Consider the following 230686-nt stretch of genomic DNA (forward strand, 5'->3'; position numbering starts at 1 on the left):
GACTTTTATATTATATCCAATTCTCAACATGAAGTCAAGAACTTTTTTAAAGTAGCTTTTTTTGTTTTTGCCACCGCTTTTTGCGGCAACGAATAATAATATACCACCGTATTTATGTTTGTGCAATACTTTTTTGAGAAAAAATAAAATTTGTTTTTAAATAAGGATCAGCCGTTTCATTTCCGGCTGATCCTTGAAGTTTTAACGATGTCTCATTTGCGGGAATAGTAAAACATCCCTGATTGACGGCGAATTCGTCAAAAGCATAATAAGCCGGTCAATACCGATTCCTAAACCGCCGGTAGGAGGCATCCCGTATTCTAATGCTTCAACAAAGTCCTCATCCATCATATGAGCTTCATCATTTCCTTCTTCACGTTCTTTTAATTGCGCCTCAAAGCGTTCTCTCTGATCAATAGGATCATTAAGTTCGGTGAAGGCATTCGCATGCTCTCGACCCACAATAAACAGCTCAAAACGGTCCGTAAAGCGGGGATCCTCAGGATTTTTCTTAGCAAGCGGCGAAATTTCTACCGGATGACCATAGATAAAGGTTGGCTGAATCAGGGTTTCTTCGATTTTTTGTTCGAAGAACTCGTTAATGATGTGCCCCACAGACATATTTTCAGTAATTTCAACACTATGATCTTTAGCAAAAGCTCTGGCCTCTTCCAGTGAGACCTCTTTCCAGAAATCCACTCCGGTCGCTTCTTTAACGGCATCTACCATATGAAGCCTTTTCCACTCAGGTTTGAGATCGACTTGATGATCACCATATTGAACAGTAGTAGTGCCAAGCACTTCTTCAGCGATGTGAGCGATGAGATTTTCCGTTAAGCTCATGATATCTTTGTAATCGGCATAAGCTTCATAAAGCTCGATCATTGTGAATTCGGGGTTGTGGCGGGTGGATACTCCTTCATTCCGGAATACACGTCCGATTTCATAAACTTTTTCAAGTCCGCCGACGATCAGCCTTTTCAAATGAAGTTCAATCGCGATTCTCATATAAAGCGGCATATCGAGCGCATTATGGTGTGTGATAAACGGACGGGCGGATGCACCTCCTGGAATGGCATGCATCGTAGGTGTTTCTACCTCCAGGTATCCGTGGTCATCTAAGTATCTTCTCATTGATTGAATGATCTTACTTCTTGTAATAAACGTATTTTTGCTGTCCGGATTGACAATCAAGTCCAAATAACGCTGGCGGTAGCGCTGTTCAATGTCTTTTAAGCCGTGATATTTATCAGGAAGCGGACGAAGAGCTTTTGTTAAAAGATCAAAAGATGTTGCTTTGACAGACAATTCACCCACATTGGTTTTAAACATAACACCAGTAACACCGATAATATCCCCGAGGTCAGAGCCTTTAAACAGCTCGTATTGTTCTTCTCCGACACTGTCTTTTCTAACGTAAATCTGGATTTGGCCTTTCAAATCCTGAATGTGGGCAAATCCAGCTTTCCCTTTGCCTCGTTTTGTCATCATCCGGCCTGCAATCGTTACTTCGATTGCTTTCTCTTCTAATTCTTCCTTAGAGTACTCATTGTACAAATCAATTAGTTCCGCTGATTGATGAGTGCGTTCAAAACGCTGACCGAAAGGGTCCTTTCCGCTTTCGCGCAATTGACTCATTTTATCGCGTCTGACTTGCAACTGATCGTTTAATTCTTCATGGTTATGCTCTTCATGACTCATCATATATCACTCCGTTATTTTTAGTCTTTCAGGAAAAGCAGAAAAACTGCCAGTTAAAACTGGCAGTGAGCAGAGGTCGGATTTATCCTACTTTAGCATCCTGAAGCTCTTTTGCCTCGGCTTCAATCGTAAACGCATCCAGCAGCTGCACGAGCTCATCTCTCGTTTCGCAATGGTTGATTTCATTCCGGACCTTTGCGTTTCCTCTTATACCTTTTAAATACCAGGCCGCGTGCTTTCTCATTTCACGAACTGCCACATTTTCACCTTTTAGTTTGATTAAACGGTCAAGATGAAGCTTGCAGACGGAAATTTTCTCACGCACTTTCGGCTCATCTTTTAATTCGCCTGTTTCCAGGTATTGAACCGTGCGGTAAATCATCCACGGATTACCCAAAGCAGCACGGCCGATCATGACGCCGTCCACTCCTGTTTCATCAAGCATGCGCTTCGCGTCTTGAGGTGTTTTGACGTCTCCGTTTCCGATAACAGGTATTGATACAGACTGCTTTACTTCTTTGATGATGTCCCAGTTCGCCGTTCCTTCATACATTTGCACGCGGGTCCGCCCGTGAAGAGCCACGGCTTTTCCGCCGGCCCGTTCAACAGCTCTTGCATTCTCAACAGCAAAAATGTGATCATCATCCCAGCCCATTCTCATTTTAACGGTAACCGGTTTATCAACCGCATCCACTACAGCAGAAACCATCTCATAAATTTTATTCGGATCAAGCAGCCATTTGGCCCCCGCATCACATTTTGTAATCTTTGGCACCGGACATCCCATGTTAATGTCAATAATATCAGCTGTTGTGTTTTGATCAACGAATTTCGCCGCTTCGACGAGCGTTTCTTTTTCACCGCCGAAAATTTGCAGGCTGAGCGGTTTTTCCCGTTCATCGATATAAAGCATTCCCATTGTTTTCGCATTGTTATAAAGGATCGCTTTATCGCTGACCATTTCTGCGCACACCAAACCCGCACCGAATTCTTTAACGGTCAGGCGGAAGGCGGAGTTGCATACCCCTGCCATCGGCGCAAGGACAACCCTGTTTTTCAATTCGATATCACCGATCTTAAACATTTTACGTCCTCCTTTCTTATTCTTCTGATGGAGACAATTCCTCCACTGATATATTTAAAGTATTGGCTACATCCCTGAGCATGCTCTCCGACGGCATTCGATTTCCCCGTTCTATTTCACCCAGTACAGAAACGGACATACCCAATGCTTTGGCAAAGCCCTCTTGAGTATAACCTTTCAACTTTCTGTACGCACGAATTCGTCTACCCCAGATTTCTGCTTCCATACCCTTACACCTTCTTGATTTTTCGCATGATTGACAGATTCCTCAAAGTCCGGATAAATCTCCAATAGCGGGACGAGTACAAACAAACGTTCATGCATTCTCGGATGAGGAACAATGAGTTGCTCTGTCTCAATATTTTCACGATTATACAGCAAAATGTCAAGGTCTGCCGTTCTCGGACCCCACCTGATGTCCCGCGTCCGGCCGAGTTCATTTTCAATGCGCTGCGTCAAATCAAGCAGTGCAAAAGGCGAAAGAGATGTTTTGACAGCCGCAACCATATTTAAAAATGGATCCTGATCTGTATATCCGACCGGATCTGTCTCATAAATTGAAGAGATGCTTGTAACCGTGACAGACGGATGCTGATGCAGGAGAGCAACGGCTTTTTTTAAATATTCTTCCCGCCGGCCGATATTCGAGCCCAACGCTATATATGCCGTATGTTTCATTTCCGCTTTCTCGTCATTTCTATGGCTACGGATTTGTAATGTCCGGGTATCGGCGGATCTGGTTTGATCACCTTGACAGTGCATTCCTGAACCGCTTCAAATTGACCGAGGACTTTCTCGGCTATCGTTTCTGCAAGGGTTTCGACAAGGTTGACCGGCTCTCCTTCCACGACCTCTTTACAGAGCTTGTACAGCTCTGCATAGTTAATGGTCGCATCAATATCATCGGTCTTTCCTGCTACGCTCAAGTCTAATCCTGCCGTCAAATCAACGCGGAAACGCTGGCCGAGTTTGTTCTCCTCTTGAAAAACCCCGTGGTATCCGTAAAATTCCATTCCCTCTATATATACTTTATCGATGATAAACGCCTCCCTTATCGATCATCGCATCCATCATTTTCGCCATTCTAGCAATCGGCTTGACGTCATGGACTCTGACAATGTCGCATCCTTTTTGAATGCCGAGGCATACTGTCGCGCCTGTCCCTTCCGCCCGTTCCTCAGGCGGCAAATCCAGGACGCGTCCGATAAACCTTTTGCGCGAGGTGCCCAGTAAAAGCGGGTAGCCCAGACTCTTGAATCTCTCCAGCTCATTCATGACCATAAGATTGTCATGATATGTTTTGGCAAAACCGATACCGGGATCAAGGATGATGTGATGGTCTTGCACTCCGGCGGACTTCGCAATGTCTACACATTCCATCAGATCGGACATCATGTCTGGTATTAAATCTGTATAATTTCGTTCATGTCGATTGTGCATCAAGATAACCGGCACATCATGCCGAGAGGCGACAGCAGCCATTTCGGGATCGGCTTTGGCGCCCCATACATCATTGATAATCGAAGCTCCGGCTTTTAGCGCTTCATCGGCTACCCCAGCCTTATATGTGTCAACCGATATCGGTGCATCGATTTCCTGTACAAGCTTTTCAATTACAGGAATGACTCTTGCAAGCTCCTCATCAAGGGAAACCTTCTCGGCTCCGGGCCTTGTCGATTCTCCCCCGATATCAAGGATATGGGCGCCGTCTTCTATCATCTGTTTCGCATGGACCACTGCGCGGTCTATACTGTTGTATTTCCCTCCGTCGGAAAACGAGTCAGGCGTGACATTTAAAATGCCCATAATTAATGTTTTATCTTCATATGACAACGTGTATTGTTTTGCTTTCAGCCGCTTTGAACGGACTGTTGTTTGCAGCGCCATATCCCTCACCCTTTAGATTCAATTTTCGTCTTTTGCTGTTCTATCGTTAGTGTACACCTTTTGCAGTTTCTTTGTCAGACTTCCATCCTTTCCCGGGAATGCAGTGGCGCCGATTTGGCGGAACGGCACAATCTCCTGAACGGAATTGGTCATCCATGCTTCCTCAGCAGCGAGAAGATGATCCAACGGATATTCCCCCTGTCTGACCTTCATTCCCATACTGTCGAGCCGCTCCAGCACATATCGCCGCGTCACACCGTCTAAAATTCCGGTCTTCAGTGAAGGTGTATACACACATCCGTCTTTTTGCCAAAAAAGGTTGGAAACAATGCCCTCGGCTACATCTCCGCTCGCGGTAAGAAAAATCCCTTCTTTTCCCGGATCACTTCCGAGTTCTCTTTTTCCATACAGGTTGTTTAAAAAGTGGTGGGATTTCAGCCGGAAAGGCCCCTCAGGCGTGTTTCGGCGAACCTGCAAAATGATTCCTTCCTTTTCCTCCGGTACGGATGCCGGATCAAAAGGGTTCATCATCACCATGATGCAGGGATTTTTGTATGAATCGGGAAAAAGCCCTGATCCCCCGGGACCGGCTGATATATTGAGCCTGATCCTCGCATTGCCATTTGGCGGCTGATTCAATTCGAGCAGCTTGTCCAGCACACTGAGGACATCGCTCTCTGTCAGCGCCGTCTCTATTTTCAGTTCATTCAATGCTGTCTGAAGCCTTTCCATGTGCCATTCCAAAAGAAACGGCTTCCCTTTATAGAGGCGAAATGTTTCAAAAACGCCGATTCCATATAAAAAACCATGGTCAAAAGGAGAAAGTCTCGCTTCCTCCTCTTTCACATAATGACCGTTCATGTAAATGATCATGCGTTCACTTTCTTTCGGTAAGTCTCAATAAAATTATTGAGCATCTCTTTTCCGCAGGAGGTCATAATAGACTCCGGATGAAACTGCACACCTTCGATCGGCAGCTCTTTATGCCTGATGGCCATAATCTCTCCTTCATCAGTCCAAGCGGATGTGGTAAAGCAGCTCGGCAAGGTTTCAGGTTTAACGATCAGCGAATGATACCGGGTAGCCGTCAGCGGACTTTCCAAGCCTTTAAAAACGGTTAAACCATCGTGGGAAATCTCTGATGTCTTCCCATGCATCAACCGTTCCGCTCTGACGACATCGCCGCCGAAAACCTGGGCGATGGATTGATGTCCGAGGCAGACTCCGAAAATGGGAATCTTCCCTGCAAAATGACGGATCGCTTCAAGGCTGATTCCGGCCTCATCAGGGCTGCACGGCCCCGGCGAAATCATCAGAAAATCCGGGGACAATTCTTCAATGCCCGCCAGTGTCACTTCATCATTGCGCTTGACGATCAATTCTTCGCCGAGCTCTCCTAAATATTGCACCAAATTGTACGTAAACGAGTCATAATTGTCGATCATCAAAATCATTTTCTCAGCTCTCCTCTGCTCTTTTTTTCTCTTCTTCACTCAACTGCAGCGCCTTTTTCATCGCAATGGCCTTTTTAAATGATTCCTTATATTCATGCTTAGGGTTTGAATCAATGACGATTCCCGCTCCCGACTGCATGAACGCATGGCCTGCTTTGACATAAATCGTTCGGATGACGATATTAAAGTGCATATCTTGATTATATCCGAACCATCCTATAGAACCAGTATAAAGCCCTCGCCTTGTCGGCTCAAGCTCTTCAATGATTTCCATTGTTCTTACCTTCGGAGCCCCTGTAATCGTTCCGCCGGGAAACACCGCGTGGATGACATCAACCGCATCGCATTCTTCTTTGATTTCACCGCACACATTTGAAACAATGTGCATGACATGGGAATATTTTTCAATCACCATGAATTCATCGACGCGAACGGAGCCGTATTTTGACACCCTGCCAAGGTCATTCCGCTCTAAATCCACAAGCATCACGTGCTCGGCCCGCTCTTTTTCATTCATGATCAGTTCATTCGCGAGCGCTTCATCCTCCGCTTCATCCGCCCCGCGGGATCTTGTCCCTGCAATCGGCCTTGTTTCCAGCAGGGTTCCTTTCTTTTTAATCAGCAGTTCAGGCGATCCGCAAATCACCTGGAAATCCGGGGTTTCCAAGTATGCCATGTAAGGAGAGGGATTCACTTTTCTCAGCATTTTATAAACGTCAAACGGCGCCGCCGACAGCCGCTCTGACTGCCGCAGGGAAAGATTCACCTGGAACACGTCACCGCTTGCGATGTATTGCTTTATTTTTTCAACCGCCTGTGAAAAGCCCTCTTCGGTAAATGAAGGTGCAAACGAAGCCCCTTTATTGTCCGCCGGTTCTTCAGCTGCTGCGGGTTCCGCATCGCGTGACATCCACATCTGTTCAAGCTGATTCAGTTGATCTTCCGTAGAGGAAAGCTCTTCTCCGTTTTTGTGCGTGATCAGCCAAAGCTCTTCCTTTGCATGGTCATAGACGGCCAGATCATCAAACACGAGAAAGAATAAGTCAGGCGTTTGCAGATCATCGATAGACAGATGTTTAAATTTTTCAATATAGCGGGCATAGTCATAGCTTAAAAAGCCGACAGCCCCTCCCTGAAAATCAGGAAAATCTGCAACCGTCTCCGTTTTCAATTCCTGAAACCATCGGGTAAACTGTAAAAACGGATCTCCTTCTTTAAATATCGTTTCCCCTTTATATTGAATGGTCGTGATCCCGTCTTTCCCTTTCGCGATGGCGACAGGATCAAGACCGGCTATACTGTAGTCGCCGCCTCTGGCGCTTTCCAGGAGCACATGGTGTTTTTTTCCTTTCGAAAGACATTCATACCTTTTAAAAAAACGTTCCTGGGAATATGGGTATATTCTGGCTACAGGCCTTCGTTGTGTCATCGTATCATTCCTAACCGTTATTCTATTGTCCTTATTGTAATGCAAATCTTTTTTTAAAGAAAAGAGAATTTCATTTCCAATACATAAAAAGCCCTTGAGCATTTTACTCAAGGACACCGACCTCCTTTTATAAAGCAAAAGGCCGCCGACATCGTCGACAGCCCAACACTTTTTTAAACCTATTCAAATTGATAAAGAGGTGTGCTTAAGTATCTCTCACCATTACTTGGGAGTACGGCAAGCACTTTTTTGCCTTTTCCGAGCTTTTTAGCAACTTGAATGGCAGCGAAGATCGCCGCTCCTGAAGAAATTCCGCCCAGGATTCCTTCTTCTCTTGCAGCTTTACGGGCAAATTCAAAGGCTTCTTCATTTTTCACCGTAATAATTTCATCGTAAACATCAGTATTCAAAATTTGAGGTACGAACCCGGCTCCGATTCCTTGAATTTTATGCGGCCCTGGTTTTCCTCCTGAAAGAACCGGAGAATCTGTCGGTTCCACAGCAAAAATTTTGATCGACGGATTTTTTTCTTTCAGAACCTCGCCGGCTCCTGTAATGGTTCCGCCGGTTCCGATACCGGCGACGAACGCATCAAGTCCATCTCCAAATTGTTCAGCGATTTCCTGGCCTGTCGTGCGGCGATGCACTTCCGCATTTGCAGGGTTGTTAAATTGCTGAGGCATAAAATAGCCGTTTTCTTTAGCCAGTTCTTCCGCTTTTTTAATCGCACCTTTCATTCCTTCAGCGCCCGGTGTCAGCACAAGCTCCGCTCCATAAGCGCGAAGAAGGTTGCGGCGCTCGGAACTCATTGTATCAGGCATCACAAGGATGGCTTTGATGCCTTTTGCAGCAGCGACCATGGCAAGGCCGATTCCTGTATTTCCGCTTGTCGGCTCAATCAGTGTATCTCCTTCTTTCAGAAGGCCTTTTTCTTCGGCGTCTTCGATCATCGCAAGCGCAATCCGGTCTTTAACACTGCTGCCGGGATTCATATACTCAAGCTTTACATATACATCAGCACTGTCTTCATCAACAAGACGATTTAATTTAACAACAGGTGTGTTTCCGATTAAGTCATAAACAGAGTTTGCAACGCGAACCATATGAACACCTCAATTTCCGAGTAATTTTATTGGGATTATAACTAATTTATCAATATCAAAAAATTTTGTCAATCTTTATTTTTATCACCATAAAACCACGATACGTTTGCATCTTTCCAGAGGGTTTTAACTGAGGCTTTGTCGCCAATCTGATCCATTGCGATCTGTCTGCGGATTTGATTCTTGACTTCGCTGTAAGTGAAAGACCGGCCGTTCAGCTTTTCTTTCAGCTGAATAACGGAATAGCCCTGGCTCGTTTGAATCGGTTCATCGACCCACTCGTTTTCTTTTAAATGTTTGGCTGCTTGCAAATATTCTGCCGGGATGTTTTCATTCTGCTCATTGACAAAGCCGAGGTCTCCGCCATAAGGCGCCGTATATCGGTCTGTCGAGTGTTCGGCAGCGGCCGCTTCAAAGCTTGATCCGCCCTTCAGTTCCTTTAACACTTGTTCAGCTTCATCTTTATCTTTTACAACGATATGCTTCAAGCGGTAAGAATCATCGAATTTATACAGGTCTTTATTTTTCTGATAGAAAGACTTTAATTCGCTTTCCGGGATCACAATGTCTTTAGTGAGGAGCTCTTCAAGAAGTATATTGTGCTTGATCTGTTCTCTCCACTCTTTTTCCGTCGTATGTTCGTCTTCATAGAAAGAATTATAAACGGCTTTGATCAAAAGAAACTCCCTGTCGATTTCATCATCAGAGATTTTGATGTTATTTTTTTCAGCCAGCTGGTTGACGACACGCTCATTGATCATATCTTCCAAAGTAGCCTTTCCGAAGCGGTCCTCCATCTCACTCAGCCATTCCTCCCGGGTAATGCCGCTCTTTCCAATGTTGGCAATCACCTCCTGGGCTGATGAAGTGGAAGCGGTCTGCGACTTTGTGAGAACATATGCAATCACAATACAGTTGACAAAAATTGCGCCAATGATAATCGGCCACAGCGTTCTTGATTTCAATATCGTTTCTCCCCTTTTCCCATTGTAAAAGACCCGCTACATGAATAGCGGGCATTAAATTTCATCTCGAAGCGCTTCAAGCTCTTCTTTTGTAAACAGATACGTTTCATTGCAAAAATGGCATTGCGCCTCGGCTTTTCCATCTTCATCAATCATGGCTTGAATCTCTTGTTTGCCAAGACCGATAATTCCTCTTGCGAAACGCTCTTTTGAACAATTGCAGGTAAAGCGGACTGGAACGGTTTCCAGCACTTCCGCTTCTTCCCCCAGAACCGTTCTCAATACTTCCTCAGGGGTCAGCCCTTTTTGAATCAGCTTGGAAATCGGTTCCACCTGGGATAAGTTAGTCTCCAGCTTTGTGATGGTTTCATCATCAGTCCCGGGCAGCAGCTGTATGATGAAGCCGCCGGCTGCCAAAATCGTATTGTCCGGATTGACGAGCACACCAACGCCCACCGAGGAAGGGACTTGTTCAGAAGAGACAAGATAATATGTAAAATCATCGCCAATTTCTCCGGAAACGATTTCGACTTGACCGGTAAACAAGTCGCGCAAACCAAGATCCTTTACAACGCTGAGCGTTCCCGACGTTCCCACAGCTCTTCTGACATCAAGCTTTCCATGCTCATTTAAATCAAAATGGACATGAGGGTTGGACACATAGCCCCGAACGTCTCCCTTTGCATTTCCATCGGCGACAATAGCCCCGATCGGTCCGCCGCCTTCAATTTTAACGGTCAGCTTGTCTTCGCCTTTCAGCATAGCGCCCAGCATCACGGCCGCCGTCATCGTTCTTCCTAAAGCGGCGGAAGCGGTCGGCCAGGTATTGTGGCGTCTTTGTGCTTCATGAATCGTTTCTGTCGTTCTTGCTGCATATGCCCTGACTTTGCCGTCATATGCAATCGCTTTTACTAAATAGTCCATCGTCATCCTCCTATACACTTTCAACGCGATTCCGCTCGTATATCAGCTCAAGTCCCTTTAATGTGAGAAACGGATCGACAACATCTATACAATCGGACTCATCCGCAATCAAAGAAGCCAGACCGCCTGTCGCAATGACTTTCGGATTTTGTTTCGACTGCCATTTCATCCGTTTGACAATGCCTTCAACTTGTCCGACATACCCGTAAAGAATGCCGGATTGCATGGCGCTGACCGTGCTTTTACCGACAATGTTGTCCGGCCTTGCGATTTCAATTCTAGGAAGCTTTGCAGCTCTTGAGTAAAGGGCTTCTGTCGAGATCGTGATGCCCGGCGCGATCGCTCCGCCCATGTATTCTTTGCGTTCGTTGATATAACAGTATGTTGTAGCGGTTCCAAAATCAACGACAATCAGCGGACTTCCGTAAAGATGAATCGCCGCCACTGCATTAACGATACGGTCAGCTCCGACTTCTTTCGGATTATCGTATTTAATATTCAATCCTGTCTTCATACCGGGCCCGACGATCTGCGGCTCGATCTGAAAGTATTTTGTACACATTCTTTCAAGGGAAAACATGATCGGCGGTACAACTGATGAAATGATAATTCCTTCGATCTGGTCAAACATCAGTCCAACATAATCAAATAAAGACCTGAGGAGCATGCCGAATTCATCTTCTGTTTTGTGGCGGCTTGTTTCAATCCGCCAGTGATATTCTAACTCCCCGTCGTGATATATGCCTAGAACGGTGTTTGTATTTCCCACATCTATAACGAGTAACATTCTGATCACCACTTTTGACTAGTTTCTCTTACTTGGTCATAAAACATTCTACCATCATACAATACACGATGCCGATTCTTTTTGTAAACGAATCAAACCGGCGGAAAGAGATTTCGCCAAAGCGGCTCTAAAAAGGCAAAAAAATAAGAAAACTGCCGAATAGCATACGCTTGGCAGTTTTCTTAAAACGAAGGGAAAAGGGATGGGAATTACGCTTTGTCATCCTCTTTTCTCTCTTCATCATCTCTTTTGTTGATGTTTACTTTGACATCGTCTTTTTTCTCCTGAACATCATCTGCATAGGTCCGGTCAGGAAGTTTTCCGTGCTCAGTCAAATGCTTGATTTGCTCAGCGTCGAGCGTTTCGACTTCCAGCAATGTCTGAGCGATCAGTTCAAGCTTATCGCGGTTTTCGGTAAGGATCGTTTTCGCACGTTCATAACATTCTTTGATGAAGCGCTGGATTTCCTTATCAATTTCATACGCGATCGCGTCACTGTAGTTTTGATCATTGTTGAAGTCACGACCCAAGAAGACCTGGCCGCCCTGAGACTGTCCGAACTGAAGTGGACCGAGTTTTTCAGACATTCCAAACTCCGTAACCATCCGTCTAGCGATGCCGGTGGCACGCTGGAAGTCATTATGGGCTCCCGTGCTGACTTCGCCGAATATAATCTCCTCGGCTACACGGCCTCCAAGCAGACCGACGATTTTATCGAGAAGTTCCGGTTTTGTTTGGAAATAACGGTCTTCCTTAGGAAGCATAACGGCATATCCGCCGGCTTGGCCGCGGGGTACGATTGTTACTTTGTGCACCATATCCGCTTCGTCCAAAACAAGTCCGATGACGGTGTGCCCCGCTTCATGATAAGCAACGATATTGCGTTCTTTTTTCGAAATCACCCTGCTTTTCTTAGCAGGACCGGCGATGACGCGGTCTGTCGCTTCATCGATGTCGCGCATATCGATTTTCTTTTTATCATGGCGGGCTGCTACGAGAGCCGCTTCATTCAAAAGATTCTCAAGATCCGCACCGGAGAATCCAGGCGTTCTCATCGCGATTGATTTCAAGTTGACAGATTCGTCAAGCGGTTTGTTTCTCGCATGGACGCGAAGCACTTCTTCACGGCCTTTTACATCAGGACGGTCAACTGTAATTTGACGGTCAAAGCGTCCCGGACGAAGCAATGCAGGGTCTAAAATGTCTGCGCGGTTAGTCGCGGCAATAATGATGATCCCTTCATTGGCGCTAAAGCCGTCCATTTCAACAAGAAGCTGGTTCAGCGTCTGCTCCCGTTCGTCATGGCCGCCGCCTAGACCCGCACCACGCTGACGTCCGACTGCATCGATCTCATCGATGAAAATCAGACACGGCGCATTCTTCTTCGCATTTTCAAACAGGTCGCGTACACGTGAAGCACCGACCCCGACGAACATTTCCACGAAGTCTGATCCACTGATGCTGAAGAAAGGCACGCCAGCTTCACCGGCACAAGCTTTCGCAAGCAACGTTTTACCTGTACCCGGAGGTCCGACCAAAAGCACACCTTTCGGAATCCTTGCTCCGAGTTCAGCAAATTTGCGGGGATCCTTCAGAAACTCGACGACTTCGACAAGCTCTTGTTTTTCCTCATCCGCTCCTGCCACATCTTTGAATTTGACGCGTTTCTTTTCTTCTGTATATAGCTTAGCCTTGCTTTTACCGAAGTTCATGACACGGCTTCCGCCGCCTTGAGCCTGATTAAGCAGGAAGAAGAAAAGAATGAAGATAATTACAAAAGGGATGATGGTGGTAAAGAAGGTCATCCATCCGCTTGTTTCCTGTGCAGGTTCAACTTGTATCTTCATCTTTTTGACTTGATCAATAATCTGGTCTGCCCCTTTTCCTTCAGGAACATGGGTCAGGAAATATTGGTCTTTTTCATAATTATTCAGCTGCCCGCGGACTTCGTAAACACCTCTGACAGGCTGGATGGAAACATTCTCAACCTTCCCGTTTTCAAGGTTTGAAACAAAGTCACTGTACGTCATATTTTCTGTTTTCGGATTTGCGGTTTGGAAGTAGCTCACAACTCCGATTACAACTAATAAAATAAGTAAATAAAAAATGGTATTACGGAAGACCCGATTCATTCCTTACCTCCTCCCACAGTAAGCACAACTATGTTCAATAGTATCATAGAAAATCGTTCCAATACAACAGATATCCCTTTCGTAATCAGCTTTCATAAACCGCCGGCTTGAGAACTCCGATGTACGGAAGATTGCGGTAGCGCTCCGCATAATCAAGACCGTATCCCACAACGAATGCGTCCGGCACTTCAAAGCCGACATAGTCCGCTTTGATATCCGCCTTGCGTCCGCTCGGTTTATCAAGAAGGGTTACAATCTTAATCGACTTTGCTTTGCGGTACCGGAAAAGCTCCACAAGATAACTTAAAGTCAGCCCACTGTCGATGATGTCTTCAATAATTAAGATGTCACGGCCCTCGACTGATGTATCCAAATCTTTAATGATTTTGACTTCGCCGGAAGAAACCGTGGAATTGCCATAGCTTGATACATCCATGAAATCCATTTCCAAATATGTATCAATATGCTTTAAAAGATCGGCCATAAACGGCATGGCTCCCTTTAACACGCCGATGGCCAACGGGAACTTGCCGCTGTATTCATCTGTTAATGCGGTGCCGAGCTCCTTGACCTTTTTTTGGATCTCCTCCTCAGAGATCAGGATATTTTCAATATCTTGTTTCATTCTTTGCTAGCCCCCTACACTTTTCATGCTGTCTATATTGTAATACAATGCGATCATTGTTTGTAACATCAAGTTCCTCAAAAATGGTTTTTTTCAGACCGGGTATCCAAACAATCCTTCCGTCCGCGTCTGTCACAATGGGCCAGCTGTCTCTTTTCGCAAGAGGTACTTTTTCATCAATAAATATATCTTTAACCTTTTTTGAGCCGTTCATCCCTTTAAGTTGGATTCTGTCTCCTTTTTGCCTTGTCCGTACATAAAGGGGGAAATGAACATGCTTGGAACTTGCTGCAAAAACATCATTTCCTTTCGGCACGTGGGCTGCACCTTGTCTGCTCACATGAAGGGAATATCCGTTAGGAAGCATCAGGTCTTCGTCTTCCGCACCGCTGATTTCATAGTGATAGGAAATTTTTTCACATTGCAAACGCTGAAATGTAAACAAACATGTATGATAAGATTTAACCACTTTAAGCCCGTTTGGAAAATCAAGAGAACCGGATGGACCCGTTTTTGAAATCCATTCCAGAAACAACTTAATATGATGGGCTGAAAACGCCGATGGAACGTTTTCATAAAGATAGTTTAATATTAGTTGAACTCCCCTTCTTTGTAAAGGCATAGGGAGATCGAGAAGGTGCGGGACGCTGATTTCCGGTTTTTTGGGGGAGTACATCGATGCGATCGCCATCATTGCGATTATCTTTGTAAATGGCATTCTCGGATTTTTTCAGGAGAGGCGGGCGGAACGGTCGCTTGAGGCATTGAAGGAACTGTCGGCTCCCCAGGTGACAGTGCTAAGGGAAGGGAGCTGGATCAAAGTTCCTTCAAAAGAGCTTGTGCCGGGTGATGTGGTGCGCTTTTCAAGCGGCGACAGGATCGGCGCCGATCTTCGAGTCGTCGAGGCAAAGAGCCTGGAAATAGAAGAGTCGGCTCTCACCGGGGAATCGACATCTTCCGACTCTTTCTTTAAGAAAGGGAGAACATAATGCCTGAATCGGTTTCGTGTATAGTCGTCCTCAGCATTGCTCGGATCTGTCCTGAACGGGACACGGTTCACCTTGCAGTAAGCCAGAAGGTCTTCTTTGGCAAGCTCGAGAAACGGCCTGATCAGCCATCCGCTCTCAAAGCGGCGCTTCGGCTGCATACCGGCAAGGCCTAAACCGACCGTGCCCTTCGCCAATTTCATCAGCATCGTCTCCACCTGGTCATCTCCATGATGTGCCAATGCCAAAAATCCCGCCTGATGCTGATTCATTTGCTCCTTAAAGAAGCGGAATCTGCACTCTCTTGCGGCCGCCTGTTTGTTCAGGCTGTTTTCAGAAGCATACTTGCCGACATCGATTTGCCGGGCTTCACAGTATATCCCTTCCGCTCTGCAATATTGCTCAACAAAACGCATGTCTTCCTCAGACTCCCGGCCCCTGAACATATGATCGACATGTACGGCAATAAGTGTCGCCGTTTCGGGAATCGAATGATGCAAGGCGTGAAGCAGGGCCATGGAATCAGGTCCGCCGGAGACGCCAACGATGATCGTTGTTCCATCAAAAGACAGATCGTTTTTTTTCATGAAATCTTCTATCGTTTTCACAATGTCCTCCCACTTAGAGCAGGGTGATTTTCAAAAGATATAAATAATCCTAACACTTTCAATCAGTCCCTGCAAAGAAGAGCTATCGGCCTTGTATGTTCTTCACATAAAGAACAGAACGATATAGGCAAAATAAAGGGCAAGGACACTGACGACGATCAACAGCGTTTCAAAGATACCGCCGGATTTCTGCCGGGCTTTCCTCACCCTGCGGCCGCTTCGCGAACGCTGCTGAGGCGCCGCATGCGCCCGTTGACCCGGGCCTCGCGCTGAGGCCGGCACCTGCGAACGGCGGGCGGTTCTCGGCTGATGCCTGCTGCTTTGTCCCTTAACCGGACGGCTCACCTCGAGCAGGTCGGTCTTCATTTCATCCGCTGTTTTATACTTTCCTTTTAAAGCTGAAACCAAAACCGCTTTATATTTTGATAAAAACGGCTGACTGTCAATGACTGTCAAAAGCTGATCCGTCGGCTTGGCCGACTTCTTGAATTCTTTTTTAGTCACACAGTTCACCATAATCATGGCCACGGAAAACAAATCATATGATGGTTCAGCCTTGCGGGTTCCACATTCCCAATATCCCCTGTCAAAAAACTCCGTGTACTCCTTGATCGCCCGGCCTTCTTTTGTCGTTCCCCCGACATCAATACAGCGAATTCTTGCCGGAGGCCCCGTCACGATCAAATTTTCCGGTTTTAAATCTCCAAAAACCCATCCTTCGCGATGGATGATCGCTAAGCTTGATAGAAGCTGACTGATCAATACCGGAATCCATTCCTCCCCCTTTTCGCTGACATAACGTAAAAGAAGGGGCCCCTCGATATATTCCATGACATAAAATGAGAGTTTTTTGCCGGTATTGGACAACAGCATGTCATCCACATCAAAAAAAGAAGGCCCCATCGCTTTAGCCTGGGCCTTTGAAAAAGATTTCAGAACATTCACTTCCGACGTAATGGACAGACTGTCATCGCTCACTTTAAGCGCCACACGTCCTTTAGTTGAATCAGCTAGGTACACAACGCCATTAGCCCCTTTTCCCAGCTGTCTGATGATCTTATAGGAATGATTGTTCCACTTTCCAACAACCTTTAAACCCGGCTTTAAACTACCCGCTATACTCGTCGAAGCGTCTTTCATCATCTTCTAACATGCCCCTTCTCGAGCTGATTTTATTAAAATGCTGAATCGCCTCTCTGATTGCCGGGCCTGTCGGGGTAATGCCTCCCGCCGCCAGTTTGGAAAATATTGAGGATAGAGATTCAAACTTTGGCGTCCAATCCAGCACAAGCTCAACCTCTTGTTTTTTCCCGGGAAATATAAACATCGCAAATTCGTTGTCACCGATTCTTGAGTTTAGGCTGATCGACAGATCGATCAATGCTTCTTTGACTGTCGGGAGCTTTGGATTCATGCTTGCGCTTGTGTCGACAAGAACCAAAACGTGTAGATGAACGGTTTCCCCGAGCTCATCAACGACTTCCATGACTTCCCCGCGCTTATCAGGGGGCAGTTCATCGATTTCTGTAGACTTTCCGAGAATCTGTTTCAGCTCATTGTTGACCACACCTTGAAGCGTTTGTGTCATTGCTTTTTTCGTCACCATCTGAACCGTTTGCGACAGCTGGGAAGCATAGACCACCTGATGAACACCGCCTCCTGCAAGAGCGATTCCTTCAACTTCATTCATCGCTTCTTGATCCATCGCATTTTCTTCCATAATCCCAATAACATTTACGGTGATCCCCTGCTCTTTTGCAAAGGCCGCCATCGCCTGCGGGTCTTCACCGCGGTTTGAACATCCGTCTGTAATGAGCAGGATTTGATTCAAGTGCCCCTTTTTCATGATTTTTATTCCTCCTGGAGTCTTGATTTAGTTTCATCATCGCCAGAAGAAATTTGATTTATACGAATGCTATGAAATCTCTTGGTTCTTTTGCAAAAAAGCCGGCGCCGGAATGGAAGCCCATTTTGGTGTATTATGGTCGATCTTGATGACAAGCACTGTCATATCATCCTCAATCAGGCCTGATCTTGTCCGAATAACCTCTTCCATGATCAAGTCGGCGATTTCCTGAGGATCCTCTGTTTTCAGTGATTTCAGCTTCCGTTTCATCCAAAGGTCGTAATTTTCCACATGTCTCGGCCCTTCAAAAATTCCGTCGCTCATCATAATCAGGAGATCTCCCGCTTTTAATTGCTCGCTGACAACATCGACGTCAAATTCGGTGATGATGCCGATCGGCAAATTGCTGGCCTGGACTTTGATGATTTGATCTGACCTCTTAATAAAGCTTGGGGTCGAACCGATTTTTAAAAATTTGCAGCTCGCATCCTGTAAATCAATGATGGACAGATCAAGCGTTGAGTAAATCTCATCTGTTGTTCTTAATGAAAGGATGCTGTTGATCGTTTTGATCGCAACCTTTTCATCAATGCCTGACTGGAGAATTTTTTCAAGCAGTTTGATCGTTTCATTGCTTTCAAAATGAGCCCTGGCTCCGTTGCCCATGCCGTCGCTGATGGCGGCGGCGTATTTGCCTGCGCCAAGCTCCATCATATTATAGCTGTCGCCGGAGACGAGGCCGCCGCCTTTGGCTGCATGGGCCGCCCCCGTCGACACACGGTAGGATTTCGCCGATCCGAAAGCGACGTGGCAGTAGCCGTTCGGGTGTCCGGCACATTGCTCAGCCTTAACGATGATCTGCTCCTCCAAAATATCAGACAACATCGGGGCAATGATTTTTTCACACTCCCCATGCCCGTTGCAATATGGGATGCTCATTTCGATATCGATATTTCCTTGATCAAGACTGTAGATTTCAACCTGCTGAATTTCGATGCCGAAATGCTGCAGCGCTTCGCGAATTTGCTCTTCCTGGATAAAGTGCTGCTCCCTCTCCCTTTTTATTTCCCGAGAAAAGTCGGCCATGACCTGGGATACGCCGAGGAGCTGCTCCGCTACGAGACGTCTGCTGTCATGGACCTTTTGCTTTAACGTCTGATCTGCTCTGAAGTGTGTAAGCTCGTCCTCGATCAGCGCTTCAACCTGTTTCGATTTAGAACAGTGCTGATTGAATTCTTTTTTCAGCTTGCGGTTTTGATAGTATTGCTTTTCTTCTGTTTCCTGCATAACCCGCGTCATCAAATCATATGTTTTATCAAAGTTCTGTACCCAGCACTTGTTTTTCTTATAACAAGATTGACAGGAGTGTTCAGTCACCTTGCTTAAAAACAGATCGATTTCTTTTTCCTTCCCTTCTTCGTCAGGAACGGAATGATAAAATGTGGCAAAGCTTTCTGACAAAGCATGAAACACATTTGAAAATTGATCAACTTTTTGGGCGGTGACATCCCGGATTTTTCTTGCATATTGCTGCTGCTCCTGGGCATGTTCGACCGTTCCGGGGATATATTTGGCCACTTTTTTCGTGATGGACTGCGGTGTTAACAGAAACAAACCGATCGCTATTAAGGATTCATACAATGTCGGCACAAGTTCAGCCGAACCTTCTCCATAAAGAGAAATCAGCAATGATCCGATCAGCAGGCCGACCGCGGCGCCTACTTTTTTTCCTTCTTTTAACAGACCGCCGAGAAGGCCTGAAAAAGCCAGCAGGCTCATCTGATATAGATTGCCGATATTGGAGAGGCTGAGAATCAATCCAGTCACAACCCCGACCGTACAGCCGATGCTGGCGCCGCCGATAAACGCGAAGGCCAGCACGACATACCGGGCCAATATCAGTTCAGCCTGCATGCCTTGGAATGAAACACCCGTTAATCCGGTGAGAACGGATGCAATTAATATCATAAAGCAGATGATTTCCTCAATTTTCAAAGATTGTTTGGCCCGCTTTGATGTCACGATCGGCAGGCTTTGCAAAAAAATCAAGGTCAAAATAAAGGACAGCCCTGCTTCGACAAAAGCCATAATGTAGTGATAGTTTGACACCGTTCCGTGCTGAGCATAAACAAACCCGCATCTCGCCAGCGCCATTGCCAAAAAAACGACGACAGGCAGCGTCCTGACCGGATCTTTTATAATAAAAGAAGTCATTTTTGAACATATGGCAAATGTAACGAGTGCGGCAAGGATAAACAGTGCATGCTGCGGTGAAATGCTCAAAGCTCCCGCAAGCAGCGCCAGACAGGCCAAGAAGGCTTTATCTTTTTTAATCAACAGCATCGCTCCGAAAAATGGAAGGGCAAATGGAATCACCTCCGACAAAATGAAGGCTCGTCCCAATAAAAAACCGATGATCATATAAATGAACCCTTTATAGAAAAAGAGCGAATACAAATGCTGCATCATCAGCTTCGCCATGCTGGCATACCATGAATGGATCTTCTGTACAAATGGTCCTGCAATTGGGCTGTTCACTCTTCTTTCCGCTTTTTCCATGATCTCATCCCCCACTGGTTTATTCGTTGCTTGCCATTATAACGAAAGATGAAACAGGATTTTGTCAAAAGAAGGTAACGATTCCAAAGAACTCTTCGACGCTTTTTGTAGAAAGCTTCAATCGCTCATGATAAGTCGAGTCTTTTCTCGCAATTTTGCAGTTTTGGGCAAAACAAAAAACCGGCTTCATAAGAAACCGGTTTTGCGGATGACCCGTACGGGATTCGAACCCGTGTTACCGCCGTGAAAGGGCGGTGTCTTAACCACTTGACCAACGGGCCATATCAAAGTAGCGGCGGAGGGGATCGAACCCCCGACCTCACGGGTATGAACCGTACGCTCTAGCCAGCTGAGCTACACCGCCATGTTTATCATTTCGCGTTCTTTTAACGCACAAGTTCTATAATACAAAGGATTGTTCAGTCCGTCAATAGATTTTTAAATAAAATTTTCGAGAAAATAAAAAGGCATCCGTTGGGATAAGACGAATGCCTTTCGTATATATAGAAAGCAGCAAGTTAACCTCTTCTTGCTCCGCGCCCTCCACGTTTTGATTCCGTGTTGCGTTTAAGAGATGATAAACGGTCTTCACTATCTTTTAAGAACTTAGACATTTTCTGTTCAAACGTTTCTTTAGAGCGGAAATCATTTCTGGGTCTTGATTGAGGACGGTCTACAGCCTTTTTGATGGACAAGCCGATTTTTCCATCTTTTTCAACATTGATGACCTTGACTTGGACTTGATCACCGACTTTCAGATGATCATTAATATCCTTCACATAATTATCGGCTACTTCACTAATATGAACGAGACCTGTTGATCCTCCAGGCAATTCAACAAACGCTCCGAAATTTGTAATACCTGTTACTTTCCCTTGCAACTTGCTGCCAACTTCAATCGACATAAAAAAAGTGCTCCTCCTTAGACTTAAAAAAGATCATTTCTTTAATTATACATAAAGAAAAAAATAAGTGTCAACAAGGCTACTTGCTCTTCTTGTCAAACTTGAAGATGATTTCCCCGTCCTTTGACAAGTAATAATCCTTTCTGGCAAGCTCGGCAACGTAATCCTTGTCCTTCAATTTGACGATCTCATCTTGCAAATCCGATTTTTTTGCTTCCAGCTTATCCAGCTTTTTCAAGAGTTCTTCTTTCTTCTCTTCTTTTGCGCTTATGTCAGAGGATTGCGTCCACATTGAGCTGACCAGCACAATCGCCGTAAGCAGCACGACGGCCCCAAATACCGTCAACCGTCTGTAAAGACCGCGTCTCTTTCTTTTGAGATGCTGCTGTTTCCGTTCCATCTGCTCTTTATATTCATTTTGAATCTGAGAAATATTGCGTTTTCTAGAATCGTTCAATTCCAGACGGCCTCCCTTCACTTTTTCAATAATTTCGTTTTAATTGTTATGAATAGTTTCTTTCCCTTTTTGAAAAATCCTGCTCCGGATTGAAAAAAGCGTTTCAGCAGCCTCTGAATACGGGCGGGTAGCAGCTTGTAGCATTGGTATATTAAGAAGTAAAACGGGTAGCCTGCAAATTTTAAGATCTTATATAAACATAACGCAAAAAATCGAAAAAGAACATAGATATTTTTCAATGTAAACAAAATGATAGCCAAAATGGCCTGAAGTGCCCACACGACAGGGCGGAATATCATCATCCGCATCATTTTTGCCGCGGTTCGGCAAATGAAAACGAAAAAAGAGATCATCCATTCCAGCATTTGATTGTAGATATGTTTAAAAAGGCTTTGGTAAGCGGCAAATCCCAGCAAGACCGCCAAAAAGATATAGATTCTAAACTCTCCTTCATTTACGCTGAGCAAGACGTAGAAAAAAAGGAGACCTTGTACCATCCAAAACAATAGATCATGGATAAATAAAAGCAGTCTGGCGGTTTTTGCGCGAAGCACAAATCGTTTGTAGGTATCAAGGGAAGCACCCAGCCATGCCCCCATTCCGGCCATGGCCAGCATCGTATAAAACTGGGTGGTCAGCGTCATTTAAACAACTTGCTAAAAAAACCTTTAGCTTTCTCCCCCTGCTGCTCATCCAAATAGACGAGATCAAGCACTCTTCCTTTAATGGAGACAACGCCTTTTTCCACATCCAGATTTTTCATCTGCAGATTTTCGCCTCTGACCGCCAGCATACCCATGACGGTTTCCAGCAAAAATTCCTCATTGTCAAAGCTCTCGACTTGTTTGACGCCGGAAATGTCCAACAGCTTGCGGCCCTTCATCATCACATTATGTTCAGGACCAGATGACCCGCCGGAAGGGTTGTGCTGATCATAATATAAGCTCATCTATTCATCCCCCATATCCTCATACTAAGATTCGTTACTGCATTGTATGAGTCGGGAGATTTTTTTAGAACAAGCCTATTCTCCTCCGAGTTTCTCTTCTTTCAGCACGGTGTACATATTGGCCGCCTCTTCTTTTTTTGTCGTGTCCTTCAAATCGTTAACTTTGACCGTGACAAGCTTTTGGCCGAAACGCACTTCAAGCTCGTCTCCCGCTTTGACGACAGAGCTTGCTTTTGCCTGCTGTCCGTTGATCGAGATCCTTCCCTGATCCGCTACCTCCTTGGCCAGTGTTCTTCTTTTAATCAATCTTGATACTTTTAGAAATTTATCAAGTCTCATCGTTCAGTTTCCCCTTTCCAATTCTTTCGCTTCATTCCAAAGTTCATCCATTTCCTCAAGCGTCATGCTTTCAAGGTCTTTCCCGGCGCGCTTCGCTTCTTGTTCAATATACGTGAACCGCCTGTAAAATTTGGCATTCGTCATCGTCAGTGCCTCTTCTGGTTCAATTTTGTAGTAACGGCCGATATTGACAAGAGCAAATAAAAGATCACCGAATTCTTCCTTTATTTTTTTACTGTTCGGTTCAGCTTCGGAGATTTCAAGCGAAAACTCTTTTATTTCTTCTTGAACCTTATCCCACATATCCTCAACGTCTGACCAGTCAAATCCGGTTTTGGCAGCTTTTTTTTGAAGCTTGTTCGCCTTTGCCAGAGCAGGCAGCGGCTTCGGAATGTCATCAAGGAGCGATGTCTCACCGGTCTGTTTTTCCCGCTTCTTGATCTCTTCCCAGTTTGCTATGACGTCCGCCTCATCGCGAACGGCAACGTCTCCAAAGACATGCGGATGCCTTCTGATCATCTTCTCGGTGACTCCGCGTATCACGTCATCAATTGCAAAAAAGCCTTCGTCCTCGCCGATCTGCGCATGCAGAAGGATTTGCAGCAGGACATCGCCAAGCTCTTCAACAAGATGATCCGGATCGTCTTCATCGATGGCTTCCAGCACTTCATAGCACTCTTCTATCAAGTATTTCTTCAGTGATTGATGGGTTTGTTTCTGATCCCAAGGGCAGCCGTTCGGCCCGCGCAGCTCCCTGATAACACGGCGGAACATCGAAAACTCCTGATAAAGTATCGCGTCATCTTTAACAGGCGGGACGTAGACGCTTGTCAAGTTATTGATGCCAAGGCTCCTGTCCAGCTCATAAAGAGGCACTTTCCTGACCTCTTCCATGCTGCTGCCCGCTGCTGTTACGATCACGACCTCATAGTCGTCAGGCAGCTTTTCCATCAATGTCAGCTTCACTTCTGAAGCGGTTATCTGATCATAGACCTGACAAATAATGAGATGATGGCGAAGTTCGACTTCGTCTGCGGAGAACTGGACGGCATCTACAAATTGAAAGCCTTCAATCGGATCGATCTCCAAGGCGTTAAATGTCGCGTCAAGAAAGCTGTGGCCTCCCTCCACCTCTACTTCTGTATGGTGCATATGCTGTCTTTCAAGCAACAGCTGCACCGTTTTTTCCGCTACGAACGGGTGGCCCGGCACGGCGTAAAGCACATCCCGCTCCTCTGCCTCGCGAAAAAGCCTTGCAACGATTTCATCGTAAACCTCATCAAATTGATCATGCTTTTCATAGACCTCATCAAAAAAATGAATGGTCGGAATTTCTTTTCTCAGCTCTTCTATTAATGGATGGTCCTTCGTCCGGACATATAAAACCTCAGCCTGTGTAAGACGCTTGTAGACGCCGAGGGTTAATTGGGTCATATCGCCTGCCCCGAGACCGACAACTGTTATTTTACGAGCCATTCCTGCCGCCCCTTTCTCGTTTGAATGTAAGGAGCTTGCTTCCAAAAGGCACAAGCTCGAGTTCTTTCTCTGAAAACACGCGTAATTTGAATATACAGTATAAATAGACCGCACCGCCGATCAAAACGGCACTGAGGCTTTCGGCAGCCGACAGCCACCTGCTTGACTGGGTGATCACCGCTTCAAACACATAAAGCCAGACCGCTAAGACCGCCGACATGATAAAGGCTGAAAGCAGAATGCCGGTGATTCTGTATTGAGACAGCTTAATCCAGCCCTTTCTTCGCAGCTGGATCAGATTGAGCCCGGCGACAGCCGCAAATGAGACCACCGTGGCCAACGCTGCTCCGGATATACCGAAAGGAGGGATCAGGGCGCAGTTCATAACAGCTTTCAGCAAAAATCCGCTGCAAACGGAGACAGCCGGAAAAAACGTGTCCCCGAGGCCTTGCAAAACAGCGGTCATCGTCATAGCAACCGATGCAAAAAAAATCGAAATACTGAAAATTTGCAGGACAGCCGTCCCTTCACTGTTTTTGAACAGCATGACATTAACCGGCTCCAAAATGCACATGAGGCCTGTCGCCGCACCGGCACCGATCATAAAGCTGATTTTAATTGAAGACTGCACCTTTTCCCGGGCAGCCTCGCTTTCCCGCTGTTTTTTCGCTTTCGTAAGGGACGGGACGAGAGCCGTCGCAATACTGGCAGCAAAGACAGTTCCCAATTGCAGCAGCGGCTGTCCTCTGTCATATACACCTTTTATATGTTTCGCCTGGAGTTCATCCATTCCCTGCCCGGTTAAAAGCGAATATAAATTCAGCGCGTCGACAAGCTGGATCAGAATCAGCATGAGGCTGGCAGCGCAGATCGTTGCCGTGTAAAGACAAAGCTGTTTCACAATGGTTTTCGTCTCAACACCAGCCTTAGCCGTGACAACGACTCCGGTCCTCTCTCTTTTTGTCCAACATATCGCCAGGATCAAAAACGCCGCAAGGCCGCCGATCAATGAGCCAAAAGCCGCTCCTGCGCCGGCTTCATATAGCGAGTGTCCGTTCTTTACCAGCCACCATGTCAGGATAAGGATGGCCGCAACGCGAAGCAGCTGCTCCCCGATTTGCGAAAATGCCGTCGGCAGCATCAGCTCGCTCCCTTGAAAATAGCCTCTGAAAAATGAGACGAAGGGCAGCAGCAAATAAGAAAACGAAACGGCGCGAATAACCGGACCAAGTTCCGCATCCCCCATCAGGCCTGCGATCGACTCCGCTCCGACAAACAGCAGCAGAAAAAAGACAAGGCCGACACCAGACACAAACAGCATGGACACCCGGAGGATTTTCCCGCGGCCTTCCGGTCCATAGTCATTCAAAAGCTTTGAAATGATGACCGGAAAGCCTGATGTCGCTAGCAGTACAGAGATCCCAATCATCGGATACACCTGCTGAAAAATATAAAAACCGACATCTCCCACAATATTTTGAAAAGGCACTCTATATACAGCGCTTAATATTTTTGATAAAATCCCCGCCAATGACAGCACAAAGGCACCTTGCCAAAGCAGCCGTCCTCGGCTGTTGAAAAAGCCCATTTTGCAAGCTCCTTTCAATGCGCTCACCTTATAAAAAAGCGCACGAAACGTGCTTATTATACCATATAGAGAGCCGGTTCCCGCGCTTTAAACTCCTCAACTAAAAAAAGAACAGCCCAAAAAGGGTGCTGTTCCATCATCGCAAGCGGGTTCGACATTCCTGCTTTAGAGGGAGCAGGAATGTCAAAATAAAAGGAATGAGACCTATTGTTCCATTTGACGAGCCAGAAAACCGGCCGCCGTTTCGACTGCTTTATGTTCGACTTCACCAATCGACTGGTCTTTCGAAAAAATTACGACGGCTCCGATCGGATCGCCGTTTGCAACAATCGGTCCAACCGTATAAGAAGCGACTTCTTCGTCAATGCCGTCAATCAGCTGGATGGTCTTCGCATCCCCGTCCAATACAGAGTTGCGCTGATCCATCGCTTTTTCTACCAGATCGCTGATCGATTTATTTAAGTAGTCTTTTTTAGAGCTTCCGGAAACCGCGATATACACATCCCGGTCGCAAATCAGCACGGAATGCCCTAAACTGTCATAAAGCGCGTCCGCATATTCCTTGGCGAAATCACCAAGCTCGCTGATGGGAGAATATTTTTTTAAAATAACCTCCCCGTCCCGATCCACAAATATTTCCAATGGGTCCCCCTCGCGAATGCGCAAGGTTCTTCGGATTTCCTTCGGGATTACGACCCGGCCTAAATCATCAATCCGACGTACGATACCAGTTGCTTTCATCTCTGCTGCCTCTCTTTCATTTGATGATATATCTGGTGGATGTAACAGAGCTGTGTCCTTGAAACACTCTCCACTCTTGATTGATTTTAGTATCCTTCACATCAAATGTAATATACGTGAGAAACAGCAAAATTTTACGATGAAGCGATTGTTTGTTTTTTGACGTCTTGCAAGCCTTTCAAAATCTCAAGAAGCGTCTCCAGCCATTCTTCCGGCTTCCGGTTTTTAATTTGAATCGAGATTTTTAGTTTTTTCCCTTCCATTCCGAGGCCGATCTGTCTGCCATATTTGCTGCCGAGCTCAAACAGCTTTTGTCCATCGATGGCAGAGCTTGCCTGTTCATCAATCGTCAGCATGACGGCGTCCTTATCCTGCTTGATCAGCTCTACTCGCTCTCTGATCGCATATACCTTCATTTCTGCGATGGCAAATAAGTACTCGACTTCTTTCGGGTATTCGCCGAAGCGATCGATCATCTCATCCTGAAGCTCGCTCTTTTCTTCAATTGTCGCGACGGACCTGAACCGTTTATACATATCTATTTTTTGTTTCCCGTCGGTGACATAGGTTTGCGGAATATACGCGTCAATCTCCAAATCGATTTCCGGCTCAAATTTTTCAACCTGCGGCACATCACCCTTGCGCGCTTCAATCGCTTCCTTGAGCATTTGCGAATATAAATCAAAACCGACGGAATCGATAAACCCGTGCTGCTGTGCACCCAGAAGGTTTCCGGCGCCGCGAATCGTCAAGTCGCGCATCGCGATTTTAAACCCTGACCCCAGTTCTGTGAACTCTTTAATAGCCTGAAGCCTTTTTTCCGCCACTTCCGTGAGGACTTTGTCTTTGCGGTACGTAAAATAGGCGTACGCCACCCGATTGGAGCGTCCGACGCGGCCCCTCAGCTGATACAGCTGGGAAAGTCCCATTTTGTCGGCATCAAACACGATCAACGTATTGACGTTTGGAATATCAACGCCCGTCTCAATAATCGTCGTACTGACAAGAACATCCGATTCTCCTTCTAAAAAGTTCAACATGACGGATTCAAGCTCGTTTTCCGTCATTTTCCCATGAGCATACGTCACCTTGGCATCAGGCACAAGCATTGAAATTTCTTCGGCTTTTCTTTCAATGTCCTCTACCCGGTTGTATAGGAAGTACACCTGGCCGCCTCTGGCCAGCTCCCGTTCAATCGCTTCTCTCACCAGTGCTCCATTGTATTCGACAACATACGTCTGCACAGGAAAGCGATTTTCCGGCGGAGTTTCAATGACTGACAAATCCCTGACACCGAGCATGGACATATGAAGGGTTCGCGGTATCGGAGTCGCCGTCAACGTCAAGACGTCGACATTCGCTTTAATGCGTTTAATCTTTTCCTTGTGTGTCACACCGAACCTTTGTTCTTCATCGATAATAAGCAAGCCCAGATCTTTGTATACAACATCCTTTGACAAAAGCCGATGGGTTCCGATGACAATATCAATCGTGCCGTTTTTCAAGCCTTTAATCGTTTCATTCGCTTCCTTTCTCGTGCGGAAGCGGCTGAGCAGACCGATGTTAATCGGGTAGTCCTGGAAGCGCTCCTGTATCGTCTCATAATGCTGCTGAGCCAAAATCGTCGTCGGAACAAGGAGCGCGACCTGTTTTCCGTCAGCAATCGCTTTAAATGCAGCTCGTATCGCCACCTCTGTCTTGCCGTATCCGACATCGCCGCAAAGCAGACGATCCATTGGACGCGGTTTCTCCATATCTTTTTTAATTTCATGAATCGATCTCAGCTGATCCTCTGTTTCCTGGTATGGAAAAGCAGCTTCAAATTCGCGCTGCATTTCATGATCGGGAGAAAATGCATACCCTTTGCTTGCTTCCCTTTCGGCATAGAGCTTAATCAAGTCATCGGCGATATCCTGAACAGAGGTTTCAACCTTTTTCTTGACCCGCTTCCATTCGCTTCCTCCCAGTTTATACAGCTTCGGTTCTTTTCCTTCTGAACCGACATATTTTTGGACCTGGTCAATCTGGTCAACGGGCACGTACAGCTTATCGCTTCCCTGGTAATGAATATTGAGGTAATCCTTGTGGATGCCGTTGATTTCCAGTGTTTCGATGCCTAAGTATTTTCCGATTCCATGATTGACGTGGACGACATAATCACCGACCTGCAATTCTGAGTAGCTTTTGATTCTTTCTGCATTGGTCAGTTTTTGCTTGCGCGCCTGCTTTTTTACGCGCTTTTTAAACAGCTCTTCTTCGGTGATGACGGCCAGCTTCATCAGCGGGAGCTCGAAGCCCGATTGAAGGCTGCCCTCCATAACGTAAATTTGGCCTTGGGCAAGGCCTGTATTACGGTCGGCTTGGGCAGCTTCTATTTCATAATCCGATAGAACAGAAGCAAGCTTGTCAACGCGTTCCTGGCTGTCCCCGAGAAAAACCGTCGTATACTTGGATTTCCTGAACCGTTCAATTTCATTTTTGAGCACATTCATCTGTCCGTGAAAGTTCTGCATTTGTTTGCTTGATACATTCACGATGTTTTGCGGACTTGTATGCTGAACATGCCTTAAAAACAGCGAATAGTATAAAATCGGGCGAGACTGTTTCGAAATGAATTGATGAAAAGGGAATGACATCGATATATCATGAAGAATATTGCCCTCTTCGAGAAGACTCGTCATCCATTCAGCTTCTTCTTTTTGCAGCTGATCTTCCATTTCATGAATACGGCTGATTTCATCCAATATCAGCAAAGTATGGTTTGGAAAATAATCTAGCAAACTAGCAGGCTTCTCATAGAAATAAGAAAGGTATTTGACCATTTCCTGGCCAATGTTTCCTTCCGCCAGCCTCTCTTTATCCTCTTCTATATTTTGATGGAGGATTTCTTTCTGTTTATCAAGCTTCAGTTTCTTGAGGCTGTCGGCAAGACCTTTTTCTATTTGTTCAAGCGCTCTTTTCCGGTCTTCATCCCGGACGATCAGCTCCTTGGCCGGACCGATCTTCACTTGCTCGCGCGTCTCAAGAGACCGTTGATCATCCGTATTAAAAATGCGAATCGAATCGATCTCGGTGTCAAACAGTTCAATGCGGATCGGGTTTTCCTCAGTCAATGAGTAGACATCGATAATGCCCCCGCGAATACTGAACTCGCCTGGAGCCGCGACCATATCCGTACGCTCATATCCGATTTGAACCAGCGTCTGAATCAGCTTTTCCGGGTCGATTTCCCTTCCGGTTTCAAGGTGAACCTGACTATTTCTCCATACTTCCACAGGGGGCAGCATTCTTCTCACGGCTGCAGCGGGAGCAACTATGATCGGAGATTCTCCGCTTGCCAGCCTATTTAAAACATCGAGCCTTTGCGAGCGCAGCTCAGGGCTTGCAACCGCTATCTCGGACGAAATCAACTCATTTACAGGATACAAAAGGACAGGCTGATCTTTTATCAGCCCTGTTAAATCATCTGTAATTTTTTGAGCCTGATAAAGGTTATGTGTAATTAAAAACAACGGCCGTCCAGATTCTTTTGAAAGAGCGGCTGTAAACAGCGCCCGGGCTGATCCGGAGAGCCCCGCAAGCAGCTGCTCCTTCAGCCCTTCGTTTAAACCGTTGACGATGGATTTAAAATCATCGCTTTCTGTAATGTATGATTGAATATTGTTCAAATGAGCCCCTCCTCTCTTCCTCAAATAGAAAAATGCTTTGGTCTAGTCTCTACACCAAAGCTTTTTTATTGAATAAATGACTGATATTGATGATAATCCGGATTTCGTTCCAGCGCTTCCTGGCAATCTTCACATATCGTCCTGATGTGTAAATCCCCATTATCCTTATAAGAAATCATATCGTTTCTTTCCTCATTTGTTAAGTGGTCAAAGCCCAATTGCGCGCTATTGACATAAGAATGATCAAGACTTCCTACTTTTACGCCGCAATGGCGGCAGTAATAATGCAAAGCCATAAAGGAACCTCCCATAGCCAGTCTTTTTACGACTAGTATGTTCTGATCCCGTGCCGCTTATACCTTTGCATTAAATTCATTCATGACTTCTAAAAAAGGTTTTTCCAAAGAAGCTTCACAGGCCTTGGCCGATTGTTTGACGGCCTCTTGTATCGCCGGCTCTTCTTCATCTGTAAAAGCGCCAAGCACATAGTCGACGATTTTCATGCCGTTGACCGGACGGCCGATTCCGATTCTGATCCGGTTAAACTCCGCTGTTCCCAGATGCTGAATCATCGATTTGATGCCGTTATGGCCTCCTGCGCTTCCTTTTGTCCTCAGACGGATTTTTCCGGTCGGAAGATCCAAATCATCATAGATCACCTTCATGTTCTCAACAGGGATTTCGTAATAATCCAGAAGCGGCCTCAAGCATTCTCCCGATAAGTTCATATATGTAAGCGGCTTAACAAGTAGAACCTTTTTGCCGGAAACAAATCCAATTCCGTATTGACCGTTGAACTTTGTTTTATCAAGCGGAATGCTCCACTCTTTTGAGAGCTCGTCGATCGTCATAAAACCTACATTGTGTCTCGTATTTTCATATGTTTTACCCGGATTGCCCAATCCTGCAAACACAAGCATTATTCTATATCCTCCCTTAAGCAAAACCCTGCCTCAGCATACCGAGGGGGAGCATCCTAATTTCCCCTCATTCTAGCACAAAAGACGTAACCGCGGGAGGATTACGTCTTACGTATTTATTCTTCTTTTTCCTCTTCAGTGCCTTTTTCTGGTTCCTCAACGTCTTGTGCGGCTGATTCGGCTTCCGTTTCTTCCTGCTTTTGAGGAGGAAGAATGGATGCAACAACTTCATCAGGCTCATGGTTGTATGAATAATCACCTTTGGACGGAATATCGCCGACGGTTAGAACATCGTTGACTTCGAGACTGGAAATATCGACGTCGATCGTTTGCGGAATGTTCTTCGGCTTTGCTGTGACAGACAGCTCGTAAAGCGGCTGCTGAAGAACACCGCCCTGTTTGATGCCCTCTGCTTCACCCGTAAGGTTTACAGGGACCGTCGCCTCCATTTCCGCTTCCATATCAACCACTTTAAAATCGGCATGGACGATTGAATCTTTTAACGGATCCGTCTGCAGCTCAGTCACCATAACAGAGTGCTGATCACCGTTTATATCCAAGTTGATAATCGTATTTTTGCCCTCAGCGCGCAAGATTTTTAAAAGCTCGATACTGTCTAACGCTACGGATTTGTTCTCCAGATTTCTTCCGTAAATGACACCCGGCACATACCCGGATTGCCGAATTCTTCTTAAAGAAGACCGTCTGGAATCCGTTCTTTCTTCCGCTTTTAAAATTGCCATATTCAGCACCATCCTATCGTTAGATTGGTCTTTCTAAAACCATACCCATAACGACAAAACTTTAAACCAGAATGAGCAAATTAATCGAACAGGAAGCTGACAGATTGTTTTTCATGCACACGAATAATCGCTTCCGCCAACAGCGGCGCGACAGAAAGCTGTTTAAACTTCGCAATTTTCTTTTCTTCAGGAAGCTCAATGCTGTTGGTCACAACGAGCTCTTTAATTTTGGAATTGTCGATTCTTTCGATCGCCGGACCGGAAAGAACCGGATGTGTACAGCATGCATACACTTCCTCTGCGCCGCTTTCGACGAGCGCATTGGCCGCAAGCGTAATCGTTCCTGCAGTATCGATAATATCATCGATTAAAATGGCTGTTTTTCCTTCAATATGTCCGATGATATTCATAACCTCGGCTACATTCGGCTTAGGTCGGCGTTTGTCGATAATCGCAATCGGCGCTTTCAAGCGGTCCGCCAATTTGCGGGCACGTGTCACACCGCCGTGGTCAGGAGACACGATCACGACATCCTTGAAATTTTTCTCTTCAAAATAATTTCCTAAAATCGGAACACCCATTAAATGGTCGATCGGGATATCGAAGAAACCTTGAATTTGCGGAGCGTGCAGGTCAAGAGCGATCACCCGGGTAGCGCCGGCTGTTTCAAGCAGGTTGGCCACGAGTTTTGCGGTAATCGGCTCGCGGGAACGGGCTTTACGGTCCTGACGGGCATAGCCGTAATAAGGCATCACGATATTAATCGTTTTCGCCGAAGCGCGTTTCAGCGCATCCACCATGATCAAAAGCTCCATGATGTGCTCGTTCACCGGCGCGCTTGTCGATTGGATGACATAGCAGTCGCAGCCGCGGATGCTTTCTTCGATATTGATTTGAACCTCACCGTCGCTAAAGCGTTTAACAGAACTCTTTCCAAGCTCAACTCCGACGCTATCCGCGATTTCCTTCGCAAGACCCGGATTTGAGTTTAAAGAAAAAATCTTCAAATTGTCGTCTTCATATTTAGACATGGTAAACCTCCGATTTAGGATTATTTTTTGTGTATGTTCTCAACGTAGTCTTCTTTGTTGACTTGTCTTGCCCTTGCAATAGACAAAGCCCGGCCGGGTACATCATCGGTAATTGTTGAACCCGCCGCTACGTAAGCGCCCTCGCCGATTGTTACAGGAGCAACCAAGTTGGAGTTGCAGCCAACAAAAGCTCCGTCCTCAATTTTCGTTTTAAACTTATTTTCCCCGTCATAATTAACGGTAATCGAACCGCAGCCGAGATTGACATCCGATCCAATTTCCGCGTCCCCTATGTAACTTAAATGAGATGCTTTGCTGCGATCTCCGAATTGCGACTTTTTCACTTCTACGAAATTGCCGATTCTTACTTCATTGCCGATTTTAGAGTCAGGTCTGATATGAGCAAACGGCCCGATCGTCACATCGTCGCCGACTTCGCTGTCCACGACAACGGACTGTTTAATAACGGTCCGGCTCCCGATCGTACAGTTTTCCAGCTCGCTGTTTTGTCCGATCATCGTGTCTTCACCGATGACAACTCTGCCCTTGATCACCGTTCCAGGATAAATCACGGTATCCCGGCCGATGACGGCTTCCGGTGAAATGTATGTGTTGGCTGGATCGATTAAGCTGACGCCATTTTGCATATGGCGTTTGTTGATGCGCTGCTTCATATAAGCTTCAGCTTGAGACAGAGCTACCCTGTCATTGACTCCGAGCGTTTCTTGGAAGTTATCAGTCTGATAAGCGGCAACAGTCTCCCCTTGATTTTTCAAGATTTCAATCACATCAGGAAGATAATATTCCCCTTGGACATTATCATTGGACACCTGCTCGATCGTCTGGAAAAGAGCTTCATTATCAAAGCAGTAGGTTCCTGTGTTGATTTCTTTGACAAGGCGTTCCTCAGCTGTTGCGTCTTTATGTTCGACAATTTTTGCAACATCGCCGCTTTCGTTGCGTATGATGCGTCCATAGCCTGTCGGATCTTCCGCAAGTGCTGTTAAAATCGTAACCTTGGCTGCTTTCTCCTGATGCTCACGGAGCATGGCTTCCATTGTTTCCGCTGTTAAAAGCGGAGTATCTCCGCAAATGACGATCGTCGTTCCTTTTTCGCCTGCAAGAATCGATTTAGCTTGCTTGACAGCATGTGCCGTACCGAGCTGTTCAGCTTGAAGAGCATATTCACTCTTTTCCCCGAGCTGTTTTTTGACATCTTCTGCACCATGTCCGACAATTGTAACCAACTTTTCCAATGACAGCTTGCGGGCTTCATCGACAACATGTTCGACCATCGGCTTTCCGCAAACAGGATGAAGCACTTTATATAACTTTGATTTCATTCTCGTTCCTTGACCAGCTGCTAATACAACTGCAAACCGCTTATCCATGTATTGGCCTCCATTATCCCTATTATCCATAGAAAAATATATCCTAAATATGAGCTGATTTCAAGCAAGCCAAAAAAGGAAATCAGCAAATCAAGACGACAAATTTTAGACTTTCTGGGATATTTATGGGATCATATCTTTCGGCTAAGTCTCTGTTCTTTTAGTGAACTAAGCTGCCCGGGCTTCATTTTCACCCATTTACTGATATATGCACGGATAAACCATATATTGTCATTTTATTATCATATCATCATTTTTTGCAAAACAAAAAGGGCTTTCTATAAGCCCTTCTTTTTTAAGAAGCTCCCGCTTCTTCATATTCTATTTCCTCAACGTCACCCAAACGATGATATTCATTTAACACCGCGTCCTGAATTTTTCCGCGGGTGCTTGAGTTGATTGGATGAGCGATATCACGAAACTCTCCATCAGGTGTACGCTTACTTGGCATCGCAACGAAAAGACCATTGTTTCCATCAATTACACGAATGTCATGCACTACAAATTCGTGATCCAGCGTGATGGATGCAATCGCTCTCATGCGACCATCGGTATTCACGCGGCGTAATCTTACGTCGGTAACTTCCACAGTAGTTCACCACCTTTTCCCAATATAAAAACATTAGTGTAATTATTCAACGGTTTTTTTTGTTTTCCTGCATAACCCTAAAATATTTTTGTAATATTGGGATAAAAACACACTGAATTGTCAAAAATTCCAACAAAAAAAGATGGTTTTGTCAGCCAAAACCACCTTTTAACGATTCATCTATTTCACGAGTGCGATGACTTCAATTTCAACCAATGCATCTTTCGGGAGACGCGCAACCTCCACACATGATCTCGCCGGTTTATGTTCAGCGAAATACTGGCCGTAGACCTCATTAACCTCGGCAAATTGATTCATGTCAGCCAAAAACACGGTCGCTTTCACGACGGTTTCAAGCGAAGCGCCCGCTTCTTTCAGAACGGCTTTTAAATTGCGGAACACCTGATGCGTCTGTTCCGTGATGTCTCCATCGACCATTTCACCCGCCGGGGTCAGAGGAATTTGCCCTGAACTGTAAAACATATTATTGACGATAATCCCCTGTGAATATGGTCCGATTGCTTCCGGAGCTTCCTTTGTCTGAACAACCTTTGCCATTCTCAATCTCCCCATTCTTTATTGATTTTCTTCAAAAAATCGCGGAAAATTTCCGTTTTGTATTTCTACGTTTTTTTCCTTTATATCGATTTCTGAAAGGGTAAGAAGCGACATATACTCATCAACAAGCCGCTCCTGCACCCCTTGGGCTTCAACAAGAACGCCGATGCCAGCAACATGAGCGTTGAATTCATCCAGCAGATTGATCATGCCATTGATCGTACCGCCCGCTTTCATAAAATCATCGATGATCAACACGTGCGAACCCGTTTTTAAGCTGCGTTTTGCAAGCGACATCGTCTGAATGCGGTTGGATGAACCTGAAACATAATTGATGCTGACCGTTGACCCTTCCGTAACCTTGTTGTCCTTCCTGACGATGACCGTCGGCACATCCAAATAACTCGCTACGGCATATGCCAGCGGAATGCCTTTCGTGGCGACCGTCATCACGACATCGATTTCCCTGTCCGAAAAAGCTGAAGCAAAAATCTTCCCGGCCTTTGTTAACACTGATGGCTTTCCGAGGACGTCCGTCATATATAGATAACCGCCGGGCAAAATCCGTTCTGAATCGACCAACGACTCCCCGAGTGTTTTGACAAAGTCTGCTGCCTCATCAAGCTTAACCTTTGGAATGTATTTAACACCGCCCGCTGCTCCCGGCACTGTCTGAAGCGTTCCGATTCCCTGCTGCTCGAAGGTCTGCTTAATGATGGTTAAATCTTCACTAATTGATGATTTAGCAGATTGATACCGTTCTGAAAAGAAGGTTAATGGCACTAAGACATGCGGATGGGTCAACAAATAATTTGTCAGATCCACCAATCTGCCGCTTCGACGAAACTTCATGCACTTACCTCCAAAATCCGAATATTTTTAAAAATAATATAACTTAACATACGGATTTAATCAAGGTCATTTTGTTCTCCGATCATTCGGACAGCATATACCTGATCGCAAAACCCTCTTAACCCGTTGTAAATTCTCTGTACTTTTGATTCATACTGCACCAGTCCGAACACCGTCGGTCCGCTTCCGCTCATCAGTACCGCATCTGCGCCAAATCGTTTCATTTGATTTTTTATCATCGCCACTTCAGGGTGCATGTTCAATGTGACTGTTTCGAGAACATTCCCAAGTTTTTCACACATTTTATGAAAATTTTTCTCTTCAATCGCAGAAATCATACCTTGAACATCCGGATGTTCGATTTTGTCGAGCTTCAGCTGCTTGTACACTTCCGCGGTTGATACGCCGATCGTCGGCTTCGCCAATACAACCCAGCAGTGCGGCGGCGTCCCGATGTGGCGGATTTTTTCCCCCCGCCCTGTTGCCAGAGCCGTTCCCCCGTGAACGCAAAATGAGACATCCGATCCGATTTCCGCACCGAGCTCGGCCAGTTCATTCACAGAAAGCTTCAAATCCCACAGGCGGTTCAAACCTCTGAGGACAGCGGCTGCATCGCTGCTCCCTCCGGCGAGCCCTGCCGCCACAGGAATGACCTTTGTGATGAAAATGGAAACACCTTTTGTAATGGCGTAACGCTTTTTTATGAGCATCGCAGCCTGATAAGCAAGGTTTCGCTGATCGTCCGGTACAAAACGGTTATGTGAAGATACTGTCACTTTATCTTCTGCCAGCTCTGTTAATTCAATTCGATCCGCCAAATCGATCGTTGTCATCACCATTTCAACTTCGTGATACCCGTCAGAACGTTTACGGCGAACGTCGAGCGACAAATTAATTTTAGCCGGCGCCTTCTCTAAAATACGCAATCCAGTCACCTACTTCTCCATCTAAACATAAGTATCCACATTGTAACATATTTTGAAGTACAGGCGTACAAATGCATGCACAGCAGCAGGGCGCCGCTTTTTTAGCTCTGCTGGCAGAGGCATGGCCGCCTCGTAAAAGGCCCTGATAAAAAACGGAGGACAAATTGTCCTCCGGTTGTCACTGTTTTATTGATTTTGTCTGTTTTGAGCCATTTGCTGTTCGGCTAATTCGATGGCCCTCTTCACCATGTTTCCGGCGTCTCTGGCCCGAATTCCGCCCCAGCCCTCAGTTTTTACCGTATCGTAAAATCCAAGATCTTTAGCCAATTCATTTTTGAATTCCTCTGACATGATGCTTCGACGTCTGCCCATGCGAAACAGCCCCTTTCAAGTATCATACCATTCGTCTGACTCATCATAAAACGAGTGACATTCATTAGCTTTGCTTGATCTTTAGCAGAACTTGCCCGAAAAATATTGGATAAAACAAAAAAGCAGTAAACATGACGTTTACTGCTTTTTAAAGGGCTACTGAGCTCGTTTTATCGTCAGAAAATCTTAACTCAACCGTCTCAGTAAGAATATCGGCATAACTGTATGAAACTCTTTCAAACGAGTTCTCGTCTTGATCTAGTTGTATCACAAAAACAGAAGGGTACGTCTCAGCTAAAATGCCCGAACGCTCAATCGTTTTTCGGCGGCCTCCGTTTGCTTTTAACGTCAGCCTTTTTCCCAAATGTCCATCAAGCGATCTTTTAATATCGGACAACGTTTTCGCCATTGCATCCACCTCACTATATTCAGTATACACCAGAAGCCCATTTTTGTCAAATAAAATTTAAATTATATCAACGTTCATAAGCCTCTGTCAATAAAATATTTGTGACAAATTCTACATCAACTTTCCCTTATTTTCCTCATTTTTCGCTTATTTATGTATGCTTTTTAAAAAAAGGGAAAATTTATTCAAAAGCGAAGCAAAAAACCCGCACTTGCGGCGGGTTTTTATCTTATTGAGAAACGCTTATTTCTCCGCTGTTCACAGGCCGCTTGAGGGACCCGCATGTCCTCCCGGGCCAAGGTGGATGATCATCCTGACAACCCTTTAATCGTTTGCTTTATATGGCATCCCGATTCTTAAAACACCGCGTGTTTCAATGCCGCCGAGCCCTTTCTCCCGCGTCAGGGTATTCCTGAGCACCTCCCAGACGTTGATGCGGTCCATAAACGGAGTGAAGCTGATTTTTGCCACAATATAAACCGGATCAAGCGCATGGATGTTGACTCTTGAGGGTGAGCTTGCAAAATTAGCCCCGGCTCTGATCAATGATTCAAAATGGGACTGGCACGCCCCGGCAAAAATGACAAGCTGATCGAGATGGGGGATTTTTTTCCTCGCTTTTTGCACAGTTTCGATGAAATCTTTGGTGTGCCTGTAAGCGTCCAAATTGTCGATATCGCCCTTTTGCTTTGAATAGGCATCATGTCCGGTGATGACAAGGAGATCCGGACGGTATTCATCGATCAGCTCCTCAATAACGGAAGACATTTTCTTTTCATGACAATGAATCCCGTACACTGGAACGCCGATCTTTTCATACAATGTCAGGCACTTTTTTAAATAAGCTGAATCGCCATCTAAATGCAAAACCCTTCCAGGCAGATGGAAATATTGCTGTTGGGTGCTGTATTGATTTGTGGCGCGGTATTCGTGTTTGTCGCGAAGAAGCTTATAATCCTGGCGAAGCAGATCGAGGGATTCCTTCATTTTTGATTCTTCCTCCCTCTTTCTCATCTGCCGCTCAGCCTCGCGCACAATCTCCAGGTCAGACAAATTCGCATCAGCGATCAATCTGACTTCATCTCCGTGCAATACGGCGACAGGATCACCGTTTGCCGATTGATCAATTCGTATAATTCGAAATAATATATCCCTTCGATAGGATTTTCTGACAACCATATCGCCTATTTTAAATTGCATGCTTTTCACTCCACACATAGACTAAGCCCCATCATGATGAACGAAAAAACAATAATAAAGGTGCTTCTTTAGCCTATGTACCTGCCGTTCAAGTGGTGAACAGCTGGCAAGCCTCATCAGTGCGCCGCGCTTCATAAAAAAAGCCCTCCATCAAAGAAGGGCTTTCGATAAATGCTCGCTCAGAACGGCGAACTCTTCAATGCTGAGCGATTCTCCGCGCCTTTTGCCGTCAATCTGCGAGTCTTGGAGCGCTTTTTCAATATCCGCTTTATGCTCTTTGCCATTCGCCAAATTATTGACGAGATTGTTTAAAAGCGTTTTGCGGCGCTGAGCAAAACTTGCCTTCACGACCTGAAAGAAAAACGCTTCATTCTGAACTTGAACGGCAGGTTCTTTCCTCAACGTCAGCCTGATGACGGCAGAATCAACATTTGGCTGAGGTACGAAAACGGTTTTCGGAACGTTCATGACCGTTTTTGCTTCAGTGTAAAACTGAACGGCGATGGAGAGGGATCCGTATTCCTTTGAAGAAGGCTTAGCTGCCATCCGGTCTGCGACCTCTTTTTGCAGCATGACGACAATGCCTTTCAAAGGCAGATTCTCCTCTAAAAGCTTCATAATAATAGGTGTGGTCACATAATACGGCAGATTGGCGACGACCATGACCTCTTCACAGTCTTGAAACTGTTCATCCATCACCGCCTTGATGTCCGCTTTCAGAACATCCTGATGGATGACCGTTACATTGTCGTACGGAGAAAGGGTGTCCTTTAAAATCGGCAATAGCCTTTGGTCGATTTCAAACGCCGCCACTTTCTTCGCGCGTTTTGCCAGCTGTTCGGTCAATGCCCCGATCCCCGGGCCGATTTCAATCACGCCCGTTGTCCCGGTCACTTCGGCGTGGTCAACGATTCTGTCCAATATATTCGTGTCGATCAGGAAGTTCTGTCCCAAGCTTTTTTTAAATGAAAAACCGTACCGCTTGAGAATTTCCTTTGTTCTTATTGGGGTGGCGATGTCCTTATTCATTCTCTTCCTCCCGCAGCACTGCATCCAGCGCGCTTAAATAGTCACTCTTTTTAATTTGAAACATCTGCAGCCGTTTTTGAAGCTGCTTTCCGTTTGTGTATCCGATATTCAATATGTCGCCGAGCCGCTCGCGTCTTTGTTTCGCAAGCGGGCCTCCAATCAGGCCGGCTTCGATTAAATCCTCGGTCTTGATTTCCGGTTCCACCGCATCCATTTCTTCTTGAACGGTTCTCAAACAGTCGCGGATGCTTTCAAGCGAGGCATGCTCAACACCAATTCCCCGGTTGTTTTTAGGCTTTGCCAAATGCTTTGGCAAAAATGCATGCTTACAGCCCGGTACTTTTTCGGCAATCGTTTTTCTGATTTTCTCCCCCGGGAAATCGGGGTCAGTAAATATAATGACGCCGCGCGTTTTCTGAGCGAGCTGAATCCGCCTGATGACATCCTCTCCTATAGCAGATCCGTTTGTTTCTATTGTATCTGCATCAACAGCCGATTTGATTTTGGCTGTGTCATCACGTCCTTCAACCACAATAATTTCTTTAATTTTCATTTTTTCCTCCGAATGTCGAAAAAACTTATATTACATTTTTAAAAAAAACTGAAACCTTTTTGTAACAAAACCGTCTAATTAGATGAGAAACAAGATGGATCTATTATAACCAAAAAAACAGAGGGCGCAAAATCCCTCTGCTTGCTAAAAATAATATAAGTATATTTAGTTCAAAACCTTGATTTTAACTCGTTTGTTCCCCCACCGGTAAGCGGCGGACTTGTTCGGAAAGAATACATCAATTTTGCGGCCTTTAATGGCTGAGCCCGTATCGGCTGCGATCGCATAACCGTAGCCTTCTACATGCACTTTGGAGCCCAATGGAATGACGCTTGGATCTACAGCAATCACCTTGGAGCCCGGATTGCTTTTCAAATTCACGCCGGTCGCAGTATGGCCTGAGCATCCGTTACAGCTTGCAGTATACGCTGTGGATGATACATAAAATTCTTTTCCTGAGGATTGATTGCCGCGCGATACATTCGCGCTGACTTGCGCCACTGCTTTTCGTTTTGTTCCGACGGCGATCACTTTGGCTTTGCTTTCTGCTGTCGTTTCCTCTTTAATCAATTCCCTGGAAACTTCTTTGCCGTTTTTCATCACGACGGCATAATGCTTTTTAAGCTTGCCTTCTTTGCCGTGCTGAACGACCTTCTGTTCGCCCTTCTCCAGAGATGAATCTTCTTTCTTCTGGACGTCAAAAGGGATCTTTTCTTCCACTACATCGGTGACTTTTTTGATACGGGTGATGTAAACGTCAGCCTGATCTTTTGTCAGCTTCTTGTCTAGTGCAGGCTTGACTTCATCCTTATCGCTTATGCTGATCTTATGTTGTTTTAAAAAGTCAGCGACCGTAGTCGAAGTTGTCCATATATCTTTATGTTTACCGGCATCCTTTACGGTTACTTTAAAAGCCCTTTGCAAAGTCAGCTTCATATCTTTTTTTATTTCTTTATCAACTGAGGGGTTAATTTGATCGTGTTCCGCCAACTCAAGATTTAAATCTTTCAGAAGCTTGCCGACTGTGCCCGCTGTTGTCCATATTTTCTTTTCCTTCCCGTTTATCGTCAACTGAACGGGCTTGGCAGCAACATACTCAATGTTCATGTTGCCCGTGATTTTTGTATTTTCAGCGGGAGAAATAAGATCTTCTTTCCTCGTTTCAATATCCAAACTTTTCAGCAGCTCGCCTACGGTTTTAGCATGCGTGCGAACATCCTGCTTTTTCCCGTTAATAGATATTGAGACTTGCTGTTTAGCGAGCTCATGTACTCCGTAAGCAGTTCCGCTTCCTGCCACTAGCAGTCCAGCAGCAACCAGTATCCATCTGCTTTTGCTAAGCTTTACGGAAAACAGCTTTTTCATTTTTTGTATGATGAAAAACGCCTCCTTCTCCTCGGGGAGATTATATAGAGTATCTACAAGCCTGTCAACCCTCCTCTCTATTTTCTCCGCAAGCCCGCCATCTCTTTTATTATGGGAAAACACCCTCATAAAAGAAAGAAAGACTTGTCGACACAGATATCCTATGAGTGTAAACAGACATGTAGAACTTTTGAGAACCTTCTCCCGAAAAGACAAGCTTGCCCACAGGTCGATATCAAATGCTGTCAGTTAATGCCGAAAAGTTTTTTTGCATTCTCTGTAGTAAAAGCTGCCACTTCCTCATAAGTCAGCCCTTTCAGTTCAGCAATCTGCTCAGCGACAAGCTTGACATAGCTCGGTTCATTACGCTTTCCTCTAAAAGGATGAGGCGCCAAAAACGGGCAATCCGTCTCGATCAAAATTCGATCGTTCGGCACTTGTTTGACAACTTCTTTCGGTTTTTTGGCATTTTTAAATGTGACCGGCCCGCCAAAAGATAGGTAAAAATTCATATCGATGCATTCTTTGGCGATTTCGGCACTCCCGGTGAAGCAATGCATAATGCCGCCGACTTTTTCCGCCCCTTCTTCGCGCAATATGGATACAACGTCTTCAGTTGCCTCGCGGTTATGGATGACGATCGGCAGGTTGACCTCTTTTGCCAATGCGATTTGTTTTCTGAACACTTCTTTTTGAACGTCCTTCGGCGATTTATCCCAATGATAGTCCAGTCCCATTTCTCCAATCGCCACAACCTTTTCATGGGCCGAGAGCTTCTTGATCCATGCTAAGTCCTCATCCGTCATATCAATCGCATCAACAGGGTGCCAGCCGATTGCCGCATAAATGAAATCATAAGCATCAATCAATTCCATTGCGCGCGTAATCGTCGGCCGGTCAAAACCGACCACTACGATGTGTTCCACTTCTTCTTTCTTTGCCCGGGCAATCACGTCTTCCAAATCGTCGTTGAACTGCTCGGCATTTAAATGTGCATGTGTGTCAAATAACATGTAAACGCCACCTTTTTCATAAATGTTGTCGATAAAAACAAAAGGTGTTCGACGAAATGTTACACGTGAAACACCTTTTGCTATTGGTCTGATTTATTTAATACGTGTCCCGTTCGCCAGTGAACTGTCTACGGATGCCAGTGAAAGAAGACCTTGATCCTCTCCGGCTAAAATCATGCCTTGAGACAACTCGCCTCTTAGCTTGACCGGTTTTAAATTGGTTACGCAAATCACTTTTCGGCCGATGAGCTCCTCAGGTTTGTAGTGTTTCGCAATTCCCGAAACGACCTGGCGCTTTTCAAAGCCTAAATCGAGCTGAAGCTTCAACAGCCGGTCAGCTTTTTTGACAGGTTCCGCACGAATGACTTCAGCAACCCGCAGCTCCGTGCTCATAAAATCATCAATTGTAATCTCCGGGAGCCGTTCAGGCGCTTTCGCTTCTTTTTTCGCTTCTTCTTTTGGAGCCGCTCCCTGCATTTTTGCTTTAATATATGCGACTTCTTCCTCAGCATCGAGCCGCGGAAACAACGGTTCTCCTTTTTGAACCTGCACCGACTTTAATTGTCCGAAGCTGTCAATGCTATCCCATCCTTTTAATGAAGGATCGGAAATGCCCAGCTGTGAAAAAATCTTTTCAGGCGTCTGCGTTAAAAACGGCTGAAGCAGCACAGCGGTGATTCTCAGCGATTCAGCTAAATGGTACATCACAGATTGAAGCTCTTTTTCTTTTTCTTTATCTTTCGCAAGAATCCATGGTGCTGTTTCATCAATATATTTATTGGTTCTGCTGACAAACTGCCAGAGGGACGAAAGTGCAACAGAAAACTCCATGTTTTCGATCGCCCGCTCATACGCTTGAATCGTCTCTTTTGCAAATGAAGACAGCGATTCATCGTAAGCCGTTACAGGGCCTTCATAAGCTTGGATCTGTCCGTCGAAATATTTGTTGATCATGGCGACCGTTCTGTTTAAAAGGTTGCCCAAGTCATTCGCCAAGTCATAATTTATCCGCTCAACAAATCCTTCCGGTGTGAATACACCATCAGATCCAAACGGAACTTCGCGAAGCAGATAGTAGCGAAGTGCATCAAGGCCATATTTGTCGATCAGTGTCACAGGATCGACTACATTCCCTTTTGATTTAGACATCTTTCCATCTTTCATTAACAGCCAGCCGTGGGCAAAAACCTTTTTAGGCAATGGAAGGTCTAATGCCATCAGCATGATCGGCCAATAGATGGTATGGAAGCGGACGATTTCCTTGCCGACCAGGTGAACATCAGCCGGCCAATACTTCTGATAATTTTCATCATTTGCTGTATTAAAGCCCAGAGCCGTGATGTAGTTAAACAGCGCATCGATCCATACATAGATGACATGCTTTGGATTTCCCGGCACTTTGATGCCCCAGTCAAATGTCGTTCTGGAGACAGCTAAATCTTCAAGACCCGGTTTAATAAAATTGTTGATCATTTCGTTTTTGCGGGATTCAGGCTGAATGAATTCAGGATTCTCTTCATAGAAAGCGAGAAGGCGGTCAGCGTATTTCCCCATACGGAAGAAATAGGATTCTTCCTTGATCAGTTCAACGGGGTGCCCGCTGTCAGGACTTTTTCCGCCGATCACCTCGCCTTTTTCATTGCGTTCAACATCGACAAGCTGTGTTTCGGTGTAGAATGTTTCATCAGGGATGCTGTACCAGCCCTCATATTGATCAAGATAAATATCGCCGTTGTCGAGCAGCTTTTGAAAAACCTTTTCGATCACACTTTTATGCCGTTCTTGTGTGGTTCGAATGAAATCATCGTTGGATATATCTAGCTTTTTCCAGAGCTCTTGAATGTCTTCTGCCGCACGATCGACCAATTCCTGCGGAGTGATATTCTCCTTCTCCGCTGTTTGTTGGATTTTCTGTCCGTGCTCATCTGTTCCTGTTAAGTATCTTACATCAAAGCCCCGCAGTCTTTTGTACCGGGCCATCGCATCACCGGCAACGGTTGTGTAGGCGTGACCAATATGTAGCTTTCCACTTGGATAGTAGATCGGTGTTGTAATGTAAAACGTATTCTTTTCTTGCGGCATCATGGAACCTCCCAATTAAAATGTCAAAAAACTCCCGCCCAAAGGACGAGAGCGGCATGTGCATTCATTCACTATATACTCAATATATAATCCCTCTATATATGATACCATCTTAGCCTTTAAGTTCAAGAAAATATACATTGTCGACAAACAATGAATGCAGTCGATTACAATTTTTGATTTGAAAAGAAAAATTATACTTCGACAAAAAAATGCTTTCATTGTCGAATAATGTCGTATATAATCGATATGAAGAAAAACCTTAGTTCGAAAGTCTTGATTTAAGGGCATTTTTCAAGACTATAACTTGGTTTTATCATCTTCAAATCCCTTGTTTAATCAGTTCTCACAAGGTCTTTTGACTATATGATGTAATTTTTACAATCAATAGAAAAGAAAATGATTGACGTTTATTGGAAACCTTGTTATGCTAGGACTGTAAGGATTTTGTCGAATAATGACGAAGATAATAACACCTATTAAAATAAGAATCTTTCGGGAGGAGAATGAATATGAAATCTACAGGTATCGTACGTAAAGTTGATGAGCTAGGACGCGTGGTGATTCCGATTGAACTTCGCCGTACACTTGGAATCGCAGAAAAAGACGCTCTTGAAATCTATGTTGACGACGAAAAAATCATCTTGAAAAAATATAAACCAAACATGACTTGCCAAGTAACAGGTGAAGTTTCTGATGACAACCTTAAACTTGCCGGCGGTAAATTGGTTCTTAGCCCAGAAGGCGCTGAGCAAATCATCAACGAGATTCAAGCACAACTTCAATCTCAAAAATAATTATTTTGATTATACAAAAACCGTTCTTGCGGAAGCAAGAGCGGTTTTTTTAGTTTTGTATATGGTAGGCTTCATAAATTTTTCGTTTGGGAACGCTTCGGTCGGCAGCGGTTTTTTTGATCGCTTCTTTCGAATGGAGTCCTTTGCCGATATAATATTCAACATGTTCTTTTTCTGATAGATTCTCCCACCAAAGCGCTTCTTCGACAACCTCTTCGCCGGCCCCTTCAATCACAAGGCAAAATTCTCCGCGCACTTGCTCCTGCTCGGTCCATGCCAGCACTTCTTCGATCGTCCCTCTTATAAATTCTTCAAATTTCTTTGTCAGCTCTCTTGTCACGGCAATGTTGCGGTTGCCAAACACATCGTAAATCGCCGTCAGCGTTTCCTTGAGCCGATGGGGAGATTCGTAAAAAATCATCGTTTCCCGCCTGTTTTTCAACGCCTCAAGCTGCTTTTTTCTTTCGCGTTTATTCCGGTCCAAAAAGCCGAAAAAGAAGAATGGCTGGGGAGCGATGCCCGAAGCGATCAGCGCGGTCATAGCCGCATTCGCCCCCGGCAGAGGCACAACGTACCCGCCGATCGCGATAAAATCGCGGACGATTTCGGCGCCTGGATCAGAGATTGTCGGCATGCCCGCATCGCTGACCAAAGCGACATTTTTCCCATCCTTCAGCCATTCCAAAATTTTATGTCCGCTGCTTTCTTTGTTATGTTCATGATAGCTGACCAGCTGTGTTTCAATTTGATAGACATGGCACAGTTTCTTTGTCTGCCGTGTGTCCTCCGCGGCGATGACGTCAGCCTCTTTCAATGTATCAATGGCCCGAAATGTCATATCCTCCAAATTACCGATTGGCGTCGGCACGAGGTATAGAATGCCCATCTCTGATTGTTGAGCAAAGCTCTTTTGTCGATTGATGATCAACAGCCTCCCTTCGTTTTTGCTTTTCTTCTATATAATGTTCTTTGTTTTTTCTCGATAATTTTTTGAAATAATACTCAGCTTGCATCGCCTCCCGTTTTGTTGGAAAGCGCTCCGCATAATGGAGCGTGACCGGCAGCCTCGCTCTTGTATATTTGGCGCCCTTTCCGTCATTGTGGGTTTTCAGTCGTTTTTCGAGATTGTTCGTATAGCCCGCATATAAGCTGCCGTCGGCACATGACAGCACATAAAAGTAATGATCATTTGTCTCCATATAAAATCTTCCTTATCTCGTTTGTATATTGGTCATTCTCGTCATATACAAACAGAGGAGACAAAATTTTAAGGTCGGGCCTGCCGTCTTTAATGCCTTCCACCAGAATGGTATTAGCTTCTTTGCTCTGTTTCGGATAAACGAATTGCACACGTTTCGGTTCAATCTGATATGCCTTCATTAATTCAAAGATTTCGAGCAATCTGCCCGGCCTGTGAACGAGAGCCAGCTTTCCGCCTTGTTTTAAAAGCTTGCTGCTGACTCGAATCACATCTTCCAGCGTGCAGTAAATTTCATGTCTGGCTATAGCCAGGTGTTCATTCAGGTTTTGCTCCGTTTTTTGCGGAGTTTTAAAATAAGGGGGATTGCAAGTGACAACATCAGCTTTGTTATAGCCAAGCACCTGCGGCATATTGTTCAAATCATCCCTGATGAGATCAATCTGCTGTTCCAGATTGTTGTAGGCCACACTGCGAAGCGCCATATCATAAAGCCTTTCCTGGATTTCAACCCCGGTGATGTCCGCTTTTGAACGGGTGCTGAGAAGCAGGGGAACAATCCCGTTGCCTGTGCATAAATCAATGATTTTCCCTTTTTGGATGGGAACATAGGCGAACTTTGACAGCAGCACCGCATCTAAAGAAAACGCAAAAACCGTCGGACTTTGCACGATTTTCATATCTTCTGCCAGCAAATAATCGAGTCGTTCATCATCTTTTAATTGAATCATGTTTTTTCCCTTTCTGTCCTGTGAAAAGGGCTTCCGTCTGCCGGAAGCCCTTGCTTTTATTTTTTATTTAAAAACGACAGGCAGAACAGACAGTCTCCTTCTTTGCGGACGCTTCCGTAGTGGATATTGCAGATGTGGAAGCCCTCCTGATACAGGCGCGCCAAATTATCGTGGCCCTCTCCAATATCAGCATGCCCTGTCTTTTCCGCTTTTATCTCTTTCTCATCCGCTTTTGCCGCATTCAGCCTTTGATCTGTCTCTTCCAACCGCTTTCGCAGATGTTCGTTTTCCAGCTGCAAATGATTATTTTCTTCGATCATTTCCCCGATGTGCTGCTTAAGGTCTCCAAGCTGCCGGTACAGGGATCCGATTTGTTCTTCTAAACTTATGACTGTATCAAACAATTCTTTTTTATCCAAGGTTTCACACCTCGTCAATCTGTGGTTTGTGCAGATACGACACCTTCTTGCAACAGCTCATCCCACGTGTATTCAACGACTTTTTCACAATCTGTCAATTCGACTTGCAGGATGCGTTCGAGAATATTCAGTCCGACGACCTTTGCCGGTCCGTTGGACGTGGCGATCACTTCTCCGATATCCGGAAGCTGTTCTTTGGCTGTTTCGTATTCATCGTTTTCGTATTTCAGACAGCACATCAGCCGTCCGCATAGACCGGAAATCTTCGTTGGATTAAGGGACAGATTTTGGTCTTTTGCCATTTTGATAGAAACCGGTTCAAAATCGCCAAGAAACGTCGAACAGCACAGCATTCTTCCGCAAGGCCCGATGCCGCCCAGCATCTTGGCTTCATCTCTTACACCGATCTGTCTCAGTTCGATTCTCGTTTTAAAGATGGATGCCAAATCCTTAACAAGCTCTCTGAAGTCCACTCTTCCGTCGGCCGTAAAATAAAAAATAACCTTGTTTCGGTCAAAGGTAAACTCGACATCGACCAATTTCATTTCCAAGCCGTGTTCATTGACCTTTTTCTGGCATACGTCAAAGGCGGAAAGTGCAGCTTCCTGATTTTCTTCCACAATCAGCCGGTCGCGTTCATCCGCCACCCTGATCACTTTTTTCAACGGCAGCACAACGTCGTTTTCGTCCACCTTCTTATTCGCGATGACAACCTGCCCGTATTCAACGCCGCGAACCGTTTCAACGATGACGCAGCTGTCTTTATCTATCTGAAATCCGTTTGGATCAAAATAATAAATTTTGCCCGCTTTTTTAAAGCGAACACCTATGACGTTATACAAGCTTATCCCTCCTGCAGCATTAAAACCAAGTGCTCCATTAAACCTTGGGCATTCACATTGGAATAAAGCCGTTTTTTTGCTTCTAAAACAGCAAGAATCTGGTTTGTCACTCTTTGTTGTGTTGATTGCAGCGCGTGCTGTTTTAATGATTGGAATAAGTCCTGAAATAATATTTTATCTTCATGTCCGATCTGAATAGACAACACATCACGATATATAAATAAAAGCATATCAAGACCCATTTCTTGATGGTCTTTCTCCTTAAAAAAGGGCATCCACTGATCTTGAATATAGAAAAAAGCATGTCCTTTTCGCTGGTGTAAGACTTCATACAATTTTATCACTTTCGCTCTCGTCTCTGCAAACTGATCATTTCGACTTAATTCGAGCGCTTCCGATAAATTGTTGGTCATATTCGACAAAATCGCAGCAAGTTGCTGTGTGACGCCTTGCTTGATCAGCTCCTTTTCAATCGATTCGGGCAAAAGCGATTGAAAAGACAGAACCTGACACCGCGATATAATCGTATCAAGCAGCTTGTGCTGCTGTTCCGTTAAAAGAATGGCTATCGTATCGCTGTTCGGCTCTTCCAAAAATTTCAGCAGACTGTTGGCCGCATTTGCCGTCATCTGGTCTGCATGGGAGATAATGTACAGCTTTTTATGCGATTCCAAGCCCGTTTTTGAAAATTCCTCTTGAAGAGCCTGAATCTGTCCTTTTTTGATGGATAAGCCATCAGGATGAACGACGTGTACGTCAGGATGGTTGCCGGAAGAAATCCGCTGACAGTTTCGGCAGGATTCACAAGGTTCCGCACCGTTTTTCAGACAAAAAAAACTTTTCGCCAGCAATATGGCCGCATCCAGCTTGCCTGTTCCTTTACGGCCTTCAAACAAATAAGCGTGTGCAAGACGATTTCTTTCTATACTGTTTTGCAAAAGCTTCATGACACGCGGCTGAAGCTTTTGCATGTCTGTCCAGGTTGTAGCCATACCATCACTCTCTATGTGTAAAGGTTTATCAATAAACCCTTTATTTCCCCAATTCGTTCCAACAATTCGATAGAGGGCTTTTCTTGATCCATTAATTCCTCTGTCAACTGTACAAGCTTTTCGTCAAGCTCCTTGACGATGCTTAGCGTTCTGCTGTTTCCGTATAAATCGAAACTCCTTGAATTCTCAAGCGTTAAACCGTTTTCCACGGCTTCTTTCACAAAACGTTTGATCAAGCCTTTAAATCTTGCCAAGTCCTTGAAGTTTCTTGATTTCTTCAGTCTTTTGCCAAACGTTTCGATATCGGTCAAAAGCATCGTCAGCTGTTCAAACCTGAGCTTACCGCTTTGTATATTCATCTTTTCCTTAAAAGAAGCAGCAGCATTTTCTCCTCTGATTGCAGGAGCCTGCTGTTTTTCTATCATCGTCCGCAGTTCTTGACTTATTTTCATATCCTCAACCCTTAAAATTGATGGAATTGCTCAATTGGCAGTACAAAAACGGTTGCTCCGCCTACTTCAACTTCAACCGGATAAGGAACATAAGAATCCGCATTTCCTCCCATCGGAGAGACAGGCGCAATCAGCTGATCCCGTTTGCTTCCGTTTTCTTTTATCAGACTTAACGCTTTATCCACTCGAATATCATCAACGCCCATCATGAAGGTGGTGTTTCCCGATTTCAGAAAACCGCCGGTTGACGCCAGCTTGGTCACGCGGAAATTATGATCGGTCAAAGCCTTTAAAAGCCGATTGCTGTCTTGATCCTGAACAACAGCTATAATTAACTTCATATGAAAAGCCTCCTTTTGATTGGAAACGCCTAAGGATATTCTTGTTTCCATTATAACAACGATTGGTAATCAGGTCACAGTCGATTTTTTAACGCTTCATTAATAATTTGATTTACCCTTTTTAATACATCTTCAAATGTCTGGCTGGCGTCAACCGTTTGAAAACGGTCGGGAAACCGTTTGATCGCCTCTTGGTAGCCTTCCTGAACCCGCTTGTGAAAGTGAATTTGTTCAAGATCGAGACGGTTCTTTTCCCGGTCTTCATTTGCATTGATCCGTTTGAGGCCTTCCTCGGGTTCAATCGCAAAGAAAATGGTCACATCCGGCATCATACCGCCGATCGCAAACTGGTTGATAGAAAGAACTTCGTCCATTCCAAGTCCCCTTGCATATCCTTGATAAGCCAAGGAGCTGTCGATGAACCGGTCGCACAAGACGATTTGCCCCTTATCAAGGGCGGGTTTGACTTTTTCAACAAGGTGCTGCCTCCTTGCCGCTGCATATAAAAGCGCCTCTGTTTTAGGGTCCATATCCGTATTTTTCGGATTAAGAATGACTTCGCGAATCTGTTCGGATATGTCAATGCCTCCCGGTTCTCTTGTTGCAAGAACGGAATGGCCGTTTTTCATCAATATTTGGGCTGCGGCCTCAAGGACGGTTGTTTTTCCTGCACCTTCAGGACCTTCAAAAGTAATAAATAAACCGCTCATGATTACTCCTCTTCTATATAGACAGTTATTTGTTTATCCTCCAAGTGAACGCCTCCCTGAATGTGAACATTCAGGTCGATAAGCCGTGACAACTGGCTGATGCTCTCTTCGGTTATTCTTTCCCCCGCCATGATCAAAGGAATGCCGGGCGGATATGGAATCACCTGCTCGGCGCTGATTCTGCCGGCAGCCCTGCTCAATGGCACCGCCTCTTTTTTCAAAGAGGAAAGGACGCTTTTTTCAAAAGGCAAGGTGGTGATTTTTTCTATAGGCAGCTCGATCCGGGATCGGCTTTGCTTGGCGGCCGGCCAGTGATCGATTCCCTTTTCAATCTTCCTGATGAGCTCCGGTGTGAGTCTGCTTTTCCCCTCCAGTGGAAGGATGAACAGCACCTGCTTTTCATCTGCTAACTCGGGATGGACCCCGTTCGCCTCAAAGATGCTTTTCAATTCATAGCCGGAGTGGCCATGAAGCGACCTGACACAAAGCTTCAAAGGGTCCTGCCGAACGCCGGGATCAGCCGGTTCTACGATTTCCAGTCCTTTGATTTTGAAGAAATGCTCTTTTATTTCATTGATCCCTTTTTCAATCTTTGTTATTCTATGCGATTTTATGATCTCCTCGGCATAGGCCCTGGCTAAATCCAAAGAAGCCATAATCGGATAGGAAGGGCTGCTGCTTTGAAGTACGGTCACATAATGCTTCAGCCTGTCCCTGTTGATTCTCCCGCTGTTGAGGTGAAGGTAGGAGCCCATTGTCATCGCCGGCAGCGTTTTATGTGCTGACTGTACGACGGCATCCGCACCGGCTTCTAATGCCGGCTGGGGAAATGGACGGCCCAATATAAAATGGGCGCCATGGGCTTCATCGACTAAGACAGGTATGTCATGCTTATGGGCTTCAGCGATAACGGGTTGAAGGTTGACGGCATGTCCGTAGTAATTAGGATATGTCAGCATCAGCCCTTTTGCCGACGGATGCTTTAAAATCGCATCTTGGACGGTCTTTTGCAGAACATGGGTTGGAACATCAAGCGCATCATCCACTTCAGGCGTCAAAAACACCGGCTGGGCGCCCGACAGTTCAACCGCATGAAATACCGACTTGTGGCAATTTCGCTGAACGAGCAGGACATCACCCGGTCCGCAGACTGAAAGAATCATGGCCAGATTGCCGACCGTTGATCCGTTAACGAGAAAAAAACTTTCTTTTGTACCATAAAGCTCTGAGGTTAAATCCTGTGCTTCCTTTATAACACCTGACGGCTCATGTAAATCATCAAGACCCGTCAATTCGGTGACATCGATTTTCAGGATGGATTCAAACAGGGTTCTCGCTTCATCAAAAAAGACATCTCCATTGTGATGTCCCGGAACGTGAAAAGATTGATGATTTCCTTCTGCATGGTGAACCAATGCTGTATATAAAGGTGTTTTCATGTATACCGATCCTTTTATGTAAGCCCGGAAATCCTTCCCGGCATCTCTCTTTATTCAAACATCTCTCATCAAGTGGATGCTGACCTTATTATACCTTTGAAAATGCCTGACTTAAAGGAAGACCTTTTGGAAATTTACCGATCGTCTTTCATATTCATAAGCTTCATTTTAAAATCTCCCTCAAGCTGCCTTATTTTTTCTTCAGCCTTCAGCCGTTTTGCCTGTCCCTCTTCTTGAATGTTGAGGGTCTCTTCAATTATGCCGATTAAGTTGTCCTGCACTTTTTTCAAGGTTTCAATGTCGACGAAGCCGCGTTCTTTCTCTTTGGCGATTTCAACTGAATTGGCTTTCAGCATCTCTGCATTTTTGATGAGAAGCTCATTTGTCGTGTCGGAGACTTGCTTTTGCGTTTCTGCAGCGCGGTGCTGCCTCAGCAGGGCAAGCGCAATAGCCACCTGGTTTTTCCACAGAGGAATGGCTGTTATAATTGAAGACTGGATCTTTTCGGCCAATACTTGGTTTGTATGCTGAATGAGCCGGATTTGCGCCGCGCTTTGCAGCGTAATCTGCCTGCTCACTGTTAAATCGTAGAGACGTTTTTCCAGCCGGTCGGCAAACTGAATCATATCGTTTATGTCGTGGGCGGCCATATGATGCCGCTCCGTTTTTAGTTCTTCCTTCAGCTTGGGAATAATTTTTGTGTGCAATTCCTCCAGTTTCAGCCTTCCGGCGGCAATATAAATATTCAACGCCTCGTAATATTCCCGATTCTTTTCATAAAGCTGATCAAGCATTTTGTGATCACCGATCAATGCTGTTCTGGAATATTCAAGCCTTACACTGATTCTGTCAATTTGGACGGCAGTTTTTTGGTACCGTGATAAAACCTCTTGGACGGAATGGGAACCCCCTCCGAAAAAGCGGGAAAAGAAGCTCCGTTTTTTCGGCTGCAACTCATCAGGGCTGACCTGCTTAAGCTTTTTCACCAGCTCTCCTAAAACGTTTCCGGTCTCGCCTGCATCGTTCTTTTGAACATGCTCCAAAAAGGCATGAGAAAAATCAGCCAGTTTTAATTGAGTTTGAGCTCCAAATTGTGTGATGCTCTGGTGATTTTTCGGATCAATCTGTTCAGCCAGCTGTAATGCCCGCCTCCGGTTTTTTTCAGACAATACATCTGCTCCTTGTCCATAAGGATCGACAAGAAGATCACGTCCTGCTACGACCTTTCGCTGTGAAGGATTGGATTCAGTCATTCATCTCTCCTCCTTCAGCTTTTCTTCAACGAATTTTTGGCGACATCCAGCTCAAATTCCAGGTGTTCGATATCCGATTTCAGCAGGCAGTAAAGGTCTTCTTCCAATTGTTTTGCAAGCTTGTCAATTGTCATTCGCGTTTCGCTCAACGACACTTCCAGCTTCGCATTCCGCTTTGGCTGTGAGGCTAACAAAGCATATTTTTCTGTCAATTCAACAATTGAATCAAGGTGTTGATAATAAAAGCGTTCCACTTGATAAAAACGCTTCGGCTCTTTCTTTGTGATCGTGTAAATTCTTCTGACGATGCGCAAAATTTCAAAATTCTGTTTTATCGTTTGGATATGTCTCACTGCAAACAGCGCTGTTCTTAAACGGGCTATTTTCTCTTTTGCTTCCCGCAAATTTTGTTTAATATAGGCATATTCGCGTCTTGTAAGCTGATTGTCTCTTAAAAATAAATAGGTTCCATACCACTTTCCCCCGGCATAAATGACAGTCCAAGCTCCTGCCGCATAAAGAGAGGACAGGAGAAATGTCTGGTCAAAGGCAAAGAAACTGGTAAACCAAAGGAATACGGACATTGTACTTGCGGTTACAGTACGAAGTAAAAAGCGACAAATCGGTTTCATCACATCATCTCCTCCTCATCCATTCTTTCATAAGCTAAAAAGCCGCTGTCATATATCAAAAAAGACATCTCAATCCGATGTCCCGAAACAATCCGCATGTTTCCCATCTTTATTATACCGTGCTCTGATAGGATCTGAAAGACTCCCGATCGATAGGCAAAAAAAAAGACCTTGAAACGGTCTAAGAATACAATGGCGGTGTGCGGAGACTTTTTAATTTTTTTACATAATCAGAGTATTGAGGGTCAGACGTTGATGTCGATATAATCTTTTTTTCGCAATCTTCACATAAAAATTTAGTATAAAGGTGAATTCCTTCGCTTTTTATTTGTTCACAAATGATACACGTTTCCCCATGATCAGACTTACTCATCCATTCCACCTCCATGGTATAAGTATTTCCAACCTTTAATATTTGTATACAAAATTAAGAAAGTTTTTGAAGGTTAGATCAGTATATGTAGGCGCTGGGCATTAGGTGTCTGTATCAACGTCATCTATGTGCGGATTTTCCGGCAAATGAGCTTGACCTGCTCATGATAGAATTCGGGAAAATGGAAATAATACCTTTATCGATTTTAAAAGGACTGAGTCTGATGAAAGATCCTCATCTCATCAAGCAAACCGTAAAACATCAGCAGGCAAAACAAGCAGCGCAGGGAAAGGGGCCAGAACTGAAATGGTGGCAGCTCTCTCTGATTGGCATCGGCTCCATTATTGGCGCAGGCTTTTTTTTAGGGACGGGACTATCGATAAAAACCGCTGGTCCTTCTGTTTTACTTGGCTATATGATAGCCGGTCTGACAACTTTTTTTGTATTCAGCGCACTCGCGGAAATGACCGTCAATGATCCCCAGGCGGGCTCATTTCGAACCTACGCCAGAAAAGCATACGGTCACCCGATAAGCTTTATGTCTGGCTGGATGTATTGGCTGGCGGGCATCTTTATCATGTCCAGCGAAGTCGTTGCACTTGCCACATTCACACAATTTTGGTTTCCCTATATTCCATTATGGGTTTTTTCAATCATGTATTCCGGGTTGGGAATTGGCATCAATCTTTTGGGAGTCAAAAACTTTGGAAAAATCGAATCTATATTTGCTATCATCAAACTTTCAACTTTAATTGCGTTTGTATGTTTTGGCCTTTTGTTTGTTTTTGGTGTGGTCAACCCGAAGGATGCTGCAGGGACTGCATCGGTGGCTTTCGGAGCGCTGTTTCCAAATGGCGTTATCGGTTTATGGTCAGCGCTTATTTTTGTCTTTTTTTCTTTTGGCGGTATTGCTGTTATCGGTGTCGTATCATCAGAGCTTGAAAATAAAAATGAAATTCCCAAGGCGGGGTTTGGATTGACGATTCCGCTCGTCTCCATCTACTTGGCAGCCTTGCTGCTGATATTTCTTATGGTGGACTGGACAACCGTTAACGAGTCGGAAAGTCCATTTGTAACCGCACTGGCAGCTTTTCAAATCCCTTATATCGATTCAATATTTAACGCCATCATCATTAGTGCAGCATTTTCAACAATGGTCGGTGCATTGTTTTCAGTAAGCCATGTCATGATTTCTTTAGCTCAAGATGGCGATGCTCCTAAAGGCTTACAAGAAAAAAACAGCCGCGGCATTGCTTTTAAATCACTCTCGCTTACGGCTTTAGGATTATGTATTTCGATTTTTTTCTCGTATCTGTTACCAAGCAATATGTATGAGTATATCACCACTTCCGCCGGAGTTATGCTGATTTTAAATTGGATCATTATCCTGGCTTCTCATATTAAACTCCATCCAACATATCAAAATAAAACATCATTTAAAGCATTCGGATATCCTTTCACTTCATACTTAGGCATCGGTTTTATTTTGCTGGCACTCTCCGGCGCTATGATTCATACGAGCGAACGAATCGGCTTATTCATAAGCGTTGGCCTGTTATTCGTCATTTTTCTTTGCTATAAAATCATTTTCCAGGTGAGAAAACAATAAAAAAGACCAGCTTATTTAAAGCTGGTCTTTTACATTGCTTGGCGGCGTCCTACTCTCACAGGGGGAAGCCCCCAACTACCATCGGCGCTGAAAAAATTTAAACAACGCTGCCATTCGAGTACACTCCCACCAGTACTTTAGTCCTTAACTTTTTTAGCATATTCAAAGTTTCATAATTACAATTAGAGTATCATTTGAAATTATATAACAAAACAACGCGGAAATCTCTTTTCCGGATCAATAATTTATCATACCTTAATTTCGCTTTCTCTGCCTTTTTTTCCGATTTTGAATGAGTGGTGAATGTGCTGAATGTCAATCATTTTCCCTCTCCTTTATAACAATTTTGTCTTTTTATAAATGGCAAAATAGCTGATTAAAAAGCCGATGACAGCGCCCAGGATCCTCCCAACAGACTTCCGATAATAATAGCGCTACCCATATACAAAACGAGCTGATAATGGATCAGCTTGTCTTTTCGTAAAGACCAGAGAGCTGAAAGGGTGGCAGAAAAAGTTTGGATGACAATGATTCCGGATACTTCGTGGGATGTGTAGGCCGCAAATCCGAGCGCTGGAGGAATGTACAGAAGCATACGGATACAGATTCGATTTCAAAAAAGCCCCTTCTCTCATTCATTTTTCTTAAGCATATCTGAATATGATATAAAAATCGAGCGCTTATTTATTTTACCAGCGTTCATTATGGTAAAGTTAACACAGGGGGGATTCACGATGAGCATTTTTAATGAAGCGAGAAAAGAACTTTGGAGCGAACTTCAAGGCCTGTCAGATGAGGATTTGAATAAAAGGCCGGCAGAGGAAGAATGGAGCGTTCAAGAAGTGCTGGATCATTTGAAAAAGATCGATTTGATGGCCGCTCATTTGTTCAAAGAAAAAATTCAGCATGCACCGATCAAAACAATAGAAGAAAAGCCCGTCAAGATCGCGGAGGAGCGAAGCCCTAAACGAAAAGCGCCTCAACATGTCGAGCCTGAAAGAAAAAACACAGATTTGTTAACGATCAAGGCTGAGCTGGACAATGTCAGAACACAGCTGACCTCCGTCATCGCCGCCTTTCAGGAAGAAGATTTTCAGCGGGTATTGCCTCATCCGGTCTTTAAAGAACTGACGGTCAGGCAATGGATCGATTTTATCGGTCATCATGAAAAACGGCATATTCAGCAAATCCAGGAAATCAAACAGAAATTGGGGCGTGATTGAAACCTCTCCGCTGTCTAAAGAGGCCTTGGCATCGGAACGATTTTCACAGCTGCTGACAAGGGAATCGCCGAAATGCTCCAGGAGACCCTTTTTCAAGGGTCTCCTGCTTCGGCTATGCAAATGACCTGGCGTCACCCTTTACCGCATTAGGCGAATAGGACCATACTTCCGCATGATCACCTTGAAAAATAAGGCCCGGGCGTTCGACAACGCAGACGATTCCTCTTCTGCCCATCGCATGACGCACAAATCGGGAAGCAAGCTCCGGCTTGTCCGGAAACTGTTGCTGAATGACTTCCCCGGGCTGAATGCACGGTTCGTTTTCACCTTCGCATAAAAGTGCGGCCCCGCTCGGAAAGATCAATCGGCTTCCCTCTCTCAAGGATGTCAAATGAGGCAGGCCGCTCAAGGCGATATTGGCTCCGAGCCATTCGGGCAAAACGGCGGGAACGCCGAGCTTTTCAGCCATCACCAGACATTCCTCGACTGAGACGATCGAAATCTGCCTTCTGTTAAAAATCTCCGTCCCCTTTTGATACATCGGCGGTGTATTCGTCATTGAAACCCTTTCTGTCATTCTGCACAAAATCAATGGACAAAGCGGTTCCATTGAAAAAGTGGATGAAAGCGCCCGCCTGCTCGGAGAAATGGTCGAACGGATGAACGGGATGATCAAGCGGTTTAAACTGTGATGTTTCAATGAAATGGGAGGTTTTCATGTTGACAGCAAATTTGAAAAGAGGACTGTTTGCGCTCGTCTTGTTCGGCCTGCTGTTCGCCGCAGCGGGGTGCTCGTTCAATACTGTGCAAAAGAGTGCTGAAAAAGAGGAAAAAGTAAAGCTGACTGCCGATTCTGACAAATTATATGTCGGCTTTGCGATCGACACGCTGAAAGAAGAGCGCTGGTACAAAGACAAAGCGGCATTTGAAAAAGAGGTGGAAACCCTCGGCGGAGAAGTCAAAACGCTCGCGGCAAACGGGAATCAAGATGACGAAAAAATCGATTCAGACGCTGTCCAAGGATAAAGACGGTTTCTTCTTATTCGTTGAAGGCAGCAAGCCGGACTGGGCGGCGCATCAAAATGATCCGATCGGCATCATCAGCGATGTCCTGGCATTTGATGACGCGGTCAAAGAAGCTTAGAAAAGAATTTGATAACAAGCTGGTTGAACAGCTGATGCAGCAAAAAGAGGAATGGAACAGGCAACAGCGGCTGATTGAAAACAGCCTTGAGCCTTCCGCTGAAGTCCTCTACGAGTTGAAAGTAGCTGAAGCAAAGTACTTTTTTTATTTGCGGGAAGCCAAAAAAAGAAACTTAAGAATCGGCGGATGGAAGTAGCAGGTCTATTTACGTGAATCTCTTCATATGCTTGTACTAGAAAAGGTGAGGAGTGAGAGAGTTCGTGGGATCTGTTATCATTATCGGGGCAATTGCGGCTTTGGTTGCCCTGCTGTTTTTTTCAAAGACCGCCTTTAAACCTTTAAAATGGATCGGGACGATTGCCGTTCGATTGATCATCGGCGCCCTGTTGTTGTTTTGTGTAAATCTGTTTGGAGAAAGCATTGGCATTCATGTGCCGATTAATATTGTGACAACGGGGGTCAGCGGATTATTAGGTGTACCGGGGGTAGCGGCTCTCATCGTAATTAAACAATTTATCGCTGTTTAAATTATTGTTGACATCTGTTCTTAAAGGTGTTAAATTTATATTCGTCGCTAATGACGAATTATTTTTTTTTTTGAAAAAAGTTATTGACGACACATCAGATTGATGTTAATATATTATAGTCGCTTCGAGAGAGGCAACGAAGTTCTTTGAAAACTAAACAAGACAAAACGTACCTGTTCATTCATTTTTATAAATCGCACATGCGAGTGTGCGTAGTCATTATCAAACAGGCCTGCACGATGCAGGTCACACAGACTCATCTGTGTTCCATTTATGGAGAGTTTGATCCTGGCTCAGGACGAACGCTGGCGGCGTGCCTAATACATGCAAGTCGAGCGGACCGATGGGAGCTTGCTCCCTGAGGTTAGCGGCGGACGGGTGAGTAACACGTGGGTAACCTGCCTGTAAGACTGGGATAACTCCGGGAAACCGGGGCTAATACCGGATGCTTGATTGAACCGCATGGTTCAATCATAAAAGATGGCTTCGGCTATCACTTACAGATGGACCCGCGGCGCATTAGCTAGTTGGTGAGGTAATGGCTCACCAAGGCGACGATGCGTAGCCGAAGCCATCTTTTATGATTGAACCATGCGGTTCAATCAAGCATCCGGTATTAGCCCCGGTTTCCCGGAGTTATCCCAGTCTTACAGGCAGGTTACCCACGTGTTACTCACCCGTCCGCCGCTAACCTCAGGGAGCAAGCTCCCGTCGGTCCGCTCGACTTGCATGTATTAGGCACGCCGCCAGCGTTCGTCCTGAGCCAGGATCAAACTCTCCATGAAAAGTTTGATAATGACTACGCACATTCGCATGTGCGATTTATAAAAATGAATTAACAGGTACGTTTTGTCTTGTTTAGTTTTCAAAGAACTTCGTTGCCTCTCTCGAAGCGACTATAATATATTAACATCAATCTGATGTGTCGTCAATAACTTTTTTCAAAAAAAAAAATAATTCGTCATTAGCGACGAATATAAATTTAACACCTTTAAGAACAGATGTCAACAATAATTTAAACAGCGATAAATTGTTTAATTACGATGAGAGCCGCTACCCCCGGTACACCTAATAATCCGCTGACCCCCGTTGTCACAATATTAATCGGCACATGAATGCCAATGCTTTCTCCAAACAGATTTACACAAAACAACAACAGGGCGCCGATGATCAATCGAACGGCAATCGTCCCGATCCATTTTAAAGGTTTAAAGGCGGTCTTTGAAAAAAACAGCAGGGCAACCAAAGCCGCAATTGCCCCGATAATGATAACAGATCCCATGAACTCTCTCACTCCTCACCTTTTCTAGTACAAGCATATGAAGAGATTCACGTAAATAGACCTGCTACTTCCATCCGCCGATTCTTAAGTTTCTTTTTTTGGCTTCCCGCAAATAAAAAAAGTACTTTGCTTCAGCTACTTTCAACTCGTAGAGGACTTCAGCGGAAGGCTCAAGGCTGTTTTCAATCAGCCGCTGTTGCCTGTTCCATTCTTCTTTTTGCTGCATCAGCTGTTCAACCAGCTTGTTATCAAATTCTTTTCTAAGCTTCTTTTTCCGAAGAAAACCCATGGTCTTGCAATCCTCCCTCTACATTTCACGTCTGCCTTCTAGCGCTTTAGAAAGAGTGACTTCATCTGCATATTCCAAATCGCCGCCGACCGGAAGTCCATGGGCAATGCGGGACAGCTTGATGCCAGATGGCTTTAAAAGCCTCGAAATGTACATGGCAGTTGCTTCTCCTTCTATATTTGGGTTTGTGGCGAGAATCACTTCAGTTACTTGATCATCCTGCAATCGCTTCAGCAATTCGGGAATTTTAATATCTTCCGGTCCAATGCCATCCATCGGAGAAATTGCACCATGCAGCACATGGTACAAGCCTTCGTATTCCTTCATTTTTTCCATGGCAATGACATCTTTTGGATCCTGAACAACACATATGACCGATTTGTCTCTTCTCGTATCTTCGCAAATATAGCAGGGATCTTGATCCGTTATGTGGCCGCATATCGAACAATATGTCAAATTGCGCTTTGCGTTTACCAATGCCTTTGCAAAATCTAACACAACATCTTCTTTCATACTGAGAACAAAAAAAGCCAGACGGACCGCCGTTTTGGGTCCGATTCCTGGCAATTTCATAAAGCTGTCAATCAGCTTTGATATTGGTTCAGGATACTGCATTCTTATTTTCCTCCTAGAATAAACCCGGCATGTTCATCCCTTTTGTAAACTTACCCATTGTTTCATTTGTCACTTCGTCAACTTTTTTCAAAGCGTCGTTTGTCGCTGCAAGGACGAGATCTTGAAGCATTTCTACATCGTCAGGGTCGACGGCTTCTTCGTTAATGATTACATCGATGACTTCTTTTTGACCGTTCACTTTAACGGTGACCATTCCTCCGCCTGCTGTGCCTTCAAGCACCTTTTCAGCCAGTTCTTCCTGTGCCTTTTGCATATCCTTTTGCATTTTTTGCATTTGCTTCATCATTTTTTGCATATTTCCCATTCCACCGCGCATACTGATCATCCACTCTCTTTCATGTTTTATTCTTTAATTTCAATCAATTCCGCCCCAACGAGCTTTTTCGCTTCTGCTATGAGCGGATCTTCTTCTTTTGATTCATTCGCTTCTGTGTCTTCCTGCTGATGATCTTGCAAAAATTCTTTTCTTATTTTACCCCATTGGGCTTCAGGAACGCCAACTATATCTATTCTGTGGCCGAGCATTCCCTCCAATATGTGCTCGAGGTTTGTTCGGACTCCATTATTATCCTCGGCAACCATTTTGCAATGGATTTCATATTTAAACGAAAGAACAAATGCCTTGGAAGACGACGCCACCGGCTCGCTGTCATTTAAAAGAGCGGCGTGCGACACCTTATTTTGCTGTTTGAGCTGAGCAAGCAGCTCTCCCCAGAAGCCCTTTAATTTTTCGAGGTCCGCCCTTGTGGCGTCTTTTAAAATTTCATGGATGCGACCGACAGGCGCCTTATATCCGTTTTTCGCGCTTTTGTGAGGACGGGGCGCTTCCTTCGGCTGACTTGGAGCCGCGGAAACCTGTATCCCCGATGTTTTGAGCCTTTCAATTTCCTGTTCAAGAAGGCGGACCTTGTTGACGAGGTTTTCCACCTCCGGCTGCCCCGCTGAAGGCGCCTCCGCTTTTGCCGCTCCTTGGCAGAGCTTCACAACCGCAACCTCAAAAAAGATGCGCGGATGATTCGTCCATTTCATTTCCTGGTGACTTTTATTTAAAATATCAATCATTTCATAAAGAGCAGGCGCCGGAATTTGACGGGAGAGGCTTCGGAACTCTTCGTCAACTTTCACCTTTTCAAGCACGCCTTCTAAGTCGGGCGCGGTTTGATAGAGAAGCATATCCCGGAAATAGAAGATCATATCCTCGATCAGCTTTGCCGGGTCTTTCCCCTGTTGCAGCAGTTCGTTCAGTGTCTCTAACGCGCCGGAAACATTTTTTTCATAAAGCGAATTCGCCAGTTTTCCTATATAATGCTGAGACACGGCTCCCGTGATCAGCAAGGCATCATCGATCGTAAGCTCCTCGCCGCTGAAGGATATCGCTTGATCCAGAAGGCTTAAAGCATCCCTCATTCCTCCGTCTGCTGCTCCGGCAATGATTTCCAAGGCGCCTTCCTCCACCTTGAACTGCTCCGTTTCAACGATTTTGTTCATTCGTCCGACAATCGCCTGGGACGTGATTCTTTTAAAGTCAAAACGCTGACATCGAGAAATAATGGTTAAAGGGATTTTATGAGGCTCTGTCGTTGCGAGAATAAAAATACAATGCTCAGGCGGTTCTTCAAGTGTTTTAAGAAGTGCGTTAAATGCGCCAATAGAAAGCATATGTACTTCATCTATGATATATACTTTATACGTCACAGCGGACGGGGCAAATTTGACTTTATCGCGAATGTCGCGTATTTCATCCACACCGTTGTTGGATGCGGCATCGATTTCGATTACGTCTGAAATCGCACCGTTTGTAATGCCTTTGCACGCGGAACATTCGTTACACGGTTCACTGACTGGAGCATGCTCGCAGTTGACCGCTTTGGCAAACAGTTTTGCAGCGCTTGTCTTTCCCGTTCCCCTCGGTCCGGAAAACAAGTAAGCGTGCGAAAATTTCTTTTGTAAAAGGGCATTTTGCAACGTTTTCGTGATGTGCTCCTGACCGACTACATCTTCAAATAACTGCGGCCTGAACACTCTGTATAAAGCCTGGTAACTCACAAATACGCCCTCCTCTTGATATCTTCAACTTTATTATACATGAAGCGGCTTTCAATTCCAAAAGCTCTTCTTAAGAAAAAAACTCATCTATCTTTAAATAGATGAGTCTTTAATTTGATGATTGATTTACCGTGCACCTTCTGTCGATTCGCTACCCTAAGCGTTACTTAAGCAGTTAGCTCAGCCCAGGCAACCCTGCGGCACATGGAAGGTTCCACTTAATGCTGCTTCCTTCCGGACCTGACATGGTTCATGGATTCCCATTGCGCAGGACCCAAGCGTCAACACCACTTGCTTAAGGCAGACCTTAAAGTAAACGAACCTCGAGAAAGGAGTTCGGCCTCGCTCGAGCGGATTGCGAGTACAGGGCACCGCTACCTCCCCGCTTAGCACGGCAAAATAAATATCAAATTATCATGCGTCTGCTTGTGACGCACTCATTAGTATAACTTGTTTCATCCTAAATTGCAAATATCCGTCATTGCGGTTTGTTTTGCTTTTCCGCTTTCTTTTTTGCGCGAAGACGCTGGAAAAAATCGCTGAGCAGCCGGCCGCATTCCTCTTCCATTACACCGCTGACCACTTCTGCCTGATGATTAAACCGCTCCTCCTCAAGAAGGTTCATTAAAGTACCTGCACAGCCGCCTTTTGGGTCGAATGCGCCGAATACTACTTTATCGATCCGGGAAAGCACAGCCGCTCCGGCACACATCGGACAGGGCTCAAGCGTCACGTAAAGCACCGCTCTTTCAAGCCGCCAGGTTCCCAGCTTCCTGCACGCTTCGTCAATGACAAGCATCTCCGCGTGTGCAAGCGACCTTTGTTCCGTCTCCCTTAAGTTATGGGCACGGGCAATGATTTCGCCATCCAGAACCAGCACGGCGCCGATCGGCACCTCTCCTTTTTCTTCAGCTTTTTTCGCTTCGCGGATCGCTTCCTTCATATAAAGCTCGTCTTGTGTCATCTGCATGCACTCTTTCAATGTTTTTTCCCCATCAAGAAAGGCTAACATATAGAAATGAAATATGAACCTGAAAGGAGACAAAGCGGCCTTGTCCACTTCAGATACCGCACTCATTATTGTAGACATCATCAATGATTTTCATTTCGATATGGGTCACACACTTTCCAAAAAAACGGAGGAGATAGCCGACAATATTCTGGCTCTAAAAAAACATGCCGAACATATCAATTGGCCTATCATCTACATTAATGACCATTTCGGAATTTGGCAAGCGGATATTGCTGCCATTATAAAGAAATGCAAGAATGGCAAAAGTGAAAACATCATTAAACAGCTCGCGCCCACAGAAAGCGACTATTTTTTAATCAAGCCGAAACACTCGGCCTTTTACGGAACCGCTCTTGAAACATTATTAAATGAACTTCATATCAATCATTTAATCATTACGGGAATCGCCGGCAATATTTGCGTACTTTTCACAGCAAATGACGCCTATATGCGTGAATATAAAATCACGATCCCTCGCGATTGCATTGCTTCAAATCATGAAAAAGATAACCGATATGCAGTGACGATGATGGAGAATGTCCTGTTTGCCAATATCACCACCGCCCAAAATCTCATGAGGAAAACTTAGAGCATGAAACACTTCCTTTCCTCATATATTGGTAGCAATGAGAAAGGAGGCGTTTTCCATTCAGATTTATGTCGTGCAAAGAGGCGATACCCTATATAGAATTGCGAACCGGTACAGGACGACGGTCAATGAAATTGTCGAAACAAATGAAATTCCCAATCCAAATCGGCTTGTGGTCGGACAAACCATCGTCATCCCGATTGCCGGCCAATTTTATGAAGTCAGACAAGGAGATACACTGGCATCGATTGCGGCGCGCTTTAATATCCCCCCTGCTGAACTGGCCAGAATCAACCGCATTCTGATCACCGCCGTTTTGCCTGTCGGAATACTGCTGTACATCCCTCCGCGGCCAAAGCGGAACATCGAATCAAACGCTTATATAGAACCCCGCGGAGAAACGGTCAGCCCCGCTCTTCAGCAGGCGGCAAGAGAGGCGGTGCCATACCTGACATATCTCGGCGCTTTCAGCTTTCAGGCAAAACGGGACGGCACACTTGAAGAACCGCCGCTCAACGGTTTAAAAGAAATTGCCGACAGACAGCGGACGACCATGATGATGATTGTGACCAATCTTGAAAATGAAGCATTCAGCGCTGAGCTCGGCAGGATCATCTTGAGGGACGAGAATGTCAAAAACAGATTGCTGAATAACATTGTGGCCGCCGCCAGGAGATACGGTTTCAAAGACATTCATTTTGACTTTGAATACTTAAGGCCGGAGGATAGAGAAGCATATAATCAATTTCTTCGGGAAGCCCGGGATCGTTTCAGACGGGAAGGTTGGTTGATCTCAACCGCCCTCGCGCCGAAAACAAGAGCCGATCAGCCGGGACAATGGTATGAAGCCCACGACTACCGGGCGCACGGTCAAATTGTCGATTTTGTCGTGCTGATGACATATGAATGGGGGTACAGCGGAGGTCCGCCAATGGCGGTGTCGCCGATCGGGCCTGTACGGGATGTTATCGAGTACGCGCTCACAGAAATGCCCGCCAATAAAATTGTCATGGGACAAAACCTGTACGGCTATGATTGGACTCTTCCGTATACTCCCGGAGGGGAATTGGCCAGAGCCATCAGTCCGCAGCAGGCGATACAAATCGCAAGCGAAAATAATGCGGCCATATCGTTTGACGAAACAGCCCAGGCACCCTTTTTCCGCTATACAGACAAAGCGGGCAAGCGGCATGAAGTCTGGTTTGAAGATGCGAGATCCATCCAGGCGAAATTCGATTTGATCAAAGAATTAAACTTAAGAGGAATCAGCTATTGGAAGCTCGGCCTGTCATTCCCGCAGAACTGGCTTTTGCTTGGTGATCAATTTAACATTGTGAAAAGGACGTTCCCAAGTTAACGGAACGTTTTTTTCATGTCGAAAGAGGATGATGTGATACAATATGAATGGTTAAAATCAAAAGCAAACGACTTTTCTAAAAGTAGGAGGACATCTATGAATACAGCCCCTTTCATCGCTGTCGAAGGTCCCATCGGGGCGGGAAAAACAACATTGGCCTGCATGCTTTCAGAAACACTCTCATTGTCACTAGTCAAAGAAATTGTCGAAGAGAACCCTTTTCTAGACAAATTTTACGAGGATAAAGATGAGTGGAGCTTTCAGCTGGAAATGTTTTTCCTCTGCAATCGCTATAAGCAGCTTGAAGATACCGAGAAAAAGTATTTACATAACAACAAGCCCGTCATCTCGGATTACCATATTTATAAAAACCTGATTTTTGCGGAGCGGACACTGGACGGCCAAAAGCTGGAGAAATACAGAAAAATTTACGGGCTCTTGACAGAGGATTTGCCGAAACCGAACATGATCATCTATATCCGGGCAAGCCTTCCGACATTGTTAAAGCGGATCAAAAAGCGCGGACGGCCGTTTGAACAGCAAATGGACAAGCATTATTTGGAGCAGCTGATCAAGGATTATGACGCTGCGATCAGACACATCAAAGAAGCCGATCCATCGCTGCCCATTATCGAAATCAATGGAGATCAAGAAGATTTTGTTTTATCGGAAGCCGTTTTTAAGCGGATTGCCGATCAAGTAAAGGAGTATATTCGATGAGTGTACATCATATTCCAAGTGACGCCATTATTACTGTTGCAGGAACGGTAGGAGTCGGGAAATCGACTTTAACAAAAGAGCTGGCAAAAAGACTCGGATTTAAAACATCTCTTGAAGAAGTGGTAAACAACCCTTATTTGGAAGCTTTTTATCATGACTTTGAACGCTGGAGCTTTCATTTACAGATTTTCTTTTTGGCGGAACGCTTTAAAGAACAGAAATATATTTTTGAATCAGGCGGCGGCTTTGTCCAAGACCGTTCGATTTATGAAGACACAGGGATTTTCGCCAAGATGCACGCCGATAAAGGAACAATGTCAAAAGTCGACTATAAGACCTATACAAGCCTGTTCGAAGCGATGGTCATGACACCGTACTTCCCCCGCCCTGACGTCTTAGTATATTTGGAGGGCGATTTGGAATCAATTCTCGACCGCATCCAAAAACGCGGAAGGGAGATGGAACTGCAGACTGACCGATCTTACTGGAAGGAAATGTACACAAGGTACGAAAACTGGATCAGCGGCTTTAATGCCTGCCCTGTCGTAAGGGTCAATATCGACGACTACGATCTGTTCAACAATTCCGCCTCACTAGACCCGATCATTGAAAAAATAAGCGAAGCCATTCAAAGATAGACATCAAAAAAAGAGCGGTTTTTTTCCGCTCTTTTCCTGAAAAATATACAAAAAAACCGCCGCCCTATCCAGGCAGCGGCAACACAATCTCCAATTTATGCTTAGTCAATCACTAAAATGCAAATCAATAATGGCGGAGGAAGAGGGATTCGAACCCCCGCGGGCTTTGACACCCCTGTCGGTTTTCAAGACCGATCCCTTCAGCCAGACTTGGGTATTCCTCCGTATCGACAAGAATTAATATAACATGTCCTATCTTTTTAAGTCAAGGGATTTTTTAATAAAAAATTTATTTTATTGTTCACCCTTCTCATTATATGCAAAAATGATGATAAACGCAAAGGGCGATGGCATTGTGGAAACATTTTATAAGTCGTTTGCCTCAAGCTTACACGCTGAACAGACCTATTGAAACAGAAAACAGAAGAACTCCTCGGCGTCTCTTTCCCTGATGAACTGGTCAGCCTCTTAAAAATGACAGATGGGATCAATGATACATTCGGGGATCATCTCATTTGGCCTGCAGACAGAATAATAGAAGAGAATCGAGACCTGAGAGGTACCGACTGTTTTAAGCCGTTTGATTATCTGTTATTTATAGCAGATGCGGGCAATGGCGATTTATTTGCTTATTCTATTTTAAACGGCTCCATATCATATAGACGACAGACGAAATATCGGTCTTAAAGCCATTCATAAAAGGCCGGATCGGCGGAACAATCACCATTTAAAAAACGATCTTAGGCGGGAGCATGATGAAATGAATTACCTATCAAAAGAATTGGCGGCGGAAATTGTCGACAGAACCATGTCGATTATTCGGCACAACATTAATATGATGGATGAAAACGGGGTTATCATCGCTTCAGGAGACCGCTCGAGAATCGGTGATGAACACGCTGGAGCGAAGGATGCACTTGCAGCTGAAAAGGTTATCAGCATTACGCCTGAAGAATGCTCGGCTTTAACGGGCACAAAACCCGGCGTTAACCTTCCCATCGTATTTCATGATGAAATAATCGGCGTTATTGGAATCACGGGGCCGCCTGCTGAAGTCAGCCGTTATGGGGAACTTGTTAAAATGGCGGCGGAGCTTACTGTCGAACAGGCATTTTTAACAAAACAGCTGACATGGGATCAAAGGCTTCGCGAAGAAACGGTCATCCAAATGATTCAGGGGGCTGATCTAGCATCCCTTGACTTCCTTGAACGAGCGGAGCGATTGAACATACCGCTAGACGGCCAGCGTACTTGTCTTGTGTTTGAACTGCCATCAGCTGATATGAAACCGGCATTTATTAAAAAACTTGAAAAGCATTTAACCGCGAAAGATTTGTACGCCAATATTTCTTTAAAAGAGATCGCAGTTATTCTGGCAAGCGTCCCCACTAAAAGCAGGTCAGAGCTCTTTTCATCTTGGAACAGCTGGCTCAGCCAATGGAAAACGATCAGAGGCGCGCTTGGCGAGCAGGCGGATCAGCTTCAGCAGCTGCCATTTTCCTATCAAAGTGCAAAACAAACGCTCAAGATTGCTAAAAACAGTTGTCGTTTATTCGATTATCGAGAGTTTGCGATTCCTGTTTTATTATCAAAGATAGAGCATCCTGATCAGGAGATTCATTTTCGAAACATCTGGGATCACCTTTCCCAAGCAGATCAAAAAGGCGAATTAATCCATACCCTCCTCTGCTACATAGAAGAAAACGGCGAAATTGGGGAAACTTCATCAAGACTCTTTATTCACCGCAACACATTAAACTACCGGTTGAGAAAGGTTGAAATAGCGACAGGGTGCAATCCAAAACGGTTTGACGACCTATTCAAACTGTATACAGCCATTACGCTTTTTTCACCCTTTTGTGCAAATGAACAATTTTAATATAGGATAAAAGAACGAAATCCGTATACCTGACCAATTCTCCCCTACCCAGAAAGCGTTTACAATTGGACGTAAGGGAGGGTATGCACATGGATATTCAAATCAATGCAATAGGCGCCTTATGCGCATTAGCCATATCAATCTTTCTCATTCTGAAAAAAGTCCCACCGGCTTACGGCATGATGATCGGCGCATTGACCGGAGGCTTAATCGGCGGCGCAGATTTAATAGAGACGACGGATTTGATGATAGCAGGTGCTAAAAACATGATTCCTGCGGTGCTCCGCATCTTGGCGGCAGGCGTGCTCGCCGGCGTTCTGATTCAATCCGGCTCCGCAGCAGTGATTGCGGAAACCATTGTCAATAAGATCGGAGAAAAAAGGGCGCTGCTTGCCTTAACATTGGCAACGGCCATCTTAACAACGGTCGGCGTATTTGTTGATGTCGCTGTCATCACAGTCGCTCCGATTGCCCTGGCGATCGCGAGACGGACCTTTATTAGCAAAGCGGCCATTCTGTTGGCAATGATCGGCGGGGGGAAAGCGGGCAATATCATGTCGCCAAACCCTAATGCCATTGCCGCTTCAGATGCCTTTCACGTCCCTTTGACATCCGTGATGGCCGCCGGGATCATTCCCGCTGTTTTCGGATTGTGCGCCACTTACTTGCTGGCAAAACGCCTTTCAAATAAAGGAACAAAAGTGGCTGCAAATGAGATTGAAACCCAAACGGCTCAACACCTGCCGGCATTTTGGGCGGCGCTCAGCGGTCCGGTGGTGTCCATCCTGTTGCTCGCCTTAAGGCCTGCAGCAGGAATTACGATTGATCCGATTATCGCTCTGCCGGCGGGAGGCCTCGTCACTGCGATCGCATCGGGACAAGCGGGCAAACTGAAGGATTTTGCCGCTTCAGGACTGTCGAAAATGTCAGGCGTTGCCGTGATGCTGATCGGGACTGGAACCCTTGCAGGAATCATTGCCAACTCCAAACTCAATTCTTTCATTACCGACACCCTTGTCGGCTTGGGTCTGCCGTCGTTTCTCTTAGCTCCGATTTCAGGCATGCTGATGTCCATGGCGACAGCTTCCACAACAGCAGGTACCGCAGTTGCCAGCAGTGTATTCGGTCCGACTCTGCTTGACCTTGGCGTCGCCGGCCTCGCAGGGGCGGCGATGATACACGCCGGAGCTACCGTACTTGATCACATGCCCCACGGAAGTTTCTTTCATGCGACAGGCGGCAGTGTATTCATGGCGATGAAAGAACGGCTCAAACTGATTCCGTACGAATCCCTCATCGGCTTGATTTTAACGATCATCTCAACCTTGATTTTTGGCATTTTTCAATTCTTTATTTAAAAAGGAGCAGAAGCTATGAAAATCGTGATTGCACCTGATTCATTCAAGGAAAGCATGACATCGCCGGAAGCGGCCGCCAGCATTGAAAAAGGCTTTAAAGCTGTGCTCCCAGATGCCGAATATATTAAAATTCCGGTTGCCGACGGCGGAGAAGGGACCGTTCAGGCTCTGGTTGACGCAACGGGCGGGGAATTGATGTACAAACAGGTGACAGGACCTCTCGGGACACCGGTGAAAGCGGCATACGGGCTTCTCGGAGACGGAAAAACGGCCGTCATTGAAATGGCGGAAGCATCTGGCCTTCACCTCATTCCCCCAGCACAGCGCAACCCGCTCCAGACGACAACAAGAGGAACCGGAGAATTAATCATCGATGCCGTGGAAAAAGGGGCGGCCAAAATCATCATCGGTTTAGGCGGAAGCGCCACAAACGACGGCGGAGCCGGGATGGCCAGCGCACTCGGCGTCAAATTTCTGGACTCGAATGGAAAGGAAATCCGAGATGGAGGCGGAGCGCTTTCTGACATTGCCCGCATTGATGTGAGCGGTCTTGATCCGAAATTAAAACAAATCAAATTTGAAGCGGCTTGTGATGTCGATAATCCGCTGACAGGGCCGCGCGGGGCATCCGCCGTCTTCGGTCCGCAAAAGGGAGCGACTGGTGAAATGGTTGCTCTTTTGGACCAGCATTTGAAACACTATGATGCAATGATCCGAGACGAATTACATCTCGAAGCTGATACACTCCCTGGCGCCGGCGCGGCAGGCGGTCTCGGGGCAGGCTTGTACGCCTTTTTACAAGCTGAATTAAAAAGCGGTGTTGACATTGTCTTGGACACCTTATCTTTTTCAGAACGGATCAAAGGAGCAGACCTTATCATTACAGGCGAAGGAAAAATAGACGGTCAAACCATCTATGGGAAAACACCCGCAGGAATCGCAAAAAGGGCTGTCGCCGCAGGCATCCCCGTCATCGCTTTCGCCGGTTCGCTGGGCGACGGCTGTGAACTCGTTTATGAAAAAGGAATATCAGCTCTTTTCTCGATTGTGCCGGGGATCCAATCCCTTGAGGACTCCCTGGCCAACGGAAGCCTATATTTGGAGCGCTGCGCGCGGAATATCGCTGCGGTATGGTCGCTTAAATAAAAAAGGTGCGTACTTGACGCACCTTTTTCCTATGCTTTAATCACTTCTCTGTTTCCCATATATGGACGCAGCACTTTAGGAATGACGACACTTCCGTCTTCCTGCTGATAATTCTCCAATAATGCGGCGACCGTTCTGCCGACCGCCAGGCCTGAGCCGTTCAGTGTATGGACATGCTCCGGCTTGCCTTTTGCTTCCCTTCTGAATCTGATATTCGCCCGTCTGGCCTGGAAAGCTTCAAAGTTACTGCAAGATGAAATTTCACGATAAGTGTTTTGGCTTGGAATCCATACTTCGATATCGTATTTTTTCGCAGCGGTAAACCCTAGATCGCCCGTACACATGCTCATCACACGATAAGGAAGCTCAAGCAGCTGAAGAACTTTCTCCGCTTGATTTGTCAGTTTTTCAAGCTCTTCATATGAATCCTCAGGCTTCACAAATTTCACCAGTTCAACCTTGTTAAATTGGTGCTGGCGAATCAAACCGCGCGTATCACGGCCGGCTGAGCCTGCTTCTGAACGGAAGCACGCACTGAACGCCGCATAATTGACCGGCAGCTCGTCAGCTGACAAAATTTCATCGCGATGCAGGTTCGTAATCGGCACTTCCGCCGTCGGAATTAAGAAATAATCTTCTTCTCTGATTTTAAAGGCATCTTCCTCAAATTTCGGCAGCTGTCCGGTGCCTGTCATGCTTGCACGGTTCACCATGTACGGCGGGATGACTTCCGTATAGCCGTACTCGTCTACGTGGAGATCAAGCATAAAGTTATACAATGCACGTTCAAGTCTGGCGCCGAGCCCTTTATAGAAAACGAAACGGCTTCCCGTTACCTTGCCGGCCCGCTCAAAATCGAGAATATCCAATTGATCGGCAATATCCCAATGAGGCTTCGCTTCAAACGAAAATTCGGGAAGTTCGCCCCATTTGCGAACTTCCACGTTGTCGTCTTCAGTCTCACCGACCGGAACAGACTCGTGAGGGATGTTCGGAATAGACAGCATGATCTTATCAAGGGAAGACTCGACCGTTCTCAGCTCTTCATCAAGTTTTTTAATGTCTTCACCGACTTCGCGCATTTCTTTAATGAGGTGGTCAGCATCTTTTTTCTCACGCTTTAATGCGGCAACCTGCTGAGATACCTCATTACGCTTTCCTTTCAGCTCTTCCACTTTGACGATCAATTCTCTTCTCTTTGCATCCAATTCCTCAAATTGATCAAAATCTGATAAATCTTCTCCCCTGTGGGCAAGCTTTTGTTTGATTTCCTCAAGATTTGCCCGCAGCAGTTTCACATCAAGCATCTGCCTCGCTCCTTTTTACTGATTTGACCGAAAAAAAGAGCCCTTGTCCCCTAAATATAAGGGACGAGAGCTCTCGCGTTGCCACCCTGATTGAAAACAGGACAGTGCCGTTCCTGTTTTCCGCTTCCTTTTGATAACGGTCTCCCGTAAATGCCTACTTTTAAGTTTGTTCAGCATTTCGCTCAAGGATGGATTCGGACAGCATCTTTCACCGATTCGCACCAACCATCGGCTCTCTTGGAAAGAGCGGCTTCCTACTGCTTCCTGTCAACGCTTTTCGATCTATTTTGTCTTATAAATGTACTACAAGTTTTCACAGCTTTCAACCGTTTTATACGACGGCTTCCTGTCTGTGTTTTTCCGCCATCTCAATGAACAGCTTTGTCATTCTGTGGTCATCCGTCAGCTCCGGATGGAACGAACAGCCGAGGAGATGTCCCTGTTTGGCTGCGACAATTCTTCCGTCATGCTCTGAAAGCACTTCGACATCAGCGCCGGCTTCCAAAATGTGCGGGGCGCGGATAAATACGCCTGTGAACGGTTCTTCCAGTCCTTTAACGGTTAAATCTGCCTCAAAGCTGTCGACTTGCCTTCCAAAGGAATTCCGCTCTACCGTTACATCCAGAATCCCGAGGTGAGCATCATCAGACCCGGCGATTTTTTTTGCAAGGATAATCAGGCCCGCACAAGTTCCAAACATCGGCTTTCCGGATGCGGCGAACTCCTGAAGAGGCTGCATGAACTGATACGTATCGATGAGGCGCCTCATCGTCGTGCTTTCGCCGCCAGGCAAAATCAAACCGTCGATTTCCTTTAGTTCTTCCGGCCATTTAATGACTTTTCCGGCCGCTCCGCATGCTTCAATTGAGCGAATATGTTCCCTTACTGCTCCCTGAAGTCCAAGTACACCAATTGTCAGCATGTCAATCCGTCTCCTTCATACTTACCAGCCGCGCTCTTGCATACGCTGTTCTGGCAGCAGATTTGAGATTTCGATACCTTTCATAGCCGTTCCAAGCTCTTTTGAAAGCTCGGCAATCAGCTTGTAATCTGTATAATGCGTCGTCGCTTCAACGATCGCTTTCGCAAATTTAGCAGGATTGTCAGATTTGAAAATACCTGATCCTACGAATACGCCATCTGCGCCGAGTTCCATCATTAACGCGGCATCAGCCGGTGTTGCCACACCGCCGGCAGCGAAGTTGACAACCGGAAGACGTCCTTCCGCTTTAATTTGCTTCAACAGCTCATAAGGAGCGCCGAGATTTTTCGCTTCTGTCATCAGCTCATCATCACTCATGCCAACGACTTTGCGCACTTGCGCGTTCACTTTTCTCATATGGCGGACGGCTTCAACGATGTTGCCTGTTCCAGGCTCACCTTTTGTCCGCAGCATGGAAGCTCCTTCTGCGATCCGGCGCGTCGCTTCTCCCAGGTCACGGCAGCCGCACACGAAAGGAACAGTGTATTCATTTTTATTTAAATGAAATTCTTCATCCGCAGGAGTCAAAACTTCACTTTCATCAATATAGTCAACGCCAAGAGCTTCGAGAACACGCGCTTCAACGATATGTCCGATACGGGCTTTCGCCATGACCGGAATTGAAACGGCGTTCATGACTTCTTCGACAATTGTCGGGTCAGCCATACGGGCAACACCGCCGGCCGCACGAATATCAGCCGGAACGCGTTCCAGCGCCATAACGGCGACAGCTCCTGCTTCTTCTGCGATTTTTGCTTGTTCGGCATTGACAACGTCCATAATGACGCCGCCTTTCTGCATTTCTGCCATACCGCGTTTTACACGATCAGTACCTGTTTGAGCCATTTCAAGGATCCTCCTAATCAATGATAGAATGTTCAGATTTAATCTTATTGTATCCTATAATTCCACAAAATCATATGGAAAAACACGAAGATTATTTCTATTTTAAACACAAATCGTTAGGGTTGTACATATGATATGACAATAAAGAGCCCTAATTATAGAGCTCTTTACCATTAAAACCAGCCGGTTACCATTTCAACGATATTGTTCCAAATACCGGCGAAAAATCCGCCGATGCTCCGCATCGTTAAAATAAACCAGTTTGCTTTCTCATCGTCTTCTTTTGTCACTAAATGAACGCCTGATACATCGCTGCCGATAAAGCCGTAATCCTTTTCTTCTCCCTTATAAACTGCCGTTAAGGTTCCGACTTTTTCGCCTTTTTTCACAGGCGCGGTCAGTTCGTCTTTGTTCAGCGTGACTTTTGCCTTATAATTCTTTTCTTCTCCGTTTTTCACAGGCATTGAAAAGGCTTTTTCAGTGACGATGCCGACTTCTGTTTCCTTACCTTTGTCGACTTTGATCGTTTCATTGCCTTTCACCTGTTCGCCTTTTCCGTAAAACTCTTTCATTGTGAAATGTTTAAAGGCATAATTCAACATTTTTTTCGTTTCTTTAAAACGGCCGGTATGTAGGTCGCCTTTTGCATTGAGAACGACGGAAATCACGCGCATACCATTTCTTTTGGCCGTCGCAGTGAAGCATGAACCGGCAGAATCTGTTGATCCGGTTTTCAGCCCGTCAACACCATCATATTCTGCAACAAGGCCTTTGAGCATGAAGTTCCAGTTCGGCATGTCCATTTCATCGTCTGTGCCTTCTCTGAACTTCGTCTTTGCAATGCTCGCCGTGTCGAGGATTTCAGGATAGTCATTCACTAAATGATCGGCAAGAAGCGCCATGTCTCTTGCTGATAATTCATTTTCTTCATCAGGGCTCGTTCCTTTCGGATGTTTGCCGTGAAGATCTTTGTTTTCCAAGCCTGTAGCATTTACGAATTTGTAGTTTTTCATGCCCAGTTCTTTCGCTTTTTTGTTCATAAGCTCTACAAAGTTGGATTCAGAGCCGGCAATGATTTCTGCAAGTGCGATAGCCGCTCCGTTGGCGGAATAGATCGCTGTCGCCTGATAAAGCTCTTTTACCGTATATGAGCCGTCTTTGCGAAGAGGGACATTTGATAATGAACGATCCTGGGAAATTTCATACACATAATCATCTGGTGTATACTTTTGATCCCATTTTACTTTGCCGTCGTGGATCGCTTCCAAAAGAAGATACTCCGTCATCATTTTGGCCATGCTGGCAACGGGAAGACGCTGATCCGCGTTTTTACTGTACAAAATTTTACCTGAAGACGCTTCTATCAATATTGCTGCTTTTGCATCTACGTTGATTGGATCATTTGCAGCTTTTGCTTTTGACATTGGAGAAAATGCCCCCACAGCCACCGCAAAAGCAACGACAAACATGATCAGCTGCTTAAATCTCTTGGTTTTCAAATCTTGATACCTCCGCTTTTCATCAGACTAAAATCTATATCAAAGCCTTAAAGCATTTTTTAAACACAACATTATAAATTTTATCATAATAAAGCAAAAAAAAATAGACAGAGTATGCCTCTGTCTACAGTTTAATATTTGTCATATTTGATTAGGAAATGGTATAGTTAGGCGATTCTTTGGTAATTTGCACATCGTGAGGATGGCTTTCCCGCAGTCCCGCACCTGTCATGCGGATGAATTGCGCATCTTCTCTCAGCGCATTCAAATCTTTTGTTCCGCAGTAGCCCATACCGGATTTGAGGCCGCCGACAAGCTGATAAACCGTATCAGCTACAGGGCCTTTGTAAGGAGTCCGGCCCTCAATGCCTTCAGGGACAAACTTCTTATTTTCTTCTTGGAAGTAGCGGTCTTTGCTTCCCTTTTCCATCGCGGCGACAGAACCCATGCCGCGGTATACTTTAAAGCGTCGGCCTTGGAAAATTTCCGTCTCGCCCGGGCTTTCAGATGTACCGGCAAGGAGGCTTCCAAGCATAACCGCATGTCCTCCGGCAGCCAGTGCCTTCACAATATCTCCGGAATACTTGATACCGCCGTCTGCAATAATGGCCGCACCGTGTTTTCTCGCTTCAGTCGCACAGTCATAAACCGCAGTCACCTGCGGAACACCGACACCAGCCACAACACGGGTTGTACAAATAGATCCCGGTCCGATACCGACTTTGACAACATTTGCGCCGGCTTCAATCAGCGCTTTTGTGCCTTCGGCAGTTGCGACGTTTCCGGCAATGATGTTCAATTCCGGATAAGTGTCACGGATTTTTCTGACTGTATCAAGAACACCTTGGGAATGCCCGTGCGCCGTATCGACGACAATGACATCGACATTGGCTTCAACAAGCTTTCTGACACGCGTCATCGTATCGCCGGTCACTCCGACAGCGGCGCCTACAAGCAGACGTCCGTGAACATCCTTTGCTGAATTCGGGAACTCAATCACTTTTTCGATATCTTTGATCGTGATAAGTCCTTTTAAAACACCTTGATCATCTAAAAGAGGGAGTTTTTCGATTTTATATTTCTGAAGAATTTTTTCAGCTTCATCCAATGTAGTGCCGACAGGAGCTGTGACAAGCTCTTCTTTTGTCATCACATCGCTGATTTTCATAGAGTAGTCAGAAATAAATCGGAGATCGCGGTTTGTAATAATTCCAACGAGTTTTTGATCTTCGGTGTTGTCAACGATCGGTACACCGGAAATTCTGTATTTGCCCATTAAGTGCTCTGCATCAAAAACCTGGTGTTCAGGTGTCAGGAAAAATGGATTCGTAATAACGCCGCGCTCTGAACGTTTTACTTTGTCAACCTGTTCTGCCTGCTGTTCAATTGACATGTTTTTATGGATGATGCCCATTCCGCCCTGTCTTGCCATCGCGATGGCCATTTGAGCTTCTGTGACAGTATCCATACCTGCACTGATAATTGGAACATTCAGCTTAAGTGATGAAGTAAGCTCTACCGATAAATCGACGTCGCGCGGAAGAACTTCCGATTTCGCCGGAACAAGCAGTACATCATCAAATGTTAAGCCTTCTTTTGAAAATTTGCTTTCCCACATAGTAAATCCCCCTCTTTTCGGCAAAATATTATATGTAGATTATCAATATGAAAACCGACTGTCAAGAAAGCGGAAAACAGTTGTAATTTTTAGAAAATAACCATGAGGGGAGCGGAGTTCATGCAAAATAAAGGATGGAAGGAATTAGAGCTGTTTTACTCCATCGAAACCTCCCAAAACTTTCTTGAGCTGGTATATAAAAATCAAGAAATGGAGGATCCCAAACGAAATTCGTATAAAAATGGAGAGCGGTTTATTTTTTTTCTTTAAACATGCCGAAGCCTTTTATAAGCAAGCTGAGATTGCATCGCTGGAAATTAAGCCGATCCTATTGTTTTACGGAATGGCTCAGCTGCTGAAAGCCTGCCTGTTAACGACAGATCCTTCATATCCAAGCCATACTTCAGTGCTTGCCCATGGTGTCACCACCAGAAAACGAAAAAAACAAAATTACCGTTTTTATGAGGATGAAGTGAAAATCCAACGAAATGGCCTATGCATGCATGTCATCAAATCTCTTTTTCAGTTGGAAGGCTTGGAAGATGAACGTTTTAGCATGAAACAGCTCTTGGCGAAAATTCCGGAAATCAATAAAGTTCTCTTATTTCAAAGAAAAGAAAATCCCTTGATGAAAGCGGTAGTTCAAGGAAACCGCATCTGGCTGCCGGAAGGTATCGCCAATGCTTACAACATGTCAGCGGAACGGTTTATCGAACATGTCGAATATCATTTGAACTGGACTTTTCAGCAAAAAAACAAGGGCTGTTTAGGTTTTTCTTCAGAGCAAAAAGAAGTGCATCCAAGCACTTCGACCAGCCTGCTGTTCGATTTAGAAAGCGAAACCTATTTCTTCCCGGCCGAACGCGACCGCTTTTTAAAGCTTCCGGAAATATTGATTCATTATTTGATCGCTTACAATCTCAGCATGATTGCCAGATATGAAACGGAGTGGTGGTATGACCTTCTCCTTCAATGTGCAAGCGACGACTATGTCATCATTCAGCAGTTTTTACATATAGCTGAAACGAAATTTCCCTTTTATATCGCTCAGCTCCTTTTGCAAAAAAGACACCATAACAAAAAAGACCAGCTTATTTAAAGCTGGTCTTTTACATTGCTTGGCGGCGTCCTACTCTCACAGGGGGAAGCCCCCAACTACCATCGGCGCTGAAGAGCTTAACTTCCGTGTTCGGCATGGGAACGGGTGTGACCTCTTCGCTATCGCCACCAAACCTTATTTGAGAGGTGTTCTCTCAAAACTAGATAACGGTGTCGTAAGACATTCATTTGGTTAAGCCCTCGATCGATTAGTATCTGTCAGCTCCATGTGTAGCCACACTTCCACCTCAGACCTATCAACCTGATCATCTTTCAGGGATCTTACTTCCTTAACGGAATGGGAAATCTCATCTTGAGGGGGGCTTCATGCTTAGATGCTTTCAGCACTTATCCCGTCCGCACATAGCTACCCAGCGATGCCCTTGGCAGAACAACTGGTACACCAGCGGTGCGTCCATCCCGGTCCTCTCGTACTAAGGACAGCTCCTCTCAAATTTCCTACGCCCGCGACGGATAGGGACCGAACTGTCCCACGACGTTCTGAACCCAGCTCGCGTACCGCTTTAATGGGCGAACAGCCCAACCCTTGGGACCGACTACAGCCCCAGGATGCGATGAGCCGACATCGAGGTGCCAAACCTCCCAGTCGATGTGGACTCTTGGGGGAGATAAGCCTGTTATCCCCGGGGTAGCTATGTGCGGACGGGATAAGTGCTGAAAGCATCTAAGCATGAAGCCCCCCTCAAGATGAGATTTCCCATTCCGTTAAGGAAGTAAGATCCCTGAAAGATGATCAGGCTGATAGGTCTGAGGTGGAAGTGTGGCGACACATGGAGCTGACAGATACTAATCGATCGAGGGCTTATAAGAGAGAGGATGGCATGCATCACTGTTAGAATAAGATCGGAGGGCTCTTTGCATCAACAAGAAAAGAGTGTGCTTTATGGTCCGGCTGTTTTGATATTCCCACAATATATAAAAACCCACTCTATAAGTGGGTTTTTATATTAAGATCATTCTTCATCTTCATAGAAACCAAACAATTTCTCTTCTTCATATTCATATTTCCGACCTGACAGCGCCTAAAAATCAAGTGTTTCCTGCCTGTTGTGCAAAGAGACAACTGCCAAAAAACCATGCTGGAAACCATTGGATTTACCTTCACAAATACAGGATAAGATTGGCCACCTGTTATTCAAACTGAAAATATACTTGATTCCCCGCTTCCATTTGAAATGAGTATATCATTTCTTACATATATGTCAATTTATATATTTAAAAATTTACATATGATATACTGTAGATATTTAAGTTGAAAAGAAGGAGATGATACATGATGCAAAAAAACAAGCATCATTTATTAAGCGAGGGGGTGTTTTTCCCTTTAATAACAGCTTCTCTCAAAGGCATCTCTCAAGTCATCCTGATTGAGAATGTAATGACCGGCTTTCTAATTCTGATAGCCATCACTGTTTCTTCTTATTATTTAGGCATAATTGCTCTGTTGTCCGCTATTATCGGCACCTTAGCAGGGAAATTGGGGGCGGCAGATGAAAAGAATATAAATCAGGGTTTGTTAGGATATAATTCTGTGTTAACTGGAATGGCATTGGCATCATTCTTAACTGGCCCTTACATGTGGCTTATCGCTTTAATTGGGGCAGCCGCAGCAGCCATCTTCACAGCCGCCATGATGCATTTTACGAAAAGAACCGAAGTTCCAATTCTTACATTCCCCTTTGTTATCCTGACATGGTTTATATTATTAGCTTCATACAAATTAAAAGGGATTAGATTAAGTTCTGCCCTGGTACCTCAGGATTTAACACACTGGGAACTAAAGACAGCAGGTGAAGTCAATTTAATAGACGGGGTCTTTCATGGAATTGGACAAGTATTTTTTCTTAGTAACACAGTATCTGGGATTTTAGTATTCCTCGCCGTATGTTGGGCAGGAAGAAAACTAGGACTATATACAGTTATCGGAAATGCAGTTGCTATCATCAGTGCTGCATAGATCGCCATTCCAACCGGATGCGTGTAATCAAACGTTTTTTGGATCCAGTTCGTCACATCGTTGGTACCAAAGAATGAAGCCACGGTCCGCGGTGTAATGATAAACGAAACAGCAAAGATAACCGGAATAACACCCGCCGGGTTAACCTTCAGCGGCAAGTGTGTTGACTGACCGCCAGGAACCGGTGAACGGCCTGAACCTTTCGCATATTGAATTGAGATTTTTCTTACTGCCTGTTGGATAAAAATCACGCCAACGACAATCGCCACAATCGCAACCAATATGATGACAACCTTTAAGATTTGCAAGAACAACTGATCTCCAGCGTCTGTAAACTGCTGAGCGTAGATCTGATTGACCGTCTGCGGAATACCGGCAACGATACCGGCGAAGATGATAATCGATATTCCATTACCAACTCCATGGGACGTAATTTGTTCTCCCAGCCACATTAAAAAAGCAGTTCCGGCAGTCAGCACAATCGCAATGGTCCAAAATCAATGGACAAAGCGGTTCCATTGAAAAAGTGGATGAAAGCGCCCGCCTGCTCGGAGAAATGGTCGAACGGATGAACGGGATGATCAAGCGGTTTAAACTGTGATGTTTCAATGAAATGGGAGGTTTTCATGTTGACAGCAAATTTGAAAAGAGGACTGTTTGCGCTCGTCTTGTTCGGCCTGCTGTTCGCCGCAGCGGGGTGCTCGTTCAATACTGTGCAAAAGAGTGCTGAAAAAGAGGAAAAAGTAAAGCTGACTGCCGATTCTGACAAATTATATGTCGGCTTTGCGATCGACACGCTGAAAGAAGAGCGCTGGTACAAAGACAAAGCGGCATTTGAAAAAGAGGTGGAAACCCTCGGCGGAGAAGTCAAAACGCTCGCGGCAAACGGGAATCAAGATGACGAAAAAATCGATTCAGACGCTGTCCAAGGATAAAGACGGTTTCTTCTTATTCGTTGAAGGCAGCAAGCCGGACTGGGCGGCGCATCAAAATGATCCGATCGGCATCATCAGCGATGTCCTGGCATTTGATGACGCGGTCAAAGAAGCTTAGAAAAGAATTTGATAACAAGCTGGTTGAACAGCTGATGCAGCAAAAAGAGGAATGGAACAGGCAACAGCGGCTGATTGAAAACAGCCTTGAGCCTTCCGCTGAAGTCCTCTACGAGTTGAAAGTAGCTGAAGCAAAGTACTTTTTTTATTTGCGGGAAGCCAAAAAAAGAAACTTAAGAATCGGCGGATGGAAGTAGCAGGTCTATTTACGTGAATCTCTTCATATGCTTGTACTAGAAAAGGTGAGGAGTGAGAGAGTTCGTGGGATCTGTTATCATTATCGGGGCAATTGCGGCTTTGGTTGCCCTGCTGTTTTTTTCAAAGACCGCCTTTAAACCTTTAAAATGGATCGGGACGATTGCCGTTCGATTGATCATCGGCGCCCTGTTGTTGTTTTGTGTAAATCTGTTTGGAGAAAGCATTGGCATTCATGTGCCGATTAATATTGTGACAACGGGGGTCAGCGGATTATTAGGTGTACCGGGGGTAGCGGCTCTCATCGTAATTAAACAATTTATCGCTGTTTAAATTATTGTTGACATCTGTTCTTAAAGGTGTTAAATTTATATTCGTCGCTAATGACGAATTATTTTTTTTTTTGAAAAAAGTTATTGACGACACATCAGATTGATGTTAATATATTATAGTCGCTTCGAGAGAGGCAACGAAGTTCTTTGAAAACTAAACAAGACAAAACGTACCTGTTCATTCATTTTTATAAATCGCACATGCGAGTGTGCGTAGTCATTATCAAACAGGCCTGCACGATGCAGGTCACACAGACTCATCTGTGTTCCATTTATGGAGAGTTTGATCCTGGCTCAGGACGAACGCTGGCGGCGTGCCTAATACATGCAAGTCGAGCGGACCGATGGGAGCTTGCTCCCTGAGGTTAGCGGCGGACGGGTGAGTAACACGTGGGTAACCTGCCTGTAAGACTGGGATAACTCCGGGAAACCGGGGCTAATACCGGATGCTTGATTGAACCGCATGGTTCAATCATAAAAGATGGCTTCGGCTATCACTTACAGATGGACCCGCGGCGCATTAGCTAGTTGGTGAGGTAATGGCTCACCAAGGCGACGATGCGTAGCCGAAGCCATCTTTTATGATTGAACCATGCGGTTCAATCAAGCATCCGGTATTAGCCCCGGTTTCCCGGAGTTATCCCAGTCTTACAGGCAGGTTACCCACGTGTTACTCACCCGTCCGCCGCTAACCTCAGGGAGCAAGCTCCCGTCGGTCCGCTCGACTTGCATGTATTAGGCACGCCGCCAGCGTTCGTCCTGAGCCAGGATCAAACTCTCCATGAAAAGTTTGATAATGACTACGCACACTCGCATGTGCGATTTATAAAAATGAATTAACAGGTACGTTTTGTCTTGTTTAGTTTTCAAAGAACTTCGTTGCCGCTCTCAAGGCGACCACTTAAATATAACATTTAATAGACAAGCGGTCAACACTTTTTTTCGAAAAGTTTTTATTAGCTTTTATATAAGCGACCAAGAAGTATTATAACACATGATGCATTTATCGAAAAGACCTTATAACGAATAAGGCAATAAAAAAATGCAGCCCGCAGGCTGCATTTCATTTATGATTCATCCGCTTCATTTTCTTCTGATTCAGTCGCGGCTTCTTCTTCATCTTTTTCGACTAAGGCTACTGTCGCTACATGCTCCTGTTCACCCAATCTAATGAGGCGAACCCCCTGTGTTACACGGCCGGTAATGGAAATATCGTTAATATCCATCCGGATGATCACTCCGCTGGCGGTGATGATCATCAAATCTTCTTCTCCTCTCGTTGCTTTAACTGTCACAAGAGAACCGTTGTTTTCCGTGATTTTGCAGGTTTTCAGCCCTTTTCCTCCACGGCTTTGAGTTCTGTACTCAGAAGCAGGTGTCAGTTTTCCATACCCTTTTTCCGTGACGATCAATACATGAGAGTCTTCTTCTAAAATCTCCATACCGACAACCATATCATCATCTGTCAGTGTGATTCCTTTCACACCGGCTGCGGTTCTTCCCATCTGCCTTACATCGGTTTCAGGGAATCTGATGAGCAGACCGTTTTTCGTTCCGATAATGATTTGTTTATTCCCATCAGTCAGACGCACGGCCATCAATTCATCTTCATCGCGGAGACTTAAGGCAATCAAGCCGTTGTTGCGGATATTTGCGAATTGAGACAGCGGCGTGCGCTTGGAGATGCCGTGTTTTGTCGTAAAGAACAGGTATGACTCTTCATCAAACTCGGACACCGGAATAATCGCGTTGATCCATTCCCCTTTTTCTACTTCCAGCAGGTTAATGATCGGAATTCCCTTTGCCGTTCGGCCGAATTCAGGAATTTCATATCCCTTGGCACGATATACCTTCCCTTTGTTTGAGAAGAAGAGAATCGTATCATGCGTAGATGTGGAGATCAGGTGCTCAACGAAGTCATCTTCGTTTGTCCCCATACCTTGAATTCCTTTTCCGCCCCGTTTCTGGCTGCGGTAAGTAGAAGAAGGAAGACGTTTGATGTATCCGTTATGAGTCAATGTGACAACGATGTTTTCTCTCGTAATGAGATCTTCGTCTTCAATGGTTTCAAGGCCTGATGTCACGATCTCTGTACGGCGTTCATCATTAAAACGCTCTTTAATTTCCGTCAGTTCCTCACGGATGATTTCAAGAACTTTTTCTTCGTCCGCTAAGATCCCTTTCAATTCTGCGATCAGTTTGATTAAGTCTTGGTATTCCTCTTCAATTTTTTCGCGCTCCAGTCCTGTTAACCGCTGGAGACGCATGTCCAAAATGGCTTGCGCTTGTTTTTCGGTCAATGAGAATTTCTCGATTAACCCGTTTTTCGCAATTTCAGCCGTTTGTGAATTTCTGATTAAGGAAATGACTTCATCAAGATGATCAAGAGCGACTCTTAAGCCTTCGAGAATATGGGCTCTTGCTTCGGCTTTGCGAAGTTCGAATGCCGTACGCCTTCTGATCACGACTTTTTGATGATCGAGATAATGCTCGAGACACTGCTTTAAACTCAAGACTTTCGGCTGTCCATCGACGAGCGCTAAAAGATTGATCCCAAATGATGTTTGAAGTGCCGTCTGCTTGTACAAATTATTTAACAGAACATTTGCATTTGCGTCTCGTCTCAGCTCGATGACGATCCTCATGCCGTTTCGGTCTGATTCATCACGGAGATCTGTTATCCCTTCGATTTTCTTATCGCGGACAAGATCGGCGATTTTTTCGATCAGTTTCGCTTTATTCACCTGATAAGGTATTTCCGTAATAATGATGACCTGTTTGCCGGAGGATGTTTCTTCGATTTGAGCCTTTGCCCGAATCGTGATCGAACCTCTTCCTGTTTCATAAGCTTTGCGGATTCCGCTTCTGCCCATGATCAGCCCTGCTGTCGGGAAATCCGGTCCCGGAATGATGTCCATCAACTCCGGAAGCGTGATTTCAGGGTTTTTACTGACGGCTAAAACCCCGTCAATAATCTCACCAAGCTGATGTGGCGGGATATTCGTCGCCATACCTACCGCAATCCCGGCAGCTCCGTTGACCAGCAGGTTTGGAAATCTGGCAGGCATGACAACCGGTTCTTTTTCAGACCCGTCATAGTTGTCCTGATAATCGATCGTATCTTTATTAATGTCTCGCAGGATTTCCATGGATATTTTCGACATTCTTGCTTCTGTATAACGCATGGCCGCAGCGGAGTCGCCGTCGACAGAACCGAAGTTTCCATGGCCTTGAACAAGCATATACCGATAGTTAAAATCCTGCGCCATTCTGACCATGGCTTCATAAACGGCAGAGTCACCATGCGGGTGATATTTACCGATGACTTCGCCGACGATCCGCGCCGATTTTTTGTATGGCTTGTCACTTGTCATCCCAAGGTCGTTCATCGCGTACAATATTCTTCTATGCACCGGCTTCAGACCGTCCCTTACATCCGGAAGGGCCCGCGAAACAATAACACTCATGGCATAGTCTAAGAAAGACGTGCGCATTTCCTGACTGATATTGATTTCCTGGACTTGGGGCTTTTGTTGTTCACTCATTAAAAAACCTCCCTGGAGAATATACATGAGTTGTGTGGGAGTAGAATTGCATTTATACTCTTCAACGAATTAGGCTATTCTCCATTATATCAATAATCTTAATTTTATACACATTAAATTGCGGGAATGTTATAGGATCCGCCTGCTCATATTCTAGAAAAGACCTTATTTCAGGTTGAGTGAAAATAAGGTCTTATCTGCATTAGATATCCAAGTTCTTTACATAACGTGCATTTTCTTCAATGAAGTTCCGCCGCGGTTCCACTTTGTCTCCCATGAGCATTTCAAAGGTTTCATCAGCATCAATCGCGTCTTTTAGCGTCACTTGAAGCAATGTTCGCGTTTCAGGATCCATCGTCGTTTCCCACAGCTGTGTCGCGTTCATTTCTCCCAACCCTTTATAGCGCTGAAGTCCAGGCTTAGGGGTTTGCGGAAGCTCTTTTAAAATGTCTTCGAGCTGCTGGTCGTTATACGCATATTCGACGCGTTTGCCCTGCTGTATTTTGTAAAGCGGCGGCTGTGCGATGTAGACATATCCCTGCTCAATAATCTGCCGCATGTAGCGGTAGAAAAAGGTCAAGAGCAGCGTTCTGATGTGGGCGCCGTCGACATCGGCATCCGTCATGATGACGACCTTATGATAACGCGCTTTTTCAAGGTTGAAATCTTCGCCGATTCCCGTACCAAGCGCAGTGATCATTGACCGGACTTCATTGTTGGACAAAATTTTATCAAGACGGGCTTTTTCGACGTTTAAAATTTTACCTCTAAGCGGTAAAATCGCTTGGAAATGACGATCCCGGCCTTGTTTAGCTGAGCCGCCCGCCGAGTCACCCTCAACGATATAGAGCTCGGAAATCGACGGATCTTTAGAAGAACAGTCGGCCAGTTTACCAGGCAGATTGGAGACTTCCAGAGCGCTTTTTCGCCGCGTCAGTTCGCGCGCTTTTTTGGCCGCCATCCGCGCTCTTGCCGCCATGACCCCTTTTTCAACGATTTTTTTCGCCGAATCCGGGTTTTCCAGCAGGAATGTTTCCAATGCTTCTGAAAACAAGGCGTCTGTTATCGTGCGGGCTTCAGAATTGCCGAGCTTTGTTTTCGTTTGCCCTTCAAATTGCGGATCCGGATGTTTGATGGAAATGATCGCTGTCAACCCTTCACGGACATCTTCACCGCTTAAATTCGGATCGTTTTCTTTGAAAATCCCATTCTTTCTGGCGTAATCATTGATGACGCGGGTCAAGCCTGTTTTAAACCCGGCTTCATGCGTTCCGCCTTCATACGTATGAATGTTATTGGCAAATGAATAGATGTTGCTTGTGTAGCTGTCATTGTACTGGAGCGCTACTTCGATCGTGATGCCGTCTTTTGATCCTTCAATGTAGACAGGCTCCTCATGGATCACTTCCCGTGAGCGGTTTAAGTGCTCAACATAGCTTTTAATTCCGCCTTCATAGCAATACTCATTCTTCCGTTCTTTTCCTTCGCGCGTATCTTCAATCGTGATTTTGACGCCTTTTGTCAAAAAGGCAAGCTCACGAACGCGAGTGGCAAGTGTATCGTAGTCATATTCGATTGTTTCTGTGAATATTTCCGGATCAGGAGCGAAGTGTGTGGTCGTTCCCGTTTTGTCGGTCTCGCCGATCACCTTCAAATCAGCTTTTGGAACGCCCCGTTCAAATTCTTGATAATGGATCTTTCCGTCCCTGTAAACCGTTACATCCAACTCGGTTGAAAGGGCGTTAACGACAGAAGCCCCCACGCCGTGCAAACCGCCGGAAACCTTATATCCGCTTCCGTCGAATTTACCTCCGGCGTGCAGGACCGTCATGATGACTTCGACAGCCGGACGGCCCATTTTTTCATGGATGCCGACCGGGATGCCCCGCCCGTTGTCTTTTACCGTGATGCTGTTATCTTTCTCAATGACAACATTGATTTCAGTGCAGTAACCGGCCAAAGCTTCATCGATGCTGTTATCGACGATTTCCCATACGAGATGGTGCAGACCTTTGCCGCTTGTTGACCCGATGTACATTCCCGGTCTTTTTCGAACGGCTTCCAATCCCTCTAGAACCTGTATCTGATTTTCATCATAATTGTTATGCTGTTCCATTGCCACGCACATTCACCTACACTTTTCTCAAAACTAATAAATTTATAGTAAAGATTCTTTAAGAATCGTTTTCCGGCTTGGATTGCGCCCGTTTTTTCAACGTGCCTGAGGCTAAAGGAGAAAAATAAATCGATTGCACTGTGACAACAATTGATTTCGGTGTTCCGTTGGAAGAGACAATCCGCTTTTTTTGTTTCGTCAAAAATTCATCAACAATCGGAGATGCCTTTGCCTTATAATCAAAAATTGCCACAATTTCACGTGTTGAGACCACAAAGTCATCACCTAAATGGATATACAATCCCTCACCCCATTTTTCTCAGTCCAATAGCGTGCCATTTTCTACACGAAAGATAGCTGCTTCATTTAAGGTTTTATGGTCAATTCCATCAACGCTTGTCGTTGTTACGAATGTTTGAACGCGGCCTTGAATGGTGTGGAGCAGGTGGGACTGCCGGTAGTCATCCAGCTCTGATAATACATCATCCAAAAGCAGAATCGGGTATTCCCCAATCTCTTCCTGAATCAAATCGATTTCCGCCAATTTGAGCGACAATGCGGTCGTCCGCTGCTGACCCTGTGAACCGTAAGTCTGCACATCCCGTCCATTGACATAAAAAAGAACATCATCCCTGTGAGGTCCTGAAAGGGATACTCCCCGGTCTATTTCTTTATCTCGCAATTTAGAAAACGCTTCTTGATAACTATTGATCATTTTCGACAAATCAGGCGAATCTGATACGTGAAGAGATGTATGATACTTCAAGGTCAGTTCCTCCAGCCCTCTTGAGATTCCGGAGTGGATGGGCTGCGCCCACTTTTCGAGCTGATCGACAAACTGAAGGCGTTTGATCACAACCTTTGCTGCAAATTCCGCAAGCTGTTCCGTCAGCACGTCAAGCATCGTTTGATCGGTTTGTTTTCGCGTTTGAAGCTGCTTCAAGAAATGATTTCGCTGTGAAAGGATTTTTTGGTAAAGGGAAAGGTCATGAAGATAGACTGGTGATACTTGGCCGATTTCCATATCGAGAAACCTTCTTCTGACCTGAGGGCTTCCTTTTACAAGGTTCAAATCCTCCGGTGCAAACATAATCGTGTTAACAGCCCCGACGTACTGGCTCAGCTTTTGCTGCTCAATATGATTGACCTTGCCTTTTTTTCCTTTTTTGGAAATCACGAGCTGGATGGGAACAGAACCGTTTTTTTTCATGACCCTGCCTTCTATTTTAGCATAGTCTTCATCCCATCGTATGAGTTCTTTGTCATTTGAAGTTCGATGGGATTTTGCCATCGCAAGCACATAGATCGCTTCCATCAAATTTGTTTTGCCCTGGGCGTTTTCTCCAATAATCACGTTCACTTTGTTTTCAAATTGGAGCTCAAGGCGCTCATAGTTACGGTAAGATGATAATGTAAGATTTTGGATATACAATCAATATCACCTGCTTTAGCCGCCGACTTGAAAAGAACCGAACCCTTCAATCGTCACGACATCTCCGACATATAATTTCCGGCCGCGGCGGTTATCGGGCTCACCATTGACAAGCACCTCATATTCCGACAAAAACCATTTTGCCATTCCGCCTGATTGAATGACATCAGCCAATTTCAGAAACTGACCGAGTGTAATCATGTTCGTATCAATAGCCACCGTCTTTGTCATGTTATCGACCTCTTTCATATCACTAATATCTAATTGTACTAAAAAACAGGGAAAGAAGGAAAGGGGAAACTTGCGGCATCAAAAACAGGGCGAGCGAGAACAGCTTTTCTCCCATGAAATAAGAGAAAAGCTGCCGGACATATCCGGCAACTTTCCCCAGTTTTCAAATTAATAGGTCCGGACTGGAAGAATTAACTGAACGATCGAATCATCGTTCGGAGTGCGGATCAGAAAAGGTCTCATCGCGCCTGTGAAGCTGACATGAATGTCCTCTCCTTCAAGAACTTTCAAGGCATCCAGCATATACTTCGGACTAAACGATATTTTTAAGTCTTCCCCTTCAATTTGCTCGGCATTCACCGTTTCGACAACCTTTCCGATTTCCGGAGAGTTTGAAGAGATTTCGATGGACTCATTGGCGGACGCGGAAAGTTTCACCACGTTATTCCTTCCTTCTCTCGCCAAGAGCGATGCTCTGTCGATCGCCTGGAGGAATTCCTTCGTATTGACCACAAGGTTTGTTTTACTTTCCTGCGGAATCAGGCGGTTTGTATCTGGATAATTTCCGTCAAGCAGCCTTGAGAAGAACAGCACGTTTTTCGTCTTAAACAGCACTTGTGTTTCAGTGATGACGATGTCGACAAGCTCCTGGTGATCATCGAGAATCTTGCTCAGCTCGGTCAAGCTTTTTCCCGGAATGACGACATTGTATGAACTGTCTTCACTGATATCGAGCTTCGCTTTTCTAAGTGCGAGACGGTGGCTATCCGTCGCAGTGCATATTAATTCACCGTCGGCAACGGTCCAGTTTACACCTGTCAAGATTGGGCGTGTTTCTGAGGTGGACACTGCAAAAACCGTTTGTCTGATCAAATTTTTTAGCAGGTCAGTCGGAATTTGAAAAGCATGGTGCTCCTCGATTTGCGGTAAAAGCGGATATTCGCTCGCATCCAGGCCGTTTAAGTTAAATTCCGCTTTTCCTGAACGGATGATCGTCAAATATTGATTTTGGACCTCGATTTCCACCGTTGACATTGGGAGTTTTTTAACGATTTCGCTGAAAAAACGCGCTTGAAGAACGATGCTTCCCGGCTGTTCGATTGTGACGATTTCCAAATCTCCGTCTTCTTTAGGGATGAACGATTCGATCGAGATATCCGAGTCGCTTCCTGTAAGGGAAACCCCTTCATCAGAGGCAACGATTTTAATACCGGTTAAAATCGGGATCGTTGTTCTTGAAGAAACGGCCTTTAACACATCTTGGACACTTTCGACTAAACGGTCTTTTTGAATTGTAAATTTCATAATCATCCTCCTTACGGAATCTATAATTATTATGTTTTTAAAAAATAGCAGAAGTACTAGTAGGGGCTGTGGATTTGTGGATAAGTGTTAAAAACGAACGGAAACACAGCCTATCCACATGTGGACAGACTGTGTAAGACCATGTTTGAGTTATTCACACTTTCCCACAGAACATTATCTGAGCTGCTCTTTAATTTCTTTAATCTGCTGCTGAAGCTGTTCATCCTCGTTCAGCAGTTTCGATATTTTTTCATGGGCATGGATGACCGTCGTATGGTCGCGCCCGCCAAATTCTTCGCCGATTTTAGGAAGCGAGGAATCTGTCATTTCTCTTGATAGATACATAGCGATCTGCCGCGGAAATGCCACGGATTTTGTCCGTTTTTTCGCCTTGAAATCTTCCAGCTTAATATTAAACTGCTGGCCGACAACCCTCTGAATGTCTTTGATCGTGATGACCTTCGGCTTTGAGGAAGGAATAATATCTTTCAAAGCTTCGGCAGCCAAATCGGCATTGATGTCTTTATTGATCAAAGAAGAGTATGCGACAACCCGGATTAAAGCCCCTTCAAGCTCTCTGATATTGCTGTCGATCTGATTGGCAATATAAAGCATGACTTCATTTGGGATGTCAAGTCCTTCTGCTTTCGCTTTCTTTCTTAAAATGGCGATTCTCGTTTCCAGGTCAGGAGGCGTAATATCTGTGATTAGTCCCCATTCAAAACGGGATCGCAAACGGTCTTCAAGCGTTGGGATCTCTTTAGGCGGCCGATCGCTCGAAATCACGATTTGCTTCGTTTCTTCATGCAGCGTATTGAACGTATGGAAAAATTCCTCTTGCGTCTGTTCTTTTCCAGCTAAAAACTGAATATCATCTATCAAAAGAACGTCGACATTTCTGTAGCGATTGCGAAAATCGACAGCCTTATTGTCACGAATCGAGTTGATAAATTCATTTGTGAATTTTTCAGAAGACAAATAGACGACTTTTGCAGACGGATTATGATCGATGACATAATGGCCGATCGCATGCATCAAGTGCGTTTTTCCAAGTCCGACTCCCCCATATATAAACAGCGGATTGTACGCTTTCGCAGGCGCTTCAGCAACCGCTAAAGACGCGGCGTGGGCAAATCGGTTTCCTGAACCGATAACGAAAGTGTCGAATGTGTATTTGGGATTCAGCATATTTTGCGGAAAGTCGGCAGGTTCTTCTTTCGACATTTTTTTGATAGGAGACTTTGGCATGAATTCTTCTTCATTTTGATTCTGAGGAATGACAAATTTGATGTTCAATTCTTCTCCGGTCAGATCGTAGATCGTCTCGGCAATCAAGTGAAGATAACGCGACTCGAGCCAGTCTCTTGCAAACTCGTTCGGAGCGGTGATGATCAGCGTGTCCCCCTGTAAGGAATGAGCCTTTGTCGACTTCATCCATGTTTCGAAACTGGGCTTGCTCAATTTCTTTTCGATCTGCCCAAGGGCTTGACTCCAAAGATCCGAAATGTTTTTCATAATGGCGGTTCGTCCCTCCTTTTCCGGCGGTATTTGCTCGTTCAGACTGTTATAGAACACAAAAAAAGAGCAAATGGATGGCTCCATTCGTGAATGAAATGTTGAAAACATATAATATAGTAGAAAAACGTCTTTTCGACACCATTCACAAGATGTGGACAATTTCCTTCACACCCTGTGAAAAATCTTTCCACAAGTTATCCACAGCTTGTGGATAATGGTATAGCAGCCAATTTGTTATCAAGAGTTAAAACACAAATATAATATCAGAATAAGCGAGACGTTGCAATGGTTGACAGGAACTTATCCACACTCTATACAAACTGTTGAAAAAAGTTTGTCCACAAGGGTTAGTTTTGTGAAGATGTTGTCGATAATGGTTGTGGATAGAAAAAATAAGGCGAAAGATATCCACATCGGTTATTTTTCGATGATCAAGTCGACATTTCCCGCTTCCAAAAAAATCTTTTAAGCTAAAAATGAGGAAAAATGAAAATAAGCTTTCGGAGTCGATCTATCTGTGTTATCCTATTATGGTGCAAAAAGAAATGTATGAGTGAAGTTGACAATGAACTGCTCATCCAAATATAATAAATTAGACTGTCTTTAACAGCTATTCCTCGAGGGAGGTGTCATACATGAAAAGAACATTTCAACCAAATAACCGTAAGCGCAGCAAAGTTCATGGCTTTCGCAGCCGCATGAGTTCTAAAAATGGACGTCTTGTATTAGCACGTCGCCGCCGCAAAGGAAGAAAAGTATTATCAGCTTAGGCCACTGAATAATGTCAGTGGTCTTTTTTACATAAAGGAATGACCAGGCCTTTTTTGCCAGCTTGTTATCGGAGTGAAGGAAGAGATGAAAAAGCGAAATCGATTAAAAAAAAATGAAGATTTTCAAAAGGTATTTAAAAAAGGCAAATCGATGGCAAACCGGCAGTATGTTTTATATGTGCTTCACCAGCCTGAAGCGAAGGAGTTTCGGGTCGGGCTGTCGGTCAGCAAAAAAATCGGGAACGCCGTTGTGCGCAACCGGGTAAAACGGCTGATTCGCCAGGTCATCCAAGAAGAGCGGGATCAATTAAAACAGGAAAATGACTATATCATTATTGCGAGAAAACCCGCTGCTGATTTGACATATGAAGAAACAAAGAAAAGTCTGCAGCATCTTTTCAGAAAGTCATTTGTGTACCGAAAACAATCGAATAAGCCATCATAACCCGATTATATAAGGAGACATTTTTAAGCGCTTCCTTTTGGTTGAAAAATGTCGGCGCCCATTTTAGGGGGAAAGATGATAAAATACGAGAAAGTATGTCTTTTTAATGTTCATAACCGAATGAAAAAAACGGTTGAAGAATGAAGATTTAGGAGGAAATGTTGTTGAAGAGGCGAATTTTATTATTATTCAGTATGATCGGCGTTCTCGTGCTGTTAGCTGGATGTACGCAAATCAACCAGCCGATCACTGCAGAGAGTGAAGGATTTTGGAACAGCTACATCGTTTATCCTTTGTCACAGCTGATTACGTATGTTGCCAATTTGATGAATGAAAATTTCGGGCTTGCAATTATCATCGTCACGCTCTTAATCAGACTTTTGATTTTGCCGCTGATGATCAAGCAGACGAGAAGCTCAAAAGCGATGCAGGCGCTGCAGCCTGAAATGCAAAAACTTCGCGAGAAATACAGCTCAAAAGATCAGAAAACACAGCAAAAACTTCAGCAGGAAACGATGGCTCTCATGCAGAAGCACGGCGTGAACCCGCTTGCGGGATGTTTCCCTATTTTAATTCAAATGCCGATCTTAATCGGATTCTATCATGCCATTATGAGAACGCGGGAGATCGCAGAGCACAGCTTTTTATGGTTTGACCTGGGAGAGCGTGATCCATATTTCATCCTGCCGATTCTGGCGGGGGTGTTCACTTTCATTCAGCAAAAGCTGATGATGGCCGGAAACGCTCAGCAAAATCCGCAAATGGCGATGATGCTTTGGCTGATGCCGATTATGATCGTCATATTTGCCATTAATTTCCCGGCGGCTCTTTCTCTGTATTGGGTAGTCGGAAACTTGTTTATGATTGCTCAAACCTTCTTTATCAAAGGACCTGATTTGAAGGCGGAGAGGCAGGAAGCGACAGCCGGAGGAAAAAAATCCGGAGGGAAGAAAAAGTGAAGGAACTGACTGCTACTGGACGTACCGTCGATGAAGCAGTGCAATCCGGGCTTAAACAGCTGGAACTCCAAGCAGACGATGCTGAAATCGCCATAATCGATGAAGGCAAAAAGGGATTATTCGGCATTTTCGGACATCAGCCTGCAGTTGTCAAAATTCGAGAAAAAATAGATCCTGTAAAAGAAGCGAAACAGTATTTGGAAAATGTTGTGAAGAACATGGGGATAGAAGCGCAGGTGACGGCGACAGTTGAGCCGAAAAAGGTCACCTTCCTGTTAAAAGGTGACAAAACGGCGCTTTTGATCGGAAAAAGAGGACAAACGTTAAACGCTCTTGAAACGTTGACACAGCTTGTCATCAACCGGCACTCCGACCGCTATATTCATGTGGTAGTCGATGCTGAAGGGTACCGTGCAAAGCGGAAGGAAACCTTGGCGCAGCTGGCCATGAAGCTGGCCGATCAGGCGAGAAGGCAGAAAAAAGACATTCATCTTGAACCGATGCCTTCCAGTGAGCGCAAAGTGATCCATGACACGCTTTCGGGCTATTCCAGTGAAATTGAAACGTATTCAACCGGTGAAGATCATAACCGTCACCTCGTCATCTCATATAAAAAATAACATGAAAACCGAAGTTCTGAAAAACGGGACTTCGGTTTTTTGTATTGTCAAAAATGATTTATGCTGCGCCTGTCGGTTTAAGTTCCTTATTTTTAGGTGTAAGCTGTTGATGAAAAACAAATTTAATTGTTATTCACATGTGGATAAGTTAAAGTAAGTAATGGTGGCTTTCTGCAGTTGTGGATAACGATTCAAGTCACTTTCACTTCAATTGAAACTATGTTATCTTTAAATTTTGATTACAATAAAAGTTTTTATCCATTTATGATGTTTGGAAGATGATCCGTCAAATGGGGATAATAGATAAAGGAATGAAAAAGAGAGGTGAAAGCCATGGATACAATCGCTGCGATTTCAACGCCGATGGGTGAAGGAGCGATTGCGATCGTACGGATGAGCGGCCCTGAAGCGATTTCGATTGCCGATAAAGTATATCAAGGCCCGAGCGGAAAACGTTTGCGCTCTGTTGATTCACATACCATTAATTACGGCCATATTGTCGATCCGGAAACGGAAAAGGTCGTTGAAGAAGTCATGGTTTCCGTATTAAAAGCGCCGAAAACTTTCACAAGAGAAGATATCGTGGAAATCAACTGCCACGGCGGAATCGTGACGGTCAATCAAGTGCTCCAGCTTGTCTTAAGAGAAGGAGCGAGACTTGCAGAGCCTGGAGAATTTACGAAAAGAGCCTTTTTAAACGGAAGAATCGACCTTTCCCAGGCTGAGGCTGTTATGGATCTGATCAGAGCCAAGACGGACCGCGCGATGAATGTCGCCATGAATCAGATGGAAGGAAGGCTTTCTTCACTGATCAAACGATTGAGAGCCGAGATTCTTGAGACATTGGCGCATGTTGAAGTAAATATTGACTACCCGGAATACGATGATGTTGAAGAAATGACGCACAACATGCTGATTGAAAAGGCGACAAAAGTCAAAAAAGAGATCGAAGCGCTCCTTACGACATCAGAACAGGGTAAAATATTAAGAGAAGGCATTTCAACGGTGATTATCGGGCGGCCGAATGTCGGCAAATCATCGCTGTTAAACAGCCTCGTCCATGAAACGAAGGCCATTGTAACGGACATCCCCGGTACGACGAGGGATGTCATTGAAGAATACGTGAATGTCAGAGGCGTGCCTCTGCGTCTTGTTGATACAGCGGGAATCCGTGAGACAGAGGATATCGTCGAGCGCATCGGTGTCGAACGCTCCAGACAGGTGTTAAAAGAAGCGGATCTGATCCTGCTCGTCCTCAATTACAGCGAGCCTTTGTCAGAAGAAGATGTCAAGCTTTTCGAAGCGACGAAGGGGATGGATTTGATCGTCATCGTCAATAAAACCGACCTCGAGCAACAGCTCGATCTCGACCGTGTCGCGGAATTGGCAAGCGGCCGTCCTGTCGTCACGACGTCGCTGTTGAAAGAAGAAGGAATTGACGAGCTTGAGGAAGCGATTCAATCGCTGTTTTTTACGGGGGCGATCGAGAGCGGCGACTTGACATATGTCAGCAACACAAGGCACATCTCGCTTTTGCATGAGGCAAAGCGCGCCATTACCGACGCACTTGAGGGAATTGAAAACGATGTCCCGATTGATATGGTGCAAATCGATTTAACAAAATGTTGGGAAGTACTAGGGGAGATCATTGGCGACGCTGTACACGAAAGCCTGATCGACCAGCTCTTTTCCCAATTTTGCTTAGGAAAATAAAGGAGGAACAAAGCATATGGGCTATGTAGCAGGCCAATATGATGTTATTGTCGTCGGCGCCGGACACGCCGGTGTTGAAGCGGCGCTGGCATCAGCCAGACAAGGCGCCAAAACGCTTGTCTTAACCATCAACCTTGATATGGTTGCTTTCATGCCGTGTAATCCGTCTGTCGGCGGCCCCGCGAAAGGGATTGTCGTCCGCGAAATCGACGCGTTGGGCGGAGAAATGGCTAAAAATATTGACAAAACCCACATTCAAATGAGGCTGTTAAATACGGGGAAAGGCCCGGCCGTAAGAGCCCTTCGTGCACAGGCCGACAAATTCCAATACCAGCATGAAATGAAAAAAACGCTTGAAAACGAACCGAATTTGACATTGCTGCAAGGGATGGCTGAACGCCTTTTGATTGAAGACGGCGAATGCCGCGGGATTATCACCCAAACCGGTGCGGAATACCGTTCCAAAACGGTTGTCCTGACGACAGGGACATTTTTGCGGGGAAAAATTATTCTCGGCGACCTGTCTTATTCAAGCGGACCGAACAACCAACAGCCCTCTATTAAGCTGTCTGAACATCTCGAAGAGCTCGGATTTGACCTAGTCCGCTTTAAAACAGGCACACCGCCGCGGGTTAACAGCCATTCAATCGACTACAGCAAAACGGAAATCCAGCCTGGTGATGAAGTGCCGCGGGCCTTTTCCTATGAGACGGTCGAATACATTACAGACCAGCTGCCTTGCTGGCTGACGTATACGAGCCCGGAAACACATGAGATCATCGATAACAATCTGCACCGTTCACCGATGTATTCCGGAATGATCAAAGGAACGGGGCCGAGATACTGCCCGTCCATTGAAGACAAAGTCGTCCGCTTTAACGACAAACCGAGACACCAAATCTTTCTCGAGCCGGAAGGACGCAACACACAGGAAGTCTATGTCCAGGGATTGTCAACAAGCCTTCCTGAAGATGTACAGAAAAAAATGCTGTCAACCATACCGGGACTTGAAAACGTGCAGATGATGCGTGCCGGGTATGCGATTGAATATGATGCGATCGTACCGACACAGCTTTGGCCGACACTGGAAACGAAAAAAATACCGGGACTGTTCACCGCGGGACAAATCAACGGCACGTCAGGATATGAAGAGGCGGCCGGACAGGGAATCATGGCCGGCATTAATGCGGGCCGCAAAGCGCTTGGCAAAGAGGAAGTCATTCTCAGCCGCTCTGATGCCTATATCGGCGTGCTGATTGACGACCTTGTCACCAAGGGAACGAACGAACCATACCGGCTGTTGACTTCCCGCGCGGAATACCGCCTGCTTCTGCGTCATGACAACGCCGACCTGCGCCTGACGGAGATCGGCTATAAAGTCGGTCTGATTTCTGAAGAGAGATATCAAAAGTTTCAGGAGAAAAAAGCGGCCATTGAAGCAGAGAAAAAACGCCTGCATTCTGTTATTATCAAACCGTCCAAGGAAAATCAGGAATACATTCGCTCACTTGGCGGAAGCGAGCTGAAGGACGGCATCCGCGCCACCGATCTCATCAAGCGGCCGGAAATGAATTACGAAACCGTTACAGCGCTTGCACCGGCGGAAGAAAAAGTCCCCGCCGACGTGGCCGAACAGGTTGAAATTCAAATTAAGTATGAAGGTTATATTGAAAAATCCTTACAGCAGGTCGAAAAGCTGAAGAAAATGGAGAACAAAAAGATTCCTGACAGAATCGACTATGATGCGATTAAAGGCATTGCGACCGAAGCGCGTCAAAAGCTAAAAGAGGTCAGACCGCTGTCAGTTGCACAAGCCTCAAGGATTTCCGGTGTAAACCCTGCTGATATTTCGATTCTGCTTGTTTACCTTGAACAGGGCCGGATCGCCAAGGTTGCGGAATAGAAAGGATGACGGCATGAACATTGAGCAATTTACAGCCAGCCTGAAGGAGAAAGGCATCTCCCTTTCCCCCTTCCAGCTGGAGCAGTTTGAAACCTATTATGAATGGCTTGTTGAATGGAATGAGAAGATGAACTTAACGTCCATTACTGCGAAAAAAGAAGTGTACTTAAAGCATTTTTACGACTCGATCACCGCTTCTTTTTATGTTGATTTCAACAAGCTGGACAGTTTGTGTGACGTTGGGGCGGGCGCCGGGTTTCCCAGCCTTCCGATCAAGATCTGTTTTCCTCACCTTCACGTGACAATCGTCGATTCATTAAACAAGCGTATTCAATTTTTAAACGAGCTTTCCGCTGCTTTAAAATTGGAAAACACAGCTTTTTACCATGACCGTGCGGAAACATTCGGGAGATTGAAAGACAAGCGGGAAAGCTTTGACATTGTAACAGCCAGGGCGGTCGCACGGCTTTCCGTTCTCAGTGAGCTTTGCCTGCCGCTCGTCAAGAAAAACGGTTTATTCGTAGCCTTAAAAGCGGCTTCCGCCGAAGAGGAAATAAAGACGGGCAAAAAAGCCATAAAAGCGCTGGGCGGCCAAATTGAAGCCGTACATTCCTTTCAGCTGCCGATCGAAGAAAGCGACAGAAACATCATTGTCATTAAAAAACAGTCGCAGACACCGAAGAAATTTCCAAGAAAACCTGGAACACCTAATAAATCTCCTATTGAAGGTTAAAATATTCGTTTTCTTCAAAATTCGCGGTGACACAGAAGGAAAATTCATGAGAAAATAGAATTATAAAAATGGCAGTGTTTAAAGGTGGTGTAGGTACATGAAGCATTCATTCTCTCGTCTCTTCGGCATTGGTGAGAAGGAAGAAGAAGCAGAGATTAATGAACATGATACGAATAAAGAAGAAATTCAAGATATACCAGTAGGCGATATTATTCCTAACCGTTTTCAGCCGCGCACCATTTTCTCTGAAGAAAAAATTCAAGAATTAGCCGCAACCATTCATACACACGGCATCATTCAGCCGATTGTCGTCAGAAAAACAGAGCGTGAAGGACAATATGAACTGATTGCAGGAGAGCGGCGTTGGCGGGCGGTTCAAACGCTCAATTGGGAGAAGGTTCCCGCCATTATCAAAGATTTTTCAGATACAGAGACGGCTTCTGTCGCACTGATTGAAAACCTCCAACGGGAGGAATTGTCTTCGATTGAAGAAGCGCATGCATATGCAAGGCTGCTTGAGCTTCATGACTTGACCCAGGAAGCCCTCGCACAAAGGCTGGGCAAAGGGCAGTCCACGATCGCCAACAAACTCAGGCTGTTAAAGCTTCCGGAAGAGGTTCAGGAAGCGATTTTAAAAAAAGAAATTTCCGAGCGTCACGCCAGAGCGCTCATCCCGTTAAAACAGCCCGAACTCCAGGTTAAGCTGTTAAGCGAGGTCATTGAAAAGAATTTAAATGTTAAACAAACCGAAGACCGTGTCGTCAAAATGCTTGAACAGGGCAAACGAAAGCCTAAGCCAAAGAGAAAAGCGTTCAGCAGAGACGCGAGAATCGCGATGAATACGATCCGCCAGTCCCTGTCAATGGTCGAAGACAGCGGCGTCAAACTGAATACAGAAGAAGAGGAATTTGAAGAATACATTCAGTTTACGATCAGGATACCGAAATAAAAGCTCTAAAGGGAGCTTTTATTTTTTTTTGGAAGAAAATATCCAGAAAGGGAGCAGCTATGGAATATTATCAAAAATATCGTTCATTGCTACTATCAATTGCTTATCGGATGATTGGAACATTTCAAGATGCCGAGGATATGGTGCATGATTTATTCGCTGACCTGCAGGAGAAAGATATCAGTCAAATGGATCATGTTCAGTCCTATTTGACAAAATCGATCACAAACCGCTGCATTAATTTTTTGAACTCAGCCCGGAACAAACGGGAAATGTATGTCGGAGAGTGGCTTCCTGAACCGCAGGTGACACTCTCTGAGGAGAACCCGGCTGTATTCATTGAAAAAGAAGAAATGGTTTCCTATGCGTTCATGGTGATGATGAGCCGGCTCAATCCTGTAGAAAGGGCGGTGTTCATGTTCAGGGATGTGTTTGGCTATCAGTATAAGGAAATATCGTCCATTATTGAAAAATCGGAAGCGAGCTGCCGGAAAATCTACAGCCGGCTGAAACATAAATTGGGCGGAGAAGTCTCTGTTTTATCCAAACCGAATAAAGAACAGGAGCTGGCAGAGCTGTTTATCCATTCAGCAAAAACAGGGAATTTTGCAGAGTTTTCAAGAAGAGTGGCAGAAGAGGCGATATTATTTACGGACGGCGGCGGAAAAGTGCGCAGCGCCTTAAGACCAATCTATGGCAGAAGTCGAATCTCTGCTTTCTTTACGGGAGTGGTCAAAAAAGGGAGCTTTTCAGGCCGTTTTATTTCCGCCGATATCAATGGACAAAACGGTGTGCTGATCACACGGAACAACCACCCGGTTTACGCTCTATGTTTTGCCTGGGATCCTGAAGGGCATGCTGTCAAACATATTTATATCGTTTCCAATCCGGATAAACTAAAACGCATCATAATATAGTGTTTTTTGTCACAAACCGAACGCCTCATTTGTTATATAAATGAATCAGCAAAGGAGGAATTGATATGGAAACGAGATTTTTAATGGAAAAAGTAAATCCGGCGGGCTATGCCGGTATGGTTGAGCTTGAAAAAGCACAGGCCTCTTCAAGCCTTGATCCGGTGTTAAAAGAGCTTATCAAAATCCGCGCGTCACAATTAAACGGGTGCGCCTTCTGTCTGAATATGCATACGAAGGATGCGCGGCAAAACGGAGAGTCAGAACAGAGGATATACGCTCTCAACGCTTGGCGTGAAGCCCCTTTTTACACGGAAAAGGAGCGGGCCGTATTAGCCTTGACCGAAGCTGTAACAACAATTGCAGATGCCGGGCTGCCGGATGATATCTACAACGAAGTAAGGGCTCATTTCAGCGAAAGCGAAACGGCTGAAATTATCATGGCGGTCGTGACGATCAATGCTTGGAACCGCATCGCCATTGCCACCCGGAAGATGCCTGCAGCCGATTAAGCGACAGCCCCTGAAGCATGAGATGTTTCAGGGGTTTTTTTATCCTTTTTTAATTATACTAAAATAATTTTTATATTATTTTCATTTCGTCAAAATTCCCTTTTATTTTACATGGATGTCAACATATGCAGAATAGACAAAACAAAAATTACAAAAAAAGCAAACGTCTGATTCTTTTTTTGTTAAAATAGAGAAATGAGAGAAACTTGTTCAATGTGAAAGTAGGTGACATTGTGGGGAAAATTATTGCGATCACAAACCAAAAAGGGGGCGTTGGCAAAACAACAACCTCTGTTAACCTCGGAGCTTGCTTGGCTTATATCGGGAAAAGGGTTTTGCTAGTCGACATAGACCCGCAAGGAAACGCAACAAGCGGAATCGGCGTAGAAAAAGCTGATGTCGATCACTGTGTGTACGATATATTAGTAGATGATGCAGATGTCAAAGATGTCATCAAAACAACATCTGTAGAAAACTTGGATGTCATTCCTGCAACGATTCAGCTTGCAGGTGCAGAAATTGAACTGGTTCCGACCATTTCCCGGGAAGTGCGATTAAAGCGGGCTTTGGAATCCGTCAAACAAAATTATGATTTTATGATCATTGACTGTCCTCCTTCACTTGGATTGCTGACAATCAATGCACTGACGGCTTCAGATTCTGTCGTGATCCCTGTTCAATGTGAGTATTACGCTTTAGAAGGATTGAGCCAGCTGCTTAATTCGGTGCGGCTCGTCCAAAAACATTTAAATACCGATCTCATGATTGACGGCGTATTGCTGACAATGCTCGATGCAAGAACAAATTTAGGCATACAGGTCATTGAAGAAGTGAAAAAGTATTTCCGCGATAAAGTATACAAAACGGTGATTCCTCGGAACGTCAGACTTAGTGAAGCACCGAGTCATGGAAAGCCGATTATTTTATATGATCCGCGTTCCAGGGGAGCGGAAGTCTATTTAGATTTAGCAAAGGAAGTGGCTGCGAATGCCTAAAGGTCTCGGAAAAGGGATTAATGCACTGTTTTCAAATGTTGATTTATCCGAAGAGACGGTTGAGGAAATCAAGCTGCACGATTTGCGGCCCAATCCTTATCAGCCAAGAAAAACGTTTGATGACCAATCGTTAAAAGATTTAAAGGAGTCCATTTTACAGCATGGAGTATTGCAGCCCATTATCGTTCGAAAGTCTATCAAAGGCTATGACATTGTAGCCGGAGAACGCCGCTTTCGAGCTGCTGAAAAAGCCGGTTTAGAAACGATTCCTGCGATTGTCCGAGAGCTGTCAGAATCCCTGATGATGGAGATTGCCCTACTGGAAAATCTTCAGCGTGAAGACCTGTCTCCGCTTGAGGAAGCCAAAGCGTACGAATCTTTGCTAAAACATCTTGATATGACACAAGAACAGCTGGCGAAAAGGCTTGGAAAAAGCCGACCTCACATCGCCAACCATTTGCGATTGCTGACGCTGCCTGAAAAGGTTCAGAAGTTAATTGACAACGGTACATTATCAATGGGGCATGGACGAACGTTACTGGGGCTGAAAAATAAGAAAAAGCTCGAGCCATTGGTTCAAAAGGTTGTATCGGAACAGCTGAACGTCCGTCAGCTTGAAAAGTTGGTTCAACAGCTGAATGCTGATGTTCCACGTGAAACAAAGAAGCCGAAACAAGCAAAAGATGCCGTCATTAAAGAGCGGGAGTCATACTTGCAAAATTACTTTGGAACACCTGTCACCATTAAAAAGCAAAAGAAAAAGGGCCGAATTGAAATCGAATTTTATTCAAATGAAGATTTGGACCGCATTCTTGAACTTTTATCAGAAAAAGAGTCATAAAGTGCAAAAACCATCTGAATGGATACAGATGGTTTTTTTCGTGTTACATTCTTCCTGTCATCCGCTGAATCGGTGTGACATGGCGCTGATGCCACCCTCCTGCTTTCTCCAGATGTGATAAACCTTCGGCGAGAACAGTTGCCATACTCATGACAAGATTGAGACGGGTATTTTGCAAAACAAAATACTCCATAAAACCGCTGACATTGACTATCCCGTTGATGTGTATATCGCCGACTTCCGGCAAGCTTTTTTGGACGCCGGCTCCGGGCTTTAAAGGTCCTTTGCCGATTTGAAAAGAACCGACGCTTTTTGTCCGTCCCAGACAAGCATCAATGGCGATGATATAAGGGTTGTCATGCTCCAGGTAAATGTTCTCCAGCTTCTCATTTAAGTTGACGGCATGAACCGGATCAGCCAGTGTTCCATAAACGTGAAAACGAGCCGGCTGTTTGGCGGCAAGCTTCATGCCAACGAGAGGACCGAGAGAATCACCTGTTGAGCGGTCTGTGCCGATACAAACGACGACAATGGGCCGTCCGGCTGCCTCTTTTAAATAAACGCTAAGAACTTTCTCAATTTGTTTTACTGCCAACGGATCTGAATGAGAGATGTATTCTTTTATCGGTTCTTGAGAGAAAATCCCGCCTTTGCGATTCATAGGTTCACATCCTTGTCATCGTGGTAACAGCATTGCTTTGGTGTGTTTTTTAGTAATCAATGGTTGTTTACAGTATATCCAGCAGTCTCTTTTTTTATGCTTTGGATGTTTTGTTATATCAATATAATTAAAAGTCTCTTGCAAAAAAACACTTTCGGCGAATTCATGAATTTTTATCAAGTAAGGACAATATAGTGTCAGTGAATGCGTAAACAAGCATTAAAAACTGCTGCTGATGGGGTGAAAAATCGTGTGGAGAGCCGGAATGAAGTGGATGCTTCTCATTTTAGGAAGCTTAATAGGCGCAGGATATGCATCCGGCCAGGAGATATGGCAGTTTTTTGGTGATGAAAGCGGACTGGCTATCCTCCTGTTCACGATGATGTTCAGCCTGTCGACTTATATTGTCATGAGGATCAGTTATGAAGAAAAATCGGTGCATTTTCTGCCCGTTCTGGAAAAATTGATCGGACCACTCCTGGCGAAAGTATATGATTTTTTGATCATCCTCTACTTGTTTACGACGACGATTGTGATGATTGCCGGCGGGGGTGTCACACTGCAAATATTCCATATTCCTTTTTGGGCCGGTGTCATCTTATTTTCACTGTGTGCCGGATTGCTTTTTCTATGGGGAATCAAAGGGATTTTATCGGTCAACAGCTACTTGATTCCGGTTTTGGTTGCGGGGCTTTTGTACGTGCTGATTTCCTTTCAAACAGCTCACCACCAGCCATGGCTTCTCAACCTAAACCAGCAGTATAACTGGCCCGCCGGCATCGCGTTCGCTTCCCTCAACATTTTATCCGTCGTGGCCGTGTTATCTGCGGTCGGAAAAGAAATCAAAGGAGTCGGTGAGGCAAGGATTGCAAGCATTTTAAGCGGTTTGATCTTCGGTGCAATATCGTATATGTACAATGAGACGCTCGTGGAGCTCGCCGGTGAATTATCCCATTATGAAATCCCTTTATTTGCGGTTTTGGAGGGAGCTCCTTTCCCTATCTTTTTATTCATGACAGCGGTGCTGTGCGTGGCGATTTATACGACGACGATTTCAAGCATCCTCGGTCTTTCAAGCCGTTTTCTGTCAGTTGTGAACTGGCCGAGATGGATCATGGTTTTCCTTCTTCTTTTCATCATGCTGCCTTTTACAACGTTTGGATTTTCCAATTTAATCGCCTTTTTATATCCTATTTATGGATTGTTAAACCTATATCTATTAGTCAATATTTTACTTTATCCGTTGTTGAGTAAATGGAAGACATAATATTTTTTATATTTAATTGGTATATAGTATATAAAAAGTTTTTTATTGAATAATTGCTCTTTCCATGTCGTTTTTTGTACAATAAGATCACGATAAAGGAAGCAAAGAGGTGAACGAGCTTGGCCGACAAAGAATTTGGCCTGAATGACGTGGTTGAAATGAAAAAGCCGCATCCATGCGGGACAAATCGCTGGAAGATCATTCGGATGGGAATGGACATCCGGATAAAATGTGAAGGTTGTTCTCACAGCGTCATGATTCCACGCAAAGATTTTCAAAGAAAGATGAAAAAAATCTTGGTCAAGCATGAGGAGTCCGATTCTTAATCCAAAGCGGACCCTCATGTTTTTTATCGTTCTAAGGGTAAAATTGGATTTTCACACTGCTTTTGTTATTGAAAAGCAAGTTTTGTCAGCTTGTCTTTTATTTTAATCATCCTTATAATTGTTGCAGGTTTACATTACGCGACTAAGACACGCATGTTTAATGATAGAGGAGATGAAAGAATGGCTTTAACAGCTGGGATTGTTGGTTTGCCAAACGTTGGGAAATCAACCTTGTTTAATGCGATTACACAGGCCGGGGCAGAATCGGCCAACTACCCGTTTTGTACGATTGATCCAAACGTCGGGATCGTTGAAGTGCCTGATGAGCGGCTGCAAAAATTGACAGAGCTCGTCAACCCGAAGAAGACGATTCCTACTGCATTTGAATTTACCGATATTGCCGGGATCGTAAAAGGAGCGTCCAAAGGTGAAGGACTCGGAAACAAGTTTCTTTCACATATTCGCCAAGTGGATGCCATTTGTCATGTTGTCCGCTGTTTTGCTGATGACAACATTACACATGTCTCCGGAAAGGTAGATCCGATCTCCGATATTGAGACGATCAACCTGGAGTTGATTTTGGCTGATCTGGAAACCGTTGAAAAGCGGATCGGACGCGTAGGTAAGATGGCGAAGCAGAAGGATAAGGAAGCAGTTTTTGAATTTGAGATTTTGACCAAGCTGAAAGAAGCGTTTGAACAGGAAAAGCCTGCCCGCTCCGTTGAATTTACGGAAGAGCAGCAAAAAGTGCTGAAGCAGCTTCACCTGTTGACGACAAAGCCTGTATTATATGTAGCGAATGTCAGTGAGGATGAAGTGGCTGATCCTTCAGGAAATGAATATGTCCAAAAGGTCAGGGAATTCGCCGCCGGCGAAAAAGCCGAGGTTATCGTCGTCTGCGCTAAAATTGAATCCGAAATTGCCGAGCTTGAAGGTGAGGAAAAGGCGATGTTCCTTGAAGAGCTTGGCATTGAAGAATCAGGTCTCGACCAGCTGATTAAAGCATCCTACTCTCTGCTCGGTCTTGCGACTTATTTTACGGCGGGAGAACAGGAAGTCAGAGCCTGGACGTTTAAAAAGGGAATGAAGGCTCCTGAATGTGCGGGCATCATCCATACCGATTTCGAACGCGGTTTTATCCGCGCGGAAACGGTGGCGTATGACGACCTGCTTGCAGCCGGAAACATGTCCGCTGCAAAAGAAGCGGGAAAAGTCCGCCTTGAAGGAAAAGAATACATCGTGAAAGACGGCGATGTCATTCATTTCCGTTTCAATGTATAACACAGTTGAAAAGGGACAAGAGCTTTGATATAATATAAAATTGTGAGTAATAGGATTATTGCTCCTTGCCCAGGTAATGGGCCGCTTAGTCCAAAAGGAGGTGCAAATACAAATGAGAAAGTACGAAATCATGTACATCATCCGCCCGGACGTTGATGATGAGTCTAAAAAGGCTATTGTTGAACGTTTCAACAACATCCTGACGACAAACGGTGCGGAGATCACTGAAACGAAGGATTGGGGAAAACGCCGTCTTGCTTACGAAATCAACGATTTCCGCGACGGATTCTACCAAATCGTATACGTTCAATCTGGAGCTGAAGCAGTTCAAGAATTTGACCGTTTAGCTAAAATCAGTGATGACATCATTCGCCACATCGTGGTTAAAGAAGAAGAATAAACAGAATTGATTGATATACTCTAAAGCAAAAGGATGGTCTCTCAATATGCTTAACCGAGTTGTTTTAGTCGGCAGACTGACAAAGGACCCAGAGCTTCGTTATACCCCAAGCGGTGCAGCTGTTGCGACCTTCACGCTCGCTGTGAATCGTACGTTTACGAATCAGCAGGGCGAACGTGAAGCGGATTTTATCAACTGTGTCGTTTGGAGAAGACAAGCCGAAAACGTAGCGAATTTCCTTAAAAAAGGAAGCCTTGCAGGTGTTGACGGACGTTTGCAAACGAGGAACTACGAAAACCAGCAGGGACAGCGTGTGTATGTCACAGAAGTTCAAGCTGAAAGTGTTCAATTCCTGGAGCCTAAAGGCGGCGGTTCTGGTTCCGGCGGTTACAGCGGAGGCCAGGGAGGCCAATACTTTGGCGGCGGACAAAACGAACCGAATCCATTCGGAGGCAGTCAGAACAACCAGAATCGCAATCAAGGCAACAGCTTTAATGATGATCCATTTGCCAATGATGGAAAGCCGATTGACATCTCAGACGACGACTTGCCATTTTAATGGATGACGGACGAATAAAACAGAACAGAAAGGAGGGAAATAACGATGGCAGGAGGACGCAGAGGCGGTCGTGCGAAACGCCGTAAAGTGTGTTATTTCACTTCTAACGGAATTACGCACATCGACTACAAAGATGTAGATCTTCTTAGAAAATTCATCTCTGAGCGCGGTAAAATCTTACCACGCCGTGTAACAGGAACAAGTGCGAAATACCAACGCAAATTGACTGTTGCAATCAAACGTGCTCGTCAAATGGCTTTACTTCCTTACGTAGCAGGCGAGTAAGCCGTGATTAGCAAAAGAACAAGAGCCTATGAGGTTCTTGTTCTTTTTTGTTTATTATGATGAATTTTTAGGACCCATATTCTAAATAGCGGTACAGCGTAGTTTTGCTGATTCCTGTCTCCTCAGTGATTTGGGCAATGGTGTATTTTTTGCTTTGGTACATGTCTAATGCACGTCTAACATTATGGTCCGGCTTTCTTGGGCGGCCTCCGGTTTTTCCCTTCATTTTTGCTTCATATATCCCCGCTTTTGTACTTTCGCTTATGACATCATGTTGAAAATCCCCGACTTTTTCCATCAGATGAAAGAATATTTTCCCTTCCGCAGTTGAGGTGTCCACCCCGTCAGCTATTGAAACGAAGTCTACCCTTTGCTCCTGAAACTTTTGAATTAAGTCAATTAAATGCCGGGTAGAATCAGCGAGACTATACAGCTTATACACGACCACTAGATCTCCACTACTAAGGGTGTTTAGGAGACGTTCTAATTCCGGACGATTTTTCGCCGAGTCTGTTTGTTCTTTATAGATCTGGTCACATCCGTACTTTTCGATTAATTTCAATTGGTGTTTTAATTCCTTATCTTGGCTAAATGGACGTACATAACCAAAAATCAACGTTATCATCTCCAAAAAGAGCGCTTTGAGTCATTATATCAAAATATTGTTCATGCCTGTATGTTTTCTATACTTAGTACCAAAAACGATCTTTTTTGGTACTAAAAATCATAGACATTTAGTTGGTGATCTGTTAAATTTAAATATGTTGTAAACGGCCCCGACTTCTATGAGAGTTAGAAGTCATTCAAAAAAATAAAAATTAAGAGGTGTTTTTCAATTGTTGTTAACAAAACTAAATAATGAATGGTTTTCCAATGTGAAAGGGGACGTTTTAGCCGGCATAGTTGTTGCTCTCGCGCTTATACCCGAGGCGATTGCTTTCTCGGTCATAGCCGGTGTAGATCCGATGGTCGGCCTGTATGCGTCATTTTGTATTGCTGTTGTCATATCATTTATGGGCGGCCGTCCAGCGATGATTTCAGCTGCAACCGGGGCGATGGCTCTTTTAATGGTGACTTTGGTGAAAGATCACGGCATCCAGTATTTATTTGCGGCGACGATTTTGACTGGAATTCTCCAATTCATATTTGGGGCCCTGAAAATCGCGCGCTTTATGAAATTTATTCCACGGTCGGTCATGGTAGGTTTCGTAAATGCGCTGGCCATTTTAATCTTTATGGCCCAAGTGCCTCATTTTGTTGGAATTTCCAATATGACTTATGTCATTGTAGGAATTACGCTTGTGATTATTTATTTGCTGCCTCGCTTTACAAAAGCCGTACCTGCTCCGCTTGTCGCGATTGTGGCGATGACCGTTCTCGCGATATTCGGCCATTTTGATCTTCGGACTGTCGGAGATTTGGGGCAGATTTCAAGCTCTTTGCCTGCATTTATGATTCCGGATATTCCGTTTAACCTTGAAACGCTCTCGATTATTTTCCCGACCGCTTTGGCCTTGTCAATTGTCGGCCTGTTGGAGTCTCTCTTAACGGCCTCCATTGTCGATGATATGACAGATACGGAAAGCGACAAAAACAGGGAAAGCCGCGGACAAGGAATCGCCAATATTGTGGCCGGATTTTTCGGAGGCATGGCGGGTTGTGCGATGATCGGCCAATCTGTGATCAATGTGAAATCAGGCGGAAGAGGCCGCTTGTCCACGTTTGTAGCCGGAGTCTTTCTCATGTTTTTGATTATGGTGCTCGGCGATTGGGTCGTGCAAATACCGATGGCAGCCCTGGTCGGCGTCATGATTATGGTATCGATCGGTACATTTGATTGGTCATCCCTAAGAACGTTGAGAAAAGCGCCACTGACAGATTCGATTGTCATGATTGTCACAGTTGTGACGGTGGTAGCCACCCATGACTTATCAAAGGGAGTGTTTGCGGGGATTATCCTAAGCGCCATTTTCTTTGTCGCAAAAATATCGAAAGTCCGGGTGGAAGCTTCAAAGACTCCTTCAGACAGGGAAACCGTTTATGATATAAAAGGACAGATATTCTTTGCTTCAGTCCAGGACTTTATTCAATCATTTTCTTTCCATAACGCGGGAGAAAAAGTCGTGCTGAATTTTGCAGACGCACATATTTGGGATGATTCTGCTGTGGCTGCAATTGACAAAGTCGTTTTGAAATTCAAAGATCAAAATGTGGATGTAAAGCTGGCAGGCTTAAATGAGTCGAGCCATCAGCTTGTGAAAAGGCTGGCGACCTATGACCAGCCGAATGCAAAAGCGTCAAGCCACTAAAAGGGAGGAAGTATCTGATGTACAGAAAAATCCTGCTGGCCGTCGACGGATCGGCTCACTCAGAAAGATCGGCAGATCATGCTATAAAACTTGCTAAGCTTTCATCAGGAGCGGAAGTTGAGCTCATTTATGTACTCGATTATTCCAAATCAAAAAGTGAAGTTTTGCATAGTACAAGTTTGGAAGAATTAGAACATGCCAGAAGAAATAAACTGAAACATATAGAAGAAAAATTTAAAACAGCAGATATCTCTTATCAAGTCACAATGAAGCACGGTGAACCAGGCCCAACCATTGTTTCCTACGCTAATGATCACACATTTGATATTGTGATTGTTGGAAGCAGAGGGTTGAATAAACTCCAGGAAATGGTGCTGGGAAGCGTCAGCCACAAAGTGGCAAAACGTGTGAATTGTCCTGTGATGATCATTAAGTAGAGGCCTATAGAAGGAAAGCCGATTTTCCCGTAAAGCTGGGGAAAGTCGGTTTTTCGTTTTCTATATGAAGGAACAAGGGGGGAATTTTTCGTGGAAGCTAACATACAAAAGGCACCTTTTTATTATGGTTGGATGATCGTATTGATTTCCGCTTTGGGCGTGTTTTTTTCCGGTCCCGGTCAAACTTATTCCAATTCTATTTTTATTGACGAATACATACACCATTTTGGCTGGTCCCGGTCTGAAGTGTCGGGCATATATTCAGCCGCCACTTTATGTGCGGGCATCCTGATGATGTTTGTCGGCCGGTTTATAGATAAACTGGGTCAGCGCAACATGATGGTGATTGTCGGTTTGGCTCTTGGCGCGGCTTGTTTTTTTAACAGCTTTGCGGTGAATATATGGATGGTGGCCGTCGGGTTCTTTCTGATCCGTCTATTCGGACAGGGAAGCATGACACTCCTGCCCAACACGCTTGTTCCACAATGGTTTATTCGAAAAAGAGGCCGGGCGATGAGCTTTATGGCTGTCGGCAGTTTTGCGAGCGCGGCTTTATTCCCTGTGCTGAATGCCTGGATGATCGAGAAATGGAATTGGCAGTTTACATGGCAGGTCTGGGGCTTTTTGCTGGTGTTTTTCTTTGCTCCAGTCGCATTTTTGATCGTCAGAAACCGGCCAGAGGATATTGGGCTGCTGCCGGATGGCGGTACGAAAGACGGCGAAGATGAAAAGGATATCGCCATGCGGTTGCATGCGCCGATTGCCGAAGAGGACTGGACATTAAAAGAAGCAATGAAAACCGGTTCATTTTGGTATGTCCTGATATGTGTCAGCATCCCAGCGTTAGTCAATACGGGGATCACTTTTCACTTGCTGTCGATTTTAGGGGAAAACAGCCTTTCACCGCAGGTTGCCGCCAACGTTCTCAGTTTAATGGCATTGATCGGATTTCCGATTACAATGGTTTCAGGTTTTTTATTAGAAAAAATAAAAACCAATTTGCTGCTTGCGTTTATTTTTATATTGGAATTGATATTGCTGCTTCTCCTTTTGGGGACAAACAGCATAGGAGCCGCTATTCTTTTCGGTGTTGTCTGGGGAGTGGCCAGCGGCCTTGAGAGAATTACGCTCAATATCATTTGGCCGAACTATTTTGGGCGCCGTTATATCGGCAGCATCAAAGGGATCGCGATGGCTGTAACTGTCGTCGGGTCCGCGTTTGGCCCGCTGCCGTTCGGTGTGGGATTTGACATCTTCCAAAGCTATACGCCCGTTTTAGTGATGCTGATGATTTTGCCCGGGGCGGGTTTTATTTGCGCCTTGCTTGCCCGAAAGCCTATCAAACAAGGAGAGCCGTCATAACGGCTCTTTTATTCATGTTTCCTAATCTGAATCCGCTCAATGTCGCCAAGGACAACGAGATAAAATATCAGCCCCAGCAATAAAACAAAGCCCGCCGCTAAAAAGCTGAGCGTAAACGAGCCGGTGACATCCACCAAATACCCTGTCAACGATACCGCGATGATGCCGCCGAACAGGTTATTCGCCAAATTGACCATGGAGCTGAGGAGCGAGATTGAGCCCGCCGGTGCAATGTCCGCCGAGATGGACCAGCCGACGGGCGCCGTTGCGGAAATTCCGGCCAAACCGACGGAAATACAGATGACCGCGATGATGATATGGTCTGTGAAAACGGCGCCTAAAAAAGCAAAGCCGAGACTCATTCCGATGATGATAATCGTTTGATATACTTTTGTATTTGAATAGCCCTTTTTCATGAAGAAATCGACGAGCCATCCGCCGACGATGATCCCGGAAAGCGTCGAAATCAGCCAGGGAACGGCCGTAAACAGCCCTGAAGACATGATGTCCATCCCATAGGTTTCTTTAAAGAACGTCGGAAGCCATGTAAGCAGCAGGTTAAATGTATAGCCATAGCCCGTAAATCCGATCATCAGCCCCCACGCTTTTCGATTTGTCAGCATCGTTTTCAGAGCGGTTATTGTCCGTTCTGATATCTCTTCACTGGAAACGGCATTGTGTTTTTGAATATAATGAAGCTCTTCTTTTGATATCCGTTTATGCCGTTCAGGCTGTTCATAATACACCCAGAAAAAAACCGTAAATAGCACATTGATGATCCCGATCGTCAGAAAAGCAGCCCGCCAGTCAAACGTGGTAACTAAAAATGCAATGAGAGGAGCGCCGATCACGTTTGCGAATTTCGCAGCCGAATCAAACAGCGAGTTGGCAAGCCCCCGTTCATTTGCTGGAAACCATAAGGCCGTGGCTTTCGAAGCGGCTGGAAAAGCTGATGCACTTGTTAAACCGATTAAAAAGCGAACGATATATAAAAGCAGTTTTCCCTGCAAAAAAGCTAAAAAGATCGTTAAAACGCTCCAAACCGCCATTCCGATTCGTGTCACCCAGGCAACGCCGTACTTGTCCAAAAGACTGCCCACCGGAATCTGCATCAGCGTGTAGGAATACGTATAAATTGAAAAGACAACGCCTAATTGTGTTGCCGTCAATTGAAAGGAATCCTGTATCGCAGGAGCCGCAACTGAAATGGTGACACGGTCAAAGTAATTTAAAATAATCATGCTGCTTAATAAGGATGAAATATACCATCTCGTATGTCCCGGGCGTTTTTCGAGCTCTTGCGTCATGATGAAACCTCCTCTTCCACTTAGAATGGGCTCTTTTTGAAATTCCATTCTCTTTTAAGATGATGACCCTCACGCCAACAGATGTGGCAAAAAAACCTTATAGACATTTGTATACATGTTTGCTAAAGTGAAACATGTTAAAAACAGACGGCTTCTATGAGAGTTAGAAGCAAATATATCCAAACGAGGTGTTGATTCTTTGAGTGTTAAACAATTAAATAGTGAATGGTTTTCAAATGTGCGGGGGGATATCCTTTCGGGTATCGTCGTAGCGCTAGCTCTCATTCCCGAAGCCATTGCGTTTTCCATCATTGCGGGTGTCGACCCGATGGTTGGGTTGTACGCGTCATTTTGTATCGCCGTTGTGATTTCGTTTGCAGGAGGCCGTCCGGCGATGATATCAGCGGCAACAGGAGCGATGGCTCTCTTAATGGGTACATTGGTGAAGGATCACGGGATTGAGTATTTATTTGCAGCGACAATTTTGACCGGAATGATCCAATTGATATTTGGGGTACTGAAAATCGCGCGCTTTATGAAATTTATTCCGCGGTCGGTTATGGTAGGTTTCGTAAATGCGCTGGCCATTTTAATTTTTATGGCCCAGGTTCCTCATTTTGTTGGAGTTTCGTATATGACGTATGTTGTGGTCGGTATAACATTGTTGATTATTTATATTCTCCCCCGTTTTACAAAAGCCGTTCCATCCGCACTTGTTGCCATTATTGCGATGACGGCATTTGCGATTTTCGGCCATTTCGATCTGCGCACTGTCGGGGATTTGGGAGAAATAAAGCAATCATTACCTGCTTTTATGATTCCTGATATTCCTTTCAATTTTGAGACATTGTCGATCATTTTTCCGACAGCCTTTGCGCTTTCCATCGTCGGTCTGCTTGAGTCATTATTGACATCTTCGATTGTCGATGATATGACAGATACGGAAAGTGATAAAAACAGGGAAAGCCGCGGACAGGGAATCGCTAATATCGTCGCCGGGTTTTTCGGGGGCATGGCGGGTTGTGCGATGATCGGCCAATCGGTGATCAATGTCAAGTCAGGCGGAAGAGGCCGCTTGTCCACGTTGGTGGCCGGAGTCTTCCTCATGTTTCTCATCATGGTGCTCGGTGACTGGGTTGTGCAAATTCCGATGGCCGCATTGGCCGGCGTGATGATTATGGTATCGATCGGCACATTTGACTGGTCCTCATTTAACATGTTAAGGAAGGTGCCGCTTACAGATTCGGTCGTGATGCTGGTGACCGTCATTACGGTTGTGGCTACACATGATTTGTCCAAAGGTGTATTTGCCGGAGTCATTTTAAGCGCAATCTTCTTTGTCGCGAAAATTTCCAAAGTGAAAATTGAGCAAACATCGACAGGAAACGAAATGAAGTATACGATCAAAGGGCAAGTCTTCTTTGCGTCTGTACAGGATTTCATCAATTCCTTCAATGTGGATGCAAATACGAAAAAGGTTGTCCTGGATTTTTCAGAAGCCCATATTTGGGATGATTCTGCTGTGGCGGCGATCGATAAAGTCGCTTTGAAGTTTAAGGATCAGGGAATTGATGTTGAGTTGTTCGGCTTGAATGAATCAAGCTTTCAGCTCGTCAAAAAATTGGCAACTTATGATCAGCCTCATCGTTCAGTATCAAATCACTAAGAAAACGGGTGATGAAGGGTGTACAAAAATATTTTGTTGGCTGCGGATGGATCGATTCATTCAGAAAGGGCGGCAGATGAAGCGATTCGTCTTGCTTCTCTCACAGATCAGGCGATGGTCGAGGTCATTTATGTATTGGACTATGATAAAGCGAAAAGCGAAGTGCTGCATAGTGAAAATCGCGCAAAACTGGAACGCAAGAGGCGCAGCAGGATCTTGGCAGTCGAAAGAAAATTGAAGCATTCAGCCGTTCCGTATAAAATGACGATGAAACACGGAGATCCGGGCCCGACAATTGTCGCATATGCAAACGATCATGATATTGATATCGTGATTGTAGGAAGCAGGGGGCTGAACACGTTGCAAGAAATGGTACTCGGAAGTGTCAGCCATAAAGTCGCCAAAAGGGTGAAATGCCCCGTTTTAATCGTGAAATAGCAGAACATGATGAGAAAGTCGGCAGGGATCAATCCTTGCCGGCTTTTTAACGCATCGAGATCGCTTTTTGCGCGTGCATGGCATCGCCTTTCAAGAGCTCCACAAGGTTGTAGGATGGGTACAATCCTTTATGGTACATATAATTAAATACTTGTTCATGCAGTTTGATGGCCGCGTTGATTTGTTTCACCAGCACTCTGCGCAGCTCAGGGGTTGCCGTTTCCGTAATGGCAATCGCATAGTTCCGAACGGTCGTTTTCGCTAAGACTAATAAATCTCCTGCTTCAAAATAGACGTCCGCCCGTTCTTCTTCCCGCTGAAAAGCCGGTGTCTTGGGCAAAAAGGGAAGCAGTTCTCTTAAATTCTGTTCCAGCGCTTTTGCAGATGTGCTGTATAGCTGTTTTAATTGGGGATCACTGATCTTTTTAAGGCTTTTCTTCAGCTTTACCAAGCCAACCGACTGGGCTGCAATCAATTCATGCAATTCCATTGTTTCATGCCAAGCCAATGTTTTTGTATTCATATCGATTCTCCTCCGCGTTTTTTCAAAGGTAACATATGCCCAAAGCGGGAAAATGGTTCGTGAAGCGGCAACGAGGTCCCAATATATTGGATGTTTCACATGGAACAACAGTGGGTATGACAGCAGACATCTGTGTCTTGGGATCGTTTTACTTGAGATTTGCCCTTATGTTAAAATAAAGAAACAGTGAGAGAAGGTCGAGTACCTGCTCATGCTTCGTTTGATTGAAAACGGAAATGCGACGTAAAAAAGAGCAGTCGTTTATGCTGCTCTTTTTGATTCATGAAAACAAAAAATACGAGGTGGACAAGTGAAACAAACAAGAGCTTTGGTAGAAGGCGCTATACTGCTCAGTCTTTTTGCCGTTTTGATGATGATCAGCCTCTATATTCCGTTAATCGGAACGTTTCTCTTATTTGCATTGCCGTTGCCTGTGATGATGCTGACGATCAGGCATGGGGTGAAGCCCGGCCTTTTCATGGGCCTTGTCAGTTTGCCGGTTTCTATGGTGGCCGGTTCTTTGAGCGGCCTGATTCTGGCATTTCCGGTCAGTGCTGCCGGAATTATGATGGGCTTTCACTATAGGAAAAAAGAGCCCGGATATGCGATTACTTCAGCAGCTGTTACATACATGGTTTCAATGGTTCTGCTGCTTTTCGTCAGCATTCAATTTTTCGGGTTAAACTTAATAGAAACGGCTAATCAAACATATAATGAAACATTCAACATGTTTGAATCGAGTTTAAAACAGTTTGGAAATGATAAAGAGACGGTAAAACAGATGGAGCAAATGAAGGAACAGTTGCAGCAGATGCGCTATTTATATCCGACGATGATTGTGATGTTTTCCGGCATTGCCGCTTTTTTGAATCATCTGATTGCAAAACCGATCCTTCGGCGTACCGCAGTGAAGATGCCGTCTTTAAAACCGTTTAGGGAGCTGAGGCTTCCGCAAAGCATCATCTGGGTCTACTTGCTGACGATTCTTCTTTCGCTCGCTCCTGCTGAAGAGGGAAGCGTGTTCTATTCCATTTTATTAAATGCGAGTATGCTCCTGGGATTCATCATGGCCATCCAAGGCTTTTCATTTGTGTTTTATTTTTGCCACGCGAAGAAGATGCCAACGGTTCTGCCGGTTATTTTTTTGATTATTGCGCTGTTTTCACCCTTGGTGTACCTTGTACGCATCTTAGGTATAATGGACATAGGTTTTAACTTGAGAGAGAAAATTAAAAAAAGTAAATGTTCTCTCCATGGTGAGGAGTTGATTTGAGTGCCAAATTTTTATGAAAAACCGTTATTTCGATATCCCATTTATTCATTAATTATCGTCACAATCATTTCTGTCCTCATCAACCTTTATTTTAATTGGATGGCAGGAGCGGCCGGCATCTTGATTCTTGGCGTCATTTTATACTTTTTAAAACGCGCCGACTCTAAAATCAGAAAAGAGCTGGACGACTATATATCCACTTTGTCTTACCGGCTGAAAAAAGTCGGAGAAGAGGCGCTTCTGGAAATGCCGATCGGGATCATGCTCTTTAATGATCAATACTACATCGAATGGGCCAATCCGTTTATGGCGTCTTGTTTTAATGAAAGCACGCTTGTCGGGCGTTCTCTTTACGATACCTGCGAGTCTGTCGTTCCTTTGATTAAGCAGGAAGTGGATACAGAAACGATTACGCTGAATGACCGTAAATTCAACGTTGTCATCAAAAGAGAAGAAAAGCTGCTGTATTTCTTTGATGTCACAGAGCAAATACAGATTGAAAAGCAATATGAGAATGAAAGAACGGTTCTCGCCTACATATTTTTAGACAATTATGATGATGTGACACAAGGGCTTGATGATCAGACGAGAAGCACGATGAACAGTGAAGTGACATCCCTTCTGAATCAATGGGCTAAGCAGTACGGGATCTTCCTGAAAAGGGTATCTTCCGAGCGGTTTATCGGTGTTTTGAATGAGCATATTTTAAGCGAGCTGGAAGCATCGAAGTTTTCGATTCTGGATGAAGTCCGCGAAAAAACGTCCGTTCATACAATTTCACTGACACTGAGCATCGGGATTGGTGCATCTGTTGCATCTTTGAAGGAGCTTGGCGATTTAGCGCAATCAAGCCTTGACTTGGCGCTCGGACGCGGAGGGGACCAGGTGGCGATCAAACAGCCAAACGGAAAAGTGAAGTTTTACGGCGGGAAAACAAATCCGATGGAAAAACGCACGCGCGTCAGGGCCAGAGTCATTTCACACGCTCTCAAGGAAATCGTCTCTGAAAGCAGCAATGTGATCATCATGGGGCACCAGTTTCCCGATATGGATTCGATCGGTTCAGCCATCGGGATTTTAAAAGTCGCACAGGCCAATGGAAAAGACGGATTTGTCGTCATCGACCCCGGTCAGATAGGCGCCAGCGTCCAGCGTTTGATTGAGGAAATCAAAAAATACGAAGTCCTCTGGTCACGCTTTATAACGCCGGAAGAGGCGCTGGAGATCGCTAACGATGACACGCTTCTTGTCGTTGTTGACACACATAGGCCTTCATTTGTCATCGAAGAAAGGCTGGTCAATAAAATTGAAAATGTCGTCGTGATCGATCATCATAGAAGAGGGGAAGAGTTTATTAAAGACCCGCTGCTTGTTTATATGGAGCCGTATGCTTCATCTACGGCAGAACTTGTGACAGAGCTTCTTGAATACCAGCCGAAGCGCCTGAAAATCAATATGATCGAAGCGACCGCGCTGCTGGCGGGGATTATTGTGGATACGAAAAGCTTCTCGCTGCGCACCGGTTCCCGTACATTCGATGCGGCGTCATACCTCCGTGCGAAGGGGGCTGACACCGTATTGGTGCAAAAGTTTTTAAAAGAAACAGCTGATCATTTTATTAAAAGGGCGAGGCTCATTCAGCACACGTCTTTTTATAAAAACGGCATCGCCATCGCGTCTCTGCCGAACGGTGAGACGGACGAATATTTTGACCAGGTCATCATTGCGCAAGCCGCGGATTCCCTTCTTTCCATGAGTGATGTGGAAGCTTCCTTCGCTGTAGCGAGAAGGGATGACAGCACGGTATGCATCAGCGCCAGATCGCTTGGCGAAGTGAATGTTCAAATCATCATGGAGGCTCTTGAAGGCGGAGGGCATTTAACAAACGCCGCCACACAGCTGACGGATATCTCTGTTGAGGAGACGCTCAGCCGCCTCAAGGAAGCGATAGACGAGTATTTTGAAGGAGGCATTCAAAAATGAAGGTAATTTTCTTACAGGATGTTAAAGGCAAAGGGAAAAAAGGCGAAGTGAAAAATGTAGCGGATGGTTACGCTCATAATTTTCTGATCAAAAAAGGGCTTGCTGTTGAGGCGACATCTTCTAATATCAGCGCGCTTGAAGGACAGAAGAAAAAAGAGAAAAAAGAAGCGGCTGAAGAATTAAAGCAAGCGCAGGAGCTGAAGAAAAAGCTTGAAACCATTACGGTGGAGCTTTCCGCAAAATCCGGGGAAGGCGGCCGTCTCTTCGGTTCTGTCACAAGCAAACAAATTGCCGATGCGCTCCAAAAGGCCCATCAATTAAAAATAGACAAACGTAAAATTGAATTGAACGATGCGATTCGTTCGTTAGGATATACAAATGTTCCGGTGAAGCTGCATCCGGAAGTTCAAGCGACACTGAAAGTTCATGTGAAAGAGCAATCGTAAAAAAGAATCCCCTTCTAGTGAAGGGGATTCTCTTTTATTCCGTATGTTTTCTCATTTCATTTGCCAAAAACTCGACATCTGTGCCGACGATGACCTGGAGCTCGTGCTGGTTGAGCTTCACGATGCCTTTGGCGCCCAGCGCTTTCAATGTTTGTTCATCCAATTTGGATGCGTCGCGGATCTTAAGGCGCAGCCGGGTGACGCAATTGTTCAATGTGTCGATGTTTTCTTTTCCGCCCAGCGCTTCAAGGTATTGGACCGCAAGCGATTCGTATTTGGAAGACCCCGTTTCCACGCTCACCGGCGCGGCCTCCTGCTCGGTTTCATCTTCTCGTCCCGGTGTTTTCAAATTCAGCTTTGTAATTAAGAAGTAAAAGATGATGAAATAGATGATACCGTACACCAGTCCGACCGGAAGCAGCAATAGCGGTTTTGTGGCGATTCCATAGTTTAAGAGATAATCGATCGTTCCCGCTGAAAAGGTAAAGCCGTGATGGATGCCGAGCATGTTGGTCACGGTCATCGCGCTAGCCGTTAAAATGGCGTGAATACCGAAAAGGAGCGGTGACAGGAACATGAATGTAAACTCAATTGGCTCTGTTATCCCTGTTAAAAACGATGTAAACGCGAGTCCGATTAATAAACCGGCCGTTGCTTTACGGCGGTGTTTTTTAGCGGCGGCGATCATCGCAAGACACGCCGCTGGCAGACCGAACATCATGATCGGGAAGAAACCGGTCATAAATGCGCCCGCATTCGGATCTCCGGCAAAGAAGCGGTTCATATCACCCGTTTTGCCGGCGAATTCGCCAAAGACCATCCAAACCATGTTGTTTAAAATATGATGGAGACCGAGCGGAAGCAACAGCCTGTTCAAAAGACCGAATATTCCGACTCCTAATGCCCCAGCATGAATGATCCAGGTGCCGACGGCGTCGATTGCTTGCTGTGCGTATATCCAGACAAACCCGAAAATGCCCGCGAGGATGATGGAAGAAAAGGCCGTCATGATCGGAACGCAGCGTTTTCCGCCAAAAAATCCAAGCCAGTCCGGCAGTTTTGCATCTTTAAAGCGGTTATACATGACGGCGGCGACGACGCCTGAGATGATCCCGCCGAGAACCCCCATATTGAGGTCTTCATTAATGGCTGCAAGGCCGCCTGTCAGCACAAAATAGCCGATGGCTCCGGACAGGGCGGCGGCGCCGTGTCCGTCCTTTGACAGGCCGATGGCGACACCTATCGCAAAGATGATCGGCAATTGATCGAGAATCGACTGACCTGAAGCGGCAATGAATGGAATGTTAAACAGGTCTTCCCTTCCTAAGGCAAGGAGCAGTCCCGCGGCAGGAAGAACGGCGATCGGCAGCATCAGGGCGCGGCCGATGTTTTGAAGAAATCCCAACATTGTTAAAACCCCTTTCGATAATAGTGAATTGCTTTTTTTAAATGGCCGTTTACATGGGCTAAACAGCGTCCGGCATCTTCCGAAGATCCGTTTGTCAGCACGATAAAGATCGCAGCCTTAATGTCGAAGCTGCTTTCTTTTAAAGCCTGCAAAGCTTCCTCCCGCGAGACGCCGGTTGTATTCATTAATATGCTGATGGCCCGGTTGGACAGCTTTTGATTGAGCAATTTCATATTGACCATCTCGTTTTGATAAACGTGCCCGAGCCGCACCATTGCAGCGGTTGACAGCATATTCAGAATCATTTTTTGCGCGGTTCCGGCTTTGAGGCGGGTTGAGCCGCGGATGATTTCCGGTCCCGTTTGCACCTCAATCGCGATTGCGCTGATTTTGCCTGCTTCTGTCCCTGTATTGCAGCTGATCGATACCGAGACGGCCCCCATCTCTTTGGCATAGGATAAGGCGCCAAGGACATAGGGAGTTGAACCGCTGGCCGTCACGCCGATGAACAGATCGTCTTTTGAAAACGAATGCGCCTGCAATTCGGCGACGACCTTTTCCGGGTCATCTTCATTTTCTTCAAGCGGCTTCCACATTGCTTCATGTCCCCCCGCGATAAGGCCGACCCACTGATTTTCATCGATGGAGAATGTCGGCGGCAATTCCGCGGCGTCAAGGACAGCTATTCTGCCGCTTGTACCGGCTCCGGCTGTAAACACCCTTCCGCCGTTCTGCAGGCAGCTGACAATTTCGTCGGCGGCATCGGCAATTTGGGGGAGGTGAGGCTTGATGGCGCCCGGAAGCGAACGGTCTTCTTCATTCATCAAAGTGACGATTTCCAACGCGCTCATCTCATCGAGCGCTCTGCTTTTTTCATTGGTTTCCTCTGTCTTCTTCATGTTTCTTTCCTCTTCATATCGATGACGAATTTGTAGCGGTCGCCTCTGTAGACGGATTTCACCATTTCAAACGGTCTGCCGTCTTCCAAATAGCTGCATCGCTCAATCAAAAGAACGGGCGCGCCCACATCAATGTCGAGCGGTTCGCTTTCTGCCTGGGTCGCGATAGACGGCTCCAATGTCTGTGCCGCGCGGTCGATGGTGAGAGACAGCGTGTTTTCAACATAGTCGTACAGTGAGGCGCTCATAATATCCTCTGTCAGACCTTTTATCAAATCGGCCGGCAAATATGAGATTTCGTATGCCATGGGAATTTCGTCGGCAAGGCGGATCCGTTTCACTTCGTAGACGGGTGAGCCTTCCGCGATCTCCAATTTGTGCGCCGTTCGCTGATCACAAGCGATAATGCCGAATCCGAGCATGTTCGTGCCGGGTGTCATGCCTCTTGATTTCATGTCTTCAGAAAAACTTGTCAACCCTTTGAGAGGCTGCTCAATCTTCGGCTTGGCAATGAATGTTCCTTTCCCCCGCTTCCGTACGAGGATGCCTTCGTTGACAAGGTTGTTGACCGCTTGCCGGACGGTCATTCTGCTTACTTCATATTTCTCGGCAAACTCCCTTTCCGAAGGAATCAAGTCCCCGGGCTTTAAGTCTTTTGTTTCGACCATCTTTTTGATTTCAGTTTCAATCTGGTAGTAGATGGGGATGTGGGAATCTTTTTTTATCAATCGATCATACCCCTTTCTTTCACAATCGATAGCGCATCACTGTCAGCGATGATGACGACATCCTGGTGTTTTTTTAATATGGAAGCGGGGATGTCTTCACTCGGTTCTTCACTGAGCAGTTTGGCCAGAATGCCGGCTTTTTTCGCCCCTGAAACGAGCAGCAGAATCTGTTTGCTTTTCATGATTGTCGAAATACCCATAGTCACAGCCTGGGACGGGACGGACGAAAGATCATCGAAATAGCGGGCATTGGCTTTTCGCGTTGATTCTGTCAGTGTGACGACATGTGTTTGAGACGAAAACGGTGTCCCCGGTTCATTAAAGCCGATGTGACCGTTTAAGCCGAGGCCGAGCAATTGCAGGTCAACACCTCCCAGCCGCTCGATCAACTGCTCATAGCGTCTGCATTCGACGGCCAAATCTTCCGCCATGCCATCAGGCAAATAGGTATGGCTTAGGGGAATATCGATATGGTCGAACAGCTGGTTTTTCATATAGCGCGTATAGCTGTTCTCATCATCAGGTGAAATCCCGACATACTCATCCAGGTTCACAGTGTATACATGCTTATAGGACGTTCCATTTCGCACGAAATCTTCCCTCAAGGTTTGATACGTCCCAAGAGGCGTTCCTCCTGTCGCAAGGCCAAGCACGGGTGCAGAGAAGCGATTCACTTTGTCGATGATGAATCGGGCGGCTTTTTGACTCATATCCTGATAATCTTTAGCTTCAATGATATTCATGGTTAAACCTCCCTTTTGTTGAACGCGATAACCCCTTTGCACAGCGTCATCACAACTTCGCTTTTTTCGTTCAAAACGATCAAATCGGCATCCTTTCCATTTTTGATGCTGCCTTTGCGGTCGAAGATCTGAAGCTGTTTGGCAGGGTTTACCGCTGTCATATGGACGATGTCTTCCAGTGTACATTCAGAGAATTCCATCATGTTCCGGGCAGCCTGATCCATCTTCAAAATACTGCCGGCCAATGTGCCGTTCTGAAGCACGGCTTTCTCATCCTTTACAAACACCTCCTGGCCGCCTAATGTATAAGTTCCATTCTTAAGACACTTTGCGCGCATCGCATCGGTGATTAAAATGATGCCCTCTTTCTGTTTTTGCCGGAAGGCCAGTTTCATGACGGCTGGGTGGACGTGAATCCCGTCTGCTATCAGCTCAGCGATCAATTCACGATGTAAAAGGGCGCTGCCCGCTACCCCGGGCTCCCGGTGGTGCAGACCCCGCATGCCGTTGAACAAATGGGTGACATGTGATAAGCCCGCTTCGATCCCTGCCTCCATTTCCTTTAACCCTGCATCAGAATGGCCGGCTGAAGCGACAACACCGGTTTTATTCAAATAAGAGATGAGCTCTAAAGAGCCTTCCAGCTCAGGCGCGATCGTCACCTGTTTAATATGGTTCCCTGAAAGCTCCTGCCATGCTTTGAATAAAGATAAGTCAGGCGGAATGATGGCATCGGGCGGCTGGGCCCCGCATCGCTTTTCTGAAATAAAAGGGCCTTCCAAATGAATCCCTAAAACTTCGGCAGTGCCCGGACGAATGTCTGACTCCATATAGCGTTTGACATTTGCCAAGGCTTGTTCGATGCTGGCAGCATCCTGGGTCATCGTTGTTGCGAGAAAGCTTGTCGTCCCTTCTTTCGGAAGGGCTTCAGCCATCGTGTTTAAAGCTTCGGGCGTTCCATCCATGACATCCGCGCCGTTTGCACCGTGAATATGAACGTCAATCATCCCGGGGAGCACTTTAAAGTTTTCCGGAAATGTCAGCGGCTCAGCGGTCTGTGCAGCTTCGGGAAGCTCTGACATTGATCCGCAAGCCTCAATTGTTTCTCCATTTGTCAGGACAAATCCATTTTCTATCATTCCATTTTCACTGTAAATACGAAGATGTTTTAAAATATAGCGTTTAGTTTGGTTAGTTTTCACAGCCAAAAGTCCTTTCTTGAAAACGTTATCATCAGTATAGAACATTATAGTTCTAGTTGTCTAGACCATTAACAAAAATATTTTTCTTCTATCCAATCATACATCATGACACACCGTTTGCCGGCTTTTTTGTCAGGTTATATCCACATCGCAAAAAAAATCAAAAAAGGCGATGCGGAATCCAGTATTCTAGAGGTGAAAGGAGACTGCGGCCAACATGCATTATGAAAGGGCGGTTCAAAAAACGATCGATTGGCTTGAATCACATTTGCACGAGCAGATTTCAATCGAGGATATTGCCGGTGTGTCGGGATTTTCCAAATTTCATTTTCATCGTATTTTTCAAGCGGAAGTCGGGATGTCAGCCGCTTCCTATATTCGTATGAGGCGTCTTGCCCATGCTGCTACAGACCTGCTTTATACAGATCACCGTATCATCGATATTGCGCTGCACTATCAGTTCGAGTCACAAGAAGCGTTTACAAGGGCGTTTAAAAAGCTGTATCACATGCCGCCGGGCGCATACCGGACATTGATGAGGCCGATCGCTTCAAAAAAGGAGGAATCTTGGATGGAGAAAAACATGAAAGGCTGGGTACTAAGCGGAAGCCACCCGTTTCAATTCGAAATGGGGATAGATCGGGAACATGTACTTCACGGCAAAGCTTCAGGCTATTTAAAATCAATCATGGTTCAGGATATCGGTGAGTTTGCCACGATGATGCAGCAGTTTAAGGCTGACCGCTACTGCGGGAAAAGGCTGCGTCTGTCCTGCTTTATCAAAACGAAAGGAGTGCAGCATTTTTCTTCTCTTTGGATGCGGGTCGACAGTGCGGCGGAGGATGTGCTTCAATTTGATAATATGAGCAATAGGCCGATTACGGGAACGACGAATTGGAATCGTTACGCCGTAGTATTAGATGTGCCTGAAAACAGCGCGGTCATTTCATTTGGGATTCAGCTATCCGGCCCCGGTCATGTGTGGATCGATCATGTCACATTTGAAGAGGTTGACGAAAGTGTTCCGTCAACGAATATGGAAATACACGGTGAACTCTTAGAAGAACCGGTTAATTTATCATTTGAGGAAGAGTTATAAAGGGAAAAAAGCTGCCGGGAAATCCCGGCAGCTTTTTTTATGCTGGTTTGGCGTAGATATACTGATTTCTGCCCGCGCCAAGCCCTGCACCAATGAGAGCGACAAGCGCGGCGACGAAAAGCAGGATCGGTCCGTTCCATGAATGCATATGATCATATAAAAATCCGACAAAACTAGGGCCGATCGCCGCCAGCAAATAACCCGCGGATTGCGACATTCCTGATAAAGCTGCCGCCTGATCGGCGTTCTCGCTTCTCAGTCCGATGAGAGCCAGCGCCAAGCTGATGCTTGAACCTTGTCCAATTCCGATCAGAATCACCCAGAAAGTCAGCATGGCCGTACTGCCTCCGTATAAAAGGCCTGACATCCCGGCTAAGTAAAGAATGCCGAGAGCAAGGACGATGCTTCTCTGATTTCGGAAACGACCGGCGAGCACCGGTGTTAAAAATGTCGACGGAAGGCTGGCAAATTGCATCAGCGACAGCATCCAGCCGGCAAGCGACATGCTCATCCCGTGGGAGCGGAGGATTTCAGGCAGCCAGGCGATCGTACAATAAAACAAGAAAGACTGAATGCCCATAAAGAAGGTGACCTGCCAGGCGATTTTGGAACGCCAGACGGTTTGTCCCTCCGTTTTGACGCGGACGGTGCTGTTGGCCGTGTCATGATAGCGCAGCTGCGGAACCCAGAGCAAAATGGCGATAAACGCCAATCCCGCCCATACCATCAGTGAAGCGCTCCATCCCCACTGCAAGCCGTGAGCAAGCGGAATGCTGATTCCGGAAGCGAGCGCCGCAAATATCGACATGGACGTTGTATACAAACTTGTCATGATGCCCGCTTTATCGGGATATTTGTGTTTGATGAGGCTTGGCAGCAGCACATTGCAGATGGCGATCCCGACTCCGATCAGAGCGGTTCCTGTAAGCAATGTAAAACGATCCCCATAGGAACGCAGCAAAATGCCGATTAACAGAACGACCAATCCCACCCAAAGGGTTCTTTCATTGCCCAGTTTCTGTCCGAGCTTTGGAGCGATTGGAGAAAGAAACGCGAAAGACAATAGCGGCAAAGTCGTCAAAAAACCTGCCATCCCGTTTGTCATGACCAAGTCGGAGCGGATCGAACTGATCAATGGTCCGACTGATGTAATGGCGGGTCTTAAATTAAAAGCGATAAAAATAATTCCGGCAATCAATAAGATATTGTGTATACGGGTGCGTCGAGCGTCATTGTATTGCATGCTGTATTCTCCTTTGCTTTCAGGTGAAAAAGTGACATGAAAAAGAAACCCGGAACGCGGTCCAAGGTTACTTTTGGCGATCCTGCTTCTGTATGACGGCAAGTTTTCAAGCGGAATATGCTGCGGCATATGGCATGGTTTGTTCGGACAGGAAGATTTAAGGATTCCGAAAGGTTTTGCGCCGCTTCGGCTCATATTATAAAGACTTCTTCTTTTCCTCCATTTTCTATTGTACCCGAGCGTCCTAGGGACGCAACAGTAAATATGAGTGACAACATTTATTGTAACATCATATAACAAATGAGTTGGAAGAAAAAGAGAAAGAGACTATAAATGAAATAGGAGGTGCTACGCATGAATACGACATTATCGGCATTGAAAAAGAAATTGTATGAGCTTCAGGTCAGATCAAAAGGCCTTTACACATTTGAAGAATACAAAGATATGCGCAATGTGCTGCAAACGCTGAGGATGAGGTTTGCAGCTTATGAGGAATGGGATTTATATCAACATGCGACCGATCTGATGGTCAGCATGCTGTTTAAAAACAATTGGAACGGCAGGCTGGACTGAAGGTCAAACACCTTTAAGCTTGTCGTTTTTACCGCCTGCGGCTGTGCGGCCGCCCCCGTTATACCCGTCACTCCTTTTTCTCCTGTACAGGTCAACACTTCCTTTCCGCGAAGCTTTCTATGAAAATATTTCCGAATAAAGGGTTTCTTCCAGAGTCTATTTTTTTTCTGTGAAAATGGTAAAATAGACGTTGGGTTATTTTTTATGGGAGGACGGTGCTTAACATGACAGATCTTCTGAATGACAGGCTGCCGCCGCAAAATATTGAAGCTGAGCAGGCCGTGTTAGGTGCTGTTTTTTTAGAACCATCGGCATTAACTTTGGCGTCAGAAGTCTTGATTCCAGATGATTTTTACAGAATGTCGCACCAAAAAATATTTAACGCCATGCTTGTTCTCGGGGACCGCGGCGAGCCTGTAGATTTGGTGACAGTCACATCAGAGCTTGCGAATACGGATCTTCTGGAAGAGGTCGGCGGAATTTCTTATTTGACGGATATTGCAAATTCTGTGCCGACTGCGGCTAATATAGAATATTACGCAAAGATTGTAGAAGAAAAATCGATTCTGCGCCGCTTGATCCGTACGGCAACGACGATTGCCCAAGACGGATATACGCGGGAAGATGAGGTCGAGGATCTTTTAAGCGAAGCGGAAAAAACGATTATGGAAGTCGCCCAGCGCAAAAATACAGGGGCCTTCCAAAATATTAAAGATGTTCTTGTGCAAACCTATGACAATATCGAACAGCTTCACAACCGCAAAGGGGATATTACCGGAATTCCGACCGGTTTTACGGAGCTTGACAGAATGACAGCCGGCTTTCAGAGAAATGATTTGATCATCGTTGCCGCGCGTCCATCTGTGGGGAAAACCGCTTTTGCTCTGAACATCGCTCAAAATGTGGCGACGAAAACGGACGAAAGCGTCGCGATCTTCAGTCTTGAGATGGGAGCCGAACAGCTTGTCATGCGGATGCTTTGTGCAGAAGGCAACATCAACGCACAAAATCTCCGTACCGGAAATTTGACGGAAGAAGACTGGGGCAAGCTGACGATGGCGATGGGAAGCCTGTCAAACAGCGGCATTTTCATTGATGATACACCCGGCATCCGCGTCAGCGAAATCCGTTCAAAATGCAGACGTTTGAAGCAGGAAAACGGACTCGGCATGATCTTAATCGACTATTTGCAGCTCATCCAGGGAAGCGGCCGTTCATCGGACAACCGCCAGCAGGAAGTATCGGAAATTTCCCGTGCGCTAAAAGCGCTGGCGAGGGAGCTTGAAGTTCCGGTCATCGCCCTTTCCCAGCTTTCCCGCGGCGTCGAGCAGCGCCAGGATAAGCGCCCGATGATGTCAGACATCCGGGAATCGGGAAGTATCGAGCAGGATGCCGATATTGTCGCTTTCTTATATCGCGATGATTACTATGACAAAGAATCGGAGAATAAAAACATTATCGAAATTATTATCGCAAAACAGCGGAACGGCCCGGTCGGCACCGTTTCACTCGCATTTGTCAAGGAATACAATAAATTCGTGAACCTGGAGCGTCGCTTTGATGATGCGGGTGTTCCGCCTGGTGCATAAATCCCTAAGACATGTTCTTAGGGATTTTTTTGTGTTCTTACCTGTCTGCGAAGCTAAGGGGCGGAATAGGCGCCTTGATTGTCTACATATGTGCCGTTGTCCAAAAATTTGCATGTTCGCTAGTTTTTGAGTTTTTAAGTGAAAAACTGTTTCTCAAAAAGGAAAATTGTAAAATTAATTTTATAATAACGAACGAAAATGTTACGTTGTAAAATTAATGTTCGGATTTACAATTGACTTTAAAGCGTGACACTGATAAACTGATTATGTTTGATATTGATATCGTTTGAAAAGGTTAACGGAGGTGGACGGATATGTCTTCAGTAGTTGTTGTCGGTACCCAGTGGGGTGACGAAGGAAAAGGAAAAATTACCGATTTCCTTTCAGAAAACGCGGAAGTGATCGCACGGTACCAAGGCGGAAATAACGCAGGACATACGATTAAATTTAACGGGGTTACGTACAAGCTGCACTTGATTCCATCCGGTATTTTTTATAAGGATAAAATATGTGTGATCGGCAACGGAATGGTCGTTGATCCGAAGGCATTGGTGACAGAGCTTGCCTATCTACATGAACGCAATGTCACAACTGAAAACTTGAGAATTTCCAACAGAGCCCATGTCATTCTTCCGTATCATTTAAAGCTTGATGCGGTGGAAGAAGAACGGAAAGGGGCAAACAAAATCGGCACGACGAAAAAAGGAATCGGCCCGGCCTACATGGATAAAGCGGCACGCGTCGGCATCCGCATCGCCGATCTTTTGGACCGTGACGTTTTTGAAGAAAAACTCGCCCGCAATCTGGAAGAAAAAAACCGTCTGCTTGAAAAAATGTATGAAGCGGAAGGATTTAAAATAGAAGATATTTTGGATGAATATTATGAGTACGGTCAACAAATTAAACAATACGTCTGCGACACGTCGGTCGTCTTAAACGACGCGCTTGACGACGGACGCCGCGTCCTGTTCGAAGGGGCGCAAGGGGTCATGCTTGACATCGATCAGGGGACATATCCGTTTGTCACGTCTTCAAACCCTGTCGCGGGGGGCGTTACGATTGGATCTGGTGTCGGCCCTACAAAAATCCAGCATGTCGTCGGCGTCTCAAAAGCGTATACGACACGTGTCGGAGACGGCCCTTTCCCGACGGAACTTGAAAATGAGATCGGAGATCAAATCCGCGAGGTCGGCCGCGAATACGGCACAACGACCGGCCGCCCGCGCCGCGTCGGCTGGTTTGACAGCGTCGTTGTCCGCCATGCCCGCCGCGTCAGCGGAATTACGGATCTTTCTCTCAATTCAATCGATGTATTGACCGGAATTGAAACGCTGAAAATCTGTGTCGCATACAAATACCGCGGAGAAATTCTTGAGGAGTTTCCGGCAAGCTTAAAAGCGTTGTCCGAATGTGAGCCGGTCTATGAAGAAATGCCGGGCTGGACTGAAGACATCACAGGAGCGAAAAACTTGAGCGATCTGCCTGAAAATGCGCGCCATTACCTTGAGCGGGTTTCCCAGCTGACAGGCATTCCGCTGTCCATTTTCTCCGTCGGCCCTGACAGATCTCAGACAAATGTGATCAGAAGCGTGTACCGTCCGAACTAACTGATCCAAGCCTCTGCCGTTGTTGCAGAGGCTTTCTTTATCAAAAGGAGGCAAACAAATGAAACGAGTTGATGTCGTCTATTCATTCGCAGAAGAAAACGGGCAAGTCCTGATGGTGAAAAACAGAAAAAATCAATCATGGACGCTGCCGGGCGGCAAGGTTGAAGCGGGAGAGTCCCTGCCGGAAGCGGCCTCAAGAGAAATGAAGGAAGAAACGGGATGCGGCATTGAACCCCTCGGGATTTTAGCATTAAATGAAGCGGTGATCGGTGACGAGCACGTCTATTTTATCGTGTTCAAAGCAACGGTGACAGACCGTCCTGACACTCTCACATTCGATGAGAACATTCTTGAAGCGAAGTGGATGCCCATAGATGAGGCGAATCGGCTGTTGTCGGTATTTCACCCGCACGGAATCATGCACTGGGTAAACACCGAAGGAGCGGAGTATTTTCATGAAGGGGAAAAATAAATAGAAAAAATATAAAAAATATATTGCCACCTCTGTTCGTTCTATGATAATATAAATCTCGTTGTTGCGAAAAAGAATTTGCATCACTAGAGCCATTAGCTCAGTTGGTAGAGCACGCCCGAATACGCTTCGGAGAATTCGCTTCAGCGTACACATCGAGAGGCATCTTGAAAAAGCTTTCTGAGATGTGGACGTCGTTATGCTAGATTAAATCTAAGGGTGTCATTTAATTTTGAGCCATTAGCTCAGTTGGTAGAGCATCTGACTTTTAATCAGAGGGTCGAAGGTTCGAGTCCTTCATGGCTCACCATTTTCTCTATGGCCCGTTGGTCAAGCGGTTAAGACACCGCCCTTTCACGGCGGTAACACGGGTTCGAATCCCGTACGGGTCATTGATTTACTTTAGCGTTATTGCTAAATCCCCGCTTGCTTCGGAAGGACCACGATTCCTTCCCGAAGCAGGTACTGTAAAATAGAGGTCCGGTAGTTCAGTTGGTTAGAATGCCTGCCTGTCACGCAGGAGGTCGCGGGTTCGAGTCCCGTCCGGACCGCCATTTTAAAATATGAATATTTGGCTCGGTAGCTCAGTTGGTAGAGCAACGGACTGAAAATCCGTGTGTCGGCGGTTCGATTCCGTCCCGAGCCACTTTAATAAAGCGCGTCTGTTAATGGAACAGATGCGTTTTATTTATAGGTTGAAATATAGAATAAACGAGAAAGGGAACAAGAAAGGAAAAAAAGGGAGGCCGGAGGACCCGGCCGAAGAAGAAGACGTTACTATATAGACGTGTTCATCATGAAAGATGTTTCATTTTTCAGTAAAAAAAGTAATGAAAATTTAATGAAGGGGTCCGAGTCAGCGCCATTCTATTCGGATGACATTTCCAAAACTTTTCCCTTGAACTATTTTTTTAATTTTTGTCTCATTAACGTTATAATGTATAAGAAATCTATTTTCATGAATGAGCTTTTTATGACGACTTGATATAAAACACAAACAGCTCTCTCCCTGAGCGCTGTACGATAACTCTGAACCAGGAGGAATGGATAATGGAAAAAAAGATACTTGTTGTAGATGATGAACAGCCGATCGCTGATATTTTAGAATTCAATCTGAAAAAAGAGGGCTATGAAGTCCATTGCGCATATGACGGCATTGAAGCGCTGCAAATGGTCGAGGAGCTGAATCCCGATTTAGTCCTGCTCGACATCATGCTTCCAAATAAAGACGGTGTCGAGGTGTGCCGCGAAGTCCGAAAAAAATACGACATGCCGATCATTATGCTGACCGCAAAGGATTCAGAAATCGATAAAGTCATCGGTCTGGAACTCGGTGCCGACGACTATGTGACAAAGCCGTTCAGCACACGCGAACTGCTGGCCAGGGTGAAAGCCAACCTGAGAAGACAGAACACAGCGGTGCCGGCCGAAGAAGAAACATCTTCAAACGAAATACAAATCGGGTCGCTCGTTATTTTTCCGGATGCCTATGTCGTTTCCAAACGCGATGAAACAATCGAACTGACACACCGGGAGTTTGAGCTTCTGCACTACCTTGCAAAACACATCGGACAAGTCATGACCCGCGAGCATTTGCTGCAGACCGTGTGGGGATATGACTACTTTGGAGACGTCCGCACAGTTGACGTAACCGTAAGGCGCCTTCGCGAAAAGATTGAGGATAATCCGAGCCATCCAAGCTGGATCGTCACAAGACGAGGCGTCGGCTATTACTTGAGAAACCCAGAACAGGAATAATGCCCAAATGAATAAAGTCGGTTTTTTTCGCTCCATACATTTTAAGTTTACTTTAATATACATCCTGCTGATCATCGTCGCCATGCAGATCATCGGTGTCTACTTTGTCAGGGAGATGGAGGAGTCCCTTCTGAACTCTTACAAAGATTCACTTGACCAGCGGGTGAACAACCTCTCCTACTATCTTGAGCAGGAGATGACGAAAGACAGAAGCACCGATTCTTCAACTACTTTGAAAGACGATGCAGAGCGGATTTTGAATGATTTTAGCAAGGAAGGCGAAATCCTTGAAGTCAGCTTGATTGATAAAAGCTATGAAGTCATCGCAACTTCCAACCCGTACAATCGGGAAGTAGCCGGTAAAAAGACAACAGAGGGCATCATCAAACGAACATTGCTAGTCGGTATCCCGTACGGAAACAATTTTTTTGATCCGGAACGGGACAGCAGGGTGCGGATTTCCGTCACACCGATTAAAAAATCCAATCAAGAGACGATCGGGGCCATCTATGTCGTCGCCTCGATGGATGATGTCTATACGCAAATCCGGACGATCAATACGATTTTAGCGTCCGGAACACTTATCGCTCTCGGGATCACGGCTTTCCTCGGCATTTTTGTCGCGCGGACGATCACACATCCGCTTTCAGATATGCGAAAGCAGGCCATTGAGCTGGCAAAAGGGAATTTCTCGAGAAAAGTCAGGAAGTATGGAAACGACGAGATCGGTCAATTGGCCACGACTTTTAATTATTTAACAAGAGAGCTGAAAGAAGCTCAATCGATGACAGAAGGAGAACGGAAAAAGTTATCTTCTGTTATCGCCTATATGACGGACGGAGTAATCGCGACAAACCGCAACGGCGCCATTATATTATTAAATTCACCGGCTTTAGAGCTTTTAAATGTTTCACGTGAAACGGCTTTGGAAATGCCGATTACCAAATTGCTCGGTATTGAAGATGAATACTCGTTTGAAGACTTGGTCGAGCAGCAGGACTCTCTCCTTCTGGAGATTGACCAGGAAGAACGGACATCTGTGCTTCGCGTCAATTTCTCGGTGATTCAAAAAGAGCACGGGAAAATTGACGGGTTAATCGCGGTTATTTACGATGTCACAGAACAGGAGCAGATTGATCAAGAGCGCAGAGAGTTTGTCGCAAATGTTTCACACGAGCTCAGAACGCCGCTGACGACGATGCGAAGCTATTTAGAAGCGCTTGCGGAAGGCGCCTGGGAAGATCCAAATATTGCGCCGCGGTTCTTGAATGTGACGCAGAATGAAACAGAGCGCATGATCAGGCTTGTCAACGACTTGCTGCAGCTTTCAAAGTTTGACAGCAAGGACTATCAATTCAACAAGGAATGGGTTCATTTCATCCGCTTCTTTTCACTTATCATTGAGCGCTTTGAAATGACAAAGGAGCAGCACGTTGATTTTATCACCCATCTGCCTGACAGAAATTTATATGTTGAAATAGATCCGGACAAAATTACACAAGTGCTGGACAATATTATTTCAAACGCGCTGAAATATTCGCCTGAAGGCGGCCACATCACCTTCTCCGTTGATGTCAATGAGGAGGAAGAACTCCTTTATATCAGCGTAAAAGATGAGGGTGTCGGCATTCCGAGAAAAGATGTGGAAAAGATTTTCGAGCGTTTTTACCGGGTGGACAAAGCGAGAACAAGAAAGCTAGGCGGAACCGGCCTGGGTCTTGCGATTGCAAAAGAAATGGTACAGGCCCACGGCGGAGATATCTGGGCCGACAGTATCGAAGGCAAAGGAACGACGATCACATTTACCCTGCCATATAAAGAGGAGCAAGAGGATGATTGGGATGAAGCGTGAGACAATGAAAACGATAATACTGTCCTTACTGATTGTGATCAGTCTCCTTTTCACCTTCAATATTTGGGGATTTCAGGGGAATTACGAAAGAGTTGAAGATTCTCAGGCGCAGGTCAGCGACAAGCAGCCGATTACAAACCAGACAAAGCTGTTAAATGAAGCCGTAAAGCCGCAGCAGATGTTTATTCATGACAATGGGAAACATTATTTGCTGAATGATATGACGCTCTATTCACAGCTCTGGGATGATATGAGCCACTGGGAAGTCAAGTCGTTGAGAGACATCTCAGACGAATTTGATAAGCAGAAGTTCAAAAACTGGCTGTACGCGAAAAACAAATTCGCCTCCAAATTGGATCTCGTTTTTAGCGACAATATTCCAATCGATGTGCTGCAGCCGCTGTTTAAATGGTCAGCCAATTCGTATGAGTATAACTCATTTGACCGGGTCATTCTTCCTTTCAATGGAGGAAGCGGCACGAAAAAAATTTATTTTGTCTCCTTCAGCAAAGAGACGGTTGTTGAAGCGGAAATCGAATCGGCTAATTACCGGAACATCCTCTCAGATATTGAGAAAGAAAAATCGCAGATGCCGCTTTATAAGGATTATGAAATTAATGCAAGAAGAGATGTGCTGCTGCCGGTTAATAAGCTGAAGATGTTTGAAAAAGAGTATTTCACCGAAACAATCAGCCCGACGCGTTTTAAAAATGCCCTGTTTGATGACCCTCAAACCGTGCGGCAGGAAACGAACTTAAACAGGCCGGTATATTCGGATGGAACAAGCCTTTTAGAGGTTTACTCAAACAATAGAGAAGTGAAGTTCCAGCACCGAAATTTAGAGCCGAGTTCTTCCTACCAAAATGGAGAACTGATCAATAAAAGCTTTAAATATTTAAATGATACCGGAAGCTGGACGGACGATTATCAGTTTTTCGGCTTGAATGAAAACCAGCAGGTCACCTTTAATTTGTTCATGGATCAGATGCCGGTCGTCAACAGCCAGAGCCAGCCTTTTGGAACGACATCCATTGAGCTTCGCTGGGCGAACAATGACATTTTGGATTATAAACACCCGACATATGTCTTAGGAGCGAATGCAAATCCGGTCAGCAAAAAAGAGAAAGAAATCATGAGCGGACAAGAGCTGATTCAATATTTGAAGGACAATAAAGAATACAACTTTGACAAGATTGAACAAATTTTCCCCGCTTATGAAATGGTTTCAGTATCAGCGGAACAAGACCCGCTTGTTAAACTTGTGCCGACATGGTGCATTAAAATAAACGGGAAGGTGCAGCCGGTTTCCGAAAAGGATGCAGTGGTCAAGGAGGGCGTTGAAAGTGGAGTGGAATAGAACAAAAACAATCTTCATCATCGTCTTCCTGATCCTTGATATCTTTTTGGCGTATCAATACTTTGATAAACGGAAAATCAACCAGTTCCCGATTTTAGAAAAGTCGACACTGCAGGAAGATATGAAAGCAGACCATATTTCCTACGGCAATTTGTCGAAGGAGACATCAAAAGGCTCTTCAATCTCCGCGCAAAAAAGGATCTTTAAACCGAGCGAAATTAAATCGTTAAAAGGGCAAAAGCCGAAAACAGATCTGTCGAAAACAGACCCCTTAACAGAAATCAAAATGGTATTTGATGATCCCATTGTGCTGCCGAAAACGGATATGAAAACAAAAGCAAGGGAAATCGTCGATGAGGAAATCATTGACGGCAGCAAGTATAAGTTCTGGAAGATCGACAAGTCTCAAAAGCAGATCATCTTCTTCCAAACGTACAAAGGAAGCTACATTTTTCAGGATCGACAGGATAATACCAACAATGAAATGGGAGAAGTCGTTCTTTATTTTAATGATAAAAATGAAGTCGTTTCTTATAAACAGTCAATGCTGCAGGACATAAAAGAGGTCAAAACAGAAAATCTGATTTCGGCGGTTGGTGCGGTTGAAGCGTTATACTATCCGGATTTTCTGAAAAAATACAGCAAAGTCAAATCGGCTGAACTTGGATATTTCACACAGTATCCTTTGGCAAGCGCCCAGATTTTCGTACCGGTCTGGAGAATCGAAGTAGAACGCAAAACGGACGACAAAACGATAAAGGAAGAATTTATCGTGGATGCACGGGACGGCGCTGTTCTTCAATCACAGGAGAAAAAGGAAAAATCGTAATGGAGTGAGAAACCATGAGCCTGCAATTTAGCGTACTTGCGAGCGGGAGTACCGGAAATGCATTTTATTTGGAAACGGATGACCACGCTTTTCTTGTTGACGCAGGGCTTAGCGGGAAGGCAATCGAAGGTCTGATGTCGCAAATTGACCGGAGTTTGGACCAGCTGGACGGAATTTTTGTCACTCATGAACACAGTGATCATATTAAAGGTCTCGGTGTGCTGGCAAGAAAATATGAGCTTCCCGTCTATGCCAATGAAAAAACGTGGAAGGCGATGGAAGGCCATATCGGCAAAATAGACAACGGTCAGAAGTTCGTGTTTCCGATGGAATCGGTAAAGTCGTTCGGTTCTCTTGATGTTGAATCTTTTGGCGTCTCTCATGATGCTGCAGAACCGATGTTTTACGTTTTTCACTATAATGGACGAAAGCTTGCGCTGATTACGGATACCGGCTATGTCAGCGACAGAATGAAAGGCATTATCCGCTCGGCCAACGTCTTTATTTTTGAAAGCAACCACGACGTCGGGATGCTGCAGATGGGCCGCTATCCATGGAATATTAAGAGGCGGATTTTGAGCGACATCGGCCACGTTTCAAATGAAGATGCCGCATTGGCGATGAAAGATGTCATCGGAGACGAGACATCAAGAATTTACTTGGCTCATTTAAGCCAGGACAACAATATGAAGGAGCTGGCGAGAATGTCGGTTCAGCAAACCCTTGCCGCCAAGGGATTGCTGGCCGGAGAAGCCTTTGATTTATTCGATACGGATCCCAAAAAGCCAACACCTCTTGCAGCCGTATAAATTTTTCTTGTTCAATGATTAATCTGAAAGGATATGATCCACACTATATACATATATCGTTCCTTGAAAGGATTTGAATATAGTGGATTTTAATCATGATGAGGAAAAGTATGTTCGTCAAAAGCCGGAAAGAAATTGGAGAAGCTTTTTGTTTTCCAGCTTGATCGGTGCCGTGATCGGCGCTTTGCTGACAGTCTTTGCGCTGCCGTATCTTTCCGAACAGGGGCTCTTGCCGTACAACCTCCAGGTCATTGAATCGAACGGGGGACGGACGGCAACCGGACAAACCGGAACGGTGCGCAATGTCTCAGTCAATGTCAATAATGAGGTTACACAAGTCGTTTCTAAAGTATCCGATGCCGTGGTCGGCGTCATCAATATCCAAAAAACAGGGGTATGGGATGAAGACGGTGAAGCGGGAACCGGATCAGGTGTTATTTATAAAAAGGACGGCAACACATCACACATTGTGACAAACCATCATGTGATTGAAGGAGCGACGCAAATTGAAGTCAGCTTGAATGACGGGACAAGACTTCCGGCAAAACTGATCGGCAGCGACAGGCTGATGGATCTTGCCGTTCTTCAAGTCAACAGCAATAAAATAAAAGCGGCTGCCGAGTTTGGAAATTCCGATAAGGTCAAGACAGGCGAGCCTGTGATTGCAATCGGAAACCCTCTCGGCCTGCAGTTCTCAGGTTCTGTCACACAGGGCATCATTTCTGGAACAGAGCGGGCTGTTCCAGTTGATTCGAATGGAGATGGACAGCCGGACTGGAATGCCGAGGTATTGCAGACAGATGCCGCCATTAACCCGGGAAACAGCGGCGGCGGACTGTTTAATATCGACGGCAAAGTGATCGGCATCAATTCGATGAAGATCGCAGAATCAGCCGTAGAAGGGATTGGACTGAGCATTCCGGCAAACCTCGCGATCCCTGTTATTAATGATTTGGAGAAATACGGTGAAGTGAGACGCCCGTATCTCGGAATCGAGATGAAGTCCCTTGGCGATATCGCCAGCTACCATTGGCAGGAAACGCTTAAACTGCCGGACAATGTCACTTCAGGCGTTGTTGTCATGGGCGTTGCCCCAATGTCGCCTGCAGGAAGAGCGGATCTGAATGAACTTGATGTCATCATTGAGTTCAACGGCGAGCGGGTATACGACATCGTCGACCTGCGCAAAGAGCTTTATACGAAACATGTTGGCGACACAGTGAAATTGAAATATATGCGCGGCGGAAAAGAAAAAACAACAGAAGTGAAACTGTCGCGGTCCAAATTGGGCAATTAATCAGGAACAGTCTGGCGAATCGAGCCAGGCTGTTTTTGCATGCCTTTATGATGAAGGAGATAAAAATTTTCGTCAAAGCGTTAATTTTTAATTTTAGCAATAAAATCAACGGTAGAAGAACCGAAAAGAACATTTTTGACCTAAGCAATTTTCTTATATTGATTGATAAAAACCGATTCTACGGAAAAAACGGACAAGGGCTCGTATTGCGTTTCATTTCGCCGTGCTGTATGATTTTGACAAGGAAACGGAGATGGGATGAGTCAGCATGCGCTTGTATTGCAATCGGATTTTGGCATTGACGACGGGGCGGTCAAATTCGGTTGACAGTTCAATCCGGATTTTCGATTTAACACACAACATTCTCGTGTTTCACATTTGGGAGGCCTCATACCGCCTGCTGCAAACCGTTTCTTATTGGCCTGAAGGAACGGTATTTGTGACCGTCGTCGATCCCGGTGTCGGCTCAAAACGGCGAAGCATTGCCGTAAAGATCGCCACAAATCAATATATCATCACACCGGATAACGGGACGCTCACCCATATCAGCAGGAAAATTGGAATCGCCGAAGCCCGTCAGCTCGATGAATGGCAAAACAGACTTCCAAAGTCCGGCGAGTCGCATACGTTTACGATCGTGATATTTATGCATACACAGGAGCCAGACTTGCTGCAGGCATCATCGGCTTCGAGCAGATCGGCCCCGAGCTCTCCGCGAATTCAGTGATCAAGCTCCCTGTCATGGAAGCCTATATAGAAGATGAATGGATAACAGGCACAATCGATATTTTGGATATTCGCTTCGGCAATCTGTGGACGAATATCAGCAGGACGCTGTTTAGCACGTTAGACATTCACTACGGAGATGTATTGGAAGTCATGGTGATGAATAACGGACACAAAGTCTATCACCAGGTCATGCCATTTGCGCGTTCATTTGCCGCAAATCCCGGTGGGCCAGCCGCTTGTTTACGTGAATTCGCTGGACAATTTGGGGCTTGCCGTCAACCAGGGATTTTTTGCTTAGTCACACGATATTGAAACTGGAAACGATTGGCGAATCTCGCTTCGCAAAATCAAGACACCGGCATAAAAAAACCATAATAAAACAACCTGGCGGAAAATCCAGGTTGTTTTTTGTTCGTTCAAAATACATAAAAATGAAAAAATCAATGATGAAGTTGATGAGAAAGGAAGGGATAAATGTTCAAAAAATGAGCCTAAGGTCACCTTAGTTCCTAAGTCTTATTGTCTAACAACTGGGAAAAGAATATATTGATGGGTGTGCCGCTAAAATGAAAATATTCATTCAATTCATTTGTTTGGAAAAAGAAGATCCGGAGGAATGATATGAACGACAATTTGCAGATGGCGATGAAAACGCTGTCTAATGAAAAGAACAAAAGTACGGTGTCCGTTGTTGTTTTGTGTCTTGTTACCCTGGGGATTTACATTCCATATTGGTTTTTATCCAGAAGAAAAAGCTTCGATTTGCTGCCATATCATGATATTCCCTACACCACGTTAAAAGCCATTATATTTTATCATTTATTTTCTATTCCGATGAGAATATCAGCCGCAATCGTATTTCCAGAGATGCACTACAGCCTTTATCTATTGCTGGATAGAATTATTTTGATTTTGTCTGCTGGTGTTCTGATTTACTGTGCGCTCGTTGTGACGGCTTCATTGAATAAACTGTCGGGAAAAGAACCTGCCAAAGGCTCTGTTTTCGCATTCCTTTTAAATGTGATATACATACAGCACAGAATCAATAAACTGGCAGAGCCCAAGCGGCCTTATTTGACCAGGGCATCATAAGAACGAAAAAGGAAGTGAAAAAATAATCGATGTTAAAGACGAAATTGAAAATAGACTTAAGCAAGCAGAAAAGAAATCCGGTCTTTCTGACACCGATGTCGGAAGACGATTTTAGAACCTATCAAACATACTCAATCCAACATTACGCCATGGCAAAAGTGAAAGCCGGCACATGGACGATAGCGGAAGCAATGGAGAAATCGGAAGAACAACTGAAAACGCTTTTGCCCGATGGAACGGCAACCATCAATCATTATCTCTGGTCGATTGTGAATGAAAACAAGGATGTCATCGGCTGGCTTTGGCTTTACGCAGATCCCTACCACCCGCAAAAGGAAGCGTTCATTTATGATTTCGGCCTTTACGAGGCCTATCGCGGACAAGGAAACGGCCAGCAGGCTTTAAAGGCATTGGAAGAGGAAGCAAAGCAATTGGGTATCAAAAAGCTTTCCCTTCATGTATTCGCCCATAATAAGACGGCGAAACGGCTGTATGAGAAAATGAATTTTGAAACAACTGATTTGCATATGAGCAAGCGGCTGTAAACACGAGGATCAAAGCTTTAAGCTTTGATCCTTTTTTGGAGCAGTTCTTTGTTCCTATTCATGTTGAAAGAAACGTGTCGAAAAAAAGTCAAAATGATCATATCGAACCTCTTTATGTTACAGAAAGTGAGATTTAATATTACAGGATGAAAAAAATGACGATTTTCGCCCTATTGATTGTCGATTCCCAAAGAAAAAGCACGAAATTTGCCTCGATCCAAAAGACCCGATTTATTTATCGTCATCAAAAAAAGGAACTGATATACCTAAAAAAATTCCATTAAATAGCTAGATTTGGTTTTGATTTATCAATTGCGTTATAGTACCTTTTTATATGGAAAGTGGAAAAGTATAGATGGCAAGGAAAGAAGTTGGTTTAACAATGAAAGAATTTGCGGAATTTCCGAAGATTCGAGCCGATCACGCGCTTTTGTTAACGCTCGTAACCTTCGGGATGTATATTCCATTTTGGTTTCTGTCGAGAAGACAGCTGTTCGAGAGGTATCAGATCAAGCTCCCGTACATTGCGATAAAAGTGACGGTGCTCTTATTTGCTTTTTCAATGCTGGAATCGTTTTGGGCAAGTCTACATTATGTCTTAGAAGATGTTCTCCCTTATGGCGACAACATCCTGCTGCGCGCTCTGTACCCAGCGCACAGCTTTTTGCCTCAAGTTTCATTCCTTTTATTCTGCTTTGTAAACATCAGAAGCTGTTTCAGGATTCGGAAGGCTCTTCTAAAGCGGCAATTGAAGACAAATGGGGTGATGACCTTCTTGTTCAACGTCACTTATTTGCAGCATCTCATCAACAAACAGATATCAGAAGATCATCAAGGTGTGAAAAGCGAAGCGGTATAAATGAAAAGCAGACAGCGGAGACATTCAGCATTGGCCAGGAGGCCAGTGCTTTTTGTGTGGAAAGTTATCCAAAGGGCTTGTGGATAAATGATCTAAAGAAGGGTAAAACCTATTAACATGTGAATAAATAGGGTATATTGAATAGGGAGCTTTTTCATAAAAGAGCCCAATGATACAGATATTGGAGGGACTTTCATGAAGTCTTGCGAAGAACATATTGAGACCGTCATTGACATGTATGTGGATGAGGAAGAATTAGCCCCGGAAATCAGAAAAATCGAACATACACACAGTTTATCCACAACCTGTGAATTGTGTGATAAGCCTGCAGTATATATAGTGGGGAACGAATGATCGGACACTAAATACACAATCCTTATCCACAATTGTGGATAATCTACCTGAATAACTTGTTCTTAAAGTGGGGATGACCTGTGAATATATCAATCGTAGCAATCGGAAAACTGAAAGAAAAATATTTAAAACAAGGAATCGACGAATACATAAAACGGCTTTCGGCATATGCAAAAGTCGACATCATCGAACTGCCGGACGAAAAAGCACCGGAAAACCTAAGCGATCAGGACATGAAAATCATCAAAGACAAAGAAGGCGAACGAATTCTCTCCAAAATCAGCCCTGACGCCCACGTCATTGCCCTCGCGATCGAAGGAAAAATGAAAAGCTCGGAAGAATTAGCCGATAATATGGATAGACTCGCCACATATGGAAAGAGCAAGGTAACCTTCGTCATCGGCGGCTCACTCGGCTTGAGCGACGCCGTCCTGAAGCGCGCGGATGAGAAGCTGTCGTTTTCGAGGATGACGTTCCCACATCAGCTGATGAGGCTAATTTTACTCGAGCAGGTTTATCGGGCGTTTCGGATTAATCGGGGGGAACCGTATCATAAGTAAATGAGGTTTTTTAGAAGCAAGAGAAAAGAAAGAATTACTCAGTTCCTTCTCTCCAGAACTGAGTAATTCTTTTATTTTAAATAAAACTTTAGAAATGTTGGAGTATCAACCTTAATTCCTCTTTTTGATAAGAGGTCCTTTCTTTCGGTCCATAGCTTAAAAAGAATTTTTTCTTTATCATCATTAGTGCCATGATGCAAGAGACGATGGCAATTTGGGCATAGGGCAACAATATTTTCCTTAATATCAATAGTGAGTTCGAATTGGTCTTGAAGTGATAGTGGTATTAAGTGATGTCCTTCTACATAAGGCTGAGCAGAAGCTGCAGATATAAAAGTTTTGTGAGTTGAGTCCACTTCACAGGTGAAGTTTGCTTCTTTCAAAGCTTGAGCTGATTCTTGGATGTTTCTCTGAAATCGAGAAGAAATAGTGTGCACACGTTTCTTACCCAATTCATTTTGTAGAGAGGCTTGATATGCAGTGTCATCGATATCCTCTTTTTCTAAGAATCCGTTATTTTCAAATTGCATTGGGTATTCTTCCAAGAAAGATAAGTCAGCCATTCCTATATGAGGGAACTCGTCATCATTTTTTTGAAAAATATACCAATGGGGTTCTTCCTCTTCTGTTAATTTACTGTAAAACGTATCAGAGTCAATTGTGAATTCAGAGGATTTATTAAAGTATAATCTAAGCTCGTTCCCTGTTCTTTTTGGATAAACAATAGATACCGTTCGCAAATGTGAATTTTCCAAATCGTTATAGGGGTGGACGAAGAACTTAAAATCCTTCTGAGTATCATTTCCCTCTCCCCCACCTTTTCTTGGGAAATCCATATCAGGATATGAGGCTTGCAGAACTGTTTTTTCGAACTTATCCAGTGTTACACTTTTGTCTCCAGTAGCTTCTCGTAAAGTAATTGTAGATGCTGCCCCATTTTCCGCTTCGAGTAATTCAAGGAGTTCATTATTCATCCAACTCATTATTACCATCCCTTTCAAGTTAAGTGGTTATCACTTCCACTTAAAATAATACAGGGTAAAATCGGGTAAGTAAACAGTTTTATTTCGGGTGAATCCGGTTTTTTAATCATTTTTCGTTGGGTAAAAGCGGGAAAAAAAGAGAACGTATGTTTCTCAGAGTTAGCGGTTTTAGCAAAAAGGTGTTATAATTACAGAATAAAATTTAAAAAGGTGAAACTTATGAGATATAAAGCTTTAGATTTGTTTTCAGGGTGTGGAGGACTGAGTGAGGGTTTTTTGCAGGCTGGTTATGATGTGGCTGTTTCAATTGAAATTGATGAAAAAGCATGTGAAACCCAAAGAAAAAATCATCCAGAAACAATTATAATTCAAGGGGATTTAACTGAACTACGTCCACAACAATTGGAGCAAGAGACTCAAATTTCAAATTATGATTTAATTATAGGAGGTCCTCCGTGTCAAGGCTTTTCTACTATTGGAACTCGGTTAGGAACGAGTGATTTTGGAGAATTTGGAGAAGACCCTCGAAATAGTCTCTATAAAGAGTTTGTAAAATACGTTCGTTATTATCAACCCAAAATGTTTTTGATGGAAAATGTGCCAGGACTCTATACTATGCAAGATGGAGCGATTAGAGAAAACATTGAGAATGATTTTTCACACGATGACCCTGAAGGTAGATACGTTGGTTATAGAGTTACTTCAACAATCTTGAGAGCAGTTGAGTTTGGGGTCCCTCAAAAGAGAGAGAGAGTGTTCTTCGTTGGGGTCCGGAATGATTTTGAAGGCATTGATTTTCAGTTTCCAGAGCCTTTCTTAAATGACGATGATTTCTATACAGTAAGAGATGCAATCGGAGATTTACCAGCTTTGGGAGTAAGAGATGGAGAGAATAAAACCATTCACCAAATTGAACCCAATTCATTTTTAACTATGCTTAATGAAAATGCTTTTAATTTGCGACGAGATAATAATTATGAAGAAGGTTATATATATAATCACCTTTCAAGATACAACAATCCCCGAGACAGAGAGATATTCCGTAGATTAGCACCTTTTCAAAAGTTAAGAGAACTGAATTTAGATGAGATTGCTGAATACCTAAGAGCTAATGGGTTTCAGGAGCTACCTGTTCGTTTGAGAAATGGCTTCGATGACTTTTATAGAAAACTCGATTGGGAACGTCCGTCCCCAACAATAATTGCTCATTTACACAAGGATGGTTTAGCTTTTATACATCCAGATGGAGGACAAGCTCGGTCATTATCAATAAGAGAAGCAGCAAGGTTGCAAAGCTTTCCTGATAATTTTATTTTTCAAGGATCTCAGTCGCATATGTTTAAGCAAATTGGAAATGCTGTCCCACCAATGTTAGCGTATCATTTAGCGAATGCTTTAAGGGAAACTCTAAATAGTATTTATGAATTTAATATACAAACTACTCTTGCTTTTGAGTAGTTTACGTTAAGGAACCTTGTCATAAAGGTTCTTTTTTTGTCCGTATTTAAATAATCATCAAACATATATTATTAAAGTGCTTAATTACACTATAACTATTAGGAGTGTTAAACATGAAAAGTGCAAAAAGAGTTAACATTGTGTCTGTTAAGTTAGTAAGAGAATCAAGTATTTTATATAAAAGAAGAAGCATATGTTCACCAAACGATGCATACGAACTTATAAAAAACTTCCTAGAAGATATGGACAGGGAGCATTTCGTCGTAGTCTCATTAGACACAAAGAACCAACCTGTTTCATTAAACATTTGCCATATTGGAAGTATAAATGCTAGCCTTGTTAGTCCTAGGAAGGTCATGAAATGAGCTATTTTATCATCAGCAGCAAGCATCATGGTATTCCATAATCACCCCTCTGGAGATACTTCCCCATCTCAAGAAGATATATCGGTTACTTTTCGTCTTAAAGAAGCAGGTAGACTGATGGGGATTGAATTGCTCGACCATTTAATCATTGGTGGTTGCAGATACTTATCTCTAAAGGAAAAAGGCTATAATTTAAGAGGGAAGGTCAATGTGTTATTATAACGCTGAATATTTCGTTATTTTCATGTCGTTGCAATTTGGCATTGATGTTGAAGAAGAACAACTTGGCGAAGAATCAGTTCTATTGTATAAAGAGGAACTTGATGAAAATCTTGTTTCGGAAGAAATGTTTAGTATTTCTCCTGAAATGGTATTGGTTCATTCTTGTGTTTACAATAAAGAAGAACATGAGTGGTTGGTTTGTGTAGCATCTGATGCTGATACGAACCAACCAACCACTCTTTTTAGTTTGTCTGAAGAATGGCGAAAAAATCTATGAAGACGTGTTACTGCGAAATGAGAATAATGAGAAATGATATATTCAGCGTATATCAATGAATTGGAGGAACGATCCTACCAGCACGTTAGCCTTGATATGGAAGATTGGTCTTTTGTATATTTTACAGCTAAGGATAAAGGAGAAGAAATCGAAATAAAAATTTGTCTAGAAAGCGAGAATATCTATCCAAGAAAGATTGGATATGAAGATTAGTGGTATGTGGATTTCTTAGAATCAACCATTTATCAATGAGAGGTAGTGAAAGAGGGGAAAGTAACCAACTATTCCCCCTCTTTTATTATCTAGTTTTCCAACGAGCAGCACTTAAAAGGATTGATACGAGCTTCTAAGCATTAGAATGAGAAACTGTAGTAAAATAATTGAATAGATTAGTATTGTATTTTTTGCTTCTCTCTATTAACCAAAGACTGGAGAATAAGATATGGATGAAAAGAAACGGTTACGATGTACCAAATTTCAAAAGAACTTGCATTAGAAAGTAACTATGATTTTGTAAAGAAGGAAAAAATGGGTATATAAAAATAATTGATGAAAGAAGAAATGCGTTTGATAAATTTAAGAAAGAACAGGTGAGAAAATTTTGTTACTTCCTATGGTGCTATGGTAACAAGCCAGCCTTCCAACTTTACGATCAAAGCGATGGAGGATTCGGTCGTTATAGAAATTCGGAAGGATGTACTGGAAGAATTAATGAATAAAAGCCATATGTGGGAAAGATTCGTAAGGAAATGCGTGGAGAGATTATACATCAGAAAGGAAGAACGGGAACGCCAATTGTTATATCTTACAGCAAGGGAGCGCTATGAGGCGTTTCTGAAATATCCTGGGTTGGAGAAGAGAATTCCTCAGTATCATGTCGCTTCTTACATAGGTGTATCTCCTGTATCGTTAAGCAGGTTGTTCCGAAGCGATCTGCATTAACATAGGTTAATGCAGTTTGATTCCTGATCGATTACAAAATCCGCAGAATTCAATATTTCTATAGGGAGAAGTGCAGATGCGATATATGATGATCGTGTTGTTTTATCCTTCCTGGCTTGCATTATATCGTGAAGAGCGCAATAATCATGCTGCTTCTTTGCAGAAGATCGTCCAAAAATACAATCAGCATGTTCAGGCCCGCTTTTTTGATGCTGAGGCGCTTCCGGAAAAGGAATTTACGGATTTTGTGGTATGTGAAGTAGACGATATAAAGCAGTATCACTATATGTGAGAAAGAAATTAAAGATTTACACCCAGGGATACATGAAAATTAAAGATGTCATTATGGGCATGGAAAATGCTTTTAAGTCCTATGAGTCGGAAGTGCTCAAAATGAATTGATCAAGTTAGGATGTAAAAAGACCGGAAAAACTCTGTGAGTGAAGTCCGGTCTTTTTATCAACTTGCCCTACCGGTGAATGACTATGTTAAAAATATCTTTTTGGCAACATTTACAGCATTCAAGACTTTAGGAAACCCCGTGTATGGGTAGCATTGCAGTAATGCCTCAATCACTTCTTGTCTCGTTAGACCTACACGAATGGAGGCATTGAGATGAACGTGCAACTGTGTCTCGCATCCACCTTGAGCAGTTAAGGCTCCTAATGTGACGAGTTGGCGCTGTTTAGGGTTTAGTCCTGAGCGGCTGTAGATTTCACCAAACGCAAATTCAATGATTTGTTCAGCTAATACAGGGGCAATCTCGGCAAGTGAATCGGCAACCGCCTCACCATGTTTGCCGTCGATTTCTTGAAGTTTTGCTACGCCTCTTTCCCGTCGTTCCCCTATAGAATGTAGTAGTTCGTCCTCGATGTTTACTTCGATATTTTGTTCTGCAAAAAGTTGTTTCGCAACGGTAATGGCATTTAAAGCACGAGGAGCCCCGCAAAACGGAATACAATGGGTAGCAATTTCAATAATTTCGTTTGGCGTAATTCCAACTTTCAAACCGAAATTCATGTGCCACTTGAGTTGATTTGGAGTATCACCTAACGATGTTAACGCAGAGATCACGATCATTTCTCTTTGTTGATAGGTGAGTACGGGATTATTGAAAACTTGCCCAAAAAATTCAATAATGTACCGACTTATGTGGGGAGATACATCGTTTAAAGTATGAATAACCGCTTGGATTCCTGCTTCATCAGTTTCTTGAAAAAGTTTTTTTCCATTTTCATAGTTTGAGTTCATCGCTTAATTGCCTCCAGTTTTGATGTTTTCTATTTCCCGGTACTTCTAATGTAGTTTATTATTGCTGCTCGAAGTCAAATATATGTTTTTACAATAGAATTTGCTATTAGGTAGAGGTTACTAAAGCATTTTTCTATCTTTTTGATCTACATTTCGTTATAGTAACTATAACGAAAGGGGACGGATCGGATGTCATTTTCGATGAAATATGTAGTTGATAACTTACATGTGACTGCAAATACACTCAGATTTTATGAAACGGAAGGGTTGTTAAGAAAAATTTCTCGAGATTCAAATGGTCGTAGAATATATAATGATGACGATTTGAGATGGATCAACTTTATCCGATCTCTGCGGTTGACAGGAATGCCTATTTCTAAAATAAAAGAATATATCGATCTTTATGAATTAGGCGATGAAACATTCCTGCAAAGAAAAGAAATGATGATGCAGCATAAATTAGAAGTACAGAATAAAATCAATGAAAACCTAAAACATTTAGAAGTAATAAGTTATAAGGTTGCGATGTACGAACTTCAAGAAAGGAAAGACACGCAGAAAATTTAGTATACTGGACTGTAAGATAAAAGCTCGGCTGTATGCCGAGCTTTTCCAATGATGACACAGCTGTTTCAACATGGTTGTTTGTTACACGTTCCGGCGCCATATGCTTTTTAGTCAGTCCAGCTGAACATAAAACGTCGTCTTCTCGTTCGGCACACTCTTCGCATAGATCTTGCCCGCATGTTCGGCGGGGATGCCCGGACCAGTATTGGTCACCGAAACCTGGATATGGCCCTGACGTTTTTTAAGCGTTACGTGGATTTGGGATCCTATCTTTAACAATAGATCGTCAATAAGACGGTCTTTTTTATTTTGAATTTTGAAAAGGATCTTTGAAATTATAATTTATAGGCTTATCTCAGTGTAACATATAATTGACATCTGAATAAATGTCATATATATTGTACATATCGATGGTGATGAAAGGGTGTTTGGCTTGAACAGGGTCAAAGAGTATAGAAAACGATGCAACCTTACTCAGATTGAACTTGCCAAAAGAGTTGGTGTTGCAAGACAAACCATTAATCTAATTGAAAATGATAAGTATAACCCCTCTTTGTCTTTGTGTATTTCCTTAGCTAAGGAGCTCAAAACAGACCTTAACACTCTATTTTGGGAGGAGAAAATGAATGAAGAATCAAATACTTAATCGCTTTATTGGCGCAGTTGACGATCGTGATGAATATCAGCGTTATGAAATTTATAAGGAATTAGCCTTTTCTGGGGTTTTGTTATGGTATTTATCCATGTTATTAATGTTCATTAGTCTCATCATTGATACAATACAAAACACCCTATCGTTTGCGACACCTTCACTTTTCATGATTAATATGATTTACGGGGCTATGATTATTATAAAAATGAGGAAAAAACATCTTGATGAAACAGATTGTGCTTCGATAGAAGAATATGAGGAAAAGAAAAAACGCTTGAAAAAAACGTCATTTTTAGCTGGTTTTCAATGGGGGTTATCCATGTTAATTTTTATGGAATATGTATCTCCTTATTTATCGACTGGTGAAATAAATGTAAGTTTGTGGAATATATTGGTTTGGGTTATAGGTGGAATATTCTTTGGTATGACAATGTATTGGTTTTCAAAATCAAAGCTACAGAAGCACTTTTGATCAAATGGTCAAGCAAGGAGCTTCAAAGGAAAATGGGAATAGGAACACTTCGCAAAATGTGTAAGTGTTCTTTTTTACGCAGTAAGAATTAGAAGACTCTCTGTGTACTTTTTAAACGTTGAAAGGAGATAAATATGACATTTACCATGTATATAAAAGGAATTGTGTTTTTATCCCGAGTTACCAACTTTTTAAAAATCAAATTAGATAAGGACCTTCGGTATCTATGACGAAAATTGTAAAAAAAATTTTATCACCAAGTAAAAAATACAAAGTTGAAATTATGAAAAGACATGATGGTCTATACACAACAGAAGTCTTTGCATGGTTTGAATGGGATGACGAGTATGAACATGAGTATTGGAGTCCAATTAAACAAGGTTTATCACTGATTGATACAGAGAAAAGAGCGATAGAAATTGGTATTGAACAACTAAAAGAATGTTCAGGTGAACTTATCGATTAAGGAGGAGTTGTTCTAAAAACATCTCAAAACGAGAGTGTCGATGGTTAGGAATGATCATTGTTCAATAAAGGAGCTGTCCTAAAAGGTCATGAAATTGAGCTGAAAGGCCAGCTAAAGCATCTGAAATACCTATCGAGCAATAAACTGCTGATCACCCAGATCACACTCAAACCCATCCCTTCCCCTCTGCAATCCTCGCCGCTTCCATCCGGTTTTTCGCATCCAGCTTCTGCATCATTTCAGAAATATAATTCCGGACGGTTCCTGACGACAAGAAAAGTTCCGCGGAGATTTCTTTCGTCGTCTTACCGAGAGCGGCGAGGCGGAGGATGGCCTGTTCGCGTTCGGTGAGCGGGTTTGTTTCGCGGATGGCGGCGAAGCTGAGTTCCGGGCTGAAGGTTCGTTTGCCTTCTGTGCATTTGCGGATGGCAGCGGCGAGGTCGTCGATTTCTCCATCCTTGAGCAGGTAGCCGTGGACATTGCTTTTGATGGCGCGTTCGAAGTAGCCGGGACGCGCAAACGTCGTTAGGATGATGATTTTCGTTTTTGCGCCTTGCTTTGCGAGCTCTTCGGCCACTTCCAGGCCGCTTTTGACCGGCATTTCGATATCCATGAGGCAGACATCCGGTTCCAGTTTGAGAATGGCGGCGAGTGCTTCTTCACCGTTTATCGCTTGGCCGATCACTTCCATGTCTTCTTCCAGATCAAGCAAGGAGCCGAGCGCGCTTAACAGCATCTTTTGATCCTCGGCAATGAATATACGAATCATAGCATTTCCTCTTTTCGTTCTTTCTTTATCATGGGAACGGTTATCTTTAATACAGCGCCGTTATGGGTTGAAACATCGATGTCTCCGTCGATTAATGAGAGCCTTTCTTTCATCCCGCGCAGGCCGTTTCCAAACGGTTTTTGCTGATCGATTCCCATTCCGTCGTCCTTGACGGTGATGCTCATGTTTTCGTCTGTTTGCGAAATGGAAATGATGCAGTGGGTGGCGCGGCTGTGTTTGACGATATTTGTGGCGGCTTCGCGAATACACATGCTGACAATGTTTTGTGTGACGGGAGGGATGCTTGAAAAATCGGAATCTCCCATGTATTCGAATGTGATGTCGGCAGCCCGCAGGATTTGCTGGATGTGAATGAGCTCTTCGGCGATCGTTGCCGTTTTCATATCAGACACGAGTTCTCGGACTTGTTTTAAAGCCGCTCTTGATGTGGTTTCCATTTCTCTTGCTTCTTTTCGCGCCCGTTCGGGATCGCTTGCGACGGTGCGCTGGACAAGCTGGCTTTTTAATGTGAGCAGTGACAGGGTATGGCCAAGTGTATCATGGAGATCGCGGGCAATCCGGACACGCTCCTCGCGCTTGACCAGTTCCTGAATATGCTGATTGGCTTCATCAAGCTCTTGTTCCAGCTCCATGCGGCGGTTCATCGAACGGATGCCAAATGGTGAAATGAGCATAATCACGAGAAAGGGCAGAAAATAAGAGAGCTGGTTGTGCAGCGACTGATCATTGAGCAGATGATAGGTGAAAGGGGCGACCAATACAACAACCAGGCTGGCAAGCCCGCGCCGGAACTTCTTTTTTTCCCGGTAATAACCGATAAAGTTTGCTGGAAAAAAGCCTAAAAAGACTAAGTTGATATCATAGAATACAGTGTAGATTAAAATGATCGAAAGCTGGATGGCCAGCCAATAAGAAAACAATTTTTTTTGCGGCGAAATAAAATAAAGCTGGCGGTACGTCACAAGGAAAAGCAGCACCAGTCCGAAGCCGATCAGCTGTTTCAGGCCCGCCGTCTGATATGTCAAATAGCTGATCGGCAGCAGCAAATAGATTAAAAAGATATAAGGAAAAAAGCCGTATCGGCTCGGAAACATGCTGAACGATTTTTTCATTCTGGCTCACACCGCTTCTTGTTTTTTTCTCAGATATTTAGATAGTAGCATAAGTGCTGCTGAATAGGTCAACAGGATGAGAATGTTTTGCCAGCCGGGCATTTCGCCTTTCACAATCTCCCAAGCTCCGCTGCCAAAATGATAGGAAGGCAGCCAATAGCCGATATTCTGCATCATTTTCGGCATCACCTCAAGCGGCATCCACATCCCGCCGGCAACAGCGAGCGCCATATAGAGCACATTGCTGACTCCGGCCGCTGTGTCGACTTTTTTCATCATCCCAATCAATGTTCCGATCGCCAGAAACGGGAGCGAGCCAAGCAAGATCCACAAGCCGCTCAAAATCCATTCCAACGGGGTTAAAGAAACGCCGTTGATCAAAGCGCCGGATAAGAAGATTACCGTAATCGACAGGAGATGAATGACACTTTGCCCGGCCATTTGCGCGGCAAAATATACATGATCCGGGAGGGGAGTCACGCGAATAAACGTCGACCAGCCTTGAGCGCGCTCTTGTACCATGCGGATTCCGAGCGTCATGATCGAGGAGCCCATCACACTGAATGATGTCATCGACATTAAATAATGCGCTTTCCAGGCCTCAGGGTCGGAAGCGTTCGTGTTGACGATATTGGTGAAAATATAGTAGAAAGCAATCGGCATCGCCAGCGACCAAAAAACATAATATCGATTTCTGAGCATTCTTTTGATCTCTGTTTTGCACTGCATCTGAAATACGCTCATTTTTCCTCGTCTCCTTTGTCTGTCAGCTGACTGAACGCCTTCTCCAGATTGCCGCGTTCGATTTGAATATCATAAGCGCCGATCTTCTCCTCGAAAATGAGCGCCAGGATGTTGTCCGTATTGGCTGTTTCGATGAAGATGCGCTTGTTTTTTCTGTAAATCCGCTCGATTTCAGGGTGCTGATACAGCTTTTCCAGCGGTTGTTCCGGGTCCGCCATAAATGAAACGGACTGCCTCACAATGTTTGCTTTGATTTCCTGCGGTGTTCCGTCTGCGACAATGCTGCCGTCTTTAAAGAGCAGGATTCGCTGTGCGGCATCATCTGCTTCTTGTAAATAGTGAGTTGAAAAAATAATCGTTTTTCCTTGATCAGCAAGGTTATGGATCGTTTGCCAAAAGCGGTTTCTTGATGTGATATCCATTCCGACTGTAGGTTCGTCAAAGATCATCAGCTCAGGATCGCCGGCAAGCGCCAAGGCAAAGCTCAGCCGGCGTTTTTGTCCGCCGGACAACTTTTCTGCCCGCGTTTTTAAATCGCGATCTGTCAGGCCTGTTAAACGCAAAAGCGTTTGAAGGGGCAAGGGCTTTGGATAGTAGCTTCGAACGAGTTCGATGATTTCCCCTGCATTTAACCCCGGCATCACACTGACTTCCTGCAGCATCGTGCCGATTTTCTCGCGCACGCGCCTTTCTTGGGGTGAGGCATGAAATAATCTAACGTCACCGTCCGTCGGCTTTAACAGCCCCAGCATCATTGAAATCGTCGTCGTTTTCCCGGCTCCGTTCGGCCCGAGAATCGCGACAATTTCTCCTTTTTCAATTGAAAAATCTATCTGATCAACCGCCGTTTTTTGGCGGAAAGTCTTTGTTACATTCGTCAAGCTCACAACATTGCACATGACTTATAAACCACCTCCTGATTTACTCATTTTATTGTATAAGCTGAGGAAGGCGGATTTTAGTAAGTGATGTCATGAAAATCGGATGACAAATGTCATTTTTTGAAACAATGAAAAAATAACATGGAGCAAGCTAACGGTGTAAAGCAAATGAAGTAGGGAGATGAGCAGAGCGCCATAAAAATCGACGCATCATGGAGATAGAGAGAGCGGTCTTCAATTGTGAAAGAAGCTCTCTCTACTTAAAAGTGTCAAAGGAGAGTCTTAACCATTATTTTTAACCGGATACTTCCTCCCGTTCTTCACAATTTTCTCTTCCACAATCTCTTTCACATCCAGTCCAAGATCGTTGCACAGCATGAGTGAGTAGATCAAAACATCCGCGATTTCTTCACGGATGTTTTCTTTATTTGCTTTGAGTGCTTCTTCACTGCTGATCCATTGGAAGTCTTCGAGCAGCTCTGCTGCTTCGATGGAGATTGAGATGGCGAGGTCTTTTGGGTTATGGTATTGTCTCCAGTTTCGTTCATCTCTGAATTCGTTGATTGCGTTGATTAGGTTTTGGATATCACTCATGATCATTTTCCCCTTTCTAACTCGAGTAGTCTCTTTCTTAATTTAGGGTCTGTCGCATAAATATAGAGGCCGTGTATGCCCCGCTTCATCAGGACATTTATTGAATTTAATATGATTTGTTCTTTAATTTGTTCATTCTGTTCTGGAGACAAATCTGTACGTGACACGAATGCCCCTTTATCTTTGTATTTAGAAGTATCAATTACCAGTTCGTCGTTGTCTTCATCATAGCTTACAGAAGGGCCGAGAACGACGCCGGCGTAATTTAGATCAAACCCTTGAACAGTATAAATGGAGCCGACTTCTTTAATAGAATTTGGATTTTCGGCCCATGTCACTTTATCCTGGGTGCTGTTCCAGGGCATGTTAATCCCTTCTTCATCAACGATGTAAGTCTTTTTATCTTTTTTATGTAAATAATCAAAGGTCGAGACAATCCGGGAGAGCCCGTCTTCACTGTTTTTATGTTCAATAGCTGTTTTAAACGCAGCAGCATCTTCGAATATTTTTAGCTCGAAGGAGGAGTCTTCAGTCGGCAAGGGAAGAACTTTCTTTTCAACAAAGCTGTCAATCCACTTCATCGTTTCTGGATTGGCGTTCATTCTCATTTGGTCTGTAAGTTTTACGGTTTTCGCATCATACTGATTGATGATTTCTTCGAGCAGCCTATCGTTCCAATAACTTTTAATCTTTAGGACTTGTTTTGGATCAAAGATCACAACAGTGATTTTACTTCGCCTAATGATCTCATCCAGCTGGTTTTGGTAGCGAAAATTGTTATAGGAATCTTCCTTTGTCAAAAGCAGATGAGCTTCGTCTACTAATACGATATCCGCTGTTGCTCCCGTCTTTGTTTTCTCATTAATAAATGGTGTTGGCTTCATAAGACTCTTTTTCTTCAAATTCGGTAAGCTGTTGGCGATACTTTTATAAGTCTTCAGCATTTCACTGTGATTCACCAGCAAGTAATTATCTTTTTTACCTAAAAAAGGGTCCCCGCTGTTAGCCAAGTCTTGAATCGTATTAAACAGAGAGCTTAATAAGACACTTTTACCTGTGCCGGCATCTCCTTCAATGACAATGACATGATTTCCTTCTTTTTGTATATGTTCTTTACAGAAATCAAGGATCTTATTTTTAATATCGAGCTGCTGGGGTGAGAGTTCCTTATAAGGAGATAACTTATAAATGTCTTTATTCCTAAGGTTTTCAAGAGAATCGCTCACAATTTTCTCTTTTCTCAGCTTCTCCCAAATGACTTGAAAGATATTTTCATTATAAAAGGGTTTCTGATAGTAATTGTGCATTTCTCTAGACCTGGTCTGGCTCACGTTTTGCAGCTGATAGCGGTTATCGGCGATAAAATAGTTAATTAGATTTGATTCGATATTGTACGTCGCAGACTGATGAAATTTCTCATGGCCGATTAAAATAAAGCGATTTAAACTTTTCCGCTTTTTATCATCTATATGATTCTTCAAACGCCGTGCAGCTTGAACCGTTTGCCCAATATATGCAGTCGGTTTCTTTTTCTCATTATAAAGGATATACACAATCGGATAGTTATTTAAATGCATTGTTTTTACAACATTCACATGGTCTGGAGTAAATTCTCTCTTTTCAAACACAAGTTCATTCATTGCTTCAGCCTCTGAATCTCTTTTTTAAAATAATAGTACCATATTTATGGCAGCCTATTGATATAAGTATGCAAATATTTTCCGGAGAAAGAGTCAAAAAAAGCGGCGTGCGGTTGTCATGGACTCTACGATGACAAGGAAGCAGCTATAACAAAGCGTTTTTTGTTGAAATAAAGCTTAGTAACAAGCCTAGATAGGAGCTGGCTGTTAATACGATCAGAACGGCATTGGATCAAAGGATTAAACATGACAGCGAGCTGCGGAAAAAAATATAAGAAGTGTTGCTTGAACAATTTATCATGATATCGAGAATTAGGCGGGAGGAGCCTATCATAAGTAAATGAGGTTTTTATAGATTCCACTCTAATAGATAAAAGAGGTCGTCTGAAAAGAGAAAATTCCTCCCTTTCATACCACCTCTGCAAAATGGGCTACCAAAGGGTTTGATTTAATGGGTCCATTTTGAAATGAATTTTTGAAGACTTATTGGGACAGCCTCGTTTTATGGATTTTTACTTTTTCAATAACAAATAAATAAAGTAAGGTGCCCCGATTAATGAGACCATGATTCCAGCTGGTATAGTGGTTTCAATGATATTACGTCCGATTGTGTCGGCGAATAATAATAACCAACCGCCAAGTAGAATAGCAACAGGGATAAATAGCTGATTTCTAGGTCCTACCAAAGTTTTTGCGATATGTGGGGCCATTAATCCGATAAAGGTAATACCTCCAGTGACAGAAACAGCAGCAGCAGCTAATGCGACAGCTGTTAAAAGTAAAATGATCCGCTCCCTTTCAATGGAAACCCCCACTCCAATGGTTACAGGCTCGCTTAATCCTAATAGATTTAGTCGATTTGCTTTGTACAAAGTAAACGGAATCAAGATGACTAACCAAGGCAGGAGAGCCCAAATAAATGGCCAATCTGTTCCCCAAATATTTCCTGCCAGCCATTTGGCGATGAAATCGACTTTTGTCCGTTCAGCAGAAGAAATAATGACAATCATAGCTCCGGAAAGTGCAGTTGAGAACCCGACTCCGATGAGGACTAAGCTTACAGGCTGCATGCCATTATTTTTGTTATAGGCTAACAGATAAATGAAGAAGCCTGTTATAATTGCACCGATAAAGCCAACAATTGGAATCATATAAACAAATGATCCAGCTTCGGTTGGGAAAAATAAAAAGAAAATGGCAATGGCAACCCCAGCACCGGAATTAATCCCAATAATGCCTGGATCAGCTAAATCATTTTTTGTGATTCCTTGCAAAATAGAACCTGATAAAGCAAGTGCCATCCCAGCTAATAAAGTAATCAATATTCGAGGCAAGCGAATAGAATATAATATAAATTCCTCTTTAAAGGTTCCTTGACCTAATAGAGTCCGGATGAGTCTGTCAAAAGATAAACTAGCAGACCCTATTCCCATCCCAATAACAGCTGTAGCTAGGATGAGTATGAGAGAAATCGATAAAATAATTCGCTGTTTTTTGATTAGTGCTGAATGTGTCATGAGAGTGCTTTTCCTCCCTTTCGGACAATGATCAGGAAGAACGGTAAACCTAGCATAGCCACAATGGCTATAACAGGTGTTTCATATGGTGCATTTAAGGTACGGCCAAGTGTATCAGCAAATAGCATAAAAGCAGCACCACAAGTTGCAGACATTGGTAAAATATAACGATAATCGGTTCCAACCATTGCTCGAACAATATGAGGAATTATAAGACCGATAAAGGTCATATTCCCAACAAGAGCAACAGATGCCCCGGCGAGAATGATAATGACAATAAATAGAAGGATTTTAATTCTGATGATATTTTGGCCTAAGCCAACTGCAACTTCTTCATTTAAGCTGAGAATGGTAAGTTGTCTCGAAAGGAAAAAGGAAACAACAACTCCAATTACAATGAAAGGTACAATCGTTTGCAGTTGGTTCCAATTCGTTCCGGAAACCCCTCCTGCTGTCCACATTGAGATATCTTTAGAAATTTTAAAATAAAGGCCAAGCCCTTCGGCAATGGCGTATAAAAAGGCGGAAACAGCAGAACCCGCTAATACAATACGGAGAGGAGAAAATCCGCCTTTTTTCATCGCACCAATTCCAAAAACCAACAAGGCGCCGATTGCGGCTCCAATAAAACAGGCAACCATCGTCAAAAAGTAGTTAGCTGAAGGAACGAAGGCGATCGTAACAGCCAATGCTGCATAAGCCCCAGCAGATAATCCTAGTAAACCTGGATCAGCAAGTGGGTTTCTTGTTATACCTTGCATGATTGCACCAGAGACAGCAAGAGCTGCGCCCACAACAATGGCGGCTATTTCACGAGGTAACCGAATATCACGGATAATCGAAATATGATCACCGGTTGCAGAAGACGAAAGAGCCAACCATACATCTTCAACTGAGACGTCTGCAGCTCCAAATATCATCGCTATAAAAAACATACCAATCAGAACTAGAATTCCTAAGATCAGTTTGAATGCAAATGAGGTAAAAGATAGAGTTTTTCTTACCATAAGGCTCGTCATTTTCCTTTCTTAGAAGGGGAAAGGGGCTGACAGACAGGGAAATAACGTCCCTTTCCGGCCAACCCTTTTCAAATAGACCTCTACTTTTTCCAGTTTTAGTTTCCTAGAAATGCTTCTTTAAAGAATGCCAGTTGCTTTTCAAGTGTGATTGGGTCAGTGAATGATGCGCCTTCACCTTGCATTTCAATGACATGTCCCTTTTGGACAGCAGGAATGTTCTTGTATGTGTCTGTTTCTTGGAAAGAGGTATTTGCATCAGAGTACTTACTTAAAATGACATAATCTCCCGCATATTCTGGAAGCACTTCAGCTGATAACGTATAATACCCTGCTTTTAATGCGTCTTCCTTTACTTTTTCAGGCATTTTTAGTTTCATCGTTTGATATAAGATTTCTGTACCGCGCGCCCAGTTATTACCGAAAACATAAAGGTCTTTCCCAGATGCTTCAATAACAGATACTGTTGAATTCTCGCCAATTTTTGTACGAATATCTTCTCCAATTTCTTCTGCACGTTGCTTAAAGTCATCAACCCATGCTTGGGCTTCTTTTTCTTTGTTTAGTAGCTTGCCAATTTCCACGTGTTGAGTTAAATAATCTACTTTACCCCATGTATAAGTAACAGTAGGTGCGATTTCATTTAATTTGTCTAAGTTTTTTACCGTTGATAACGCGATGATTAAATCTGGCTCTAATTCAATAATTTTTTCTAGGTCATCCTCTGAAACTTCTTGAACATCTTTTAACTTTTCTTTAAAGGTTGGATTGTTTTTAGACCAAGTGTCTACACCGACAACATTGACTCCTAAATCTAAAACATTGCCAGTGTAGCCTGAAAGCATAACAACTCTTTGTGGGTTAGCTGGAACTTCAATTGGTCCTGTTTCCGCTTGGTATGTAATCGTTTCGGATTCTTTTTTTGTTGAGCCGCTGTCCTTTGTTGTTGACTCTTCATTGCCACATGCACTAATCATAAGCGTCAGCAGTAGCATAAACGGGATTAATAGTTTCTTCATGCTCATTTTCACCTCTTTATAAATTGTAAGTAACACTTATTTGTTCTCGAGTCACGGCCAATAACGGCATCAATTTGAAAGACTTCCCGCAGTCCTCACCTCTTCACAAGCCCAGCCTTCACGACTTCGCCGTCTTTAATGCAATGATATAATCCGCAAAACGAGCAGCTCGATGTAAATCATGAAGTACCATCATCAAAAAAATAATGTCCGTCTCCCGTACAAGAGCCATAGCAATTCAAACACGTTGACGCTGATCTCAGGAAAGAGTGTCAATCGGCGATATTTATAGTCCGATGTGCCAGTATGCCCATTTTTCGCCAAGGCTTTTTTGTGTCTTCTTTTGAAATGTCTTTTCCATCTAAAAGGACTGAGCCTGATTGATGTGGAATAATATGCGTAATGGCCTTCAGTAGATGTAGATTTTCCACAACCATTGGATTCGAGATGGTTGTCACCTTTTATCTGGAAATTGTTACACTGAGATTTTTTACAATTAAACGTCCCCCAGAGCCAGTACTTTAATTCTCTAGTAAATACTGAATCATCTTTATGGCCCGCAGAATGAGAAACGAATAAATAATCGATAATGATTATCAATATCAATAAATATATATTTCATTTTTCAATATGTCAATACAGAAATTGTGTCCTTATCCTAGTACCCTCATGAAAATGAAAACTTTTAGAAAGATAAAATGAATTATGATGAAAATGGGTTTAATAACTTATCATTGATAAGCAATTGCGAATGATGTTTGGGAGTCAACAGGATGATATTCAACCTTTGATAGCGGGTTAGGAGAGAGGAAGCTAATTGAATATTGGCCGAAACTTGGCGGGGAAATCCTTGTTTACCCGGAGAAAAATTTGGGATGTTAGTTGATTGACCTTTGATCCAACAGCTGTGTTGAATGAAAAAATAGAATTGATACCCATTTTTGCTTGCGCGGCGTCAGGTCAAAATCATTATACAAAGACAGTGATTATTGCTGTTGGGAGTGGAATTTTGCATTTTAAAAAGCTTGAAATTGAAGGAGCAGAGCGGTTAAAGTCGCTAATTTTCATTATGAAAAGATAAAACCGTAATCAGGAGGTGGAAATACTGCTGTTAATTAAACATTCCGTCTCGCCTGAGAACCCTCCTAAATGAAACTTGGCAGCAGGCTTTAGGTGAATTATTGAATCACTTTGTGGATGTTGAAAGGTCACACACCAAAGGAAATTTTCCAAAGAAAAAAATCAATGATTGGCTCATCTTCAGTTCATCCGCTACCATTATCCAATGTGATCGACTTCACGATCTTTGATCATGCGGAAGTGGGAAGAGATATAAGAAGTGTTGCTGGAGGGAGGGTTTAGAATTTGGTGTGGTGAACCATGCCAGGTGCGCATATTGTGTATGTTAATTACTTTTTAATAGAAAGAAAAAAGCCGCCACACTGCTATTTAAGCAGTACAGCGGCTTTGTATACTAGTTAGTTGCGAATCAGGTAATCAAACGCGCCTAAAGCGGCATTTGCACCAGATCCCATCGAAATGATGATTTGGTTATACGGGCTGTCTGTGCAGTCGCCTGCAGCGAACAATCCAGGAATGGTTGTTTCGCCGCGTTTATCGACTGCGATTTCGCCGATGCGGTTGCGTTCGACGGTTTCCGGCAGCCATTCTGTGTTTGGCACAAGGCCGATTTGGACGAAGACGCCTTGGAGTTCGACGTGTTTTTCTGCTCCTGTTTCACGGTCAACGTAAGTGATGCCGTTAACGTTTTCGTCGCCTGTGATTTCTTTTGTTTGCGCGTTTTTCACGACAGTTACATTAGGGAGGCTGTAGAGACGTTTTTGCAGAACTTCGTCCGCTTTCAGCTCCGGCGCGAACTCAAGAACAGTCACATGGTTGACGATGCCTGCAAGGTCAATCGCTGCTTCGATTCCGGAGTTGCCGCCGCCAATAACGGCTACGTCTTTGCCTTCAAACAGTGGACCGTCACAGTGCGGGCAATATGCGACACCTTTGTTTTTGAACTCTTGTTCACCAGGTACGCCGATATTGCGCCAGCGGGCCCCTGTTGAAAGGATGACGGTTTTGCTTTTCAGAACAGCGCCGTTTTCCAGTTCAAGTTCAAACAGATCTTTTTTCTCGAGACCTTTTGCGCGTTGCAGGTTCATGACGTCGATATCATAATCCTTCACATGTTCTTCAAGGCTTGCCGCAAGCTTAGGGCCTTCGGTGCGCTTCACGCTGATAAAGTTTTCGATGCTCATCGTGTCAAGGACTTGGCCGCCGAAGCGTTCGGCAACGATTCCCGTGCGGATGCCTTTGCGCGCCGCATAGATCGCTGCGCTTGCACCGGCAGGTCCGCCGCCGACAACGAGGACATCGAACGGATCTTTATCAGAAAGCTCAGACGCATCTGTGCCGCTGCCCATCTTCGCAAGAATTTCTTCAAGCGTCATTCGGCCGCTGCCAAAGGATTCGCCGTTCAAGTATACGGTCGGCACCGCCATGATGTTTTTGCTCTCAACTTCTGATTTGTATGCCGCACCGTCAATCATCGTGTGTGTGATGTTCGGGTTGAGCACACTCATCATGTTCAATGCTTGTACAACATCAGGGCAGTTGTGGCATGTGAGGCTGATATAAGATTCGAAGCGGAATTCGCCGCTGATGTTCTTGATTTGATCGATGATTTTTTGATCGACTTTTGGCGGTCTGCCGCTCACTTGCAAGAGTGCCAGCACCAAAGATGTGAATTCGTGTCCGAGCGGAACGCCGGCGAATGTCACGCCTGTTTCCTCTCCGGCGCGATTGACGCTGAAGCTTGGCGTTCTGTCGAGCTGCGCCTTTTCAACAGTGATTTTGGATGACATGGAAGCCAGCTCTTCTACAAGAGCCAGCATATCCTTAGAGACACTGTCATCGCCTGCACTGACTTTAAGGACGATGTCATTTTCAATCATCTGCATGTATTGGTTTAGTTGTGCTTTGATATTTGCTTCAAGTACCAATTGTATGCACTCCTTAGATTTTGCCTACGAGGTCAAGGCTTGGTGTCAGGGTTTCAGAACCTTCTTCCCATTTAGCCGGGCAAACTTCGCCTGGGTTTTGGCGGACGTATTGAGCCGCTTTTACTTTGTTGATCAGGATGCTTGCATCACGGCCGATACCGCCGGCGTTGATTTCAACGGCTTGGATGACGCCGTCCGGATCGATGATGAATGTTCCGCGGTCAGCAAGACCTTCTTCTTCGTTAAGTACTTCAAAGTTGCGGGAGATCGTTTGAGACGGGTCGCCGATCATCGCATAAGTAATTTTGCCGATTTTTTCTGAGCTGTCGTGCCAGCCTTTGTGTACGAAGTGCGTATCTGTAGAAACAGAGTATACTTCAACACCAAGCTCTTTTAGAGCAGCGTATTCGTTTTGCAGATCTTCAAGCTCAGTCGGGCAGACGAAAGAGAAATCAGCTGGATAGAAGCAGAAAATGCTCCATTGGCCTTTCAGGTCCTCATTTGTTACATCGATGAACTCACCGTTTTTGTAAGCTTTTGCTGCGAATGGTTTTACTTCTTTTCCGATTAAAGACATGCGTAAATTCCTCCTAAATGTGTTATAGAAAAATAAAATAATAGAATTTATTTTTCTGTAATAATTCTAATTATATATAGATTATTAAATAATATATATTTTTTGTCAAGGGAAAAGAAGCACTTTATTCTTTTGGCTTTTTTATGGATGGTTTAGAATGTTGAGCCTCCTTTATAGCCAGGGTATCAGCGGGTGGAGATGAGAATGAAGACTGCTACTTGAAAATGCACCCGGGCTTCTCATAGCAAGAAAAAGCCACCCACTAAAAGAATGGACAGCTTCTAAGACTTTTTCTTTTTCTCAACATGTTCGATCGTTTCTCCGTTCATTACGCTGTATAACCGGCTCTTTGGTTCATATATTTTTTGAGACGGCCATAGTCCGTGATGACCGGAAAATATATAGCTGAGCAGACAAGCGATAAAAAAGTACTCTGCTCCTTTTCCATCAAACATTTCCAATGCCAGCAAGAATGCGGCGATAGGGGTATTCGCACCGCCGGAAAACGCTGCAATCAGTCCCAACGCTGCTAAAAATGAGAGAGGTAAATGGAAAAAGGAGTGCAGGGTGTTCCCTAGTGTTGCTCCCATGAAAAATAATGGTATCGCCTCACCGCCTACAAAGCCTGTCCCCAAAGTAATGGCTGTAAAAATGAGCTTGGCCAGGAAGGCAAAAGGAGGTACATCTTCTTGAAAAGCCTGCTCCAACATGTTCAAACCCCGTCCATTGTAATCTTGTGAACCAGCCAATAAAAATAAACATACGATGATAATACCGCCAACAAAGGCTCTTATCATATGGTTTTTCTTAAACACTCTCTCGCTGTATATTTGTATGCCGTGTCTCAATTGGCAATATGAGACGCTTAATAGACTGAATATAACAGAAACAAGAAGAATTTTTACAAACGTAATGAAAGATAACTCAGGCAGAGCATGGATCATAAATTCTTCATGTTTCACTCCCCAAGCTGCAGTCGTGATATAGTGACCGGTGAAGCTAGCTACAACACAAGGGACAAGCGCTTCAAATTTCAGCTTTCCTAAAGCGGTCATCTCCATTCCAAATACAGCCCCGGTCATGGGTGCGCCAAATGCAGCACCAAATCCGGCGCTAATACCGCTCATAATGAAAATTTTAGTTTCTGCCAAACGGACCTTAAACAACTTGTTGATCATTTCCGCGACGCTGCCTCCCATTTGGACAGCTGCCCCTTCTCTTCCGGTCGATCCGCCGAAAAAAACCGTGATAAAAGTTCCGAAATAGACAATAGGCCCCATTCTCTTCGGAACTTTTTTGTTTCTATTAACAGCATCAATGACAAGATTATTTAATTGGGCCGTGTCATGTAAGGTGTTATTTAAGACTACTTTTCCATATTTCATGTATATGTAGCCAATGACAAGTCCTCCAAGCGGCAGAAGGTAGATGAGCCAGTTATTTTGCTCTCTGACTTCACTCAGGTAGTCGTTTGCTTCAAGCAGGAAGGCTGTCACTGATCCGACAATACCGCCAATGATGCCTCCACATAATATCCATTTGCCAAGAATATTAAAAAAAATGCTATACTTCATAGACAGCCTCATTTCAATCCTTTTGGATGCTTTTTGGAATGTATAGGGTCTTTAATTTTCGTAAAAATGTTGTCTGAGGAGTTTGCTTGCGGTGCCGGGGTGTCCATACGAGTTTGCTTGAGATTCATTTCAAGCAGTGATTTCAACTGTTGAATATCTTCTTTAGTCGCATATTGCTTATTCGGCTTTAACATGTATCCTAACTGACCGTTGGATTCGAGTGTCGCTCATTGTAAATCCTTGAATGATTGAATATTTTGTTGTCTCAATCTTACTTCAAGCATATCTACAGTTAAGCGCATTTTTTTATATGATTGATTTGAATTTGACCACCCTCGACGATTGGAACTGATTTTCCATAAATAAAGCTCTCTAAAGCATCAAATTTCAAAGTAAGATACTCAATCAAAAGAAGAGTGAGAATCATTAAGAATGTAACAATCAAGGTAATCCGGATATTTCCATCATTAACTGGTTGCATAATTAATGAACCGACAGCTATCATGATGACAGTATGTGCAACAGTAAGCTGTGAAATAGATTTTCTGCCAGGTAACCGTAAAATGAGTACTCCTCCTATAACAATGACAACAGCTTTCCAGATGAAATGTAAATCCAAGAATATTCCTCCCAAAAAACAAAGAATAATTATATGTTGTAAAAGAAATACAAAATTATTCATGGCTAAAAAAACAAAAGCCATCCCCTAAAAGAATGGCTTCGAATTGATAATTAAATTCCTTGATAAGCAGAACGGTAAATCTCAGCCAGCTCAGACACCAATGGAAGCTTCGGATTGGCTGTTGTGCATTGGTCTTCAAAGGCGCGATCTGCCAAGGTGTCGACTTTGCTTTCAAATTCTACTGCGTCTATGCCGTTATATTTCAGGCTCATTGGGATATCGAGCTCTTTGGCAAGAGCGATGATCGCTTGAACAAGGCTTTCGACGCCTTCTTCAGTCGTTTTGGCCGGCAAGCCCAGCATTCTGGCAATTTCCGCATAGCGCTTATCGGCTACAAAATGGCTGTATTTCGGAAATGCCGTGAATTTCTTCGGTTTTGTCGCATTGTAGCGGATGACATGCGGCAGAAGCACGGCGTTGGCGCGTCCATGGGCAATATGGAATTCAGCTCCAAGCTTATGGGCCAGGCTGTGGTTGATGCCTAAGAAGGCGTTGGAGAAAGCCATTCCGGCAATGGTTGATGCATTATGCACTTTTTCGCGCGCCAGTTCGTCACTGCCGTTTTTGTACGCCTTCGGCAGGTATTCGAATATCAGCTCGATGGCTTTCATCGCCAAGCCGTCGGTATAGTCGTTGGCCATGCAGGATACATACGATTCAATCGCGTGTGTCAGGACGTCCATCCCTGTGTCCGCTGTAATGTGCTTCGGCACCGTCATGACAAACTGCGGATCGATGATCGCTACGTCAGGCGTCAATTCATAATCAGCGAGCGGATATTTCGTATTGGCCTCCTTATCTGTAATAACGGAGAATGAGGTGACTTCAGAGCCGGTTCCTGATGTTGTCGGGATCGCCACGAACTGTGCTTTATCGCCCAATTTCGGATATTTGGCGATGCGCTTGCGGATGTCCAGGAATTTTTGTTTTAATTCAAAGAATTTCGCGTCAGGGTGCTCATAGAACATCCACATTCCTTTTGCGGCATCCATCGCAGAACCTCCGCCAAGAGCGATAATGACATCAGGCTCGAATTTAGCCATCATGTCGACGCCGTTCATGACCGTTTCAATAGATGGATCAGGTTCTACATCGGAGAAAATTTCGCAATGAACGTAGTCCGGGCGTTTCCTTAAGTAGTGAAGGACGCGGTCGACATAGCCCAGCTTCACCATTCCCGGGTCTGTCACAATGAACGCTTTTGAGATGTTCGGCATTTTCGCTAAATATTGTGTTGCGTTTTTTTCAAAGTAAATTTTCGGCGGCACTTTAAACCATTGCATGTTAACATTCCTTTTTGCCACTTTTTTCGTATTGATCAAGTGAACGGCGCCAACGTTTGTCGATACAGCGTTCCCTCCGTACGTCCCGCAGCCGAGTGTCAAGGAAGGCATATAAGCGTTGTAAATATCGCCGATCGCTCCCTGGGAAGACGGGGCATTGACGATGATCCGTCCCGCTTTCATCCTCAGGCCGAATTGCTCGATCGCGTCTTGATCTGTTGTGTGAATCACCGCAGAGTGGCCGATACCGCCGAACTCCAGCATTTCTTCAGCCCGTTTTAAGCCTTCCTGGAGTCCGTTCACTTTGTAGCAGGCCAAAACCGGACTTAATTTTTCTCTTGAAAGCGGGTATTGCGGTCCGACACCTTTCAGCTCGGCAATGAGGATTTTCGTGCCTTCAGGAACCTTGATGCCTGCCATTTCGGCAATTTTGCATGCGGGCATACCGACGATATCAGCATTGACGGCACACGTATTTTCATTGATCACCAATTTTTCTACCTTTGTTTTTTCGTTTTCATTTAAGAAATAGCAGTTGTTTATCGTCATTTCGGCTTTGACGTCTGAATAAATGTTTTTATCGATGATGACGGCCTGTTCTGATGCGCAAATCATGCCGTTGTCGAAGGTTTTCGATAAAATCAGATCATTGACGGCTTGCTTGATGTTTGCAGATTTCTCGATATAGCACGGTACATTTCCCGGTCCGACGCCAAGGGCGGGTTTTCCTGAGCTGTAAGCGGCCTTCACCATGCCGGCGCCGCCTGTGGCAAGGATCAAAGATACTTTCGGATGGGTCATTAAAGCCCGGGTTGCTTCAAGTGAAGGGGTTTCAATCCACTGAATGCAGTGTTCGGGAGCCCCCGCTTTGACCGCCGCATCTCTGAGGATTTTTGCCGCTTCACTGCTGCACGTTTGTGCGGATGGATGGAAGGCGAATATAATTGGGTTTCTTGTTTTCATTGATATCAGGGATTTGAACATCGTGGTCGATGTAGGGTTTGTCACAGGTGTCACCCCTGCAACGATACCGACAGGCTCGGCGATTTCGATGACGCCCTCATGTTCATCCTCGTTGATGATGCCGACCGTTTGATTGGATTTGATATTGTGATAGACATATTCTGTGGCAAACATGTTTTTGATGATTTTATCTTCGTATACCCCGCGTTTTGTTTCCTCTACAGCGAGCTTTGCGAGGGGCATATGCTGATCAAGCCCGGTAAGCGCCATCTGCTTGACGATGGCGTCGATTTTCTCCTGGTCCAAGCGGCGGAATTCTTCCAACGCCTTCAGCCCTTTTTCGACTAAACGGTCAATCATGTCTGAGACATTTTGCTTTTGTTTGAGTTCCTTTTCTTCAACTGCCATTGCAAACCCTCCAATAACTTGATAGGAATCTGATTACAATAGAATTGCCAGAGAATGTTTGTGAAACATTTCACAAGTTGTGTTAAAAAAATTTTTCCCGTTGATTCAGGCCGTTTTTTTGTGGTCTCATCTCCTTGTATTTTTGAATGAATTTATCATAACACGGATTTGAAATAGAAGTTTGTGAAATGTTGAACAAAGTATGAATCCTATTAAAAATAGGACTTAGGACATATATCTGGATTTCTCAGAAATAAAACTGCACATCCAAGAAGATGTGCAGTTCATCTGTCATTCATACCAATCTGTATGAAACACGCCTTCCATATCCGTGCGCTCATACGTATGGGCGCCGAAATAATCGCGCTGCGCCTGCAGGAGGTTTGCGTTGGAGCGGCCTGTGCGGTAGCCGTCATAATAAGAGAGGGCGGTGCTCAGGCACGGGAATGAGATGCCTGAGCTGATCCCTTCACAGACGACTTTTCTGAGTCCTGTTTGGTATGCCTTGAGCTTTTCCGCAAAGTACGGCGCCGTCAGCAAATTGGACAGGTCCGGCTGTTTGCGGAATGCATCGCTGATCAGATTTAAGAAATCGGCGCGAATGATGCAGCCGCCCCGGAAAATCAGGGCGATATCATTTAACGGTAGATCCCATCCGTACAGGTCGGACGACATTTTATATTGGGCGAAGCCTTGTGCATAGGCGCAGACTTTCCCCATATATAAGGCTTGTCTGACGTAATCGATCCACAAATCCTGATCCAGGTGTTGAGCTTTTTTTTCCGGCCCGGCAAGGATCTTCTCCGCGGCGACCCGCTCGTCTTTTAAAGACGACAGGTAGCGGGCGAATAACGATTCCGTGATAATCGATGATGGAATGCCATTGTCGACGGCTTGCAGGCTTGTCCATTTGCCTGTGCCTTTTTGTCCTGTTTTATCAAGGATGACATCAATCAGCGGCTCACCCGTCTTTTCATCTGTTTTCCTTAGAATGTCCGCGGTGATCTCGATGAGATAGCTTTTCAGCTCGCCTTCGTTCCACGTTTCAAAAATGTCAGCGATTTCATTAACGGATACATGTAATTGGTCTCTTAAAAATGTATACGCTTCCGCGATCAGCTGCATATCGGCGTATTCGATCCCGTTGTGGACCATTTTCACAAAATGCCCCGCACCTTTTGGTCCGATATATACACAGCATGGGTCATCTCCCACTTGCGCAGCGATTTTCGTCAAAATCGGAGCCGCTTTTTCATAGACATCCCGGTCTCCGCCAGGCATGATGGAAGGTCCTTTTCGAGCGCCGACTTCACCGCCGGAAATGCCGATGCCCAGGTAGCCGATTCCCTTCGCTTTCAGTTTTTCATATCTTCGTTCTGTGTCTTGGTAGTGGGAGTTGCCGCCGTCCATGATGACATCCCCTTCTTCAAGCAAAGGAATGAGTGAGTCAATCACTGAATCGACCGGTTTTCCCGCTGTGACCATTAAAAAGATTTTGCGCGGTGTTTCTAATGACTGAACGAAATCCTGAAGCTCGTAGTACGGATTGAGTACCTTTCCATCAGTCTTTTGGACAAGCTGGTCGGTTAAATCCCTTGTGTAATTATAGACTGCGACCTGTTCCCCTTTGCTGGCCATGTTCAGAGCGATATTGCTGCCCATGACGCCTAAACCTATGACTCCTATTGTATTGAACATTTGTTACCTGCTCCTTCTTCTTGAAACTCTTTATACAATTAGGCTTAACAATAATGTAAATCCTAATCCGGCTACTGCGATAATTGTTTCCAGCACCGTCCATGTCGCGAATGTTTCTTTCATGCTTAAGCCGAAGTACTCTTTGAACATCCAGAAGCCTGCATCATTGACGTGGGAAGCGATTACACTTCCGGCCCCTGTGGCCAGCACCACCAATGCAAGGTTGACATCGGTTTGTCCAAGCATTGGAATGACAAGCCCGGTTGTGCTTAAGGCAGCAACTGTGGCAGATCCTAAAGAAATACGCAAGATGGCCGCGATCAACCAGGCAAGCAAAATCGGAGACATTGACGTTCCTTTGAATAATTCGGCCACATAGTCGCCTACCCCGCCGTTAATAAGGACTTGTTTGAAGGCGCCGCCGCCTCCGATGATCAAAAGCATCATGCCGATTTGCGTAATGGCTGTTGAGCAGGAATCCATCACCTGTTTGATCGGAATGTTTCTCGCGATTCCCATCGTATAGATGGCGACTAATAAAGAGATCACCATCGAAGTCGATGCATTTCCGATGAATTGGATAAATGCAAGCGCACCATTATCGGCAAATCCCATCGTCTCATGAAGCAATGTGATAATCGTAGAGATGGACATGATAATAACCGGAAGCATCGCTGTAAATACGCTGATGCCGAATTTTGGTGTTTCCTCGAGCTTGAATGTTTTTTGTTCACCTAATGACGCGATGCTGCCCATTTTTTCAAATGATTGCGGGACGATTTTTTTTGCTATTTTCGTAAATATGGGTCCGGCTAAAAGCACTGTTGGAACGGCAACGATGAAACCGTAAAGCAGAACTTCCCCGATGTTGGCTCCGAGTTCTCCGGCGATTGCCGTCGGCCCCGGATGCGGAGGCAGGAAGCCGTGTGTGACGGATAAAGCCGCCGCCATCGGAATCCCCAAATATAAAATAGAAATCTTTAATTCTCTTGAAATGGCAAATACAATTGGAATAAGCAAAACAAGTCCGACTTCAAAGAATAAAGCAACCCCGATGATAAATGAAGCGATGACAACGGCCCATTGAATATTTTTTTCGCCAAATTTGTTGACGAGGGTCATCGCAATCCGCTGCGCGCCCCCTGAATCCGCGATCAGTCTGCCGAGCATGGCGCCGAGCCCGAAGATCAAGGCGATGTGGCCAAGCGTGCCGCCGAGTCCTTCTTCAATCGTTTTGACGATTTCATCAAGCGGCATGCCGAGCGCCAACGCGACGCCGAACGATACAATAATCAAGGAAACAAACGTGTTCAGTTTCAATCCCATAATTAACAGCAGTAATGCGACAATCCCGATTGCTACAATGAGTAATGGCATGATAACGCCTCCAATTCTTGTTGTTTTTTTTGTTAGTTAAGGCTTCTTTGGTAATTGGAAATTTGTGTATATTCGTGTTCCAAAGACCGCGACAAGTTGATAAAGATCGGCATTAATTTTCTGTACTCCCGGGCAGCTTCTTCTTTCGGCGAATGCCGGTGGGTGCTGCCGATCATGTCTGAGACGATGTCGAAGGAATCGATTTTTCCTGTGGCATAAAGGCCTAAAATGCAGGCTCCCAGACACGAACTTTCGAAGCTTTCAGGGACGACGACTTCCGATTCGAAGATATCGGCCATCATTTGCCGCCACACGTCAGATCTTGCAAAGCCTCCTGTCGCTTGAATGCGGGTGACAGGTCCGTCCATGCATTCCGTTAATGCCAAAAAGACGGTGTATAAGTTGTAAATGACCCCTTCCAATGCCGCGCGAATCATATGTTCCTTCTTATGGGACATGGTGAGGCCGAAGAATGAACCGCGCACATCCGGATTCCACAGCGGAGCGCGTTCGCCCGCGAGATACGGGTGAAAGAGCAAGCCATCAGCGCCGGGTCTTACCCGTTCGGCGATTTTGGTTAGCACATCGTACGGATCAATGCCGAGCCTTTTTGCCGTTTCGATTTCTGCAGAGGCAAATTCGTCCCTGATCCAGCGAAGAACGATGCCGCCGTTGTTGACAGGTCCGCCGATGACCCAATGGTTCTCTGTAAGCGCGTAGCAAAAAATGCGCCCCTTTTCATCGGTTTGAGGTTCATCGATGATTGTGCGGATCGCGCCGCTTGTCCCGATTGTGACGGCAATTTCGCCTTTTTTAATAGCGTTGACGCCGAGGTTGGACAGCACGCCGTCGCTTGCTCCGATGACAAAAGGTGTCGCCGGATCGATTCCCATTTGCTCGGCAAAGGCCGGCTGGCAGTTTTCAAATATCGCTGTTGTCGGAACCAGCTTTGACAAATGATCTCGTGTAACGCCTGCGATGGATAACGCTTCTTCGTCCCAATCCAAGGTTTTCAGGTTCATCATTCCCATGGCTGAAGCCAGAGAGTAATCGACGACATATTGATCGAAAAGCTTTTTGAAAATGTACTCTTTGATTCCGATATATTTTTTGGTTTTGGAAGCGATTTCATGACGTTCATTCACAATCCAGGCGATTTTGCTTAACGGTGACATCGGATGGATCGGTGTACCTGTTCGCTTATAGACTTCATGTCCATTCAGTTCATCCTTGATCTTATGGGCCCAGCCTTCGCTTCGATTATCAGCCCAGGTGATGCACGGTGTCAGCGGCTGGTCTTTTTCATCCATGGCGATGACACTGTGCATGGCGCTGCTGAATGAAACAAATGAGATCTTTTTGTGCGGATGTTGTTTCGTGATGTTGCCAGCAGCAAGAATCACGGCCTGAAAAATTTCGTCAGGGTCTTGTTCGGCTGTCGAGATATCCGGTGTGTAAAGCGGGTATCCGATGCTTTCCTTTTGGATCACATCCCCTTTCTCACTGAATAAGACAGCCTTCGTGCTTGTCGTCCCGATATCAATCCCTAACATATAACTAGTCATTTTCTTGTTCAGCCCCTTTAGACAGCATTTGTTGCGATAACCAAAGGTCTTCAACCTTATCTTGTACGTCATCGAAATTTTGATGTAAGGACTTGAGCATCAGGGCTCTATCTTTTGTTTTGATCGCTTCAATATAAAGCTCATGATTGTTCAATACCCTTGCAAAGTCTTCATACTTTTCCTTTAAGCGCGCACGCATCGATAAAAGGATGAAGCTTTCCATTACAGGCTTTAAATTATTCCAGATCATCAGAATATAGGAGTGGTTGATAGACCGTACAATCGTTTCATGAAATAACACATCTTGATAAGAGAATTCATCCGCATCTTTGTATTTGATGGAGATTTTCATCATTTCTAGTATTTTGCTGAGGTCGGTCACTAATTGATCGACATCGGCTCTTCCCAGCCGCTCAAAGACAAACGTTTCCATGAGCAGACGGACATCGTAAATTTCCCTAATCTTTTTCTCTGTTAAACCAATGACAACGGCGCCCATTCTTTCCAGGCGAATGATTCGTTCAGAAGCAAGGATTTTTAAAGCTTCGCGAACGGGCGACCGGCTCACCGAAAATTCCGCAGCCAATTTATTTTCCGAAATGATGGTACCGCTTTCAATCATTCCGGAAATAATCCGCATCCTCAGTTCTGATGCCACGCGGACACCGGTTGATGCTCGTGAAAGCCACTTCTCGGGATATAAAAAACTGTTAGATTCACTCATAACGTCACCTTCCAGTTATACGAGTATACTTGTATACAAGTATGATAACGCGAATTTTTTGATTATGCAAACACTTTCATTTCTAATTTTTCTGAGAAATTTTCCCATGATTGCAAATGATCAAGGCCAGAGCGGTTATGTTTACTTTTGAGAAAGGAAGTGATGAGAGAAAAAAAGAAAGGGCGATTATTGTATCGCCCTCATATGTTGAGAGATGAGATTGAAGTCCTGTTGACCGATTTCTACATGTCCAAATCTGAAGGGATATCCCCAGTGTTTTTGATTTTCGATAAAAGAGAGGTGAGGAATAAGTGGATGGATGGACGTTTCCACACATTTTTGAAAGTCGATATTTCTTCTAAAAGGCGTGAATCCATTCCCCATATCAAATTTGAACACATGATCATCAATGACCTTCCCGATAGCCGTAAATTTTTGATATGGTGTCTGATCTCTTAAATGAAGCTTTGGGGAGTAATAAATGATCCAATCCCCGGGATTCATTCTTTTTAAAGGCGCCTCTTTTCCGTGACAAAGCTGGGCAAAGCCCCCGGATACAGCCTTTGCGACATGATCCCGGGAAGCCACACCGATCCAATACTTTCGCTTTAACATCCGCAAGTATCGCTGCCAGTATTGTCTTCAGTGGATGTTGAGACAGGGAAGTTCATTTTTTGCCAGGCGGCTATGCCCCCGGCCAGTTCTTTTACTTGATAGTCTTGTTCTAATAGACATTTTGCTGCTTTAGCGGCAGTATTGCACCACACGTCCCAGCAGTATACGATTATTTCCTTATCCTTGGGGATGTCATTCAACCGGTCCCGCAATTCTTGTTCCGGTATGACCACCGCACCCTTTATCGTAGGATTTCTTAATTCGCTTGGACCGTTTCTGACATCGATTAAAAAATATGTCTCAGGGTTTCTTTTTGCTGACTTTAAATAATCCATCGGACTTATGGTGGCTTCTAAACGGGCGTTGAAAAAATCAAGTGCATTCATAAGGTAACCTCCTATTTTTTGTACTGGCTCCACACTCTTAAAAGCATATCTTTAAAGACCTTTTTTTCATGTTCATTTAAAGGGGATAACACGTCAGATTCTGCTTGTGCTAAAAGCACTCTGCATGATGACAACACATCACTGCCTTTTTCAGTGAGGATCAGACTGTATGCTCTGCGGTCATTTGGATTTTTAGCCCGCTCAACAAAGCCCAATGTCTCTAAGTGGTCAACATGGCTGACCATTGTTGTTCGATCGATCTGCAGTTTTTCGGAGATCAGCTTTTGGGAAGAGTAAGGGTGTTCCTTAATAAATAAGAGAACCCCGAGCTGTCTGGCTTCAAGGTGATATGGCGTCAGGGCATCTGCGACCTTGTTTTCCATTTGCTGAAGGACTTTTCCTAATAAAAACCCGTAAGACTGGCTTAATAGATCCAGTATAATCACCTCTTTTTATTATCAGTATTGTATATAGTCAGTTTAACTGACTATTTTGCGAAAAGCAACTACAATTTATCATCTCGTTAATTAATTAAATTAATTATGTGTGCTACAATAAAACAAATCATTCAATGGAGGATTCCCATGCAGCGAGGTACATTTCAATTAATGAAATCGGTGAACAAATCGATCATTCTTAATAAAATCAGAACTTCAGAGCCGATTTCGAGAGCCGAGATCGCCAAGGAAACAAAGATTACCCCTCCCACGGTCTCAAGCATTGTCAAAGAGCTGATCGGACAAGGACTCGTCAAAGAAAGCACGCTCGGTCATTCGAGCGGCGGAAGAAAGCCGACAATGCTGCACATCAACACAGGTGCCTTTTATGTCATAGGCATTGATGCCGGGCCTGAGACGGTGGAGTGCGTCTTAACCGATTTAGCCGGAGGGATTCTGCAGCGGACATCGAGCCTGTTGAAAAAACCGCTGACAAACGAGATGTTCATGGATGTTTTAAAAGAAAATATCTATGCGATTTTGGGGCGGGCCGATGTCGATCAAGAAAAGATCATCGGGATCGGCATCGCCATGCACGGGGTCGTCGATGCTGAAACGGGAATGTCACGCATTGCGCCGATTTTAAACTTAACCAATATTCCCATTAAAGATGTGCTGGAACAAGAATTCAACTTAACCGTAAGAGTTGAAAACGATGCCAGGGCGATGGCGCTTGGCGAATCGTGGTTCGGCGGCCACGATGACGCAGGCAGCATGGCTGCCGTGAATATTGGCCGCGGCGTCGGTGCGGGGATCGTCATCAACGGAAAACTGTACCATGGAGTTGAAGGAATCGCGGGTGAACTGGGCCATATGATCATTGATATCAATGGAGAAAAGTGCGAGTGCGGCAACCGCGGCTGCCTGCAGACGATTGTGAGCGGAAAAGCGATTGCCGAACGGGGGAAAAAGCGGTTGAAGGAAAGGCAGGACAGCCTGACAGCTAAAGATTTGTTTGAAATGGCCGAGAACGGCTGCCAAACGTGTATCGAACTTTTTCGGGAAACTGGTGTGATCATCGGAATCGGGCTGACCAACTTCATTCATCTTGTCAATCCGGGCAAAATCGTGCTGGGCGGCGGAGTGATGAAGGGCGGGAGGTTCATATTGCCGGCGATACGAGAAACGATACAGCAGAAAGCTTTAACAGCCGAAGCGAGGCAGACGGATGTGACGATAACGAAGCTCGGCGATGAAGCGACGCTTTACGGAGCCGTTTCATTGCTGCTGGCGGAGCTGTTTGATCCGGTGTTAAAGTAAGCTTATTTTTTTCGCCTATTTTAACACCGGTGAAGCCTTACCCCTGATGATTGACTGTGCGGATAAAGCGCATGAAAGCTTCGCGATCTTTAAAAACTCCGGCGTCCTCAAGGGCTTTGACAAATTTCTTGCTAAGTTCTTTTCGTACAATTGATTCAGCCTGCTCCGGCTCGGACAGCTCTCCGTATTCGGCTTTGAGCTGTTCGGCCCATTCCCGGTGATGCGCTTCAACGGCATCTGACTGACCGAGCAGGAATTCTTTTACTGCCGCCAATTCGGTCTTTAAGCGGGGAGGAAGGACGGCTAGGCCCATCACTTCGATTAAGCCGATATTCTCTTTCTTAATATGGTGAACATCAGTATGCGGATGGAATATGCCATATGGGTGCTCGGCAGATGTCCGGTTGTTTCTGAGCACAAGGTCGATTTCATAAACGCCGCTCACGTTTCTTGCGATAGGCGTAATCGTGTTATGAGGCGTACCATCTGTAAAAGCGGTGATATCCGCTTGTTGATCCGAGTAGTTTTTCCACGTCTGAAAAATATCGTCCGCCGCTTCAACAAGGCTGTTGATCGCAGTTCCTTTCAAGCGGATGACAGACATCGGCCATTTTAAAACGGACGCTTCGATGTCAGGGTACTGTTTGATTTGAAAGGAGAACGCGTCTTCTGCGCGCGTCATCGCAAACTCATATCGTCCGGCCTGATAATGGTCATGGCTTAAAATAGACCCGCCGACGATCGGCAAATCGGCATTCGATCCGATAAAATAATGCGGAAACAGCTCTGTAAAAGCAAGCAGTCTGTGAAAGGCAAGCTTATCAATTTTCATCGGCCGATGCTGCTCAGAAAATAAAATGCTGTGCTCGTTATAGTAAGCATATGGAGAATATTGAAAATACCAGCTTTCACCGGCGAGCGGGACTTTAATAATCCTGTGGTTCGCCCGGGCAGGATATCCGATTCGTCCGGCATACCCTTCGTTTTCTTTGCACAATAGGCACGTCGGATAGCTGCGTGATTGTTTTGCAGCGGCGCGTTCCCGTTTGATTTGCTCAGGGTCTTTTTCCGGCTTTGACAAATTGATCGTAATATCCATTGTGCCGTAAGGTGTATCCATCTGATACGAAACATTTTTTTCAATTCGTTTCGTCTGGATGTAGTTGCTGTTTTTGCTGAGCTGATAAAAATATTCGGTGGCCTCCCATGGCGATTGCTCGTATTTTTGCTGAAACACGGCATTGATGACAGAAGGTCTTGCAACAAAGCAGTTCATCACATTTGCCGCCAGCATGTCTTTCGCGTCTATGTCGTCGGTTATCACGCCGTGTTCGACTGCATAGTCGGCGAGTTTTTCCAAAAGGTCTGGGATGGAGCCGCCGGAAGCCGCAGGGGCTTCTTCAGGAAACGATTCCAGGCCCAGCAGATTCATCACTTGGTTGCGCGCGTAGTTCACGTCAGCCGGTTCGATTAACCCTGCTTCAAGCGCTTTTTGAATAAGTCCGGCTATGTCTTGTTCAATCATGTTGACACTTCCTTCCTGTACCCGTTTGGATGTGAGGAATGCCACTTCCAGGCGTCTTTAATGATCTTTGCTACAGAAGTGCGCGAAGGCCTCCAGCCCAGAACCTGCTTTGCCTTGTCAGATCCGGCAATCAGGATGCTCGGGTCGCCGGATCTGCGCTTGCCGATCTCGGCGGGAATGTCTTTCCCGGTTACCTTTCTGGCCGCATCAATCATTTCTTTCACCGAAAATCCTTCGCTGCTGCCAAGGTTGAATATATCGCTTTTGCCGCCTTTTCTTAAATAGTTTAATGCCGCCAGATGGGCGTCAATCAGGTCTTCAACATGAACATAGTCACGAATGCACGTGCTGTCGGGTGTATCATAGTCATCACCGAAAATCGTAACATGCGGTCTTTGTCCGAGAGCGGTTTGCAGGATGATGGGGACAAGGTGTGTTTCCGGACGGTGGTCTTCTCCGATCTCTCCCGTTTCCCTTGCTCCTGCAACATTGAAGTACCTGAGAGACACAAAGCTGATCCCATGGGCTTCTTCAGTCCGCTTCATGAGCTTTTCCATGATCAGTTTCGTTTCCCCGTAGGTGCTTGTCGGCATTGTCGGCATGTCTTCTGTAATAGGCACCGATTCAGGCTCTCCATAGACGGCCGCCGTCGAGGAGAATACGATTTTTTTTACATCGTGCTCGAGCATCGTCTGAAGTAAAACCTGTGTTCCGGATACATTGTTGTCGTAATATTTGAGCGGATCTATCATCGATTCGCCGACAAGTGAACTGGCGGCAAAGTGGATCACTTCTTCAATATGTTCCTTTTCAAAAACAGTGCGAAGGAAGTTGTTATCGCGCACATCCCCTTCATAAAAGGCTGCATCAGGATGTACCGCCTGCCTTTGGCCGGTCTCGAGGTTGTCAACGACAACGACGTTTTCCTCTCTGTCTATTAATTGATACACGGCGTGTGAACCGATATAGCCGGCACCGCCCAAAACCAACACACTCATATCAATTCCCCTTTCTATATTTCTTTGGCGCCGTCGCCTATCGCAGCAGTATAAAAAGCGGCATCATAGCCAACTGTTTCGCGGTAGACGGCATTCACGCGTTCTTTAAAGCTGTCTGTCCGGTCTTTTTCTACAATCGCAATCGCACAGCCGCCGAACCCGGCGCCGGTCATGCGGGCACCCAGGACGCCGTCCTGTTCCCAGGCCGCTTGGACAATGGTATCAAGCTCCAGCCCTGTCACTTCATAATCATCCCTTAATGACACATGAGATTCATTCATCAGCTTGCCAAATCCGGCAAGGTCGCCCTCGCGAAGTTTTTCCAGCGCTTTCAGCGTCCGGGCATTTTCGTACACAGCATGTTTGGCGCGTTTTTGATTGGTTTCATTGCGGATGAGGTGCTGATGAGCTTCAAATGCTTCCGCCGTCAATTCGCCCAGGCTTGCGATCGATAACTCCTGCTGCAGATCGCCGAGCGCCTCTTCGCATTGGGCGCGCCTTTCATTATATTTAGACCCGGCCAGCGTCCGCTGTTTGTTTGAATTGATGATGATCACATCGTGTTCCTTCAACACGAAAGGAGCGTATGTGTAATCAAGTGTATGGCAGTCTAACAAAATTGCGTGATCCTTTTTCCCCATGCCGATCGCGAATTGATCCATAATGCCGCTCCCCACGCCGATGTACTCGTTTTCGACTTTTTGTCCGAGCTTCACCATGGAGATTGTGTCTGTTTGCAAATCATAAAGCCCTTTTAACAAAACGCCTGTCGCAAGCTCAATCGATGCGGAAGAAGAGAGGCCCGCCCCGTGCGGAATATTTCCGTAATACAAAATATCGGCGCCGTGAATGATTTGATGGCCTGCCGCTTTCATCAAAAGGAACATTCCTTTCGGATAGTTGGCCCAGCCGTCAGACTGATCAAAGGCTAAATCGCTCAAGCTGCATTCAATGATTCCTTTGTCAGGGAAGTTCTTTGAATAGAAACGGATCATTTGATCATCGCGCTTTATGCCAAGGGCATAGGTGCCAAATGAAATCGAGGCGGGGAAAACATGCCCTCCATTATAATCCGTGTGTTCGCCGATTAAGTTGATTCTTCCCGGAGCAAAAAAGGTTCGCGGTGTCTTTTCTGTCTTAAAAATAGAATGAAAGTCGTTAGATAAAGCGGCTGCAGTATTCATATATCCTCCCATTCGTTTGACGTGCAGACTTAATAAATTAATTTAATTAAGTTCAACATCAGTTTACTACGGGTTTTCAATTGGTGCAATAAAAAGTGTTTTTTCAAATGAAGCGTTTTCATGTAAAATCCTTATTGGCAGGGATAGGGCAATCAGCACTTGACTTTTACGCAAATCAACGTTAAATTAGTAAAATATTTTACTAAAAATAAAATCCCTTTTTAAAATAAAGATGTTCACATGGAGGTTTTACAATCGTGGCGACGATAAAAGATGTTGCAGAAAAGGCGGGGTATTCCATCTCAACGGTTTCCCGCGTATTGAATAACGACGAAAGCCTTTCCGTACCTGATGAGACGAGGGAGAAAATATTTGAAGTGGCGGAAAGCCTGAACTACCGTAAGAAAACGATCAGGACACTGGTGAAAAACATCGCGTTTCTGTACTGGCTGACGGATAAAGAAGAGCTTGAAGACGTGTATTTTAAAACGATGAGGCTGGAAATCGAGAAGCTCGCAAAGCAATTCAACGTTGAACTGACGACCTATAAAATTTCGGGCGGCATTGACGCCATTCCCGAAAACATAGAAGGATTCATTGCGGTCGGCTCATTTTCAAATGATGAATTAATCCGATTAAGACAGATGACGCCTCACGGAGTATTTATCGATTCGACGCCTGATCCGAATCACTTTGATTCAGTCAGACCGGACTTAAAGCAGATGACGAGGAAAACGGTAGACTTTCTCATTGAGAAAGGGCATGAAAAGATCGGCTTTATCGGCGGTACGTACCATAATCCCAATACTGATGAAGACGAAATGGACGTAAGGGAACGAACGTTTCGCGATGATATGAGGGAAAAAGGGCTCTTGGAGGAAAGCTTTATTTTTTGCCGCAGGGGTTTTTCGGTGGAAAACGGCTACCATCTGATGGAAAAAGCGGTTGAAAGATTGGGTGAAAAGCTGCCGACGGCCTTTTTTACAGCGGCGGACCCGATTGCCGTAGGCTGCCTTCAGGCCTTAAATGAAAAAGGGATCGCCATCCCGGGCAGGGTGAGCATCATCAGCATCAACAACATCAGTGTGGCGAAATACGTATCTCCCCCGCTGACGACATTCCATATCGATATTAAAGAGCTTTGCAAAAACGCTATTGAATTGCTTCTGGAGCAAATACTTGAAAAAAGAAAAGTTGTAAAAACGCTATATATCGGTGCGGAGCTGGTGGTCAGGAAAAGCACCAATTAAAAAAGCGCGGGCTGCTGAATAACAGCCTGCGCTTTTTCGTAAAATATTTTACCGTAGTAAGTAAAATAATTGTTTACACTTTTCCTGGGACATGCTATATTGTTTTTGTAAAGCGCTTTCACTCCAATAAAAGGAATGAGACAAATGATGAATATGAAAAAATATGTTGGAATCAGCAGTGTCATCGCTCTCAGTTTGTCTTTAACTGCCTGCGGGCCTAAAGAGAGCAGCAATGGAGCATCAGACTCGAAGCAAAAGGAACTCGTGGTCTGGGAAGATAAAGAGAAAAGCGAAGGCATTAAAGATGCCGTCGCCCAATTTGAAAAAGAGCACGGCGTATCTGTCAAAGTCGTTGAAAAGCCTTATGCAAAGCAGATCGAAGACTTGCGGATGGATGGACCGGCGGGAACGGGGCCGGATGTGTTAACGATGCCTGGAGACCAAATCGGGACAGCGGTAACGGAAGGTTTGATCAAGGAATTAAAAGTGGACAAAGAGGTCCAATCGATTTATACGGAACCGGCAATGAGATCCCAGGTGACAAACGGCAAGGTCTACGGCCTGCCGAAAGCGGTCGAAACGACGATGCTCTACTATAATAAAGATTTGATTTCTGAAAAAGAACTGCCGAAAACGCTGGATGAATGGTATGAGTATTCCAAAAAAACGGCTGACGGCAAAAAATTCGGCTTCCTGGCGCTGTTTGACCAGATTTATTATGCGCAGAGCGTCATGGGAGGATACGGCGGCTACATTTTTAAGAGCGATGCAGACGGCACTTATGATCCGGCCGATCTCGGCTTGAACAACAAAGGTGCAGTCGAAGGCGCCGAGTACATTCAGAAGTTTTATCAAGAGGGGCTGTTCCCTGCCGGAATTATTGGGGAGCAGGGGATCAATGTGCTGGAATCGCTGTTTACGGAAGGAAAAGCAGCAGCGATCATTTCAGGCCCATGGAATCTGGAACCATTCAAAAAAGCGGGCATCAACTACGGGGTTGCCAAGCTGCCTAAGCTGTCCAACGGCAAGCATATGAGTTCTTTTGTCGGTGTGAAAAGCTACAATGTAAGCGCTTATTCGAAGAATGCCGATCTAGCGGAAGAATTAGTCGTCTTCCTCGCCAATAAAGAAAACTCAAAGAAGAGATATGAGATCACAAAAGAAGTTCCCGCTGTCAAAGAACTGGCGGATGATCCTGCCGTCACAAAAAGCGAAGCGGCTCAAGCTGTTGCCGAACAATCTCAGTACTCAGAGTTGACACCGAATATTCCTGAGATGAATGAAGTATGGACGCCGGCGGATGCGGCTCTGCAAACGATCGCAACCGGAAAAGCCGAACCGAAAAAAGCGCTTGATCAAGCCGCCGAAACGATACAAGGACAGATCAAAGCGAAGCACAGCGGCAGCAAATAAGCCGCGGGCGGGTGGTGTCAAACTTATCTTAAGTTTGGCGCCATTTATGATCAGGACGTCCATATAAAGAGGTGAAAGAGAAGGTGCAGCATCGCAAAAAAGCTTTACTATTATCAATCGTTCCCGGTTTGGGCCAATTCTACAATAAACAATGGATAAAGGGTCTGTTATTCCTTCTTTTAGGCGTCTCGTTCTTTGCGGTTTTTGGCGATTTGCTGAATATGGGGCTGTGGGGCGTGTTTACACTTGGAACCGAAGTGCCGCGCGACAACTCGATTTTTCTATTGGCAGAAGGCATCATTGCCGTGATTGTCACCTGTTTTGGGCTGGCTGTCTATTACGCCAATTTGCGGGACGCCTACCAAAACGGAAAGAGGCGCGATGAACAAAAGGAGCTCAGTTCACTCAAGGAACAATATCAAAACTTAATGGCGCAAGGATATCCGTATCTCATCAGCGGGCCATCGCTGTTCATCCTGATTTTTGCCGTTGTGTTTCCGATTTTGTTCAGCTTTGCCTTAGCTTTTACAAACTATAACCTCTACCATTCTCCGCCAGCCCATCTTGTCGATTGGGTAGGACTTAAAACGTTTTCCGAAATTTTCACCGTTGATATTTGGCGGTCGACCTTTTTGGATGTTTTAGCTTGGACCATCGTTTGGACGCTTGTCGCTTCCACGCTCCAAGTCGGGTTGGGAATTTTGTTGGCGGTTGTCGTCAATCAGAAGGAAGTCCGCTTCAAAAAGTTTTTCCGGACGATTCTGGTCTTGCCTTGGGCCGTGCCCGGTTTTGTTACCATTCTCGTGTTTGCCGGCCTTTTTAATGACAGCTTCGGTGCTTTCAATCATCAAATCCTCGCCGCATTCGGCATCGATCCGATTCCTTGGATGACGAATGCCAATTGGACGAAGCTGGCGCTGATCCTCATGCAGGGATGGCTCGGATTTCCTTATGTGTTCATTGTAACGACCGGTGTTCTGCAGTCGATTCCGGACGACCTTTATGAAGCGGCGACCATTGACGGCGCGTCTGCGTTTTCGAAATTCAGGCATATCACATTGCCGCTGATTTTAATCGCGATGGCGCCGATTATCATTACGCAATTCACTTTTAATTTTAATAACTTCAATATTATTTATCTATTCAATGGAGGCGGTCCGGCTGTTCCCGGGTCAACAGCGGGAGGAACCGATATTCTGGTGTCCTGGATTTACAAATTAACGATGCAGTCGAGCCAGTACTCTTTAGCTGCCGCATTGACGATCCTGCTGTCGGTCTTTGTCATCTCGATCGCATTGTGGCAGTTCAGACGGACAAATTCTTTCAAAGAGGGGGCTTAACATATGAAGAAAAAAAGACTCTTTCGGCTCCTTCTGACCTACTCTCTGTTGGTTTTTATGACAGCCGTTATCATCTACCCTCTGCTTTGGACTGTGGGAGCCAGCTTTAATCCCGGCAACAGTTTGGTCAGTACTTCTATCATTCCGGCAAATCCGACATTGGATCACTATAGAGAATTATTCGCCGGCAAAGAGAACCTCCAATACGGGCAATGGTATGTAAACTCGCTGAAAATCAGCATCTTTACGATGGTCGGGTCGGTCATCAGCGTTTCTTTTACAGCTTATGCTTTTTCAAGATTTCGTTTTAAAGGAAGAAAAAACGCTTTAGTTTTGTTCTTGCTGCTGCAAATGATTCCTCAATTTTCGGCTTTGGTTGCGCTCTTTGTTTTAGCGCAGATGCTGGGAATGATGAACAGCCATTGGCTGCTGATTTTGCTGTACATCGGCGGACTCATACCGATGAACACGTATTTGATGAAAGGGTATATGGACTCGATTCCCATCGATTTGGATGAGAGCGCTAAGATTGACGGCGCAAGCAATACAAGGATTTTTCTGCAGATTATTATGCCGCTATCCAAACCGATGATCGCGGTCGTTGCCATGAACGGATTCACCGGGCCGCTCGGGGATTTCGTTTTGTCTTCGACGATATTGCGGACACCGGAGTCGTATACATTGCCGATCGGTTTATACAATTTAGTCAATGAAGTGATGGGAGCCAGCTATACGACGTTTGCCGCCGGCGCCATTTTGATCAGCATTCCGGTAGCCGTCATCTTTATCATGCTGCAAAAGAACTTTGTGTCAGGATTGACGGCAGGCGGAACAAAAGGATAGTCAGCAGAATATGGTCTAAAAAAGGAGAGTATCATGCCAAAAATTTATACGACACAAGCAAAATACATGCTTCACGGGGGAGACTACAATCCGGATCAGTGGCTTGACCGTCCGGATATTCTTGCGGATGACATCAGGCTGATGAAGCTTGCCCATACGAATACATTTTCAGTGGGGATTTTTTCATGGAGCGCTCTTGAGCCGGAGGAAGGCGTCTATACGTTTGAATGGCTGGATGATATGTTTGAGAGCATTCACCGGAACGGCGGCCGGATTATATTAGCGACACCGAGCGGCGCCCGTCCTGCTTGGCTGTCGCAAAAGTATCCGGAAGTGCTGCGCGTGAATGCGGAACGTGTCAAACAGCTGCATGGCGGAAGGCACAATCATTGCTTCACTTCAGACGTATACCGTGAAAAAACGAGAGAGATCAACCGCTTGCTGGCTGATAGGTACGGCAGCCATCCTGCCCTTTTGATGTGGCATGTTTCCAACGAATACGGAGGAGAATGCCATTGTGATCAATGTCAGCACGCCTTCAGAGACTGGCTGAAAAAGAGGTACAACCATGATCTTAAATCTTTGAATGACGCATGGTGGACGCCTTTTTGGAGCCATACCTTCAACGATTGGTCACAGATTGAATCGCCGTCTCCGATCGGGGAACATGCGGTGCACGGCTTGAATTTGGACTGGCGCCGCTTCGTCACTGACCAGACGATCTCTTTTTTTCAAAATGAAATCGTTCCGTTAAAGGAAATCACGCCGAATATTCCGATTACGACCAACTTTATGGCGGACACGCATGATCTCATTCCGTTTCAAGGGCTGGACTACAGCAGGTTTGCCAAGCACCTGGACGTGATCAGCTGGGACGCGTATCCCGCCTGGCACAACGATTGGGAAAGCACAGCAGATTTGGCCATGAAAGTCGGCTTTATCAATGATTTGTACCGCAGCCTGAAACAGCAGCCGTTTCTCTTAATGGAATCGACGCCAAGCGCTGTCAATTGGCACGATTTTAATAAAGCGAAACGGCCGGGCATGCACCTTCTGTCTTCTGTGCAGATGATCGCCCACGGATCTGACAGCATCCTCTATTTTCAATGGCGGAAATCCCGCGGCTCATCGGAAAAATTTCACGGTGCGGTTGTTGGCCATGACAACAGTACAGAGAACCGCGTCTTTCAAGAAGTGGTGAAGGTGGGGCAGACGCTGGAGCAGCTGTCTGAGGTTGTCGGCACGAATCGTCCGGCGGACACAGCGATTCTGTTTGACTGGGAAAACCATTGGGCGCTTGCTGATGCGCAAGGGTTTGGGCTGAAAACGAAGCGCTATATGCAAACATTGCATGAGCATTACCGCCCGTTTTGGGAACGGGATATTCCCGTCGACGTCATCACCAAGGAACAGGATTTTTCCTCATACCGACTTCTAATCGCGCCGATGCTTTATTTAGCAAGCGAAGAAACGATCGCCCGTTTGAAAGCATTTGTGGCAAATGGCGGTACATTAGTCATGACTTACATCAGCGGGCTTGTGAATGAACATGACTTAACCTATTTAGGCGGATGGCATCCCGACCTGAAAGAGATATTTGGCATTGAGCCCATGGAGACGGACACGCTTTATCCAGGCGACAAAAATGCAGTAGCTTACCGGAACCAGTCGTATGAACTGAGAGACTATGCAACCGTGCTGAAAATAAACGCGGCAGTCGCTGAAGGCTTCTATCAGGATGATTTTTATGCGAATTCGCCGGCTGTTACAAGCCACCGCTATCAAGAAGGGAAAACGCACTACATCGGAGCGCGGTTAAACGATCAATTTCACCGCGATTTTTACCAATCCTTGATGGAAGAGCTGTCCTTAAAGCCGGCATTTCCGGTCAATCACGGCAAAGGAGTGTCTGTCCAGGTCCGGCAGAATGATGAACATGATTATATCTTCGTCATGAATTTCACAGAAAAGCGCCAGCCTGTTACATTTTCATCAAGTGTCACGGATATGCTGACCGGTGAATTGATCACAGGTGATGTGACATTGGACAAGTATGAAACGAGAATCGCAGTCAACCGAAAGAATATGTAGCAGCAAGGTCATCCGCTCGTTCTCTTATGACAGCCATGAGCGGATGCTTTTTTAAAAGATTAATTGAAAACGCTTTCTTGAAAAGGGGTGGGAGAAAGTATGAGAAAAAGAGGAAGGTACCCAACATTGCTGGCTGTTTTTTGCGCACTGATGGTCGTGTTAGGCGAACGACCGGCTGAAGCCGGGGCTGCTTCTGCACCGGTAAAAGCTGATATTTTTGTAAAAAAAGTAGACGGGATCGACAAGGATTTTATAAAAGGAGTTGATGTCTCCAGTGTGATCGCTTTAGAACAAAGCGGCGTGGAATTTTACAATGAGTCCGGTAAACAACAGGACATATTTAAGACCCTTCAAGAAGCGGGCGTCAATTATGTGCGGGTGCGTGTCTGGCATGATCCATATGATAGAAAAGGACACGGCTATGGAGGGGGCAACAGCGATCTTGAGAAGGCCGTTCAAATCGGAAAACGGGCGACGGCCAACGGCATGAAACTGCTGGTCGATTTCCATTACTCCGATTTCTGGGCTGACCCGGCCAAACAGAAGGCCCCGAAGGCATGGGCGAACTTAAGCTTTGAAGATAAAAAACGGGCGCTCTACCAATATACAAAAGAAAGCCTGGAGACGATGCGAAAAGAGGGAATCGATATTGGCATGGTCCAGGTTGGCAATGAGACAAACGGGGGGATGGCCGGTGAAAAAGACTGGTCAAAGATGTGCGAATTGTTTAATGAAGGGAGCAGAGCGGTCAGAGACGTGGATTCAAATGTTTTGGTGGCTCTTCACTTTACCAATCCCGAAACGCCGGGGCGGTATGAAGCAATCGCTGAAACCCTTGACCGCAACGGTGTAGACTATGACGTTTTTTCAAGCTCGTATTATCCATTTTGGCATGGGACACTAGCCAATTTAACATCGGTGCTGAAACATGTGGCCGACCATTACGGTAAAAAGGTGATGGTTGCGGAGACCTCCTATACGTATACAGCCGAGGACGGGGATGGCCATGAAAACACGGCACCAAAAGATTCGGGCCAAACGTTACATTACCCGGTCACCGTTCAAGGGCAGGCGCATGCGGTGAGAGATGTGATTCAAGCGGTTGCTGATGTTGGGGACGCGGGGATTGGCGTTTTTTATTGGGAGCCGGCATGGATTCCTGTCGGCCCGGCTCATCAGCTCCAAAAAAATAAAACGCTGTGGGAAACATATGGCTCGGGCTGGGCCACAAGCTATGCCGCCGAATATGATCCCGAAGACGCCGGAAAGTGGTTTGGCGGAAGTGCTGTAGACAATCAGGCATTATTTGATTTCAACGGTCGTCCATTGCCCTCTCTCAACGTCTTTCAATACGTCGATACAGGTGCGGTGGCGCGCCTTTCAATTGACGAGATCAAAGACGTTTCGATAAACGCAGTGTCAGGCGGGAACATTTCTCTGCCTGAATCGGTAAAGGTCACCTACAATAACGGAGACGAGGGAAGCGCCGTTGTGACATGGGATCAAAAAGCGTTGAAACGGGCCATCAAAAAAGGTGTTGGAGAATATGTGATCGAAGGTGTTGTCAAAGGCGGAAAGACCGTTTTGGCTCACCTGAAAATCTTGTGCTGAATCCTGGCTTTGAAGAGCATGACAGCAGCATGTGGACGGGAACGGCGCTTCCCCTCACACCGACTACCTGGAAAATTCCGCAGACGCCAAGTCGGGAAATGCTTCACTTCATTTTTTCTCGGATGACAGAGTCGATTTCAAAGCAGAACAGACGATTACCGGGTTGAAGCGGGGGACATATCAGCTTTCGGCGTTTTTGCAAGGCGGGAACGCTGAAGGTGCGGAACTATATCTTTTTGCGAAAACAAGCGGCCAAGAATATCGAGCTGCCGCTGCCGTGAATGGCTGGGGAAACTGGAAGAACCCTGAGATTTCGGAGATCCTTGTGAAAGACGGGGCGGTGACGATTGGTGTAAGCGTGACAGCGGGGCCGGGCGCGTGGGGGAGTATTGACGATTTTGTATTGTATCAAAAAGCAAGATGACAGGGAAAAATAAAAGTAATGCCCAGACACAAAATCTGGGCATCTTTTTCATTGCTTTCTCCCATCAAACAGCGTATCGGCAAATTTCACTTCGGGAAACTCGTCAGCCGGCCCTTCAAGCAGCCGACCGCTTTTGTTTTTTAAATGTTTGTCAAAAAAGCTTAAGGTATAGGCGTTGACGATGGAAGCCGCTCTTAGCGGATCGATTTGTCCTGTCATTCCGGTCTGTCGGAGAAAGGGGGTGAAAAACTGGACATCGGCAAAGTTGTAGTGTTCCATTCCTTTGACATACAGAATGTGGCCGCCGTACTTGCCGGCGTTTTGAAAATGGGCGATCTCAGCTTCGGCGTCTTTTGTCTCCTTAGCGATTTCTTCTCTTGTTGCCCCCATTGTTTTTAATTCTTTATCAGTATAGACGTATTTCTGTCTGACTTTATTAAAGCGGTCAAATGTGCTTTCAGAGAACATAAACAGAAAAGGTTTGGTTGAACCCGGACGGTTATGGTAGCGGTACAGGCCGCCGTCAAGGTCAATGCCCGCTGTGACTCTGCTGTCATAAGAGGCGTCGTATGAAGCGGCTCCGCCGAAGGAGTGGCCAAAGACGCCGATATGGTTCATATCGACACTCCCTTTCAAGCGGGTGGGAAGGTTCCCGGCATTGATTCGTTCGAACTGGTCGAGAACGAATTTGATATCGTCTGTCCAAACCTTCCCTACCTTGTCGCGGTAGTTTTTTTCAGCGATCAAATATTCATCTGTTTTCATCGGGGCCATCCTTCCATCGGGAAATGCGGTGGCAAAAGCGCTGTATGTATGGTCGATGGAGGCGACGATATAGCCATGGCTGGCAAGGTTTTCAGCTTGTGAAGTATGAAAAAACCGCGATGACTTGTAGCCGTGGTTTAAGATGATGAGCGGATAAGAACGGCTGTTATCGGCAATCTCGGCCCCTTCATAGGAATGGCTCTGAATGTATGTCAAATAGTTGGTCACGATGGATGGAAGGCTGAGCGTTTTCGAGAGCGGTTCCTCCTTCAGCACGGAGCCTTCCATAAACGGAGCGGGTCTTCCATCGGCATGTTTTGCCGGGTACCACACTTGTACCATCAACTCCCGTTTGCCTTCTTTCACTTCATCAAAAATCTCATCTCTGTCAGAATCGACAAAGTGAAAAGTCTGTGTTCCTACCTGATATTCACCCGTCGGCTTCGGAAGTTGAAAAACGGGAAAAGCATACAAGAAGCCCGCGGTCAGCATAAGCATGACAGTACACAGCACGTAAATGTGACGGGGGATATTTCGAAAAGCATTTTTTTTAAAACATCCATAAATGGAACCGACAAAGAACAGAACCGTCAGGGCATATGGGAAAAGCAGCTGCACCCGCAACCCTTCGGTCGCCCAGTGTATGACCAGGAAAAGCAGGGCAATTCCGCTTCCAATGATAATCGCAATCCTGCGCTGTTTCTTTCTAAAAAAACCGGACAACAATACACCTGTGTTCGACAAAAGCAGCAGCACTTCAAACAGTCTCAAAGTCATATCCTCCCTCGGAGAAATTTTTATAGTGCCACCTTATCCCATACGGCTGCTTTTGTACTATCGATTTTCCTTACATCCCGGTGACAATGTTGTCACTTAAACGGAAAAAACCCTCTCCATCAAATCGATGGGGAGGGATGGGTTTACACAGCCGCTGTTTGCCGAAGCGCATCCTCTACAGAGGTGTATTCGTATCCAAGATCGCGGGCGACCGCTTCATATGTGATGCTTCCGTTCGCCACGTTGACACCGCGAGTCAGCGCCTCATTCTCGGCAATCGCTTTTTCAACACCTTTGCCGGCGATCTGCATGGCGTAAGGAATGGTGACGTTTGTTAAGCCGATCGTTGATGTGCGCGGAACGGCGCCGGGCATATTTGCAACGGCATAATGGACGACACCGTGTGTTGTATAGGTCGGGTTGTCATGTGTCGTGATTTTGTCGACCGTCTCAATGATTCCGCCCTGGTCAATTGCAACATCCACGACAACTGAGCCCGGCGACATGGACTTGATCATTTCTTCTGTGACAAGCTTTGGCGCTTTTGCTCCCGGAATTAATACCGCGCCGATCACAAGATCTGACTCTTTGACCGCTTCTGCGATATTGAGCGGATTGGACATCAGCGTTTGGATGTCCTTGCCGAACATGTCGTCGAGCTGGCGCAGCCGCTCTGCGCTCAGGTCGATCAGTGTGACGTCAGCGCCGAGGCCGACGGCGATTTTAGCAGCGTTTGTTCCCACCGCACCGCCGCCGATGATCGTGACTTTGCCGCGTTTGACACCCGGTACACCGGATAAGAGAATGCCTTTGCCGCCTTTTGATTTCTCAAGAAATTGGGCTCCGATTTGTGACGCCATCCGTCCCGCCACTTCACTCATCGGCGTCAGGAGCGGAAGCGTTCCATTAACTTGGACCGTTTCATATGCGATGGCCGTGACACCGCTTTCGACGAGCGCTTTGGCAAGCTGCGGTTCGGCAGCAAGATGAAGGTATGTGAATAGGATTAATCCTTTGCGGAAGTAGCCGTACTCAGAGCTGATCGGTTCTTTCACCTTCATGATCATTTCCGCTTTCGCCCATACATCTTTGGCTTCGGGGATGATCGCTGCTCCGGCAGCTGAATAGTCGGCATCCTCAAATCCGCTCCCAATTCCGGCGCCTTGTTCTATTAAGATCTGATGACCGTTTTCGGCCAGGGCGACAACGCCGGCAGGGGTAATGGCTACACGGTTTTCATTATTTTTAATTTCCTTTGGAATCCCAATGATCATGATGTCTTCCTCCCTAAAATATGATTCTACCGCTAGTATAATTCTCTGCATCGGGAAGAACATCGTGCGGAAAATTAAAAATGAAAGCGCTTTTTTGTGAAATTTAACAAATTCGTGAACAATGACAGATCTGTGTCCATTTTTTTTAAAAATATTTTACTAGAAAAAATCGTTTTGTTAAAAAAACAAATGTAATCGCTTACATTTTGTGTTGTTTCACAAACATAACGATTTTTCATTATGATAGAATATCTCATGCGATATGAAAGCGCTATCTTTGTCAGGAGTGAGTCGTTTGGATATGTTAGAGATACTAGGAAAGATTAATCATGTATTATGGGGGCCGCCCAGTTTAATTTTATTATTTGGGACAGGCTTATTTTTAACGATTGTTTTAAAAGGACTGCAATTTCGCCGCCTGATCTATGCGTTTAAGATAGGGTTTGGAAAAGAAGACGCCAAGGATGCGGCTGCTGAAGGCGATGTCAGTCATTTTAAAGCGCTTATGACAGCGCTCGCTGCCACAATTGGAAACGGCAATATCGCCGGTGTGGCAACTGCTTTGACACTAGGCGGCCCGGGTTCAATCTTTTGGATGTGGATTGTCGGTTTGTTAGGGATGGCGACGAAGTATGGGGAAGCGTTGCTCGCCGTCAAGTACCGCGTCAAAAATGATAAGGGCGAATATTCAAGCGGGCCGATGTATTATATTGAACGCGGGCTCGGCCGCAAGTTTAAAGGGCTGGCGGTCGCTTTTGCCCTGTTTGGCGCCTTTGCCGCTTTAGGAATAGGAAACAGTGTGCAATCCAACACAATCGCCGATGTGACACAAAACAGCTTTGGCATGGCCAACTGGGTGACAGGGTTGATTTTAGTCATTCTTGTCAGCGTGATTATTTTCGGCGGCATTCAGCGGATCAGCACCGTTGCCAGCTTCTTTGTGCCGATCATGGCATTCTTGTATATGGGCGGGGCGATCTTGATCCTGATTTTGAACTACGATAGGATCGTGCCGGCTTTTGAACTGATTTTTGATTATGCGTTCCACCCTGTAGCGGCGACCGGCGGTTTTCTTGGAATTGCCGTATCTGAAGCGATTCGCAACGGTGTGTCCCGCGGTATTTTTTCAAATGAGGCGGGTCTTGGTACAGCAGCATTGATCGCAGGCAATGCCAGAGCCGATCACCCGGTGAAACAAGCGCTTGTCGCCATGACCGGTACGTTTATTGTCACGATCGTGGTGTGTACGATGACCGGTTTAACCCTGCTCATTACCGGTTTCTGGGACCCTTCCGGCGGATTGATTTCCGGCGTTCCCCATGACGGCACCCTGGAGGGCGGGGCATTGACAAGCGCAGCGTTCGGCTCTGTTCTGGGAGCAGCCGGAGAGTATATCGTCTCGCTTTCCGTTATCTTCTTTGGTTTTTCGACGATTGTCGGCTGGTATGTATATGGTGAAAAGTGCTTCGAGTACCTGGCCGGTCCTAAGGGAATCGCAGGATACCGCCTCGTTTATATACTCGCCTGCGGAATAGGAACGGTCGCCAACCTTGTCACAGTATGGGCATTTGCCGATATGGCCAACGCGCTGATGATGATTCCGAATTTAATCGCCATTCTTCTATTATGGAAAGTGATTGTAGCGGAAACAAATGATTATTTTCATCATTTCTATCAAAATGTCCATTCCATAGAAAGACAAATTCATTGATTCAAAAGGTTCTGCTCACCCGGCAGAACCTTTTTTGTCCTGAAAAAACCGCGATCAGTCTGTTCACAAATGACCTCAAAATTTGACGAATAATGTCGATAATAGGGACGTAAGTTTGTTTCAGGACATTTTTTTATGACATAGATAAGGAAGGATAAATACGATGAAAGTGAAAACGAAATTGCTGGGGATCATCTCGATTTTAGTCATTTCAATCATTGGAATTGGCGTTTCCTCCGTTTTGGTGATCTCTTCGACGGTCGGCAAGAATGAAGTGCTGAAGGACAAAATGGAGTTCCAAAAAGAGGTCAAGCACATCCAATATCGGTTGACTGGATTATCAAATGATGAAAGAGGTTTTATCATTACCGGTGATAAGGAATATGGCGATGGAATGAAGGAGAAGGCCGATGATGTCTTAAAAAGTCTCGACAGGGTCAAAGGCCTGATTCATGATGAAAAATATGAAGCGAATGTGGAAGAAATTAAACAAAACTTTACGGATTATTGGGCTTTAAATCAACAAGTACTGCAAACTTATGATTCAAGTCCGAAGAAAGCAGAATCCATCCACTTCGGTGAAGAAAGATCGCTGCGAAAAGAAGTATTGGATCCGTCTGTCAATAAACTGGTGGACAGCCTTGACGAGGATGTCAAAGACTTAAAAGCTGAAATTCGCGATAATGGGAAAATGAGCGAGTGGTTCTTCATCACGATTACAGGTGTATCAGCCATTTTAGGCGTGATCCTGAGCCTATTGCTCTTGAAGTCGATTATGGTGCCGCTCAGAAGCCTTAACAAGCAGCTGGAGGACATTGCGCATGGAGAAGCGGACTTGACGAAAAAAGTCATTGTCAAAAATAAAGATGAATTCGGTCAGCTGGCCCATTCGTTCAATGCTTTTGTCGACTCATTAACACAAATTGTCAAGCAGATCAGCAGCTCGTCTGAACAGGTCGCAGCCTCATCGGAAGAATTGTCTGCGAGCGCGGAAGAATCAAAGTCAACCTCCGAACATATTTCCGAAGCGATGCAGACGATCGCCGACAGTAATACGCAGCAAAGCGCCATGACCGAAAAAAGCTCGGAATCGATTAATGAATTGTTGGAGCGCCTTTCCTCTGTCGCTGCAAATACAGGCAGCATCGCGGACCTTTCTTCTTCGATGAAAGACAAAGCAGAAATCGGTTCTGAATCCGTCCATAAAATGCTGGATCAAATGAATTTCATTGACAAATCCGTCAATTCGGCCGGAAACGGCCTTAAGGCATTGGTGGCAAGCACTGCCGAGATCAGAGATATTTCTTCTTTGATCACAGATATTTCCGAGCAGACGAACTTGCTGGCGCTGAATGCGGCGATCGAGGCGGCCAGAGCCGGAGAACAAGGAAAAGGGTTTGCCGTTGTGGCGGAAGAAGTAAGAAAATTGGCGGATGAAACAAATCAATCGGCCACTCACATACAAGCATTGGTATCAACCATCCAAAATGAATCGGTGGAAACGGTCAATAATATTAAAGTTGTACAAGAGAACGTCAGCTCGGGTATTGCTCTTTCAAGGGAAACAACCGGGAATTTCAATGAAATTCTCAATCTGGTGGAACAGGTTGCTTCGCAAATACAAGAAGTGGCAGCGTCCACGCAACAGCTGACATCAGGTGTCGAAGTGATCCAGAATACGGTTCAGACATTGGCGGCTGGCACAAAAGAAACGTCAGACGGCACAAACACCGTTGCTGCTTCAACGCAGGAACAGCTTGCTTCCATGGAGGAAATCTCATATGCAGCAGAATCATTGTCGCAATTGGCTGAAGAGCTGCAAACGGTGATCAATCGTTTTAAATATTAAACCAAAATCCCCATCTCCCAAGGTGGGGATTTTCATGATTCCAGTTTGGCCAAAGCCCCTTCAGGCACCGCCTCTTTTTTGATTTCAAACATGCGGCTTTCCTTTGTCCCCCTGGCTTTGATTTTCAAATATGCGCCCGGGTGCAGCTTATGGTCGAGCTCTGTTTTGAATGGCTGTCCGTTTCCGCCTGCATCAAATCCGGTGAGCTGATAGACATATTTGCCATTCTTGAATGTTACCGCGTTCTCCGTCGTTTTTGCGTAGTATTCATGCTGCTGCATGCTTTGGATCACCTCATCGGCTATCGGGACAAGACCGCCCGTCAGCTTTTGCAATGCAAACACCGCAGCGACGGCGATGAGAACCGCAGCCAGCCATTTTGCATTCGGTTTTTTCATGGCACTTTACTCCTCTTTCAGCGTTGTCTGGCACAATTTTATAAAAAAAGTAAAGCAGAAGAAATGGATTCATATGACAGTTTCCTTACACGATTGTAAGGTTGGCCGGTTTTGTGAAAGAGACAGCTTCATGTCATAATATAGCCAAACAAAGGAGAGACAGACAATGCAAAACATCATGATCGTTGAAGATGATCCGAAGATTGCGGATTTATTAAGAACCCACATTGTTAAATACGGATATCATGTCACTGTCGTCGAGGATTTTGACCATATCATGGACCAGTTCAGAAGCGAACAGCCTGATCTTGTGCTGCTTGATATTAATCTGCCGAGCTTTGACGGCTATTATTGGTGCCGGCAAATACGCCGGGAATCGATTTGCCCTGTGCTGTTTATTTCGGCGCGTACGGGTGAAATGGATCAGGTGATGGCTTTGGAAAACGGCGGGGATGACTTTATTACGAAGCCGTTTCACTCCGAGATTGTCATGGCGAAAATCCGCAGCCAGCTTCGCCGCGCTTACGGGGAATATGCGGCAAAATCCGAGGAGCGGATGCTTGAAAAAGAGGGGCTGCGGCTGTTTCCGGAACGGCTCGAATTGAGTTTTGCAGGCAAAACGGCATCTTTAACAAAAAAAGAAGCCGATATTATCGAAAGCTTAATGGAGCGGCACCCGCGGATTTCGGGCCGGGAAGATTTGCTGGCCAAGCTGTGGGATGATCAGGCATATGTTGATGAAAATACGCTCAATGTCAATATAGCCCGCGTCCGCAAAAAATTTCAGGAGCTTGATATTGATGATGCGGTGGAAACCGTAAGAGGCGCCGGCTACCGCCTGAATGTATCATGGGTAAAGGCGGGAGAGGAATGAAGCTTTTTTTCAAAGAACACTATCTATTGATCGCCGTACAGGCGCTCCAGTTTTTCGTGATGCTGCTCGTCTACTGGCTTGATGGATACCGACACATCAGGCCTGCTTTGTATGCCGTTTTTCTCGGTTTTTTCCTTTTGGGAAGCTACCTTGTCTATCACTACTATACGCGCCGCACCTTTTATCAGCGCCTTGGCAGCACCCTCGCGTCACTGGATGACACCTTTCAAAAAACGAGTCAGCCCCTGTCTCCTCTGGGAGAAGCGCTTGAACAGCTGCTGAAAAGCCAGTACAGACATTATCGACATGAATTGAAGGAACTGGAGCGCGGAAAGAAAGAACATCTGACCTTTATGGATCAATGGGTTCACCAGATGAAAACGCCGCTGTCTGTGATTGAGCTGACGGCGCAAAATTTGGATGAACCGGAATCATCAAGCATCCGCGAGGAGACGGAGCGAATCAAAACCGGGCTGAATACCATCCTCTATATGGCCCGCCTGCGTACAATCGAACAGGATTTCCACGTTAAACCGGTTGTGTTGGCCGATATTGTCCATGAGGTCAATCAGGAAAACAAGCGGTTTTATATTCGCAATCAGGTGTATCCTAAGTTTCAGGAGCAAAGGCAAGGCATTATTGTCGAAACGGACGAAAAGTGGCTGTTTTTCATGCTGACTCAGTTCATTCATAATGCGGTGAAATATTCGGCGGGAAAAAACAATACCATCATCATTTCGCTTGATGAAAAAGACGGTGAAGCGGTATTGGAAGTGACAGACTTCGGTGCCGGCATCCCGAAAATAGATCAAAACCGCGTATTCGATCCGTTCTTCACAGGGGAAAACGGCCGTAAATTCAGAGAATCGACGGGCATGGGCCTCTACCTGGCAAAAACGGCGGCCGACCAGCTCGGCCATCGGCTTGAACTCGAGTCAGAGGAAGGGAAGGGTACGACGGTTCGCACGATCTTCACACAGACGCAAAACCTTACATCGATGTAATGAAAGTGAAAGAATAATCGATAGCTGGCTATCCGTCCGTTTCGATAAACTGGTCACAGATCGAAAGTGAAATGTGAAAGGAGATCTTGTGATGCTTCATGTCAAACAAGCAAGTAAAATTTATGAAGGAAAAATCGCATACCGTGCGTTAACCGATATTAACCTGACGATTGAGGAAGGGGAATTTGTCGGCATCATGGGTCCTTCCGGAAGCGGTAAAACGACCCTGTTAAATATGATTGCGACCATCGATGAACCGACGACAGGAGAAATCCTGATCAACGGGAAAAATCCGCATTTGCTTAAAAAAGAAAAGCTGGCCAAGTTCCGCAGGAGAGAGCTTGGATTTGTTTTTCAGGACTTTAACCTTTTGCCTACATTAACGGTGGAAGAAAACATCGTCCTGCCGTTGACATTGGATGGAGAAAAGGTCAAAGAGATGAAGCGGAAAGCGCACGCTTTAGCCGAAAAACTCGGCATCACGCACATCATGAAAAAGCGCACATTCGAGATATCAGGAGGACAGGCGCAGCGGGCTGCCGTAGCCAGAGCGATGATTCATTCGCCGAAGCTTCTGCTTGCCGATGAACCGACGGGAAATCTTGATTCGAAGTCATCAAAAGATGTCATGGAAATGCTTGAATCAATCAACCGGAATGAGAAGACGACAATGCTGCTCGTCACGCACGATCCTCAAGCGGCCAGCTTCTGCAACCGGGTCGTCTTTATTAAAGACGGAAAGCTGTATTCGGAAATGAGCCGCGGCGATAACCGTCAGGCCTTTTTCCAAAAGATTCTCGACACGCTTTCTTTGCTGGGAGGGGATGCACATGACCTTTCGTCAGTTCGCGTTTAACAACGTCATTCGCAACAAAAGGCTTTATGCCGCTTATTTTCTCAGCAGCATGTTCACGGTGATGGTGTTTTTTACATTTGCGATATTTGCATTCCATCCGGCTCTTGGCGGGGATTCCCTCAGCACCGGCATGGGACAGAAGGCGTCCGGAGGTCTCTCTGTAGCCCGCGGCATTATCTTTGTCTTTTCTTTTTTCTTTGTATTGTACTCGATGAGCTCATTCCTGCAATCGAGAAGAAAGGAATTCGGCGTTTTAATGATTCAGGGGATGTCGATGCGCCAGATCCGCACGATGGTATTTTTGGAAAATATGTTGATTGGCTTTTTTGCGACGATTGGCGGGATTGTCCTTGGACTTGTATTTGCAAAATTAATCCTGCTTGCAGCCGAAAATGTGCTGATTATTGAAAACAAGCTCAATTTTTATTTTCCGCTTTTGGCGATCATTGTCACGTTTATATCCTTTACTGCTCTGTTTTTATTCATTTCTTTTCTCGTATCATTTGTGCTGCGCAGTGAAAAGTTGATCCATTTGCTGAAAGGAAATCAGAAGTCAAAAGGCGAGCCGAAGGCATCCGTCCTGCTGACGCTGCTTGCGGCTTTGTTGTTGGCTTCAGGCTATTATGTCGCTTTGGCTGCAAAGGGAAACGGCGTTTTTATAGCGATGCTTCCGGTGACAATTGTCGTCATTCTCGGAACATATTTGCTGTTTACACAGTTGAGCGTATTTGTCATTCGCCGGCTTAAAAAGCGGGAGAGCTTGTTTTGGCGGAAAACGAACATGATTTTATTTTCCGACCTTTCTTTCCGGATGAAAGACAATGCGCGGACGTTTTTTATGGTGGCCATCATATCGACCGTCGCGTTCAGCGCCATCGGCACGTTATACGGTTTTCAAACCCTTTTGACCGGCGGGATGAAAAAAATGAACCCCAATACATTCACGTATAGTGCCGGGGAAAATAACAAAAACACTGAAAAAGATGTCGTGTTCATTGATGAAACATTGAAAGAGAAGAACATTCAAACAGAAAAAGCCGAAGCGTTACTAAAGTACTTCGAAATCAACGGCGAAAGCGTGCTGATCGCCAAGCAATCCGATTATAACCGGTTCGCTGTCCTTATCGGTGCGGAGCAAATCAAGCTTCAAGAAGGAAAAGCCGCGGCAGTCGAATTTGACGAACGAGAAGACCGCGGGGGAAGTGATTTGCTTAAGCAGCCGATCACCCTTACCCCGGAGAGAAAGATTCACGCTGATCAAGTCGTTCGATCAAAGGCATTGCCTGAAACAGGCTCTTATTACGTTGTGACAGACAGCGACTATCAGAAGCTGAGAAAACCAAAAAGGGAAACATGGTTCTATGCATGGCAGGCTCAGGACAAAAATGACAGGCAAGTGATTGAAGCCGGAGAGAAGCTGGCGAAAAAATTAGATCCTTTTCAGTTCGTTGCTGTCGATTATGAGGTATATGATATCAGTAGAGGGTATGGCCCCATCTTATTCGTAGGATTGTTTATCGGCATCGTCTTTTTCGTTTCCGCAGGCAGCTTCCTTTACTTCCGTCTTTATACAGATCTTGACGATGATAAACAGAAGTTCAAGTCCATTTCGAAGATGGGTCTGACAGACCGCGAGCTCAAAAAAGTACTGAGCAGACAAATCGGCATCCTTTTCTTTGCGCCGATCGTTGTCGCCCTGGTCCATGGAGCGGTTGCGCTCACCGCTTTATCACATGCGTTCCGTTATAATCTTTTCAAGGAATCGGCAATGGTTCTCGGGATCTTTTTTGCGATCCAGGTGTTCTACTTTTTCATTGTCCGCTTCTACTATACGAAGCAGATTAAAGCGGCAATTTAGCCAAAAGATTAGACAGCTGTCTAATCTTTTTTTCTTGCAAACGGCTGACTCAAGGTGAATAAACATGCCTAAGCACTTCGCCTCTTCCCTTATTTGGATGATTATGTTAATTTGATATTATTTCAAATTTGAAAGAGGAGTGGTAGTTGTGCAAGTGAAAGAAATTTTTGTACTTCGTTGTATCTCCTGTTTAAGCGTGGTTTTGCTTCATGCGATATCGATGGTGATGTTTCTCCAGGAAGAAATGCTCGGGGATACAGTTCGTGTCATTGAGTCTTTTCGGACCCTGCTGATGTTCAGCACGCCGGCGTTTATATTCATTTCTGAATTTTTATTGTCCCATGCTTATTCCGACGGTGTTCCGGAAGGTTTTTTAAAGAAGAGGTTTAAAACGATCTTTATCCCTTTTCTATTTATTGCCGTTCTCGATGCGTTTTTAACGGCGGGTCTGATGATGGAGCAGTTTCATGCAGCAGCGATTGTTCAAAAGCTTTTGGCCAACATTTTTCTCGGGAATTTCATTGGCTATTTTATTCTCGTGATCTTTCAATTTTATCTTTTGCATATGTGCTTCCACTCTTTTTTGCAAAAGGCATCACCGAAATGGGTGCTTTCCGTTTCTTTTGCGGTCAACACCGCCTACTTATGCTATTTTACGTTTATCAACCCGCCCGTCGTACAGGAGCAGGCCTCGTTTCCGTTTTCATGGGTGCCGTTTCCCGGGTGGCTGTTCTATTTTTGTTTGGCCTATTATTGCGGGAAAGACTACAAGCGCTTTTTGGCCCTACCGGTATGCGGTATATACCGCGGCTGTTGTCACGGCCGTGTCAATCGTTGCGATATCCTATTTCAGCGAAAACATCGCGATTACATCCAAGCGCCCGGATATTTTATTTTACTCAATAAGCATCATTTTCCTATGCTTCCATCTGTTTTCAAAGCTGACTGCAGTGCCGAGACTAATCATGTTCATCAGCAACTATTCTTTCTCTATTTATTTACTGCACGCTTTTTTTCTGATTATCGGAATGGCCGTCTTAAGCGGGATCAACAGCATCAGTCCGGTGCCGGCTGTGGCGCTGCTTTTCTTTGGCGGCACAGGTGCAGCCATTTTCGTGTCCTGGTCTGTCAATAAATTGAAATATGGATATATGTTTGTCGGAAAAATATATCAGCCGAAGCGGCAGAGAACAGAGCCAAAAGTGCAGCACCATGCAGGCTAGGGGGGAAAGATCAGAGCCGGAAAAATACCCGGAGCTGATCTTTCGCTTTTTTGATTGGAAAAATTGTTCTGATTTTGACATATGTTCGTTTGGTGAAAAGGAAACTTATTACCTATAATCATAGTATGATAACGATTATCATTTTCAGACGGAGGCATCGATGATGGTTTTAGCCGATTTAAAACAAAAAGAGAGAGCAAGAATGATAGATTTTTCAGAGGTCAATGAATTGGTTCAGCGCCGGCTTATTCATCTCGGCATGAAAGAAAATGCTGAAATCTGCATCAAGCGGAAGCTGCCGTTTGGCGGCCCGTTCATGTTTGAGACAGGCGGGCAGTCGGTCGGCATCCGGCTGCAGGATGCAAAAAAGATAAGGGTTGAAAAACTATGACCCGTCAGGAAATCGCACTTTTCGGGAATCCGAATACAGGTAAAACATCGCTGTTTAATGCATTAACAGGTTCCTATGAATACGTAGGAAACTGGAGCGGAGTGACCGTAGAGAAAAAAGTGGGAATGCTCCGCCATACAAAAGGAATGATGATCGACCTCCCGGGAGTTTATACGTTAAGCCCTCTATCGCGTGATGAAGGGGTCGTCACCGACTTTTTATTGAAGGAATCGTTTACAGAAATATTAAATATTGTCGATGCATCACAGCTGAAGCGCAATTTGCATTTGACGGTTCAGCTGCTTGAATTTGGACAGCCACTCACGATCGGTTTAAACATGACGGATGTAGCCAGACAGCGCGGCATGTTGATCAACCATGAGAAATTGTCGGAAGCGCTTGGCGTTTCGGTCATCCCAATTGTGGCTCGTAGCGGCAAAGGGTGTGATGAGCTGAGCCGCCATCTGTCAGCAAGCAAAGGGGAGCCGCCAAAGCCGCTGATGATCAACTACGGCGGTACACTGGAACAAGCGATCACCCGGATTGAAGCCGTCATTCCGGACCGCTCCGGCGTGCCGAAGCGCTGGATGGCCCTGCAATATTTAGAGGGCAACTCAAAAATGAAAGAACAGCTGGAAGCAACAGCTGACCGAACGAGATTACAAGACATTTCCCAGGAAGCCGAAGAGCGCCTTAAGCAAGAAGAAGCCGCCAAATCGCTGCATCAGCATATTTACTATGTCAGGGAGCAGTACATCGATCATGCTTTGTCATCTTCTGTGCAGCTTCGCTCAGGACAAAAACAGACTTTGACCGACCGCGTGGATGCGATTGTGACACATAAGGTGCTGGGGATTCCGATTTTTTTGGCGTTTATGTATCTCATGTTTATGCTGACATTTGACTGGCTCGGTGTACCGTTGTCTGATGCGCTTGACGGATTGATCGGCGGACCCGTGACAGATTGGACGACTTCAGCATTGACGGCCATGGCTGCCAGTCCGTTTATCAAGGCGGTGATTCTTGACGGCATTATTGCCGGTGTAGGCGGTGTTTTAGTCTTCGTACCGCAAATCTTTATTTTATTCTTCTTTATTTCGCTGCTTGAAGATTCCGGATATATGGCGCGGGTGGCGATGGTAATGGACAGGCTGATGGAGGCGATCGGGTTAAACGGCAAAGCCTTTATTCCGCTGATCATCGGCTTTGGCTGCAATGTGCCTGGGGTTATGGCGGCCCGGACCGTTGAACAGCCGAAAGAACGGCTGCTGACGATCATGCTGACGCCTTTTATGTCTTGTTCGGCAAGGCTGCCGGTCTATGCGCTGTTTGCAGGCGCCTTCTTTGCGGCGCACCAGGCGCTGGTCGTGCTGTCATTATATGTTCTGGGGATCGCTGCGGCATTGGTGCTGGCAAAATTTTTGTCATCGTCGAAGCTGAAAGAAGAAACATCGTTTTTTGTGATTGAGCTGCCGCCGTACCGTTTGCCTCAAGCCCGTACATTATGGCGCTCGACTTGGGAAAAAGGAAAAGGATTCGTCCGCAAAGCCGGAACCTACATTTTTGGCGGATCTGTTCTCATTTGGCTTTTATCTTATACAGGGCCGGGCGGAACGGGCGTTGACATGGATGACAGCTTTTTGGCAATGATCGGCGGTGTGATCGCTCCGTTATTGATGCCGCTCGGATTTGGCACATGGCAGGCCGCCGCCTCGCTCTTAACAGGCTTTCTAGCAAAAGAAGTCGTCGTCGCTTCCATGAGCATTATTTATTTTGTACCTGAATCCCAGCTGCAAGGCATGATGGCACAGCAATTTACACCGCTGGCCGCCTACGGATTCATGGCGTTCGTTCTGCTATACGTTCCTTGCCTGGCAACGGTAGCCGTGATTAAAAAAGAAACGAACTCGAAAAAATGGATGTTCCTGTCGATTGTTTATGGGTTAATGATTGCTTATGCGATCACGTTCCTCATCTATCAGGGCGGGAAATTACTCGGATTATCATAAGGAAGGATGTGGCGGAGTTGTTTAATCTGATCATCGGGGGGCTCATCTTTGGCTATGCGGCATGGACGCTTGTTAAGCTTGTCAAAAGAAGCCGGAAGGGGAAATGCGCCGCCTGTGAACTCAATCGTTCTTGTCAATCCGCTTGTGAGAATGTGAAAAACAGCTGAGGTGTTCAGCTGTTTTTGTCTTTTAGACTTGCACTTCACTCATCAAAGCGAGGGTATTTCCTTCGGTATCTTCAAAGAAAGCCATCCAGGTTTCCGTTTGCTCCATTTTCGCCACCATATGCGGTTCTATCGGAAAAGAAACGCCTTTTGTTGCGATTTCATCATATACTGCCGGCAAATCTTCCACTTGAAAATAAATGACGGAGCTTGCATGAGCAAATTCGTCTTTTTCCGGGAGGCTGAGAAGAAGCCGAAGCCCGCCGCATTCAAAGAAGGCCATGCGATCTGTCCGAAATAAAAGGGACAGGCCCAATACATCCTGATAAAATGCCGCAGCCCGCTCTAAGTCTTGAACCGGCACCCCGATTTGTCCAACCTTTTCGATTCCCATCATCATCTCTCCCTTTTTGTTATTATTGTTATTTTACACAATGAATCCCAATATATCGATTTTTTCGGTTTTTGTTTCACGTGAAACGGGAGCGGCGGTGTTCTTGTTCAATCATTGTTTTCATGGATGTTTATTGGTAATATGACTTCTATTGGCGTAAATGGAAAACAGTAGAAAGTGGGCGGAAGTCAGAGAGATCAGCAAAAGGCTGAGCAGGAACGAAAAATAGGAATGGAAGGGTTTGTGCTCCTTCTCTCACTGATCTTTATTTCCATCTTTATCACGACTGCATACGAGATATCGAAATCTTTTTTTCATTGGCAACGGCTATTATTCTGTTAGACTCGTGAGTAAAGGTTTGTTAAGAAAGAAGAGGGGGCTTGGCTTAAAAGCGGTGTTTCCTATCTTTATCGTGTGGATGATGTTATCTTTTCTCCTTGGTGACATGTCATATCCATTTACTTTGAAAGGATTATTAAATCAAATATTGATGTTTATTCTATTCTTCGTTCCTTTCTGTTTCATCTTTAATTTTGCTTTTAAGTTGTCGAACATCCAGGACAGAAAACAATAAAAAAAGCTGGGATTCCCAGCTTTTTTTACTTATTCTCCTCTGCGCGCTTCACCAGCATCTCCGTGATCAAATCAACTTGCTTGCTGACAGAGATCGGATCGTATGGATAGTAGGTGTCGAAATCATTGATGAAGACGCGGTTGTTTTTGACGGCGTCTAAGTTTTTCCAGATGGAAGATTCCTTCAGTTTGTCGAGTGTTTTGCTGTCGCCGTTCGGGTTATAATCTGTGACGAACATGTAGTCGGCGGCATACTCAGGCAGGACTTCCATGGAGATTTCTTTCATTTCTCCTGTTTGAATAATGTCTTTTTCGATTTTTTCCGGCGCTTTTAAGCCGAGTGCGTTATAAATGGCTTGACCGCCGCGGCCGCCGTTGTCGTTGAATACCCACAGCTTGCCTTTGTCCGTGTTTTCATAAATGCCGAATGTGGCGTCTTTGTCGATCACCTTGGCGATTTTTTCCCTTGCGGCTTTTGCTTGCTCTTCAAAGTCGGCGAGGAATTGGTCGGCTTCTTTTTTGGCGCCTGCCACATCGCCGAACATCTTCACCGTTTCCTGCACATTTTTCGCCGTGTTATAAGGAATCACAACGGTTGGCGCGATTTTCGAGAGCTTATCGTAATTGTCATCTTTCATAACGACGATTAAATCAGGCTTGAGCTTCATGACTTTTTCCACATTGATCGGATCGCCCAGATCGGTGACATCTTTCAGCTTATCCTGCAAAAACGGATTGGTGAAACTCCATGAACCTGAACCGACCACATTTGCTCCGACAGTTAACAATTCACCGGCGTAATGGTCTGTCACGATGCGTTTTGGATGTGTCGGGATCTCCACGTCTCCGCGCGTCGACTTGTACGTTCTTGTCGTTTCTTCGGACGCTTTTTCATTGCCGCTGTTTCCGCTTGATTGCGATGCACTGCTGCATGCGCTGACCAATAAACATAACATCATAACAAAACCTATAATAAATGATCGTTTTTTCACTTGACCCTCCTGTGTATGTAAAGCATCTAGTTGATAATGATTCGCATTATCAAAGTAAATATAGCAAAAAAGCCCTCATTCGTCTATCACTTTTTTGCTTTGTATGATTACGGCTGTTTTGGATAATTTGTTACTATAAACATAAAAAGGACTGATAAGAGATGGCAGAAACACATCCGGTGATCAAAAAATTGCAGTTTAAGGACTGCGGGCAGCCCGTGCTCATTTTAAATGCGCCCGACTCTTACGGTGACATCACGGCAGCATTTCAAGGCGAAGTCCATCTGCAGGCTGAAGACGGAAAATATGACTTTGTTCAAGTTTTTGGCGTGACAAATGAAAAGCTCCAGGACTCCGCTATAAAAGCAGAGCAGCATCTGGCGGAGGATGGCTTGTTTTGGCTTTGCTATCCGAAAAAATCGTCCAAGGCTTACCATTCAGACTGCAGCCGTGATACGGTAGCCGGTCTGCTTGCCGATCAAGGCTATGAGCCCGTCCGTCAAATCGCCATTGATGAAGATTGGTCAGCGCTCAGGTTTCGGAAAGTGGAAAACATCAAGACAATGAAACGAACTTTTGCAGTAACGAAAAAAGGTAAACAGCGCACAGAGAAAGAATCATAACAAGGAAAAGGCATTTTTAAAATAATGTTCATCTTGTGTACACAAAAAAGAAATATTATTATGTTCAACACTTCACAAACTTTCTGTATAATGAATCTAATCTTTTAAATAGAAAAGAGGTATGCAGCATGAAGAAATGGGCATTTGTATCAGACTTTGATGGGACGATTTCCAAACAGGATTTTTACTGGATGGTGATTGATAAATATTTTCCTGAAGGCCGTGAATTGTATAAGAAGTGGAAATCCGGCGAATTGAAAGATATTGAATTTCTCGGCACCGTTTTTGCTTCAATCAATCAAAACGAACAAACCATCATTCATGACATCCACTCCATTCCGATTGACGAGTATGTGCCAGACTTCATTCAGCATGTCCAGGAAAACGGGGGCGACTTTTTCATCCTGAGCGCCGGCACCGATTATTATATTCATTATATTTTACAGAAATACGGCATTAAAGATGTCGAGGTGTATTCAAACAAAGGCTTTTTCCAAGAAGACAATGTTCATATGACCATTGATGAAAACCATTGGCACTACTCTGAACGCTACGGCATTGATAAATCAAAGGTGATCCGGAAGCTGAAAGAAGAGTATGAGACGATTTATTTTGCGGGTGACAGTGAACCGGACTCCCATCCGGCGAAGTTTGCGAATGTGACGTTTGCAAAAGATGCGCTTCAAGATCTTTTGCGGGATCAGGGTGTGCCGTTTGTAGCAGTTGATACATTTGCAGATATCGAGCAATATTTGAAAGAAAAGGGGCGCATCGTCTGATGCCGCGCCAAGTTACCAGTATAGCCATTCCCGCTGTATTGGACATTAGCGAAGGTGTGCTCGGCCGTTTGGATGAGATTCTGGAAAAGCAGCAATTTCAAAAGGCGATCATGTTTTTTGACGATTTTTCCTATCAGCAGTATAAGCATTCATTAAAAGCGACTTTTCAAAAGGTCGAAATCGAAGCCGTTCTGCTGGCTCCAAACCTGGACATCAAGGAGCTCTTAGAGCAGGCATTTTCCATTGGGAATGATGATGTCATCATTGCCATGGGCGGGGGATATGTCGTCGATTGCGGAAAATACATCGCGTTTTCCAAGCGTATCCCGTTTATCAGCATTCCGACGTCGGCATCCAATGACGGTTTTGCGAGCAGCAATTGTTCGCTTCAGGTTGAAGGGAAAAAAACGACGGTTCCGGCGCGGGTTCCATATGGAATTATTGCCGATTTAAAAATCATTCAACAGGCGCCGGAATGCTTTATTTTAGCAGGCATCGGCGACTTGATGTCCAATATTACTGCCCTTTATGACTGGGAGTTTGAAGAACGGCACGGTGTCGGCGATGTCAATGCTTTTGCGTCCATGCTCAGCAAGAAGGCGGTGAACAGCTTTGTCAGAACGCCGATGCAGGATATTAAACAGCCGATCTTTTTAAAAGAATTGGTCAGTTCATTGACGATGGGCGGCATCGCGACGGAAATCAGCGGAAACAGCGCGCCTATCAGCGGTTCTGAGCATCTCATCTCCCATGCGCTCGACAAAATTTCCAAAAAACCGCAGATGCACGGCATTCAAGTGGGAGTCGCCACCTACATCATGGCCCATGTCCAGAATCACCGCGCTGAGAGGATGGAAAAGGTGTTTACAAGGACAGGCTTTTTCCATTATGTGAAGTCACTTCAGCTTGATAAACAAGAGTTTCGCGAAGCGATCCGTCTTTCCCACACGATCAAGCCAAACCGGTTCACTTACCTGCATGAAGAGGCATATCGCGAAAAAGCGCTCCGCCTGCTTGATGAAGATCCGATTCTCCAGGACATATTTTAAGTGAAAACAGTCTCAAAAGAGACTGTTTTTTTAATGGGCAAGCCTTGAAGAAAAATGAAAGTGTCCAGCTGTGGTAAAATAGGGGTGAAATGGCCCAGATACATGAACGAAGTCACGAATTTAACCAGGGAGAGTGGAACATGTACAAACTAATCGCGATCGATATGGATGGAACATTATTGAATGACGTTCATGAAGTAACAGATGAAGTACGGAATGCGCTTCAAGAGGCGAAAGCGGAAGGCGTGAAGATCGTCCTTTGCACAGGGCGTCCTCTCGGCGGAGTGAGCCGCTACCTGGAAGAACTGAATTTAAATGAAGACGGCGATTATGTCATTGCCTATAACGGTGCATTTGTTCAAAATACGAATACACAGGAGGTTGTCTCAGAGCTGACGCTTGGCTATGAAGATCTCACATCTCTATATGAGCTCAGCGAAAAGCTGGATACGCCGATGCACTTTTTCGATTCGGCTTATCTCTATACGCCGAATCGGGATATCAGTCCGTATACCGTATATGAATCATATGTCACCCAAGTCCCGCTCCGTTTCCGGACGATGGAGGAGATACCGGAAGACATCATGGCGCCAAAAGCGATGTACATTGATGTGCCGGAAAAGCTGGACAGAACGATCGCCGCTATTCCGGCTGATATCAAGGAGCGCTACACGATGGTCAAAAGCTCCCCGTTTTTTTATGAAATCCTTCATCCTGCCGCAAGTAAAGGAAACGCCGTTCAGCAGCTTGCCAACATATTAGGCATTGCGCAAGAAGAAGTGATTTGTATTGGAGACAACGGAAATGACATGTCCATGATCGAATGGGCGGGATGCGGAGTTGCTATGGGGAATGCGATCCCTGAGGTAAAAGCTTCGGCCGATTATGAAACGCTTACGAATAATGAAAACGGCGTTGCCCACGCCATTCATGAGCTTGTATTGTCCAAATAAAAAAGCCGGCCCTTCGAAAGGCCGGCTTTTACCTATTTGCGACACCATGCTTCAATCTGCCAGATATGAGTCACCCAGTCTTCATAAAAAGACGGTTCATGGGAAACGAGCAAAATCGTTCCCTTATAGTCGCAGAGCGCTTGCTTTAACGCATGCTTTGCCAATGCGTCAAGGTGATTTGTCGGTTCATCAAGAACGAGCAGATTGCTTTTGGTCAGCATCAGCTCCGCAAGGCGAACTTTTGCCTGTTCGCCTCCGCTCAGAGTGGAGAGCGGCTGTGCGATATGTTCTCTTGTCAAGCCGGCTGCCGCAAGCTTGTGGCGAATGTCTTTTTCCGACGCATCGGGAAAGCGCGTCCGCATTTCTGTAAGCGGTGTGTTGGACGAACCGCTGCTTTCCTGTCTGAAATATGCGGCTCTTATATGCTGTCCGGCTGATACAGTGCCGCTTAAAGGCTTGAGGCCGCCGAGCAGCGTGTTGATCAATGTCGACTTTCCGCCGCCGTTTTCACCGATGACGGCGATTTTATCGCCCCGCTTCACGGTGAGGGAAAGCGGCATAAGCAACGGCTCAGCGTAGCCAATCTCCAGCTGTTTTGTCTCAAGAACGGTCATAGAAGGGTTGTTTTCCGTCCGGAATTCAAAGCGGGGGGCCGGACGGTCCTCCGGTTTTTCGATGCGTTGGATTTTGCTTAACGCTTTTTCGCGGCTTTTGGCCTGTTTTGCTTTCCGCACCCGGTTGCGATCAATGAAGGCCTCCAACTTCTCGATTTCTCTGCTCTGTTTGTCATAAGCCGCTTTGATCTGCGCTGTGTTTTGTTCATATTCCTTCAGGAAAAAACGATAGCCGCCGGAATACCGCTTAATGGTCTGATGTTCCAAGTGAAACGTAACATCTGTAATCTCGTATAAAAAGCGTTCGTCATGGGAGACGACGACAAAGGCATGCTCGTAATTTTTCAAATAGCCGGTCAGCCAGTCGATATGTCCGCGATCCAAGTAATTCGTCGGTTCATCCAATAAAAGAACTTCTGGTTCTTCCAGCAGCAGTTTGGCCAGAAGGAGCTTTGTTTTCTGGCCGCCGCTTAAATGTGAGACATCCCGGTCAAGTCCAATCTCAGTCAAGCCGAGGCCTTGTGCGGTGTCCTCAATTTTTGCGCCGATTTGGTAAAATCCCGACTTCTCCAATTCAGCCTGGAGATCACCGTACCTTTTCAGCAGGCCATCCAGGTTGCAAGCGGCATCTGCCATTTGTTCTGCAAGCAGATTCATTTCTATTTCCATGGCAAATAGGTGATGAAACGCCTTTTCCAAGTATTGAAGAACGGTCATGCCCTTCGTCAGTCCGGCATGTTGTTCAAGATAGCCGGGCCGTACGCTTGGCAGCCATTCAATGTTTCCCTTGTCGGGCAAAAGGCTTCCTGTCAAGAGGCGGAGAAAGGTCGACTTGCCAGCTCCGTTTCGACCGACGAGTCCGGCGTGTTCACCCCTCAGCAGGCGAAAGCTGACGTTTTGAAGAATGATGCGATCCCCGTGCATATAAGTGAGATTCGCAGCTTGAACAATACTCATGATGATTCTCTCCTTTTGGCTTTTATAAGCCATCTAAAGAGAACAGCGTGAACCATCAATATCCTGTTGTATAAAAAAGCGGGTAAGGCGAATACACCTTACCCACTACATATCAAATATAGCAAGAAAGGATTTGAAACCGTATCAAACTGTTCACGAGATGGCTTTCTAAAAAAGGGCAGACTTCTCCCGTCTTAAGCCAAATCTCTAATAAGAACAGTTGATAAGATTTCCATTCCTTTCCACCTCATTTTAGTTAACATTTCCTTCACATCAAATTATATGAAGAAGGAGGCGGGATGTCAATCCGGCATACCTATATATTGACAACCGCTATGCGGTGTGATATTTAAGATGTGAACAAAAGAGCAACCATTGATCTACATATTCTTCAATCAAAAAGGAGAGAGAACAGGTGGCTAAAAAAGAATTTAAAGCAGAGTCTAAAAGATTGCTGGACATCATGATCAACTCGATTTATTCCCAAAGGGAGGTCTTCTTAAGAGAGCTTGTTTCAAATGCGAGCGATGCCATCGACAAAATTTACTATAAAGCGCTCACAGACGACGCTTTGACGTTTAACAAAGATGATTATTACATTAAAATCTCGGCCGACAAACAAAACAGAACACTGACCGTATCGGACACCGGGATCGGCATGACAAAGGAAGAGCTCGAGGAGCACCTTGGAACGATCGCCAAAAGCGGCTCCCTTGCGTTTAAACATGAAAATGAACCGAAAGACGGGCACGATATCATCGGCCAGTTCGGCGTCGGCTTTTACGCCGCTTTTATGGTGGCTGATGTTGTCACTGTCATCACAAAGGCGCTCGGCAGTGATGAGGCGTATAAATGGGAGTCCGCCGGGGCGGACGGCTACACGATTGAGCCGTGCACAAAGGAATCGGTCGGAACAGATGTCATTTTGAAGCTGAAAGAGAACACTGAGGATGAACAATATGATGAATACTTGGAAGTCCATCGGCTGAAAAACATCATCAAAACATACTCTGATTTCATCCGCTATCCGATCAAGATGGATGTCACCGTCAACAAGCCGAAAGAGGACGCCGAAAATGAATTTGAAGAAGTTCAGGAAGAACAGACGGTCAACAGCATGGTGCCGATTTGGCGAAAGAATAAAACCGAGCTGACAGATGAGGATTATGAAGCGTTTTATGCGGAAAAGCACTACGGATTTGACAAGCCTCTCGCCCATATCCATACGAGCGTCGACGGTGCGGTGAGATACCAGGCGATCCTGTTTATTCCGGAAAACATTCCGTTTAACTACTATTCAAAAGAATTCGAGAAGGGCTTGGAGCTGTACTCAAACGGCGTGTTGATCATGAACAAATGCCCGGAACTGCTTCCGGATCATTTCAGCTTTGTCAAGGGTATGGTCGATTCAGAGGATTTATCCCTCAACATCTCAAGAGAGATGCTCCAGCATGACAGGCAGCTGAAGCTGATCGCCAAAAACATCAGCAAGAAAATCAAAAACGAGCTGAAAAGCCTGCTGAAAAACAACCGCGACAAGTATGAGGCTTTTTACCAATCATTCGGCAGACAGCTTAAGTTCGGCATCTACAATGATTTCGGCGCCAACAAAGACGTGCTGAAGGACCTCTTAATGTTCTACTCGTCCAAAGAGAAAAAGCTTGTGACGCTTGATGAGTATGTGTCAAGAATGCCTGAGGATCAGAAATATATTTATTATGCGTCAGGCGAATCGTATGAGCGGATTGAAAAGCTTCCACAGACAGAGCTTGTGTCTGAGAAAGGCTATGAAATTTTATATTTCACGGAAGATATCGATGAATTTGCCATCAAAATGCTGGCGAATTACGAAGAAAAAGAATTTAAATCCGTATCAAGCGGAGACCTTGGTATTGAATCAGAAGATGATCAAAACCAATCAGATGCAGATGAGAACCAATATAAAGAGCTGTTTGAGGAAATGAAAAACATTTTATCAGGCAAGGTGAAAAACGTCAGGCCGTCAAAACGATTAAAAACCCATTCCGTATGTCTCGCGGCTGACGGCGAAGTCACCATTGAGATGGAAAAAATTCTAAATGCGATGCCTGATAATCAGCATGTCAAAGCGGATAAAGTGCTTGAGATCAATACAAATCACGAGGTATTTGACACATTGCAGGCCGCGTTTGAAAACGATAAAGAAAAGTTCAGCTTATACACCGGTCTTCTCTACAACCAAGCGCTGCTGATCGAAGGCCTGCCGATCGACGACCCTGTCGAGTTTACGAATGATATATGCAAAGTGATGGCCTAAAACGGCTGACCGGTTTTCTAAAATTCACGACAGCCTAATTTTGTTTTTGAACCTTATATATTGAATATGCTCCTGAGCATTATAGTAGCGGGAACATCTAACCGATCGACAATAGAATAGCTCCTGTAAAGGAGTCAGCTTCAGCCTGAAAGTAAGATCGTCTTCGTTTAGCGGCCAGGACGGTCTTACTTTTTTTGTCTGATGACATGATCGCCGCAATCAAAATGCCGAAAATAAGCATGAGTTGGATTGCGCTTTCAACTGCCATACTCTCACCCCCGCCCTTACGAAGCTGAATCTATTGTTCGTTTTACTTTGCTCGTATTCAGCAGAACATCCCAGAAGGAAACAATGAGCAGTCATTGCTTTCGTTTTTTATCGGCTGGGTGTACCGGGGCTGCTGCTGTCACCGGTGACTGATCCTTACGACAAAATGACTGTTCCAAGAAAAAGATATGGTCCAAGGGGAGAACGGCAAGTCCACAAGGAACAAAACAAGAACTGACTTAAATTGGTTGTCTTAAATAGCATGAATAAACCATAGAAACCATGGAAAGCACAAAAAAGATCCGTCTCAGGAGTTCAGAGACGGATCTTTTTTTGTGAAATTAATGTTTGACGACTTCTTGACCCCTTACATTCCAAGTCATGGCGAAGATGATGGCCGCGATGGCGCATGAAGCTGTGAGCAGAGTGAATCCCGCATCCCAGCCGGATGCATCAACGATAACCCCCATTAAGGCGTTTGCTGTCAGGGTTCCGCCCAAGTAGCCGAACAGGCCGGTTAATCCTGCCGCAGTCCCGGCGGCTTTTTTCGGAACAAAGTCAAGCGCCTGCAGACCGATCAGCATGACCGGGCCGTAGATGAGGAAGCCGATGGCAATTAATGAAGCCATGTCGATCATCGGATTGCCCGCCGGATTGAACCAGTAGACAAGCACGGCGATCAATACCCCGAGCATAAAGACAAAGCCAGCAGGCCCCCGGCGCCCCTTAAACCATTTATCCGAAATCCAGCCGCAAAGCAGGGTGCCCGGAATGCCTGCCCACTCATACAGAAAATAGGCGACACTGGATTTGCTCATATCAAATCCTTTTTCTTCGCTTAAATAGGTCGGCGCCCAGTCTAAGACGCCGTAGCGGACGAAGTAGACAAAAATGTTTGCGAGCGCGATCGCCCATACCCATTTGTTATTGAGCACATATTTGAAAAGGATGTCTTTTGTCGATAATTCCGTTTCAAACGTTTTTTTCTCTTTGCTTGAATAATCATTGCGATATTCTTCGATCGGCGGCAACCCGACCGATTGCGGAGTGTCGCGAATCAGCAGGTAACTAATCAAGGCAACGACAATGGCGACGAGTGCCGGCAGAATAAAGACCCCTTCATAGCCTGTCACAGAGTTCCCCGCGATTCCGGAGAAGGCAGCCACGCCTGCGACGGCGATTGGCGCCATCAGCCCTCCGCCGACATTGTGGGCGACATTCCAGATCGCCGTTTTATTTCCCCTTTCACTGACACTAAACCAGTGAACAAGGACGCGTCCTGATGGCGGCCATCCCATTCCCTGAAACCAGCCATTTAAAAACAGCATGATAAACATAATGGCGATGGATGAGGTAAAGAACGGAACAAACCCCATCAGCAGGCTGATAACGGCGGAAAGAATCAGTCCCGCCGGCAGAAACATTCTCGGATTGCTTCTGTCCGATATGGTGGCCATCACAAATTTGCTGAGCCCGTAGGAAATCGAAAGTGCGGATAAAGCAAAACCGAGCGCCGATTTTGAAAATCCTTCTTCAATCAAATAAGGCATGGCAAGCGAGAAGTTTTTGCGAATCAAATAGTACGCCGCATAGCCGATGAAAATACCGAGAAACACTTGCAGTCTGAGTTTCTTGTATTCAGGATCAATTCTTTCTTCCGGCAATCTTTCAATCGGCGGAGCAGGTTTAAACAGTTTAAGCATGGTCTTTCTCCTTCTTATCGATTACTGGTTGTCATTTAAAACCTCTTGAAGACGGTCGGGGAAATTGGTGAACATTCCCGTCACGCCCCAATCGAGCAGTCTCTTCATGTCCTCTTTTTCATTCACGGTATACGGATGGATCAACAACCCGTGGCTCCGTACTTTTTGAACATACGCTTGATCGATGCGGTCATAGTTCATGCCGAGGCCGACGCTGTATGATTGATATGCCTCCAGTTCAGCATCCGTGATGGAAGCGGGTTTGTCATACCACAACAATTGCACAAGCGGAATGTTGGGGTTTGCTTGATGAATGATTTTTAAGCTTTCCGGACTAAAGGATTGTATGATGACTTTGCTTGAACGAAGATTAGGTCCTGTTAATTTGTACTGATCAAGGATATCCAGCAATTTTTCTTCCATGTGGTCGTAGACTTCGGGCGATTTCGTTTCAATATAATAACGCGCGCTTTTGCCGAACCTTTGGATCACTTCCTCGAGAGTAGGAACTTTGAGCCCGGCATATACCGGCTTGGCCAGTTCAGGATACTTTTCATTAAACCAGGAGCCGGCATCAAGCTTTTTGATTTCCTCCAGCGTATAGTCTTTGACATACCCGGTTCCATTGGTGGTACGGTCCAATGTTTCATCATGCATCGCAACCAGTTCGCCGTCTTTTGTCATTTGCAGATCGATTTCTATGTAATCGCCTTTCATTTTTTGCCCAAGCTCATAAGCCAAGAGGGTATGTTCAGGCGCGTGCCCGGATGCACCGCGGTGGGCGACATTTAAAATGTGATTCGGGTTAAGCTGCTTGTGGGCCGGTGCGGCTGCTTCAGCATGAATCCCGGCGCCGAAACCCGCTCCAATCAGCGCGGCCGTCATGGCAGCACTTCGGAAAAATCGTTTCATGATATCATCTCTCCTTTCAGATTGTTTTGCTGTTTGCACGCGATTTTGCTTTTTTACATGGCCGACTTCCCTCCTCTTCGGACAAAGAAAAAAGATCCACAAAAAAACCTCTCAATCTAAGGTTCTTGTAGTGGATCTCCTGTTTTCTCCGTCACTCTTATTAACTTCTTTCCTATCATATCAGAAATGGAAGCGCTGTCAATTGTTTTCGTGAAAAAAACCTATCTTAGCAGATAGGTTTTTTAACAGTGGTTTAGCGCGCAAACAATTGATCGATAAAGGCAAAATCATCTTCGGAAAGGTTGATTTTCGCCGTTTTTAAGTTGTCGATCAACTGATCGGCCCGTTTCGCACCAGGAATTAAAATATCGATTTCCGGTCTTGCCAAGTACCAAGCCAGCACGACATGAGCGATGCCGACATTGTGTTTTTCAGCAATTGGAGCGAGCTGATTCACTTTTTTGATGTTTTCTTTAAAACGGTCGCCTTGGAAATTTTCCATTTCTCTTCGAAGGTCGCCTTCAGGGAATGTTGTATTTTCGGTGTATTTTCCAGCCAATAAACCGGATACGAGCGGGAAAAACGGAACGAACGAAATGTTGTGCTCCTGTGTATACGGGAAGAATGTCGTTTCAGCTTCCCTGTTTAGCAGGTTGTATTCACCCTGCAGAACATCGACCAGTCCGTCCTTGTTCGCTTCTTTCAGCTGTTCGAGTGAGAAATTGGAGACGCCGATCGATCTGATTTTTCCTTCCTGCTTCAGCTCGTGAAGGGCTCCGACGGCTTCGTCTTTCGGTGTTTTTTCATCAGGGAAATGGATATAGAAAAGGTCAATGTAGTCTGTTTGCAGACGTTTTAGGCTTTCGTCCACGGATTTCTTCAAAAATGCCGGAGAGTTGTCAAAGACAAAGTCGTCCCCTTCTTTTCTATGAGCGGCCTTTGTGGCGATGACCACATCTTCGCGGTTAAATTCGCGCAGGACTTCACCGATGAGCTCTTCAGAGCGGCCGATTCCATATATGTAGGCGGTGTCCAGGAAATTCACGCCATTCTTGATCGCTTCCCGCACCAGCTCTTTGCCCGTTTCTTCATTGAGATTCGGGTAAAGGTTGTGGCCTCCTACTGCATTCGTGCCTAAACCAATCGGAAATACTTGAAGATCTGACTTGCCAATTCTTACTTTTTGCACTTTTTTCCCCTCCTGAAAGATAAATGATTGGCCGGCCGTTTTCATCATGCCGGCCAAGCAGCTCACTTTTACTATAAATGCTACGCCAGATGAATTTCAATTTTATGCTCTTTGCAAAATTTGTTATATTCTTCATCGAGCGGTTTTGATGTTACAATGCAATGCAGCCTTTCGAAATGCGCATATGTCAGCAAAGTGGATTTGCCGAATTTGGTGTGATCGGCCAATAAATACACTTCTTTTGCTTTTTCGGAAATCTTTTTTTTGATTTCATATTCAAGCAGGTCGGAATTTGTCAGACCGTGGGTAAGTGTTGCTCCGGTGGCTGACATAAAAGCTTTGTTAATATTGTATTTATCCAAAGTGCTGGGGTCATCCATTCCCACAAACGACTGCGTTTTCCGTTTATAGTTGTTTCCGATGATGATCAAGTTGATGTTTTTCATGGCAGCGGCGGCATTGATGATATCAAGACTGTTCGTTAAAACGGTTACATTTTTATTTGGGTCAAGAGTTTCCAAAATAGATTGTGTCGTTGTTCCGGAATCGATGAAAATCAGGTCATGGTCCTCGATAAAACGGGAAGCATAGTGCGCTATTTTTGTTTTCGCATCTTTGTTTTGGATCGTCCGGTTTTCAAAAGGGACCAACGCCGTTTTTTCAATAGCTGTTACGCCGCCGTATACTTTTTTAATGACTCCTTTTTCGGTCAATTTGTTGATATCGCGTCTGACCGTGTTTTTAGAGACATTGAAGACCTGGCACAGTTCATCTAATGAAACGGTGCCATTAGTCAAAATGTATTCTTCCATCTCCTTTATCCGCATTAATTTCATATCAAAAATCTCCTTCTAGAAACTTTAATTTAGGTATGAAAAAACCAAAAGTTGACCAATAATTGCTTAAGAAATGATAACATTGGTGGTTATACTTTGCAAGATTTACCCTATTCTTTTTTATTATACAATGTTTATATAAATAGTTTTAAGGTTTTCTTCAAATATTATAAAAGAAAAAATTTATTTATTTGTGATTGACTTATGGGTAGGATCAGATTAGAATATAACCAAGAAATGACCAAAACGTGATAATATTAATCAAAACTTTTGGGGCCAGATAAAACGTCATGACGTTGCGGTTCTTTTGACGAAGCTGTATTGGTCAAGTTTTTGTAAGCGTTTAATTTAACTCTTTTTCAAAAAATCGGTTATGTAATGAAGGGATATTCCCGAGTTCATTCATAATGATTGGATCCTGCCCCATCTGTACCAGTGGATGTTTAATATTCAAGGAGGTTATAAGAATGGCAGAAGTCAGAAAGTTAAAAAACTATATCAATGGAGAATGGGTTGAAAGCAAAACCGATAAATATGAAGATGTTGTCAATCCTGCGACAAAAGAAGTGCTGTGTCAAGTGCCGATCTCGACGCGCGAGGATATAGAATATGCAGCGGAGAAAGCGGCTGAAGCGTTTAAAACATGGTCGAAGGTAGCCGTGCCGCGGAGAGCGAGAATTTTATTTAACTTTCAGCAGCTGTTGACTCAGCATAAAGAAGAGCTTGCCCGCCTCATTACAATTGAAAATGGAAAAAACACAAAAGAAGCGCTGGGCGAAGTGGGACGCGGAATCGAAAACGTCGAGTTTGCTGCGGGCGCTCCGTCTTTGATGATGGGCGATTCACTCGCGACGATTGCAACTGATGTCGAAGCTGCGAACTACCGCTACCCGATCGGAGTCGTCGGCGGAATCGCGCCTTTCAATTTCCCGATGATGGTTCCGTGCTGGATGTTCCCAATGGCCATCGCTTTAGGAAACACGTTTATACTGAAACCTTCCGAGCGTACACCGCTTTTGACGGAGAAGCTTGTTGAGCTGTTTGAAGAAGCCGGGCTTCCAAAAGGCGTATTTAATGTGGTATACGGCGCGCATGATGTGGTGAACGGCATTCTCGAACACCCTGAAATTAAAGCGATTTCATTCGTCGGCTCCAAACCGGTCGGAGAATATGTCTATAAAAAAGGAAGCGAAAATCTGAAACGCGTTCAATCGCTGACAGGCGCTAAAAACCACACCATCGTTCTGAACGATGCCAATCTTGAAGATACGGTAACAAATATCATCGGCGCGGCTTTCGGCTCTGCCGGCGAACGCTGCATGGCCTGTGCGGTTGTCACCGTGGAAGAAGGAATTGCCGATCAATTCATGGAGAAATTGCTTGAAAAAGCGGGCGAGGTCAAAATCGGAAACGGCCTTGATGACGGCGTCTTCTTAGGGCCGGTCATCCGCGAAGACAACAAAAAACGCACGCTCGGCTACATCCAAAAAGGAATTGAAGAAGGTGCGAGACTTGTTTGCGACGGGCGTGAAAACGTTACGGATGATGGCTATTTCGTCGGGCCGACAATCTTTGACAATGTCACAACAGATATGACGATTTGGAAAGATGAAATCTTTGCTCCGGTACTGTCCGTGATTCGTGTGAAAAACTTAAAAGAAGCTGTTGAGATCGCCAACCAATCCGAATTTGCAAACGGCGCGTGCCTTTTCACATCTAATTCGAATGCGATTCGCTATTTCCGCGAAAACATCGATGCGGGCATGCTCGGCATCAACCTGGGTGTACCGGCTCCGATGGCCTTCTTCCCATTCTCAGGCTGGAAGTCATCGTTCTTCGGTACATTGCATGCCAACGGAAAAGACAGCGTAGATTTCTACACGCGCAAAAAAGTCGTGACCGCAAGATATCCGGCGCCTGACTTTAACTAAAAGTGAAAACGTCCGAACGGCGTGGCCATCACGCTGTTCGGCCTATGTTTGAAAGATCGATTGAAAAAAGGAGGCTTTTCAATGAGTCATTTGTTGCGCAAACCGCAGGCGAATGAGCTATCAGAAGGCGTAAAACTTGTCCATGAAGTGAAGAAATCAAACTCCGACCTGAACTATGTTGAATTTAAAGTCATTGACCTTGCACCGGGTGCCCGTTATGAGGAGGCTTTAAGTAAACAGGAATGCTGCATCGTGGCTGTGACCGGGAAGATTACCGTCTCCGATCATGAACAGACGTTTGAAAATATCGGCACACGAGAAAGCGTTTTCGAGAAAAAACCGACCGACAGTGTTTATGTGTCAAATGACCGTTCTTTTGTGATCACCGCGCCTGCACAGGCAAGGGTTGCCCTTTGCTATTCTCCATCTGAAAAACAGCTGCCGACGAAGCTGATCAAAGCGGAAGACAACGGTGTTGAACATCGCGGGAAATTCAGCAACAAACGAACCGTCCATAACATTCTTCCGGACTCAGATCCTTCAGCGAACAGCCTTTTAGTCGTCGAAGTTTATACAGAAAGCGGAAACTGGTCCAGCTATCCGCCGCATAAACATGACCAAGACAATTTGCCTGAAGAATCCTTTTTAGAAGAAACGTACTATCATGAACTTGACCCTGCCCAAGGCTTTGTATTTCAGCGCGTCTACACAGACGACCGTTCAATTGACGAAACGATGACCGTCGAGAACGAAAACGTTGTGATCGTGCCGGCTGGATATCATCCGGTAGGCGTGCCTGACGGATACACGTCCTATTATTTAAATGTGATGGCAGGTCCGACGCGGAAGTGGAAGTTTCATAATGATCCTGACCATGAGTGGATCCTGGAACGCTAACAATTAGGTGAGGAGTGGCTGTTTAAGATGAAGTATACATTTAATGAAGAAAAAGAATTTGACATTGTGGCAATCGGCCGCGCATGCATTGATTTGAACGCGGTTGAATACAACCGGCCGATGGAGCAGACAATGACATTCTCAAAATATGTCGGCGGCTCGCCGGCCAATATCGCGATCGGCAGTTCAAAATTGGGTTTGAAAGCCGGTTTCATCGGCAAAATTCCTGATGACCAGCATGGAAGATTCATAGAAAGCTATATGAGAAATACGGGTGTCGACACATCGCAAATGGCGGTTGACAAAGAGGGGCATAAAGCAGGGCTTGCCTTTACGGAAATTTTAAGCCCTGAAGAATGCAGCATTTTAATGTACAGAGACGATGTTGCAGACCTATACCTTGAGCCTTCTGAAGTCGATGAAAATTACATTGCCAAAGCCAAAATGCTTTTAGTCTCAGGTACGGCGCTGGCTAAAAGCCCGTCCCGTGAAGCGGTGTTGAAGGCCGTACAGCTGGCAAAGAAGCATCAGGTGAAAGTGGTCTTTGAACTCGATTACCGTCCATATACGTGGACGTCTGCAGATGAAACAGCTGTTTACTACAGTCTCGTTGCCGAGCAATCCGACATTGTCATCGGGACCCGTGATGAATTTGATGTGATGGAAAACCGCACAGGCGGTATCAACAAGGAATCGGTTCAGCATTTGTTTGCGCATTCCGCAGATCTCGTCGTTATCAAACACGGTGTCGAAGGTTCATACGCATACAGCAAATCCGGGGACGTCTTCCGGGCTAAAGCATATAAGACGAAAGTGTTGAAAACATTTGGAGCAGGCGATTCATACGCTTCGGCCTTTTTATACGGGCTTGTCACAGGCAAACACATTGAAACGGCGTTGAAATATGGAAGCGCTTCAGCATCGATTGTTGTCTCCAAGCATAGCTCATCTGAAGCCATGCCTACTGTCGCTGAGATTGAAGAACTGATTGCGGCGCAGTCTTGAATGAAAACGAATAAAGGTGGGATCGTTTGTGGGCAAGAAAATACGGTTAACAACAGCACAAGCGTTAATCAAATTCTTAAATCAGCAATACATCCATGTTGACGGGGAAGAAACTCCATTTGTCGAGGGGATCTTCACAATTTTCGGGCACGGAAACGTCGTTGGAATCGGCCAGGCGCTTGAACAGGATGCCGGCCACTTAAAGGTGTTTCAAGGTAAAAACGAACAGGGAATGGCCCATGCAGCAATGGCTTACAGCAAGCAGATGCTGAGAAGGAAGATCTATGCCGTCTCGACATCGGTCGGACCGGGAGCGGCCAATCTTGTGGCCGCTGCAGGTACAGCGCTTGCGAACAACATTCCCGTCCTCCTGATTCCGGCTGATACATTTGCGACAAGACAGCCTGATCCTGTTCTTCAGCAAGTGGAGCAAGAATACAGCGCGGCAATTACGACGAACGATGCATTGAAGCCGGTTTCGAGGTATTGGGACCGCATCACACGTCCTGAACAGTTAATGAGCAGTCTGATCCGCGCCTTTGAAGTGATGACAGATCCTGCAAAAGCGGGTCCGGCAACGATTTGCATTTCCCAAGACGTTGAAGGTGAAGCCTTTGATTTTGATGAAAGCTTCTTTGTGAAGCGCGTTCACTACATCGACCGCAAGCACCCGAGCGAGCGTGAACTTGAAGGTGCGGCTAAGCTGATCAAGTCAAGCAAAAAACCGCTCATCTTAGTCGGCGGCGGTGCGAAGTATTCCGGTGCGCGCGACGAATTAATCGCGATGTCTGAAGCTTACAACATTCCGCTGGTGGAAACCCAGGCCGGGAAATCAACGGTTGAAGCCGATTTTGCCAACAATTTGGGCGGTATGGGCATCACCGGTACGCTGGCAGCAAACAAAGCCGCCCGCGAGGCTGATTTGATCATCGGAATCGGCACGAGATACACCGATTTTGCAACATCCTCCAAAACGGCTTTTGACTTTGACAACGCAAAGTTTTTAAACATCAATGTCAGCAGAATGCAGGCGTATAAGCTGGATGCTTTCCAGGTTGTCGCGGATGCGAAAGTGACGCTCGGCAAGCTGCACGGCTTATTGGAAGGCTATAAGAGTGAGTTCGGTTCAACCATCAAGGAGCTGAAAGACGAATGGCTTGCTGAACGCGACCGCTTGAGCAAAGTCACATTTAAGCGCGAAAACTTCACGCCTGAAATTAAAGATCATTTTTCTCAGGAAGTGCTTAACGAATATGCGGATGCATTGAAAACGGAACTGCCGCAAACAACGGCATTGCTGGCCATCAATGAAACAGTTGATCCAGACAGCGTCGTCATTTGTTCAGCAGGCTCTCTTCCGGGCGACCTGCAGCGGCTCTGGCATTCCAACGTACCGAATACGTACCACTTGGAATACGGTTATTCCTGCATGGGATATGAAGTATCGGGAACGCTCGGCCTGAAATTGGCTCATCCGGACAGAGAGGTCTATTCACTGGTTGGGGACGGAAGCTTCCTGATGCTTCACTCCGAGCTGATTACAGCTATCCAGTACAACAAAAAGATCAATGTGCTGCTCTTTGACAACTCGGGCTTCGGCTGCATCAACAATCTGCAAATGGACCATGGAAGCGGCAGCTACTATTGTGAATTCAGAACGGATGATAACCAAATCCTCAACGTCGACTACGCAAAAGTTGCCGAAGGATACGGAGCCAAAACTTATAAAGCCAACACGATTGAAGAATTGAAAGCCGCGCTTGAAGATGCGAAGAAACAGGATGTTTCAACATTGATCGAAATGAAAGTGCTGCCGAAGACGATGACGGACGGCTATGACAGCTGGTGGCACGTTGGTGTTGCAGAGGTTTCAGAACAGGAAAGCGTTCAAAAAGCTTATGATGCAAAAGAAAAAATGCTGGAATCTGCAAAGCAGTATTAAAGGAGGCACCAGGATGGGCAAGGCGGAAATTCTATGGGGCATCGCCCCCATAGGATGGCGAAATGACGACATTCCGGAAATCGGAGCTGGCAACACGCTTCAACATTTGCTGAGCGATATCGTTGTTGCCGGCTTTCAAGGCACAGAGGTTGGAGGTTTTTTCCCGGAACCGGCGATTTTAAATAAAGAGCTTAAGTTAAGAAACTTAAAGATTGCAGGAAAGTGGTTCAGCAGCTTTATTCTCTGGGACGGTATCGAAGAAACCGCCAAAGAATTCAAGGCTCACTGTCAGTACCTGCAAGAGGTCGATGCGGATGTTGCGGTCGTGTCTGAACAAACGTACAGTGTGCAGGGCCTTGATAAAAATGTATTTACAGAAAAGCCGCACTTTACAGATGAGGAATGGCGAAAGCTTTGCGAAGGATTGAATCAGCTTGGCAAAATCGCAGACCAGTATGATCTGCAGCTGGTCTATCATCATCATCTGGGAACAGGGGTGCAGACGGAAGAAGAAGTCGACCGGCTTATGGCCGGGACTGATCCGGCATGTGTGCATCTCCTTTATGATACAGGGCACGCCTACATCTCTGATGGCAACTATATGAACATTCTGAAGAAGCATATCGGCCGAATTAAACATGTTCATTTTAAAGATGCGCGTCTTGATATCATGGAAAAGTGCAAAGCCGAAGGAAAATCGTTCAGGCAGGCGTTTTTACAAGGCATGTTCACGGTTCCCGGCGACGGCTGCATCGACTTTACGGAAGTGTATCAAACACTTTTACAGCATGACTATTCCGGCTGGATCGTTGTGGAAGCCGAACAGGATCCCGAAGTGGCAAACCCTCTAGAATACGCGCTGATCGCCAGAACATATATCGACCGTCACTTGTTGAATCCCGCAGCAACCAATTAAGGGGGCTTTACATTGAACAATGGAAATGCAGCAGTCTCACCATTCAATAAACGAACCATAGCAGCAGCATTGGCAAATTACATCGACGCGGGTTCCATTGTAGCAGGGTCAGCTGGTTTATCTTTATGGGTCAGTTATTTAAAGCTTTCGGATACACAGATCGGACTGCTCGGCGGCTTTAGCGCAAACGCCATCTCAGCCGCAATCGGCGCGCTGCTCGGAGGCTTTTTGGCCGACAAAATTGGCCGAAAGGCTGTCTATACGAACAGTATGCTGGTTTATGCACTGGGGATTTGTTTAGTATTGTTCGGCACCAGCTTTCCCTTTTTGTTAAGCGGTTACATTATTATCGGTTTATCGGTAGGAGCTGATATTACGGCTTCCTGGACGATCATCGCAGAGAACGCACCTAAGAAAAACAGGGCGCGTCATTGCGGAGTTGCACAGGTCGCATGGGCTGCGGGGGCGGTTGTGGTCCTGCTGCTGTCGGTCCTCCTTGGTGATTTAGGCTTATTGGGCAATAAAATCGTGTTTGGGCATTTGCTCGTTATCGCATTGATCACCTATGTTCTGCGGAAAAGGCTGCCGGAATCCGATGCCTGGCAGGATCAATCCGAAACGGCTCAAGCCGTTAGGAAGCCGAAGACGTCTTATCTCGATTTGCTTCAGCCTAAGTATTTGAAAAGCATTTTATTCTTAATGGGCGTGTACTTGGTTTGGAATCTGGCTGCAGGTGTCATGGGGTTTTTTATGCCTTACATTTATCAGCAGGTCGGCGGTGTATCAGCGACCATGGCAAACGTTTTGCAGATGGGGCTGTTTATTTTCACCGGGCTTGGCGTCGCTTTTATCTTCATGCCGTTTGCAGACAAATACAGGAAGACAGTGTTTGGGATCTCCGCGTTTGCGGCGGTGATCGGCTGGTCATTGTTTCTGCTTCCGGCAGAGGGCATGCCGATTCTCATCCTCTTTATCGTGATGATCGGCATAAACAACGGGGCAGGGCAACAGGCCAATTATCAACTATGGGCGAGTGAAATTTTCCCGACGGAATATCGTGCATCTGCACAAGGGTTGATGTTCTTCCTCGTTCGTATCTCAATCGGGGCTTGGAGCCTTTTCGTTCCAATGATCATCTCGAATTTTGGAATTGCATTCATGGCGGCCATACTCCTTGGATGTGTAACGGCCAGCATGCTGATCGGGCTCTTTTTTGCACCGAATACATCCGGTAAGTCGCTTGAACAAATTCAGGAAGAGTTGTATGGAACTCCTCCGGCTCAAGCGGGGCAAGTGCAAACAAGAAAAATTATGTAACTACATTTGAAGGAGTGGCTATCAATGAATTTACGCATAGGTGTTATTGGTACAGGAGCAATCGGAAAAGAACATATCAACCGCATCACAAATAAATTAGCCGGCGGCGAAATTGTCGCGGTTACCGATGTGAACCAGGAAGCAGCTCAGCAAGTCGTAACGGACTTCAGCTTGAATGCCAAAGTCTATCCGGACGACGACAGCCTGATCGCAGCGGAAAATGTCGACGCGGTGTTGGTCACAAGCTGGGGACCGGCTCATGAATCAAGTGTTTTGAAAGCGATTAAAGCAAACAAATTCGTATTTTGTGAAAAGCCTCTGGCGACGACTGCGGAAGGATGCATGCGGATCGTCAATGAAGAAATCAAAGCGGGCAAACGTCTCGTGCAAGTCGGCTTTATGCGCCGTTATGACAGCGGTTACGTACAGCTGAAAGAAGCGATCGACAACCGCGTCATCGGCGAGCCGCTCATGATCCACTGTGCGCACCGCAACCCGGCTGTCGGCGACAACTACACAACAGATATGGCTGTTGTCGATACCCTTGTCCATGAAATAGACGCCCTGCACTGGCTGATCAATGATGACTACGAATCTGTTCAGGTCATTTATCCGAAAAAATCGAAAAACGCGCTTCCTCATTTGCGTGATCCGCAAATCGTCATCATCGAAACGAAAGGCGGAGTCGTGATCAATGCGGAAATCTATGTCAATTGCAAATACGGATATGACATTCAGTGTGAAATCGTTGGTGAAGACGGCATCGTGAAGCTTCCTGAACCGTCCAGCATTTCTTTGAGAAAAGACGGAAAATTCTCTACAGATATCCTGATGGATTGGCAGCGCCGCTTCGTGGACGCCTACGATGTAGAGATCCAAGATTTCATTGACTCAATCCAACAGAAAGGCGAGGTCAGCGGGCCGACTGCATGGGACGGCTATATCGCCGCCGTAACGACGGACGCCTGTGTGAAAGCTCAGGAATCCGGACAGAAAGAACCTGTGGCGCTTCAGGAGAAACCGGAATTCTATCAAACGTTCACAACTGTTAAAAAATAAAAACTTTCCGAGGAGTGAAAAGTGTGAAATTAGCATTGGATCCATCGATGTATCGTGATGATTTAACTTTGGAGGAAACGGTCTATAAAACGGCGGAGCTTGGCTACGAATATATCGAACTATCGCCGCGCGAAGATTTTTGTCCATTCTATAAATATCCGAAAGTCGATTCAGCAAAAATCAAACAATTAAAGCGGCTTTTAAGAGATACCGGTGTTAAGCTTTCATCGCTCCTTCCGCTTTACCACTGGGCAGGTCCTGATGAAGATCGCCGTCAGGCAGCTGTGCGCAACTGGAAAAGGGCGATCGAAATTGCGGTCGAGCTTGAAGTCGATTTGATGAACAGCGAATTCAGCGGTTCAAAATACGATCCTTTAACAAGTGAAGAAAAATTTATCAAATCCATGGATGAGCTTCTGCCAGTCTTTGAAAAAGAAGGCATTAAACTCAATCTTCAAGCCCATCCATACGATTTTATCGAAACGCACAAAGGTGCGATGGATATGATCCGCGCGCTTGACAAGGATTGGATCAATCTTGTCTACTCGACTGCGCATACATTCTTCTATGATGACGGCAAAGGCGACATCGAGACAATGTTTGACGAAGCCGGCGACCGCCTCACACATGTTTTATTTGCAGATACCTAT

Annotated in this window: 218 protein-coding genes, 7 tRNA genes, 1 rRNA gene, 1 other RNA gene, 18 pseudogenes and 5 other annotated features (1 of these 250 cut by a window edge); of the genes and pseudogenes, 113 read left to right on the forward strand and 132 right to left on the reverse strand. The window is 45.1% G+C overall.

The genetic code is table 11. From position 1 onward, the window contains the following. Nucleotides 1-201: 201 nt before the first annotated feature. The 16 genes and pseudogenes from lysS to tilS (M654_RS00080) all read right to left on the reverse strand — a co-directional run. Nucleotides 202-1701 (reverse strand): lysine--tRNA ligase, encoded by a 1500-nt coding sequence (gene lysS / locus M654_RS00005; protein ID WP_026589793.1) that lies wholly within the window; start codon nucleotides 1699-1701, stop codon nucleotides 202-204. A gap of 82 nt (nucleotides 1702-1783) precedes the next feature. Next, nucleotides 1784-2785 carry a tRNA dihydrouridine synthase DusB gene (gene dusB / locus M654_RS00010; RefSeq protein ID WP_026589794.1) on the reverse strand — a complete coding sequence of 334 codons (1002 nt, stop codon included), beginning with the start codon at nucleotides 2783-2785 and terminating at the stop codon, nucleotides 1784-1786. Nucleotides 2786-2801: 16 nt separating this feature from the next. Next, nucleotides 2802-3011, reverse strand: coding sequence for a helix-turn-helix domain-containing protein (locus M654_RS00015; RefSeq protein WP_035428856.1), 210 nt, complete (start codon nucleotides 3009-3011; stop codon nucleotides 2802-2804). Further along, entirely contained in the window at nucleotides 2963-3463 is a 501-nt protein-coding gene (folK, locus tag M654_RS00020; RefSeq protein WP_026589795.1) for a 2-amino-4-hydroxy-6-hydroxymethyldihydropteridine diphosphokinase, read from the reverse strand. The genes M654_RS00015 and folK overlap by 49 nt, the downstream gene beginning before the upstream one ends. Continuing rightward, nucleotides 3460-3822: a dihydroneopterin aldolase gene (gene folB, locus M654_RS00025; protein ID WP_026589796.1), complete on the reverse strand. Its 363-nt coding sequence runs from the start codon at nucleotides 3820-3822 to the stop codon at nucleotides 3460-3462. The genes folK and folB overlap by 4 nt, the downstream gene beginning before the upstream one ends. After that, the gene (gene folP / locus M654_RS00030; protein ID WP_026589797.1) at nucleotides 3815-4672 is read right to left on the reverse strand and encodes a dihydropteroate synthase; all 858 of its coding nucleotides are present in this window, start codon (nucleotides 4670-4672) and stop codon (nucleotides 3815-3817) included. Before folP ends, folB begins: the two co-directional genes overlap by 8 nt. An 18-nt stretch (nucleotides 4673-4690) precedes the next feature. Then, entirely contained in the window at nucleotides 4691-5545 is an 855-nt protein-coding gene (pabC, locus tag M654_RS00035; RefSeq protein WP_026589798.1) for an aminodeoxychorismate lyase, read from the reverse strand. Further along, a complete protein-coding gene (pabA, locus tag M654_RS00040; protein ID WP_026589799.1) occupies nucleotides 5542-6126 on the reverse strand; it encodes an aminodeoxychorismate/anthranilate synthase component II in 585 nt (194 codons plus the stop codon). Before pabA ends, pabC begins: the two co-directional genes overlap by 4 nt. Before the next feature lie 4 nt (nucleotides 6127-6130). Next, entirely contained in the window at nucleotides 6131-7555 is a 1425-nt protein-coding gene (locus tag M654_RS00045) for an anthranilate synthase component I family protein (protein WP_026589800.1), read from the reverse strand. 179 nt (nucleotides 7556-7734) lie between these two features. Next, nucleotides 7735-8658: a cysteine synthase A gene (cysK, locus tag M654_RS00050; RefSeq protein ID WP_026589801.1), complete on the reverse strand. Its 924-nt coding sequence runs from the start codon at nucleotides 8656-8658 to the stop codon at nucleotides 7735-7737. Nucleotides 8659-8726: 68 nt separating this feature from the next. Next, nucleotides 8727-9623, reverse strand: coding sequence for a peptidyl-prolyl cis-trans isomerase (locus tag M654_RS00055; RefSeq protein ID WP_026589802.1), 897 nt, complete (start codon nucleotides 9621-9623; stop codon nucleotides 8727-8729). A gap of 54 nt (nucleotides 9624-9677) precedes the next feature. Next, nucleotides 9678-10547 (reverse strand): Hsp33 family molecular chaperone HslO, encoded by an 870-nt coding sequence (gene hslO / locus M654_RS00060; RefSeq protein ID WP_026589803.1) that lies wholly within the window; start codon nucleotides 10545-10547, stop codon nucleotides 9678-9680. A 10-nt stretch (nucleotides 10548-10557) separates the two neighbouring features. Continuing rightward, nucleotides 10558-11334, reverse strand: coding sequence for a type III pantothenate kinase (locus M654_RS00065; protein ID WP_026589804.1), 777 nt, complete (start codon nucleotides 11332-11334; stop codon nucleotides 10558-10560). 209 nt (nucleotides 11335-11543) lie between these two features. After that, nucleotides 11544-13466, reverse strand: coding sequence for an ATP-dependent zinc metalloprotease FtsH (gene ftsH, locus M654_RS00070; RefSeq protein ID WP_026589805.1), 1923 nt, complete (start codon nucleotides 13464-13466; stop codon nucleotides 11544-11546). Between the two features lie 85 nt (nucleotides 13467-13551). Then, a complete protein-coding gene (gene hpt, locus M654_RS00075; RefSeq protein ID WP_026589806.1) occupies nucleotides 13552-14091 on the reverse strand; it encodes a hypoxanthine phosphoribosyltransferase in 540 nt (179 codons plus the stop codon). Beyond that, nucleotides 14075-14785: pseudogene (gene tilS / locus M654_RS00080) on the reverse strand (tRNA lysidine(34) synthetase TilS); the annotation flags it as partial. The gene hpt and the pseudogene tilS (M654_RS00080), both read right to left, overlap by 17 nt. Between tilS (M654_RS00080) and M654_RS00085 the strand changes: the two are divergent. Next, nucleotides 14736-15041 (forward strand): annotated as a pseudogene (locus M654_RS00085) (P-type ATPase); the annotation flags it as partial. The pseudogenes tilS (M654_RS00080) and M654_RS00085 sit on opposite strands and share 50 nt — an antisense overlap. Here the strand turns inward: M654_RS00085 and tilS (M654_RS00090) are convergent. From tilS (M654_RS00090) to metG, 32 genes and pseudogenes are all read right to left on the reverse strand, one after another. Continuing rightward, nucleotides 15041-15685 (reverse strand): annotated as a pseudogene (tilS, locus tag M654_RS00090) (tRNA lysidine(34) synthetase TilS); the annotation flags it as partial. The pseudogenes M654_RS00085 and tilS (M654_RS00090) overlap by 1 nt on opposite strands. A gap of 102 nt (nucleotides 15686-15787) precedes the next feature. Beyond that, complete coding sequence (locus M654_RS00095) at nucleotides 15788-16828, reverse strand: serine/threonine protein kinase (RefSeq protein WP_026589807.1); 1041 nt, start codon at nucleotides 16826-16828, stop codon at nucleotides 15788-15790. Then, nucleotides 16794-17531, reverse strand: coding sequence for a VWA domain-containing protein (locus M654_RS00100; RefSeq protein ID WP_026589808.1), 738 nt, complete (start codon nucleotides 17529-17531; stop codon nucleotides 16794-16796). The genes M654_RS00095 and M654_RS00100 overlap by 35 nt, the downstream gene beginning before the upstream one ends. Nucleotides 17532-17600: 69 nt before the next feature. Next, nucleotides 17601-20090 carry a stage II sporulation protein E gene (spoIIE, locus tag M654_RS00105; protein WP_026589809.1) on the reverse strand — a complete coding sequence of 830 codons (2490 nt, stop codon included), beginning with the start codon at nucleotides 20088-20090 and terminating at the stop codon, nucleotides 17601-17603. 209 nt (nucleotides 20091-20299) lie between these two features. Further along, nucleotides 20300-20371: transfer RNA gene (locus M654_RS00110), tRNA-Glu, on the reverse strand. A gap of 9 nt (nucleotides 20372-20380) precedes the next feature. Then, nucleotides 20381-20454 (reverse strand) — tRNA-Met (locus tag M654_RS00115). 154 nt (nucleotides 20455-20608) lie between these two features. Next, a complete protein-coding gene (locus M654_RS00120) occupies nucleotides 20609-20995 on the reverse strand; it encodes a S1 domain-containing RNA-binding protein (RefSeq protein WP_026589810.1) in 387 nt (128 codons plus the stop codon). 79 nt (nucleotides 20996-21074) lie between these two features. Further along, nucleotides 21075-21452: an FtsB family cell division protein gene (locus M654_RS00125; RefSeq protein ID WP_026589811.1), complete on the reverse strand. Its 378-nt coding sequence runs from the start codon at nucleotides 21450-21452 to the stop codon at nucleotides 21075-21077. Between the two features lie 17 nt (nucleotides 21453-21469). Then, on the reverse strand, nucleotides 21470-22096 hold the full coding sequence (yabQ, locus tag M654_RS00130) for a spore cortex biosynthesis protein YabQ (RefSeq protein WP_026589812.1): 627 nt from the start codon (nucleotides 22094-22096) through the stop codon (nucleotides 21470-21472). Beyond that, a complete protein-coding gene (gene yabP / locus M654_RS00135; RefSeq protein WP_026589813.1) occupies nucleotides 22093-22401 on the reverse strand; it encodes a sporulation protein YabP in 309 nt (102 codons plus the stop codon). Before yabP ends, yabQ begins: the two co-directional genes overlap by 4 nt. Nucleotides 22402-22476: 75 nt before the next feature. Beyond that, nucleotides 22477-22740, reverse strand: a complete 264-nt coding sequence (locus M654_RS00140; RefSeq protein WP_026589814.1) for an RNA-binding S4 domain-containing protein — start codon at nucleotides 22738-22740, stop codon at nucleotides 22477-22479. Nucleotides 22741-22743: 3 nt separating this feature from the next. Continuing rightward, nucleotides 22744-24216, reverse strand: a complete 1473-nt coding sequence (mazG, locus tag M654_RS00145) for a bifunctional methyltransferase/pyrophosphohydrolase YabN (RefSeq protein WP_026589815.1) — start codon at nucleotides 24214-24216, stop codon at nucleotides 22744-22746. Then, nucleotides 24206-25804 carry a putative polysaccharide biosynthesis protein gene (locus M654_RS00150; protein WP_026589816.1) on the reverse strand — a complete coding sequence of 533 codons (1599 nt, stop codon included), beginning with the start codon at nucleotides 25802-25804 and terminating at the stop codon, nucleotides 24206-24208. The genes mazG and M654_RS00150 overlap by 11 nt, the downstream gene beginning before the upstream one ends. Nucleotides 25805-26008: 204 nt before the next feature. After that, nucleotides 26009-26545 (reverse strand): stage V sporulation protein T, encoded by a 537-nt coding sequence (spoVT, locus tag M654_RS00155; RefSeq protein WP_026589817.1) that lies wholly within the window; start codon nucleotides 26543-26545, stop codon nucleotides 26009-26011. A gap of 134 nt (nucleotides 26546-26679) precedes the next feature. After that, nucleotides 26680-30213 carry a transcription-repair coupling factor gene (mfd, locus tag M654_RS00160; protein ID WP_026589818.1) on the reverse strand — a complete coding sequence of 1178 codons (3534 nt, stop codon included), beginning with the start codon at nucleotides 30211-30213 and terminating at the stop codon, nucleotides 26680-26682. 65 nt (nucleotides 30214-30278) lie between these two features. Beyond that, nucleotides 30279-30509, reverse strand: a complete 231-nt coding sequence (locus M654_RS00165; protein WP_026589819.1) for an anti-sigma-F factor Fin — start codon at nucleotides 30507-30509, stop codon at nucleotides 30279-30281. A 57-nt stretch (nucleotides 30510-30566) separates the two neighbouring features. Further along, nucleotides 30567-31133, reverse strand: a complete 567-nt coding sequence (gene pth, locus M654_RS00170; RefSeq protein ID WP_026589820.1) for an aminoacyl-tRNA hydrolase — start codon at nucleotides 31131-31133, stop codon at nucleotides 30567-30569. 116 nt (nucleotides 31134-31249) lie between these two features. Beyond that, entirely contained in the window at nucleotides 31250-31876 is a 627-nt protein-coding gene (locus tag M654_RS00175) for a 50S ribosomal protein L25/general stress protein Ctc (protein WP_026589821.1), read from the reverse strand. A gap of 80 nt (nucleotides 31877-31956) precedes the next feature. Beyond that, on the reverse strand, nucleotides 31957-32907 hold the full coding sequence (locus M654_RS00180) for a ribose-phosphate diphosphokinase (protein ID WP_026589822.1): 951 nt from the start codon (nucleotides 32905-32907) through the stop codon (nucleotides 31957-31959). Nucleotides 32908-32927: 20 nt separating this feature from the next. Further along, nucleotides 32928-34298 (reverse strand): bifunctional UDP-N-acetylglucosamine diphosphorylase/glucosamine-1-phosphate N-acetyltransferase GlmU, encoded by a 1371-nt coding sequence (glmU, locus tag M654_RS00185; RefSeq protein WP_026589823.1) that lies wholly within the window; start codon nucleotides 34296-34298, stop codon nucleotides 32928-32930. A 295-nt stretch (nucleotides 34299-34593) separates the two neighbouring features. Continuing rightward, nucleotides 34594-34887 (reverse strand): septation regulator SpoVG, encoded by a 294-nt coding sequence (spoVG, locus tag M654_RS00190; RefSeq protein ID WP_003178198.1) that lies wholly within the window; start codon nucleotides 34885-34887, stop codon nucleotides 34594-34596. 180 nt (nucleotides 34888-35067) lie between these two features. After that, nucleotides 35068-35445: a 2-iminobutanoate/2-iminopropanoate deaminase gene (gene ridA, locus M654_RS00195; RefSeq protein WP_026589824.1), complete on the reverse strand. Its 378-nt coding sequence runs from the start codon at nucleotides 35443-35445 to the stop codon at nucleotides 35068-35070. After that, a pseudogene (gene purR, locus M654_RS00200) lies at nucleotides 35444-36297 on the reverse strand (pur operon repressor); the annotation flags it as partial. The gene ridA and the pseudogene purR, both read right to left, overlap by 2 nt. 56 nt (nucleotides 36298-36353) lie before the next feature. Next, entirely contained in the window at nucleotides 36354-37223 is an 870-nt protein-coding gene (gene ispE / locus M654_RS00205) for a 4-(cytidine 5'-diphospho)-2-C-methyl-D-erythritol kinase (protein WP_026589826.1), read from the reverse strand. Between the two features lie 186 nt (nucleotides 37224-37409). Further along, nucleotides 37410-37595 carry a small, acid-soluble spore protein, alpha/beta type gene (locus M654_RS00210; RefSeq protein WP_026589827.1) on the reverse strand — a complete coding sequence of 62 codons (186 nt, stop codon included), beginning with the start codon at nucleotides 37593-37595 and terminating at the stop codon, nucleotides 37410-37412. A 148-nt stretch (nucleotides 37596-37743) separates the two neighbouring features. After that, a complete protein-coding gene (veg, locus tag M654_RS00215; protein WP_003178187.1) occupies nucleotides 37744-38004 on the reverse strand; it encodes a biofilm formation stimulator Veg in 261 nt (86 codons plus the stop codon). A 324-nt stretch (nucleotides 38005-38328) separates the two neighbouring features. Next, complete coding sequence (gene yabG / locus M654_RS00220) at nucleotides 38329-39204, reverse strand: sporulation peptidase YabG (protein ID WP_026589828.1); 876 nt, start codon at nucleotides 39202-39204, stop codon at nucleotides 38329-38331. Nucleotides 39205-39354: 150 nt separating this feature from the next. Beyond that, nucleotides 39355-40233, reverse strand: a complete 879-nt coding sequence (rsmA, locus tag M654_RS00225; protein WP_026589829.1) for a 16S rRNA (adenine(1518)-N(6)/adenine(1519)-N(6))-dimethyltransferase RsmA — start codon at nucleotides 40231-40233, stop codon at nucleotides 39355-39357. Next, a complete protein-coding gene (rnmV, locus tag M654_RS00230) occupies nucleotides 40226-40786 on the reverse strand; it encodes a ribonuclease M5 (RefSeq protein ID WP_026589830.1) in 561 nt (186 codons plus the stop codon). The genes rsmA and rnmV overlap by 8 nt, the downstream gene beginning before the upstream one ends. A 165-nt stretch (nucleotides 40787-40951) precedes the next feature. Continuing rightward, on the reverse strand, nucleotides 40952-42280 hold the full coding sequence (locus M654_RS00235) for a G5 and 3D domain-containing protein (protein ID WP_035428862.1): 1329 nt from the start codon (nucleotides 42278-42280) through the stop codon (nucleotides 40952-40954). Nucleotides 42281-42396: 116 nt separating this feature from the next. After that, a complete protein-coding gene (locus M654_RS00240) occupies nucleotides 42397-43164 on the reverse strand; it encodes a TatD family hydrolase (protein WP_026589832.1) in 768 nt (255 codons plus the stop codon). A gap of 93 nt (nucleotides 43165-43257) precedes the next feature. Beyond that, nucleotides 43258-45246: a methionine--tRNA ligase gene (gene metG / locus M654_RS00245; protein ID WP_026589833.1), complete on the reverse strand. Its 1989-nt coding sequence runs from the start codon at nucleotides 45244-45246 to the stop codon at nucleotides 43258-43260. A gap of 506 nt (nucleotides 45247-45752) precedes the next feature. Between metG and M654_RS00250 the strand changes: the two genes are divergently transcribed. After that, nucleotides 45753-46043 (forward strand): transition state genes transcriptional regulator AbrB, encoded by a 291-nt coding sequence (locus M654_RS00250; protein ID WP_085959887.1) that lies wholly within the window; start codon nucleotides 45753-45755, stop codon nucleotides 46041-46043. Between the two features lie 49 nt (nucleotides 46044-46092). Here M654_RS00250 and rsmI read toward each other — a convergent pair whose 3' ends face one another. The 13 genes from rsmI to M654_RS00315 all read right to left on the reverse strand — a co-directional run bounded on the left by rsmI (nucleotide 46093) and on the right by M654_RS00315 (nucleotide 55395). Next, complete coding sequence (rsmI, locus tag M654_RS00255; protein ID WP_026589834.1) at nucleotides 46093-46968, reverse strand: 16S rRNA (cytidine(1402)-2'-O)-methyltransferase; 876 nt, start codon at nucleotides 46966-46968, stop codon at nucleotides 46093-46095. Beyond that, nucleotides 46892-47242 (reverse strand): GIY-YIG nuclease family protein, encoded by a 351-nt coding sequence (locus tag M654_RS00260; RefSeq protein WP_051290501.1) that lies wholly within the window; start codon nucleotides 47240-47242, stop codon nucleotides 46892-46894. Before M654_RS00260 ends, rsmI begins: the two co-directional genes overlap by 77 nt. Continuing rightward, a complete protein-coding gene (locus M654_RS00265; protein WP_026589835.1) occupies nucleotides 47229-47972 on the reverse strand; it encodes a tRNA1(Val) (adenine(37)-N6)-methyltransferase in 744 nt (247 codons plus the stop codon). The genes M654_RS00260 and M654_RS00265 overlap by 14 nt, the downstream gene beginning before the upstream one ends. A gap of 56 nt (nucleotides 47973-48028) precedes the next feature. Beyond that, nucleotides 48029-48391, reverse strand: coding sequence for a DNA replication initiation control protein YabA (yabA, locus tag M654_RS00270; protein WP_026589836.1), 363 nt, complete (start codon nucleotides 48389-48391; stop codon nucleotides 48029-48031). A 14-nt stretch (nucleotides 48392-48405) separates the two neighbouring features. Further along, a complete protein-coding gene (locus tag M654_RS00275) occupies nucleotides 48406-49233 on the reverse strand; it encodes a competence/sporulation regulator complex protein RicT (RefSeq protein WP_026589837.1) in 828 nt (275 codons plus the stop codon). A gap of 2 nt (nucleotides 49234-49235) precedes the next feature. Next, on the reverse strand, nucleotides 49236-50225 hold the full coding sequence (gene holB, locus M654_RS00280) for a DNA polymerase III subunit delta' (RefSeq protein ID WP_026589838.1): 990 nt from the start codon (nucleotides 50223-50225) through the stop codon (nucleotides 49236-49238). Nucleotides 50226-50236: 11 nt separating this feature from the next. After that, nucleotides 50237-50677 (reverse strand): YaaR family protein, encoded by a 441-nt coding sequence (locus M654_RS00285; RefSeq protein WP_026589839.1) that lies wholly within the window; start codon nucleotides 50675-50677, stop codon nucleotides 50237-50239. 11 nt (nucleotides 50678-50688) lie between these two features. Then, the gene (locus M654_RS00290) at nucleotides 50689-51018 is read right to left on the reverse strand and encodes a cyclic-di-AMP receptor (protein ID WP_026589840.1); all 330 of its coding nucleotides are present in this window, start codon (nucleotides 51016-51018) and stop codon (nucleotides 50689-50691) included. 74 nt (nucleotides 51019-51092) lie between these two features. Continuing rightward, nucleotides 51093-51728, reverse strand: coding sequence for a dTMP kinase (gene tmk / locus M654_RS00295; protein ID WP_026589841.1), 636 nt, complete (start codon nucleotides 51726-51728; stop codon nucleotides 51093-51095). Between the two features lie 2 nt (nucleotides 51729-51730). After that, nucleotides 51731-53167 (reverse strand): aminotransferase class I/II-fold pyridoxal phosphate-dependent enzyme, encoded by a 1437-nt coding sequence (locus tag M654_RS00300; RefSeq protein ID WP_026589842.1) that lies wholly within the window; start codon nucleotides 53165-53167, stop codon nucleotides 51731-51733. Nucleotides 53168-53301: 134 nt separating this feature from the next. Then, complete coding sequence (locus tag M654_RS00305) at nucleotides 53302-54420, reverse strand: toxic anion resistance protein (protein ID WP_026589843.1); 1119 nt, start codon at nucleotides 54418-54420, stop codon at nucleotides 53302-53304. Nucleotides 54421-54434: 14 nt separating this feature from the next. After that, nucleotides 54435-55052, reverse strand: a complete 618-nt coding sequence (locus tag M654_RS00310; protein ID WP_026589844.1) for a 5-bromo-4-chloroindolyl phosphate hydrolysis family protein — start codon at nucleotides 55050-55052, stop codon at nucleotides 54435-54437. 181 nt (nucleotides 55053-55233) lie between these two features. After that, nucleotides 55234-55395 (reverse strand): sigma factor G inhibitor Gin, encoded by a 162-nt coding sequence (locus M654_RS00315; RefSeq protein WP_442858869.1) that lies wholly within the window; start codon nucleotides 55393-55395, stop codon nucleotides 55234-55236. Between M654_RS00315 and M654_RS24260 the strand changes: the two genes are divergently transcribed. Both M654_RS24260 and M654_RS00320 read left to right on the forward strand, forming a co-directional pair. Beyond that, entirely contained in the window at nucleotides 55360-55464 is a 105-nt protein-coding gene (locus M654_RS24260) for a hypothetical protein (protein ID WP_442858855.1), read from the forward strand. The two genes, M654_RS00315 and M654_RS24260, sit on opposite strands and share 36 nt — an antisense overlap. 184 nt (nucleotides 55465-55648) lie before the next feature. Continuing rightward, on the forward strand, nucleotides 55649-57034 hold the full coding sequence (locus M654_RS00320; RefSeq protein ID WP_035428869.1) for an amino acid permease: 1386 nt from the start codon (nucleotides 55649-55651) through the stop codon (nucleotides 57032-57034). 335 nt (nucleotides 57035-57369) lie between these two features. Here the strand turns inward: M654_RS00320 and M654_RS24265 are convergent. Then, nucleotides 57370-57447, reverse strand: a pseudogene (locus M654_RS24265) (hypothetical protein); the annotation flags it as partial. A gap of 321 nt (nucleotides 57448-57768) precedes the next feature. Between M654_RS24265 and M654_RS00330 the strand changes: the two are divergent. After that, entirely contained in the window at nucleotides 57769-58257 is a 489-nt protein-coding gene (locus M654_RS00330) for a DinB family protein (protein WP_026588414.1), read from the forward strand. A 112-nt stretch (nucleotides 58258-58369) separates the two neighbouring features. Here the strand turns inward: M654_RS00330 and M654_RS00335 are convergent. Beyond that, a pseudogene (locus M654_RS00335) lies at nucleotides 58370-58801 on the reverse strand (MOSC domain-containing protein); the annotation flags it as partial. A gap of 173 nt (nucleotides 58802-58974) precedes the next feature. Between M654_RS00335 and M654_RS00340 the strand changes: the two are divergent. From M654_RS00340 to M654_RS00355, 4 genes and pseudogenes are all read left to right on the forward strand, one after another. Continuing rightward, on the forward strand, nucleotides 58975-59283 hold the full coding sequence (locus tag M654_RS00340) for a hypothetical protein (protein WP_236251178.1): 309 nt from the start codon (nucleotides 58975-58977) through the stop codon (nucleotides 59281-59283). Beyond that, nucleotides 59240-59398: pseudogene (locus M654_RS00345) on the forward strand (alkaline phosphatase); the annotation flags it as partial. The gene M654_RS00340 and the pseudogene M654_RS00345, both read left to right, overlap by 44 nt. Next, on the forward strand, nucleotides 59379-59597 hold the full coding sequence (locus M654_RS00350; RefSeq protein WP_163170574.1) for a YaaL family protein: 219 nt from the start codon (nucleotides 59379-59381) through the stop codon (nucleotides 59595-59597). The pseudogene M654_RS00345 and the gene M654_RS00350, both read left to right, overlap by 20 nt. Before the next feature lie 64 nt (nucleotides 59598-59661). Further along, entirely contained in the window at nucleotides 59662-59928 is a 267-nt protein-coding gene (locus tag M654_RS00355) for a pro-sigmaK processing inhibitor BofA family protein (protein WP_026586113.1), read from the forward strand. Between the two features lie 317 nt (nucleotides 59929-60245). Continuing rightward, nucleotides 60246-60666, forward strand: a sequence feature (most likely nonfunctional fraction of RNA operon). 277 nt (nucleotides 60667-60943) lie between these two features. Here M654_RS00355 and M654_RS00360 read toward each other — a convergent pair. The 7 genes from M654_RS00360 to tadA form a co-directional block, all read right to left on the reverse strand. Continuing rightward, nucleotides 60944-61210 (reverse strand): pro-sigmaK processing inhibitor BofA family protein, encoded by a 267-nt coding sequence (locus tag M654_RS00360; RefSeq protein WP_026586113.1) that lies wholly within the window; start codon nucleotides 61208-61210, stop codon nucleotides 60944-60946. Between the two features lie 64 nt (nucleotides 61211-61274). After that, on the reverse strand, nucleotides 61275-61499 hold the full coding sequence (locus tag M654_RS00365; RefSeq protein ID WP_026586112.1) for a YaaL family protein: 225 nt from the start codon (nucleotides 61497-61499) through the stop codon (nucleotides 61275-61277). Between the two features lie 18 nt (nucleotides 61500-61517). After that, nucleotides 61518-62114: a recombination protein RecR gene (gene recR, locus M654_RS00370; protein ID WP_026586111.1), complete on the reverse strand. Its 597-nt coding sequence runs from the start codon at nucleotides 62112-62114 to the stop codon at nucleotides 61518-61520. Nucleotides 62115-62127: 13 nt separating this feature from the next. Next, entirely contained in the window at nucleotides 62128-62451 is a 324-nt protein-coding gene (locus M654_RS00375) for a YbaB/EbfC family nucleoid-associated protein (RefSeq protein ID WP_026586110.1), read from the reverse strand. A gap of 26 nt (nucleotides 62452-62477) precedes the next feature. Continuing rightward, nucleotides 62478-64181 (reverse strand): DNA polymerase III subunit gamma/tau, encoded by a 1704-nt coding sequence (dnaX, locus tag M654_RS00380; RefSeq protein ID WP_026586109.1) that lies wholly within the window; start codon nucleotides 64179-64181, stop codon nucleotides 62478-62480. A 129-nt stretch (nucleotides 64182-64310) separates the two neighbouring features. Continuing rightward, nucleotides 64311-64576, reverse strand: an RNA gene (ffs, locus tag M654_RS00385) — signal recognition particle sRNA large type. Between the two features lie 83 nt (nucleotides 64577-64659). Continuing rightward, a complete protein-coding gene (tadA, locus tag M654_RS00390) occupies nucleotides 64660-65145 on the reverse strand; it encodes a tRNA adenosine(34) deaminase TadA (RefSeq protein ID WP_026586108.1) in 486 nt (161 codons plus the stop codon). Nucleotides 65146-65233: 88 nt separating this feature from the next. On the opposite strand from tadA, the gene M654_RS00395 reads away from it, so the two are divergent. The 4 genes from M654_RS00395 (at nucleotide 65234) to dck (ending at nucleotide 68497) form a co-directional block, all read left to right on the forward strand. Beyond that, nucleotides 65234-65782 carry a cysteine hydrolase family protein gene (locus tag M654_RS00395; RefSeq protein ID WP_026586107.1) on the forward strand — a complete coding sequence of 183 codons (549 nt, stop codon included), beginning with the start codon at nucleotides 65234-65236 and terminating at the stop codon, nucleotides 65780-65782. A 37-nt stretch (nucleotides 65783-65819) separates the two neighbouring features. Beyond that, nucleotides 65820-67139 carry a glycosyl hydrolase family 18 protein gene (locus tag M654_RS00400; RefSeq protein WP_035427951.1) on the forward strand — a complete coding sequence of 440 codons (1320 nt, stop codon included), beginning with the start codon at nucleotides 65820-65822 and terminating at the stop codon, nucleotides 67137-67139. A 96-nt stretch (nucleotides 67140-67235) separates the two neighbouring features. Next, on the forward strand, nucleotides 67236-67859 hold the full coding sequence (locus M654_RS00405) for a deoxynucleoside kinase (protein WP_026586105.1): 624 nt from the start codon (nucleotides 67236-67238) through the stop codon (nucleotides 67857-67859). Next, nucleotides 67856-68497, forward strand: coding sequence for a deoxyadenosine/deoxycytidine kinase (gene dck / locus M654_RS00410; protein ID WP_026586104.1), 642 nt, complete (start codon nucleotides 67856-67858; stop codon nucleotides 68495-68497). The genes M654_RS00405 and dck overlap by 4 nt, the downstream gene beginning before the upstream one ends. A gap of 131 nt (nucleotides 68498-68628) precedes the next feature. On the opposite strand, the gene M654_RS00415 is transcribed toward dck, so the two are convergent. Then, a tRNA-Ser gene (locus M654_RS00415) sits at nucleotides 68629-68721 on the reverse strand. A gap of 184 nt (nucleotides 68722-68905) precedes the next feature. Here M654_RS00415 and M654_RS00420 point away from each other — a divergent pair. The 4 genes from M654_RS00420 to M654_RS00435 all read left to right on the forward strand — a co-directional run bounded on the left by M654_RS00420 (nucleotide 68906) and on the right by M654_RS00435 (nucleotide 72880). After that, nucleotides 68906-69184, forward strand: a complete 279-nt coding sequence (locus M654_RS00420; RefSeq protein ID WP_236251179.1) for an SMI1/KNR4 family protein — start codon at nucleotides 68906-68908, stop codon at nucleotides 69182-69184. A gap of 73 nt (nucleotides 69185-69257) precedes the next feature. Next, nucleotides 69258-70376 (forward strand): CdaR family transcriptional regulator, encoded by a 1119-nt coding sequence (locus M654_RS00425; protein WP_026586103.1) that lies wholly within the window; start codon nucleotides 69258-69260, stop codon nucleotides 70374-70376. Nucleotides 70377-70465: 89 nt separating this feature from the next. Further along, nucleotides 70466-71734 (forward strand): GntP family permease, encoded by a 1269-nt coding sequence (locus M654_RS00430; RefSeq protein WP_026586102.1) that lies wholly within the window; start codon nucleotides 70466-70468, stop codon nucleotides 71732-71734. 15 nt (nucleotides 71735-71749) lie between these two features. Continuing rightward, nucleotides 71750-72880 carry a glycerate kinase gene (locus tag M654_RS00435; RefSeq protein ID WP_026586101.1) on the forward strand — a complete coding sequence of 377 codons (1131 nt, stop codon included), beginning with the start codon at nucleotides 71750-71752 and terminating at the stop codon, nucleotides 72878-72880. Nucleotides 72881-72909: 29 nt separating this feature from the next. Here M654_RS00435 and serS read toward each other — a convergent pair whose 3' ends face one another. From serS to guaB, 5 genes are all read right to left on the reverse strand, one after another. After that, nucleotides 72910-74187 carry a serine--tRNA ligase gene (serS, locus tag M654_RS00440; protein WP_026586100.1) on the reverse strand — a complete coding sequence of 426 codons (1278 nt, stop codon included), beginning with the start codon at nucleotides 74185-74187 and terminating at the stop codon, nucleotides 72910-72912. Nucleotides 74188-74243: 56 nt separating this feature from the next. Further along, nucleotides 74244-74467 (reverse strand) — a binding site (T-box leader). A 51-nt stretch (nucleotides 74468-74518) separates the two neighbouring features. Continuing rightward, nucleotides 74519-75109, reverse strand: a complete 591-nt coding sequence (gene pdxT / locus M654_RS00445) for a pyridoxal 5'-phosphate synthase glutaminase subunit PdxT (RefSeq protein WP_026586099.1) — start codon at nucleotides 75107-75109, stop codon at nucleotides 74519-74521. Between the two features lie 21 nt (nucleotides 75110-75130). Beyond that, nucleotides 75131-76015, reverse strand: coding sequence for a pyridoxal 5'-phosphate synthase lyase subunit PdxS (gene pdxS / locus M654_RS00450; RefSeq protein WP_026586098.1), 885 nt, complete (start codon nucleotides 76013-76015; stop codon nucleotides 75131-75133). 173 nt (nucleotides 76016-76188) lie between these two features. Then, complete coding sequence (locus M654_RS00455) at nucleotides 76189-77484, reverse strand: D-alanyl-D-alanine carboxypeptidase family protein (RefSeq protein ID WP_442858859.1); 1296 nt, start codon at nucleotides 77482-77484, stop codon at nucleotides 76189-76191. A 181-nt stretch (nucleotides 77485-77665) separates the two neighbouring features. Continuing rightward, complete coding sequence (gene guaB, locus M654_RS00460) at nucleotides 77666-79132, reverse strand: IMP dehydrogenase (protein ID WP_026586096.1); 1467 nt, start codon at nucleotides 79130-79132, stop codon at nucleotides 77666-77668. A gap of 120 nt (nucleotides 79133-79252) precedes the next feature. On the opposite strand from guaB, the pseudogene M654_RS00465 reads away from it, so the two are divergent. Further along, nucleotides 79253-80231 (forward strand): annotated as a pseudogene (locus M654_RS00465) (YaaC family protein). 17 nt (nucleotides 80232-80248) lie between these two features. Here M654_RS00465 and rrf read toward each other — a convergent pair. After that, nucleotides 80249-80364: ribosomal RNA gene (gene rrf, locus M654_RS00470) — 5S ribosomal RNA — on the reverse strand. Between the two features lie 67 nt (nucleotides 80365-80431). Next, nucleotides 80432-80694 (reverse strand) — a sequence feature (23S ribosomal RNA rRNA prediction is too short). Nucleotides 80695-80709: 15 nt separating this feature from the next. Further along, nucleotides 80710-81049 (reverse strand) — a sequence feature (most likely nonfunctional fraction of RNA operon). Between the two features lie 580 nt (nucleotides 81050-81629). Between rrf and M654_RS00475 the strand changes: the two genes are divergently transcribed. Beyond that, on the forward strand, nucleotides 81630-82208 hold the full coding sequence (locus M654_RS00475) for an urea transporter (RefSeq protein WP_236251234.1): 579 nt from the start codon (nucleotides 81630-81632) through the stop codon (nucleotides 82206-82208). On the opposite strand, the pseudogene M654_RS00480 reads toward M654_RS00475, so the two are convergent. Beyond that, nucleotides 82178-82696: pseudogene (locus M654_RS00480) on the reverse strand (preprotein translocase subunit SecY); the annotation flags it as partial. The gene M654_RS00475 and the pseudogene M654_RS00480 overlap by 31 nt on opposite strands. A gap of 138 nt (nucleotides 82697-82834) precedes the next feature. On the opposite strand from M654_RS00480, the gene M654_RS00485 reads away from it, so the two are divergent. The 4 genes and pseudogenes from M654_RS00485 to M654_RS00500 all read left to right on the forward strand — a co-directional run bounded on the left by M654_RS00485 (nucleotide 82835) and on the right by M654_RS00500 (nucleotide 83788). After that, on the forward strand, nucleotides 82835-83143 hold the full coding sequence (locus tag M654_RS00485) for a hypothetical protein (RefSeq protein WP_236251178.1): 309 nt from the start codon (nucleotides 82835-82837) through the stop codon (nucleotides 83141-83143). Continuing rightward, nucleotides 83100-83258: pseudogene (locus M654_RS00490) on the forward strand (alkaline phosphatase); the annotation flags it as partial. The gene M654_RS00485 and the pseudogene M654_RS00490, both read left to right, overlap by 44 nt. After that, nucleotides 83239-83457 carry a YaaL family protein gene (locus M654_RS00495; protein ID WP_163170574.1) on the forward strand — a complete coding sequence of 73 codons (219 nt, stop codon included), beginning with the start codon at nucleotides 83239-83241 and terminating at the stop codon, nucleotides 83455-83457. The pseudogene M654_RS00490 and the gene M654_RS00495, both read left to right, overlap by 20 nt. Nucleotides 83458-83521: 64 nt before the next feature. Continuing rightward, the gene (locus tag M654_RS00500; RefSeq protein WP_026586113.1) at nucleotides 83522-83788 is read left to right on the forward strand and encodes a pro-sigmaK processing inhibitor BofA family protein; all 267 of its coding nucleotides are present in this window, start codon (nucleotides 83522-83524) and stop codon (nucleotides 83786-83788) included. A 317-nt stretch (nucleotides 83789-84105) separates the two neighbouring features. Continuing rightward, nucleotides 84106-84526: a sequence feature (most likely nonfunctional fraction of RNA operon), on the forward strand. A gap of 328 nt (nucleotides 84527-84854) precedes the next feature. On the opposite strand, the gene gyrA is transcribed toward M654_RS00500, so the two are convergent. The 7 genes from gyrA to dnaA all read right to left on the reverse strand — a co-directional run bounded on the left by gyrA (nucleotide 84855) and on the right by dnaA (nucleotide 93931). Next, nucleotides 84855-87332 (reverse strand): DNA gyrase subunit A, encoded by a 2478-nt coding sequence (gene gyrA / locus M654_RS00505; protein ID WP_026589497.1) that lies wholly within the window; start codon nucleotides 87330-87332, stop codon nucleotides 84855-84857. Between the two features lie 202 nt (nucleotides 87333-87534). Then, nucleotides 87535-89448 (reverse strand): DNA topoisomerase (ATP-hydrolyzing) subunit B, encoded by a 1914-nt coding sequence (gene gyrB, locus M654_RS00510; RefSeq protein ID WP_035428614.1) that lies wholly within the window; start codon nucleotides 89446-89448, stop codon nucleotides 87535-87537. A gap of 58 nt (nucleotides 89449-89506) precedes the next feature. Continuing rightward, nucleotides 89507-89749 carry an extracellular matrix regulator RemB gene (gene remB, locus M654_RS00515; protein WP_026589495.1) on the reverse strand — a complete coding sequence of 81 codons (243 nt, stop codon included), beginning with the start codon at nucleotides 89747-89749 and terminating at the stop codon, nucleotides 89507-89509. Nucleotides 89750-89767: 18 nt separating this feature from the next. Further along, complete coding sequence (gene recF / locus M654_RS00520) at nucleotides 89768-90880, reverse strand: DNA replication/repair protein RecF (RefSeq protein WP_026589494.1); 1113 nt, start codon at nucleotides 90878-90880, stop codon at nucleotides 89768-89770. A 15-nt stretch (nucleotides 90881-90895) separates the two neighbouring features. After that, on the reverse strand, nucleotides 90896-91111 hold the full coding sequence (gene yaaA / locus M654_RS00525) for a S4 domain-containing protein YaaA (RefSeq protein WP_026589493.1): 216 nt from the start codon (nucleotides 91109-91111) through the stop codon (nucleotides 90896-90898). 168 nt (nucleotides 91112-91279) lie between these two features. Further along, nucleotides 91280-92416, reverse strand: a complete 1137-nt coding sequence (gene dnaN, locus M654_RS00530) for a DNA polymerase III subunit beta (protein ID WP_026589492.1) — start codon at nucleotides 92414-92416, stop codon at nucleotides 91280-91282. A gap of 174 nt (nucleotides 92417-92590) precedes the next feature. Next, nucleotides 92591-93931: a chromosomal replication initiator protein DnaA gene (gene dnaA / locus M654_RS00535; protein ID WP_026589491.1), complete on the reverse strand. Its 1341-nt coding sequence runs from the start codon at nucleotides 93929-93931 to the stop codon at nucleotides 92591-92593. 638 nt (nucleotides 93932-94569) lie between these two features. Here dnaA and rpmH point away from each other — a divergent pair. The 12 genes from rpmH (at nucleotide 94570) to M654_RS00595 (ending at nucleotide 105288) form a co-directional block, all read left to right on the forward strand. Next, nucleotides 94570-94704, forward strand: a complete 135-nt coding sequence (rpmH, locus tag M654_RS00540; protein WP_003178075.1) for a 50S ribosomal protein L34 — start codon at nucleotides 94570-94572, stop codon at nucleotides 94702-94704. A gap of 85 nt (nucleotides 94705-94789) precedes the next feature. Further along, nucleotides 94790-95149: a ribonuclease P protein component gene (gene rnpA, locus M654_RS00545; RefSeq protein ID WP_026589490.1), complete on the forward strand. Its 360-nt coding sequence runs from the start codon at nucleotides 94790-94792 to the stop codon at nucleotides 95147-95149. Between the two features lie 158 nt (nucleotides 95150-95307). Further along, complete coding sequence (spoIIIJ, locus tag M654_RS00550; RefSeq protein ID WP_077735872.1) at nucleotides 95308-96108, forward strand: YidC family membrane integrase SpoIIIJ; 801 nt, start codon at nucleotides 95308-95310, stop codon at nucleotides 96106-96108. Then, a complete protein-coding gene (gene jag, locus M654_RS00555; protein WP_026589488.1) occupies nucleotides 96105-96728 on the forward strand; it encodes an RNA-binding cell elongation regulator Jag/EloR in 624 nt (207 codons plus the stop codon). Before spoIIIJ ends, jag begins: the two co-directional genes overlap by 4 nt. 333 nt (nucleotides 96729-97061) lie before the next feature. Next, nucleotides 97062-98441, forward strand: a complete 1380-nt coding sequence (mnmE, locus tag M654_RS00560) for a tRNA uridine-5-carboxymethylaminomethyl(34) synthesis GTPase MnmE (RefSeq protein WP_026589487.1) — start codon at nucleotides 97062-97064, stop codon at nucleotides 98439-98441. A 16-nt stretch (nucleotides 98442-98457) separates the two neighbouring features. After that, on the forward strand, nucleotides 98458-100344 hold the full coding sequence (gene mnmG / locus M654_RS00565) for a tRNA uridine-5-carboxymethylaminomethyl(34) synthesis enzyme MnmG (protein ID WP_026589486.1): 1887 nt from the start codon (nucleotides 98458-98460) through the stop codon (nucleotides 100342-100344). A gap of 13 nt (nucleotides 100345-100357) precedes the next feature. Then, entirely contained in the window at nucleotides 100358-101077 is a 720-nt protein-coding gene (gene rsmG / locus M654_RS00570; RefSeq protein ID WP_026589485.1) for a 16S rRNA (guanine(527)-N(7))-methyltransferase RsmG, read from the forward strand. A 97-nt stretch (nucleotides 101078-101174) separates the two neighbouring features. Continuing rightward, a complete protein-coding gene (gene noc, locus M654_RS00575; protein ID WP_026589484.1) occupies nucleotides 101175-102026 on the forward strand; it encodes a nucleoid occlusion protein in 852 nt (283 codons plus the stop codon). Nucleotides 102027-102085: 59 nt separating this feature from the next. Beyond that, complete coding sequence (locus tag M654_RS00580; RefSeq protein WP_026589483.1) at nucleotides 102086-102943, forward strand: RNA polymerase sigma-70 factor; 858 nt, start codon at nucleotides 102086-102088, stop codon at nucleotides 102941-102943. 65 nt (nucleotides 102944-103008) lie between these two features. Beyond that, nucleotides 103009-103452 (forward strand): carboxymuconolactone decarboxylase family protein, encoded by a 444-nt coding sequence (locus tag M654_RS00585; RefSeq protein WP_026589482.1) that lies wholly within the window; start codon nucleotides 103009-103011, stop codon nucleotides 103450-103452. 233 nt (nucleotides 103453-103685) lie between these two features. Then, the gene (soj, locus tag M654_RS00590; RefSeq protein ID WP_026589481.1) at nucleotides 103686-104447 is read left to right on the forward strand and encodes a sporulation initiation inhibitor protein Soj; all 762 of its coding nucleotides are present in this window, start codon (nucleotides 103686-103688) and stop codon (nucleotides 104445-104447) included. After that, nucleotides 104440-105288 carry a ParB/RepB/Spo0J family partition protein gene (locus tag M654_RS00595; protein WP_026589480.1) on the forward strand — a complete coding sequence of 283 codons (849 nt, stop codon included), beginning with the start codon at nucleotides 104440-104442 and terminating at the stop codon, nucleotides 105286-105288. Before soj ends, M654_RS00595 begins: the two co-directional genes overlap by 8 nt. 43 nt (nucleotides 105289-105331) lie before the next feature. On the opposite strand, the gene yyaC is transcribed toward M654_RS00595, so the two are convergent. After that, nucleotides 105332-105949, reverse strand: a complete 618-nt coding sequence (gene yyaC, locus M654_RS00600) for a spore protease YyaC (protein WP_026589479.1) — start codon at nucleotides 105947-105949, stop codon at nucleotides 105332-105334. Between the two features lie 250 nt (nucleotides 105950-106199). Here yyaC and M654_RS00605 point away from each other — a divergent pair, with 250 nt between their 5' ends. The 6 genes from M654_RS00605 (at nucleotide 106200) to rpsR (ending at nucleotide 110067) form a co-directional block, all read left to right on the forward strand. After that, a complete protein-coding gene (locus tag M654_RS00605; RefSeq protein WP_026589478.1) occupies nucleotides 106200-107216 on the forward strand; it encodes a YkvI family membrane protein in 1017 nt (338 codons plus the stop codon). Nucleotides 107217-107335: 119 nt separating this feature from the next. Further along, nucleotides 107336-107542, forward strand: a complete 207-nt coding sequence (locus M654_RS00610) for a DUF951 domain-containing protein (protein WP_026589477.1) — start codon at nucleotides 107336-107338, stop codon at nucleotides 107540-107542. Nucleotides 107543-107722: 180 nt separating this feature from the next. Beyond that, nucleotides 107723-108823, forward strand: coding sequence for a redox-regulated ATPase YchF (gene ychF, locus M654_RS00615; protein WP_026589476.1), 1101 nt, complete (start codon nucleotides 107723-107725; stop codon nucleotides 108821-108823). Nucleotides 108824-108935: 112 nt separating this feature from the next. Then, the gene (rpsF, locus tag M654_RS00620; RefSeq protein WP_026589475.1) at nucleotides 108936-109223 is read left to right on the forward strand and encodes a 30S ribosomal protein S6; all 288 of its coding nucleotides are present in this window, start codon (nucleotides 108936-108938) and stop codon (nucleotides 109221-109223) included. Nucleotides 109224-109269: 46 nt separating this feature from the next. Further along, on the forward strand, nucleotides 109270-109782 hold the full coding sequence (gene ssbA, locus M654_RS00625) for a single-stranded DNA-binding protein SsbA (protein WP_026589474.1): 513 nt from the start codon (nucleotides 109270-109272) through the stop codon (nucleotides 109780-109782). Between the two features lie 45 nt (nucleotides 109783-109827). Beyond that, on the forward strand, nucleotides 109828-110067 hold the full coding sequence (gene rpsR / locus M654_RS00630) for a 30S ribosomal protein S18 (RefSeq protein ID WP_003178022.1): 240 nt from the start codon (nucleotides 109828-109830) through the stop codon (nucleotides 110065-110067). Nucleotides 110068-110134: 67 nt separating this feature from the next. On the opposite strand, the gene M654_RS00635 is transcribed toward rpsR, so the two are convergent. Continuing rightward, nucleotides 110135-110683, reverse strand: a complete 549-nt coding sequence (locus M654_RS00635; RefSeq protein WP_026589473.1) for a recombinase family protein — start codon at nucleotides 110681-110683, stop codon at nucleotides 110135-110137. A 223-nt stretch (nucleotides 110684-110906) separates the two neighbouring features. On the opposite strand from M654_RS00635, the gene M654_RS00640 reads away from it, so the two are divergent. The 3 genes from M654_RS00640 to M654_RS00650 all read left to right on the forward strand — a co-directional run bounded on the left by M654_RS00640 (nucleotide 110907) and on the right by M654_RS00650 (nucleotide 114175). Beyond that, nucleotides 110907-112376: a SulP family inorganic anion transporter gene (locus M654_RS00640; RefSeq protein WP_081692882.1), complete on the forward strand. Its 1470-nt coding sequence runs from the start codon at nucleotides 110907-110909 to the stop codon at nucleotides 112374-112376. A gap of 17 nt (nucleotides 112377-112393) precedes the next feature. Next, on the forward strand, nucleotides 112394-112813 hold the full coding sequence (locus tag M654_RS00645; RefSeq protein WP_026589471.1) for a universal stress protein: 420 nt from the start codon (nucleotides 112394-112396) through the stop codon (nucleotides 112811-112813). A gap of 90 nt (nucleotides 112814-112903) precedes the next feature. Then, nucleotides 112904-114175 (forward strand): MFS transporter, encoded by a 1272-nt coding sequence (locus M654_RS00650; protein WP_026589470.1) that lies wholly within the window; start codon nucleotides 112904-112906, stop codon nucleotides 114173-114175. Nucleotides 114176-114183: 8 nt separating this feature from the next. Here M654_RS00650 and M654_RS00655 read toward each other — a convergent pair whose 3' ends face one another. Then, on the reverse strand, nucleotides 114184-115530 hold the full coding sequence (locus tag M654_RS00655; protein WP_201278486.1) for an MFS transporter: 1347 nt from the start codon (nucleotides 115528-115530) through the stop codon (nucleotides 114184-114186). A 151-nt stretch (nucleotides 115531-115681) separates the two neighbouring features. Here M654_RS00655 and M654_RS00660 point away from each other — a divergent pair, with 151 nt between their 5' ends. Together M654_RS00660 and M654_RS00665 are read left to right on the forward strand one after the other, a co-directional pair. Then, nucleotides 115682-117148 carry a SulP family inorganic anion transporter gene (locus tag M654_RS00660; RefSeq protein WP_026589468.1) on the forward strand — a complete coding sequence of 489 codons (1467 nt, stop codon included), beginning with the start codon at nucleotides 115682-115684 and terminating at the stop codon, nucleotides 117146-117148. 18 nt (nucleotides 117149-117166) lie between these two features. Beyond that, nucleotides 117167-117586 carry a universal stress protein gene (locus M654_RS00665; protein ID WP_026589467.1) on the forward strand — a complete coding sequence of 140 codons (420 nt, stop codon included), beginning with the start codon at nucleotides 117167-117169 and terminating at the stop codon, nucleotides 117584-117586. Nucleotides 117587-117632: 46 nt separating this feature from the next. Here the strand turns inward: M654_RS00665 and M654_RS00670 are convergent, their stop codons facing one another. Continuing rightward, nucleotides 117633-118109, reverse strand: a complete 477-nt coding sequence (locus M654_RS00670) for a spore coat protein (RefSeq protein WP_035428589.1) — start codon at nucleotides 118107-118109, stop codon at nucleotides 117633-117635. A gap of 310 nt (nucleotides 118110-118419) precedes the next feature. Here M654_RS00670 and M654_RS00675 point away from each other — a divergent pair, with 310 nt between their 5' ends. Genes M654_RS00675 through rplI form a run of 3 tightly spaced genes read left to right on the forward strand, consistent with a single transcriptional unit; the run spans nucleotide 118420 to nucleotide 121811 of the window. After that, nucleotides 118420-119382, forward strand: coding sequence for a YybS family protein (locus M654_RS00675; protein ID WP_026589465.1), 963 nt, complete (start codon nucleotides 118420-118422; stop codon nucleotides 119380-119382). After that, on the forward strand, nucleotides 119383-121365 hold the full coding sequence (locus tag M654_RS00680; protein WP_026589464.1) for a DHH family phosphoesterase: 1983 nt from the start codon (nucleotides 119383-119385) through the stop codon (nucleotides 121363-121365). Then, the gene (gene rplI, locus M654_RS00685; protein ID WP_026589463.1) at nucleotides 121362-121811 is read left to right on the forward strand and encodes a 50S ribosomal protein L9; all 450 of its coding nucleotides are present in this window, start codon (nucleotides 121362-121364) and stop codon (nucleotides 121809-121811) included. The genes M654_RS00680 and rplI overlap by 4 nt, the downstream gene beginning before the upstream one ends. Nucleotides 121812-121845: 34 nt before the next feature. Here the strand turns inward: rplI and nagE are convergent, their stop codons facing one another. From nagE to nagA, 5 genes are read right to left on the reverse strand one after another with little or no spacing between them, the layout of a single operon-like run. Beyond that, complete coding sequence (gene nagE / locus M654_RS00690; protein WP_026589462.1) at nucleotides 121846-123219, reverse strand: N-acetylglucosamine-specific PTS transporter subunit IIBC; 1374 nt, start codon at nucleotides 123217-123219, stop codon at nucleotides 121846-121848. Between the two features lie 2 nt (nucleotides 123220-123221). Next, a complete protein-coding gene (gene murQ / locus M654_RS00695; protein WP_026589461.1) occupies nucleotides 123222-124118 on the reverse strand; it encodes an N-acetylmuramic acid 6-phosphate etherase in 897 nt (298 codons plus the stop codon). After that, entirely contained in the window at nucleotides 124115-124846 is a 732-nt protein-coding gene (locus M654_RS00700; protein ID WP_026589460.1) for a GntR family transcriptional regulator, read from the reverse strand. The genes murQ and M654_RS00700 overlap by 4 nt, the downstream gene beginning before the upstream one ends. Continuing rightward, nucleotides 124843-125589 carry a glucosamine-6-phosphate deaminase gene (nagB, locus tag M654_RS00705; RefSeq protein ID WP_026589459.1) on the reverse strand — a complete coding sequence of 249 codons (747 nt, stop codon included), beginning with the start codon at nucleotides 125587-125589 and terminating at the stop codon, nucleotides 124843-124845. The genes M654_RS00700 and nagB overlap by 4 nt, the downstream gene beginning before the upstream one ends. Before the next feature lie 2 nt (nucleotides 125590-125591). Further along, nucleotides 125592-126836 carry an N-acetylglucosamine-6-phosphate deacetylase gene (gene nagA, locus M654_RS00710; protein WP_077735885.1) on the reverse strand — a complete coding sequence of 415 codons (1245 nt, stop codon included), beginning with the start codon at nucleotides 126834-126836 and terminating at the stop codon, nucleotides 125592-125594. A 172-nt stretch (nucleotides 126837-127008) separates the two neighbouring features. On the opposite strand from nagA, the gene M654_RS00715 reads away from it, so the two are divergent. Then, on the forward strand, nucleotides 127009-127890 hold the full coding sequence (locus M654_RS00715; protein ID WP_163170540.1) for a helix-turn-helix transcriptional regulator: 882 nt from the start codon (nucleotides 127009-127011) through the stop codon (nucleotides 127888-127890). Between the two features lie 37 nt (nucleotides 127891-127927). Here M654_RS00715 and M654_RS00720 read toward each other — a convergent pair whose 3' ends face one another. Then, nucleotides 127928-129133, reverse strand: coding sequence for a CynX/NimT family MFS transporter (locus tag M654_RS00720; protein ID WP_026589457.1), 1206 nt, complete (start codon nucleotides 129131-129133; stop codon nucleotides 127928-127930). A gap of 354 nt (nucleotides 129134-129487) precedes the next feature. Between M654_RS00720 and M654_RS00725 the strand changes: the two genes are divergently transcribed. The 20 genes and pseudogenes from M654_RS00725 to rlmH all read left to right on the forward strand — a co-directional run bounded on the left by M654_RS00725 (nucleotide 129488) and on the right by rlmH (nucleotide 145415). After that, on the forward strand, nucleotides 129488-129706 hold the full coding sequence (locus M654_RS00725) for a hypothetical protein (RefSeq protein ID WP_026589456.1): 219 nt from the start codon (nucleotides 129488-129490) through the stop codon (nucleotides 129704-129706). Between the two features lie 224 nt (nucleotides 129707-129930). Continuing rightward, nucleotides 129931-131295: a replicative DNA helicase gene (dnaB, locus tag M654_RS00730; protein WP_026589455.1), complete on the forward strand. Its 1365-nt coding sequence runs from the start codon at nucleotides 129931-129933 to the stop codon at nucleotides 131293-131295. A 314-nt stretch (nucleotides 131296-131609) separates the two neighbouring features. Beyond that, complete coding sequence (locus tag M654_RS00735; RefSeq protein WP_026589454.1) at nucleotides 131610-132902, forward strand: adenylosuccinate synthase; 1293 nt, start codon at nucleotides 131610-131612, stop codon at nucleotides 132900-132902. 58 nt (nucleotides 132903-132960) lie between these two features. Continuing rightward, nucleotides 132961-133374 carry an NUDIX domain-containing protein gene (locus M654_RS00740; RefSeq protein WP_026589453.1) on the forward strand — a complete coding sequence of 138 codons (414 nt, stop codon included), beginning with the start codon at nucleotides 132961-132963 and terminating at the stop codon, nucleotides 133372-133374. Nucleotides 133375-133608: 234 nt separating this feature from the next. Then, a tRNA-Lys gene (locus M654_RS00745) sits at nucleotides 133609-133684 on the forward strand. A gap of 10 nt (nucleotides 133685-133694) precedes the next feature. Next, nucleotides 133695-133766, forward strand: a tRNA-Glu gene (locus tag M654_RS00750). Nucleotides 133767-133851: 85 nt separating this feature from the next. Beyond that, nucleotides 133852-133928: transfer RNA gene (locus M654_RS00755), tRNA-Asp, on the forward strand. 19 nt (nucleotides 133929-133947) lie between these two features. Beyond that, a tRNA-Phe gene (locus M654_RS00760) sits at nucleotides 133948-134020 on the forward strand. A gap of 404 nt (nucleotides 134021-134424) precedes the next feature. Next, nucleotides 134425-135132: a response regulator YycF gene (gene yycF / locus M654_RS00765; RefSeq protein ID WP_026589451.1), complete on the forward strand. Its 708-nt coding sequence runs from the start codon at nucleotides 134425-134427 to the stop codon at nucleotides 135130-135132. Between the two features lie 7 nt (nucleotides 135133-135139). Then, nucleotides 135140-136984, forward strand: coding sequence for a cell wall metabolism sensor histidine kinase WalK (gene walK, locus M654_RS00770; protein WP_026589450.1), 1845 nt, complete (start codon nucleotides 135140-135142; stop codon nucleotides 136982-136984). Then, nucleotides 136974-138341, forward strand: coding sequence for a YycH family regulatory protein (locus tag M654_RS00775; protein ID WP_026589449.1), 1368 nt, complete (start codon nucleotides 136974-136976; stop codon nucleotides 138339-138341). The genes walK and M654_RS00775 overlap by 11 nt, the downstream gene beginning before the upstream one ends. Beyond that, nucleotides 138328-139170 (forward strand): two-component system regulatory protein YycI, encoded by an 843-nt coding sequence (locus M654_RS00780; protein ID WP_026589448.1) that lies wholly within the window; start codon nucleotides 138328-138330, stop codon nucleotides 139168-139170. Before M654_RS00775 ends, M654_RS00780 begins: the two co-directional genes overlap by 14 nt. Before the next feature lie 14 nt (nucleotides 139171-139184). Then, a complete protein-coding gene (locus M654_RS00785; protein ID WP_026589447.1) occupies nucleotides 139185-139979 on the forward strand; it encodes an MBL fold metallo-hydrolase in 795 nt (264 codons plus the stop codon). 82 nt (nucleotides 139980-140061) lie between these two features. Next, nucleotides 140062-141276 (forward strand): S1C family serine protease, encoded by a 1215-nt coding sequence (locus M654_RS00790; protein WP_026589446.1) that lies wholly within the window; start codon nucleotides 140062-140064, stop codon nucleotides 141274-141276. A 258-nt stretch (nucleotides 141277-141534) separates the two neighbouring features. Then, nucleotides 141535-142303: pseudogene (locus M654_RS00795) on the forward strand (SAM hydrolase/SAM-dependent halogenase family protein). A 323-nt stretch (nucleotides 142304-142626) separates the two neighbouring features. Beyond that, on the forward strand, nucleotides 142627-143097 hold the full coding sequence (locus M654_RS00800) for a DUF4234 domain-containing protein (protein WP_026589445.1): 471 nt from the start codon (nucleotides 142627-142629) through the stop codon (nucleotides 143095-143097). Nucleotides 143098-143126: 29 nt separating this feature from the next. Further along, nucleotides 143127-143642, forward strand: coding sequence for a GNAT family N-acetyltransferase (locus tag M654_RS00805; protein ID WP_035428584.1), 516 nt, complete (start codon nucleotides 143127-143129; stop codon nucleotides 143640-143642). Nucleotides 143643-143997: 355 nt separating this feature from the next. After that, on the forward strand, nucleotides 143998-144501 hold the full coding sequence (locus M654_RS00810; RefSeq protein ID WP_236251180.1) for a hypothetical protein: 504 nt from the start codon (nucleotides 143998-144000) through the stop codon (nucleotides 144499-144501). A 195-nt stretch (nucleotides 144502-144696) separates the two neighbouring features. Further along, entirely contained in the window at nucleotides 144697-144855 is a 159-nt protein-coding gene (locus M654_RS00815; RefSeq protein ID WP_003177948.1) for a CxxH/CxxC protein, read from the forward strand. An 80-nt stretch (nucleotides 144856-144935) separates the two neighbouring features. Next, the gene (rlmH, locus tag M654_RS00820; RefSeq protein ID WP_026589442.1) at nucleotides 144936-145415 is read left to right on the forward strand and encodes a 23S rRNA (pseudouridine(1915)-N(3))-methyltransferase RlmH; all 480 of its coding nucleotides are present in this window, start codon (nucleotides 144936-144938) and stop codon (nucleotides 145413-145415) included. 71 nt (nucleotides 145416-145486) lie between these two features. Here the strand turns inward: rlmH and M654_RS24175 are convergent, their stop codons facing one another. Then, the gene (locus M654_RS24175; RefSeq protein ID WP_051290448.1) at nucleotides 145487-146398 is read right to left on the reverse strand and encodes an HNH endonuclease; all 912 of its coding nucleotides are present in this window, start codon (nucleotides 146396-146398) and stop codon (nucleotides 145487-145489) included. A 219-nt stretch (nucleotides 146399-146617) separates the two neighbouring features. Here M654_RS24175 and M654_RS00830 point away from each other — a divergent pair, with 219 nt between their 5' ends. From M654_RS00830 to M654_RS00845, 5 genes and pseudogenes are all read left to right on the forward strand, one after another. Continuing rightward, nucleotides 146618-147856 (forward strand): DNA cytosine methyltransferase, encoded by a 1239-nt coding sequence (locus tag M654_RS00830; protein ID WP_026589441.1) that lies wholly within the window; start codon nucleotides 146618-146620, stop codon nucleotides 147854-147856. Nucleotides 147857-147969: 113 nt separating this feature from the next. After that, nucleotides 147970-148443: pseudogene (locus M654_RS00835) on the forward strand (JAB domain-containing protein). After that, nucleotides 148430-148720: a hypothetical protein gene (locus M654_RS00840; RefSeq protein WP_236251181.1), complete on the forward strand. Its 291-nt coding sequence runs from the start codon at nucleotides 148430-148432 to the stop codon at nucleotides 148718-148720. The pseudogene M654_RS00835 and the gene M654_RS00840 overlap by 14 nt, the downstream one beginning before the upstream one ends. Nucleotides 148721-149314: 594 nt before the next feature. Next, nucleotides 149315-149662, forward strand: a pseudogene (locus M654_RS23705) (Crp/Fnr family transcriptional regulator); the annotation flags it as partial. A 76-nt stretch (nucleotides 149663-149738) separates the two neighbouring features. Then, a pseudogene (locus M654_RS00845) lies at nucleotides 149739-150064 on the forward strand (darcynin family protein). 81 nt (nucleotides 150065-150145) lie between these two features. Here the strand turns inward: M654_RS00845 and M654_RS24180 are convergent. Next, a complete protein-coding gene (locus tag M654_RS24180; protein ID WP_051290447.1) occupies nucleotides 150146-150913 on the reverse strand; it encodes a carboxymuconolactone decarboxylase family protein in 768 nt (255 codons plus the stop codon). Nucleotides 150914-151114: 201 nt separating this feature from the next. Between M654_RS24180 and M654_RS00855 the strand changes: the two genes are divergently transcribed. The 4 genes from M654_RS00855 (at nucleotide 151115) to M654_RS00870 (ending at nucleotide 153070) form a co-directional block, all read left to right on the forward strand. After that, entirely contained in the window at nucleotides 151115-151480 is a 366-nt protein-coding gene (locus tag M654_RS00855) for a MerR family transcriptional regulator (RefSeq protein ID WP_236251182.1), read from the forward strand. A gap of 433 nt (nucleotides 151481-151913) precedes the next feature. After that, the gene (locus M654_RS00860; protein WP_026589436.1) at nucleotides 151914-152126 is read left to right on the forward strand and encodes a helix-turn-helix transcriptional regulator; all 213 of its coding nucleotides are present in this window, start codon (nucleotides 151914-151916) and stop codon (nucleotides 152124-152126) included. Continuing rightward, nucleotides 152107-152604, forward strand: a complete 498-nt coding sequence (locus M654_RS00865) for a DUF3278 domain-containing protein (protein ID WP_026589435.1) — start codon at nucleotides 152107-152109, stop codon at nucleotides 152602-152604. Before M654_RS00860 ends, M654_RS00865 begins: the two co-directional genes overlap by 20 nt. A 226-nt stretch (nucleotides 152605-152830) precedes the next feature. Then, entirely contained in the window at nucleotides 152831-153070 is a 240-nt protein-coding gene (locus M654_RS00870; protein ID WP_026589434.1) for a hypothetical protein, read from the forward strand. Nucleotides 153071-153236: 166 nt separating this feature from the next. On the opposite strand, the gene M654_RS00875 is transcribed toward M654_RS00870, so the two are convergent. From M654_RS00875 to M654_RS00915, 9 genes are all read right to left on the reverse strand, one after another. Next, on the reverse strand, nucleotides 153237-153839 hold the full coding sequence (locus tag M654_RS00875; protein ID WP_026589433.1) for a response regulator transcription factor: 603 nt from the start codon (nucleotides 153837-153839) through the stop codon (nucleotides 153237-153239). Beyond that, nucleotides 153836-154972 carry a sensor histidine kinase gene (locus M654_RS00880; RefSeq protein WP_026589432.1) on the reverse strand — a complete coding sequence of 379 codons (1137 nt, stop codon included), beginning with the start codon at nucleotides 154970-154972 and terminating at the stop codon, nucleotides 153836-153838. The genes M654_RS00875 and M654_RS00880 overlap by 4 nt, the downstream gene beginning before the upstream one ends. Nucleotides 154973-154978: 6 nt before the next feature. Beyond that, nucleotides 154979-155716 carry an ABC transporter permease gene (locus M654_RS00885; RefSeq protein ID WP_026589431.1) on the reverse strand — a complete coding sequence of 246 codons (738 nt, stop codon included), beginning with the start codon at nucleotides 155714-155716 and terminating at the stop codon, nucleotides 154979-154981. Continuing rightward, nucleotides 155713-156615, reverse strand: a complete 903-nt coding sequence (locus M654_RS00890) for an ABC transporter ATP-binding protein (RefSeq protein ID WP_026589430.1) — start codon at nucleotides 156613-156615, stop codon at nucleotides 155713-155715. Before M654_RS00890 ends, M654_RS00885 begins: the two co-directional genes overlap by 4 nt. Nucleotides 156616-156879: 264 nt before the next feature. Continuing rightward, nucleotides 156880-157191 carry a nucleotide pyrophosphohydrolase gene (locus tag M654_RS00895; protein ID WP_026589429.1) on the reverse strand — a complete coding sequence of 104 codons (312 nt, stop codon included), beginning with the start codon at nucleotides 157189-157191 and terminating at the stop codon, nucleotides 156880-156882. Nucleotides 157192-157193: 2 nt separating this feature from the next. Beyond that, nucleotides 157194-158831, reverse strand: a complete 1638-nt coding sequence (locus tag M654_RS00900) for a DUF2075 domain-containing protein (protein ID WP_026589428.1) — start codon at nucleotides 158829-158831, stop codon at nucleotides 157194-157196. Between the two features lie 512 nt (nucleotides 158832-159343). Then, on the reverse strand, nucleotides 159344-160348 hold the full coding sequence (locus M654_RS00905) for a FecCD family ABC transporter permease (RefSeq protein WP_026589427.1): 1005 nt from the start codon (nucleotides 160346-160348) through the stop codon (nucleotides 159344-159346). Next, nucleotides 160345-161355 (reverse strand): FecCD family ABC transporter permease, encoded by a 1011-nt coding sequence (locus tag M654_RS00910; RefSeq protein WP_026589426.1) that lies wholly within the window; start codon nucleotides 161353-161355, stop codon nucleotides 160345-160347. The genes M654_RS00905 and M654_RS00910 overlap by 4 nt, the downstream gene beginning before the upstream one ends. A gap of 107 nt (nucleotides 161356-161462) precedes the next feature. Further along, entirely contained in the window at nucleotides 161463-162383 is a 921-nt protein-coding gene (locus M654_RS00915; protein WP_026589425.1) for an iron-hydroxamate ABC transporter substrate-binding protein, read from the reverse strand. A gap of 777 nt (nucleotides 162384-163160) precedes the next feature. On the opposite strand from M654_RS00915, the pseudogene M654_RS23720 reads away from it, so the two are divergent. Both M654_RS23720 and M654_RS24270 read left to right on the forward strand, forming a co-directional pair. Next, nucleotides 163161-163437: pseudogene (locus M654_RS23720) on the forward strand (thioredoxin reductase); the annotation flags it as partial. Between the two features lie 259 nt (nucleotides 163438-163696). Further along, nucleotides 163697-163792: pseudogene (locus M654_RS24270) on the forward strand (SEC-C metal-binding domain-containing protein); the annotation flags it as partial. 69 nt (nucleotides 163793-163861) lie between these two features. Here M654_RS24270 and ahpF read toward each other — a convergent pair. The 12 genes from ahpF to M654_RS00985 form a co-directional block, all read right to left on the reverse strand. Further along, complete coding sequence (ahpF, locus tag M654_RS00930; protein ID WP_026589423.1) at nucleotides 163862-165391, reverse strand: alkyl hydroperoxide reductase subunit F; 1530 nt, start codon at nucleotides 165389-165391, stop codon at nucleotides 163862-163864. A gap of 13 nt (nucleotides 165392-165404) precedes the next feature. Next, nucleotides 165405-165968 (reverse strand): alkyl hydroperoxide reductase subunit C, encoded by a 564-nt coding sequence (gene ahpC / locus M654_RS00935; RefSeq protein ID WP_026589422.1) that lies wholly within the window; start codon nucleotides 165966-165968, stop codon nucleotides 165405-165407. Nucleotides 165969-166249: 281 nt separating this feature from the next. Next, nucleotides 166250-167554, reverse strand: a complete 1305-nt coding sequence (locus tag M654_RS00940; RefSeq protein ID WP_328700227.1) for a voltage-gated chloride channel family protein — start codon at nucleotides 167552-167554, stop codon at nucleotides 166250-166252. A 280-nt stretch (nucleotides 167555-167834) separates the two neighbouring features. Further along, on the reverse strand, nucleotides 167835-168161 hold the full coding sequence (locus tag M654_RS23725) for a DUF421 domain-containing protein (protein WP_236251184.1): 327 nt from the start codon (nucleotides 168159-168161) through the stop codon (nucleotides 167835-167837). A gap of 113 nt (nucleotides 168162-168274) precedes the next feature. Then, complete coding sequence (adhE, locus tag M654_RS00950; RefSeq protein ID WP_026589420.1) at nucleotides 168275-170878, reverse strand: bifunctional acetaldehyde-CoA/alcohol dehydrogenase; 2604 nt, start codon at nucleotides 170876-170878, stop codon at nucleotides 168275-168277. Between the two features lie 291 nt (nucleotides 170879-171169). Further along, complete coding sequence (gene gnd / locus M654_RS00955; RefSeq protein WP_026589419.1) at nucleotides 171170-172576, reverse strand: decarboxylating NADP(+)-dependent phosphogluconate dehydrogenase; 1407 nt, start codon at nucleotides 172574-172576, stop codon at nucleotides 171170-171172. 30 nt (nucleotides 172577-172606) lie between these two features. Then, the gene (locus M654_RS00960) at nucleotides 172607-173953 is read right to left on the reverse strand and encodes a GntP family permease (protein WP_026589418.1); all 1347 of its coding nucleotides are present in this window, start codon (nucleotides 173951-173953) and stop codon (nucleotides 172607-172609) included. A gap of 32 nt (nucleotides 173954-173985) precedes the next feature. Beyond that, a complete protein-coding gene (gene gntK, locus M654_RS00965; RefSeq protein WP_026589417.1) occupies nucleotides 173986-175518 on the reverse strand; it encodes a gluconokinase in 1533 nt (510 codons plus the stop codon). Further along, the gene (locus M654_RS00970; protein WP_026589416.1) at nucleotides 175511-176242 is read right to left on the reverse strand and encodes a GntR family transcriptional regulator; all 732 of its coding nucleotides are present in this window, start codon (nucleotides 176240-176242) and stop codon (nucleotides 175511-175513) included. The genes gntK and M654_RS00970 overlap by 8 nt, the downstream gene beginning before the upstream one ends. 186 nt (nucleotides 176243-176428) lie before the next feature. Next, the gene (locus M654_RS00975; protein ID WP_026589415.1) at nucleotides 176429-176857 is read right to left on the reverse strand and encodes an EVE domain-containing protein; all 429 of its coding nucleotides are present in this window, start codon (nucleotides 176855-176857) and stop codon (nucleotides 176429-176431) included. Further along, nucleotides 176851-177243, reverse strand: coding sequence for a rhodanese-like domain-containing protein (locus tag M654_RS00980; RefSeq protein ID WP_026589414.1), 393 nt, complete (start codon nucleotides 177241-177243; stop codon nucleotides 176851-176853). Before M654_RS00980 ends, M654_RS00975 begins: the two co-directional genes overlap by 7 nt. Before the next feature lie 11 nt (nucleotides 177244-177254). Next, nucleotides 177255-177626 (reverse strand): MarR family winged helix-turn-helix transcriptional regulator, encoded by a 372-nt coding sequence (locus M654_RS00985; protein WP_236251185.1) that lies wholly within the window; start codon nucleotides 177624-177626, stop codon nucleotides 177255-177257. 201 nt (nucleotides 177627-177827) lie between these two features. Here M654_RS00985 and M654_RS00990 point away from each other — a divergent pair, with 201 nt between their 5' ends. Beyond that, complete coding sequence (locus tag M654_RS00990) at nucleotides 177828-179000, forward strand: ROK family transcriptional regulator (RefSeq protein WP_026589412.1); 1173 nt, start codon at nucleotides 177828-177830, stop codon at nucleotides 178998-179000. 37 nt (nucleotides 179001-179037) lie between these two features. On the opposite strand, the gene galT is transcribed toward M654_RS00990, so the two are convergent. The 3 genes from galT to M654_RS01005 are packed head-to-tail and all read right to left on the reverse strand — an operon-like array spanning nucleotide 179038 to nucleotide 182707. Next, nucleotides 179038-180525 carry a UDP-glucose--hexose-1-phosphate uridylyltransferase gene (galT, locus tag M654_RS00995; RefSeq protein WP_026589411.1) on the reverse strand — a complete coding sequence of 496 codons (1488 nt, stop codon included), beginning with the start codon at nucleotides 180523-180525 and terminating at the stop codon, nucleotides 179038-179040. Further along, a complete protein-coding gene (gene galE / locus M654_RS01000) occupies nucleotides 180522-181523 on the reverse strand; it encodes a UDP-glucose 4-epimerase GalE (RefSeq protein WP_026589410.1) in 1002 nt (333 codons plus the stop codon). The genes galT and galE overlap by 4 nt, the downstream gene beginning before the upstream one ends. A 14-nt stretch (nucleotides 181524-181537) precedes the next feature. After that, the gene (locus M654_RS01005) at nucleotides 181538-182707 is read right to left on the reverse strand and encodes a galactokinase (RefSeq protein ID WP_026589409.1); all 1170 of its coding nucleotides are present in this window, start codon (nucleotides 182705-182707) and stop codon (nucleotides 181538-181540) included. Nucleotides 182708-182964: 257 nt separating this feature from the next. On the opposite strand from M654_RS01005, the gene M654_RS01010 reads away from it, so the two are divergent. From M654_RS01010 to M654_RS01040, 8 genes and pseudogenes are all read left to right on the forward strand, one after another. After that, nucleotides 182965-183957, forward strand: coding sequence for a galactan degradation operon transcriptional regulator GanR (locus M654_RS01010; protein WP_026589408.1), 993 nt, complete (start codon nucleotides 182965-182967; stop codon nucleotides 183955-183957). 144 nt (nucleotides 183958-184101) lie between these two features. Then, complete coding sequence (locus tag M654_RS01015) at nucleotides 184102-185370, forward strand: arabinogalactan oligomer ABC transporter substrate-binding protein GanS (RefSeq protein ID WP_035428578.1); 1269 nt, start codon at nucleotides 184102-184104, stop codon at nucleotides 185368-185370. 83 nt (nucleotides 185371-185453) lie between these two features. After that, a complete protein-coding gene (locus tag M654_RS01020; RefSeq protein ID WP_026589406.1) occupies nucleotides 185454-186710 on the forward strand; it encodes a galactooligosaccharide ABC transporter permease GanP in 1257 nt (418 codons plus the stop codon). A gap of 3 nt (nucleotides 186711-186713) precedes the next feature. Beyond that, a complete protein-coding gene (locus M654_RS01025; RefSeq protein ID WP_026589405.1) occupies nucleotides 186714-187553 on the forward strand; it encodes a galactooligosaccharide ABC transporter permease GanQ in 840 nt (279 codons plus the stop codon). A gap of 33 nt (nucleotides 187554-187586) precedes the next feature. Beyond that, nucleotides 187587-189644, forward strand: coding sequence for a beta-galactosidase GanA (locus M654_RS01030; RefSeq protein ID WP_026589404.1), 2058 nt, complete (start codon nucleotides 187587-187589; stop codon nucleotides 189642-189644). 150 nt (nucleotides 189645-189794) lie between these two features. Beyond that, a pseudogene (locus M654_RS01035) lies at nucleotides 189795-191021 on the forward strand (arabinogalactan endo-1,4-beta-galactosidase); the annotation flags it as partial. 39 nt (nucleotides 191022-191060) lie between these two features. Then, on the forward strand, nucleotides 191061-191255 hold the full coding sequence (locus M654_RS23730) for an Ig-like domain-containing protein (RefSeq protein WP_236251236.1): 195 nt from the start codon (nucleotides 191061-191063) through the stop codon (nucleotides 191253-191255). A gap of 31 nt (nucleotides 191256-191286) precedes the next feature. Next, the gene (locus M654_RS01040; RefSeq protein WP_026589403.1) at nucleotides 191287-191679 is read left to right on the forward strand and encodes a hypothetical protein; all 393 of its coding nucleotides are present in this window, start codon (nucleotides 191287-191289) and stop codon (nucleotides 191677-191679) included. A gap of 48 nt (nucleotides 191680-191727) precedes the next feature. On the opposite strand, the gene M654_RS01045 is transcribed toward M654_RS01040, so the two are convergent. Together M654_RS01045 and ald are read right to left on the reverse strand one after the other, a co-directional pair. Next, nucleotides 191728-193215, reverse strand: coding sequence for an alpha/beta hydrolase family protein (locus tag M654_RS01045; RefSeq protein ID WP_026589402.1), 1488 nt, complete (start codon nucleotides 193213-193215; stop codon nucleotides 191728-191730). A gap of 149 nt (nucleotides 193216-193364) precedes the next feature. Continuing rightward, the gene (ald, locus tag M654_RS01050; RefSeq protein ID WP_026589401.1) at nucleotides 193365-194495 is read right to left on the reverse strand and encodes an alanine dehydrogenase; all 1131 of its coding nucleotides are present in this window, start codon (nucleotides 194493-194495) and stop codon (nucleotides 193365-193367) included. A 301-nt stretch (nucleotides 194496-194796) separates the two neighbouring features. On the opposite strand from ald, the gene M654_RS01055 reads away from it, so the two are divergent. Both M654_RS01055 and M654_RS01060 read left to right on the forward strand, forming a co-directional pair. After that, nucleotides 194797-196206: an alanine/glycine:cation symporter family protein gene (locus tag M654_RS01055; protein WP_035428697.1), complete on the forward strand. Its 1410-nt coding sequence runs from the start codon at nucleotides 194797-194799 to the stop codon at nucleotides 196204-196206. A 163-nt stretch (nucleotides 196207-196369) separates the two neighbouring features. Next, nucleotides 196370-198055, forward strand: a complete 1686-nt coding sequence (locus M654_RS01060; RefSeq protein WP_026589399.1) for a methyl-accepting chemotaxis protein — start codon at nucleotides 196370-196372, stop codon at nucleotides 198053-198055. A 32-nt stretch (nucleotides 198056-198087) separates the two neighbouring features. Here the strand turns inward: M654_RS01060 and M654_RS01065 are convergent, their stop codons facing one another. Next, nucleotides 198088-198453, reverse strand: coding sequence for a DUF1093 domain-containing protein (locus M654_RS01065; protein ID WP_026589398.1), 366 nt, complete (start codon nucleotides 198451-198453; stop codon nucleotides 198088-198090). 166 nt (nucleotides 198454-198619) lie between these two features. On the opposite strand from M654_RS01065, the gene M654_RS01070 reads away from it, so the two are divergent. The 8 genes and pseudogenes from M654_RS01070 to M654_RS23735 all read left to right on the forward strand — a co-directional run bounded on the left by M654_RS01070 (nucleotide 198620) and on the right by M654_RS23735 (nucleotide 206835). Beyond that, nucleotides 198620-199327, forward strand: a complete 708-nt coding sequence (locus M654_RS01070; RefSeq protein WP_026589397.1) for a response regulator transcription factor — start codon at nucleotides 198620-198622, stop codon at nucleotides 199325-199327. Continuing rightward, on the forward strand, nucleotides 199324-200331 hold the full coding sequence (locus tag M654_RS01075; protein ID WP_026589396.1) for a sensor histidine kinase: 1008 nt from the start codon (nucleotides 199324-199326) through the stop codon (nucleotides 200329-200331). Before M654_RS01070 ends, M654_RS01075 begins: the two co-directional genes overlap by 4 nt. A gap of 91 nt (nucleotides 200332-200422) precedes the next feature. Further along, a complete protein-coding gene (locus M654_RS01080) occupies nucleotides 200423-201187 on the forward strand; it encodes an ABC transporter ATP-binding protein (RefSeq protein ID WP_026589395.1) in 765 nt (254 codons plus the stop codon). After that, nucleotides 201162-203045 carry an FtsX-like permease family protein gene (locus M654_RS01085; RefSeq protein WP_026589394.1) on the forward strand — a complete coding sequence of 628 codons (1884 nt, stop codon included), beginning with the start codon at nucleotides 201162-201164 and terminating at the stop codon, nucleotides 203043-203045. Before M654_RS01080 ends, M654_RS01085 begins: the two co-directional genes overlap by 26 nt. A gap of 148 nt (nucleotides 203046-203193) precedes the next feature. After that, nucleotides 203194-204268 (forward strand): annotated as a pseudogene (locus M654_RS01090) (acyltransferase family protein). Nucleotides 204269-204431: 163 nt separating this feature from the next. After that, nucleotides 204432-204659 (forward strand): FeoA family protein, encoded by a 228-nt coding sequence (locus tag M654_RS01095; protein ID WP_026589393.1) that lies wholly within the window; start codon nucleotides 204432-204434, stop codon nucleotides 204657-204659. Further along, nucleotides 204656-206668, forward strand: coding sequence for a ferrous iron transport protein B (gene feoB, locus M654_RS01100; RefSeq protein ID WP_026589392.1), 2013 nt, complete (start codon nucleotides 204656-204658; stop codon nucleotides 206666-206668). The genes M654_RS01095 and feoB overlap by 4 nt, the downstream gene beginning before the upstream one ends. A 17-nt stretch (nucleotides 206669-206685) precedes the next feature. Continuing rightward, the gene (locus M654_RS23735; RefSeq protein ID WP_026589391.1) at nucleotides 206686-206835 is read left to right on the forward strand and encodes a FeoB-associated Cys-rich membrane protein; all 150 of its coding nucleotides are present in this window, start codon (nucleotides 206686-206688) and stop codon (nucleotides 206833-206835) included. A gap of 22 nt (nucleotides 206836-206857) precedes the next feature. On the opposite strand, the gene M654_RS01110 is transcribed toward M654_RS23735, so the two are convergent. Beyond that, complete coding sequence (locus M654_RS01110; RefSeq protein WP_026589390.1) at nucleotides 206858-207226, reverse strand: VOC family protein; 369 nt, start codon at nucleotides 207224-207226, stop codon at nucleotides 206858-206860. A gap of 599 nt (nucleotides 207227-207825) precedes the next feature. Further along, the gene (locus tag M654_RS01115) at nucleotides 207826-208758 is read right to left on the reverse strand and encodes an iron-hydroxamate ABC transporter substrate-binding protein (RefSeq protein ID WP_442858860.1); all 933 of its coding nucleotides are present in this window, start codon (nucleotides 208756-208758) and stop codon (nucleotides 207826-207828) included. Nucleotides 208759-208952: 194 nt separating this feature from the next. On the opposite strand from M654_RS01115, the gene M654_RS01120 reads away from it, so the two are divergent. The 4 genes from M654_RS01120 to yidA all read left to right on the forward strand — a co-directional run bounded on the left by M654_RS01120 (nucleotide 208953) and on the right by yidA (nucleotide 212195). Next, nucleotides 208953-209414 carry a DUF3052 family protein gene (locus M654_RS01120; protein ID WP_026589388.1) on the forward strand — a complete coding sequence of 154 codons (462 nt, stop codon included), beginning with the start codon at nucleotides 208953-208955 and terminating at the stop codon, nucleotides 209412-209414. A 128-nt stretch (nucleotides 209415-209542) separates the two neighbouring features. Beyond that, entirely contained in the window at nucleotides 209543-210193 is a 651-nt protein-coding gene (locus M654_RS01125) for an MtnX-like HAD-IB family phosphatase (protein ID WP_026589387.1), read from the forward strand. Then, nucleotides 210193-211242 (forward strand): iron-containing alcohol dehydrogenase family protein, encoded by a 1050-nt coding sequence (locus M654_RS01130; RefSeq protein WP_026589386.1) that lies wholly within the window; start codon nucleotides 210193-210195, stop codon nucleotides 211240-211242. Before M654_RS01125 ends, M654_RS01130 begins: the two co-directional genes overlap by 1 nt. Before the next feature lie 140 nt (nucleotides 211243-211382). Next, on the forward strand, nucleotides 211383-212195 hold the full coding sequence (gene yidA, locus M654_RS01135; protein WP_026589385.1) for a sugar-phosphatase: 813 nt from the start codon (nucleotides 211383-211385) through the stop codon (nucleotides 212193-212195). 32 nt (nucleotides 212196-212227) lie between these two features. Here the strand turns inward: yidA and M654_RS01140 are convergent, their stop codons facing one another. Beyond that, entirely contained in the window at nucleotides 212228-213766 is a 1539-nt protein-coding gene (locus M654_RS01140) for an ABC-F family ATP-binding cassette domain-containing protein (protein ID WP_026589384.1), read from the reverse strand. Between the two features lie 415 nt (nucleotides 213767-214181). Between M654_RS01140 and htpG the strand changes: the two genes are divergently transcribed. After that, complete coding sequence (gene htpG, locus M654_RS01145; RefSeq protein WP_026589383.1) at nucleotides 214182-216062, forward strand: molecular chaperone HtpG; 1881 nt, start codon at nucleotides 214182-214184, stop codon at nucleotides 216060-216062. A 97-nt stretch (nucleotides 216063-216159) separates the two neighbouring features. Here the strand turns inward: htpG and M654_RS01150 are convergent, their stop codons facing one another. The 5 genes from M654_RS01150 to M654_RS01170 all read right to left on the reverse strand — a co-directional run bounded on the left by M654_RS01150 (nucleotide 216160) and on the right by M654_RS01170 (nucleotide 220969). Further along, nucleotides 216160-216330, reverse strand: coding sequence for a putative holin-like toxin (locus tag M654_RS01150; protein ID WP_163170541.1), 171 nt, complete (start codon nucleotides 216328-216330; stop codon nucleotides 216160-216162). 340 nt (nucleotides 216331-216670) lie between these two features. After that, nucleotides 216671-218032, reverse strand: coding sequence for a glycerol-3-phosphate transporter (gene glpT, locus M654_RS01155; RefSeq protein ID WP_026589382.1), 1362 nt, complete (start codon nucleotides 218030-218032; stop codon nucleotides 216671-216673). A 21-nt stretch (nucleotides 218033-218053) separates the two neighbouring features. Beyond that, nucleotides 218054-218944, reverse strand: coding sequence for a glycerophosphodiester phosphodiesterase (locus tag M654_RS01160; RefSeq protein ID WP_026589381.1), 891 nt, complete (start codon nucleotides 218942-218944; stop codon nucleotides 218054-218056). Nucleotides 218945-219197: 253 nt separating this feature from the next. Continuing rightward, complete coding sequence (locus tag M654_RS01165; protein ID WP_026589380.1) at nucleotides 219198-220133, reverse strand: aldo/keto reductase; 936 nt, start codon at nucleotides 220131-220133, stop codon at nucleotides 219198-219200. An 80-nt stretch (nucleotides 220134-220213) separates the two neighbouring features. Then, nucleotides 220214-220969 (reverse strand): DeoR/GlpR family DNA-binding transcription regulator, encoded by a 756-nt coding sequence (locus tag M654_RS01170; protein WP_026589379.1) that lies wholly within the window; start codon nucleotides 220967-220969, stop codon nucleotides 220214-220216. 467 nt (nucleotides 220970-221436) lie between these two features. Between M654_RS01170 and iolA the strand changes: the two genes are divergently transcribed. The 8 genes from iolA to M654_RS01210 all read left to right on the forward strand — a co-directional run. Further along, a complete protein-coding gene (gene iolA / locus M654_RS01175) occupies nucleotides 221437-222900 on the forward strand; it encodes a methylmalonate-semialdehyde dehydrogenase (protein WP_026589378.1) in 1464 nt (487 codons plus the stop codon). Between the two features lie 81 nt (nucleotides 222901-222981). Then, nucleotides 222982-223797, forward strand: a complete 816-nt coding sequence (iolB, locus tag M654_RS01180; RefSeq protein ID WP_026589377.1) for a 5-deoxy-glucuronate isomerase — start codon at nucleotides 222982-222984, stop codon at nucleotides 223795-223797. A 27-nt stretch (nucleotides 223798-223824) separates the two neighbouring features. Then, nucleotides 223825-224802 carry a 5-dehydro-2-deoxygluconokinase gene (iolC, locus tag M654_RS01185; RefSeq protein WP_026589376.1) on the forward strand — a complete coding sequence of 326 codons (978 nt, stop codon included), beginning with the start codon at nucleotides 223825-223827 and terminating at the stop codon, nucleotides 224800-224802. 28 nt (nucleotides 224803-224830) lie between these two features. Further along, nucleotides 224831-226744, forward strand: a complete 1914-nt coding sequence (gene iolD, locus M654_RS01190; protein ID WP_026589375.1) for a 3D-(3,5/4)-trihydroxycyclohexane-1,2-dione acylhydrolase (decyclizing) — start codon at nucleotides 224831-224833, stop codon at nucleotides 226742-226744. Nucleotides 226745-226757: 13 nt separating this feature from the next. Beyond that, nucleotides 226758-227660 (forward strand): myo-inosose-2 dehydratase, encoded by a 903-nt coding sequence (gene iolE, locus M654_RS01195; protein ID WP_026589374.1) that lies wholly within the window; start codon nucleotides 226758-226760, stop codon nucleotides 227658-227660. A gap of 12 nt (nucleotides 227661-227672) precedes the next feature. After that, nucleotides 227673-228977 (forward strand): MFS transporter, encoded by a 1305-nt coding sequence (locus tag M654_RS01200; protein WP_026589373.1) that lies wholly within the window; start codon nucleotides 227673-227675, stop codon nucleotides 228975-228977. A gap of 24 nt (nucleotides 228978-229001) precedes the next feature. Beyond that, the gene (locus M654_RS01205) at nucleotides 229002-230036 is read left to right on the forward strand and encodes a bifunctional inositol 2-dehydrogenase/D-chiro-inositol 1-dehydrogenase (RefSeq protein WP_026589372.1); all 1035 of its coding nucleotides are present in this window, start codon (nucleotides 229002-229004) and stop codon (nucleotides 230034-230036) included. A gap of 23 nt (nucleotides 230037-230059) precedes the next feature. Further along, nucleotides 230060-230686, forward strand: the 5' portion of a protein-coding gene (locus M654_RS01210) for a sugar phosphate isomerase/epimerase family protein (RefSeq protein ID WP_026589371.1). The gene runs 240 nt beyond the window's last position; 627 of the gene's 867 nt are visible here — the first part of the coding sequence; the start codon lies at nucleotides 230060-230062; its stop codon lies beyond the right edge, outside the window.

Source organism: Bacillus sp. NSP9.1 (genome assembly GCF_000465465.2).
Taxonomy (GTDB): Bacteria; Bacillota; Bacilli; order Bacillales; family Bacillaceae; genus Bacillus; species Bacillus sonorensis_A.

Excerpts from the sequence above, each read along its gene's own strand:
- holB (WP_026589838.1), bottom strand. The coding sequence starts at position 50,225 with ATGGCTACAACCTGGACAGACATGCAAAAGCTTCAGCCGCGTGTCATG.
- recR (WP_026586111.1), bottom strand. The coding sequence starts at position 62,114 with ATGCAGTATCCTGAACCAATATCAAAGCTGATTGACAGCTTTATGAAA.
- M654_RS24175 (WP_051290448.1), bottom strand. The coding sequence starts at position 146,398 with ATGAGTTGGATGAATAATGAACTCCTTGAATTACTCGAAGCGGAAAAT.
- M654_RS00785 (WP_026589447.1), top strand. The coding sequence starts at position 139,185 with ATGAGCCTGCAATTTAGCGTACTTGCGAGCGGGAGTACCGGAAATGCA.
- yabQ (WP_026589812.1), bottom strand. The coding sequence starts at position 22,096 with ATGACGCTGACCACCCAGTTTTATACGATGCTGGCCATGGCCGGAATG.
- M654_RS00970 (WP_026589416.1), bottom strand. The coding sequence starts at position 176,242 with ATGAGTGAATCTAACAGTTTTTTATATCCCGAGAAGTGGCTTTCACGA.
- M654_RS00735 (WP_026589454.1), top strand. The coding sequence starts at position 131,610 with ATGTCTTCAGTAGTTGTTGTCGGTACCCAGTGGGGTGACGAAGGAAAA.
- M654_RS00435 (WP_026586101.1), top strand. The coding sequence starts at position 71,750 with ATGAAAATCGTGATTGCACCTGATTCATTCAAGGAAAGCATGACATCG.
- adhE (WP_026589420.1), bottom strand. The coding sequence starts at position 170,878 with ATGGCAGTTGAAGAAAAGGAACTCAAACAAAAGCAAAATGTCTCAGAC.
- M654_RS00775 (WP_026589449.1), top strand. The coding sequence starts at position 136,974 with ATGAAGCGTGAGACAATGAAAACGATAATACTGTCCTTACTGATTGTG.
- M654_RS01060 (WP_026589399.1), top strand. The coding sequence starts at position 196,370 with ATGAAAGTGAAAACGAAATTGCTGGGGATCATCTCGATTTTAGTCATT.
- M654_RS01025 (WP_026589405.1), top strand. The coding sequence starts at position 186,714 with ATGAAGAAAAAAAGACTCTTTCGGCTCCTTCTGACCTACTCTCTGTTG.
- M654_RS00300 (WP_026589842.1), bottom strand. The coding sequence starts at position 53,167 with ATGAAAACACCTTTATATACAGCATTGGTTCACCATGCAGAAGGAAAT.
- yabG (WP_026589828.1), bottom strand. The coding sequence starts at position 39,204 with ATGCAATTTAAAATAGGCGATATGGTTGTCAGAAAATCCTATCGAAGG.
- ychF (WP_026589476.1), top strand. The coding sequence starts at position 107,723 with ATGGCTTTAACAGCTGGGATTGTTGGTTTGCCAAACGTTGGGAAATCA.
- M654_RS01150 (WP_163170541.1), bottom strand. The coding sequence starts at position 216,330 with ATGGCAGTTGAAAGCGCAATCCAACTCATGCTTATTTTCGGCATTTTG.
- M654_RS00830 (WP_026589441.1), top strand. The coding sequence starts at position 146,618 with ATGAGATATAAAGCTTTAGATTTGTTTTCAGGGTGTGGAGGACTGAGT.
- feoB (WP_026589392.1), top strand. The coding sequence starts at position 204,656 with ATGACCCGTCAGGAAATCGCACTTTTCGGGAATCCGAATACAGGTAAA.
- M654_RS00375 (WP_026586110.1), bottom strand. The coding sequence starts at position 62,451 with ATGCGCGGTGGAATGGGAAATATGCAAAAAATGATGAAGCAAATGCAA.
- M654_RS00330 (WP_026588414.1), top strand. The coding sequence starts at position 57,769 with ATGAGCATTTTTAATGAAGCGAGAAAAGAACTTTGGAGCGAACTTCAA.
- M654_RS00320 (WP_035428869.1), top strand. The coding sequence starts at position 55,649 with ATGAAAGATCCTCATCTCATCAAGCAAACCGTAAAACATCAGCAGGCA.
- M654_RS00940 (WP_328700227.1), bottom strand. The coding sequence starts at position 167,554 with ATGAGGCTGTCTATGAAGTATAGCATTTTTTTTAATATTCTTGGCAAA.
- M654_RS00855 (WP_236251182.1), top strand. The coding sequence starts at position 151,115 with ATGAAATATGTAGTTGATAACTTACATGTGACTGCAAATACACTCAGA.
- murQ (WP_026589461.1), bottom strand. The coding sequence starts at position 124,118 with ATGAAGAAGACAGAGGAAACCAATGAAAAAAGCAGAGCGCTCGATGAG.
- M654_RS00095 (WP_026589807.1), bottom strand. The coding sequence starts at position 16,828 with ATGATGAAAGACGCTTCGACGAGTATAGCGGGTAGTTTAAAGCCGGGT.
- M654_RS00980 (WP_026589414.1), bottom strand. The coding sequence starts at position 177,243 with ATGAATGCACTTGATTTTTTCAACGCCCGTTTAGAAGCCACCATAAGT.
- M654_RS01125 (WP_026589387.1), top strand. The coding sequence starts at position 209,543 with ATGAAGAAATGGGCATTTGTATCAGACTTTGATGGGACGATTTCCAAA.
- M654_RS00100 (WP_026589808.1), bottom strand. The coding sequence starts at position 17,531 with ATGAAAAAGGGGCACTTGAATCAAATCCTGCTCATTACAGACGGATGT.
- dusB (WP_026589794.1), bottom strand. The coding sequence starts at position 2,785 with ATGTTTAAGATCGGTGATATCGAATTGAAAAACAGGGTTGTCCTTGCG.
- M654_RS00290 (WP_026589840.1), bottom strand. The coding sequence starts at position 51,018 with ATGAAGTTAATTATAGCTGTTGTTCAGGATCAAGACAGCAATCGGCTT.
- dnaN (WP_026589492.1), bottom strand. The coding sequence starts at position 92,416 with ATGAAATTTACAATTCAAAAAGACCGTTTAGTCGAAAGTGTCCAAGAT.
- walK (WP_026589450.1), top strand. The coding sequence starts at position 135,140 with ATGAATAAAGTCGGTTTTTTTCGCTCCATACATTTTAAGTTTACTTTA.
- yyaC (WP_026589479.1), bottom strand. The coding sequence starts at position 105,949 with ATGAATCGCAAAGGCGGGATTTTCTCTCAAGAACCGATAAAAGAATAC.
- M654_RS00400 (WP_035427951.1), top strand. The coding sequence starts at position 65,820 with ATGAGAAAGGAGGCGTTTTCCATTCAGATTTATGTCGTGCAAAGAGGC.
- M654_RS00975 (WP_026589415.1), bottom strand. The coding sequence starts at position 176,857 with ATGTTAAAGCGAAAGTATTGGATCGGTGTGGCTTCCCGGGATCATGTC.
- noc (WP_026589484.1), top strand. The coding sequence starts at position 101,175 with ATGAAGCATTCATTCTCTCGTCTCTTCGGCATTGGTGAGAAGGAAGAA.
- M654_RS00015 (WP_035428856.1), bottom strand. The coding sequence starts at position 3,011 with ATGGAAGCAGAAATCTGGGGTAGACGAATTCGTGCGTACAGAAAGTTG.
- M654_RS00885 (WP_026589431.1), bottom strand. The coding sequence starts at position 155,716 with ATGAGCGTATTTCAGATGCAGTGCAAAACAGAGATCAAAAGAATGCTC.
- M654_RS00285 (WP_026589839.1), bottom strand. The coding sequence starts at position 50,677 with ATGAAAATAAGTCAAGAACTGCGGACGATGATAGAAAAACAGCAGGCT.
- M654_RS00870 (WP_026589434.1), top strand. The coding sequence starts at position 152,831 with ATGACGAAAATTGTAAAAAAAATTTTATCACCAAGTAAAAAATACAAA.
- hslO (WP_026589803.1), bottom strand. The coding sequence starts at position 10,547 with ATGGACTATTTAGTAAAAGCGATTGCATATGACGGCAAAGTCAGGGCA.
- yidA (WP_026589385.1), top strand. The coding sequence starts at position 211,383 with ATGTACAAACTAATCGCGATCGATATGGATGGAACATTATTGAATGAC.
- M654_RS24180 (WP_051290447.1), bottom strand. The coding sequence starts at position 150,913 with ATGAACTCAAACTATGAAAATGGAAAAAAACTTTTTCAAGAAACTGAT.
- M654_RS00810 (WP_236251180.1), top strand. The coding sequence starts at position 143,998 with ATGGCAAGGAAAGAAGTTGGTTTAACAATGAAAGAATTTGCGGAATTT.
- M654_RS00475 (WP_236251234.1), top strand. The coding sequence starts at position 81,630 with ATGACCGGCTTTCTAATTCTGATAGCCATCACTGTTTCTTCTTATTAT.
- M654_RS00670 (WP_035428589.1), bottom strand. The coding sequence starts at position 118,109 with ATGAATACAAAAACATTGGCTTGGCATGAAACAATGGAATTGCATGAA.
- iolB (WP_026589377.1), top strand. The coding sequence starts at position 222,982 with ATGAGTCATTTGTTGCGCAAACCGCAGGCGAATGAGCTATCAGAAGGC.
- M654_RS01205 (WP_026589372.1), top strand. The coding sequence starts at position 229,002 with ATGAATTTACGCATAGGTGTTATTGGTACAGGAGCAATCGGAAAAGAA.
- hpt (WP_026589806.1), bottom strand. The coding sequence starts at position 14,091 with ATGAAACAAGATATTGAAAATATCCTGATCTCTGAGGAGGAGATCCAA.
- pabC (WP_026589798.1), bottom strand. The coding sequence starts at position 5,545 with ATGATCATTTACATGAACGGTCATTATGTGAAAGAGGAGGAAGCGAGA.
- rsmG (WP_026589485.1), top strand. The coding sequence starts at position 100,358 with ATGAACATTGAGCAATTTACAGCCAGCCTGAAGGAGAAAGGCATCTCC.
- M654_RS00725 (WP_026589456.1), top strand. The coding sequence starts at position 129,488 with ATGAATACGACATTATCGGCATTGAAAAAGAAATTGTATGAGCTTCAG.
- mazG (WP_026589815.1), bottom strand. The coding sequence starts at position 24,216 with ATGGCTCGTAAAATAACAGTTGTCGGTCTCGGGGCAGGCGATATGACC.
- folP (WP_026589797.1), bottom strand. The coding sequence starts at position 4,672 with ATGGCGCTGCAAACAACAGTCCGTTCAAAGCGGCTGAAAGCAAAACAA.
- M654_RS00895 (WP_026589429.1), bottom strand. The coding sequence starts at position 157,191 with ATGAGTGATATCCAAAACCTAATCAACGCAATCAACGAATTCAGAGAT.
- ahpC (WP_026589422.1), bottom strand. The coding sequence starts at position 165,968 with ATGTCTTTAATCGGAAAAGAAGTAAAACCATTCGCAGCAAAAGCTTAC.
- M654_RS00990 (WP_026589412.1), top strand. The coding sequence starts at position 177,828 with ATGCAGCGAGGTACATTTCAATTAATGAAATCGGTGAACAAATCGATC.
- M654_RS00350 (WP_163170574.1), top strand. The coding sequence starts at position 59,379 with ATGACGCGGTCAAAGAAGCTTAGAAAAGAATTTGATAACAAGCTGGTT.
- M654_RS00865 (WP_026589435.1), top strand. The coding sequence starts at position 152,107 with ATGAAGAATCAAATACTTAATCGCTTTATTGGCGCAGTTGACGATCGT.
- tmk (WP_026589841.1), bottom strand. The coding sequence starts at position 51,728 with ATGAGCGGTTTATTTATTACTTTTGAAGGTCCTGAAGGTGCAGGAAAA.
- yycF (WP_026589451.1), top strand. The coding sequence starts at position 134,425 with ATGGAAAAAAAGATACTTGTTGTAGATGATGAACAGCCGATCGCTGAT.
- M654_RS00875 (WP_026589433.1), bottom strand. The coding sequence starts at position 153,839 with ATGATTCGTATATTCATTGCCGAGGATCAAAAGATGCTGTTAAGCGCG.
- pdxT (WP_026586099.1), bottom strand. The coding sequence starts at position 75,109 with ATGCTGACAATTGGTGTACTTGGACTTCAGGGAGCAGTAAGGGAACAT.
- ssbA (WP_026589474.1), top strand. The coding sequence starts at position 109,270 with ATGCTTAACCGAGTTGTTTTAGTCGGCAGACTGACAAAGGACCCAGAG.
- nagE (WP_026589462.1), bottom strand. The coding sequence starts at position 123,219 with ATGTTGGGATTTCTTCAAAACATCGGCCGCGCCCTGATGCTGCCGATC.
- spoIIIJ (WP_077735872.1), top strand. The coding sequence starts at position 95,308 with ATGTTGTTGAAGAGGCGAATTTTATTATTATTCAGTATGATCGGCGTT.
- mnmG (WP_026589486.1), top strand. The coding sequence starts at position 98,458 with ATGGGCTATGTAGCAGGCCAATATGATGTTATTGTCGTCGGCGCCGGA.
- M654_RS00880 (WP_026589432.1), bottom strand. The coding sequence starts at position 154,972 with ATGAAAAAATCGTTCAGCATGTTTCCGAGCCGATACGGCTTTTTTCCT.
- M654_RS01030 (WP_026589404.1), top strand. The coding sequence starts at position 187,587 with ATGCCAAAAATTTATACGACACAAGCAAAATACATGCTTCACGGGGGA.
- M654_RS00310 (WP_026589844.1), bottom strand. The coding sequence starts at position 55,052 with ATGAAACCGATTTGTCGCTTTTTACTTCGTACTGTAACCGCAAGTACA.
- galE (WP_026589410.1), bottom strand. The coding sequence starts at position 181,523 with ATGAGTGTGTTGGTTTTGGGCGGTGCCGGCTATATCGGTTCACACGCC.
- tadA (WP_026586108.1), bottom strand. The coding sequence starts at position 65,145 with ATGACACAAGACGAGCTTTATATGAAGGAAGCGATCCGCGAAGCGAAA.
- rplI (WP_026589463.1), top strand. The coding sequence starts at position 121,362 with ATGAAGGTAATTTTCTTACAGGATGTTAAAGGCAAAGGGAAAAAAGGC.
- M654_RS01015 (WP_035428578.1), top strand. The coding sequence starts at position 184,102 with ATGATGAATATGAAAAAATATGTTGGAATCAGCAGTGTCATCGCTCTC.
- M654_RS01110 (WP_026589390.1), bottom strand. The coding sequence starts at position 207,226 with ATGGGAATCGAAAAGGTTGGACAAATCGGGGTGCCGGTTCAAGACTTA.
- folK (WP_026589795.1), bottom strand. The coding sequence starts at position 3,463 with ATGAAACATACGGCATATATAGCGTTGGGCTCGAATATCGGCCGGCGG.
- M654_RS00985 (WP_236251185.1), bottom strand. The coding sequence starts at position 177,626 with ATGGAAAACAAGGTCGCAGATGCCCTGACGCCATATCACCTTGAAGCC.
- spoVT (WP_026589817.1), bottom strand. The coding sequence starts at position 26,545 with ATGAAAGCAACTGGTATCGTACGTCGGATTGATGATTTAGGCCGGGTC.
- M654_RS00235 (WP_035428862.1), bottom strand. The coding sequence starts at position 42,280 with ATGAGGGTGTTTTCCCATAATAAAAGAGATGGCGGGCTTGCGGAGAAA.
- rnpA (WP_026589490.1), top strand. The coding sequence starts at position 94,790 with ATGAAAAAGCGAAATCGATTAAAAAAAAATGAAGATTTTCAAAAGGTA.
- M654_RS01120 (WP_026589388.1), top strand. The coding sequence starts at position 208,953 with ATGGCAGAAACACATCCGGTGATCAAAAAATTGCAGTTTAAGGACTGC.
- M654_RS01070 (WP_026589397.1), top strand. The coding sequence starts at position 198,620 with ATGCAAAACATCATGATCGTTGAAGATGATCCGAAGATTGCGGATTTA.
- gnd (WP_026589419.1), bottom strand. The coding sequence starts at position 172,576 with ATGTTCAATACAATAGGAGTCATAGGTTTAGGCGTCATGGGCAGCAAT.
- M654_RS00720 (WP_026589457.1), bottom strand. The coding sequence starts at position 129,133 with ATGCAATACAATGACGCTCGACGCACCCGTATACACAATATCTTATTG.
- M654_RS00250 (WP_085959887.1), top strand. The coding sequence starts at position 45,753 with ATGAATATGAAATCTACAGGTATCGTACGTAAAGTTGATGAGCTAGGA.
- galT (WP_026589411.1), bottom strand. The coding sequence starts at position 180,525 with ATGATTGAACAAGACATAGCCGGACTTATTCAAAAAGCGCTTGAAGCA.
- M654_RS01075 (WP_026589396.1), top strand. The coding sequence starts at position 199,324 with ATGAAGCTTTTTTTCAAAGAACACTATCTATTGATCGCCGTACAGGCG.
- M654_RS00485 (WP_236251178.1), top strand. The coding sequence starts at position 82,835 with ATGTTGACAGCAAATTTGAAAAGAGGACTGTTTGCGCTCGTCTTGTTC.
- M654_RS00580 (WP_026589483.1), top strand. The coding sequence starts at position 102,086 with ATGGAATATTATCAAAAATATCGTTCATTGCTACTATCAATTGCTTAT.
- M654_RS00265 (WP_026589835.1), bottom strand. The coding sequence starts at position 47,972 with ATGATTCAATTAAAAGATGATGAACGACTCGATTATTTGCTGGCAGAA.
- M654_RS01065 (WP_026589398.1), bottom strand. The coding sequence starts at position 198,453 with ATGAAAAAACCGAATGCAAAATGGCTGGCTGCGGTTCTCATCGCCGTC.
- M654_RS01055 (WP_035428697.1), top strand. The coding sequence starts at position 194,797 with ATGTTAGAGATACTAGGAAAGATTAATCATGTATTATGGGGGCCGCCC.
- M654_RS00240 (WP_026589832.1), bottom strand. The coding sequence starts at position 43,164 with ATGTTATTTGACACACATGCACATTTAAATGCCGAGCAGTTCAACGAC.
- M654_RS01085 (WP_026589394.1), top strand. The coding sequence starts at position 201,162 with ATGACCTTTCGTCAGTTCGCGTTTAACAACGTCATTCGCAACAAAAGG.
- dck (WP_026586104.1), top strand. The coding sequence starts at position 67,856 with ATGAGTGTACATCATATTCCAAGTGACGCCATTATTACTGTTGCAGGA.
- M654_RS00900 (WP_026589428.1), bottom strand. The coding sequence starts at position 158,831 with ATGAATGAACTTGTGTTTGAAAAGAGAGAATTTACTCCAGACCATGTG.
- spoIIE (WP_026589809.1), bottom strand. The coding sequence starts at position 20,090 with ATGGAAAAAGCGGAAAGAAGAGTGAACAGCCCAATTGCAGGACCATTT.
- nagA (WP_077735885.1), bottom strand. The coding sequence starts at position 126,836 with ATGTTCTATACTGATGATAACGTTTTCAAGAAAGGACTTTTGGCTGTG.
- M654_RS00815 (WP_003177948.1), top strand. The coding sequence starts at position 144,697 with ATGAAGTCTTGCGAAGAACATATTGAGACCGTCATTGACATGTATGTG.
- gyrA (WP_026589497.1), bottom strand. The coding sequence starts at position 87,332 with ATGAGTGAACAACAAAAGCCCCAAGTCCAGGAAATCAATATCAGTCAG.
- ald (WP_026589401.1), bottom strand. The coding sequence starts at position 194,495 with ATGATCATTGGGATTCCAAAGGAAATTAAAAATAATGAAAACCGTGTA.
- mnmE (WP_026589487.1), top strand. The coding sequence starts at position 97,062 with ATGGATACAATCGCTGCGATTTCAACGCCGATGGGTGAAGGAGCGATT.
- M654_RS00360 (WP_026586113.1), bottom strand. The coding sequence starts at position 61,210 with ATGGGATCTGTTATCATTATCGGGGCAATTGCGGCTTTGGTTGCCCTG.
- M654_RS00905 (WP_026589427.1), bottom strand. The coding sequence starts at position 160,348 with ATGACACATTCAGCACTAATCAAAAAACAGCGAATTATTTTATCGATT.
- iolA (WP_026589378.1), top strand. The coding sequence starts at position 221,437 with ATGGCAGAAGTCAGAAAGTTAAAAAACTATATCAATGGAGAATGGGTT.
- metG (WP_026589833.1), bottom strand. The coding sequence starts at position 45,246 with ATGCCGCAAGAAAAGAATACGTTTTACATTACAACACCGATCTACTAT.
- nagB (WP_026589459.1), bottom strand. The coding sequence starts at position 125,589 with ATGAATATCATTGAAGCTAAAGATTATCAGGATATGAGTCAAAAAGCC.
- dnaA (WP_026589491.1), bottom strand. The coding sequence starts at position 93,931 with ATGAAAAACATTTCGGATCTTTGGAGTCAAGCCCTTGGGCAGATCGAA.
- M654_RS00455 (WP_442858859.1), bottom strand. The coding sequence starts at position 77,484 with ATGTTTGTCGTTGCTTTTGCGGTGGCTGTGGGGGCATTTTCTCCAATG.
- M654_RS00120 (WP_026589810.1), bottom strand. The coding sequence starts at position 20,995 with ATGTCGATTGAAGTTGGCAGCAAGTTGCAAGGGAAAGTAACAGGTATT.
- M654_RS01170 (WP_026589379.1), bottom strand. The coding sequence starts at position 220,969 with ATGAAATTAATGCGGATAAAGGAGATGGAAGAATACATTTTGACTAAT.
- yaaA (WP_026589493.1), bottom strand. The coding sequence starts at position 91,111 with ATGACAAAGACGGTGGCTATTGATACGAACATGATTACACTCGGTCAG.
- M654_RS00365 (WP_026586112.1), bottom strand. The coding sequence starts at position 61,499 with ATGGGTTTTCTTCGGAAAAAGAAGCTTAGAAAAGAATTTGATAACAAG.
- M654_RS00260 (WP_051290501.1), bottom strand. The coding sequence starts at position 47,242 with ATGGAGACAAATGATCATTACTTTTATGTGCTGTCATGTGCCGACGGC.
- ridA (WP_026589824.1), bottom strand. The coding sequence starts at position 35,445 with ATGGCAAAGGTTGTTCAGACAAAGGAAGCTCCGGAAGCAATCGGACCA.
- yabP (WP_026589813.1), bottom strand. The coding sequence starts at position 22,401 with ATGAGCTTATATTATGATCAGCACAACCCTTCCGGCGGGTCATCTGGT.
- lysS (WP_026589793.1), bottom strand. The coding sequence starts at position 1,701 with ATGAGTCATGAAGAGCATAACCATGAAGAATTAAACGATCAGTTGCAA.
- M654_RS00065 (WP_026589804.1), bottom strand. The coding sequence starts at position 11,334 with ATGTTACTCGTTATAGATGTGGGAAATACAAACACCGTTCTAGGCATA.
- rpmH (WP_003178075.1), top strand. The coding sequence starts at position 94,570 with ATGAAAAGAACATTTCAACCAAATAACCGTAAGCGCAGCAAAGTTCAT.
- veg (WP_003178187.1), bottom strand. The coding sequence starts at position 38,004 with ATGGCGAAAACGTTGTCCGATATTAAAAGATCGCTTGATGGACATTTG.
- dnaB (WP_026589455.1), top strand. The coding sequence starts at position 129,931 with ATGACAGATCTTCTGAATGACAGGCTGCCGCCGCAAAATATTGAAGCT.
- M654_RS00430 (WP_026586102.1), top strand. The coding sequence starts at position 70,466 with ATGGATATTCAAATCAATGCAATAGGCGCCTTATGCGCATTAGCCATA.
- M654_RS00715 (WP_163170540.1), top strand. The coding sequence starts at position 127,009 with ATGCATTATGAAAGGGCGGTTCAAAAAACGATCGATTGGCTTGAATCA.
- M654_RS00800 (WP_026589445.1), top strand. The coding sequence starts at position 142,627 with ATGAACGACAATTTGCAGATGGCGATGAAAACGCTGTCTAATGAAAAG.
- M654_RS00140 (WP_026589814.1), bottom strand. The coding sequence starts at position 22,740 with ATGAGACTTGATAAATTTCTAAAAGTATCAAGATTGATTAAAAGAAGA.
- pdxS (WP_026586098.1), bottom strand. The coding sequence starts at position 76,015 with ATGGCTCAAACAGGTACTGATCGTGTAAAACGCGGTATGGCAGAAATG.
- cysK (WP_026589801.1), bottom strand. The coding sequence starts at position 8,658 with ATGGTTCGCGTTGCAAACTCTGTTTATGACTTAATCGGAAACACACCT.
- iolC (WP_026589376.1), top strand. The coding sequence starts at position 223,825 with ATGAAGTATACATTTAATGAAGAAAAAGAATTTGACATTGTGGCAATC.
- pth (WP_026589820.1), bottom strand. The coding sequence starts at position 31,133 with ATGCTTGTGTTTGCAGGATTGGGCAATCCGGGTAAAACATATGAAAAT.
- rnmV (WP_026589830.1), bottom strand. The coding sequence starts at position 40,786 with ATGAAAATTAAAGAAATTATTGTGGTTGAAGGACGTGATGACACAGCC.
- glmU (WP_026589823.1), bottom strand. The coding sequence starts at position 34,298 with ATGGATAAGCGGTTTGCAGTTGTATTAGCAGCTGGTCAAGGAACGAGA.
- M654_RS01080 (WP_026589395.1), top strand. The coding sequence starts at position 200,423 with ATGCTTCATGTCAAACAAGCAAGTAAAATTTATGAAGGAAAAATCGCA.
- M654_RS00910 (WP_026589426.1), bottom strand. The coding sequence starts at position 161,355 with ATGGTAAGAAAAACTCTATCTTTTACCTCATTTGCATTCAAACTGATC.
- M654_RS00210 (WP_026589827.1), bottom strand. The coding sequence starts at position 37,595 with ATGGGCAGACGTCGAAGCATCATGTCAGAGGAATTCAAAAATGAATTG.
- M654_RS00585 (WP_026589482.1), top strand. The coding sequence starts at position 103,009 with ATGGAAACGAGATTTTTAATGGAAAAAGTAAATCCGGCGGGCTATGCC.
- M654_RS00595 (WP_026589480.1), top strand. The coding sequence starts at position 104,440 with ATGCCTAAAGGTCTCGGAAAAGGGATTAATGCACTGTTTTCAAATGTT.
- M654_RS01160 (WP_026589381.1), bottom strand. The coding sequence starts at position 218,944 with ATGAAACGATTTTTCCGAAGTGCTGCCATGACGGCCGCGCTGATTGGA.
- M654_RS00150 (WP_026589816.1), bottom strand. The coding sequence starts at position 25,804 with ATGGGCTTTTTCAACAGCCGAGGACGGCTGCTTTGGCAAGGTGCCTTT.
- M654_RS00915 (WP_026589425.1), bottom strand. The coding sequence starts at position 162,383 with ATGAAGAAACTATTAATCCCGTTTATGCTACTGCTGACGCTTATGATT.
- M654_RS00655 (WP_201278486.1), bottom strand. The coding sequence starts at position 115,530 with ATGGAATTTCAAAAAGAGCCCATTCTAAGTGGAAGAGGAGGTTTCATC.
- M654_RS00425 (WP_026586103.1), top strand. The coding sequence starts at position 69,258 with ATGAATTACCTATCAAAAGAATTGGCGGCGGAAATTGTCGACAGAACC.
- M654_RS01115 (WP_442858860.1), bottom strand. The coding sequence starts at position 208,758 with ATGATGTTATGTTTATTGGTCAGCGCATGCAGCAGTGCATCGCAATCA.
- rpsR (WP_003178022.1), top strand. The coding sequence starts at position 109,828 with ATGGCAGGAGGACGCAGAGGCGGTCGTGCGAAACGCCGTAAAGTGTGT.
- M654_RS00180 (WP_026589822.1), bottom strand. The coding sequence starts at position 32,907 with ATGTCTAAATATGAAGACGACAATTTGAAGATTTTTTCTTTAAACTCA.
- ftsH (WP_026589805.1), bottom strand. The coding sequence starts at position 13,466 with ATGAATCGGGTCTTCCGTAATACCATTTTTTATTTACTTATTTTATTA.
- M654_RS00340 (WP_236251178.1), top strand. The coding sequence starts at position 58,975 with ATGTTGACAGCAAATTTGAAAAGAGGACTGTTTGCGCTCGTCTTGTTC.
- pabA (WP_026589799.1), bottom strand. The coding sequence starts at position 6,126 with ATGATTTTGATGATCGACAATTATGACTCGTTTACGTACAATTTGGTG.
- M654_RS00890 (WP_026589430.1), bottom strand. The coding sequence starts at position 156,615 with ATGTGCAATGTTGTGAGCTTGACGAATGTAACAAAGACTTTCCGCCAA.
- iolE (WP_026589374.1), top strand. The coding sequence starts at position 226,758 with ATGGGCAAGGCGGAAATTCTATGGGGCATCGCCCCCATAGGATGGCGA.
- M654_RS01130 (WP_026589386.1), top strand. The coding sequence starts at position 210,193 with ATGCCGCGCCAAGTTACCAGTATAGCCATTCCCGCTGTATTGGACATT.
- M654_RS01005 (WP_026589409.1), bottom strand. The coding sequence starts at position 182,707 with ATGAATACTGCAGCCGCTTTATCTAACGACTTTCATTCTATTTTTAAG.
- M654_RS01140 (WP_026589384.1), bottom strand. The coding sequence starts at position 213,766 with ATGAGTATTGTTCAAGCTGCGAATCTCACTTATATGCACGGGGATCGC.
- gyrB (WP_035428614.1), bottom strand. The coding sequence starts at position 89,448 with ATGGAACAGCATAACAATTATGATGAAAATCAGATACAGGTTCTAGAG.
- M654_RS01095 (WP_026589393.1), top strand. The coding sequence starts at position 204,432 with ATGGTTTTAGCCGATTTAAAACAAAAAGAGAGAGCAAGAATGATAGAT.
- serS (WP_026586100.1), bottom strand. The coding sequence starts at position 74,187 with ATGCTTGATGTGAAACTGCTGCGGGCAAATCTTGAGGAAATCAAACAA.
- M654_RS00305 (WP_026589843.1), bottom strand. The coding sequence starts at position 54,420 with ATGACTGAATCCAATCCTTCACAGCGAAAGGTCGTAGCAGGACGTGAT.
- M654_RS00960 (WP_026589418.1), bottom strand. The coding sequence starts at position 173,953 with ATGCCATTACTCATTGTAGCAATCGGGATTGTCGCATTACTGCTGTTA.
- M654_RS00495 (WP_163170574.1), top strand. The coding sequence starts at position 83,239 with ATGACGCGGTCAAAGAAGCTTAGAAAAGAATTTGATAACAAGCTGGTT.
- rsmA (WP_026589829.1), bottom strand. The coding sequence starts at position 40,233 with ATGAATAAGGACATCGCCACCCCAATAAGAACAAAGGAAATTCTCAAG.
- glpT (WP_026589382.1), bottom strand. The coding sequence starts at position 218,032 with ATGCTTAAACTGTTTAAACCTGCTCCGCCGATTGAAAGATTGCCGGAA.
- M654_RS00840 (WP_236251181.1), top strand. The coding sequence starts at position 148,430 with ATGTGTTATTATAACGCTGAATATTTCGTTATTTTCATGTCGTTGCAA.
- gntK (WP_026589417.1), bottom strand. The coding sequence starts at position 175,518 with ATGACTAGTTATATGTTAGGGATTGATATCGGGACGACAAGCACGAAG.
- M654_RS00805 (WP_035428584.1), top strand. The coding sequence starts at position 143,127 with ATGTTAAAGACGAAATTGAAAATAGACTTAAGCAAGCAGAAAAGAAAT.
- M654_RS00175 (WP_026589821.1), bottom strand. The coding sequence starts at position 31,876 with ATGGCAATTTTAAAAGCGGAAGAAAGAACGGATTCCAGACGGTCTTCT.
- guaB (WP_026586096.1), bottom strand. The coding sequence starts at position 79,132 with ATGTGGGAAAGCAAATTTTCAAAAGAAGGCTTAACATTTGATGATGTA.
- M654_RS00165 (WP_026589819.1), bottom strand. The coding sequence starts at position 30,509 with ATGGCTTTGCATTATTACTGCCGCCATTGCGGCGTAAAAGTAGGAAGT.
- M654_RS00405 (WP_026586105.1), top strand. The coding sequence starts at position 67,236 with ATGAATACAGCCCCTTTCATCGCTGTCGAAGGTCCCATCGGGGCGGGA.
- M654_RS00645 (WP_026589471.1), top strand. The coding sequence starts at position 112,394 with ATGTACAGAAAAATCCTGCTGGCCGTCGACGGATCGGCTCACTCAGAA.
- rpsF (WP_026589475.1), top strand. The coding sequence starts at position 108,936 with ATGAGAAAGTACGAAATCATGTACATCATCCGCCCGGACGTTGATGAT.
- M654_RS00045 (WP_026589800.1), bottom strand. The coding sequence starts at position 7,555 with ATGACACAACGAAGGCCTGTAGCCAGAATATACCCATATTCCCAGGAA.
- M654_RS00740 (WP_026589453.1), top strand. The coding sequence starts at position 132,961 with ATGAAACGAGTTGATGTCGTCTATTCATTCGCAGAAGAAAACGGGCAA.